The 229,884-nt window shown below is 67.7% G+C and carries 198 protein-coding genes, 3 rRNA genes and 1 pseudogene (2 of these 202 only partly in view); 83 read left to right on the top strand and 119 right to left on the bottom strand.

Annotation, left to right across the window (positions count from 1 at the left end; translation table 11 throughout):
- A protein-coding gene (hutH, locus tag ACLFA2_RS07340) for a histidine ammonia-lyase (RefSeq protein ID WP_029260162.1) crosses the window boundary here: on the bottom strand, positions 1-7 show its 5' portion. It extends 1,535 nt beyond the left edge of the window; only the first 7 of its 1,542 coding nucleotides appear in the window; its start codon is at positions 5-7; the stop codon falls past the left edge of the window.
- A gap of 148 nt (positions 8-155) precedes the next feature.
- Here hutH and ACLFA2_RS07345 point away from each other — a divergent pair, with 148 nt between their 5' ends.
- A complete protein-coding gene (locus tag ACLFA2_RS07345; protein WP_292777204.1) occupies positions 156-893 on the top strand; it encodes an IclR family transcriptional regulator in 738 nt (245 codons plus the stop codon).
- 123 nt (positions 894-1,016) lie between these two features.
- On the opposite strand, the gene rrf is transcribed toward ACLFA2_RS07345, so the two are convergent.
- The 4 genes from rrf to ACLFA2_RS07365 form a co-directional block, all read right to left on the bottom strand.
- Positions 1,017-1,133, bottom strand: a 5S ribosomal RNA gene (gene rrf, locus ACLFA2_RS07350).
- A 108-nt stretch (positions 1,134-1,241) separates the two neighbouring features.
- Positions 1,242-4,346, bottom strand: a 23S ribosomal RNA gene (locus tag ACLFA2_RS07355).
- Positions 4,347-4,760: 414 nt separating this feature from the next.
- Positions 4,761-6,284, bottom strand: a 16S ribosomal RNA gene (locus ACLFA2_RS07360).
- Together the 16S, 23S and 5S rRNA genes form the textbook arrangement of a ribosomal RNA operon.
- A gap of 532 nt (positions 6,285-6,816) precedes the next feature.
- A complete protein-coding gene (locus tag ACLFA2_RS07365; protein ID WP_426622297.1) occupies positions 6,817-7,326 on the bottom strand; it encodes a hypothetical protein in 510 nt (169 codons plus the stop codon).
- Positions 7,327-7,477: 151 nt separating this feature from the next.
- On the opposite strand from ACLFA2_RS07365, the gene ACLFA2_RS07370 reads away from it, so the two are divergent.
- On the top strand, positions 7,478-8,416 hold the full coding sequence (locus tag ACLFA2_RS07370) for a G5 domain-containing protein (RefSeq protein ID WP_426622298.1): 939 nt from the start codon (positions 7,478-7,480) through the stop codon (positions 8,414-8,416).
- Positions 8,417-8,510: 94 nt separating this feature from the next.
- Positions 8,511-9,641: a GTPase family protein gene (locus ACLFA2_RS07375; RefSeq protein WP_426622299.1), complete on the top strand. Its 1,131-nt coding sequence runs from the start codon at positions 8,511-8,513 to the stop codon at positions 9,639-9,641.
- Positions 9,642-9,680: 39 nt separating this feature from the next.
- Here the strand turns inward: ACLFA2_RS07375 and ACLFA2_RS07380 are convergent, their stop codons facing one another.
- Positions 9,681-10,895 (bottom strand): exonuclease domain-containing protein, encoded by a 1,215-nt coding sequence (locus ACLFA2_RS07380; RefSeq protein ID WP_426622300.1) that lies wholly within the window; start codon positions 10,893-10,895, stop codon positions 9,681-9,683.
- A 256-nt stretch (positions 10,896-11,151) separates the two neighbouring features.
- On the opposite strand from ACLFA2_RS07380, the gene ACLFA2_RS07385 reads away from it, so the two are divergent.
- Complete coding sequence (locus ACLFA2_RS07385; RefSeq protein WP_426622301.1) at positions 11,152-14,139, top strand: hypothetical protein; 2,988 nt, start codon at positions 11,152-11,154, stop codon at positions 14,137-14,139.
- Positions 14,130-15,107, top strand: a pseudogene (locus tag ACLFA2_RS07390) (SulP family inorganic anion transporter); the annotation flags it as partial. The gene ACLFA2_RS07385 and the pseudogene ACLFA2_RS07390, both read left to right, overlap by 10 nt.
- A 152-nt stretch (positions 15,108-15,259) precedes the next feature.
- Here the strand turns inward: ACLFA2_RS07390 and ACLFA2_RS07395 are convergent.
- Both ACLFA2_RS07395 and ACLFA2_RS07400 read right to left on the bottom strand, forming a co-directional pair.
- Positions 15,260-15,967, bottom strand: coding sequence for a DUF6994 family protein (locus ACLFA2_RS07395; RefSeq protein ID WP_426622302.1), 708 nt, complete (start codon positions 15,965-15,967; stop codon positions 15,260-15,262).
- Positions 15,964-17,058: a DNA cytosine methyltransferase gene (locus tag ACLFA2_RS07400; RefSeq protein ID WP_426622303.1), complete on the bottom strand. Its 1,095-nt coding sequence runs from the start codon at positions 17,056-17,058 to the stop codon at positions 15,964-15,966. The genes ACLFA2_RS07395 and ACLFA2_RS07400 overlap by 4 nt, the downstream gene beginning before the upstream one ends.
- 141 nt (positions 17,059-17,199) lie before the next feature.
- On the opposite strand from ACLFA2_RS07400, the gene ACLFA2_RS07405 reads away from it, so the two are divergent.
- Positions 17,200-17,673 (top strand): very short patch repair endonuclease, encoded by a 474-nt coding sequence (locus ACLFA2_RS07405; RefSeq protein WP_426622304.1) that lies wholly within the window; start codon positions 17,200-17,202, stop codon positions 17,671-17,673.
- Between the two features lie 140 nt (positions 17,674-17,813).
- Here ACLFA2_RS07405 and drmB read toward each other — a convergent pair whose 3' ends face one another.
- The 4 genes from drmB to ACLFA2_RS07425 are packed head-to-tail and all read right to left on the bottom strand — an operon-like array spanning position 17,814 to position 29,092.
- A complete protein-coding gene (gene drmB / locus ACLFA2_RS07410) occupies positions 17,814-19,649 on the bottom strand; it encodes a DrmB family protein (RefSeq protein WP_426622305.1) in 1,836 nt (611 codons plus the stop codon).
- Complete coding sequence (locus tag ACLFA2_RS07415) at positions 19,630-22,815, bottom strand: helicase-related protein (RefSeq protein WP_426622306.1); 3,186 nt, start codon at positions 22,813-22,815, stop codon at positions 19,630-19,632. Before ACLFA2_RS07415 ends, drmB begins: the two co-directional genes overlap by 20 nt.
- Positions 22,812-24,332, bottom strand: coding sequence for an NERD domain-containing protein (locus ACLFA2_RS07420; RefSeq protein WP_426622307.1), 1,521 nt, complete (start codon positions 24,330-24,332; stop codon positions 22,812-22,814). Before ACLFA2_RS07420 ends, ACLFA2_RS07415 begins: the two co-directional genes overlap by 4 nt.
- Positions 24,329-29,092, bottom strand: coding sequence for a DEAD/DEAH box helicase (locus tag ACLFA2_RS07425; protein ID WP_426622308.1), 4,764 nt, complete (start codon positions 29,090-29,092; stop codon positions 24,329-24,331). The genes ACLFA2_RS07420 and ACLFA2_RS07425 overlap by 4 nt, the downstream gene beginning before the upstream one ends.
- 118 nt (positions 29,093-29,210) lie before the next feature.
- On the opposite strand from ACLFA2_RS07425, the gene ACLFA2_RS07430 reads away from it, so the two are divergent.
- Complete coding sequence (locus ACLFA2_RS07430; RefSeq protein WP_426622309.1) at positions 29,211-29,546, top strand: nucleotide pyrophosphohydrolase; 336 nt, start codon at positions 29,211-29,213, stop codon at positions 29,544-29,546.
- Entirely contained in the window at positions 29,543-31,282 is a 1,740-nt protein-coding gene (locus ACLFA2_RS07435; protein ID WP_426622310.1) for a DNA/RNA helicase domain-containing protein, read from the top strand. The genes ACLFA2_RS07430 and ACLFA2_RS07435 overlap by 4 nt, the downstream gene beginning before the upstream one ends.
- Here ACLFA2_RS07435 and ACLFA2_RS07440 read toward each other — a convergent pair.
- A complete protein-coding gene (locus ACLFA2_RS07440) occupies positions 31,272-31,892 on the bottom strand; it encodes a MerR family transcriptional regulator (protein WP_426622311.1) in 621 nt (206 codons plus the stop codon). The genes ACLFA2_RS07435 and ACLFA2_RS07440 overlap by 11 nt on opposite strands.
- 70 nt (positions 31,893-31,962) lie before the next feature.
- On the opposite strand from ACLFA2_RS07440, the gene ACLFA2_RS07445 reads away from it, so the two are divergent.
- The 5 genes from ACLFA2_RS07445 (at position 31,963) to ACLFA2_RS07465 (ending at position 35,123) form a co-directional block, all read left to right on the top strand.
- A complete protein-coding gene (locus ACLFA2_RS07445; RefSeq protein WP_426622312.1) occupies positions 31,963-32,478 on the top strand; it encodes a DUF4188 domain-containing protein in 516 nt (171 codons plus the stop codon).
- Positions 32,479-32,690: 212 nt separating this feature from the next.
- On the top strand, positions 32,691-32,906 hold the full coding sequence (locus tag ACLFA2_RS07450; RefSeq protein ID WP_426622313.1) for a hypothetical protein: 216 nt from the start codon (positions 32,691-32,693) through the stop codon (positions 32,904-32,906).
- Positions 32,907-32,943: 37 nt separating this feature from the next.
- Positions 32,944-33,372 (top strand): polynucleotide kinase, encoded by a 429-nt coding sequence (locus ACLFA2_RS07455; RefSeq protein WP_426622314.1) that lies wholly within the window; start codon positions 32,944-32,946, stop codon positions 33,370-33,372.
- Between the two features lie 123 nt (positions 33,373-33,495).
- On the top strand, positions 33,496-33,837 hold the full coding sequence (locus ACLFA2_RS07460) for a YciI family protein (RefSeq protein ID WP_426622315.1): 342 nt from the start codon (positions 33,496-33,498) through the stop codon (positions 33,835-33,837).
- Positions 33,834-35,123, top strand: coding sequence for an RNA polymerase sigma factor (locus tag ACLFA2_RS07465; RefSeq protein WP_426622316.1), 1,290 nt, complete (start codon positions 33,834-33,836; stop codon positions 35,121-35,123). The genes ACLFA2_RS07460 and ACLFA2_RS07465 overlap by 4 nt, the downstream gene beginning before the upstream one ends.
- Here ACLFA2_RS07465 and ACLFA2_RS07470 read toward each other — a convergent pair.
- From ACLFA2_RS07470 to ACLFA2_RS07480, 3 genes are all read right to left on the bottom strand, one after another.
- The gene (locus tag ACLFA2_RS07470) at positions 35,120-35,485 is read right to left on the bottom strand and encodes a hypothetical protein (protein ID WP_426622317.1); all 366 of its coding nucleotides are present in this window, start codon (positions 35,483-35,485) and stop codon (positions 35,120-35,122) included. The genes ACLFA2_RS07465 and ACLFA2_RS07470 overlap by 4 nt on opposite strands.
- Before the next feature lie 16 nt (positions 35,486-35,501).
- The gene (locus ACLFA2_RS07475; protein WP_426622318.1) at positions 35,502-36,434 is read right to left on the bottom strand and encodes a hypothetical protein; all 933 of its coding nucleotides are present in this window, start codon (positions 36,432-36,434) and stop codon (positions 35,502-35,504) included.
- Between the two features lie 194 nt (positions 36,435-36,628).
- A complete protein-coding gene (locus tag ACLFA2_RS07480) occupies positions 36,629-37,207 on the bottom strand; it encodes a TetR/AcrR family transcriptional regulator (RefSeq protein ID WP_235045233.1) in 579 nt (192 codons plus the stop codon).
- An 86-nt stretch (positions 37,208-37,293) separates the two neighbouring features.
- On the opposite strand from ACLFA2_RS07480, the gene ACLFA2_RS07485 reads away from it, so the two are divergent.
- Complete coding sequence (locus ACLFA2_RS07485) at positions 37,294-38,295, top strand: SDR family NAD(P)-dependent oxidoreductase (RefSeq protein WP_021200262.1); 1,002 nt, start codon at positions 37,294-37,296, stop codon at positions 38,293-38,295.
- 59 nt (positions 38,296-38,354) lie between these two features.
- Here the strand turns inward: ACLFA2_RS07485 and ACLFA2_RS07490 are convergent, their stop codons facing one another.
- On the bottom strand, positions 38,355-39,989 hold the full coding sequence (locus ACLFA2_RS07490; protein WP_426622319.1) for an SIR2 family NAD-dependent protein deacylase: 1,635 nt from the start codon (positions 39,987-39,989) through the stop codon (positions 38,355-38,357).
- A 162-nt stretch (positions 39,990-40,151) separates the two neighbouring features.
- Between ACLFA2_RS07490 and ACLFA2_RS07495 the strand changes: the two genes are divergently transcribed.
- Positions 40,152-40,538: a VOC family protein gene (locus ACLFA2_RS07495; protein WP_426622320.1), complete on the top strand. Its 387-nt coding sequence runs from the start codon at positions 40,152-40,154 to the stop codon at positions 40,536-40,538.
- A 3-nt stretch (positions 40,539-40,541) separates the two neighbouring features.
- Here the strand turns inward: ACLFA2_RS07495 and ACLFA2_RS07500 are convergent, their stop codons facing one another.
- From ACLFA2_RS07500 to ACLFA2_RS07525, 6 genes are all read right to left on the bottom strand, one after another.
- Positions 40,542-40,988 carry an NUDIX domain-containing protein gene (locus tag ACLFA2_RS07500; protein WP_426622321.1) on the bottom strand — a complete coding sequence of 149 codons (447 nt, stop codon included), beginning with the start codon at positions 40,986-40,988 and terminating at the stop codon, positions 40,542-40,544.
- A 36-nt stretch (positions 40,989-41,024) separates the two neighbouring features.
- Positions 41,025-41,183 (bottom strand): hypothetical protein, encoded by a 159-nt coding sequence (locus ACLFA2_RS07505; protein WP_426622322.1) that lies wholly within the window; start codon positions 41,181-41,183, stop codon positions 41,025-41,027.
- A 35-nt stretch (positions 41,184-41,218) separates the two neighbouring features.
- Entirely contained in the window at positions 41,219-41,989 is a 771-nt protein-coding gene (locus tag ACLFA2_RS07510) for a 3-keto-5-aminohexanoate cleavage protein (RefSeq protein ID WP_426622323.1), read from the bottom strand.
- Entirely contained in the window at positions 41,986-42,216 is a 231-nt protein-coding gene (locus ACLFA2_RS07515) for a DUF2188 domain-containing protein (RefSeq protein WP_021200253.1), read from the bottom strand. Before ACLFA2_RS07515 ends, ACLFA2_RS07510 begins: the two co-directional genes overlap by 4 nt.
- Positions 42,217-42,312: 96 nt before the next feature.
- Complete coding sequence (locus ACLFA2_RS07520; RefSeq protein WP_426622324.1) at positions 42,313-43,509, bottom strand: MalY/PatB family protein; 1,197 nt, start codon at positions 43,507-43,509, stop codon at positions 42,313-42,315.
- Positions 43,510-43,826: 317 nt separating this feature from the next.
- Positions 43,827-44,165, bottom strand: a complete 339-nt coding sequence (locus ACLFA2_RS07525) for a VOC family protein (RefSeq protein WP_426622325.1) — start codon at positions 44,163-44,165, stop codon at positions 43,827-43,829.
- Positions 44,166-44,360: 195 nt separating this feature from the next.
- On the opposite strand from ACLFA2_RS07525, the gene purL reads away from it, so the two are divergent.
- On the top strand, positions 44,361-46,694 hold the full coding sequence (gene purL / locus ACLFA2_RS07530) for a phosphoribosylformylglycinamidine synthase subunit PurL (RefSeq protein ID WP_426622326.1): 2,334 nt from the start codon (positions 44,361-44,363) through the stop codon (positions 46,692-46,694).
- Positions 46,691-46,846, top strand: a complete 156-nt coding sequence (locus ACLFA2_RS07535; protein WP_168441047.1) for a hypothetical protein — start codon at positions 46,691-46,693, stop codon at positions 46,844-46,846. Before purL ends, ACLFA2_RS07535 begins: the two co-directional genes overlap by 4 nt.
- A gap of 22 nt (positions 46,847-46,868) precedes the next feature.
- On the opposite strand, the gene ACLFA2_RS07540 is transcribed toward ACLFA2_RS07535, so the two are convergent.
- On the bottom strand, positions 46,869-47,441 hold the full coding sequence (locus tag ACLFA2_RS07540; protein WP_297557040.1) for a TetR/AcrR family transcriptional regulator: 573 nt from the start codon (positions 47,439-47,441) through the stop codon (positions 46,869-46,871).
- A gap of 69 nt (positions 47,442-47,510) precedes the next feature.
- Here ACLFA2_RS07540 and ACLFA2_RS07545 point away from each other — a divergent pair, with 69 nt between their 5' ends.
- The 3 genes from ACLFA2_RS07545 to ACLFA2_RS07555 all read left to right on the top strand — a co-directional run bounded on the left by ACLFA2_RS07545 (position 47,511) and on the right by ACLFA2_RS07555 (position 51,075).
- Positions 47,511-50,057, top strand: a complete 2,547-nt coding sequence (locus tag ACLFA2_RS07545) for an MMPL family transporter (protein ID WP_426622327.1) — start codon at positions 47,511-47,513, stop codon at positions 50,055-50,057.
- Between the two features lie 191 nt (positions 50,058-50,248).
- Positions 50,249-50,599 carry a TraR/DksA family transcriptional regulator gene (locus ACLFA2_RS07550; protein ID WP_136025154.1) on the top strand — a complete coding sequence of 117 codons (351 nt, stop codon included), beginning with the start codon at positions 50,249-50,251 and terminating at the stop codon, positions 50,597-50,599.
- Between the two features lie 38 nt (positions 50,600-50,637).
- Entirely contained in the window at positions 50,638-51,075 is a 438-nt protein-coding gene (locus tag ACLFA2_RS07555; RefSeq protein WP_029263104.1) for a VOC family protein, read from the top strand.
- A gap of 4 nt (positions 51,076-51,079) precedes the next feature.
- On the opposite strand, the gene ACLFA2_RS07560 is transcribed toward ACLFA2_RS07555, so the two are convergent.
- Positions 51,080-51,442 carry a DUF4440 domain-containing protein gene (locus ACLFA2_RS07560; RefSeq protein WP_021200244.1) on the bottom strand — a complete coding sequence of 121 codons (363 nt, stop codon included), beginning with the start codon at positions 51,440-51,442 and terminating at the stop codon, positions 51,080-51,082.
- A gap of 58 nt (positions 51,443-51,500) precedes the next feature.
- On the opposite strand from ACLFA2_RS07560, the gene ACLFA2_RS07565 reads away from it, so the two are divergent.
- Positions 51,501-52,355 (top strand): hypothetical protein, encoded by an 855-nt coding sequence (locus ACLFA2_RS07565; protein ID WP_426622328.1) that lies wholly within the window; start codon positions 51,501-51,503, stop codon positions 52,353-52,355.
- A complete protein-coding gene (locus tag ACLFA2_RS07570) occupies positions 52,352-53,200 on the top strand; it encodes an SMP-30/gluconolactonase/LRE family protein (RefSeq protein WP_426622329.1) in 849 nt (282 codons plus the stop codon). Before ACLFA2_RS07565 ends, ACLFA2_RS07570 begins: the two co-directional genes overlap by 4 nt.
- 94 nt (positions 53,201-53,294) lie before the next feature.
- Here the strand turns inward: ACLFA2_RS07570 and ACLFA2_RS07575 are convergent, their stop codons facing one another.
- Complete coding sequence (locus ACLFA2_RS07575; protein ID WP_426622330.1) at positions 53,295-54,149, bottom strand: fumarylacetoacetate hydrolase family protein; 855 nt, start codon at positions 54,147-54,149, stop codon at positions 53,295-53,297.
- 13 nt (positions 54,150-54,162) lie between these two features.
- Positions 54,163-55,137 carry a C-terminal binding protein gene (locus ACLFA2_RS07580; RefSeq protein ID WP_426622331.1) on the bottom strand — a complete coding sequence of 325 codons (975 nt, stop codon included), beginning with the start codon at positions 55,135-55,137 and terminating at the stop codon, positions 54,163-54,165.
- A gap of 273 nt (positions 55,138-55,410) precedes the next feature.
- Between ACLFA2_RS07580 and ACLFA2_RS07585 the strand changes: the two genes are divergently transcribed.
- Both ACLFA2_RS07585 and ACLFA2_RS07590 read left to right on the top strand, forming a co-directional pair.
- The gene (locus tag ACLFA2_RS07585; protein WP_426622332.1) at positions 55,411-56,157 is read left to right on the top strand and encodes an SDR family NAD(P)-dependent oxidoreductase; all 747 of its coding nucleotides are present in this window, start codon (positions 55,411-55,413) and stop codon (positions 56,155-56,157) included.
- The gene (locus ACLFA2_RS07590) at positions 56,150-56,500 is read left to right on the top strand and encodes a nuclear transport factor 2 family protein (RefSeq protein WP_426622333.1); all 351 of its coding nucleotides are present in this window, start codon (positions 56,150-56,152) and stop codon (positions 56,498-56,500) included. Before ACLFA2_RS07585 ends, ACLFA2_RS07590 begins: the two co-directional genes overlap by 8 nt.
- A gap of 111 nt (positions 56,501-56,611) precedes the next feature.
- Here ACLFA2_RS07590 and ACLFA2_RS07595 read toward each other — a convergent pair whose 3' ends face one another.
- From ACLFA2_RS07595 to dinB, 4 genes are all read right to left on the bottom strand, one after another.
- Positions 56,612-56,917: a hypothetical protein gene (locus ACLFA2_RS07595; protein ID WP_426622334.1), complete on the bottom strand. Its 306-nt coding sequence runs from the start codon at positions 56,915-56,917 to the stop codon at positions 56,612-56,614.
- A gap of 12 nt (positions 56,918-56,929) precedes the next feature.
- On the bottom strand, positions 56,930-57,187 hold the full coding sequence (locus ACLFA2_RS07600) for a hypothetical protein (RefSeq protein ID WP_029258228.1): 258 nt from the start codon (positions 57,185-57,187) through the stop codon (positions 56,930-56,932).
- Between the two features lie 6 nt (positions 57,188-57,193).
- Positions 57,194-57,436: a hypothetical protein gene (locus ACLFA2_RS07605; protein WP_029258229.1), complete on the bottom strand. Its 243-nt coding sequence runs from the start codon at positions 57,434-57,436 to the stop codon at positions 57,194-57,196.
- A 157-nt stretch (positions 57,437-57,593) separates the two neighbouring features.
- The gene (gene dinB / locus ACLFA2_RS07610; RefSeq protein WP_426622335.1) at positions 57,594-58,790 is read right to left on the bottom strand and encodes a DNA polymerase IV; all 1,197 of its coding nucleotides are present in this window, start codon (positions 58,788-58,790) and stop codon (positions 57,594-57,596) included.
- Between the two features lie 117 nt (positions 58,791-58,907).
- Between dinB and ACLFA2_RS07615 the strand changes: the two genes are divergently transcribed.
- Positions 58,908-59,738 (top strand): hypothetical protein, encoded by an 831-nt coding sequence (locus tag ACLFA2_RS07615; protein WP_426622336.1) that lies wholly within the window; start codon positions 58,908-58,910, stop codon positions 59,736-59,738.
- A gap of 217 nt (positions 59,739-59,955) precedes the next feature.
- Here ACLFA2_RS07615 and ACLFA2_RS07620 read toward each other — a convergent pair whose 3' ends face one another.
- Genes ACLFA2_RS07620 through ACLFA2_RS07645 form a run of 6 tightly spaced genes read right to left on the bottom strand, consistent with a single transcriptional unit; the run spans position 59,956 to position 67,643 of the window.
- On the bottom strand, positions 59,956-60,720 hold the full coding sequence (locus tag ACLFA2_RS07620; RefSeq protein WP_426622337.1) for an SDR family NAD(P)-dependent oxidoreductase: 765 nt from the start codon (positions 60,718-60,720) through the stop codon (positions 59,956-59,958).
- A 43-nt stretch (positions 60,721-60,763) separates the two neighbouring features.
- Positions 60,764-61,840 carry an enolase C-terminal domain-like protein gene (locus ACLFA2_RS07625; RefSeq protein WP_426622338.1) on the bottom strand — a complete coding sequence of 359 codons (1,077 nt, stop codon included), beginning with the start codon at positions 61,838-61,840 and terminating at the stop codon, positions 60,764-60,766.
- The gene (locus ACLFA2_RS07630; RefSeq protein ID WP_021200233.1) at positions 61,837-62,619 is read right to left on the bottom strand and encodes an SDR family NAD(P)-dependent oxidoreductase; all 783 of its coding nucleotides are present in this window, start codon (positions 62,617-62,619) and stop codon (positions 61,837-61,839) included. The genes ACLFA2_RS07625 and ACLFA2_RS07630 overlap by 4 nt, the downstream gene beginning before the upstream one ends.
- A gap of 50 nt (positions 62,620-62,669) precedes the next feature.
- A complete protein-coding gene (locus ACLFA2_RS07635) occupies positions 62,670-64,061 on the bottom strand; it encodes a hypothetical protein (protein ID WP_426622339.1) in 1,392 nt (463 codons plus the stop codon).
- 34 nt (positions 64,062-64,095) lie between these two features.
- On the bottom strand, positions 64,096-66,279 hold the full coding sequence (locus ACLFA2_RS07640) for a peptidase C14 (RefSeq protein WP_426622340.1): 2,184 nt from the start codon (positions 66,277-66,279) through the stop codon (positions 64,096-64,098).
- The gene (locus ACLFA2_RS07645) at positions 66,279-67,643 is read right to left on the bottom strand and encodes an MFS transporter (protein ID WP_021200230.1); all 1,365 of its coding nucleotides are present in this window, start codon (positions 67,641-67,643) and stop codon (positions 66,279-66,281) included. The genes ACLFA2_RS07640 and ACLFA2_RS07645 overlap by 1 nt, the downstream gene beginning before the upstream one ends.
- A gap of 149 nt (positions 67,644-67,792) precedes the next feature.
- Here ACLFA2_RS07645 and ACLFA2_RS07650 point away from each other — a divergent pair, with 149 nt between their 5' ends.
- From ACLFA2_RS07650 to ACLFA2_RS07665, 4 genes are all read left to right on the top strand, one after another.
- Positions 67,793-68,455, top strand: coding sequence for a GntR family transcriptional regulator (locus tag ACLFA2_RS07650; protein WP_021200229.1), 663 nt, complete (start codon positions 67,793-67,795; stop codon positions 68,453-68,455).
- Positions 68,452-69,294 carry an SDR family NAD(P)-dependent oxidoreductase gene (locus tag ACLFA2_RS07655; RefSeq protein ID WP_167256338.1) on the top strand — a complete coding sequence of 281 codons (843 nt, stop codon included), beginning with the start codon at positions 68,452-68,454 and terminating at the stop codon, positions 69,292-69,294. The genes ACLFA2_RS07650 and ACLFA2_RS07655 overlap by 4 nt, the downstream gene beginning before the upstream one ends.
- Before the next feature lie 144 nt (positions 69,295-69,438).
- Positions 69,439-69,882 carry a MarR family winged helix-turn-helix transcriptional regulator gene (locus tag ACLFA2_RS07660; RefSeq protein ID WP_029258875.1) on the top strand — a complete coding sequence of 148 codons (444 nt, stop codon included), beginning with the start codon at positions 69,439-69,441 and terminating at the stop codon, positions 69,880-69,882.
- Positions 69,879-70,865 carry a zinc-binding alcohol dehydrogenase family protein gene (locus ACLFA2_RS07665; RefSeq protein ID WP_021200226.1) on the top strand — a complete coding sequence of 329 codons (987 nt, stop codon included), beginning with the start codon at positions 69,879-69,881 and terminating at the stop codon, positions 70,863-70,865. The genes ACLFA2_RS07660 and ACLFA2_RS07665 overlap by 4 nt, the downstream gene beginning before the upstream one ends.
- A gap of 159 nt (positions 70,866-71,024) precedes the next feature.
- On the opposite strand, the gene ACLFA2_RS07670 is transcribed toward ACLFA2_RS07665, so the two are convergent.
- The 9 genes from ACLFA2_RS07670 to ACLFA2_RS07710 form a co-directional block, all read right to left on the bottom strand.
- Positions 71,025-73,202, bottom strand: a complete 2,178-nt coding sequence (locus tag ACLFA2_RS07670; RefSeq protein WP_208323973.1) for a peptidase C14 — start codon at positions 73,200-73,202, stop codon at positions 71,025-71,027.
- Positions 73,203-73,309: 107 nt separating this feature from the next.
- The gene (locus tag ACLFA2_RS07675) at positions 73,310-74,230 is read right to left on the bottom strand and encodes a GNAT family N-acetyltransferase (protein ID WP_021200224.1); all 921 of its coding nucleotides are present in this window, start codon (positions 74,228-74,230) and stop codon (positions 73,310-73,312) included.
- Positions 74,227-75,201 (bottom strand): hypothetical protein, encoded by a 975-nt coding sequence (locus ACLFA2_RS07680; protein WP_426622341.1) that lies wholly within the window; start codon positions 75,199-75,201, stop codon positions 74,227-74,229. The genes ACLFA2_RS07675 and ACLFA2_RS07680 overlap by 4 nt, the downstream gene beginning before the upstream one ends.
- Positions 75,198-76,199, bottom strand: a complete 1,002-nt coding sequence (locus tag ACLFA2_RS07685) for a hydroxyacid dehydrogenase (protein WP_243844945.1) — start codon at positions 76,197-76,199, stop codon at positions 75,198-75,200. The genes ACLFA2_RS07680 and ACLFA2_RS07685 overlap by 4 nt, the downstream gene beginning before the upstream one ends.
- Before the next feature lie 32 nt (positions 76,200-76,231).
- Positions 76,232-77,293: a dihydrodipicolinate synthase family protein gene (locus ACLFA2_RS07690; protein ID WP_051667878.1), complete on the bottom strand. Its 1,062-nt coding sequence runs from the start codon at positions 77,291-77,293 to the stop codon at positions 76,232-76,234.
- The gene (locus ACLFA2_RS07695) at positions 77,293-78,327 is read right to left on the bottom strand and encodes an NAD-dependent epimerase/dehydratase family protein (RefSeq protein WP_021200220.1); all 1,035 of its coding nucleotides are present in this window, start codon (positions 78,325-78,327) and stop codon (positions 77,293-77,295) included. The genes ACLFA2_RS07690 and ACLFA2_RS07695 overlap by 1 nt, the downstream gene beginning before the upstream one ends.
- A 19-nt stretch (positions 78,328-78,346) precedes the next feature.
- Positions 78,347-79,252: a carbohydrate ABC transporter permease gene (locus ACLFA2_RS07700; protein WP_021200219.1), complete on the bottom strand. Its 906-nt coding sequence runs from the start codon at positions 79,250-79,252 to the stop codon at positions 78,347-78,349.
- The gene (locus ACLFA2_RS07705) at positions 79,249-80,154 is read right to left on the bottom strand and encodes a carbohydrate ABC transporter permease (RefSeq protein WP_021200218.1); all 906 of its coding nucleotides are present in this window, start codon (positions 80,152-80,154) and stop codon (positions 79,249-79,251) included. Before ACLFA2_RS07705 ends, ACLFA2_RS07700 begins: the two co-directional genes overlap by 4 nt.
- Before the next feature lie 75 nt (positions 80,155-80,229).
- Positions 80,230-81,471, bottom strand: a complete 1,242-nt coding sequence (locus tag ACLFA2_RS07710) for an ABC transporter substrate-binding protein (RefSeq protein ID WP_021200217.1) — start codon at positions 81,469-81,471, stop codon at positions 80,230-80,232.
- 189 nt (positions 81,472-81,660) lie between these two features.
- On the opposite strand from ACLFA2_RS07710, the gene ACLFA2_RS07715 reads away from it, so the two are divergent.
- The 3 genes from ACLFA2_RS07715 to ACLFA2_RS07725 are packed head-to-tail and all read left to right on the top strand — an operon-like array spanning position 81,661 to position 84,889.
- On the top strand, positions 81,661-82,845 hold the full coding sequence (locus ACLFA2_RS07715; protein WP_347124376.1) for an ROK family transcriptional regulator: 1,185 nt from the start codon (positions 81,661-81,663) through the stop codon (positions 82,843-82,845).
- Positions 82,842-83,870, top strand: a complete 1,029-nt coding sequence (locus ACLFA2_RS07720) for a Gfo/Idh/MocA family protein (protein ID WP_029258868.1) — start codon at positions 82,842-82,844, stop codon at positions 83,868-83,870. The genes ACLFA2_RS07715 and ACLFA2_RS07720 overlap by 4 nt, the downstream gene beginning before the upstream one ends.
- Positions 83,867-84,889 (top strand): Gfo/Idh/MocA family protein, encoded by a 1,023-nt coding sequence (locus ACLFA2_RS07725; protein ID WP_292768266.1) that lies wholly within the window; start codon positions 83,867-83,869, stop codon positions 84,887-84,889. Before ACLFA2_RS07720 ends, ACLFA2_RS07725 begins: the two co-directional genes overlap by 4 nt.
- 138 nt (positions 84,890-85,027) lie before the next feature.
- Here ACLFA2_RS07725 and ACLFA2_RS07730 read toward each other — a convergent pair whose 3' ends face one another.
- Entirely contained in the window at positions 85,028-85,483 is a 456-nt protein-coding gene (locus ACLFA2_RS07730) for a hypothetical protein (protein WP_347124375.1), read from the bottom strand.
- Positions 85,484-85,682: 199 nt separating this feature from the next.
- Entirely contained in the window at positions 85,683-87,791 is a 2,109-nt protein-coding gene (locus ACLFA2_RS07735; RefSeq protein WP_426622342.1) for a DUF7507 domain-containing protein, read from the bottom strand.
- A 459-nt stretch (positions 87,792-88,250) separates the two neighbouring features.
- On the opposite strand from ACLFA2_RS07735, the gene ACLFA2_RS07740 reads away from it, so the two are divergent.
- Positions 88,251-89,255 (top strand): magnesium and cobalt transport protein CorA, encoded by a 1,005-nt coding sequence (locus ACLFA2_RS07740; RefSeq protein ID WP_029258864.1) that lies wholly within the window; start codon positions 88,251-88,253, stop codon positions 89,253-89,255.
- A gap of 10 nt (positions 89,256-89,265) precedes the next feature.
- On the opposite strand, the gene ACLFA2_RS07745 is transcribed toward ACLFA2_RS07740, so the two are convergent.
- The 7 genes from ACLFA2_RS07745 to ACLFA2_RS07775 form a co-directional block, all read right to left on the bottom strand.
- On the bottom strand, positions 89,266-89,733 hold the full coding sequence (locus ACLFA2_RS07745) for a hypothetical protein (protein ID WP_021200210.1): 468 nt from the start codon (positions 89,731-89,733) through the stop codon (positions 89,266-89,268).
- Positions 89,730-90,638: an LssY C-terminal domain-containing protein gene (locus tag ACLFA2_RS07750; RefSeq protein WP_021200209.1), complete on the bottom strand. Its 909-nt coding sequence runs from the start codon at positions 90,636-90,638 to the stop codon at positions 89,730-89,732. The genes ACLFA2_RS07745 and ACLFA2_RS07750 overlap by 4 nt, the downstream gene beginning before the upstream one ends.
- 55 nt (positions 90,639-90,693) lie before the next feature.
- Complete coding sequence (locus ACLFA2_RS07755; RefSeq protein WP_426622343.1) at positions 90,694-92,517, bottom strand: glycoside hydrolase family 15 protein; 1,824 nt, start codon at positions 92,515-92,517, stop codon at positions 90,694-90,696.
- A 6-nt stretch (positions 92,518-92,523) separates the two neighbouring features.
- On the bottom strand, positions 92,524-93,873 hold the full coding sequence (locus ACLFA2_RS07760; RefSeq protein WP_347124371.1) for a hypothetical protein: 1,350 nt from the start codon (positions 93,871-93,873) through the stop codon (positions 92,524-92,526).
- 4 nt (positions 93,874-93,877) lie between these two features.
- Positions 93,878-94,831 (bottom strand): NmrA/HSCARG family protein, encoded by a 954-nt coding sequence (locus ACLFA2_RS07765; RefSeq protein WP_029258860.1) that lies wholly within the window; start codon positions 94,829-94,831, stop codon positions 93,878-93,880.
- Positions 94,832-94,896: 65 nt separating this feature from the next.
- Positions 94,897-95,532 (bottom strand): NADPH-dependent F420 reductase, encoded by a 636-nt coding sequence (locus tag ACLFA2_RS07770; RefSeq protein ID WP_426622344.1) that lies wholly within the window; start codon positions 95,530-95,532, stop codon positions 94,897-94,899.
- Positions 95,533-95,564: 32 nt separating this feature from the next.
- Positions 95,565-95,945 carry a YybH family protein gene (locus ACLFA2_RS07775; RefSeq protein ID WP_167256360.1) on the bottom strand — a complete coding sequence of 127 codons (381 nt, stop codon included), beginning with the start codon at positions 95,943-95,945 and terminating at the stop codon, positions 95,565-95,567.
- 94 nt (positions 95,946-96,039) lie between these two features.
- On the opposite strand from ACLFA2_RS07775, the gene ACLFA2_RS07780 reads away from it, so the two are divergent.
- Positions 96,040-96,738, top strand: coding sequence for an alpha/beta hydrolase (locus ACLFA2_RS07780; protein ID WP_021200203.1), 699 nt, complete (start codon positions 96,040-96,042; stop codon positions 96,736-96,738).
- 50 nt (positions 96,739-96,788) lie between these two features.
- On the opposite strand, the gene ACLFA2_RS07785 is transcribed toward ACLFA2_RS07780, so the two are convergent.
- The 11 genes from ACLFA2_RS07785 to ACLFA2_RS07835 all read right to left on the bottom strand — a co-directional run bounded on the left by ACLFA2_RS07785 (position 96,789) and on the right by ACLFA2_RS07835 (position 110,188).
- Positions 96,789-97,328, bottom strand: coding sequence for a hypothetical protein (locus ACLFA2_RS07785; RefSeq protein WP_029265613.1), 540 nt, complete (start codon positions 97,326-97,328; stop codon positions 96,789-96,791).
- A gap of 37 nt (positions 97,329-97,365) precedes the next feature.
- Positions 97,366-98,499 carry an MFS transporter gene (locus tag ACLFA2_RS07790; protein ID WP_347124367.1) on the bottom strand — a complete coding sequence of 378 codons (1,134 nt, stop codon included), beginning with the start codon at positions 98,497-98,499 and terminating at the stop codon, positions 97,366-97,368.
- Between the two features lie 206 nt (positions 98,500-98,705).
- Positions 98,706-100,448: a DUF11 domain-containing protein gene (locus ACLFA2_RS07795; RefSeq protein WP_426622345.1), complete on the bottom strand. Its 1,743-nt coding sequence runs from the start codon at positions 100,446-100,448 to the stop codon at positions 98,706-98,708.
- A 54-nt stretch (positions 100,449-100,502) separates the two neighbouring features.
- On the bottom strand, positions 100,503-101,168 hold the full coding sequence (locus ACLFA2_RS07800) for a hypothetical protein (RefSeq protein ID WP_426622346.1): 666 nt from the start codon (positions 101,166-101,168) through the stop codon (positions 100,503-100,505).
- 77 nt (positions 101,169-101,245) lie between these two features.
- Positions 101,246-101,869 carry an exosortase/archaeosortase family protein gene (locus ACLFA2_RS07805; protein ID WP_297557071.1) on the bottom strand — a complete coding sequence of 208 codons (624 nt, stop codon included), beginning with the start codon at positions 101,867-101,869 and terminating at the stop codon, positions 101,246-101,248.
- On the bottom strand, positions 101,866-103,212 hold the full coding sequence (locus ACLFA2_RS07810) for a glycosyltransferase family 2 protein (protein ID WP_297557072.1): 1,347 nt from the start codon (positions 103,210-103,212) through the stop codon (positions 101,866-101,868). Before ACLFA2_RS07810 ends, ACLFA2_RS07805 begins: the two co-directional genes overlap by 4 nt.
- Positions 103,196-103,387 (bottom strand): LPXTG cell wall anchor domain-containing protein, encoded by a 192-nt coding sequence (locus ACLFA2_RS07815; RefSeq protein ID WP_167256368.1) that lies wholly within the window; start codon positions 103,385-103,387, stop codon positions 103,196-103,198. The genes ACLFA2_RS07810 and ACLFA2_RS07815 overlap by 17 nt, the downstream gene beginning before the upstream one ends.
- The gene (wecB, locus tag ACLFA2_RS07820; protein WP_347124360.1) at positions 103,387-104,535 is read right to left on the bottom strand and encodes a non-hydrolyzing UDP-N-acetylglucosamine 2-epimerase; all 1,149 of its coding nucleotides are present in this window, start codon (positions 104,533-104,535) and stop codon (positions 103,387-103,389) included. The genes ACLFA2_RS07815 and wecB overlap by 1 nt, the downstream gene beginning before the upstream one ends.
- A 59-nt stretch (positions 104,536-104,594) precedes the next feature.
- Entirely contained in the window at positions 104,595-106,688 is a 2,094-nt protein-coding gene (locus ACLFA2_RS07825) for a DUF11 domain-containing protein (protein WP_347124358.1), read from the bottom strand.
- 109 nt (positions 106,689-106,797) lie between these two features.
- Positions 106,798-108,252, bottom strand: coding sequence for a sigma-70 family RNA polymerase sigma factor (locus ACLFA2_RS07830; protein WP_315072663.1), 1,455 nt, complete (start codon positions 108,250-108,252; stop codon positions 106,798-106,800).
- Positions 108,253-108,370: 118 nt separating this feature from the next.
- Positions 108,371-110,188 carry a DUF5979 domain-containing protein gene (locus ACLFA2_RS07835; RefSeq protein WP_426622347.1) on the bottom strand — a complete coding sequence of 606 codons (1,818 nt, stop codon included), beginning with the start codon at positions 110,186-110,188 and terminating at the stop codon, positions 108,371-108,373.
- 566 nt (positions 110,189-110,754) lie between these two features.
- On the opposite strand from ACLFA2_RS07835, the gene ACLFA2_RS07840 reads away from it, so the two are divergent.
- The 5 genes from ACLFA2_RS07840 (at position 110,755) to ACLFA2_RS07860 (ending at position 117,698) form a co-directional block, all read left to right on the top strand.
- Positions 110,755-111,492, top strand: coding sequence for an SGNH/GDSL hydrolase family protein (locus ACLFA2_RS07840; RefSeq protein ID WP_021200191.1), 738 nt, complete (start codon positions 110,755-110,757; stop codon positions 111,490-111,492).
- 102 nt (positions 111,493-111,594) lie between these two features.
- Positions 111,595-112,335: a peptidase E gene (locus tag ACLFA2_RS07845; protein WP_167256378.1), complete on the top strand. Its 741-nt coding sequence runs from the start codon at positions 111,595-111,597 to the stop codon at positions 112,333-112,335.
- Positions 112,332-113,687 carry an anaerobic C4-dicarboxylate transporter family protein gene (locus tag ACLFA2_RS07850; protein ID WP_021200189.1) on the top strand — a complete coding sequence of 452 codons (1,356 nt, stop codon included), beginning with the start codon at positions 112,332-112,334 and terminating at the stop codon, positions 113,685-113,687. The genes ACLFA2_RS07845 and ACLFA2_RS07850 overlap by 4 nt, the downstream gene beginning before the upstream one ends.
- 20 nt (positions 113,688-113,707) lie before the next feature.
- Entirely contained in the window at positions 113,708-115,033 is a 1,326-nt protein-coding gene (locus ACLFA2_RS07855) for a threonine/serine ThrE exporter family protein (RefSeq protein WP_426622348.1), read from the top strand.
- Positions 115,034-115,178: 145 nt separating this feature from the next.
- Positions 115,179-117,698, top strand: a complete 2,520-nt coding sequence (locus ACLFA2_RS07860; protein ID WP_426622349.1) for a LuxR C-terminal-related transcriptional regulator — start codon at positions 115,179-115,181, stop codon at positions 117,696-117,698.
- Between the two features lie 70 nt (positions 117,699-117,768).
- Here ACLFA2_RS07860 and ACLFA2_RS07865 read toward each other — a convergent pair whose 3' ends face one another.
- From ACLFA2_RS07865 to ACLFA2_RS07875, 3 genes are all read right to left on the bottom strand, one after another.
- On the bottom strand, positions 117,769-122,982 hold the full coding sequence (locus ACLFA2_RS07865) for a beta strand repeat-containing protein (protein ID WP_426622350.1): 5,214 nt from the start codon (positions 122,980-122,982) through the stop codon (positions 117,769-117,771).
- A gap of 251 nt (positions 122,983-123,233) precedes the next feature.
- Positions 123,234-125,765 (bottom strand): FtsX-like permease family protein, encoded by a 2,532-nt coding sequence (locus ACLFA2_RS07870; protein WP_426622351.1) that lies wholly within the window; start codon positions 125,763-125,765, stop codon positions 123,234-123,236.
- The gene (locus ACLFA2_RS07875) at positions 125,765-126,532 is read right to left on the bottom strand and encodes an ABC transporter ATP-binding protein (RefSeq protein WP_029258848.1); all 768 of its coding nucleotides are present in this window, start codon (positions 126,530-126,532) and stop codon (positions 125,765-125,767) included. The genes ACLFA2_RS07870 and ACLFA2_RS07875 overlap by 1 nt, the downstream gene beginning before the upstream one ends.
- 108 nt (positions 126,533-126,640) lie before the next feature.
- Between ACLFA2_RS07875 and ACLFA2_RS07880 the strand changes: the two genes are divergently transcribed.
- From ACLFA2_RS07880 to ACLFA2_RS07910, 7 genes are all read left to right on the top strand, one after another.
- Positions 126,641-127,873 carry a sensor histidine kinase gene (locus tag ACLFA2_RS07880; RefSeq protein ID WP_426622352.1) on the top strand — a complete coding sequence of 411 codons (1,233 nt, stop codon included), beginning with the start codon at positions 126,641-126,643 and terminating at the stop codon, positions 127,871-127,873.
- Positions 127,861-128,499 (top strand): response regulator, encoded by a 639-nt coding sequence (locus ACLFA2_RS07885; RefSeq protein WP_136024589.1) that lies wholly within the window; start codon positions 127,861-127,863, stop codon positions 128,497-128,499. Before ACLFA2_RS07880 ends, ACLFA2_RS07885 begins: the two co-directional genes overlap by 13 nt.
- 49 nt (positions 128,500-128,548) lie before the next feature.
- Positions 128,549-129,310: a LysM peptidoglycan-binding domain-containing protein gene (locus ACLFA2_RS07890; RefSeq protein ID WP_426622353.1), complete on the top strand. Its 762-nt coding sequence runs from the start codon at positions 128,549-128,551 to the stop codon at positions 129,308-129,310.
- A gap of 192 nt (positions 129,311-129,502) precedes the next feature.
- Positions 129,503-129,865 carry a PadR family transcriptional regulator gene (locus ACLFA2_RS07895; RefSeq protein WP_021200180.1) on the top strand — a complete coding sequence of 121 codons (363 nt, stop codon included), beginning with the start codon at positions 129,503-129,505 and terminating at the stop codon, positions 129,863-129,865.
- Positions 129,866-129,867: 2 nt separating this feature from the next.
- On the top strand, positions 129,868-130,239 hold the full coding sequence (locus ACLFA2_RS07900; protein WP_021200179.1) for a DUF1048 domain-containing protein: 372 nt from the start codon (positions 129,868-129,870) through the stop codon (positions 130,237-130,239).
- A complete protein-coding gene (locus tag ACLFA2_RS07905; RefSeq protein ID WP_029265621.1) occupies positions 130,236-131,012 on the top strand; it encodes an ABC transporter ATP-binding protein in 777 nt (258 codons plus the stop codon). The genes ACLFA2_RS07900 and ACLFA2_RS07905 overlap by 4 nt, the downstream gene beginning before the upstream one ends.
- Complete coding sequence (locus ACLFA2_RS07910) at positions 131,009-131,776, top strand: ABC transporter permease (protein WP_021200177.1); 768 nt, start codon at positions 131,009-131,011, stop codon at positions 131,774-131,776. Before ACLFA2_RS07905 ends, ACLFA2_RS07910 begins: the two co-directional genes overlap by 4 nt.
- 231 nt (positions 131,777-132,007) lie before the next feature.
- Here ACLFA2_RS07910 and ACLFA2_RS07915 read toward each other — a convergent pair whose 3' ends face one another.
- Genes ACLFA2_RS07915 through ACLFA2_RS07930 form a run of 4 tightly spaced genes read right to left on the bottom strand, consistent with a single transcriptional unit; the run spans position 132,008 to position 136,619 of the window.
- Positions 132,008-132,391 carry a RidA family protein gene (locus ACLFA2_RS07915; protein ID WP_021200176.1) on the bottom strand — a complete coding sequence of 128 codons (384 nt, stop codon included), beginning with the start codon at positions 132,389-132,391 and terminating at the stop codon, positions 132,008-132,010.
- 24 nt (positions 132,392-132,415) lie between these two features.
- Positions 132,416-134,005 carry an N-acyl-D-amino-acid deacylase family protein gene (locus tag ACLFA2_RS07920; protein ID WP_426622354.1) on the bottom strand — a complete coding sequence of 530 codons (1,590 nt, stop codon included), beginning with the start codon at positions 134,003-134,005 and terminating at the stop codon, positions 132,416-132,418.
- Positions 134,006-134,013: 8 nt separating this feature from the next.
- Positions 134,014-135,273, bottom strand: coding sequence for an alanine racemase (locus tag ACLFA2_RS07925; RefSeq protein WP_426622355.1), 1,260 nt, complete (start codon positions 135,271-135,273; stop codon positions 134,014-134,016).
- A complete protein-coding gene (locus ACLFA2_RS07930; RefSeq protein WP_029265625.1) occupies positions 135,270-136,619 on the bottom strand; it encodes an MFS transporter in 1,350 nt (449 codons plus the stop codon). The genes ACLFA2_RS07925 and ACLFA2_RS07930 overlap by 4 nt, the downstream gene beginning before the upstream one ends.
- Before the next feature lie 157 nt (positions 136,620-136,776).
- Between ACLFA2_RS07930 and ACLFA2_RS07935 the strand changes: the two genes are divergently transcribed.
- The 3 genes from ACLFA2_RS07935 to ACLFA2_RS07945 are packed head-to-tail and all read left to right on the top strand — an operon-like array spanning position 136,777 to position 138,532.
- Positions 136,777-137,493: a helix-turn-helix transcriptional regulator gene (locus tag ACLFA2_RS07935; RefSeq protein ID WP_426622356.1), complete on the top strand. Its 717-nt coding sequence runs from the start codon at positions 136,777-136,779 to the stop codon at positions 137,491-137,493.
- On the top strand, positions 137,490-138,128 hold the full coding sequence (locus ACLFA2_RS07940; RefSeq protein ID WP_235045230.1) for a bifunctional 4-hydroxy-2-oxoglutarate aldolase/2-dehydro-3-deoxy-phosphogluconate aldolase: 639 nt from the start codon (positions 137,490-137,492) through the stop codon (positions 138,126-138,128). The genes ACLFA2_RS07935 and ACLFA2_RS07940 overlap by 4 nt, the downstream gene beginning before the upstream one ends.
- Entirely contained in the window at positions 138,125-138,532 is a 408-nt protein-coding gene (locus tag ACLFA2_RS07945) for a rhodanese-like domain-containing protein (protein ID WP_021200170.1), read from the top strand. Before ACLFA2_RS07940 ends, ACLFA2_RS07945 begins: the two co-directional genes overlap by 4 nt.
- A gap of 149 nt (positions 138,533-138,681) precedes the next feature.
- On the opposite strand, the gene ACLFA2_RS07950 is transcribed toward ACLFA2_RS07945, so the two are convergent.
- The 5 genes from ACLFA2_RS07950 to ACLFA2_RS07970 all read right to left on the bottom strand — a co-directional run bounded on the left by ACLFA2_RS07950 (position 138,682) and on the right by ACLFA2_RS07970 (position 144,029).
- Positions 138,682-140,157, bottom strand: a complete 1,476-nt coding sequence (locus ACLFA2_RS07950) for a lipase maturation factor family protein (protein ID WP_040569748.1) — start codon at positions 140,155-140,157, stop codon at positions 138,682-138,684.
- A 149-nt stretch (positions 140,158-140,306) separates the two neighbouring features.
- Positions 140,307-141,515, bottom strand: coding sequence for an ABC transporter permease (locus tag ACLFA2_RS07955; protein ID WP_426622357.1), 1,209 nt, complete (start codon positions 141,513-141,515; stop codon positions 140,307-140,309).
- Positions 141,512-142,222 (bottom strand): ABC transporter ATP-binding protein, encoded by a 711-nt coding sequence (locus ACLFA2_RS07960; RefSeq protein ID WP_029265630.1) that lies wholly within the window; start codon positions 142,220-142,222, stop codon positions 141,512-141,514. The genes ACLFA2_RS07955 and ACLFA2_RS07960 overlap by 4 nt, the downstream gene beginning before the upstream one ends.
- On the bottom strand, positions 142,219-143,274 hold the full coding sequence (locus tag ACLFA2_RS07965; RefSeq protein ID WP_426622358.1) for a peptidoglycan-binding protein: 1,056 nt from the start codon (positions 143,272-143,274) through the stop codon (positions 142,219-142,221). The genes ACLFA2_RS07960 and ACLFA2_RS07965 overlap by 4 nt, the downstream gene beginning before the upstream one ends.
- Positions 143,271-144,029 (bottom strand): hypothetical protein, encoded by a 759-nt coding sequence (locus tag ACLFA2_RS07970; protein ID WP_426622359.1) that lies wholly within the window; start codon positions 144,027-144,029, stop codon positions 143,271-143,273. The genes ACLFA2_RS07965 and ACLFA2_RS07970 overlap by 4 nt, the downstream gene beginning before the upstream one ends.
- A gap of 136 nt (positions 144,030-144,165) precedes the next feature.
- Here ACLFA2_RS07970 and ACLFA2_RS07975 point away from each other — a divergent pair, with 136 nt between their 5' ends.
- Positions 144,166-144,831: a response regulator transcription factor gene (locus tag ACLFA2_RS07975; RefSeq protein ID WP_021200164.1), complete on the top strand. Its 666-nt coding sequence runs from the start codon at positions 144,166-144,168 to the stop codon at positions 144,829-144,831.
- Between the two features lie 5 nt (positions 144,832-144,836).
- A complete protein-coding gene (locus tag ACLFA2_RS07980) occupies positions 144,837-146,114 on the top strand; it encodes a sensor histidine kinase (protein WP_297557089.1) in 1,278 nt (425 codons plus the stop codon).
- A gap of 6 nt (positions 146,115-146,120) precedes the next feature.
- Here ACLFA2_RS07980 and ACLFA2_RS07985 read toward each other — a convergent pair whose 3' ends face one another.
- Genes ACLFA2_RS07985 through ACLFA2_RS08010 form a run of 6 tightly spaced genes read right to left on the bottom strand, consistent with a single transcriptional unit; the run spans position 146,121 to position 152,433 of the window.
- Positions 146,121-146,975, bottom strand: a complete 855-nt coding sequence (locus ACLFA2_RS07985; protein ID WP_051667784.1) for an ABC transporter ATP-binding protein — start codon at positions 146,973-146,975, stop codon at positions 146,121-146,123.
- Positions 146,972-147,766, bottom strand: a complete 795-nt coding sequence (locus ACLFA2_RS07990) for an ABC transporter ATP-binding protein (protein ID WP_426622360.1) — start codon at positions 147,764-147,766, stop codon at positions 146,972-146,974. The genes ACLFA2_RS07985 and ACLFA2_RS07990 overlap by 4 nt, the downstream gene beginning before the upstream one ends.
- A 3-nt stretch (positions 147,767-147,769) precedes the next feature.
- Positions 147,770-148,618 carry an ABC transporter permease gene (locus ACLFA2_RS07995; RefSeq protein ID WP_426622361.1) on the bottom strand — a complete coding sequence of 283 codons (849 nt, stop codon included), beginning with the start codon at positions 148,616-148,618 and terminating at the stop codon, positions 147,770-147,772.
- Complete coding sequence (locus ACLFA2_RS08000) at positions 148,615-149,565, bottom strand: ABC transporter permease (protein ID WP_029258835.1); 951 nt, start codon at positions 149,563-149,565, stop codon at positions 148,615-148,617. The genes ACLFA2_RS07995 and ACLFA2_RS08000 overlap by 4 nt, the downstream gene beginning before the upstream one ends.
- Before the next feature lie 5 nt (positions 149,566-149,570).
- Positions 149,571-151,214, bottom strand: coding sequence for an ABC transporter substrate-binding protein (locus ACLFA2_RS08005; RefSeq protein ID WP_136024581.1), 1,644 nt, complete (start codon positions 151,212-151,214; stop codon positions 149,571-149,573).
- A 34-nt stretch (positions 151,215-151,248) separates the two neighbouring features.
- Positions 151,249-152,433, bottom strand: coding sequence for a C45 family autoproteolytic acyltransferase/hydolase (locus ACLFA2_RS08010; RefSeq protein ID WP_136024580.1), 1,185 nt, complete (start codon positions 152,431-152,433; stop codon positions 151,249-151,251).
- Between the two features lie 103 nt (positions 152,434-152,536).
- Between ACLFA2_RS08010 and ACLFA2_RS08015 the strand changes: the two genes are divergently transcribed.
- Complete coding sequence (locus tag ACLFA2_RS08015; protein ID WP_021200156.1) at positions 152,537-153,424, top strand: MurR/RpiR family transcriptional regulator; 888 nt, start codon at positions 152,537-152,539, stop codon at positions 153,422-153,424.
- 97 nt (positions 153,425-153,521) lie between these two features.
- On the opposite strand, the gene ACLFA2_RS08020 is transcribed toward ACLFA2_RS08015, so the two are convergent.
- The 4 genes from ACLFA2_RS08020 to ACLFA2_RS08035 form a co-directional block, all read right to left on the bottom strand.
- On the bottom strand, positions 153,522-154,430 hold the full coding sequence (locus tag ACLFA2_RS08020) for a glycine betaine ABC transporter substrate-binding protein (RefSeq protein ID WP_021200155.1): 909 nt from the start codon (positions 154,428-154,430) through the stop codon (positions 153,522-153,524).
- 52 nt (positions 154,431-154,482) lie between these two features.
- Positions 154,483-155,478, bottom strand: a complete 996-nt coding sequence (locus tag ACLFA2_RS08025) for an ABC transporter permease (RefSeq protein ID WP_021200154.1) — start codon at positions 155,476-155,478, stop codon at positions 154,483-154,485.
- Positions 155,478-156,779 carry a quaternary amine ABC transporter ATP-binding protein gene (locus ACLFA2_RS08030; protein ID WP_426622362.1) on the bottom strand — a complete coding sequence of 434 codons (1,302 nt, stop codon included), beginning with the start codon at positions 156,777-156,779 and terminating at the stop codon, positions 155,478-155,480. Before ACLFA2_RS08030 ends, ACLFA2_RS08025 begins: the two co-directional genes overlap by 1 nt.
- Before the next feature lie 353 nt (positions 156,780-157,132).
- Complete coding sequence (locus ACLFA2_RS08035; RefSeq protein ID WP_426622363.1) at positions 157,133-158,344, bottom strand: class I SAM-dependent methyltransferase; 1,212 nt, start codon at positions 158,342-158,344, stop codon at positions 157,133-157,135.
- 90 nt (positions 158,345-158,434) lie between these two features.
- Between ACLFA2_RS08035 and ACLFA2_RS08040 the strand changes: the two genes are divergently transcribed.
- From ACLFA2_RS08040 to ACLFA2_RS08070, 7 genes are all read left to right on the top strand, one after another.
- Positions 158,435-159,427, top strand: a complete 993-nt coding sequence (locus ACLFA2_RS08040; protein WP_021200151.1) for an ABC transporter ATP-binding protein — start codon at positions 158,435-158,437, stop codon at positions 159,425-159,427.
- Positions 159,427-161,049, top strand: coding sequence for an ABC transporter permease (locus tag ACLFA2_RS08045; protein ID WP_426622364.1), 1,623 nt, complete (start codon positions 159,427-159,429; stop codon positions 161,047-161,049). Before ACLFA2_RS08040 ends, ACLFA2_RS08045 begins: the two co-directional genes overlap by 1 nt.
- Positions 161,050-161,059: 10 nt before the next feature.
- On the top strand, positions 161,060-161,575 hold the full coding sequence (locus tag ACLFA2_RS08050; protein ID WP_297557095.1) for a GbsR/MarR family transcriptional regulator: 516 nt from the start codon (positions 161,060-161,062) through the stop codon (positions 161,573-161,575).
- A gap of 187 nt (positions 161,576-161,762) precedes the next feature.
- Positions 161,763-162,152 (top strand): GntR family transcriptional regulator, encoded by a 390-nt coding sequence (locus tag ACLFA2_RS08055; RefSeq protein WP_297557096.1) that lies wholly within the window; start codon positions 161,763-161,765, stop codon positions 162,150-162,152.
- Entirely contained in the window at positions 162,149-163,063 is a 915-nt protein-coding gene (locus tag ACLFA2_RS08060; protein ID WP_021200147.1) for an ABC transporter ATP-binding protein, read from the top strand. Before ACLFA2_RS08055 ends, ACLFA2_RS08060 begins: the two co-directional genes overlap by 4 nt.
- On the top strand, positions 163,063-163,749 hold the full coding sequence (locus ACLFA2_RS08065) for a hypothetical protein (RefSeq protein WP_021200146.1): 687 nt from the start codon (positions 163,063-163,065) through the stop codon (positions 163,747-163,749). The genes ACLFA2_RS08060 and ACLFA2_RS08065 overlap by 1 nt, the downstream gene beginning before the upstream one ends.
- Positions 163,750-163,931: 182 nt before the next feature.
- The gene (locus ACLFA2_RS08070; RefSeq protein WP_029264723.1) at positions 163,932-165,041 is read left to right on the top strand and encodes an FUSC family protein; all 1,110 of its coding nucleotides are present in this window, start codon (positions 163,932-163,934) and stop codon (positions 165,039-165,041) included.
- Positions 165,042-165,055: 14 nt separating this feature from the next.
- On the opposite strand, the gene ACLFA2_RS08075 is transcribed toward ACLFA2_RS08070, so the two are convergent.
- The gene (locus tag ACLFA2_RS08075) at positions 165,056-165,646 is read right to left on the bottom strand and encodes a winged helix-turn-helix domain-containing protein (protein ID WP_136024575.1); all 591 of its coding nucleotides are present in this window, start codon (positions 165,644-165,646) and stop codon (positions 165,056-165,058) included.
- A gap of 74 nt (positions 165,647-165,720) precedes the next feature.
- Here ACLFA2_RS08075 and ACLFA2_RS08080 point away from each other — a divergent pair, with 74 nt between their 5' ends.
- Positions 165,721-167,034, top strand: coding sequence for an MFS transporter (locus ACLFA2_RS08080; RefSeq protein WP_136024574.1), 1,314 nt, complete (start codon positions 165,721-165,723; stop codon positions 167,032-167,034).
- Between the two features lie 33 nt (positions 167,035-167,067).
- On the opposite strand, the gene ACLFA2_RS08085 is transcribed toward ACLFA2_RS08080, so the two are convergent.
- The gene (locus ACLFA2_RS08085) at positions 167,068-167,286 is read right to left on the bottom strand and encodes an SCO4848 family membrane protein (RefSeq protein WP_029258825.1); all 219 of its coding nucleotides are present in this window, start codon (positions 167,284-167,286) and stop codon (positions 167,068-167,070) included.
- Between the two features lie 69 nt (positions 167,287-167,355).
- On the opposite strand from ACLFA2_RS08085, the gene ACLFA2_RS08090 reads away from it, so the two are divergent.
- The 4 genes from ACLFA2_RS08090 (at position 167,356) to ACLFA2_RS08105 (ending at position 172,711) form a co-directional block, all read left to right on the top strand.
- The gene (locus ACLFA2_RS08090; RefSeq protein ID WP_231479796.1) at positions 167,356-168,036 is read left to right on the top strand and encodes an RNA polymerase sigma factor; all 681 of its coding nucleotides are present in this window, start codon (positions 167,356-167,358) and stop codon (positions 168,034-168,036) included.
- A complete protein-coding gene (locus tag ACLFA2_RS08095; RefSeq protein WP_021200140.1) occupies positions 168,033-168,488 on the top strand; it encodes a hypothetical protein in 456 nt (151 codons plus the stop codon). The genes ACLFA2_RS08090 and ACLFA2_RS08095 overlap by 4 nt, the downstream gene beginning before the upstream one ends.
- Positions 168,489-168,545: 57 nt before the next feature.
- The gene (locus ACLFA2_RS08100; RefSeq protein ID WP_021200139.1) at positions 168,546-170,117 is read left to right on the top strand and encodes a S8 family peptidase; all 1,572 of its coding nucleotides are present in this window, start codon (positions 168,546-168,548) and stop codon (positions 170,115-170,117) included.
- A 143-nt stretch (positions 170,118-170,260) separates the two neighbouring features.
- Positions 170,261-172,711: a CHAT domain-containing protein gene (locus ACLFA2_RS08105; RefSeq protein ID WP_426622365.1), complete on the top strand. Its 2,451-nt coding sequence runs from the start codon at positions 170,261-170,263 to the stop codon at positions 172,709-172,711.
- Positions 172,712-172,964: 253 nt separating this feature from the next.
- On the opposite strand, the gene ACLFA2_RS08110 is transcribed toward ACLFA2_RS08105, so the two are convergent.
- The 5 genes from ACLFA2_RS08110 to ACLFA2_RS08130 are packed head-to-tail and all read right to left on the bottom strand — an operon-like array spanning position 172,965 to position 177,446.
- The gene (locus tag ACLFA2_RS08110; protein WP_426622366.1) at positions 172,965-173,741 is read right to left on the bottom strand and encodes a DeoR/GlpR family DNA-binding transcription regulator; all 777 of its coding nucleotides are present in this window, start codon (positions 173,739-173,741) and stop codon (positions 172,965-172,967) included.
- Entirely contained in the window at positions 173,741-174,595 is an 855-nt protein-coding gene (locus ACLFA2_RS08115) for a class II fructose-bisphosphate aldolase (protein ID WP_401124316.1), read from the bottom strand. The genes ACLFA2_RS08110 and ACLFA2_RS08115 overlap by 1 nt, the downstream gene beginning before the upstream one ends.
- Entirely contained in the window at positions 174,592-175,536 is a 945-nt protein-coding gene (locus ACLFA2_RS08120) for a 1-phosphofructokinase family hexose kinase (RefSeq protein ID WP_426622367.1), read from the bottom strand. Before ACLFA2_RS08120 ends, ACLFA2_RS08115 begins: the two co-directional genes overlap by 4 nt.
- Positions 175,533-176,525: an ROK family protein gene (locus ACLFA2_RS08125; protein WP_426622368.1), complete on the bottom strand. Its 993-nt coding sequence runs from the start codon at positions 176,523-176,525 to the stop codon at positions 175,533-175,535. The genes ACLFA2_RS08120 and ACLFA2_RS08125 overlap by 4 nt, the downstream gene beginning before the upstream one ends.
- Positions 176,526-176,549: 24 nt before the next feature.
- On the bottom strand, positions 176,550-177,446 hold the full coding sequence (locus ACLFA2_RS08130; RefSeq protein WP_426622369.1) for an SIS domain-containing protein: 897 nt from the start codon (positions 177,444-177,446) through the stop codon (positions 176,550-176,552).
- Positions 177,447-177,771: 325 nt separating this feature from the next.
- Here ACLFA2_RS08130 and ACLFA2_RS08135 point away from each other — a divergent pair, with 325 nt between their 5' ends.
- Genes ACLFA2_RS08135 through ACLFA2_RS08145 form a run of 3 tightly spaced genes read left to right on the top strand, consistent with a single transcriptional unit; the run spans position 177,772 to position 180,948 of the window.
- On the top strand, positions 177,772-179,016 hold the full coding sequence (locus tag ACLFA2_RS08135) for an extracellular solute-binding protein (RefSeq protein WP_021200132.1): 1,245 nt from the start codon (positions 177,772-177,774) through the stop codon (positions 179,014-179,016).
- 31 nt (positions 179,017-179,047) lie between these two features.
- Positions 179,048-180,019 carry a carbohydrate ABC transporter permease gene (locus ACLFA2_RS08140; RefSeq protein WP_029264718.1) on the top strand — a complete coding sequence of 324 codons (972 nt, stop codon included), beginning with the start codon at positions 179,048-179,050 and terminating at the stop codon, positions 180,017-180,019.
- 2 nt (positions 180,020-180,021) lie between these two features.
- Positions 180,022-180,948 (top strand): carbohydrate ABC transporter permease, encoded by a 927-nt coding sequence (locus ACLFA2_RS08145; protein ID WP_021200130.1) that lies wholly within the window; start codon positions 180,022-180,024, stop codon positions 180,946-180,948.
- Positions 180,949-181,029: 81 nt separating this feature from the next.
- Here the strand turns inward: ACLFA2_RS08145 and ACLFA2_RS08150 are convergent, their stop codons facing one another.
- Positions 181,030-182,196: an ROK family protein gene (locus ACLFA2_RS08150; RefSeq protein ID WP_426622370.1), complete on the bottom strand. Its 1,167-nt coding sequence runs from the start codon at positions 182,194-182,196 to the stop codon at positions 181,030-181,032.
- Positions 182,197-182,360: 164 nt separating this feature from the next.
- Positions 182,361-182,660, bottom strand: a complete 300-nt coding sequence (locus ACLFA2_RS08155) for a chorismate mutase (protein WP_426622371.1) — start codon at positions 182,658-182,660, stop codon at positions 182,361-182,363.
- A 62-nt stretch (positions 182,661-182,722) separates the two neighbouring features.
- Between ACLFA2_RS08155 and ACLFA2_RS08160 the strand changes: the two genes are divergently transcribed.
- A complete protein-coding gene (locus ACLFA2_RS08160) occupies positions 182,723-183,940 on the top strand; it encodes an AI-2E family transporter (RefSeq protein WP_021200127.1) in 1,218 nt (405 codons plus the stop codon).
- A 63-nt stretch (positions 183,941-184,003) separates the two neighbouring features.
- Here the strand turns inward: ACLFA2_RS08160 and ACLFA2_RS08165 are convergent, their stop codons facing one another.
- The 6 genes from ACLFA2_RS08165 to ACLFA2_RS08190 form a co-directional block, all read right to left on the bottom strand.
- Complete coding sequence (locus tag ACLFA2_RS08165) at positions 184,004-184,918, bottom strand: ABC transporter substrate-binding protein (protein ID WP_426622372.1); 915 nt, start codon at positions 184,916-184,918, stop codon at positions 184,004-184,006.
- An 81-nt stretch (positions 184,919-184,999) separates the two neighbouring features.
- Complete coding sequence (locus ACLFA2_RS08170) at positions 185,000-185,725, bottom strand: ABC transporter permease (RefSeq protein ID WP_029258814.1); 726 nt, start codon at positions 185,723-185,725, stop codon at positions 185,000-185,002.
- Entirely contained in the window at positions 185,722-186,405 is a 684-nt protein-coding gene (locus ACLFA2_RS08175) for an ABC transporter permease (RefSeq protein WP_021200124.1), read from the bottom strand. The genes ACLFA2_RS08170 and ACLFA2_RS08175 overlap by 4 nt, the downstream gene beginning before the upstream one ends.
- Positions 186,402-187,274 (bottom strand): ABC transporter ATP-binding protein, encoded by an 873-nt coding sequence (locus ACLFA2_RS08180; RefSeq protein WP_021200123.1) that lies wholly within the window; start codon positions 187,272-187,274, stop codon positions 186,402-186,404. Before ACLFA2_RS08180 ends, ACLFA2_RS08175 begins: the two co-directional genes overlap by 4 nt.
- An 80-nt stretch (positions 187,275-187,354) precedes the next feature.
- The gene (locus tag ACLFA2_RS08185) at positions 187,355-187,657 is read right to left on the bottom strand and encodes a DUF427 domain-containing protein (protein ID WP_021200122.1); all 303 of its coding nucleotides are present in this window, start codon (positions 187,655-187,657) and stop codon (positions 187,355-187,357) included.
- Positions 187,658-187,834: 177 nt separating this feature from the next.
- Positions 187,835-189,271: a dihydrolipoyl dehydrogenase family protein gene (locus tag ACLFA2_RS08190; RefSeq protein WP_167256417.1), complete on the bottom strand. Its 1,437-nt coding sequence runs from the start codon at positions 189,269-189,271 to the stop codon at positions 187,835-187,837.
- A 116-nt stretch (positions 189,272-189,387) separates the two neighbouring features.
- Here ACLFA2_RS08190 and ACLFA2_RS08195 point away from each other — a divergent pair, with 116 nt between their 5' ends.
- Positions 189,388-189,546 (top strand): hypothetical protein, encoded by a 159-nt coding sequence (locus tag ACLFA2_RS08195; RefSeq protein WP_167256419.1) that lies wholly within the window; start codon positions 189,388-189,390, stop codon positions 189,544-189,546.
- Between the two features lie 333 nt (positions 189,547-189,879).
- Here ACLFA2_RS08195 and ACLFA2_RS08200 read toward each other — a convergent pair whose 3' ends face one another.
- The 3 genes from ACLFA2_RS08200 to ACLFA2_RS08210 form a co-directional block, all read right to left on the bottom strand.
- Complete coding sequence (locus tag ACLFA2_RS08200) at positions 189,880-190,158, bottom strand: hypothetical protein (protein WP_152525899.1); 279 nt, start codon at positions 190,156-190,158, stop codon at positions 189,880-189,882.
- Positions 190,152-191,945, bottom strand: a complete 1,794-nt coding sequence (locus ACLFA2_RS08205; RefSeq protein ID WP_426622373.1) for an RHS repeat-associated core domain-containing protein — start codon at positions 191,943-191,945, stop codon at positions 190,152-190,154. The genes ACLFA2_RS08200 and ACLFA2_RS08205 overlap by 7 nt, the downstream gene beginning before the upstream one ends.
- A gap of 186 nt (positions 191,946-192,131) precedes the next feature.
- Positions 192,132-192,716, bottom strand: a complete 585-nt coding sequence (locus tag ACLFA2_RS08210; RefSeq protein WP_347124285.1) for a biotin transporter BioY — start codon at positions 192,714-192,716, stop codon at positions 192,132-192,134.
- Between the two features lie 164 nt (positions 192,717-192,880).
- Between ACLFA2_RS08210 and ACLFA2_RS08215 the strand changes: the two genes are divergently transcribed.
- Positions 192,881-194,317 (top strand): ANL family adenylate-forming protein, encoded by a 1,437-nt coding sequence (locus ACLFA2_RS08215; RefSeq protein WP_426622374.1) that lies wholly within the window; start codon positions 192,881-192,883, stop codon positions 194,315-194,317.
- Entirely contained in the window at positions 194,314-195,558 is a 1,245-nt protein-coding gene (locus tag ACLFA2_RS08220) for a beta-ketoacyl-[acyl-carrier-protein] synthase family protein (protein ID WP_426622375.1), read from the top strand. The genes ACLFA2_RS08215 and ACLFA2_RS08220 overlap by 4 nt, the downstream gene beginning before the upstream one ends.
- Positions 195,559-195,570: 12 nt before the next feature.
- Here the strand turns inward: ACLFA2_RS08220 and ACLFA2_RS08225 are convergent, their stop codons facing one another.
- The 10 genes from ACLFA2_RS08225 to ACLFA2_RS08270 all read right to left on the bottom strand — a co-directional run bounded on the left by ACLFA2_RS08225 (position 195,571) and on the right by ACLFA2_RS08270 (position 214,281).
- Complete coding sequence (locus ACLFA2_RS08225) at positions 195,571-196,677, bottom strand: lactonase family protein (RefSeq protein WP_426622376.1); 1,107 nt, start codon at positions 196,675-196,677, stop codon at positions 195,571-195,573.
- Positions 196,678-196,686: 9 nt separating this feature from the next.
- Entirely contained in the window at positions 196,687-197,973 is a 1,287-nt protein-coding gene (locus ACLFA2_RS08230) for an adenylosuccinate synthase (protein WP_402608331.1), read from the bottom strand.
- A 115-nt stretch (positions 197,974-198,088) separates the two neighbouring features.
- On the bottom strand, positions 198,089-198,466 hold the full coding sequence (locus ACLFA2_RS08235; RefSeq protein WP_021200112.1) for a hypothetical protein: 378 nt from the start codon (positions 198,464-198,466) through the stop codon (positions 198,089-198,091).
- 115 nt (positions 198,467-198,581) lie between these two features.
- Entirely contained in the window at positions 198,582-199,151 is a 570-nt protein-coding gene (locus tag ACLFA2_RS08240) for a barstar family protein (protein WP_426622377.1), read from the bottom strand.
- Entirely contained in the window at positions 199,148-200,344 is a 1,197-nt protein-coding gene (locus ACLFA2_RS08245) for a hypothetical protein (RefSeq protein ID WP_426622378.1), read from the bottom strand. The genes ACLFA2_RS08240 and ACLFA2_RS08245 overlap by 4 nt, the downstream gene beginning before the upstream one ends.
- A 195-nt stretch (positions 200,345-200,539) precedes the next feature.
- Positions 200,540-203,593, bottom strand: a complete 3,054-nt coding sequence (locus ACLFA2_RS08250) for an AbfB domain-containing protein (protein WP_426622379.1) — start codon at positions 203,591-203,593, stop codon at positions 200,540-200,542.
- A 62-nt stretch (positions 203,594-203,655) separates the two neighbouring features.
- Positions 203,656-206,664: an AbfB domain-containing protein gene (locus tag ACLFA2_RS08255; protein WP_426622380.1), complete on the bottom strand. Its 3,009-nt coding sequence runs from the start codon at positions 206,662-206,664 to the stop codon at positions 203,656-203,658.
- Between the two features lie 39 nt (positions 206,665-206,703).
- On the bottom strand, positions 206,704-209,154 hold the full coding sequence (locus tag ACLFA2_RS08260) for an FG-GAP-like repeat-containing protein (protein ID WP_426622381.1): 2,451 nt from the start codon (positions 209,152-209,154) through the stop codon (positions 206,704-206,706).
- A gap of 114 nt (positions 209,155-209,268) precedes the next feature.
- Positions 209,269-210,390: a hypothetical protein gene (locus tag ACLFA2_RS08265; protein ID WP_021200109.1), complete on the bottom strand. Its 1,122-nt coding sequence runs from the start codon at positions 210,388-210,390 to the stop codon at positions 209,269-209,271.
- A gap of 39 nt (positions 210,391-210,429) precedes the next feature.
- Entirely contained in the window at positions 210,430-214,281 is a 3,852-nt protein-coding gene (locus ACLFA2_RS08270; RefSeq protein WP_426622382.1) for a putative toxin, read from the bottom strand.
- 470 nt (positions 214,282-214,751) lie between these two features.
- Between ACLFA2_RS08270 and ACLFA2_RS08275 the strand changes: the two genes are divergently transcribed.
- The gene (locus ACLFA2_RS08275) at positions 214,752-215,702 is read left to right on the top strand and encodes a DMT family transporter (RefSeq protein WP_426622383.1); all 951 of its coding nucleotides are present in this window, start codon (positions 214,752-214,754) and stop codon (positions 215,700-215,702) included.
- Between the two features lie 140 nt (positions 215,703-215,842).
- Positions 215,843-216,562: a Pr6Pr family membrane protein gene (locus ACLFA2_RS08280; protein WP_021200106.1), complete on the top strand. Its 720-nt coding sequence runs from the start codon at positions 215,843-215,845 to the stop codon at positions 216,560-216,562.
- A 156-nt stretch (positions 216,563-216,718) separates the two neighbouring features.
- Here the strand turns inward: ACLFA2_RS08280 and ACLFA2_RS08285 are convergent, their stop codons facing one another.
- Both ACLFA2_RS08285 and ACLFA2_RS08290 read right to left on the bottom strand, forming a co-directional pair.
- Complete coding sequence (locus ACLFA2_RS08285) at positions 216,719-217,267, bottom strand: YbhB/YbcL family Raf kinase inhibitor-like protein (RefSeq protein WP_136024318.1); 549 nt, start codon at positions 217,265-217,267, stop codon at positions 216,719-216,721.
- A gap of 80 nt (positions 217,268-217,347) precedes the next feature.
- Positions 217,348-217,710: a winged helix-turn-helix transcriptional regulator gene (locus ACLFA2_RS08290; RefSeq protein ID WP_021200104.1), complete on the bottom strand. Its 363-nt coding sequence runs from the start codon at positions 217,708-217,710 to the stop codon at positions 217,348-217,350.
- Between the two features lie 113 nt (positions 217,711-217,823).
- On the opposite strand from ACLFA2_RS08290, the gene ACLFA2_RS08295 reads away from it, so the two are divergent.
- From ACLFA2_RS08295 to ACLFA2_RS08340, 10 genes are all read left to right on the top strand, one after another.
- Positions 217,824-218,135 (top strand): putative quinol monooxygenase, encoded by a 312-nt coding sequence (locus tag ACLFA2_RS08295; protein ID WP_021200103.1) that lies wholly within the window; start codon positions 217,824-217,826, stop codon positions 218,133-218,135.
- Positions 218,136-218,261: 126 nt separating this feature from the next.
- A complete protein-coding gene (locus ACLFA2_RS08300; protein ID WP_240750531.1) occupies positions 218,262-218,582 on the top strand; it encodes a hypothetical protein in 321 nt (106 codons plus the stop codon).
- A gap of 79 nt (positions 218,583-218,661) precedes the next feature.
- A complete protein-coding gene (locus tag ACLFA2_RS08305) occupies positions 218,662-219,750 on the top strand; it encodes an AAA family ATPase (RefSeq protein ID WP_426622384.1) in 1,089 nt (362 codons plus the stop codon).
- Between the two features lie 7 nt (positions 219,751-219,757).
- The gene (locus ACLFA2_RS08310; protein ID WP_021200100.1) at positions 219,758-220,645 is read left to right on the top strand and encodes a DUF58 domain-containing protein; all 888 of its coding nucleotides are present in this window, start codon (positions 219,758-219,760) and stop codon (positions 220,643-220,645) included.
- A complete protein-coding gene (locus tag ACLFA2_RS08315) occupies positions 220,632-221,123 on the top strand; it encodes a hypothetical protein (protein WP_021200099.1) in 492 nt (163 codons plus the stop codon). The genes ACLFA2_RS08310 and ACLFA2_RS08315 overlap by 14 nt, the downstream gene beginning before the upstream one ends.
- Positions 221,114-222,100, top strand: coding sequence for a VWA domain-containing protein (locus ACLFA2_RS08320; protein WP_231479933.1), 987 nt, complete (start codon positions 221,114-221,116; stop codon positions 222,098-222,100). The genes ACLFA2_RS08315 and ACLFA2_RS08320 overlap by 10 nt, the downstream gene beginning before the upstream one ends.
- On the top strand, positions 222,097-223,146 hold the full coding sequence (locus ACLFA2_RS08325; protein ID WP_426622385.1) for a VWA domain-containing protein: 1,050 nt from the start codon (positions 222,097-222,099) through the stop codon (positions 223,144-223,146). The genes ACLFA2_RS08320 and ACLFA2_RS08325 overlap by 4 nt, the downstream gene beginning before the upstream one ends.
- A gap of 184 nt (positions 223,147-223,330) precedes the next feature.
- On the top strand, positions 223,331-226,834 hold the full coding sequence (locus ACLFA2_RS08330; RefSeq protein WP_426622386.1) for a PKD domain-containing protein: 3,504 nt from the start codon (positions 223,331-223,333) through the stop codon (positions 226,832-226,834).
- Positions 226,835-227,005: 171 nt separating this feature from the next.
- Positions 227,006-227,797 (top strand): hypothetical protein, encoded by a 792-nt coding sequence (locus ACLFA2_RS08335; protein ID WP_029260832.1) that lies wholly within the window; start codon positions 227,006-227,008, stop codon positions 227,795-227,797.
- Positions 227,794-228,897: a hypothetical protein gene (locus tag ACLFA2_RS08340; protein WP_426622387.1), complete on the top strand. Its 1,104-nt coding sequence runs from the start codon at positions 227,794-227,796 to the stop codon at positions 228,895-228,897. The genes ACLFA2_RS08335 and ACLFA2_RS08340 overlap by 4 nt, the downstream gene beginning before the upstream one ends.
- A 41-nt stretch (positions 228,898-228,938) precedes the next feature.
- Here the strand turns inward: ACLFA2_RS08340 and ACLFA2_RS08345 are convergent, their stop codons facing one another.
- A protein-coding gene (locus ACLFA2_RS08345; RefSeq protein ID WP_426622388.1) for a hypothetical protein crosses the window boundary here: on the bottom strand, positions 228,939-229,884 show its 3' portion. It continues 50 nt past the right edge of the window; 946 of the gene's 996 nt are visible here — the last part of the coding sequence; its start codon lies beyond the right edge, outside the window — the gene reads right to left on this strand; its stop codon occupies positions 228,939-228,941.

The following is a 229,884-nucleotide window of genomic DNA, read 5'->3' on the forward strand; positions in this document are numbered from 1 at the left end:
CGGTCATGGTTCGATTCCACACCCGACGTGTGGCCGGGGACACCCGTTCGTGCAATGCTGTGTCTGTGATCCCAGACAACGCGAAGAGCCCTCAGGTGCCGGAGGTGGGGGTGCCGGCGGTGGAAGCGCTGACCGCGCAGCAGCCGACCGCGCAGGTGCCTGCGGCGGAGAACACGCTCCGCATCCTGAGCTATCTCGCCGGACGGCCCGCGCCCGTGGCGGCGTCGGCGATCGCGCGCGAGCTCGAACTGCCCCGGTCCACGGTCTATCACCTGCTCACCACCCTGGCCGCTCACGGATTCGTGCTGCACCTGCGCGAGGAGAGACGCTGGGGGCTCGGCACCTCGGCTTTCGAGCTCGCCGGCGGATACACGCGCCAACAGCCTTTGGCGCGAAGGGGCCGTCCTCTGGTGGCTGCGCTCTCGGACCGGTTGGGGGAGAGCGCGCACCTGGCGGTGATGAGCGGTGGGGATGTGCTGTACATCGTCGAGGAACGCGCACCTCGGAGGCCGGCGTTGGTGACGGATGTGGGTGTGCGGCTTCCCGCGCACCTCACGGCTTCGGGCCGCGCGATGCTGGCGGCGCTCCCCCGCGAGCAGGTGCGGGCACTCTATCCGGACGTCTCGGCGTTCCCCGATCGCACGGGACTCGGGCCTCGCACGCCGCGCGAACTGCGCGAACTGCTCCGCGATGTGCGGACGAGGGGATATGCGACGGAGAACAGTGAGATCGCGGACGGGCTGCGCAGTGTGGGCGCTGCAGTTCTCGATGCTGCCGGCTGGCCGGTTGCCGCGGTGGCGGTGACGTGGGGCCGTGCGGATCTGGATGAGGACCTGCTCGCTGCCGCTGTGCAGGAGTGCGCGGCCATGCTCGAGGCACGTCTGAAGCGCTGAACTGCGTCGCGACGGTCGTGTCAACGCAGAAGAGCCACCCCACGAGGGATGGCTCTTCGTGCTCTCCTCGAGCACAACGCAAGAAAGCCACCCAGCATTGGGTGGCTTTCTTGTTTAAAAGGAGTCCGGCGGTGTCCTACTCTCCCACAGGGTCCCCCCTGCAGTACCATCGGCGCTGTGAGGCTTAGCTTCCGGGTTCGGAATGTAACCGGGCGTTTCCCTCACGCTATGGCCGCCGAAACACTATTGATGTTTCAATCAAACACATAACAAAGTCATTGTTGTTATGCGGTTCTCGACCGTACATCGAGAACCACTCAGTGGACGCGTAGCACCAACAAACGGTGTGTTATCAAGTCATCGGCTTATTAGTACCAGTCAGCTGCATGCATTACTGCACTTCCACATCTGGCCTATCAACCCAGTAGTCTGGCTGGGAGCCTCTCACCCGAAGGTATGGAAATCTCATCTTGAGGCCGGCTTCCCGCTTAGATGCTTTCAGCGGTTATCCATCCCGAACGTAGCTAATCAGCGGTGCTCCTGGCGGAACAACTGACACACCAGAGGTTCGTCCAACCCGGTCCTCTCGTACTAGGGTCAGATCCTCTCAAATTTCCTACGCGCGCAGCGGATAGGGACCGAACTGTCTCACGACGTTCTAAACCCAGCTCGCGTACCGCTTTAATGGGCGAACAGCCCAACCCTTGGGACCTACTCCAGCCCCAGGATGCGACGAGCCGACATCGAGGTGCCAAACCATGCCGTCGATATGGACTCTTGGGCAAGATCAGCCTGTTATCCCCGAGGTACCTTTTATCCGTTGAGCGACAGCGCTTCCACAAGCCACTGCCGGATCACTAGTCCCGACTTTCGTCCCTGCTCGACCTGTCAGTCTCACAGTCAAGCTCCCTTGTGCACTTACACTCGACACCTGATTGCCAACCAGGTTGAGGGAACCTTTGGGCGCCTCCGTTACTTTTTGGGAGGCAACCGCCCCAGTTAAACTACCCACCAGGCACTGTCCCTGAACCGGATTACGGTTCGAAGTTAGATATCCAGAGTGACCAGAGTGGTATTTCAACAATGACTCCACACGAACTAGCGTCCATGCTTCAAAGTCTCCCACCTATCCTACACAAGCCACACCGAACACCAATACCAAGCTGTAGTAAAGGTCACGGGGTCTTTCCGTCCTGCTGCGCGTAACGAGCATCTTTACTCGTAATGCAATTTCGCCGAGTTCGCGGTTGAGACAGTTGGGAAGTCGTTACGCCATTCGTGCAGGTCGGAACTTACCCGACAAGGAATTTCGCTACCTTAGGATGGTTATAGTTACCACCGCCGTTTACTGGGGCTTAAATTCTCAGCTTCGCCTTGCGGCTAACCGGTCCTCTTAACCTTCCAGCACCGGGCAGGCGTCAGTCCGTATACATCGTCTTGCGACTTGGCACGGACCTGTGTTTTTAGTAAACAGTCGCTACCCACTAGTCTCTGCGGCCTCCAAACGCTTTCGGGAGTAAATCCCTATACGCCGAAGGCCCCCCTTCTCCCGAAGTTACGGGGGCATTTTGCCGAGTTCCTTAACCACGATTCTCTCGATCTCCTTGGTATTCTCTACCTGACCACCTGAGTCGGTTTGGGGTACGGGCGGCTAGAACCTCGCGTCGATGCTTTTCTTGGCAGCATAGGATCACCCACTTTTTATCCGCATCGTGTCTCAGCCTATGTGAATCGCGGATTTGCCTACGACTCGGCCTACGCACTTGCACCAGGACAACCATCGCCTGGCTTGGGCTACCTTCCTGCGTCACACCTGTTAATACGCTAACCGCACCAGAATGGGGTCGTGCGCTAGGCCCAGAGCGTCACCCCGAAGGGATCAGTCACTGGGATTCAGACACTTAGCACTACTGGATTAGCTTGGGCGGTTCTTCGCCGGTACGGGAATATCAACCCGTTGTCCATCGACTACGCCTGTCGGCCTCGCCTTAGGTCCCGACTTACCCAGGGAAGATTAGCTTGACCCTGGAACCCTTGGTCTTTCGGAGGACGTGTTTCTCACACGTCATTCGCTACTCATGCCTGCATTCTCACTCGTGTAGCCTCCACGGCTGGTTTACACCGCCGCTTCGCTGGCCACACGACGCTCTCCTACCCATCAACACGGCTGGACCACGAAGGCCTACCAATAATGTCAATGCCACAACTTCGGTGGCGTGCTTGAGCCCCGTTACATTGTCGGCGCGGAATCACTTGACCAGTGAGCTATTACGCACTCTTTCAAGGGTGGCTGCTTCTAAGCCAACCTCCTGGTTGTCAAGGCAACTCCACATCCTTTCCCACTTAGCACGCGCTTTGGGACCTTAGTTGGTGGTCTGGGTTGTTTCCCTCTCGACTATGAAGCTTATCCCCCACAGTCTCACTGCTGCGCTCTCACTTACCGGCATTCGGAGTTTGGCTGACGTCAGTAACCTTGTAGGGCCCATCGGCCATCCAGTAGCTCTACCTCCGGCAAGAAACACGCAACGCTGCACCTAAATGCATTTCGGAGAGAACCAGCTATCACGAAGTTTGATTGGCCTTTCACCCCTATCCACAGCTCATCCCCTCAGTTTTCAACCTAAGTGGGTTCGGTCCTCCACGACGTCTTACCGTCGCTTCAACCTGGCCATGGATAGATCACTTCGCTTCGGGTCTAGGACATGCGACTGAATCGCCCTATTCAGACTCGCTTTCGCTACGGCTACCCCACACGGGTTAACCTCGCCACATATCGCTAACTCGCAGGCTCATTCTTCAAAAGGCACGCTGTCACCCCTACTAAGGAGGCTCCAACGGTTTGTAAGCAAACGGTTTCAGGTACTATTTCACTCCCCTCCCGGGGTACTTTTCACCTTTCCCTCACGGTACTTGTCCGCTATCGGTCATCTGGGAGTATTTAGGCTTATCAGGTGGTCCTGACAGATTCACACGGGATTTCACGGGCCCCGTGCTACTTGGGATACTCTTCGCGCCAAGAGAGGCATTTCGACTACGGGGTTGGCACCCTCTATGACCGGCCTTTCAAGACCGTTCGTCTATACCTTCTTGTAACGCCGCCACCTCGGCAGAGATGACTGAAAAGTCCCACAACCCCCAACGTGCAACGCCTGCCGGCTATCACACACGCTAGGTTTAGCCTGTTCCGGTTTCGCTCGCCACTACTAACGGAATCGCGGTTGCTTTCTCTTCCTGTGGGTACTGAGATGTTTCACTTCCCCACGTTCCCTCTACCCGCCCTATATATTCAGGCGGGAGTCACTAGGTCGGCACGCCGCCCAGCGGGGTTTCCCCATTCGGACACCCTCGGATCAAAACTTGCTTATCAGTTCCCCGAGGCTTATCGCAGATTGCTACGTCCTTCTTCGGCTCCAGATGCCAAGGCATCCACCGTTTGCTCTTAAAGACTTGAAATCACATGAGTTTGAATCAAAAACTCGACCCCATCCGAAGATGGAATCTGAAATTGACTAATGATCTTTAAGATCATCTTGTGCAACTGACCGAAGCCAGCTGCAAGATGCTCGCGTCCACTGTGTAGTTCTCAAAGTACGGGCGGTGCCCCTATCCACAACCCCACACGGGGGAAACAGAAAGAGGCCCAGAGGTTCAGACCAGATCCCGAAAGATCCGCATCCGGTCCCTCAGGACCCAACAGCGTGCAGGTGCGACATCCGCCACCCTCCCCGTTCCAACCACCGAAGTGGCGTACTGGAGAAGAACAACATCCTTCGCACCATGTCAAATGTTCCACCCATGAGCTCCCAGCGAGAAACGAACGTTCTCGATCTGGGTTCTGGACACCCGAAAGTGTCAGATGCTCCTTAGAAAGGAGGTGATCCAGCCGCACCTTCCGGTACGGCTACCTTGTTACGACTTAGTCCTAATTACCGATCCCACCTTCGACGGCTCCCTCCACAAGGGTTAGGCCACCGGCTTCAGGTGTTACCGACTTTCATGACTTGACGGGCGGTGTGTACAAGACCCGGGAACGTATTCACCGCAGCGTTGCTGATCTGCGATTACTAGCGACTCCGACTTCATGAGGTCGAGTTGCAGACCTCAATCCGAACTGGGACCGGCTTTTTGGGATTCGCTCCACCTCGCGGTATTGCAGCCCTTTGTACCGGCCATTGTAGCATGCGTGAAGCCCAAGACATAAGGGGCATGATGATTTGACGTCATCCCCACCTTCCTCCGAGTTGACCCCGGCAGTATCCCATGAGTTCCCACCATTACGTGCTGGCAACATAGAACGAGGGTTGCGCTCGTTGCGGGACTTAACCCAACATCTCACGACACGAGCTGACGACAACCATGCACCACCTGTTTACGAGTGTCCAAAGAGTTGACCATTTCTGGCCCGTTCTCGTATATGTCAAGCCTTGGTAAGGTTCTTCGCGTTGCATCGAATTAATCCGCATGCTCCGCCGCTTGTGCGGGTCCCCGTCAATTCCTTTGAGTTTTAGCCTTGCGGCCGTACTCCCCAGGCGGGGAACTTAATGCGTTAGCTGCGTCACGGAATCCGTGGAATGGACCCCACAACTAGTTCCCAACGTTTACGGGGTGGACTACCAGGGTATCTAAGCCTGTTTGCTCCCCACCCTTTCGCTCCTCAGCGTCAGTTACGGCCCAGAGATCTGCCTTCGCCATCGGTGTTCCTCCTGATATCTGCGCATTCCACCGCTACACCAGGAATTCCAATCTCCCCTACCGCACTCTAGTCTGCCCGTACCCACTGCAGGCCGGAGGTTGAGCCTCCGGATTTCACAGCAGACGCGACAAACCGCCTACGAGCTCTTTACGCCCAATAATTCCGGATAACGCTTGCGCCCTACGTATTACCGCGGCTGCTGGCACGTAGTTAGCCGGCGCTTTTTCTGCAGGTACCGTCACTTTCGCTTCTTCCCTGCTAAAAGAGGTTTACAACCCGAAGGCCGTCGTCCCTCACGCGGCGTTGCTGCATCAGGCTTGCGCCCATTGTGCAATATTCCCCACTGCTGCCTCCCGTAGGAGTCTGGGCCGTGTCTCAGTCCCAGTGTGGCCGGTCACCCTCTCAGGCCGGCTACCCGTCGACGCCTTGGTGAGCCATTACCTCACCAACAAGCTGATAGGCCGCGAGCCCATCCCCAACCGAAATTCTTTCCAGACGCAGACCATGCGGTCACGTCACATATCCAGTATTAGACGCCGTTTCCAGCGCTTATCCCAGAGTCAGGGGCAGGTTGCTCACGTGTTACTCACCCGTTCGCCACTGATCCCACAGAGCAAGCTCTGTGTTCACCGTTCGACTTGCATGTGTTAAGCACGCCGCCAGCGTTCATCCTGAGCCAGGATCAAACTCTCCGTAAAAAAGAAATGCATACCCCACCGGGAAAACGGTGACGCAGCGAGTTTGATGCTGACCAAAGAGACAAATTCATTGCTGACTTCATCCATTGCCAACCCCCCGGAAGGAGTTGGTCTTTGATCCAAAGGAATTCTCAACTAGCCGAAGCTAGACGAGGATAATTTGGCATTTGACAAGTGCACGCTGTTGAGTTCTCAAGGATCGGATGCTCCCACGACCCAGCCATCACAGCCAGGCCCGAAGGGCAACTTCTCTATCTTACCGATCTCGTTTCCGTTGTCAAGTCCGAGTTTTTCTCGGCCTGACCGTGGGAACGGATCAGCACCTTCATCCTGTTCACTCAGTGAGTGCCTGGGATTCGGGAGGTGTTAGCTGCTTGACGGGAGCCGGTCCGAGGACCTCCGCTCAACCGTTTGGGGCGAACAAGTAATAAGTTACGCGGATCCCAGGGATCGGGCAAATCTAGGCCGACCGCCGGGCGTGTCGCGCTCTTGCCCCGACGGTTCCCTGCCACTCTCCTGGCCTTGCGGTGCGTCACTCGACGGTCAGCGGCGTCGTCGTGACGTCGATGGTGCCGAAGGGGAACGGGCTGAAGACCGTCCAGGAGCCGGAGGTGAACTCCTCCATGGGGATCAGGAAGAACCAGACGAGGGAGACGACGATCGCGAGGACCACGAGTGCCGCTACTCCGATCGACGCGCGGTTCAGTGTCTTGAGGGCCGAGCGTTCGTCGCTCGCCTTCATCACACGTCCGAGAGTGATCAGCACGATCGCGGCGATGGCGATGTAGACCAGGGGGCTGGGGCGGAGCGTCAGATCGATGCACACGGGCGCTTCGTCGGTCGGCTGTCCCGATGAGTCGATGAAGCCGCCGCTCCCGTCGATGCCGCCGGGGCAGTAGCTCCGGCTCGCGACGGTGAGTGTGGAGTAGACGAGGACGGCGATCACGGCCATCATCACCACGCGTCGGATCTGCGCGATGATCGCGAGACCGGGGAGGCCTTTGGCGGCGGCGGTTGCCGGCGTGGTCGGCGCGAGCGACAAGAGGGCCTCCTTGGTGGGTGGTCGTCTCATGATGGCGCAGGGGGTCGGGGGGAGGGAAGAGTGCACCTGCTGGCAGCCGTGATCGGACTCTCCACTACACGCTGGAATATCGGTAGTGTTCGGCCAGAGCCTGAGCAGAAGGATGGCAAAGATGCCTGCAGCACCCCAGGGTTGGTACGCCGACCCGGAGCACCCCGCACAGCAGCAGCGCTGGTGGGACGGCACTCAATGGACGGTGCACACCGCACCCCTGGGGCAGGCGCCGACTGCGGCTGTCGCCGTGACCCCCGTCGATGCCGCTCCCGCCCAGGTGAAGTCCTCTCGGATGAAGGTCGTCCTCATAGTGGGAGCGGTGGTGCTCGCGATCCTCCTCCTCACCCGCAGCCTGGGCGTGATCATGATGCTCGCCGGGTTGGTGCTCTTCTTCGTCGCCATCTATGGGATCGTGCGTGGCTCGGCGAAGCTCTTTCGCGTGCGCTCGCGCGGAGCGGGATGGGCTGCTCTGGGGATCGCGTTCGTTCTGATGTTCGCGGGGTCCGGAGCGAACGCTGCCCTCGGCGGCCCTGGTTCGGACACCACGAGTTCAGGGTCGTCGGAGGCCAAGCCGTTCGCGTCCGCGCAGACAGAGAAGCCGACCCCCTCTCCCAAGCCCACTACCTTCGAGGAGGTCGAAGAGTCGACGGTCGTTCCTTTCGAGCGGACGACGGCCGACGATCCGCAGCTCGACGTCGGACAGACCGCCATCACGACAGCCGGGGTCGACGGAACCAAGGTCACCACCTACCGCGTGACGTACGTCGATGGTGTGGAAGTGTCGCGCGAAGTCCTCGTCGAGGTCGTCACCGTCGCGCCGGTGAATGAGGTCACGTCGAACGGGACGCGACAGCCTGCTCCCGCACCTGTCCCGTTGGTGCAGCCCGCCGCCGAGTGCCACTCGAGCTATGCCGGGGTGTGCGTGCCGATCGCGTCGGATGTGGACTGCGCGGGTGGGAGCGGGAACGGGCCGGCGTACGTGCGCGGGCCGCTGCAGGTGGTGGGGCCGGATGTGTACGACCTCGACCGTGACGGTGACGGGATCGCCTGCGACTGAGACGGGACCCGCTCTACCACCGCTCGATACGCTAGTCCTCAGCGGGGGCGCGACGCCTCGGGGATCGGGGCCACGGCCTCAGAGGGAGTGCGCAATGACGGGTGAGACCTTCTCTGAAGACGACTTCCGCAATCAGTGGAAAGAGCAGGCGGACGAGATCGGCCGCTTCAACCTCGCCATCTTCGGCAAGACGGGCGTCGGGAAGTCGACGCTGATCAACGCGATCTTCGGCGAAGAGGTCGCTCCCACCGGAGTCGGCGAGCCCGTCACGATGGACGAGCATCTCTACATACATCGTTCCGGCTTTCTCGGCCTGCTCGACACCCGTGGCCTCGAGATCGGCAAGGACACCGATGAGCTGATCAGCGAACTCGGCGACTACCTGAAGAAGATGCGCCAGCAACCGCTCTCGGAGCAGATCCACGTCGCCTGGTACTGCGTCCGGTCGACTGACCGGCGGTTCGAAGACACCGAAGCAGAGTTCATCCGCCGCCTGCACGACCTCGGCCTGCCTGTCGTCGTCGTCCTGACGCAGGTGCCGTCGCGGAACGGCGAGTATCACGCCGACGCTCTGACCCTGGCGGACCACATCGCCGGGCTCGACCTGCCGATCGTGGGCGGTCGTCCGATCCTGGTGATGTCGACGGCGGATGAGTTCACCGGCCAGGTTCAGCACGGGCTCACGGAGCTCGTCGATGCCACGTTTCGCGCAGCTCCCGAGGGTGTTGAAGCAGCGTTCGCAGCCGCCCAGAAAGTCGATCTGGCACGAAAGCGCAAGCAAGCTCAGACAGCTGTCCGCGCGGCTGCCACGGCGGCGCTGACGGTCGGAGCTATCCCGATTCCGGTTGCTGACGCCGGTGTGCTCATTCCCATCCAGCTCGGGATGATGGCGAGGGTGGCGGCGATCTACGGTGTCAGAGTCGAGACCGCCACGATCGCAGCGACCGCGGCAACAGTCGCCGTCTCGGCGGCAGGACGAAGCGCCGTCGCCGGCCTCCTGAAGTTCATCCCCGGAGCGGGAACCATTATCGGCGGTGCGATCTCGGGCACCGTCGCCAGCACCTTCACCCTGGCGATCGGATACGCATGGGCAGTGGTCTGCGGTGAGCTCACGCAGGGTCGACTGCGAGGCGTCGACGGCGCGCTCGACAGCGACCTGGTGCGCGAGCTGTTCCAGACGCAGGTCGGCGTGTGGTTCAAGAAGGTGAGCGGCGGGCGAGGCTGAACGGAGTTTCGCCGGTTGCGCCTGATCTACCCGGGTAGATCAGGCGTAGCGCTCGGCGAGCCAGGACTCCCCGACGATGGGAATGCCGTAGTCGCGTGCCTTGCGTGCTTTGCCGGAAAGCGAGTCCGGGTCAGCCGCGACCACGAGGCGCGCCGCCTTCGTCACAGCAGGCTTCGCCACGATCCCGTGTTCACGGAGGCGCTGCTCCCACTCGGAACGCGCTCGCGTCATCTCACCGGTCAGAACGACGATGTCCCCGGGATTCAACGTGAACACCGTCGTCGGCGGCAATACTGCGATCTCGACCGGCTGAGCAACTGCATCCAGCACGACCTCGACGGGCACCTCCAGAAGCTGCGCGATCGAGATCAGGTCGGCGCGCTCATCCTCAGTGATCACGCCATCTGCCCAGGCGATCTTGACCAGCGCGGCGAGGTAGTCGTGATGCAGCCGCTCGACCGTTGCGCGCGGCAGACCCACTCGATCCGCGAACGCGACGAGGGCGTCCTTCTCGTGCTCCGACAGGTAGCGATCGAGGAGGCACCGCTCGACGAGTGCGACATACTCCGCTTGCTCGTCGGAGTCGCTCACATCCGGAACGCGGTCGAGAATCCTCTCCAAGAAGCTCGGCGAGTAGTCCTCGACGTTGGAACGCGCGAGCCACTCACCGCGCTCCCCTGCGTACGGGGCCAGACGCTCGGCCTGCCCGAGCAAGTCGCGCCAAGAGGACTGTCCCGTGCTCGCCACGAAAGCACCAAGCAACTCAGCCGTCGCGCGCGCATCGACGGCTGCACGGTGCGCCCCGCTGAGGTCGATATCGAACGCCGCACAGCAATCAGCAAGCGTGCTGCTCCCGCCGAGGTGGGTACGCGCCAGTCGCATCGTGCAGAGGCTGACGAACGGCACGCCTGCCCAGTAGGCCGCGCGCCCCAACTCGGCCTCGAGGAAACGCATGTCGAAGGAGGCGTTGTGCGCCACGACCACGCGCTGTGACAGGAGATCGACCAGATCGGCAGTGATGCCCGGGAACTGCGGTGCTCGCAGGATCTCTCGGGCGCTGATGCCGTGGATGTCCTGCCGACCGAGGTCTCGGCCCGGGTTGATGAGTGTCTCCCACTGGCCCGTGATCGTGCCGTCCGGCTCAGAGTGAACCACGGAGATCTCGATCGCCCGGTCGGTTCCCTCGGCGTAGAAGCCCGTGGTCTCGAAGTCGATCGTCGCGAAGCCGGGTGAGGGCAAGGGAATCGAAGACATGACGTCACCTTATCCAGTCCCACGATTCCAACGGAGAAGGCTCCAGTTCAGCCCCCCGCCGCTATCCTCCTCGACTCGTGGATGTCCCGCTTCAAACGCCGACGCTACTATCTAGCTCATGAGTACCCACCTGTTCTCCACCGGGGACCAGGAGCGGAAGTCAGTATTGGCCACTTTGCTGAGGCTTCTGAGCGGGGACGTCGGGGATGCAATCGTTGACGGAGTCCTAGGACGACGCGATCGAGGAAAGTTCTCAGTGTTCCTCAAGAACCTGGCCACGGAACTGACCCAGATCGATCACGAGTACTCGCGGGTGAACCCCGAGGAGCGCGAATGGGTCGATATGTCGATCGAATCCATACTGAAGGAAGTCGCTCTAGATCTGAGCGACCGAAGCCAGCCGCCGCAGCTCCTCCGTGCGGCCCTTCGCGGGCCGTACGCACTGGCTCCATACCTGCGAGCAACGAGCGCGGCCACGGACGCGCTCGTCGAGGCCACCGAGGATACGTCCTCCTACCTCCAAATCGCGATCGACACCTTGTCCGTACTTCTATGCGATTGGGTGGCTACAGAAACTCACGCGCAACGGCTCGCTCAAAGCAGCGGCATCGGCGAGCTCTTGAGCATCTCCGATTCCCTTTCTGCGTCAATTGAATCGGTAGTTGACTCCATTGAAGAAGTCGACGCTCGCTTGTCTCGAACGCGAGCGGAAGCTGTCCAACGTGGTTACCAGACCATCATTCAAGAGCGAATGCCCGTGTTATTGGTCGACCGAGCGGATGAGCTAAGCCTCGCGCGCTCCCTGGTCCGCGGGGATGCATCGACACTCGCTTGGCTCGCTCCCGAAAAGGCTGGCAAGAGCGGACTTGCGTACACGATCGCGCACGAGGGCATGGAGTCTGCCGACATCGTTCCATTCTTCATTCGGCAACGCGATGCCCTGAGCAATTCACTTGAAGCGTTCCTCTTCGTCACGGGCGCGTTCCTCGCAGGACAGGTCGGCGAGCGCTACGGCCCGCCCGACGGAGGTGGCGTGGATGCCGTGTGGGGCTGGAAAGACCTTCTCCAGCGTGCGACGTACGCTTGCAGGAGCCGGGGGAAACAACTGGTCCTGTTGGTTGATGGGCTCGATGAGGAGCTTGCGCACCACGGAGCCGGCCGGTCTGCATCGATCGCCTCGGTACTTCCAGGTCGCGCCGAGCTGCAAGCACTCGGCCTGAAGGTGATCGTGACCTCGCGTCCAAATCCGCCTGTTCCGCCCGATGTGCCAGATGACCACTGGCTTCGCGCCCGTGGAAGTTGGACGAGCCTGCGTCCTTCAGCCGTAGCGGCGAAGGCTGTGGACCCCTCGGAAATAGATGCGCTGATGGGCGCCGAGCCCGGGCGCTCGATCGCCGGGTTGCTGGCTGCCTGCGCTGCGCCGTTGACGGTGGGCGACATTGCATCGCTTCTGGAGATCTCGATCCCCACCGCGCGAAGTGTTCTCCGTCACGGCGTGAGCCGAAACCTCATGAGATCCCACGATCCCTCTGGCGTGGCGCAGTACGAGATCGGCCATGAGAGCACGCTGGCTCGGATTGTACAAAACCTCGCTCCTTCCTACGCAGACGCTGTCGCACTTCGCGATCGACATGATTGGGCCGCGATCCGCGACAGGGCGCTTAAGCCTTATCGGCAATTGGTACTCAAGGAGGCCGCGCGGGCATCGCGGCGGGGCTGGGAGGATTGCCCACCCTTCCTGTTGAGCGAAGCCTTCGTCCGTCTTGCGGAGGTGGACAGCAGTAAGTGGGCGCACGTAGTCGCATGGCTCGTCGACACCAACCGTCACTCTGCACAACGAGCCTCAGGCATGACCGCAATTGACTGCGCTCAGCAGCTTCGAGGTGCGGCAAAGCGGTCCAACGTCCGCGACCTTCCCGAGCTGCTCGCGCTTCAGAAGATCCTGGTGAACTATCGCAGGATCTCGCCTGGCGGGCTCGAGGTCCCGCTAGGTGCCGTCGATGCCTGCCTAGCGGCAGGGGACACGCAGAAGGCTTTCGCCGTGGCTGAGGGCGTGGAGACCGCCGCCGGCGCTGCGAGCGCATATCTTGCGGTTGCCAAGGCTGCCGGAGCTGCCGGAGATGTCTTGCTCGCACAGCGAGCTATTGATGCCGCTGAAGAGGTGACGAGCCGCATCACCATGATCGCCGTTAGGCAAACGACCTACATTGCAGTAGCGGAGAACTTCCAAGATCTTGGAAGGGCCGCAGATGCCAGACGCGTTGGTCAAAGACTCCGCGTGCCCAGCGGCACCACGACCGGACCCGAAGAACTCGCCGACCGCCCGGAACAGATCTCTGAAGCGCAAGCGGGTTTACCCAACGGCTCGCCTCTGGCGTTGCACGAGGAGATGTTCATCAACTTGGTTACGGATGTGCGCCTAACTCAGCTCATCGACACGGAGGACGCTGCCGTTCAGCTAGTTGAGGACGCTGTTCGTGTCGCGCGGGGGCTCGACACGAAGCGAATGCCCAGCGCGCTATCCGATGTCGCTGCGGCGCTCATGGTTGCGGGCGACGAGGAAGCCGCGATGGGCATCTACGACGAACTTCTTGTCGACGCTGGGAAGTCTGACCTCGACGCGCGGTTGCGAATTCTCACGCGGGCGATCGAGAACCTAAACCTCTTCGGGCCCGCGGGAAGCGCTCAGCGGTTCATCGAGCGCTGTGTCCCTCGAATGTTGAGAATCCCGGAAATCGATCCGGAGGTCTGCCTGTTGTTGGCATCGGCATGCCGCGCTGCGCTCTCCTTCCAGGTGGCTGAAGACTCGCTGCGACGGGTTGTGATGCAAATCGACACTCAGGGTCAGAATCACACTGAACGGCAGGACGATCTGCTACTGCGAGTCATCGCAGAGTACTCAGCCCTCGGCAATTTCCCTGCCGCCCAGGCCCTCGCGGAACGATTGCCCTCGGCCCTGTTGAAGGCCGAGGCCCAGGCCATGGTTTCGATGGCCGACGGCGGCCCCGATCATGTCGCGCGGCTTGAAGACGAGGCCACCCAGGAGGTCAACGGGTTCGTCGCACAATCGATGTGGCTCACGATCGCCCAACGCCATGCAGACGCGGGAAGCACAGCTCAGTCCTTTTCGGCGATAGGCAAGGCGTGGGCTGCCGGCGGCGACTACACCTGCGGTTGGGAAATCGCGGAACGACTACACCCTGGAAGTGCGCGTTCGCTCGCAGAGCTCGTCCCCCTGCGCTAGTACAGGTTCAGCCGGCGCCGCCCGTGTCGGTCGTGATCGTGACGGGGGTCGTGCTCCGTTCGGCATCACCGTGCCCACCGTCGGTGACCAGGGCGAGCTGCCGAAGAGCCTGCCGGAGCTGTCCATCCCGACCGTTCCGCTGACGTGGGAGACGTTCACGATCATCGCGCCGTTCGCGCTCGGGGTCGCACTCGTCGGACTGATGGAGTCGCTGCTCACCGCGAAGCTCGTCGACGAGATCACCGACACCCACTCGCGCAAGAGCCGCGAGGCGTGGGGGCAGGGCGTGGCGAACATGCTGTCGGGGATCTTCGGCGGCATGGGCGGCTGCGCCGTGATCGGTCAGACCATGGATCAACGTGAAGGCGTCGGGCGCGCGGACTCGCATCTCGACGTTCTGCGCTGGGCTCTTCCTTTTCCTGCTGGTGGTGGTGTTCGGGGACTTCGTCGGGACGATCCCCATGGCCGCGCTCGTCGCCGTGATGATCATGGTCGCGATCGGGGCGTTCGACTGGCACAGCGTGCGTCCGTCGACATTGAAGCGGATGCCGAAGAGCGAGACGTTCGTGATGGTCGCGACGGTGGTGCTGGTGTTGATCACGCACAACCTGGCAGTCGGAGTGGTCGGCGGGGTACTGGTCGCGACGGTATTGTTCGTGCGGCGGGTGGCGCACTTCGTGACGGTCCGCCGGGTTCTGGGTGTGGCGGGGGATGTCGTGACGTATGTCGTGGAGGGGGAGCTGTTCTTCGCGTCGAGCAATGATCTGACGACGTTGTTCTCGTACTCAGACGATCCGTCTCGGGTAAGCATCGATCTGTCGGGATCGCATGTGTGGGATGCGTCGACCGTGGCCGCGTTGGATGCGATCGAGACGAAGTATCAGGCGTTGGGGAAGACGGTGGAGATCGTCGGAATGAATGAGAGCAGTTCGCGGATGCGCGGGCGGTTGACGGGTGGGTTTGAGTAGCATGCAGCACGGCTCGATCTGGCGCGAACGGTCACGCACCGTCGCTTCGCGAGGCGAACCCATCGCCCTATGACCGGTGCAAGCATTCCGCGCAACTGAGACGGTGGATACGGATCCGCGTGCGACCTACCCCGAGTAGATCGCACAGTCCGCTAGGAGACAGCGCCGAGCATCCTTGAGTTCCGCGATGCGACGAAATCCAGCTGTCGCGCGCGGAACTGCTTGTACTGCTCGATCGACGTCGGAAGCGGTGACCTTACGTATCCCTCGAACGGGAGATAGAACTGGACCGCGCCGGTCTCGTCCACGAGGTCCTGAAGCAGGAAGAAGTCGACGTAGCGGTCGAAGCTTTCGAACAGCTCGAAGAAGTCGGCGTAAGCGCGCATCGTCTCGGTGAGCGGACTCTCCTCACAGACGTAATGGCGGCGGATCCCTTCAAGGGTGAGGTCGAATCGGTCCCGAATCCTCGGGTGCGTGCCACGCCGCTGGTTGATCGTCTGTTTGCGTTCGATCCGGTTACGCGGGACCACGAGACGTCCGCCGATGGTGCCGCCATCCCGATGCCACGCGGTGTTCGACTCCTCACCCATCGCCTCGTAGAAGTCGCGCAGTCGACCACGGTTCGAGTTCGGGAGCGTGTCGCTGGAGAGTACGAACTCTCCGAGTCCTGACCGATGACGAAGCACTCGAACCGAACCGATGCGATCCGCCGTCAGCGTGAAGGTCGAACCCCCGGGAAGCGGCTTACTCCACAGTCGCCGGTGGTAGCTCTGCAGGAGCGAGCTGTATGAATCAGGATCGCGACGACCGGCGTCGTCCTGGAAGTCGGTAGTCACATCCAGGACTTGAGCACGCTTCATCGGGGCAAGGCGTCGACGGCATCGACACTGAACGCCGTCGCGAGCAGCCGACCGATCGCCCGTCCGAGTGGGATCGGCACCGCGTTACCGATCTGCCGAGCGATGGCAGTGCGGGAACCCGCGAACCGATAGTCGATCGGGAATCCCTGAAGAACCGCGGCCTCGTAGTGAGTGATCGCGCGGTGGGCGAAAGGATGCAGGTATCGCCCTTTCTCCGGCTTGAAGAACTCGGTTCTGATCGTCACCGACGGCCGGTCGAGGTGGAGTCTGCCCATCACGTCGCCAGAGCCGGACTTGTGCTTCCGCCAACAGGGGGCGAGAAGCTCGTCAGGTAGATCGAATCTGTTACCACCGGGCGGAATCTCGGCGAACCTGCGCAGCGAGATGTCCGCGTAGTCCCGTCCGACATGGAGCTCTCGAGACGCCCATGCTCCGCGGTGCTCCCTACCGTCGATCTTCATCCGACGATCTTCGAGCGAAGGGCCCACCGAATGAGGGATCCCGGCGAAGACCTCGCCGACGCTCACATGGTCTTCGCGGTTGTGGGTGGCTACCGGTAAGCCGATCTCAGGCATGTCTCGATGTCTTCCGATCAGGATTGCGCGTTTGCGAGCCTGCGGCGCCCCGAAGTCCGCGGCATTGAGCACGCTCCACTCGAAGGAGTAGTCGCTGAGGAGACCGCCTGCTCCTGTGGCGTCCGTGAGATCGCGGAACTGAGGCGACTTGGCGAACACGGCGACGTTCTCGAGCACGAAGTACTTCGGTCGGGCTCGGATGATCGTCTCCGCGTACTCCCGCCACAGAGTGTTCCGCTCGTCCTCTGCGTCCTGCTTGCCCAGAGTCGAAAACCCTTGGCACGGCGGCCCCCCGATCACGACGTCCACCGACGGCACCGTCTCCTCGCGCAGCCACTCCTCGATCCCACCCTGATAGGTGATGCCCTCGCCATGATTGAGCGCGAATGTCGCAGCCGCGTCGCGGTCCTTCTCAACGGCTCGAACCACATCGAAGCGCGGAGATGCCTCATGCATGCCCTGACTGAGTCCGCCCGCACCGGCGAATAGATCGAGGACGGAGATCGGGTTCTCCAAGGTGCCTCCCAGGCCTTCGAAACCCACTGCGCAAGGCGGGTTTGATCTGATCCTACGGCGTAGCAGGATGGACGGATGGAAGCGTCGCCGGCGTCGGAGAGATCCGCATCCTGGGCGACCAGCCCCGGATCCAGAGCTTCTATGCGCGCGAACCGTGGCCGAGACACCGGCCCTGAACTGCAAGTCAGACGGCTCGTGCACGCGGCGGGCCTCCGATACCGGGTGAACGCACGCCCTGAGCCGGGTCTTCGCCGCACTGCCGACCTCTTGTTCCGGGGAAGTCGAGTCGCCGTGCTGATCGACGGCTGCTTCTGGCACGGGTGCCCCGAGCACCACCAGGCACCGAAAGCCAATGCCGCGTTCTGGTCTGACAAGATCGCGACCAATCGAGCCCGGGACGCCGACACCAACCATGTGCTCAGGAACCGAGGCTGGATGGTCGTGCGCGTCTGGGAGCACGAGATCCGGGCGGACGTCGATCGCGTCGCCGCCCGGATAATCGAAGCCGTCAGAGTGCGCTCAGCCCACCCGCTGCCCGAGCATCGTGTCGAGCACAGGACCGAAGAAGCCGACGACTTTCCCTCTGCCGACGACGAACGTCCTGTCGAGCAGTAGGTTCGACGACTCACACAGTTAGGCGCGCCTGGAACCGATCCGAAGCACTGAACGCGCCTGCGGTCTCGCGACAAGGCGCGTCTGAGCCACCCGCACGCTCATTACGATGCCGCCACGGCTCAGAACAACAGCCGACTTGCTCAAGTGCTGGTCTCAAAAGTGGCCCGCATCTCGGGGAGCACGCTGGCAAGCAGCCCTGTCACCTCACTTCCGCCAAGCACAAGCTGCCGGTCAAGGAGGCGGTTGCCCGCTTCGCACGAGGTCTCGCTCACGAGGGCGCAGCCGTGACAGGCCGAGAGGTTGAGTTGGGAAGAACCTTGACGGTCGCTTTCAATGCAGACCGGGTCATTTGAGCAGACGTCGGCATCATCGAGCGCCGCGCTAAGCAGAGGCACCAGTATCCGGGGGGCACCGAGCCTGACCAGGCCGCCAAGAGTTCCCTGCGCGTCACCCGCCGCCGTGTAAATGAAGACCCCAGCGCTGTTGTCGGCTCCGCCCGAGTTCGCGTAGATACGCTCTTGCAAAGATGCCGACGAATAGCCGCTCGCGAAAGCGAGTCGTCGAATCATGAGATGTGCGATGGTGTGAAGCGCGATGTAGCGCGGCTCGGGATCGTCGAGGCGCGATCGCGCCCACTCCAGCTGGTCCCGCCGATCTCTGAGGATGCGGGCGCGAGCTTGCACGTCGGGAAGGCTCTCCCACGCCTGGATGGCCGCTTCATCGAACTGGAGGAAGATGCCCTCTCCGAAGAGTTCGAGGGCTGGATAGACCGGACGCTGCTTCGGGTCCTGTCCCAGGTCGGCCGAGACGAAGGCCGCGTCTGCACGGTGCCGGCGGAATCCCCTCAAAGCCCGCACCTCGCGAACGCGATGAACTTGGCCGATTCCCGCCAATACGCGACCGAGCTCCGACGGGATCCCGTCGAAGCCCCCACCCATCCACCCGTCCACGACGAAGTCGCCGAGCGCGTTGTCTTTGCCCGCCGCGATCTTCTTGGCGAAGGCTGCCCACTCGCCGTCCTTGAGGGCGGTTGTCCCTTCGACGCCGTCGCTCTCGTCCTCCAGGGCGATGGATAGAACCTCATCGGCAGCGATTCCGACGTCGTCGGCGATCCACCCCGCGATCATCTCTGACTTCGGGCCGCCGTTGTCGTCGACGAGGCGCTGGAAGTAATCATGCCCGCGGACCGTGGTCGTTAGCTCCTGCGATCGGGTCTTCTCCTCGGGGATGTCGAGGGCGGATATGCGCTCCGCGAGATAGTTGCCGGTCGCACCGCGCTGCACTGCGACGAGGGCCGCGTCGCAGGCTTGAGGAGCGAATCCCTCGGGTTGCCAGGGCTGACGACCTGCGCACCAGATTCCGTCACGCTGCAGCGACCCTTCGATGACCAACTCCGACAAAGGGCGCGTGCGGTCGCAGCCCCCGCAGGCCACGCTGAGGGAGGTGAGACCCTCGCCACTCGTACTGAATCTCACGAAACGCAGATCTTCATACGCGCGGCAAACGCGGACCGCCTCGGTCACATCCTTGTCGTAGCCACGATGCGCCCATTTGAACCAAGGCACGTCCTGCACGTGACTTCCTGACTTGCAGACCGCCACATAACGCATCGGCACGAGCATTCCGCCGCAATCGCACCTGTTGCGGAACCGACCCTTGGCAATCCCGGTCCGCTTGGAGAGCTTCAGGCATCGCTCACAGAATCGCCATGCCGGAAACCGCCAATAAGGGATGGTCGCCGTCTTCTGCCCCGAGCGGCCAGCGTGCGCTGGCGCCTGCCTCAGCACGGGACGCGGGCGCCCCACTTGAACGAGTTGATCGACGAGCCGATCGCAATGGATCTCAGGAGCGGTCTTCTTTTCCCACCAGGAGGTGTCCGGAGCGATGAGCGACTCCCCGCGAATATCCACTATCGCGCCGACACCGAAGGGCGACAGAGTCTCCGACAGTCGCAGATCATGCCTGATCTTCTGCACGCCGCACCCCCTGTTCGGGCTCCTGGACCTCGACCGCGACATTCGGTTCGACGGAACGCATCGAGTCTCCCACCAACCAGTCAGCGCCATCCTGTCCGAACCGCTTGACGAGTGCTCGGTCGCCTGCGTCGCGATGTTCGTACTGAAGTGTCTCCCTGTCGTCGCGGGCTTTCCTCGCCTTGCGATCCCACTCCCGGAGCAGTCGCCACACCTGTTCAGTCACAGCCTCCTCCTCGTCCGGCTCCGACTCTCGCACTACAGCAACAAAGTGCTCGATCAGAACCTCAACGGATGCCCGGAAGCCCGAGCTAGCGAGATCGAACGCGCCAGCGTCGCCATCTTGGCGAAGGGACGGAATCCCATGCCGAAGTAGCGCGATGAGAGCGCCCGCGAGTGACCGGTCACGCGACGAAAGCGACCACGGCGTGACGCTCGTCGGCTCGACGCTTCGATACAAGGCGTCATGATATCCGCGGAACGTCTCGAAGTGAGAACGATCACGGGCACGATTGGATCGGAACAGCGTGACGACGATGCCGTTGACCTGGCCACGTCCAACGCGGCTTGTGGCCTGGATGTACTCAGCCGTGGTCTTTGGCTGGCCGACCATGAGCATGAGCGCAAGGCGTTGAACGTCGATGCCCACGGATAGCATGTTGGATGAGAGCACCGCATCCACCGCATCATCGGACTCATCCGCGCTCGCCCTAAGCTGCCGCAGGTCCTTCGGTAGCTCCTCCGGCCCCCGACGACTTGTCAGTTCGAGCACATGGTCGGCCCGTACCGATCGGAGATCAAGCCCTAACCGATCGGCACGTGTTTCGAGGCGTCCGTTGACGTCATCGAGCAGGAGGGCACTGGTGCGCCCCAGTTCGCGGAGGCTGTTGTGGTACACGACAAAGGTCCAGTAGGGATCTACACGGTCGCCAATGCCATCGGAATTGATTACCACTTGAGGTAGCTCGAGCATCGGCGAGGCGGCTGCGACGAGGGCTGTTGCCTGGGAGACGCTCTGCGGCATGAGGCCGGCGTACAAGCGTCCCTCGCCTGTGGCGACCGGGCTAGCGAAGAACGTGCGGTCTCCGTCGAGTCCGGCTGGCGGGTACAGGGCGACCCGGCGTCCGTAGAGGCCCTTCACCTGTTCATCCGATGCTCGGATCGTCGCTGTCGACGCGACGATCTTCGGTTCGGATCCGTTGCGGCCTAGCAGCACCTGTATCACCGCGTCGAAAACGGCGACCGTGGTTCCGAGGGGCCCTGATAGTAAGTGCAGCTCATCCTGGATGATCAATGAAGGTTGGCGGAATGGCGTTCCGATGCCGAGTAGGCGCCCGGCGGAGTCCTTGAACTGCAGCCGCGCGAACTTGTCCACGGTCGCCAGCAGGAATGTGGGTGGTTCCTCGTAAAGGAGCTCATCGACTACGTTCATCGGCAGGTCCCTGCCCGAGAACTCGCACGACGCCCTCACACATCGGAAGACAACGTCGTTCCCGACTTGGCGCGCACCGTAGCGCAGGCGAGTGTCGTCCCTTCTTTCGGGGACCAGTTCCTCCAGGCACCATGGGCACTCTGTGATTTGGAACTCGTTTGCGTCTTGAGGATGCTGTGCCTTATAGAGCCGTCCCAGAGCGTACTTCGCGTCGGCGCGGGTCTGGGGAGTCGCATCTCTTCCAACCCAAAGTCCGATCGAGAATCGCGCCATCCCTTTCGCTCTGTCGTCTCGGGAGCGAAGGACTTCCATCGCGCAGATCAAGGATGCGGCCCGCTGAAACTGTTGGGAAGTGAGCAGGCGCAGGGTGTACCGGGTGATCACCGCGGTACCCCCGCCAGCACGCCCGTGTTCGATACGGCGCAAGAAGATGGCGATCGCAGCCAGGGCAAGATAGGCCTCCGTCTTCCCTCCTCCGGTGGGGAACCAGATCAGATCGACGAGTGATCTATCGCGGTGGTCCTCATCGACCGTGGACGCCAGCGAGACAAGGAGAAATCCGAGCTGGAAAGGGCGCCAGGCTGGGACAGGATCGATCTCACCGCGTCCTCGAGCTGCCTGTGACATTTGAAGCTGCATGGCGGCCATCGCGAGAGCGAATGCTCGTCGGAGCGACTCCGCGCCGGGGCTCCCAAGGAGGTCGACCCCTTCCTGCATACGTTCGGCCGAAAGCTCGGCGCGTGCGGCTATCACTTCGGCCTCGCGACCGAGACCCGCGGCTTCCTGCCGTTGCTCCTCGACCCATTGCGAGAACGCTTCAACGAAGGACCCGAGCGCACCGATCACGGGAGCGGGCTTGGAATCGATGGACGCCAAGAACGCGAGATCGAGTGCCGGTCGTGCACGATCTCCCAACTGGGTGCCGGCAGTTTGGGCGATCGCCGGCACTATGAAGTGCGGCAACGGGTCGAGGCAAACACGACCACACCGCCCGTCATCCGAGGTGTCCCAGCTCGCGGCCATCCCGTGCCCCACTGCGAACACCTGACGGTCGCGATACCGCAGTCGCAACTCGGCTGCTTCCGGGTCAACGTCGATCGCACGAGACACGTCGTACTCCAGGATGCGCGCGCCCTCGAATGGGCGACTGGCGAGATCCACCTGGAACAGCATGAGTGGTATGTCCGTCCTGTCCTCTCCCGTTGTCATTGTGCGCAGACGCACATGAAGCGTCACGAGCCAGTTCGTCCCGTACGGGCGCCACCTCGTGCCGAGCTCGAACGGCACTTCGCCCGCGCGCAGCTGTCGCACCTGTGCAGCGCCGCGCGTGAGTTCGATCCCGTCAAAGCGATGGCCGACACGTTGCCACCTCGGCAGCCCACCGTCCTCGATTGGGACGTACGTCGCAGCCGAGAAGTCGCAGAGCACAGTCTCGCCGTCGGTCACGAAGGAGATCGCGGCAGATGATGGCCGCCAGTCCTCAGCGAGCGGTACCGACGCATCGCCCTCTTCAACCTCGCCTTCATCGACGTCGGCCATCACGAGTTGATCAGAGTCGGCCTCCCCCGCTGCAACGCTGCCTTGCGCCGCGAGCGCATCTCCAGCGGGGAAGAGCATGCCGACGGCATACTGCAGCGAGGGACGGTTCAGGAGCGTCTCGTCGTCTCCTTGTTCCGGGCCGACCCACGCGGATCTGAGATGATTGAGCGCCAGCGTCTGCGCGGTTGTGAGAGTCACGATCGCGCCCCCGATGCTTTTCGGACGAGTCGCTGCAGGCGCCTGCGGTCCGCGTCGATTACTGCGATGTGCAGGGTTACGCGGGCCCGCGTGACTGCGACGTACAGGTTCGAGAGCGCTGCGGCAGTGTAGTCCTCGGGAAGGTTGCACACGATCACGTGATCGGCTTCCAGCCCCTTCGCGTTTCGAGGACTCACGACGCGGATGCCATCGACGATTTCGTCCAGTGTGGCCTCGCAATCCGCTGGAATGATCCACACGTCAGAGGCGCGGACACCGTCCCGTTTGAAGGACTTAGCAAGCCGCATAGCGTGAGCGCGAGAATCTCCTTCTCCAACCTTCTCCCAATTGATGGGCTCGCCGTTAACTATGCCCGGGTCCCCCACATCCGCTGCGAGATACTCCTGGACCATGTGAACGATGGCGCGAGTGTTCCGCACGTTCTTGCTCAGGTCGTACTCAGCAGCATCGGACTTCACCAACTCGAAGACATCCGCGTCAAACCGCCCGTCGACGTGCGCCTGATTGTTCTGGTCCAGGAACATGCGCCACCGTCCGCGACTTCTGCCTCCGATAATGACGCGATCTAGCACGTCCATGGCTCCTGCGTACATTAGGTCCTGAGCTTCGTCGACGAGTACGACATCGAACCGGCGCGCGTCGTCCAGTGCCGCGAACTCTGCGATCTCGATGGGCCTGCCGTCCAGACGTGGGGCGAAGAATGCGCGAAGCCCCGGCGAACGGAACGTGACGAGCACCGACCTTCCCGCAGCCGCTTCCTGCTTGGCTGCCTCAGCAAGTACCACCGACTTGCCGGTGCCCGCACCGCCGAGAACCATGATCCGTGCATTCTTGATCAATCCGGCGAGCACGCGCGCCTGATCTTCTGTGGCGACATTCTGCTCATCGATCACTGCACCGCGTTGCGCATCGATGACGGGGATCCTGGAGAACTCACCGAACAGCTTTTCTCGCAGTTCTTCGAAGCGCGCGGCTCGAGCCGTCTTCGGCGCAGCCGGAATACTCGCGACGACCGCGTCAAGCGATGACGCGAAGCGTTCGACCGTCATGGCATCCTTTGCAAGCCAGTGTGTGGGCTGCCATTCAGGCGACGTTGGCGGAGCATCTATGTCCGGGGTGATGACGATCGCGTCGGCAAGAACCCAACCGAGACCGTCCTCTCGCAGGATGTTAAGCAGCGCGTGCATGGCGGTACGAGCCTGCGTCATGGGTGGCTCTTTGAGCTTGTTCCAGTCACCGTGACGGTCCTTGGAGTACCAGACCCCCTCGTGCTTCATCACACCGCCACCTTTGACTTCCACAATCACGACCGCCCCTTTCCACAGGACAATGAAGTCCCCTTCGGATGTCTGCTTAGAGGGATGGCTGCGAAGCTGCATGGAATGAAACGCCACGGCGTCGGACCTCTGGATCTTGGCAAGTACCCTCGCGATGCGCCGCTCGGCGCTGCTCTTGACATACTCTTCGATGTTCTGGAGGTCTGGGCTGAGGATCACGACTGCTGCTCCTGCCACAGCTCTTCGTACTCCCGAAAACCCAGTAGATCGTTGATGTCCGTGCTGCCGAAGTTGTCCTCCATGTCTACGATGAGACACTCATCTTTCCCACCGTTTCGCGGCCCCCGAAGACCCCGGCCAGCCATCTGGATGTAGGCGTTAGGGCTGAAGGTGGGCCGCGCGATGTACAGTGCGGTGACACCGGGCGCGTCGAAGCCCTGTGTAAGCAGGTCGCAATTGGTGAGCACTTGTATCTTTCCTTCCTTAAATCTCCGGATCACGTCGCGTCGTTCCTGACGACCGGTCTGACCGCTGACCGACGCCGCCTCAAGTCCGCGATATCGGAGTGTTGCCGCGAGGACCTGTGCAGAGAGGACATTCGGCGTGAAAACGAGGACCGACCGAGCTCGCTCGAGTTCCAGGGTCATGATGCTGTCGACCAGGATCCCCATCCGTACGTGATCCGCAGCGACTCGATCCAACACTTGACCGCTGACTCGGTTTGTGCGCTTCGCCTCTCGCGCCTCATCGTCCGAGAGCTGGACTACTGCGCCTTGAAGAACCCTGTGCTTCACCCGCGCTAGTACGCCCAATGCGACGAGCTCCTGGTACGAATTCTCCTCAAACGCCGCGATCTTTCGTCTACCGAAGCGTGCGGCTAGTTGGTCGGTCGCCTGCTCGGATGTGCCCTTGAACGGAGTTGCGGACAGCCCTATCAGCGGCCGCTCAAAACTCCTTCCGTCCACTCCGAGCCACGAGAGGATCCGTGTGTAGCGAGTCGACGTGCCCGCTACGTGGCCCTCGTCGATGACAACCGCTGCAGGCGTGCTGAGCCAGTCGTATTCCGCACTGCCGAGCAACACTTCGAGCTTGGCATCAGTCGCTACTATGACGCTGTGAGCGGTGTCAGGTTCTTGGACGTCGTTGCCCTCCCACAGGCGTCCAAGGGTCAAGGGCAGGTCGACTTGCTGCTCCGTGCACAGTCCGCGCCACACCTCACTGAAGGTCTGCACGGCCTGCTCGCATAGCTCCTGGGACTGAGCGATCCAGAGGACCGGTCCCTCGAGCTCGTTGTCGATGAACAGCTGAAGGAGCGTTTGCGTCGCGACGCGTGTCTTACCAGCGCCTGTGGGCAGTTCGACCATCGCTTTGGCGTGCCGGTCCATCGCGCCGATCTCAAGCAGCGTAGAGCGGAGTTCCGTGCTGATTCGCGACTGGTAATCATGGAGCTCGGGCAGCATTGTTGCGCCTGGGACGACGAACTCGGCGGCCTGGCGTTGCGTCCGCTGCCCGGCGAATTCCGATCCGAACCCCATCTTTCGCAGCCAGGTGATGGTCGCCGCGCCGCCGGCCCATTGGTTCGGAACGTCAGGGAAGCCCTCCCGCCGAAAGATGTCGGCGAGCTCGCGGACGGTGTCATTTCCGTAAACGGAGAGGCAGAGCTCGGCGACCGAGGTGCTTTTGGACACAAGGCCCTGTGCCTCCAAGCCCTGCCAGAGCCCCCTGGGGAGCTTCTCGCGCAGATCGTCGGCACCGAAATAGACCTCAAGCCGCTCAACATAGGTGGTCGCCGACAGGGCGTCCTGCCTGATCAACTCCAAGTGTTGAGCGAGTCCGACCTCGAGCACTCGCACGATCTCCGCATTGTTGAGACCAAGGTCGAATGCGTCGCTGACAAAACGGAGTGTTTGCGCCTCAGCCAGACGTGTTGTTACGACGAAGTCCACGCCGTCCCGGTAGGAGTCGAGTGACTGCGTTTCAACGCCATCTTCAGTTGTGACCCACTTCGCGATGGACTCAGCGCGCGAGAACGTAGTGCTGCTCAGGTCCTGTTTGCTAGGCCAGCCTCGGAGGCCTGGGAAAACATCGAGCAACCGCTCCGGCTCCTGTTGGCCATCCATCCGTATCGAGAAGGCGAACGAATCCTCGAACCGCTTGCATCCGACTTCCTCGACGAGCAGTTGGGCGTCTGTCTCGGTTGCCGTCAGGTACGGACGTTGGTGCTGTGTCAAGTACTCCCGTTGCTCCTCATCCACTGCGATGTATACGGTTCCAGTCGCGCGTGTCTCGATCACGCGCCCGACGCGGGCGGGGACGCGTGGTGGCTGTCCGTCCGGGTAAGCCAGACGGGCAGATTCGAGGATGAAGCGGACGAGCACGGAATCCGGAAGCTGGGGAGGAAGCAGATCGACTGCTAGAGCATCCCGAAGGACGTCGGGCGCGATCATGGATACCTCTTGCGGGAGGTGGAGCGTGTCAACGATGCTGCGGGGTCCCTCGTAGAGCGGCAGCAGATCCCGGTACTCGATGAGCGAAGGGGCGACTATGTGGGTGATCGGTCGGAAGCCGTGGGACGTCCGAAGTAGTCCTGCATGCTCCACCGCCCAGAGAACCGGCGACTTCACGCTGTATGAGATTCCGGTAGCTGTGTCCTCGCAGTCCCATGGAGCGTCTCCGAACTCGAGCAGACCGCGTGTCCAGGTCTCGCGGATTTGCTCGGTTGCATCCGAGGCCCGCAGAAGAAGAAGCACCGAGAATGGGCCGGCGGAGCGACCTTGGCGCGGGTACAGGGAGACTCGCTCGATCGGGCGTTCGCCAGCTGTGAGCCTGCTGTTCAAATCCGCGATCACCCAATCGCGATACTCATCGGCGGCTGGCTCGTCCTCGAAGTCGTACTCGCGCTGTGGTGAATCCACGACTCCGATTTCGTGGGCAAGCGCAGGAACGCATCTCTGTCGATCGAGGAGGAGTCGTCCGTCAGCGCCAGGCAGCTCGCCGTCGAGGTCGAGAACCTGCTGAGGCCAGTGCCAGTCGCCGTCACGGGTCGGCACCAGCACCTGCGCGCTCGGAGTTGCGCGAACAGCGTCCACGGCGTCACGAGTGCTGACGCCGAGCGCGGCGTCCCAGAATTTCTCTTGTTGCTCGGGGGCGCGGTCTGATGTCAGGTTTGCAAGGCGGGCCTTTAGGATCGCAATAGGATCGAGGTCGCGGAATCCGGCGGACCGAAGGATCCGCTCCACGTCCGGATACGCAAGAAACTCCGAACGGACGAACACCGCACTCTCTATCTCCAAATCGTCGATCTTGGAGAGGAAGACGAGCGACCGGTCTACAAGAGCGCGCAATCCGTCAGTCGTCGGTATGACGCGAGCCCCATCCGAGTCCGCTAGACCGCGGTTCGCCATGACGACCTTGAGCGCATTAACCGCTGATTCGACATCATCTCCGCTCGCCCATTCGCGGAGCCAGGACTGGATACCGCGCTTGGGTACAAGTTCGAGCGCCCGCTTCATGTCGCGGCTGTCCTCTTCAAACCGGCCCGGCTCGACACTCACCGCAAATAACTGACGCAGTCGCGCAACGCGCTGGCTGGAGCTGTAGCAGCGCCAATGCGGCACATCAGACTTGGTGTTCGGTGACCTATTCCAAGCCTCGTGCGCGATCTCGGAGATCGTCCATTCGCATGTCAGATCGAGGGGTCTGAGCTCCGCTGGACTTCGCGGCACGCCAGCGCCGTCAGGTATCAGTGCCGTCGCAACAGCCAGCGGCGGAACGAGCGCGCACAGCACTTCATCGCCGAAGTAGATGGCCTCTCGGCCTCGAGCCGGAAGGTAGTCGAGGTGTGCAGCGGGGTCTTGTTCGCTACTCAGCCGAGGAAGCATCTCGACGAACATGTCAGCGAGGGTTGCAAGAATCTCACGGTTGTACCCGTTTCGCAGCAGCGTTGTGCGGTCATCGTTGACGCTCCACGGCGCATTGAAAAGCGCAGTTGCTGATGTACGGTCCTGCAGGGGGAAATAGCTCCAGAATTGGCCTACCTGTGTGCCCGGGTCCCCCGCATCCGGATTGGCTCGGCGAGGCCTAACGGGCATCGCAACACTCACCTTAATCTCATTTCGAGAGACTGCTTCGCCGACCTCCCTTCGAGCTGCGGGACTAGGCGCGTGCATTCTCTCGCTCACGAGCCATTCATCACCCGTCTGGTCAGGGCGCTCGATCTTGATTCGGCCGTTCCCGAGACTCTTCGAAATGTGGCTTGTCGTAAAGCCCCCATCTCCCAAGACAGTGAGCGTGACTTCCCGTACGTCACTGACGAAAAGCAGAAACTCAGACGTGAACGTCTCCATCTCTCGACGAATTCTGGCGGTATCGCTGACGCCGGGGAGACGGACGATTGTTGTTGCCCATTCAGCAAGGTTCCTTGCGATTGGATCCTCGTTAAAGAGCCCCTCCGCATCGACCAGGGTGGCCGTGCGCAGCGACGGGAGCCGGCGGTCGGGCGTGCCGACCGCTTTGATCGCTGATTGCGCGGCGGCGGAATTGAACTCGAATGACACCGAACGACTCAGAACCTGCGGCGAGTCCGTGATTGCCAGCACTGACTTGAATCCGAGCCCGAACCGACCTATCTCATCCCCCCGCTTGCCGCTGAGATGGGCGTGCGTAATGGCGACAAGACCATTCTTCGAAAACGGCCGACCCGAGTTAGCGCAATACAGAACGCTCAATCTCGGGTCTAGTACGATCTCCACCCGCCCCAGACCTGCGTCTACCGCACCGCCAGCCATGGCGTCAGCGGCGTTCTGTACAAGTTCCAGGAGAGTACGGTTCGCATATCCGCCCGTTCGGATGGACTCTTCATGATTCGCATGCTCAGCAATCAATGTGGGCTTCGCACGGTAAGCGGCGATCGCACTCTCAAACTGCTCTTCTATCTCGCGCGCTAGAGCGGCATCGGGGCCCCACACCTTCGTTGGCATTGGCGTCCTCATCCCAGTTTTCGTTAGATTCTCGCAACCAACGTAGCGTCCTTCCTGAGTTAGCGGTCTCGACACGTCCGCCGCAGTGTGGTCCAGAAGCTCCTGATAGCGTCGCACTATGCCGTCGCCGCAGACTCTCGCCGCCCTCCGCGCGTTCGTTGCCGAACGGGACTGGGACCAATTTCACTCCCCCGAGAACCTCGCAAAGAGCATCTCGATCGAGGCGGGCGAGCTCCTCGAGTGCTTCCAGTGGTCGCCGGACTTCGACCAGGAACAAGTCGAGGCGGAGCTCGCCGATGTCGTCACCTACTGCATCCACCTCGCGAATAAAATCGGCGTCGACCTCGACGAGATCGTCATGAAGAAGTTGGAGTCGACGAAGGCGAAGTACCCCGTTGAGTTGGCCAAGGGCCGCATGACGAAGTACACCAAGCTCTCCGAGGCGCCGGAGTGACAGAGTTCAGTATCCAGCGCCTTCCGTTCCGCCGCGACGCTGTTGACACCTGGGCGCATGACGACACCCGCCACACCAACTGGCCGGTCGTCTACGTGATCGAAGGTGACGCGCAGCTTAGTTCGCCGGGACTCTACGTCGGTGAGACCGTGAGCGCCGCTACTCGGATGCGTCAGCACCTCGCCGGATCGAAGAAGAACGAGTCCCTCGAGTCGATCCGCGTCGTCGTGGATCACACGTTCAACAAGTCCGTCTGTCTCGACCTTGAATCGCATCTCATCCGTTGGTTCTCCGGCGATGGCCGATATCGCATTCTCAACGGCAACGATGGTCTGACTGACGCCCAGTACTACGACCGCGACGTCTATCGCGAGTCTTTCCGCGATGTGTTCGAGGCGCTGCGAGCAGAAGGACTCTTCTCTCGCAGCATTCCTCAGATCGAGAACTCGGACCTTTTCAAACTGTCGCCGTTCAAGGCGCTGACTGACGACCAGGGAATCGCGATCATGGACATCCTGGAGGGTCTGCTCGAAGATCTCGACAACCCAAGCGCCCGGTCAACGCTCGTTGTCCAGGGCAACCCGGGAACGGGGAAGACGATCATCGCGATCTTCCTGATGAAGCTGCTCGCCGACATTCGCGACTACGACGACCGGGACGGCATCGAGCCTGACTCGATGTTCTCGGAGTTCTTTGTCCCCGAGAATCGCGAGCTGCTCAAGACGCTTCGTATGGCGCTCGTGATTCCGCAGCAGTCCTTGCGGGAGTCAGTCAAGAAGGTCTTCAAGAAGACGCCCAAGCTTGACGCTGCAATGGTGATGTCGCCGTTCCAGCTCGGAGAATCGAACGAGACTTACGACCTCGTGCTCGTCGACGAAACTCACCGTCTTGGGCAGCGAGCCAATCAAGCGTCGGGCGTGCAGAACAAGAAGTTCCGCGAGATTAACGAGGCTCTTTTCGGAAGCGATGATCCTCACTACACCCAACTCGATTGGATCAAGGCTCGGAGCAAGCACCAGCTCCTGCTTGTCGACGGTGAGCAGAGCGTGCGGCCTCATGATCTCTCTCCGGCGGCGCTCAACGCCGAAATCAGTGGGGCCAAGGATGCACATCGCTTTTTCCGCCTCACGACCCAGATGCGCGTGCAGGCTGGCGCAGACTATGTCGAGTTCGTCCGCGCCCTGCTGAGAGATGAAACGCCAACGCTCCCCGACCTTGGTGAGTATGAACTCCGGCTCTTCGACGACCTCGGAGAGATGCGCGACGCCATCCGGCAGAAGGATGCTGAGGTCGGCCTCTCCCGCCTCATCGCGGGCTACGCGTGGGATTGGGTGTCGAAGAAGAACCCGGACGCGTACGACATCGAGCTTGACGGTGAGCGGATGCGGTGGAACGGCACCGATAAGGACTGGATCAACTCGAAGGGGTCGCTCGAAGAGGTCGGTTCGATTCACACCGTTCAGGGGTACGACCTGAACTACGCCGGGGTCATCATCGGGCCTGACCTCCGCCTCGACCCCGTAACCGGGCGGATCGTCGCTGATCGGGAGAGCTATCGCGACAAGAAAGGCAAGGAGAACACCGGGCACCTGAAGGATGCGTTCGGGGACGATGACCTACTGACGTTCATCCGGAACATCTACGGAGTGCTGCTAACGCGTGGGATGCGTGGAACATTCGTCTACGTGTGTGACCCAGCGCTGAGAGAGCGTCTGTCCGCGGCGCTCAAGCGCTAGTTCCGCCCCCACCGAACCGCTCCCCCGAGCTCACCTGCTGCGCGACCCGCCGCAGCGCCAACAACAACGGCTCCACCAGCACCGACCCCAGCACCACGTACCGCACCGCCGCTTCCGCAGACTCCTCCGGCACCCCGACGATCTCCGCATCCGCAATCCGCCGCATGCTCGCGAGATACTCCGCCATCGCCGCATCCGGAACGGTGAACCCGACGCGCTCCAGCCCCTGCAGCGCCCGCGCGACCGCGTGCAGCACCGCCACGTCGCACATCCCCGGCTTCCACCCGAGCCCTGCGACAAGAGCCTCAGCGTCCGCCAGATCCAAAGACTCATCCACCGGCGGAGTGATCGCCGCATGCGCCGTCCCGAGCAGGTCGTGCGCACTCTCCGGCGGATCGTCCAGCGCCCCCAGCACCCGCCGCGTCTCGGCGATGCTCACCCCCGCGTCGAGCAGCGCCCGGATCACCCGCAGCCGCTCCACGTGCTTCTCGCCGTACGCGGCCTGAGTCGCGGACGACCTCTCGCCCTCGGGCAGCAGCCCCTCACGCAGGTAGTACTTGATCGTCGGCACGGTCACGCCGGTCTGGGCTGACAGTTCGGAAATTCTCATGGCCACCTCTTGACTTCGATAGTAGCGCTATCCATTATGGATAGTGAAACTATCCAATCAAGGAGACATCATGTCAAAAGTCATCACGGGCCGCATGACCCACCGCCACGAGGGCGAGCTCGTCGTGTTCCACATCGGGATGCAGATCAACCGCTGGTGGCGCCCCGACCTGTGGATGCCAGCCTTCTTCGCCATGCCGGGAATGCTGCGCGAACTCAGCACCGATCCCGACTCGGGCATGCTCGGCTACCACCTGCTCTTCGGCTCGGGCGGACCTTACGTCGTGCAGTACTGGTCTTCCGTCGACAAGCTCTACGCCTACGCGTCGAGCCCGAACCAGCAGCACCGCCCCGCCTGGACCGCCTTCAACCGCGCAGCCCGCAAGGCTCCGGGAGCGGTGGGCGTCTGGCACGAGACCTTCCGCGTCGACACCGCCGAGAGCGTGTACGTCTCAACGAAGCCGATGGGGCTGCCGAAGGCCACGGAGCTCGTGCCCGTCGGTAAGCGTCATGACCGGGCCCAGGCGCGGTTCGCGGAGGGGCGGACGGATGCAGCGAAGTCTCTCGCCTCACCCCCTTCCCCCTGACCCCGGCCCCATACACCTGAGCGCACCTGCCAACCCCGCTTCCGCCGCGCCCTCCGCCGGACCGGTCGAAGCCAGACGGCGTGCGCAGCAGGAGTAACGTCTTACACGACGGCGGGGATGGTCAGTGAAGGAGCAGTGATGAAGATCGCAGAACTCAGAGATCAGCCGAGAACGGGCACAGCCGGCCAGCACACAGCGAACGAGACGGTCTCGTGACGGCTGAACGCGCCCGCGGCACGTCGCGCGAGCGAGCCACCGTCGTGGCGTTGATCCTCATCAGCGCCGCGCTTCCGGTGGTCGCCAACCTGCCGGTGTTCCAGAACCTGGTGTGGGCCTTCTGGCTCGCAGCCCTCGTCCTCATCGTCGGTGCGTCGGCGTTGCTCGTGGGCGTCACCCGGCGTGAACGACGACGTTCCGACGAGTCCTGAACCTCGTCACCACCGAAGAAACCACTACCCTCGCACCATGCTCACCGATCGCCCGCGCGCCTGGATCTTCGACGTCGACGGCACACTCGCCGTCATCGGCGACCGCTCCCCGTATGACATGCGCAAGGTGTCGATCGACACCCCGAACCACCCTGTCGTGGTCGCCGCCCAAGCCTTCGCCGCGCACCCCGACGTCGACGCACTCATCGTCGTCTCGGGTCGAGATGAGACCGCCCGCCGCGCCACCGAGGCGTGGCTGACGTTCAACGAGATCCCTTTCGACCGCCTCCTACTCCGCCGCACCGGCGACCAGCGCGCCGACGACATCGTCAAGGCCGAGATCTACGACGCCCACATCGAACCGCACTTCACCGTGATCGGCGTGGTCGACGACCGCCGCAGCGTGGTCGAGATGTGGCGGTCTCGCGGACTGGTCTGCTTCCAAGTTGCCGAAGGGGACTTCTGAGGCGCACCCGGTCGGAGTACAGCGACTTCGGCGCGGTCCATCATTTTCCGGATCGGTGTCCTGTGCGCTGGTGGTCATCCGTCGTCTGGGTAAGTAGATGTAGAAAGACCTTGAGGAGAACACATGCGCTACGTACTTTTCATCTGCACCGACCCGACCGCTGAGCCCTACGTCGAGGCCGAGGACAACGCCGGGGAGTGGGTGGCGTCGCTGCAGGACAGCGGCTCCTACGTCTTGGGCGACCGCCTGCGGCCTGTCGAAGACGCCACGACCGTGCGCGTCCGCGCCGGCGAGCGGATCGTGGCCGACGGACCGTTCACCGAGAGCCGCGAATGGATCGCCGGGTTCGACGTGATCGACGCCGACGACCTCGACGCCGCGATCGCGATCGCCGCCGCGCACCCGATGGCCCGGTTCGGCCTGGTGGAAGTGCGCCCCGTGTGGCCGCTCGGGTCGACGATGTGACCACACCGGAGGAGCCAGCGAGCACGCTTTCGGATGCCATGGCCGCCGTCCGGCACGTGGCATCGATCGAGTACGGCCGTGTGGTCGCGAGCGTGATCGGCACAGTCCACGACTGGACTCTCGCCGAAGACGCCGTGCAGGACGCCCTGGCTCGAGCCGTCGAGCGGTGGCCAGGCGGCGGGGTTCCGGCGAACCCCGCCGCCTGGGTCACGACCGTCGCCCGCCGCCGCGCGATCGACCTCGTCCGACATGCGGACGCCGAGCGCCGGGCGGTGGCTCGCCTGGAGCACGAGCCGCACGATGGCATCGACGCCCACGAGGCCGACGACGCATTCCCACATGGGGACGAGCGGCTGAAGTTGATCTTCACCGCCTGCCACCCCGCGTTGACCCTGGAAGCCCGCGCGGCGCTGACGCTCCGCACCGTCTTGAACGTGTCGATCGAACAGCTCGCCGGGATCTTCGCCGTCGCACCCGCGACGATGGAGAAGAGACTCGTGCGGGCTCGGGCCAAGATCGCGCACGCGAACATCCCGTACCGCGTTCCGGATGCCGCGCAGCTCGACAGTCGAAGCGCGAGCGTCTGCGAGGTCCTGTCCGCCCTGTTCACCATCGGCTACTCCGATCCGACGCTCCAGCCCGACCCCGGCGCCGAGGCCATCCGGCTTGCTCGGCTGTGCCGACAGCTGCTCCCCTCGGATTCCCCGGCTCGACTCGAGTTCACGGGGCTGCTCTCCCTCCTTCTTCTTCAGCACTCCCGCCGCGCGGCACGCACGACCGCCGACGGGTTGTCCGTGCCGTTCGACGAACAGGACCGTGGACTGTGGGATATCTCCGAGATCGAGGAGGGGCTGCGACTTCTCGACGACGCCGTCGAGAAGTCAGCACGGGCGGGCATCCATGGCGGGCGGCACCTCATCCGCGCCACCGTCGCGGCCGAGTACGTCCGCCCCGCCCCGGGGATGGAGATCGACCACGCCCGCATCGCCGACATCTACGGGGTGCTGGAGCAGGTGGATGCATCGCCGTTCGTTCGCCTGAACCGTGCGGTCGCCGTCGCGAACGCGGGACGACCGCACGAAGCCCTCGCGCTGACGGAGGCGCTCGAGAGCTCGCTGGGAGGACACCACCTCTACTCAGCAGTGCGGGGAGATCTCCTGCAGCGCCTCAAGCGCGACGAAGAAGCGTCGTCTGCGTTTCGCGATGCCGCACGCGCCGCCCCGACAGAACGCGAGCGGCTGTCGTATGCCCAGCACGCTGACGACATCGCCTCGGCGTCGACCTAGCCTGCTGCGGGATCAAGCGCGTTCGCATTCTCAATGATGCGCATTCGTCGAGGGGAGAACACCAACACGGCTCGGTGTACGAATGATTCCTCACTCAACGCCGGGAGACGAGCCAGCTCCATTGCCCCCGTCACCACCCTCATCACCAGGGCCGCGAACACAAAGATCGGTCCAATCCATGGCGCCTCGGATCCGAACATGAATCCCACAGCGACAACGCCGCCCACGATGACCACGTTGACGATCGCTACGACTACGCCCAGTCCTCGAGGGAGGGTCATCCCGGAACTGATACCGATACTGACCCCCAGGGCACAGATGACGAGGTAGACAGCGAGCTCGCCGCCGATCTCCAAGATCATTGCCATCGCTCCTTCGTCAGCATGTCACCCTCATGATGACCCCTGGCACCGGCGCGGCAGTGAAGAACAAGCAGGTCTTAGGGTTGTCTCCCTGAGCGATATGCGCCTGAGCCACAATGTATGAGCCAAAGACGGCGCACGCCTGGAACACCTTCGGCAGCGCCTTTGCGAAGATTCCACACATCCCGACCGCAGCCGTGTAGTCCCGGACCCGCGAGGTTTCAGCACGCGTGAGCTTCATTCCCCAGATGGGACCGTTCCAGATCCAGCTCGGATCAGCCACCACCGGGTACGCGGTTGTGGCGCTCGGGGTCACAACCTGGAACAGCTCATCCCCTCGCACCTCGTACCGCGTTTCCACCGCGGCACCATTCGCGTCAGTCGCCCACGGGGCCGCAACGGGCACATAATCGCCGGTCTCGTCCAAGAAGATCACTTCACCGGTGTCACTCTGGTACGGCTGATAGCCATCCATGCGGTATCCGAATTCGCGTGGGCTCTCGGCACCGCCCAACACGGTCTGGATGCGCGTCGATCCGTCGGCGAGCGTCTGCACAGCAACTGCATCACCCGAACTGTCGTCGGCAGTGAAGACGACGGTGCCATCCTCAGCCACCACACCATCGCTGATGGGGATTTCGTCAGGTAGCTCGATGGCCCGACGTTCCGTCTGGGTGCCTCCATCAATCGGCACACTCACAACGACGTTCTCTTCAGCCGAAAGCGGTACTGCCGCTGAAATCTCCCCTACCGTCGTGCTCAACTGGCCGCCCCGGACCATCCCCGGCTGGGACAGAATCGTTGTCGGGGTCGCCGCCTCAATGGTGGCCGCAACAGACTCCGCGCCATCGACGTCGCTGTCCGACGCATGAGCCGGCAAAGCCATCGTCGTCGTGAGGGCAATGGTGGCGGCTATCGCGACGACGAGTTCGCGCGTTCTTTGCATCATCTCTGGGGTCCATTCACTCGTAGCGGCCCGCCGATAGTTGACCTCGCCTCTCACGCTTGGCCATATGAGCAATAAAAGCATACATATGAGGACGCTACTGATATTCTGCGTTCTGCCGAGCCCCCCTAAGCCACCCGTCACGTGGCCGCGAGCGCCTCACGCCTCATCGAGCACAGGCCGACGAGCGCGGTGCCTCAGTGACCAGAAACCGCGATCCCCCGCAGCAACCGCACCACGGTCTCCTCTACCCGCTCCGCACTCAACGGCCGCCCGATCAGCGCAGAATACGAGGCCATCGCGATGAACTGGTCCGCGATCGCGGCCGCATCCACGTCCGCCCGTACGTCGCCGTCGGCACGCCCGCGCGAAACCCGCTCGGCGACCCACTCCCTAATCGGCGCCGCCAGCCGCTCGTTCAACACCAACCCCAGCTCGGGATCGGCCGCGGTCACCTCGATCAGCGCCCGCGCCAGCGCCACACCCTCGGGCCGGGCCAGCCCGTCGGACATCGCCGAGAACCACGCCCGCAGATCCGCTCCGAGGTCTGCCGTCATCGGCACCGACACCTCGGCTCCCGGCAGCGCCCCCTCGAGCAGCGCCTCCCCGAGGATCGCGGCCTTCGACGGCCACCACCGATAGATCGTCTGCTTCGAGACCTCCGCTTCGGCGGCGAGACCCTCGATCGTCACAGCCTCGTACCCGTCTGCGGCGAGCGCACGCCGCATCGCGTCCAGTACGGACTGGCGGGCTTTCTCACTTCGAGGACGGGGCACCTTTCGAGCGTACCCAGGCGTACACTGGAACATAAGTAGACGCACCGTTGCGAAACTTGCACGGGACCCGAACAAGGAGAAAGAGCATGGCCCTCACCGCACACTCCACCATCGGCGACTGGATGAACGACCCGACCGGCGGGCCTCTCATCCGCGGACTCTTCGAGAAGACGGGCGCCGACCCCGAGCTCCTCACCCCCGTGCTCGGACTCCCCCTGCAGCAGCTCGTCGCGATGAGCCAGGGCCAGCTTCCCCAGTCGGTCGTCGACGACCTCGTGCGCGCGGCAAACGGCGGCGAGATCCCCGAGGACGACGCCTCCGAGGGTTGGACCGAGAAGCCCACGTCCGGCCGCTTCGCCGGCAAGACCGTGATCGTGACGGGCGCCGCCTCCGGTATCGGCAAGGCCACCGCCTCGCGCATCGCCCGGGAAGGCGGACGCGTGATCGCCAGCGACATCGCCGCCGAGAAGCTCGACGCCCTGAAGTCCGAGCTTCCGGATGCGGACATCGTCACGGTCGCGGGCGACCTCACGAAGCAGGATGCGATCGACGCCGTCCTCGCCGCCGCGGGCGACCGCATCGACGGCCTCGCGAACGTCGCCGGCATCAACGATGACTTCTCCCCCGCGGGCGAGACCCCGGATGCCGTCTGGGACCGCGTCATCGCGATCAACCTGACCGCTCCGTTCAAGCTCATGCGCGCGGTCATCCCCGTCATGGAGGCGGCCGGTCGCGGCGCGATCCTCAACGTCTCGAGCGAGGCGGGCCTGCGCGGCAACGCCTCGGGCAACGCCTACACGGCCAGCAAGCACGGCATCATCGGCGTCACCAAGTCGGCGGCCTTCATGTACGGGCCGAAGGGCATCCGCGTGAACTCCGTCGCCCCGGGCGGCGTCGCCACCGGCATCCCGATGCCCCCGCACATGTCCGAATACGGCTCGGGCCGCCTCGCCCCGTTCCAGCAGGCCATCCCGACCGTGGCGACAGCCGAGCACCTGGCGGCCTCGATCACGTTCCTGCTGTCGGACGACGCCGTGAACATCAACGGCGCCATCCTCGCCTCGGACGGCGGATGGTCGGTGCAGTAAGCCCGACCGCGAAGCCGACGCCCCCGCCGACCCGAACGGCGGGGGCGTTTCGTATCCGATCACCAATCGTCTGCGCGTTGGAGGATCGGCATGATCACCTTGACGCCGGCACGAGCCTGCTGAGGAGTCACGGTCGCGATGCGGTGAACAATCTCGTTTCGCTTAGTGATCGCGTCCTCGACACTGCGCAACTCCGCCCCTGAGGAGATCAGTCCAACACGGTTCGCTTCGCGCACGAGATTACGGAGGCTCGATCTAACAGGTACTTCGCGTTTCCCGTCTAGTGCTCGACTGAGCGCAACCTCCAGTAGTGAGACAGCCGATACAAGTGCAGGGCCGTAGTGATGAGACGCTAACAGTCGAATAGGTTCATCTCGATGAGTCGCTACGTCCGGAGCGGCGACGGACAACCAGTTACGAATCCGCGCAAGGAACTCGACGGGATCAGCATCGACGGATGGCCGCATCAATACCTGGACGTCATCCACCGCCCGGACAGGAAGCCGACCAGTATCGACGCCGCGATCGAAGTCACGATCATCTTTGATGAGCAAAACGCTTTCGCGTCCTTTGCGTGCGAGGGCCACTGCGGCTTCATATGATTCCTGTCCGCCATCAAGCTCGACCACGACAAGCAAAGACCGCTCGATGAGCGCATCCAGCTTCGTTGCAACGGCGCCAGGTGCACTGATGACCTCACGCGACACGACGGGCACCAGGCCGTGGGCCTCGAACTCGGGAAAGACATTTTCGCGATACCAACCAACCAACGTCGGCGGCAACGTGAAGAGACATAGCCTGCGGGCATCATCTGCAGGTAACTGAAGATCGGCAGCCACGCGGTCGTCGGTGCTGACGCTAGCAGCGGAAACCTTCGCCCTCCAATAGTCAGCGATTTCGAGAAAAAGGCGAGCAAACCCGTCGCTGCGAGTCTCGCCCCTTCGCAACGGAAGGTTTACGACCTTCACACCACGTCGCTCGAACCGCGCTATCGCGCTAGGTTTCGCATCAAACTGTATGGTCCAGAGCGGCCGCCGCATGTTCCCGAGGCGCAGGTTCAAAAGTGCAAGCAGTTGGCGAGTGTCCGGATCGTCAAGGCTGTAGCCGATGAGTATGCCTGTGTGGTCTATGAGCATCGCGGACACACTCGTCGCGAGGAGAGGATATGCCAGCAAGAACCGGTCGTAGTCGTCTTCCGTGAGGACCAGTCGAGACGGGTGGTGGAGATCGCCATGAAACTTTATGACGCGTGGGCCAGCCGACCTGTTCGGTGCAGATAGCTGCGCTTCGTCAATGACCGGCATGCAGCCCTTGAGAACTTCGTCGTATGACTTCTCGAGGAGGAAGTCAAAGTTTGTCGTGACGACATCAGTGAACCCCACCCTTGCGAAGGCCAAATGTGCACGCCCTGGGCGTGCACGGTGCGCTCTGATCAGAGTGCCCACTTTGTCGACGAGCGCGACGCGCCCAAACGCCTGCTCGTACGCAGAGATCGATTCGATCGGGGTCGCGTCTGTCGAAGCACCATGAACAGCTTGCCCCAACGAGCTTCCGAGTCCCGCCCAGTCGACGGGCGCTTCGCCATCCTGGTAGTTTGCGTTCCTGGAAAACCCAGCGCCGACGATTGGCAACCACGATCCGCTCACCAGATCGTCAAGGAGCGGGGACGGAAATCTCGAGATGTATGTTGTCACGTCGCCAAACTAGCTTCAGTCTCGCTTCGATTGGAACAAGGGACGTTCAACAATCACGCTCCTGCTCAGCGCGCCGAAAGCTGACGCGACGGGCATGACCAATTAACAGCGTCGTCTCAGGCCCCCTAGTAGCTCCCGACGCCCGCGACCTACACTCGCTCCATGCTGAAGCTCGTGTCGATCGTGATCCGCGTGACGGACCTCCCCGCGCAGGCCACGTTCTGGAAAGCAGCTCTCGACTACGTCGAACGCGACCCCGCGGACGACGACTGGGTCGTGTTGAAGCCGCGCGAAGCCGGCGCTCCCTGCATCGCCCTCGACCCCCACCACTCCGAGCGCATACTGCCTCCGCGCATCCATCTCGACATCGACGCCGAGGGTCAGGCCGCCGAGGTGCAGCGGCTCCTCGCTCTGGGTGCGCGCGAGGTGCACTGGGACGGACGCCCGACCGACGCCGACCACGTGATCATGGAAGACCCCGAGGGCAACCGCTTCTGCATCGTCGACCGTCCCGACTGGTCGGGGTGGGACGGCGCAAGCGGAGAGTGAGGATTAGCCGACGTCGGCCAACATCCGATCCACCCACACCGGATGCGGCAACGTGGCGATCTCGGCGCGCGTAAACCATCCGACCTCGACGACCTCGTCTTGATCGGGCACAGGCGGATCAAGCAGTTCGCACGCGAACGCAGTCGACACGTACGACACGCGATCCCCGTTCGGATACGTCACGACGAGCGATTCGCCACCGAAGGCGCCGACGATCCCCGTGACGCGGATGCGGGCGCCGATCTCCTCCTGCACCTCTCGGGCGATCGCCTCGTCCGGATCCTCCCCCGGCTCGACCCCACCACCGATCAGACCCCATTGCTCCGAACCCGCCGCGCGCGCGAGAAGGAAACGATCGCCCTCGCGGATCACCGCGGTCACGCCCGGCAGCAGCAGGAGGTCGTGACCGATCCGCGCCCGGATCGATCGGACGTACTCAGAGAACGACATGCCGGGAGTCTAGGTTCCGAGACTGCGCGTAGGCCGTCACTCCAGGCCGGGCCGTCGTTCTCGGGCCGTCGCCTGCCGGTGCGACGCGAGAGCCGCGCGCACGGCCGAGTAGATCACCAGCCACACGACAGCGATCCCGATGAAGACGTACGCGAGATTCGCGAGAAGGACGAGAAGAAAAGAGCCAGAGAACATCGCCCCAGGATGCCGCACCCCGTGCACCTGCCCGGTCAGACTCCCCGCATCCGCGCCACGGCCGCCCGCACCAGCGCGGCGTTCCCGGGCGCGGGCGCACCGTCGGGGAGCAGCAGAGTGTCTTCCAACCCGATGCGCGACGCCAGCCCGAGCTCGACCGCGAGGTCGAACACCGGCCAGGTCGACCCCTCTTCGCCATGGAGCAGAACCGGCAGGTCGGGCTCTTCGAGCTCGACGTGCGCGATCATCCCCTCGGCGTGGTCGCGCAGCAGCTCGGTCGGTTCATCGGGAAGCTCGATCAGCACCCGTAGGCACTCACCTCTCACCGGCGAACGTTTCCACACCTCGAAACCGGCCGCGTCCCACAGACCGGCCTCGACCGCGACTCCACGCTTCAGCAGCAGGGCGGCCACCTCGTCGGCACCGGCCTCGTGCCAATTGACCGATGCGTGATCGGGCAGCTCCGTCCACGACTCGATCGCGGCGAGACGACGCGCGACATCGGGCTCGGCCCACGCCCCCGTGGTCACGCCGACCGGCACACCGGGAATCGCGGTCCGCACTGCCCGCACCCACCGCGCGACATCGTCGGCGGCGAGACTGTCACGACCCGCCGCATCCTTCGGGTGCACGTGCACCTCCTGCGCTCCCGCAGCCACCGCACGCGCGGCGTCGTCGGCCACGACCGAGGCATCCGCGCTCAGCCACGGGTGATCGACCGCATCACGGGCGCCGTTGACACATGCCTGCAACTGCATCCGACGCGCAGACCGGGCAGGAGGGTCGGAGTCCGACACCACCGTCATCGACCGATCAGCTCGCGGGGGTGCAGGTCGTACGCGGAGGAGTCGGCCGACGGGCCCTCTTCCGTCCGCACCGTGTGCTCGACCTGACGTGCGACCGCCGCGCTGCGACCGACCTTGACCGCCTCGGCTTCGCTCTCGAAACTGCTCCCCAACGTCTGCGATTCCCCTTCGATGCGGTTGAACCAGATGCCGTTGCGGTGGAACGTCTCGATGTCGCCTGCAGCCATGGCGGGATCCCTTCTCTCGTATCCCTTTCTACGTGAGACCACCGACACGACAGAGGGGCTTGACAGCCTCCACGGCGCCGCCCGAGCACCCCCGGCTCAGACCCTGAGACCCGCCCGGCGCACGGCGTCACCCATCGCCACGAACGCCTCTTCGAGGATCGGACGCGGTGTCGCGAAGACCACCCGAACATGGCCCTCGGCGCCACGCCCGAGCAGCCGCCCCTCGGTCAGCACGACCCCGGCCCGCTCACGAAAGAACTCGGCCGGCGGCTCAGGGATCCCCAGCGTGGAGGTGTCGATCCACCCGATGTACGTCGCCTCGGGCACGCGATACACAGCCCCGGGAAGATGCTCGTCCACCAGCCGCGCGAGCTCGAGCCGCGATCCGTCGAGGTACGCGATCACCTCCGTCAGCCACGGCTTTCCCGCCCGATACGCCGCCGTCGAGGCCACCACGCCGAGGGTCGCCGCGCCATGCTGCACCGCGAACCCGAACCGCTTGTACAGCTGCTGGTCGGCATCGTTCGAGGTGATCAGCTGCGCGGTCTTCAGCCCCGGGATGTTCCACGCCTTCGAGGCACTCGTGCCCGTCACCGTGTGCGCGGCAGTCGCCGCCGACACCGACGCGTAGGGCACGAACGGCGCACCGTCGTAACGCAGCGGCGCGTGGATCTCGTCCGCGAAAACCCGCCCGCCGTGCCGCTCGACGATCTCGGCGATCGCCTCCAGCTCCTCACGTCCGACGATCGTGCCGGTCGGATTGTGCGGATTGCAGAGCACGAGCGTCCGCGCCCCTGCAGCGAACGCCTCGTCGATGCGCTGCAGATCGTGCTGCCAGCGTCCGTCGATCTCGACGCCGGGGACCTCGATCACCGGATGCCCGATCGCCGGCAGGTATGTCAGGAACGGCATGTACGCCGGAGTCGGCACGATCACGGGCGACCCCGCGGGCGCATACTCCTGCACCGCGACGCCGAGCGCCGCCATCACGTCCGAGACCGGATGCACACGCTCGGGGTCGACCGCCCAGCCGTACTCATCCTGCATCCACTCGGCCGTCGCCTCCCCCAGCTCCGCGGCCTGCGGAGGGGAGAGGTAGCCGAGATTCTCGTCGTCGATCGCGCGATGCAGTGCCTCGGCGATCTCGGGAGCGACCCCGAAATCCATCTCCGCCACCCATGCCCCGATGCGACCGGGATGCAGACTCCACTTGCGACTCTGCGGCCGATCGAGGAAGAGACGGGTGCGCGCATCGAAGGGATGCGACGGTTGCGAGGAACGGTCCGTGGTCATGATCTGGGTGCCCGCCGGCTCAGCCGACGGCGTCGATACAGGACGCGTGCAGGACGCGGATCTCGGACACGGGGACTCCATTCGCAACGGCTCCGACCAATCTACGGACACCGCTGCGCCGTCGCATTTCGCGTTTCCATCCGTGACGCGATTCCGGGCCCCGCCGAGAGACGGCCAGCCGACGGGGCCCCGGCCGGGGCGTGAACAACTCCGGAGACTCGCCCCGCAGGTGGCTCGAATCCCCTCCCAGAGTCGAATCTGCAGAACTTCTCCTGAGTTGTGCACGCGACTCCCGGGACAGTGTCCGGAACCGAGGCTCAACCGGCGACGTCGAGCACCCAGGTCACGCCGAAGCGGTCGGTGAGCATGCCGAAGCCGGACGACCACGCCGACGCGGCCAACGGCTCGACGATTGTCGCGCCCTCGGAGAGCGCGTCCCAGTACCCATGGATCTCGTCGAGGGAGTCGGCCCGCAGCGACTGGAAGAAGGTGCGGTCGGTGATGGTCGCTCCGTTCTCACGGCGCGTGGTCCCGGCCGTCGCCGCCGGGTCCTGGTCATCCTGGCCCGGGATGTCGTAGGCCATCAGGCGGATGCCCGCGGGGGAATCGAGCTGCCCGAACACGATCTTGTCGAGGCCGGGGACACCCTCGTGCACGCCGAACTGTGACCCGTGCCTCGTCTTCTACACCGACCACCCTGATGCTGTACGAGTGCACCGCGTGCTTCACACGCGGAGAGACATCGCCGCCGTCCTCATCGACCGACTCTGACTCCGCATCCCGCGGAAGAGCGGCCCCACCCACGCCGGTAGACTGGACCTGCCCCGCCGGCCCCTTCCTTTGGAGTGCGCGTGACCACCGCCCCTGCACCTTCCCACCAGCACGTCCCCGACTCCGTCGAGAACGCGATCGCGACGCCCGAGAAGGAGCAGCCGTACGCGGCCCTCGGACTCAAGCCCGACGAGTACGCGCGCATCAAGGAGATCCTCGGACGCCGCCCCACCTCGGGCGAGCTGGCGATGTACTCCGTCATGTGGAGCGAGCACTGCTCCTACAAGTCGTCGAAGAACTACCTGCGCCGCTTCGGCCAGAAGGTCAGCGACGAGATGAAGGAACGCCTGATGGTGGGCATGGGCCAGAACGCGGGCGTCGTCGACGTCGGCGAGGGCTGGGCCGTCACCTTCAAGGCCGAGTCGCACAACCACCCGTCGTTCATCGAGCCCTTCCAGGGTGCGGCGACCGGCGTCGGCGGCATCGTCCGCGACATCATCTCGATGGGCGCCCGCCCGGTCGCGGTCATGGACGCCCTGCGCTTCGGTGCAGTCGACCACCCCGACACCGCCCGCGTCGTGCACGGCGTGACCAGCGGCATCAGCTTCTACGGCAACTGCCTGGGACTCCCGAACATCGGCGGCGAGACGGTCTTCGACGCCGTCTACCAGGCCAACCCGCTCGTGAACGCCCTCGCGGTGGGCGTGCTGCGTCATGAAGACCTCAAGCTCGCGAACGCGACCGGCGTCGGCAACAAGGTCGTCCTGTTCGGTGCGCGCACGGGTGGCGACGGCATCGGCGGCGCGAGCATCCTCGCGTCCGACTCCTTCGACTCGACCGGCCCGACCAAGCGCCCCGCGGTGCAGGTGGGCGACCCGTTCGCCGAGAAGGTGCTCATCGAGTGCTGCCTCGAGCTGTACCGCGGCGAGCTCGTCGAGGCGATCCAGGACCTCGGTGCCGCCGGCATCTCGTGCGCGACCAGCGAGCTCGCGGCCAACGGCAACAGCGGCATGAAGGTCTCGCTCGACAACGTGCTGCTGCGCGACCCCACGCTCACGGCCGAGGAGATCCTCATGTCGGAGTCGCAGGAGCGCATGATGGCGATTGTCGCGCCCGAGAAGCTCGATGCCTTCCTCGAGGTCGTGAACAAGTGGGAGGTCGAGACCTCCGTGCTCGGCGAGGTCACCGGTGACGGACGCCTCATCATCGACTGGCAGGGCGAGCGCATCGTCGACGTCGACCCCTCGACGGTCGCGGTCGACGGCCCCGTCTACGACCGCCCGGTCGCCTACCCGACGTGGATCGACGCTCTCCAGGCGGATGCCGCCGAGAACCTGCCCCGCGCGACCGACCCGGACACGCTGCGCGAGCAGTTCCTGAACCTCGTCGCCTCGCCGAACCTCGCAGACACGAGCTGGATCACCAACCAGTACGACTACTACGTGCTCGGCAACACGGCCCTCTCGTTCCCCGACGACGCCGGCATGATCCGCGTCGACGAGGAATCGGGTCTCGGCTTCGCGGTCTCGACCGATGCCAACGGCCGCTACTGCCAGCTCGACCCGTACGCGGGCGCACAGCTGGCCCTGGCCGAGGCGTACCGCAACGTCGCCGTCACCGGCGCCGTGCCGACCGCGATCACCGACTGCCTGAACTTCGGCTCTCCCGAGAACCCCGAGGTCATGTGGCAGTTCGGCCAGACGGTCGACGGCCTGGCCGACGGCTGCTACGAGCTGGGCACCCCGGTCACCGGCGGCAACGTCTCGTTCTACAACCAGACCGGCGACGTGCCGATCCACCCGACCCCACTGGTCGGCGTGCTCGGCATCATCGACGACGTCTCGCGCCGCATCCCCTCCGGATGGCAGGACGAGGGCCAGAACATCTACCTGCTCGGCACCACCTCGACCGAGCTCTCCGGCTCGGCATGGGCAGAGGTCGTGCACCAGCACCTGGGCGGTCTGCCCCCGAAGGTCGACCTCGCGGGCGAGAAGCGCCTCGCCGGTCTGCTGTCGGCAGCCCGCGACGAATGGCTGATCTCCTCGGCGCACGACCTCTCCGAGGGAGGCCTCGCGCAGGCGCTCGCCGAGGGCGTCATGCGCTTCGGCGTCGGAGCTCGCGTCTGGTTGAACGAGATCATCGAGCGCGACGGAGTGGACGCCGCAACCGCCCTGTTCTCCGAGTCGACCGGCCGCGTGATCGTGACCGTGCCCCGTGAGGATGACGTGAAGTTCCGCGGCCTCTGCGAAGGACGCGACTACCCGGTGATGCGCATCGGCGTGACCGACAGCGAGGGCGCGAAGCTCGAGGTGCAGGGCGTCTTCACCGTGTCGGCCGCCGAGCTGCGTGAGCGCTCGCAGGCCACCCTCCCGTCGTACTTCGGCCCGACCGTCACGGAGCAGGTCAGCGCATGAGCGACGTCAGCCGCCAGAACCCGAACGACGAGGACTACGGCGACCTCGGCGAGAAGCGCAACCGGCGCATCCGCATCGTCGCCTGGACCGTCATCATCGCGCTCATCCTCGGCGGTGGCGGCGCGACCGTGCTGACCCTGCTCCTCGGCTGAGACACGGGACAGCACCTGCCGCTCAGCGGGTGAAGAGGTACCTCGTCAGCTCGATGATCCCGTCAGGTCCGTGGCTCTCCCGTCCGAGCGACTCCACGATGATCGCGCCGAGGATCGCCCGACCGATCTGCGCGATCGGTGCATCCTCCGGCAGCTGACCGTCGCGGATCCCGCCCCTCAAGCGCTCAGACAGGTGCTGCTCGACGCCCAGGCTTCCACCGAGGTGCGCACCGACCGCAGCATCTTCGGCGGCAGCCGCGACCAGCGACTGCAGCAGGGCCTGACCCTGCGTGCTCGCGAGGATCGTGAAGACCGACTGTAACCACGTCTCGACGTCGGCGAACAGGTCGCCCGTGTCGGGCACGATGAAGTCCACCGGGATGAGACGTCCGTCCACGAGACAGTCGGCGATCAGCGCACCGCGCGACGGCCACCAGCGGTAGATCGTCTGCTTGCCGACCCCGGCTTCCTTCGCGATGCCCTCGATCGTGAGCCGGTCGTACCCCTGCGCATGGAACAGTCGGGAGGTCGCATCGAGGATCGCCTCGCGCGCCGCCGTGCTGCGCACGGGCCCGCTCCGGTGCTCGTTGACCATGGATTCAGGATAGCCACAGATCTCTAGACGAGACGTGCCGTATGATCTTCGAGTCTGAAGGAGACCACTGTGGCATCACTGCTGTACCGTCTGGGTTCGTTCGCTGCACGCAAGGCGTGGACGGTGATCGTCTCGTGGGTCCTGATCCTCGGTATCGGCGTGGGAGCCTTCCTGACCCTCGGCGGCACGCTGAGCAACAGCTTCGACATCCCCGGCACCGCCTCGGGCGCGGTCACCGACGAGCTCGCCGACAAGCTGCCCGACACGGCCGGTGGCACCGGCACGGTGGTCTACCGGACCGAAGACGGGTCTCCGTTCACCGACGACCAGAAGAAGGAGATCTCCGACCTCGCCGCGAGCGCCGAGGATCTCGACGGCGTCGCCGGGGTGATCGATCCGTTCGACGCGCAGAAGCAGCAGGACGAGCAGGCGCAGCAGCTCACCGACGGCCAGACCCAGATCACCGACGGCCGCGCGCAGCTGGATGCCGCCCAGACCCAGCTCGACGACGGACGCGCGCAGCTCGAAGCCGGGCTCACACAGCTCACGGCGGCCCGCACCCAGGCCGAGCAGTCCGGTGCCGGGTCCGCACAGCTCGCCGCCCTCGACGCGCAGATCGCCGCGGTGAACGCCCAGCTGGCGCAGGTCGCGGCCCAGAACGCCGAGCTCGACCAGTCGCGCATCACCCTCGACGACAACGCCGATCAGGTGGAGCTGGGCTCGACCCTCCTCGATCTGGCCGACGGCATCGGCGTGGTCTCCGAAGACGGATCGACCGCCATCGTCAACATCTCGTTCGTCGACCCGCGCCTCGAACTCTCCGAAGAGGTGAAGCAGGGCGCGATCGACCACTTCGCCTCCTCCCCCGTCGACGGTGTCGAGGTCGACTTCGGCACCGACATCGCACAGGGCGTCCCGGAGATCTTCGGCATCGGCGAGGCGGTCGGCCTCGCATTCGCGGCGATCGTCCTCATCGTGATGCTCGGCTCCCTCATCGCCGCCGCCCTCCCGATCGTCACCGCCATCGTGGGTGTGGGCGTCGGCGTCACGGCATCCCTCGCCTTCTCCGGCGTGGTGAACATGGCCTCGGTGACCCCGGTGCTGGGTGTGATGCTCGGGCTCGCGGTCGGCATCGACTACTCGCTGTTCATCGTCAACCGACACCGCAAACAACTGCTTGCCGGGGTGCCGGTGCGTGAATCCATCGGCCTCGCCACGGGCACCTCCGGCACGGCCGTCGTGTTCGCCGGCACGACCGTGATCGTCGCACTGCTCGCCCTCAACGTGACCGGCGTGCCCTTCCTCGGCCTCATGGGCACGGTCGGTGCGGTCTGCGTCGCGGTGGCCGTGCTCGTGGCTATCACCCTCGCCCCCGCCATCCTCGGCCTCGTCGGCACGCGCCTGCTCAGCCGACGAGCGCGGGGAACGATCGGCCAGGAGCACGCGGCAGGCAAGCCCGTGAAGCGCATGTCGACCCTCCGCGCCGTCGTCACCGCACTCGTGAGCGTGGTCGCCCTGCTGATCATCGCCATCCCCGCCATGTCGATGCGCCTCGGGCTGCCCGACGGATCGAGCGAACCGAGCGACTCGACCAGCTACCGCGCGTTCCAGACCGTCGACGAGCAGTTCGGCGAGGGCGCCAACGGACCGCTGCTGGTCACCGCGACCCTCGACGATGCCGTCAGCGACGACGACCTGCTCTCCACGCAGGTCACGATCGCCCAGGCCATCGCCGACCAGGACGACGTGGTGGCCGTCGCGCCGATCGCGACGTCCGACGACAACACGCTGCTCGCGTTCCAGGTCGTGCCGAAGGAGGGACCGAACAGCGCCTCGACCGAGAAGCTCGTGCAGGACCTGCGCTCGATGCCCGCGATCGGCGACGGCATCACTCTGGGCGTCGCCGGACAGGCCGCGATCAACATCGACATCTCCGAGGCGCTGGCCGGAGTCCTGCCGCTCTACCTCGTGGTCGTGGTCGGGCTCTCGCTGCTCATCATGATCGTGGTGTTCCGGTCGCTGCTCGTACCCATCATCGCGACCGGCGGGTTCGTGCTGTCGCTCTTCGCGACGTACGGCCTCATCGTGGCGGTGTTCCAGTTCGGCTGGGGCGCCGAGATCATCGGACTGCACAGCACCGGGCCGATCCTCAGCTTCCTTCCCGTGATCCTCGTCGGCATCCTGTTCGGACTCGCGATGGACTACCAGCTGTTCCTCGCCTCCGGCATGCGCGAGGCGTACGTGCACGGCGCCTCGGCGCGGGATGCCGTCGCCCAGGGCTTCCGCGCCGGCCGCTCGGTCGTGATCGCCGCCGCCCTCATCATGGTGTCGGTGTTCGGCGGGTTCATCTTCTCGGAGTCGACGATCATCCGCTCCATCGGCTTCGGTCTCGCGTTCGGCGTGCTGCTCGACGCGTTCGTGGTGCGCATGCTGCTGATGCCGGCGCTCATGCACCTGCTCGGACGCTCGGCGTGGTGGCTGCCGCGCTGGCTCGACCGCATCCTGCCGAACGTCGACATGGAAGGAGCGGCGCTCGAACGCGACCACCCCGGCATGAAGGCCGTGGCCGTTCCGACCGCGACCGACTCGGTGCCGACGCGGGAGACATCCGCCTGATCGGGAGTCGGAGACACCTCGCCCGGCGGATTTCTCCGTGTCGGGAGGAGGGTTCGGGGCGAAGCTTCCGCCCGACACGGAGTTCTCCGCCCGACAAGGTGCCCCGACAGGGAGCCCCGACACAGTGCCCCGACAGGGCGCGCCGCACGGAGCACGACCCCGACGTCAGAGGCCATGCCTAGAGTGGGCGCATGACCGCCGAAGCCCGGGAACGCCTGCTCGCGTTGCGCACTCAAGCCGAGGCGCGGGTGCAGGCGACGGCGGCGACCCTCGATGAACTCACCCACGACCGTGCGGGCTCGAACGACGACGACGAGCACGACCCCGAGGGCGTCACCCTGTCGTCGGAGTGGTCTCGCCTGACCGGGCTCGCCGAGGCAGCAGCATCCGAGCTGCACCAGGTCGACGAGGCGCTGGCGCGGCTGGATGCCGGCACCTACGGCCTCTGCGCGAACTGCGGAAGACCGATCCCGGCCGGCCGCCTCGAAGCCCGCCCCTTCGCGGAGTACTGCGTCTCCTGCGCCGAAAAGCTCGGACGGTAGCCCTGACGCGAGGGTCGATCGCGAGTAGCATCCCACCCATGCCCATCACACTCGAGAACGTCGGCATCGCCGTCCGCGATCTGGAAGCCACCATCTCCTTCTTCACCGACCTGGGCCTCACGGTGCTCGGCCGCGACGAGGTCAGCGGAGAGTGGGCGGCGACCGCGGTCGGACTCGACGGCAACCACGCCAAGATCGCGGTACTGCAGACTCCGGACGGACGCGGCCAGATCGAGCTGTTCGAGTACATCCACCCCGACGCGATCGAGACCGAACCGACCCTGCCGAACGAGATCGGCATGCACCGGATCGCCTTCTCGGTCGACGACATCGACGAGTCGCTCGCGATCGCCGCCCGCCACGGCTACCACCCGCTCCGCGGCGTCGCGAACTACCAGGACGTGTACAAGCTCACGTACCTCCGAGGCCCGAGCGGGATCCTGGTGATGTTCGCGCAGGACCTCACGAAGAGCTGACCCGTCACCCGGGGATGACCGTCCCCTGATGAAAGCGCAGAACGGGCCCGGAATCGGACAGCTGCCAGATCGATGACCGTCGGCTCTCCCGCCCCTCGGCGATCAGACGATAGTTCACGAGGACGATGCCGGGGGACAGCTCGTTGAAGAGCCAATCCGCGGTCTCGGGCACGGCCCTGCTGTCCTCGTTCGAAAGCTCGACGACGGTTTCCGTCCGCAGCCATCGCCGCCCCGATGCCCCGATCTCCGCGAAATCGGGGGCGAGCAGGGCCTGTACCCGGTCTGCGTCGGTCCGTACCTCCGAGGAGAGGAGCGCGATTTCGGCAGCGACCACGACGGCATACCGGTCCGCGTCGTCATCCCACATGCGTAAACGGTACCGCCGCCCTCTCGGGGAGCGCGCTGAGAAGTAGGCTGAACGCATCATGCAAGAGTTCTTCCAGTGGGCGGGCAACTTCTGGTGGCTCATCTTCCCGATCATGGGAATGGCCGGCGGGGCCGCGAAGGCGTGGGAGCGGGGCTCCAAGCGCCGTCACGAGCGACGCCTCGAGACGCTCAAGGTCAAGGCGCAGCTGAAGGCCGCCGAGATCGAGGCGCGCGCGCTGACCCGGCAGGCGAAACGCGGACCCTCGGTCGTCGACACCACGGCATCCGTCGCGCCGAACGATCTGGTCGCACGCCTTTTCACCGAGCACGATGAGATCACCGCCCGCTGGCTCGACTACGAACTCGATGTCGCGAAGCTCATCGCCTTCCCCGCCATGAGCGACGGGCGCCAGCCCCTGACCGCCGCGTTCCTGCGCGCGAAGAAGACGGCGGATGCGTTGCGTCCCTCCTCTGCCGACGCCAAGGTGTCCGAGCAGCAGGTCACCGAGTACCTGCAGGCCGTCGGCGACTACGCGGTCGCGTTCGAGATCGCCGAGAAGGATGCCCGGCGTCTGCGCGACTCCACCTTCACCGAGCCGGAGCGCAAGAGACTCGAACGCGCACAGCAGCTCCTGAAGGTCGCGGTGGACGAATCGGCGACGCAGGCCGAGCGCAACGTCGCGTACAAGCGTGTGCGCGAAGAGCTCGATGGGCTCATCCTGCTCTCCGACGATGCGGTCACGGTACTCGAGAAGCAGGTGGCCCGGGAGCTGCCGGCCCAGGCGAGCACCTCCACCGACGCATCGACCGGTGCGGCACCCGCCCCCGCCCCCGCGGCGGAGCCCCAGCCGTTGCCGATCACCGATCCCCTGCATCCGGCACCACCGCGGACGCTGCCGCGCGAAGACGCATGACCCCGGAGAACATCACCGGACCCGTCGCGCACCATGCCGAGGCCCCCGTCTGGTGGCCGGGCTGGGGTGGACTGCGCTGGGTCGACGGGACCGCGGGCGACCTGCTCACGCTGCGCCCCGACGGCGTGGCCCGCCAGCACATCGACGACGAGTACCTCGCCTTCGCCCGCCCCCGTTCCGGCGGAGGGTTCGTGGCCGTCGGCGCCCGCACGCTCTATCTCGCGGATGACGTCGACGGCGGGACCAGGGCCGTCGCCGCGCTGGGCGACGACCCCCGTGTGCGCATGAACGACGGGTGCTGCGACCCCCGCGGTCGCCTGCTGGCCGGATCGATGGCCTACGACGCGACAGCGGATGCCGGAACCGTCCTGCGAATCGATGCCTCCCTGTCGGTGACGACGGTACTGCCGCAGACGACGGTGTCGAACGGCATCGGCTTCTCTCCCGACGGCAGGCGGGCCTACTACGTCGACACCCTGACCCATCGCGTCGACGTGTTCGATGTGGTCGAGGGGGAGCTGCGAGGACGCCGCGCCTTCGTGCGCTTCCCCGAGGGGCAGGGAATGCCGGACGGGCTCACCGTGGCATCCGACGGCAGCGTCTGGGTGGCCCTGTGGGACGGGAGCGCTGTGCACGGTTACGACGCGACCGGCGCCGTGATCGCGCGCATCGAGCTGCCGGTGCCGAAGGTGACCGCCTGCACGTTCGGTGACGACGACCTCGGCACGCTCTACATCACGACGTCGGCACAGGACCTCTCGCCCGACCACGGCACCGAGGCGGGTTCGCTCTTCGCCGTGCGACCGGGCGTGCACGGCATGCCCGTCACGCCGTTCGCCGGCTGAGACCCCGCAACACCGACGGCCTCTGCCCGAGGCACGGTGCACTCAGCGAAAGGAACCGTGCCCCGGACACAGGCCGCCGGGTGGATGACGCAGGTCAGCGCAGGTGAACCCGCTCGGTGCGCTGGTTCTGGCGTCCCAGCCCCTCGATCTCGATGGTCATCTCATCGCCGTCCTGCAGGTACGGGAACCTGCCCGACAGCGCGACGCCCTGCGGGGTGCCGGTGTTGATCACGTCGCCGGGCTCGAGTACCAGGTACTGGCTCAGCTCGTGCACGATCTGCAGCACGGAGAAGATCATGTCGGCAGTCGAGGAGTCCTGCCGCTGCTCGCCGTTCACGAAGGACCGCAGCCGCAGCGCCTGCGGATCGACCTCGTCGGCGGGGATGAGCGCCGGCCCGAGCGGGTTGAACGTCTCGGAGCACTTGCCCTTCGACCACTGTCCTCCCGAGACGTCGAGCTGGTAGGCACGCTCCGACACGTCGTTCGAGACCGTGTAGCCGGCGATGACATCGCGTGCGGCCTCCGGTGACGACAGGTAGCGCGCCGACTTGCCGATCACGATCGCCAGCTCGACCTCCCAGTCGACCTTCTCGGCACCGGGTGGCAGCAGCACGACGTCATTCGGCCCGACGACCGTGTTCGGGTGCTTGAAGAAGATCACCGGATGCTCGGGCGGCTCCGATCCGGACTCGGCCGCGTGGGCTGCGTAGTTCTGGCCGATGCAGACCACCGCGGTCGGGCGGGCGACCGGGGCGCCGATGCGCAGACCGTCGACATCGGCGGTGGGGAGCTCGCCGCGGCCGAGGGTTTCGCGCACGCGAGCGATGCCGTCGGCGGCGAGGAAGGCGCCGTCGATCTCAGTGGTGAGGGGCGCGAGGTCGTAGACGACGCCGCCCTCACGGACGTAGGGGCGTTCGTGGCCGGTGGGGCCGAGTCGCAGGAGTTCCACGTCGATCCTTCGGTCAGCGCGCGTCGGCGTAGGTCGGGTTGACGATCGGCACGGATTCCCCGGCCAGGTACCGGATGATGTTCTCGGCCGCGTGCACGGGAAGGTCCGCCAGCGCCTCGGGCGAGTACCAGGCCGCGTGCGGGGTGAGCAGCACGCTGTCGAGCTCACGCAGCGGGGAGTCGGCGGCGAGCGGCTCCCCCGCGAACACGTCGAGGGCGGCGGCTCCCAGGTGTCCGGAGCGGAGCGAGGCGGCGAGCGCCCCCTCATCGATGAGCGGACCTCGGCAGGTGTTCACCACGAGCGCTCCCGGCTTCATGGTCGCGAGCGCAGCGGCATCGATCAGGTGCCGGGTCGCTTCGGTCAGCGGCACATGGAGGGTGAGGATGTCGGCCTGCGCCACGGCATCCGGGATCTCGACGAGTTCGCAGTCGGCCTCGCGCACCGCGTCGCCGGAGGTGTACGGGTCGGCGACGAGCACGCGGAACCCCAGCGCGCGGCAACCGCGGGCCACCATCGAGCCGATGCGGCCGAAGCCGAGCACCGAGACCGTGGTGGCCGAGGGGCGCACGGCGAGCGGGCGGGCGTCGACGGCCTTCCACGTGCCGGCGCGCACGGCGCGGTCGTAGGCGGGGAGGCCGCGGGCCTGGGTCATGATCATCGCGATGGTGTGCGCGGCGACCTCTTCGATGCAGTAGCTCGGGGTGTTCGCGACGGCGATGCCGCGGGCGGTGGCCGCCTCGACGTCGACCATGTCGTAGCCGATGCCGACGCGGCTGATGATGCGGAGATTCGGCATGCGGTCCATCACCTCGCCGCTGATCTGCGCCCACTGCACGACCAGTCCTTCGGCGTCGGTGCCGTGAGCGGCGATGTCGTCGAGGCTGCCGGAAGCGGCGCGCTCGGCACGCAGCCCCGCCTGTCGGAGGGTGTCTTCGATGACGGTTCCCGGCAGATCGCAGTCGCTGACGAGGATGAATGGCGCGGTCATGGATGCGATGCTATAGCATCTAGCAAGCGGCTGCACCCCTCCAGGCACGGGGCGCTGGGCTCGGGGGCGCGAGGGCGTGGGGGCGTGGGGCACGGGGCTCGGGGCTCGTGGCGCGAGGTCGTGGGGGCGTGGGCGAAAACCCAGACGAACTGCTCCGGCTCGGGCGCGCCTCACCACGACACGCCGCAGGCGACGCGAGTGGTCTCCGTTTTCGCATGGGCACCCGGGCCGCGCCTGCTCGACAGACACAAGATTTGCTATAGCATCGACCCCATGACTCGTCGCGCACTGATCACGGGGGCCAGTTCCGGTATCGGGACGGCCGCCGCCCTCGAACTCGCCCGCGAGGGTGCCGCCCTCTGGATCACCTATGCCGGGCGGGAGACCGAAGCCCTCCGGGTCGCCGAGGAGTGCCGCGTTGCCGGGTCGCCCGAGGTGCACGTGTCGCGCCTCGACCTGCGCGAGCGCGAGTCGATCGACGCGCTGGTCGGTGAGATCACGGACGCGTGGGGATCGCTCCACGTGCTCGTCAACAATGGCGGCGTCTGCCCGTACACCCCGTACGACGACATCGAGTTCGATGAGTGGGACATGGTCCTCGAGACCAACGCTCGCGGTACCTTCTTCCTGACTCGCGCCGCTCTCCCGCTGCTCCGGGCCGCCGAGGGCGACCGCTCCGTGATCAACATCGCCTCGATCGCCGGCCAGGTCGGCGCATTGCAGACCGGCATCCACTACGCCGCGAGCAAGGGCGCGATCCTCGCGATCACCCGCAGCTTCGCGCGGCACCTCGCGCCCGAGGGCATCCGCGTCAACGCCGTGACCCCCGGACCGGTCGCGAGCGCGATCACCGACCAGCTGCAGGGCGCGGGGCGCGAGAAGCTCGAAGCCGGCATCCCGCTCGGCGCGTTCGGACAGCCGGAAGACGTCGCCTGGATCATCGCATCACTCGCGTCGGAGCGCGCCCGGTTCATCACCGGCGCCACCTACGACGTCAACGGAGGAGTACGCATTGACTGACCGCACCGCACTCGACCGCTCTGCACTCGACACCGTCCAGGCACAGCTCGACGCGTTCAACGCGCACGACCTGGACGCGTTCGTCGCGACCTATGCCGAGGATGCCGTGATCACCGGCGTCGCCACCGAGCCGGTGGTCGGATCGGCCGCGATCCGCGCGTTCTACGAGCCTCGGCTGCAGAACCCCGAGCTGTCGTGCGTCATCGAGACCAGCGTGCTGTTCGGCACCCGGTGGGTCGTCGCGCAGGAGCAGGTCATCAACGCGGGCGTCGCGACCGAGACCATCGCGACGTTCGACGTCGTCGACGGGCTGATCGCTCGGGCGTCGATGCTCAAGGCCTGAGGCGCGGCAGCCTCCCGGGAGGAGAACTCGCCGTCGGGAGGAGATTCCCTGCTGAAGGGTCCTCCCGACGGGGAGTCTTCCTCCCCACGCGGTGCGGCTCACTCGATTCGCCTACCCGGCCAGCGAGACCACGTCCATGCCGATGAGCCGAATCTTGTGCATTTCGACCGCGCTCATCTTCGGCACGTCTCGGAAGTGCGGTCGCTCGTCAGCTGCGAAGAAGGGGCGGAAGGGGCCGTTCAGCAGCAGCACGAGCAGGTGAGCGTGATACCAGCAGAGCGCCTGCCGAACTGATGCCTTCTGCGCCCAGGAATGCACGAGGAGCCACGCGACGAAGGCGAAGGGGAACATCACCCAGAGCGCGCACCCTCGCACGAGGATGAGCAGCAACATCCCGATGCCCATGAGGAAGCGCATTCGAATCCTCCGTCAGCGAGTGCTGACGGCGCCGATCACGATCAGCGCAGTCCCGAAGACCGCGAACCCGCACGCGACGACCACCACTACCGCGCTCATCTTCGGGAGCCGACGCGCGATCTCCTCTTCGGAAAGCTGGTCTTCGCGGTAGACCTTGTCGAATCGCCCACGGACGAAGCGCAGCACCCGCGCGCGCGAGACGAGCAACACGGCACCGACGAGCACGACGGCAACACCGACGGCAAGGTTCGCAAGGGAAAAGGCACTCATCGTCGGCTACTCCCGCGCGAAGATTCCGACGAGAACGGCGACCACGCCGATGAGGGTGAGGCCCACGCCGCAGAAACCTATCCACCAGGGGCTCGACCGTTTCCCCACCTCGCGCCCCGCCGCGCCCCCGAACGCGCGATTCGTATCCGCGATGACCCGGAAGACCTTGGCTCGATGACGGACGAGCAACGGCCCGCATCCGACTGCGACCAGTCCGATTGCGATCGCGATGTAGTTCTCGAAGGTCATTTCTTCCTTGCGGGGAGGGGGTGCCGGATAGCGATCACACTACAGCCGGCGTCGAGAGCGAACCGTTGGCCTCTCGGGAGGAGAACTCGCCGTCGGGAGGAGATTCCACGCTGAAGAGTCCTCCCGACAGGGAGTTTTCCTCCCCACGCGGTGCGGCTCACTCGTGCTCGGGCAGAATCGGGGACGACCAGCCCGGATCACGACCCAGCTGAGCCGCCCGCGACACCGAAGTCGAACCGTAGCGGTCGCGCAGGGTGTCGAGCACGGTGTCGAGGCGGGCTTCATCGCCCCAGTCGATCGGCAGTTCGGGCTGCACGCGATCGGCGCGGTCGAGCTGCGACAGCGAGATGCCGATCAAGGTGGTGCCGCGGTCGGTGATTTCGCTCTGCGCCGCGGCGAGCAGCGTGCGTGCGAGGGTGAGCAGGACGGCGGTGCGGTCGGTAGGAGCGCGGAGTGAGCGGGAGCGGGTGGCCTTCGAGAAGTCGCCGAAGCGCAGACGCAGCACGACGGTGCGGCAGACACGGTCGCCATCGCGGAGTCGGCGACCGAGCCGGTCGACGATCTGGGTGAGAATGAGGTCGAGTTCCTCGGGCGAGCGAGGGCGGTTGCCGAGAGCACGCTGCGAGCCGATCGACCCGCGGCGGCGGGTGGTGTCGACCGGCCGCGGATCCCGTAGACGAGCGAGCGCGTGCACGTGCGCCCCCGTCGCCTTGCCCAGCATGCGCTCGGCTGTCGCGGCCTCGAGCTCGGCCAGCTCTCCGACCGTGCGGATACCGTAGCGGTGCAGCTTCTCGGCCGTGACCGCCCCCACACCCCACAGGCGCTCGACCGGGAGGGGAAGCAGGAACTCCTCCTCGCGTTCGGGCTCGACGACCAGCAGCCCGTCGGGCTTGCTCACGGCACTGGCGACCTTGGCGAGGAACTTGGTGCGCGCGACCCCGACCGAGATCGCGAGTCCCGCCTCGGCACGCACGCGTTCGCGCAGCCGTGCCGCGATCTGCTCGGGGCTGCCGGCGATCCGCCTCAGACCCCCGACTTCGAGGAACGCCTCGTCGATCGACAGCCCCTCCACGAGCGGGGTGGTGTCGCGGAAGATGGCGAACACGTCTTTGCTGGCGGCCGAGTATGCCTCCATGCGCGGCGGAACGATCACGGCATCCGGGCAGAGCTCCCGCGCCTGCCGGCCGCCCATCGCGGTGCGGACTCCGCGGGCCTTCGCCTCGTAGCTCGCTGCCAGCACGACTCCGCCGCCCACGATGACAGGTCGGCCGCGCAGTTCGGGCGCATCACGCTGCTCGACCGAGGCGTAGAACGCATCGAGGTCGGCGTGCAGCACCGTCGCTTCCCCACGCATCCCGTTCTCCTGTCGACGTGCGGATCGTCGCACGGACCGGGGACACCGGGATGGGTGGTGACTTCGCCCTCTCGCCCGGGATATTGCGGTGTCGGTGCTCACGGATATCGTCGGCGCGTGCCGGAACCGGTGAATCAGTGGTGGGCGCGACGGCAGTTCTCCCGCGGTCGCGCTGTCCCGTATGAGGTGGGCACCTATCGCGCCGGGTGGGCGGCATATCCCGAGCTCATCCGGCAGTACCACCCGGAACTGAACCACGGCATCGTGCTGTCGCAGATCCCCCTCGCCGCCGATGTGCTGCTCTGCTGGGAATGCGCGGTCGGGCATCGGTTCGCCGCCACCCCGACCGAGCAGCGCGAGCGTCCTGGACAGGTGCGGCGCCGCTCCGCATGGTGCCCCGAGTGCTCTGCGCTCGCCCGTCCGCAGCCGGTCGTGCTCGGCGAAGCCCGCGCCCTCCCCCGTAAACCCCGTCGCCCAGCCCCCGCGCTCTGCACGAAGACGCCCGACTTGCCTGCGGGCACCGCGTTCGTCAGCGAGTGCGCCCCGAAGCCCGCGTCCGCGGCCGAGGGCCGCCTGCGGACGGAGCTCGCAGCCGTGGTCACCTTCGACGCGGCAGTGAACGCCGTGAAGGTGTCGCGCCCGTTCTTCCGCCACACCGAGGTCTGGCCCGACATCGTGTTCCCGGAGCTGCGGGTCGCGCTCGAATACGACACCGTCGGCCGCCACGGACTCGAGCACGTCGGCAAGCGGCAAGATGCCGATCTGCGCAAAGACCGCGCCCTCCGTGCCGCGGGCTGGGAGGTCATCCGCATCCGCACCGGGAAGCTCGAACCCCTCGGTCCGCACGACCTGGCGCTGTCGTCGGTGAGCGCGAAGAGCATCGCCCGGATCATCGACGAGCTGCGGGCCATCCGCGGGGCGCTGTTCGTGGACGCGTACCTGCGGTGACGAGCGCCGCCGTCGCGTCAGTCCCCCTCGCGTCGGTGGCCCTCGCGTCAGTGGCCCTCGCGTCAGTGGCCCTCGCGTCGGTGGCGCACCCCGACGGGAGGAAGACCCGGTGTCGGGAGGAGAATCCTGCGCGGATCTTCCGCCCGAGGCAGAGTTCTCCGCCCGTGCCGAGCGCCGGAGATGCCTGCTCGCGTGCCCCTGCACCTATCGAGGTGCCTCAGGCGTCGAAGCGCTCCCGCAACCCCGGGTCGAGCGCGATATCCCCGAAGGATGCCGTCCACGCCCCGTCGACCGCGATGGACTGACCCGACAGGTACGGAGCCTCATCCGACAGCAGGAACGCCGTGACGGACGCCACCTCTTCGGCGCGGGCGATGCGCCCCATCGGCGGCCCCTCCGCGAGCGCACGTTCCTCGGCGGCGGGGTCGCCCGCGCGGGCGATCTGCGCCTCCAGATGCGGGGTGCGCACACCCCCGGGAGCCACGGTGTTGGCGCGGATACCGAGGGCCCCATACGACACGGCGACGCTGCGGGTGAGAGCGTCGATGCCGCCCTTGGTGAACTCGTAGGCGGCGTGGTCGGTGAAGCTGGAGCGTCCGTGGATCGACCCGATGTTCACTATCGCGCCCGGCACACCCTGATCGACGAAGGCCGAGACGGCGGTCGAGCAGCCCCAGATGTAGCCGAAACCGTTGATGTCGAGCACCTCGCGCACCGTGGCCTCGTCGATCTCGTGCAGCGGTGTGCGCTTGGTGATGCCGGCGTTGTTCACCCATCCGGCGAGGGGCGCTCGGGCGCGGGCGGCAGCGGCGGCACGCTCGTGCGCCGTGCGATCGGCGGCGTCGCCGAGCACGACCTCGGCCACGATGCCGTCTTCGACCGTGCCGGATCCGGGCGAACGCTCGAGCCCGACCACGATCCACCCGTCGGCGGTGAGACGTTCGGCGATGGCGCGACCGATGCCCTTTCCGCTACCGGTCACCACGACGCTTCGAGCAACGGAGCTGCGGGGGGCGTCTGTCATCTCAGTCCCTCTCGAATCGGAAGACCGTCGGATCGAGCGCGAAGCCGAGGCCCGAGGCATCCGTCGGCCGCACCCTGCCGTCGAACGACGGACCGCCGAGGATGAACGACGGCGCGGGGTCGTACGGGTTGCTCCCTCGGGCGAACGTCTCCACACCGATGCCCAGGTGCGCGGTGACCTCAGGATAGACGTGCCCCGACACCGGCACGCCACGTTCTGCTGCCCACGCGATTATCTCGCGGGCAGGGGTGACGCCGCCGATCGCGACGACGTCGAGTCGCAGCACGTCGACGCCGCCGACATCGACCAGCGCCTTCAAAACGGCGGGGTCGGTGACCTCATCGCCCACGGACACGGGGAGTCCCGACTCCCGGCGGATGCGCGCGACCCCCTCGGCGTCTTCGGGGAGCAGGGGGTCTTCCACCCACGCGAGGCGCGGGTCACCCCACTGCGCGATCTCGGCCAGCGCGGTGTCGGCGTCCGGCCAGCCGAAGCCCACGTCCACGACCAGACCGGTCGCATCGGGAAGCTCGGCGTTCAGCAGGGCGAGCAGTTCACGCATATATGCCGGATCCGGAATGCGGGAGATCTTCACATTCGTCCAGCCCTCCGCCTGCGCGAGAACCTCATCGGCCACCTCGCGGGGAGTCCGCTCGGCAGACGGGTACGCGGCGACGAGCATCGACTCCCGCGGGGCGTCACCCGTGCCGAGCAGCGTCCACAGCGGCACGCCCGCACGACGCGCGGCGATGTCCCACAGCGCGATGTCGACGAGCCCGATCGCGCGCCGCACCAGGCCCACCCGTCCGACGATCGCGCTGCCGCGCAGCATCCGCTCCCAGGTCGCCGCGGGGTCGTCGGCATCCGCACCCATCGCGTGCACGGCGACGAGGCGGTCGACGATCTCGGCCATCGGCGCCTCCCGCGAGAGGCAATAGGCCATCCCGGTCGTGCCGTCGTCAGCCGTCGCCTGCACGGCGCTGTACTCGCGGCGGGTCACCGTCATCGCCCCCAGGTGCAACGGTGCCGGGAGCGGCAGCACGGCCGTGGCCGTGTCGATGCGGGCGATCGCGCTCATTCGGGCTTCTTCGCCAGCGGCACACCGTAGTCGACCATGAAGCCGCCGTCGACGTAGAGGGTCTGTCCGTTCATGTAGCGCGACTCGTCGGAGACGAGGAAGCTGACCGCGGCGGCGATCTCGCTCGCCTCGGCCAGGCGCTTCGCGGGGATGCGCGACAGGATCGTGTCGAGGCTGAGGGTGCCCGCTTCGACACCCTGACGGAAGACGCCGGTGTCGACGTAGCCGGGCGCGACCGCGTTGACCCGCACGCCGCGCGACGCCCACTCGGCACCCGCGGTCGAGGTCAGTCCGATCACCGCGGCCTTGGTCGTGGCGTAGGGCGCACGACCGGCCGAGCCGCGCGACGAGATGGAGGAGATGTTGACGATGCGCCCATCGCCGCGCTCCAGCATCCGCTTCCCCGCCGCCTGCAGCGCCGAGAACACCCCGTGCAGGTTGACGTCGACCACGGCCGACCATTCGTCCCAACTGAGGTCTTCGATGCCGCGATGACGCTGGATGCCGGCGTTGTTGACGAGCACCTCGATCGGCCCGAGCTCGGCTTCGATCTCTCCGAACACACGGTCGACGCCGGCATGATCGGTGACATCGAGCTCGCGCCACAGGATGCCGGCCGGGTTGTCGGCCGGGTTGTCGCCGGCGGTGAGGCCCGGCACCCGGTCGGCGGCGACGACGAGGTAGCCGTCTGCGGCGAGGCGCTGGCCGATCTCCCATCCGATCCCGGCGGATCCTCCGGTGACGACGGCGACGGAGCCGGCAGGGGTGGGGGCGGTCATTGCTCTCCTCAGGTTCGAGTTTTGCTATAGCAAGTGTATCGGGGGCGCCGTCAGTGGTCGAGCAGCTCCGCCACGACCGCCACCGCATGCGTCTCGAGCAGGTCGAGCGCGCCCGGCGCCAGGGGCGTCTGCCACGCCTGATACGCCCCGCGGTCGTAGGCATCGCGCGTCGGCAGGTACACGAACCCCGGGCCGTTCGTGAGGTTCATCACCACGATCGGCGTCGCGGGGAACCGCGCGCGCAGCGTGGTCTGCAGTCGCGAGTACGCCTCACCCGGATGCCCCACGATCACGGCATCGCCGAGCCTCCAGGCCCAGACAGGGTGCTGCACGGTCGGACCGTCGATGTATCCGTCACGCAGATTGCGCGCGCGACCGAGACGCTCCTCCCGCGAGCGCGGGTCGATATCCTTCCACTCCTCGGCGAGCGCGTCGAGCGTCGGCAGGTCGCGCAGCGGAAGCTCGACGCTCGTGACCGAACCCGCCGCATCCTCCCCGCCTTCCGCCGTCCGGCCCGTCCAGATCGCGAGCGGTGCACCGGACTCGACGATGCCGTCGAGCGTCAGCTCTTCTCCGGGAACGGGAAGCGCGTCCAACGCCGCGAGCACCGCGTGCCCGAGCGAACGTCCGTGTCGATCGGCGACCGCGACGTCGCCGGTGTACTGCTCGCGCGGAGCCAACTCTCCCGATGCCCCCTGCACGAACAGGCAGGGCGCCCCCGTGGCCGACTCGATGACCTCGCGCATCGCCCCGACGTAGTCCGGCGACACCTCACGGCTCTGCCAGGCGAGCGTGGTCGGGTGGCACGCGTAGTTCACGAGCGTGCCTCGCACCGCACCGTCGACACTGAGGCGCCCGATCGTGACGGTGTCGTCGGCCGTGCCCTGCGGGTTGTACCCCACGAGAGGGCGGCCGTCGACGTCGAGCTCACGGTCGGCGGCCAGGGAGCAGGTGCCGGTCGTCCACTCGATCAGCCCGGGGACCGCACCGTCGAGCGCCTCGCGCCCGGCGGCGACCCCTGCGGCAGCGAGCGCCTCGAGATACCCCGGGATCAGCTCTCCCCCCGGCAGATGCGCATCCGCGGCACAGAGCACGGCGCCCGCGTGGGTGTGCGAGAGCGAGAGCATCAGCTGATCGGGGTCGAGCCCGAGAGCGTCGAGGATCGTTCCGCGCACACCCTGCTCATCCGCGACGCGACGCCACCAGGTACCGTCCACCGCAAGCAGCACGCGCGGGCGGTCGTCGGCGGCGATCACGGCGAGCGCGGTCAGCTCGAACGGACGATGCGCCCCCTCGGATCGCTCCCAGTCGGCGGGTCCCCAGTTCTTGGCACGGATGCCGACCGGCGGCGTGATGTCGCGTCGGGCGATACCGATGCGCGCCCGCGTGCGGGGGATGCGGATGCGGGCGCCGAGACGTGTGGCCGGTGCCGTGTCGTTCAAACCTGGTCCTCCATGTTCTCCATGATGCCGCCGCTCAGGCGATCGTCAGCACGTCGGCGATCAGCACACGTGCTCCAGCCTCGGGAAGAGTCACCTCGACGCCGCGCTCGACGCCGTCGCTGTAGAGCAGCGTGGAGGGTGCGGCGAAGCCATCGGCCAGCCGCATCCGTCCTCCCACGAACTGACTCCCGGTGATGCGAGCGTGGTTGACCCCCACGCCGATGTCGAGGTGGGCAGCACCCTTGGGCACGGTCGATGTCACGCCACCCACCCGCCAGGTCACGACGCCCCCACCGGCGGCCCTGCTCAGCAGAGCGCCGTCGGTGCGCTCGGTCGACAGCTCGACCCCCTCGACAGCGATGGCCTGGTCCCGCACCGCGGTCACGGTGAGCTGCACATCGCGCACCGTGCCGCCCCGGATGGTCACCCTCGACGCGCCGAGCTCTGCCGGGGCACCTGTTGCCGGACCGCTCAGCCGGCAGTCGACGAACTCGACGGCTCCGGCGCCTCGTGCCTTCATCCCGTCGATTCCGGTGATCGTGCATCGCACGAAGCTGACGGGCACCGAGACCGGCGTCTGGATCAGCACCTGATCCTTCGGGAGGGCGAAGGTGCAGTCCTCGATCACCGTCGGCCGCGATGATCGCGCCGATCGCTGGCCGATCGCCAGCAGCCCGGCGGTGCAGCCGCGCAGCTGAGCCCCGTCGGCATTGATCGTCATGGTCGCCTGCGGATCGAACGTCGATCGTCCGATCACCCGGACGTTCTCGAGCGTCAGGTCGCTGATCTTCATGCCGGCGACGAACCACGAGCAGACGTGGTCGCGCACCGTGATGCGCTTCGCGGCGGTGCCCCATTGCGCCCCGGAGTTGGCGATGTCCATCAGCCCCGAGTTGCCGATGAAGGTGAGATCGTGCTCGTACTGCCCGTGCGTGGTGAAGGGGTTCCCGCCCTGATCGTCGCCGTCTCCGTGGCAGTTCTCGACGATGCAGTAGGCGCTGGCCGTCAGATCGTTCAGGTGCCGCGCGTTCGACGAGGTGCAGTCGCTCACGCGACCGTAGAGGCTGTAGATCTGCTGCGTGAGATAGCCCGCACCACCGTAGAAGACCGTGGGCGGGTTCTCGACCGAGCAGCGTTCGGTCGTGAAGTGGGTGTTCCATCTGCGCATGATGACGGGCCACCAGGTGCGGCTGGCGTGCACGTCGGCGACATCGCAGTGGATCGCGTACTCGAAGGCGATCGGGTGCGATCCGGTGAGCTCGCGAGAGTCCGGGAAGGAGCCGTCCGTCGGTCCGTCGAAGGGCCCGGCCCCGAGGAACCGCATGTTCGAGATGCGCACCCCCGCGACCGGATCCACCTGCCGCCAGACGAGCTTTCGCCCCTTGTCGAGCGGCCAGCCGTTGAGGTAATCGATCCGGATGTGGGTGCCGTCGATCTGCTGCGTCACCTGGACGAATCGCTGAAGCTCGCGCTCATCGGCCCCACCGCCGGCGACCGGATCGCACTGCACCGCCCACCAGGTGTCGACGGCGAACTTCGACGCATCGGGCACGGCGACCGCATCCGTCAGCTCCGGCCAGGCTTCCGCCAGGGCGTGCTCGACGGTGACGTCGCGGGACACCCCGGTGAAGAACATCACCGCACCGAACGGGTTGTCGTGGGTGTTCGCCTCGATGCCCTCCGTCGTGATGACATGACCGCCGAAGTCGATCTCGAGGTGGGAACGGGTGAAGCAGTGCCGCCGCTGGAAGAGCAGATCGGTGCTCGCCTCGATCCGCCGGACGCGGAGGTCGTTCACCAGGGCGTCGAGCGCGTCATCGGCCGCCGTCTCGGGCCCGGTGATGCCGAAGACCCGGAAGTCGACCGTGCCGTCATGCTGCAGCAGCCACGTGGTGCCGCGCTTTCCGGCGATCACCGTGCCGCCGTTGGCCGCGACGTCGGCCCCACCGCAGCCTACGTAGACGAGCAGCCCGGCGTCGCCGGGGGTCCGGTAGCCGGCGACGATGGCCACCTCGCCGTCGCGTGCCCGCAACCGGGACAGGTCGGAGACCGTCTCCGCGCGGAGGATGTCCTTCGCACCGGCCGCGACGGGAGCGGCCTGAGCGGTCGTCGCACCGGCGAGAGAGCCGGCAGCGCCGAGGGCGACCGCACCGAGTCCGGTCATGACGGCGCGGCGACCCGTCGATCGCACACTCGCATCCAGTTCGGCGCGGGACATCACCGCACCCCGGACGTGGCGTCCGCTTTCAACTGCACCTCGGCCGGAACCGTGAAGTCCGCCCGTCGACTCAGCACGAACGCGATGCTCGCGCCGAGCAGGGTGAGTCCGGCGATGAGGAGCAGACCCCAGATCGCCGATCCGGTGGTCTCGCTGATCCAGCCGATCGCATACGGACCGGCGAAACCGGCCAGGTTGCCGACCGAGTTGATGAAGGCCAGCCCGGCAGCAGCCGCCGTGCCCGTGAGCACCATGGGCGGCAGGCTCCAGAACAGCGGTGTCGTCGAGAACAGGGCCGACATGCCGACGCACAGGGCGGCGAGCGCGAGGATCGGCGTGCCCTGGGCCGCGACCGCCGCGATGAGCGAGAGCGCGGTGATCGTGAGCGTGATGCCGATCTGCAGGGGGATGTTGCCCTGCTTCCTGGCTGCGCGCTCCCAGGGGAGCATCACGAGCGCGGCGCACAGGTTCGGCAGGGCGACGAGCCATCCGGTGGTCGAGTTGGAGAAGTCGCCCATGCTCTTCACGATCGTCGGCAGCCACATGCCCAGCCCGTACGCGCCGAACACGACGCCGAAGAAGAGCACGATCAGGGTCCACAGACGCCCGTTGCTGAACACCTCGCGCAGGCGCAGCCGCCCGTGCTTCTGCTCGGTGGCCGCGGTCTCGGCGGCCAGGGTGTCGTTGATCCACCGCTGTTCGGTCGGGTCGAGCCAGCGGGCGTCCTGCGGGCGGTCGGGCAGCCAGAAGAAGACGACGAAGGCGAGGATCACCGCGGGGATGCCCTGCAGCAGGAAGACCAGCTGCCAGCCGTCGAGGCCCCACATCCCGTGCAGTTCGAGCATCCAGCCCGACAGCGGCGCCGCGACCGCGTTCGCGATCGGGTTCGACAAGACGAACACCGCGAGCACCTGCGTGCGGTACTGCCGCGGGAACCAGAGCGTGAGGTACAGGAGCACTCCGGGGAAGAAGCCGGCTTCGGCGATGCCCAGCACGAAGCGTGCGATGGCGAACTGGGTCGCATCCTGCACGAAGGCCGTCAGGGCGGCGACCAGACCCCAGGAGACCATGATGCGCGCGATCCACTTGCGCGCACCGAAGCGCTCGAGCAGGAGATTGCTCGGCACTTCGAACAGCAGGTACCCGATGAAGAAGATGCCGGCGGCGAATCCGAAGGCCGCTTCGGTGATCTGCAGCGCCGCCGTCATCTCCAGCTTGGCGAAGCCCGCGTTGTTGCGGTCCATGTAGGCGACGAGATAGAGCAGCCCGAGGAACGGGCCGAGGCGCCAGATCGCCTTCTTCATGGCGGAGGCCCCGACCTCCTCTGACGTGCGCGTATCGGGGGCGATTCCGTTCCCGGACATGACAACTCCTTCGTCATCGATGGACTGGCTTGCTATAGCATCTAGCAAAACCCTCGCCGTGTCCACTCATCCGGAAAATGCCATAGCATCGAGCGAACGAATGCGCGCCCGCTCGACGAGACGGAACCGCGGATCGAGAAGGGCACCGAATGCGCAGCGTCTCGGATCAGAACATCGCCGAACAGGTCGCAGACGAGCTGCGTGCGGCCATCCATTCCGGAGAACTCGCCCCCGGTGAGCGCCTCGTCGAACGCAAGCTCGCCGACCGGCTGGGCGTCAGCCACATCCCGGTACGCGAGGCACTGACCCGTCTCGCCGAGGAGCGCCTCATCACCCGGGAGCCCCGCCGCGGCGCCCGCGTCGCCCAGCTGAGCGCACAAGACCTCCAGGAGATCTCGAGCCTGCGGATCGTGCTCGAGCAGTTCATGGCGATCCGCGTGCAGGAGCGGTGGAACGAGGAATCCGCCGCCCGACTCGGTGCCATCATCCAGGCGATGGCGGATGCGGCACCCGGCGACATCGACGAGGTGCTGCGCCAGGACCGCCTGTTCCACGAGACGCTCGCCGACCTCGCCGAGCACCGCTTCCTCGACGAGTTGAGCGGCCAGCTGCGCGGACGCATCACCGGTTTCCTGCATGCCGCCAACGCCGCTCTCGACCCTGCCGAGCAGGAAGAGCATGTGCGCAGCCACCAACAGATCGTCGATGCCATCGCGAGCGGTGACCCGGAGCAGGCGCAGGCCGTGATCGCCGCGCACGTGACCAGGGCGGTCGAGCGCATCACCCCGTCGACCGACGCGGACACCCCGTGACCGCGCGCACGATCGTCCTCACCGGAGCCTCCGACGGGATCGGCGCGGCAGCCGCCCGCCAGCTCGCGTCGTCCCCGCATCGGCTCATCCTGATGGGACGCTCGGAGGAGAAGACCCGTGCGGTCGCCGCGGAGACGGGCGCTGCGTGGTTCACCGCCGACTTCGCACGCCTCGACGACGTGCGGGCGCTCGCCACGAAGATCGCGGAGGCCGTCGGCGACGGCGGCATCCACGTGCTGGCGAACAACGCCGGTGGCATCTTCGGCGATCAGACCCCCACGGTCGACGGCTTCGAGAAGACCATGCAGGTCAACCACCTGGCGCCGTTCCTGCTCACGAACCTGCTGCGGCCTCAGCTGTTGAAGGCCGAGGGCGCGGTCATCAACACCTCCAGCATCGCGCACCGCCTGTTCGGCCACCTCGATGTGGACGACCTCGACAATCACCGCCGCTTCAGCGCGAACAAGGCCTACGGCGACGCGAAGCTCGCGAACGTGCTGTTCGCCAAGAGCCTGCACACGAAGTTCCACGCCGACGGGCTGAGTGCGGTCGCGTTCCACCCCGGCACCGTGCAGACGAACTTCGCTTCGGACTCGTCGAGCATCATGCGCCTGCTCTACCGCACACCGCTCAAGCACCTCATGCTCATCGGTGCCGACAAGGGTGGCGCGACCCTGCGCTGGTTCATCGAGGGCACCCCCGATGAGACATGGTTCTCCGGCGCCTACTACGACGAGCGTCAGCTGACCGCCAAGGTCAATCCGCAGGTGGATGACGCGGCCCTGGCCGAGGCGCTCTGGCAGCGCAGCGCCGAGCTCGTCGGCATCCCCTCCACCTAGTCCCGCCTGCTCCCGCCGCCTCGCTCCGGCACCTCTCCCGCCGCCTCCCCCGCAGGTGAGATTCGCCCTTCTCGCGCCCGGTCCACCGAATCGCCCATATACTTGCCACGGAAAGTAAGTCAGTGCTCGTGGAAAGGATGCGCCGTGGACCTGCATCGACTCTTCGATGATGTGATCCGCTTCGAGATGGAGATCTGGGAGGCGGTCGACCGACGTCTCCGCGCCGAGCATTCCCTGCCGCTGAGCTGGTTCGAGCCCATGCGGGCCATCGACCGGATCGAGAACTGCCGGGCCTCCGACATCGCGACCGAGCTCTCGATCACCGAGGGCGGCACCAGCAAGCTGGTCGCTCGCATCGAAGCAGCGGGCTATTGCGAGCGCACACCGAACCCCGACGACCGACGGGCCTCGTTCATCACGCTCACGCCGGCGGGCGAGGACATGTTGACGATCGCGACCCAGACCTTCGGCAGAGAACTGGAGCCGTGGTTCCAGAGCGTCTCCGCCGATGACCTTCAGCACTTCGCCACCACTCTCGCCACCCTCCGGGTGCGCAAGCCCATACCGACGACAGGAGTCACCCCATGACCGAGATGATGCGCGCGATCGTGCTCGACGCACCCGGCCCCGTTGAGGCCCTCACCATCCGCGAGCTGCCGATCCCGACACCGAGTGAGGGCTGGGTGCTGATCCAGGTGAAGGCGTTCGGCTTGAACCGCTCCGAACTCCACACCCGACTCGGCCTGGCGGAGGGCGTCACCTTTCCCCGCGTGCTCGGCATCGAGGCGACCGGAGTCGTCGTCGAGGCGCCCGGGGGCGAATTCACCCCCGGCCAGCAGGTCGTGGCGGTGATGGGCGGGATGGGACGCGCGTACGACGGCGGATACGCGGAGTACACCTGCGTTCCCGCGACCCAGGTGATCGCTTTCGAGAGCGACCTCGACTGGGGCACCCTCGGCGCCCTGCCCGAGATGCTGCAGACCTCGTACGGGTCGCTCACCGTGGGGCTCGACGCCCAGCCGGGCCAGTCGATCCTGATCCGCGGCGGCACCTCGTCGATCGGGATGGCGACCGCGGTGCTCGCGAAGCAGCGCGGGATGACGGTCTTCTCGACCACGCGCAACCCCCGCAAGGCCGAGGCGCTCACGCGCATCGGCGTCGACCACGTGCTCATCGACGACGGCGACGTGCAGGCGCAGGTCAGAGCGATCCTGCCCGAGGGCGTTGACACGGCTCTCGAGCTGGTCGGCACGCCGACCCTGCCGGACACCCTCCGCTCGACGCGCGTGCACGGCGTGGTCTGCTTCACCGGGATGCTCTCGAACGAGTGGACCGTGAAGGACTTCTACCCCATCGAGTACATCCCCCGCGGCGTGCGCCTCAGCGCTTATGGCGGAGGCGCGGCCGACCTGCCGCCGGCTGTGCTCCAGGGCTTCCTCGATGCGGTCGCGGCCGGCGAGGCCACCGTGCCGATCGACCGGGTCTATGCCTTCGACCAGATCGCCGAGGCGCACACCGCGATGGAACAGGGCACCGCCGTCGGCAAGCTGGTCGTCGTCACCGGCCTCTGACCCGACACCCCCACACCCCGCACCCCGCACCCCGCACCCCGCCGAGTGCACGGGTGCTCGCCGAGCGCACGGCTTCTTCACGTCGAGAAGCCGTGCACTCGGCAGCATCCCGTGCGCTCGGCGGCATCCGCTGCACTCGCGCCAGGAAGCGCGCCCGGGTCAGACGCTGAGGTTCGCCGAGTCGACGACGCGCGGGCCCTCGGCGGGGAAGGCCGTGCGCGTGACGCCCGACTCGACGTTGCCGGTGTGCACCAACGTGGACGAGGCGCCGAACGCGGCATCCGCCAGCTCCAGCGCCCCGCCCTCGAAGCGGTTGCCGACCGCGCGGTAGTGAGTCGCGCCCTTCGTGACCGCGACGTGCGTCGCCGCCCCCTCCGCGCGGAAGGTGCTGTCGGAGAGCGTCAGATGCAGCTCGCCGTCGCCGGTCCGGGAGACGCCGGTGCCGCCCTTGACCGCCACGTCCGATCCCGCGATCTCGACGGCCTGCCGCTCTCCTCTGGCCGCGGCGACACGGGCGTTGCGGAGTGTCGATCCCTCGAACCGCAGACGCTCCGACGACGAGGCGATCGGCGCGGCATCGTCAGCCGCCGTGAGCGTCGATCCCCGGAACGTGACCGCTCCGGCTCCCGCGATCTTCATGCCGCCGACCCGGTCGAGCACCGTGTCGACGAACGTGACGGGTGTCTTCACCGTGGCGTTGGTGAGTTCTCCCGGCGCGACGAACGTGAAGTGCGAGTCGGCGATCACCGTCGGCCGTGCGGAATTGTCGGACGCCTGCGTGATCACGAGGGTGTCGGATGCCGTGCACCCGCGCAGCTGCGCGCCGTCGGCGTTGATCCACAGCATGCCGGAGCCGGCGAGCGAGGGCTTGCCGATCACCTGCACGTCTTCGAGCGTGAGGTCGGTGATGCGCACACGGGCGACGAACCACGAGCACACGTGCTTGCGCACCGTGATGCGCTTGGCCGCCGAGCCCCAGGCTGCACCGGAGTTCGCGAACGTCATGAGACCGGAATTGCCGGTGTACGTGAGGTCGTGCTCGTACTGCCCGTGGGTGACGAACGGACCCTGGTCGTCACCGTCGCCGTGGCAGTTCTCGACCAGGCAGTAGGCGCTCGCGGTGAAGTCGTTCAGGTGCCGGGCGTTCGCGGTGTGGCAGTTGGCGACGTATCCGTAGAGGCAGTAGATCTGCTGCGTCAGGTAGCCGGCCCCTCCCCAGGTGACCGAGGTCGGGTTCTTGAGCGTGCAGCTCACGGTCGAGTAGTAGGTGTTCCACCGGCGCTGGATGAGCGGCCAGAAGGTCCCCGTGCCGTCGACGTGGTCGACGTCGCAGCGCACCGCGTACTCGAACGCCAGCGGGTGCGATCCCGTGTACTCGTCGGTACCGGTGCCGAGGAACTTCAGGTTCGACACCGTCACGTCCTGCACCGGCACGACCCGGCGCCAGGTCATCGTGCGGTCCTTGCCCAGCGGCCAGCCGTTCTTGTAGTTGATGCGGATGTGCGTGCCGTCCACGATCTGCGTGACCTGCACCATGCGCTGCAGCTCGCGCTCCCAACGACCCGACAGCGCGTTCACCTCTGCCGCGTACCACTCGCCGACAGCGAAGAACGACGAATCGGCGACCGGGAAGATGTCGCCGAGATCCGGCACCACCTCGCCGAGCTTCGCCTCCTGCACCGCATCGGTCACCTCGCCGCGGAAGAACATGACCGCCGCGAACGGATCGTCTTTGCCGGCGTTCTCGATGCCGACCGTGGTCATGAGGTGTCCCCCGAAGTCGAAGGCGATGTTCGACCGTGAGAACGTGTGGCGGCGCACGAAGTTGAGGGGGCTGTGCCCCTCGATGCGGTGGATGCTCGCGTCGTTCACCATGGCGTCGAGGGCGTCGTCGGCGTTCACGCTCGCATCCATGATCCCGAACATCCGGAAGTCCACGATCCCGCCGTGCACGAGCAGCCACGCTCCGCCCTTCGGGGCCGCCAGCACGGTGCCGCCGTTGGCCGCCGGAGCGTCCTTCTTCACGAAGCGGTACAGCCCGGCACCCCCGTCGCCGGCTGCGGCGTAACCGGTCGTGCGGACCAGATCACCGTCCTTGCCCTTGCGCTTCACGAGCGTGGTCGCCGTGCCGCCGTTCGCCACCGACGACGATCCCGAATCGCCCTGCGTCACGATGGGGCCGGCAGCCTGCGCCGGAGTCTGCGCGCTGACGGCCGCCACGCCTCCGATCGCCGCCGCGCCGAAGCCGGCGAGCAGCATGCGCCTGCTGCGCAGGGTCGCGGTCGGGCTCTCGAGAGCGGCCGTCTCCTTCTGGGTCGTGCTCATCTTCTGGGTCATGCTCATCCTCCTTGCGGCGTCATCGCCGCGGTCAGGCGTCCGGTCCTTCGGCCGGGCCGCATCATCCGATCGATCCCCCGTCCCCAGCGCTTTTCCGAGCGAGGCGCTCAGAAGTAGTCGCCCGCCGTGAAATGGCGGATGCCGTCGAGCCGCGGCGCACGCCGCAGCGCACGGATCATCCCGGTGCGGTCGTCCTGCCGCACGGCCTCGGGGGCAAAGGCGCGGAGCGCGCGATCCTCCTCCGGCAGGGCGGGAACGGCGAGCTCGCACGATGTCACCCCGGCGGAGTGCCAGTCGACGGCGATGGCGGAGAGCAGCTCATCGCGCACCTCGTCGCCGTCCATTCCCGGGAGCACAGCGCTCTCCAGGAGCGTGCCGATCCCGCCGCGACGCTCGGCGACCGCGTAGCCGAGCACCGTCGACCCCTCGGTCCGGCAGTACAGCGTCGCACCCCGCATCCGCACCTCCGCCATCGCCCTGTCGCGGTCACCACGCACCGGGGCGAGCACGACCCTGCCCGCACGTGAGCACTCGTAGACCTCGCACAGCGGGCGGAAGCTCCCGAGTCCGACGGTCGCGCGCTCGACTCGCGCATCGGTCCCGGCCGACACGGGTGCCGTCCAGGAGCCGGCCAGAGTGCGCGCCATGGAGAAGGTGTCGAAGCCGCTGGACCGATACACCTCCGGGGTGCCGGTGAACAGCAATGCCCAGTCGGCGTCGCCGCCCGTCTGCAGGGTCGCCGCCACGAGTCGACGGGCGAGGCCCTGTCCTCGCGCCCGCTCGGCCACCGCGACGCTGCCGATCGCGTGCACCTCGGCGACGCCATCGGACTCGCGCAGCTGCTTGGGCAGACCGTATATCGAACCGCACAGGCCGTCATCGTCCTCGGCGACGAGTGTGTGCGCGAGCCGCTCCTGATCGATGAGCCACTGGTCGGGGGCGAGCGGCGGCGTGAACGCCTGCGCCCACAGCGCGGTGAGCGCGGTCTGATCCTCGGCCCGAGCCGCACGGATGATCGGTGCACTCATGCGTCGCTCCGGGCGATCTCGGCCGCGCGGATCGTGTTCGCCACGACCACCCGCGACTCGCCCCAGGGAGCCACGGTCGCCCCGCGCTGTGCCGCATCGAGCAACGCGTGGATCAGGTCACGGAACCCCAGCGTCTCGTTCGGCCCCTCACCCTGATCGCCCACCGTGTCCTGATCGCCGTCCACGTCGAGCGAGACCGAACGGATACCGGCGGCCGTCACCACCTCCGCTCCGTACGCATCCGCGCCCGGCGTCCCCGTGACGAGCACCTGCACCGGCACTTCGCGCTCCGCGCCGGGAACCCGCAGCAGACCCTCGATGCCCGCAGCATCCTCCGACGCGCTCGTCGATCCGGGGCGCGTGCGCGTCCAGCCGGACCCCGAGACGAGAGCCGCCCCGGGCAGCAGCACATCGACCATCTCCCAGGCGTGCACCCCGACCGTCACGGCCGTACCGCCACCGCGCCGCGGGTCGTCCTGCCACGCCCGGTCCGGCAGTTGGAAGGCGGCATTGTCGTGCTGTGCGTGCACGCGGAGCGCGAGCACATCCTCGCCCCCGATCTGCCCGGCCAGCGCGACGAGCGCCGGAGCGAAGCGCAGGACGGAGCTCGTGCCGACGGGGGCCGACGATGCCGTCAGCACGCGGTCGATCTCGGCGAATCGAGCCCCGGTGGGGGCGATCACCTTGTTCACGAACACCGGAGCGTCTCGGCTGCCGAGCAGGTGCAGAAAGCCCCGGGCATCGTGCGGGCGCGGTGTCGCGATGACCAGGTCGGGACGCAGCGCCGTCAGCAGATCGAGCGAGGCCACCGCCGCGCCACCGAAGCGCAGGGCGAACTCCTCGGCCGCCCCCGCATCCGCATCGTGCACCCCGACGACTTCGGCACCGAGCGCGCGAACGTTCGCGGCGTCGCTGTAGGGGTGCGAGTGCGCGAGTCCGGCGAAGGCCACACGCAGCGGGGTGCCGGTCATGCCATCGACGACAGCTGGCCGCGGGAGACGGCGTGCGCGAGGGGACGCCCCGCGGCGAAGGCCTCGACCTCGTCGGCGACGATCCGCCCCTGACGCCGTCGTCCCTGGGTCGTCCCGGCGGCTCGGTGCGGGGTGACCAGCACTCCGGGAAGCGCGCGGAACGGGCTGTCCGCGGCGAGCGGCTCCTCGTCGAACACGTCGATCGCGGCGCTCAGCCGTCCCCGCTGCAGCTCGTCGATCAGCGCCGCCTCATCGACGATCCAGGAGCGCGCGGTGTTCACGAGCCCCGCGCCGTGGGGCATCAGCGCGAGTTCCCGCCGACCGATCAGGTGGTGGGTCTCGGGCAGGGTGGGGGCGTGCACCGCGACGATCTGGGCACGCTGGAGTGCCTCGTCGAGCGGGACGAGTGCGGCTCCGAGAGCGGTGGCCGCCTCCGCATCGATGGTCGGGTCGACCAGCAGCGGCTCGGCGCCGAGCACCCGGATCAGTTCGAGGTAGGCCCGCCCGGTGCGGGACGCCCCGATCACCGCGATGGGGGTGCCGAGGATCTCGCGCTGCACGCCCACGGCATCCGCGTCGTACCAGCCGTCGCCGGCGCGCAGGGCGTTGTGCATCTCGGGCACCCGGTGCAGCAGGGCGAGCGTGAACGTGAGCGACACCTCGGCGACCGGCCGCGCCATGCCCGCACCCGCCTGGGTCACGACGACACCGCGGTCGAACAGCTCATCGGTCGCGAAGGGCTTGATCGTCGCACCGGTGTGCGCGATCAGTTCGAGCTTCGGCAGCGCCGCGAGCACGGCCGCGTCGAAGGGGCCGACGCCCCAGCTCGTGATGACGATGCGTGCGGCGCCGAGCTCTGCCTCTGCGAGTCGATCGACCCGTGCGAACCCGCCGCCCAGACCCGCGGCGACCGCACGCAGGCGTTCGGCATCCGCGTCGGAGAAGAACTCCGTGAAGAGCGCCTCCGAGACGACCGCGACCACGGTCGGCGCACTCATGCCCACGCTCATCTCGACACTCACCTCAACACTCACCTCAACCAGGTCTCGAGGTTCTCGGCGATGAAGGCGTCGTCGTTCAGATCGGGATACGCGAGACGCACCCGCGCGATCTCCTCCGCCTGCCCCGGCGAGAGACCCTCGGCGGGGTCGAGGCACCAGGTGCCATCGAGCAGCCCCTGCTGGCGGAGCATCTCGTGCACGCCGGCGATGACGCCGTGGAAGTCGTTGCCCGGATCGAACACCGCCTGGTTCACGTCGACCATGTCGGAGGCGATGAGGCCCAGCTCGCGGTAGGCGTCCTCGTCTCCCCCCATCGCCCGCTGCGCGCGTTCGAGCAGCGAGACGGCGGCACGTGTGCCCACGGCCCACTGGCCGAGCAGCCCACCGACGAACCGCAGGGTGCGCGGACCGGTCGGCGAATCCACGTGGAACTCGGAGAGCAGGTCGGCCACGATCGCGTCGTCGTTGCCGGTGTAGAGAGCGATCTCGTCGGCACGGCCGGAGGCGGCGACCCCGCGCACCAGCTCCAGCGTGCGGTAGCGGTCGAAGGGAGCGGCCTTGACGGCGACGACGGCCGGGATCGAGGCGAACTCGCGCCAGAAGTCGCGATCGAGCACAGGTCCACCGATCGCCGTCTGCAGGTAGAAGCCGACCACCGGCAGCACCTCGCCCACCGCGCGGGCGCGTTCGAGCAGAGCCCGCTCGTCGGCACCGGCGACGCGAGGGCTCACGAGCACGGCGTCGTAGCCCAGGTCGCGGGCGAGCTCGGCTTCGGCGACCGCCTGGGTCGTGCCACCGGCGACACCGGCGATGCGCACCACGTCGGCATCCGCGCGGGCATCCAGCTCCTCCGCGGCGAGCGCGAGGACCGGTTCGAACAGGGCGTGCTCCGGATCGCGGATCTCGAACTGGGTCGTGTGCACCCCGACCGCGATGCCTCCGGCCCCGGCGTCGAGGTAGTAGCGGGTGAGCGCGCGCTGACGGCGTTCGTCGATGCGTCGCTCGGCGGTGAGGGCGAGCGGATGCGCCGGGATCACGGCGCCACGGGCGAGGGTCGCCGCGGCCTCCGGGCGCAGAGGGGGAACGGTCATCAGAACTTCCCGTCCCGCACGGCCCACTTGGTCGGCTTGGCGATCATCGGCAGCTCCTTCTCGATCCAGTCGGCCTGGAGGCCGATTAGGGTCTCGGCGGAGACCGCCGGGTATCCGAACAGCGCCATGCACCGGCGGGCGTCGCTGAGCAGCGCGGTGGGCTGCGGCTCGTCGACGATCTCGACCTCGCGGTCGAACAGGGTGCCGAAGCGACGGGCGATCGATTCCACGCTCAGCAGCTCCGGGCCGGTGAGGTTGATCGTGAAGGGGTCGGTCGAGGCGTGCACGAGGCTGCGCAGCACGACCTCGTTCGCGTAACCCTGCCAGATCACGTTGACGTTGGCGGTGGCGACCGACACGGGCTGTCCCGCATGCACGGCGCTGCCGATGTCGGCGAGCACGCCGTAGCGCAGGTCGACGGCGTAGTTCAGGCGGATGATCGCGACCCTGGTGCCGCGCTCCTGCGCCCCGAACTCGAAGACGCGCTCACGTCCCAGGCACGACTGCGCATACTCGCCGATGGGTGCGGGCTGCACCTCTTCAGACGCTCCACCCGAAGCCGCAGGAAGGAACGGGTAGACGTTGCCGGTCGAGAGCACCGAGATCGCGCTGTCGCGGTAGCGGCGGGCGACGCGGTCGGGCAGCGCGGCGTTGACTTCCCACGCCCACGACGCGTTGGTCGCGGCGCCGAACTTCGCACCGACCATGAACACCACGTTCGGGGCATCCGGGAGGGATGCGAAGTCGTCGTTCTCGATCAGGTCGAACGGGACGACCTTCACCCCGGCGCTCTCCAGGCGCTCGCGGATCGCGGCGTCTCCGAAGCGGGAGACGGCGTAGACCGTGTCGCCCTGGCGTCCGGCGGCATCCATCCCGCGGCGCGCGAGCATCGCCAGGGTCGGACCCATCTTGCCGCCGGCGCCGAGGATCACGAGGTCGCCCGCACCGCGTGCGAGATCGGCGATCAGCGCGGCGCTCGGTGTCGCGAGCGCCTCCTCGAGTTCCGCCTCGGAAGTGAACTGGTGCTGAGTCATGTGGTGCTTTCCCTTCTTCTCAGCCCTTGATGCCCGTACCGGCCACGCCCTCCTGCACGTACCGCTGAGCGATGAGGTACGCGAGGAAGATGGGCAGCAGTGCCACGACGGATCCGGCGAGCATGGTGCTCAGCGGCACGTTCTGCTGCTGCAGCGACGAGATGCCGACGGTGAGTGTGAACATCGCGTTGGACTTCGCGATGATGAGCGGCCACAGGAAGTCGTTCCAGTGCCACAGGAAGACGAAGATGCCGAGCGTCGCCAGGATCGGCTTGCACAGCGGCAGCACGATCCGCAGGAAGATGCGGAACTCCCCTGCGCCGTCGATGCGTGCGGCCTCGAACAGCTCGTCCGGCAGCCCCTGGATGAACTGCCGCATCAGGAACACGGCCTGTGCGTTCGCGAGCGACGGCAGGATCAGGCCCCAGTACGTGTCGACGCCACCGAGGTTCGCCATCAGGATGAACGTCGGGATGAGGGTGACATGGAACGGCACCATCACCATCGCGAGGAACGACCAGAACATCACCTCCTTGCCGCGGAAGCGCTTCTTGGCGAACGCGTAGCCGGCGAGCGCCGAGAGGAACAGCACCGCGACGACCGAGACGAGCGAGTAGATGAGGGTGTTGCCGAGCCAGCCGAGGATGTTCTGCCCGGCGAGCACCTGCTCGTAGGCGTCGAACGAGATGTCCTGGAAAGGCAGCAGGGAACCCGGGAGCTCGACGACCATGCCGGGCTTCAGGCTCAGCACGACCATCGCGTAGAAGGGGAAGAAGCTGAGGATGCCGGCCAGGCTCAGCCAGATCCATCGCCCCACGATCCCCCAGCCGGTGGGCTGCAGCGCGCGGTAGGCGCGGCGCTGCTTCGTCGACGTCTTCGGCGGCGTCGCCGGGGTCTGGGTCGGCGGCTGCAACAGAGCGGTCATTTCTGCTTTCCGATCACCAGGCGCTGGATGAGCGCGACGACGAGGGTCATGACGAACAGGGCCACACCGATCGCGGCCGCGTAGCCGTAGTCGAAGTAGCGGAAGCCCTGGTCGTAGAGCATGTAGACGAGCGAGTAGCTGGCGTTCGCCGGCCCGCCCTGGGTCATCACGTAGATGACGTCGAACACCTGGAACGCGGCGGTCGTCTCGATCACCGCCAGGAAGAAGAACGTCGGCCGCAGCACCGGGAGGATCACGTAGCGGAAGCGCTGCCAGGCGTTGGCGCCGTCCATCAGCGCCGCCTCTTCGAGCTCGCGCGGCACGTCCTGCAGCGCGGCGATGAGGATCATCATCCCGTAGCCGAATCGCGACCAGACGCCGACGACGACGATCGCGGGGATCACCAGGACGGTGCTGCCGAGCCAGGATCCGCCGAGACCGAGGGGCGCCATCAGCGCCGACCAGGGTCCGTTCGCGGAGAAGATCCAGACGAAGATCGACCCGGCCAGCACGAGCGAGGTGATGACGGGGAGGAAGAAGATCGAGCGGAAGAAGCGTGCGCCGCGGAAGGCCCGACGCACGCCGAGGGCCATCACGGTCGAGAGCACCAGCGCGATCGGCACGGCGCACACCGTGTAGATGAGCGTGGTGCCCATCGCCCGCCAGAACAGCGGGTCGGCGATCATGCGCTGGAAGTGGTCGAGACCCCGCCACGAGATCTCACCGGTGATGTCGTAGTCGAAGAAGCTCAGCGCGACTCCGGCGATGCTCGGGCCGAAGCGGAAGGCGATGAACAGGAGGAAGGCGGGGAGCACGAACAGGAACGCGATCCGCGCCTCTCGTCGTGCGAGCACCCGCGTGACTCGCCCTGCGGGCTTCTTCGCCGTGGTTGCCGTCGTCATCAGTGGTACCTCACGTGGGGGGAGTGAAGGGGTGCGGGGGCGTGCGGAGTTCGGGCTCCGCACGCCCCCGAGGTGTTACTTCTTGACCAGCGGCGCCGCGGCGGTCGCGGCATCCTTCAACGCGTCCTCCGGCGACTTGTCGCCGAGGAGCGCTGCCTGGATCTCCGGGGCGAGCACGCCCATCAGCGCACGGGACGAGGCGTTGAGCTCGCCGACCGTGGTGTCGGGAACATACTTCTCGACCTCGCCGAGCAGCGGGTCGTCCGCGTACAGCGGCTCGGTGGTGCTGAGTGCGGAGAAGTAGCCGGCGGCCTTGAGGTACGGCTCGACGACGTCGGCGCCGGTGGCGTACTCGACGAACTTCGCCGCCGCGTCCTGCGCCTTGGAGCCCTTGAGCACCGAGAGCGATCCGACCGTGCCGTAGGCCACGGACTCCTTCTCGGTCAGCGGCGCCATGACCTTGACGTTCTCCTCGCCCCAGAAGGGCACGACCTCGTTGACCGCGTTGTTCCACGTGCACGCGACCTTGCCCTGGGCGACGGCGGTCTGCTCGAGCGGGACGTTGGTGGTGAGCGCCTCGGGGTCGAGAGCACCCGCCTCGGCCAGGTCGGTGAGGAAGGTGAGCGCCTGCACGCCTTCCTTGCTGTCGAAGCCGACGTCGCCGTCCTTCGTGTAGACCTCGCCACCGGCCTGCCACAGCAGCGGGTAGTAGGTGAGGTTGAGGGTGTTCTCCGCGGATGCCGGGTAGTTCAGGGCGTACATGCCCTTCTCGGTGAACCGGGGGGCCATCGCGGTGACGTCGTCCCAGGTCTCGGGGTACTCGGTGACGCCCGCGGCCTCGAACGCGGCGGCGTTGCAGATGAGCGGCTGCGCGCTGGTGAGGATCGGGGCTCCGAGGATGTCGCCGTCGAGCGTGACCGACTTCTTCACGTTGGGCAGCAGGTCGTCCTGACGCTCCGTGCTCAGCAGGTCGTTGAGCGGGGCGATCGACTTCTGGTACGCCGCGAGCTGGTCGGGGATCAGGTAGACCACGTCGGGCCCCTTGCCGGCCGCGATCGCGGTCTGGAGAGCCTCGTCGCGGTTCGCCCACGGGAAGATCTCGTACTTCACGTTGATGTTCTCGTTCTGCTTCTCGAAGTCGGCGATCGTCGAGTCCCAGAAGTCCTTGTGCACCGCCTCGTCGGCGATGACCGGGTAGAGCCAGACGGTGATGTCCTGCTCTCCCTCTGCGGTGTTGCCTCCGCCGGCCGAACATCCGGCCAACAGGGTGGCGGCCGCGATTCCCGCGACGACGCCGGTGATCTTGCTGACGCGCATGGTGCTCCTTTGCTTATACCGTGCTGAGTACGGTTCATTATGACACTGCAATGGGATAATTCGTCAAGTACAAGTTCTCAGAGCCATGTTTCCGCCGTGTTTCCCGTTCGAGAACATCAAAGCTTGATCTGAGAATTGGGTGTGCTAATTTGATCGCAACCGACGACGGAGATGAGGAAAGGACCGCACATGGCCGTGAACAGCCCGCTCTCGATCGTCGCGCGATCCGCTCTGCAGCTGCGCGACTCGGGGCCCGCGACCGTGAACGATCTGTCCCGCTCGCTCGAGATCTCGCGCACGTCGGTCGAGAACGCGGTGACCGTGCTGGCCGACTCGGGCCTGATCGTCGACGCCCCCGCCCAGAACGGCGGCGGTGCCGGTCGCCCCGCCCGTCGCTATTCGTTCCACGGTGCCGCCGGGACCGTCGTGGGCGTCGACATCGGTGTCGCGAGCGTTCGCGTCGTGCTCGCCGATCTGTCAGGGGTCGTGATCGCGCAGCGCAGCTACTCCGGTGTGGCCGAGCAGCTCGACGGCGCAGCCAAGCTCGCGGCCGTGATCGACGACGTGCGCCGCACCCTCTCGGTCGTGTCGATCCCCGCATCGAAGGTACGAGCGGTCGGGGTCTCGCTCCCCGGCATCGTCGACGATGCGGGACGCGTGACCACCTCGGTCGTGATCCCGGAATGGTCGGGCATCGACATCGGCTCGCAGCTGCGGCACGCGTTCGGCTGCCCCGTCGCGGTCGACAACGGGGTGCGGCTCGCGGCCGTCGCCGAGCACCATCTCGGGGTCGCGCAACTCGTCGACGACGTGATCTACCTGTCCGTCGGCAACCGGATCGCGATGGGACTGATCCTCGGCGGACGACCGCGCCGCGGCATCCACAACGCCGCGGGCGACATCGGCCGCCTCGCCTTCCGCGGGCTGAACACCGAGACGGGCCAGATCACGTGGCGCACCGCCCCGACCGCCGCCGAGGTGTTCGCTCTGGTCCGCGGGGGCGATCACGCCGCGCAGCAGGAGCTCGACGCCTTCATCGACGAGCTCGCGCACGGCATCGCCACCCTGACCATGACGGTCGACCCCGCCATGATCGTGATCGGCGGCGGGCTCTCCGCCGCGCACGAGCAGCTGCTCGATCCGCTCCGGGCGGCCCTGCCCGGCCACCTGGGCCTGCCCTTCCAGGTGCCGATCGCAGAAGCACGGCTGGGCGCCGAAGCCGCCGCGCACGGAGCCGTCGTGCATGCGTTCCAACGGCACGCCGCCGAGATCTACGGCATCGAGGACATGCCGGCGCCGCCCATCACCCCGCGGCCGCTCGAACCGGTGGGGGCGGAAGGCCCCGTCATCGACACAACCGAGGAGAAGCAGTGAGCACGTTGAAGGTCGGACTCATCGGCGCGGGCGGCATCTCCCGCGTGCATGCCGACGCCTGGCGGGCGCTCGGGGCGGAGGGGTACGTCACCTCTCTCGTCGGAGCGGAGGAGATCGCCGAGGAGTACGGATTCGAGCTCGTACCCGACGTCGACACACTCATCGGGCTGGTCGACATCGTCGACATCGTGACCCCCAGCAGCACCCACGCCGACTTCGCGCAGCGCGCCATCGCCCGAGGACTCGACGTGATCTGCGAGAAGCCGCTCGCGGCGACGGCCGAAGCCGCGGCGACCGTGGCCCGATCCGCCGAAGAGGCCGGGGTACGGCTCTTCCCGGCCCACGTCGTGCGGTACATGGGCGAATACGCCCAGATCAAGGCCGGCATCGACGCCGGTCGCATCGGCACGCTCGCCGTGCAGCGGTTCAGCCGTGCCGGCTCCGCCCCGCAGACGCCGTGGTTCTTCTCCGAACGCGCGGGCGGGGGCGTCATCCGCGACCTGATGATCCACGACATCGACCAGGCCGTCTGGTTCGCCGGTCCCGTCGCGAGCGTCTACGCAGTGCAGAACCCGCCGACGATCGACGACCGCGTTCCCGCCCCCGTCACGTCGCACGTGGTGCTCACGCACCGCAGCGGCGTCATCAGCCACATCCACGGCAGCTGGGTCGCTCCGGGCATGCCGTTCCGCACGAGCGTCGAGGTGTCGGGCTCCGAGGGGCGCCTCCGCTACGACAGCGCCGAGGACCATGCGCTGCGCACCGACGCCGTGCTCCCCGCGGGCGACGCCGACTACCTGCCGCCGATGTCTCCGCAGGAGAGTCCGTACTACGCCGAGATCGCCGACTTCGTCGCCGCGCTGCGCGAGGGGCGGGAGGCGAGGGTCAGCCCTGCGGACGGCATCGAGGCGGTCGCCGTCGCCGAGGCCGCATACGCGTCGATCGCTTCCGGCGCCCCCGTGGCGCTGTCCGAACACCGCGCTCCTGAACATTTCGCGCCCGATGCCGAGGAGGCCGCCCGATGACCGCTTCCGCCCCGCTGCGCATCGCCGTGCTCTCGTTCGCGCACACGCATGCCCTCAGTTATGTGCACGCGCTGCAGACGATGCCGGGAGTGGAGCTGATCGCGGCCGACCCCGACGGCGCTTCGGCTCCCGACGACGCCCCTCGCGGCGCAGACCTCGCGTCCGAGCTGGGCGTCGCCTACGTCGAGACCTACGACGAAGCCTTCGCCTGGAAACCGGATGCGGTCGTGATCGCCGCCGAGAACTCCCGGCATCGTGCCCTCGTCGAGCGCGCGGCCGCGGCCGGGGTGCACGTACTCTGCGAGAAGCCGCTGGCCACGACGGTCGCCGACGCGATCGCGATGCGCGAGGCGTGCGACCGCGCCGGCGTGATCCTGATGGTCGCCTACCCGGTGCGGTTCGCGCCGAGCGTGCGCGAGGCGATCGCCGAGCTGCGCAGCGGCCGTCTCGGCACGATCCTCGGTGTCACCGGCATCAACAACGGCAAGCTGCCGCAGGATCGTGCCTGGTTCACCGATCCGGAGCTGGCCGGAGGCGGCGCACTGGTCGACCACGTCGTGCACTGCGCCGACCTGCTCGACGAGCTGCTGGGTGAGCGCGCCCAGTCGGTCCGCGCCGTGTCCAACAGCATCCTGCACGCGCAGAGCGAACTCGACGTCGAGACCGGCGGACTCGTGACCATCCGGTACCCGAGCGGGGTCATCGCCACGATCGACTGCTCCTGGAGCTGGCCGATGAGCTCGGCCACCTGGGGTGGACTCACCCTGCAGGTCGTCGCCGAGCGCGGCACGGTCACGGTCAGTCCCTTCGCCAAGGGGGTCGCCGGGCACGATGCGCACGGCGAGACCTGGAGCCCGGTCGGCGCCGACCTCGACGCGCTGCTGCTCGACGAGTTCGTGCGCGCCGTGAGCGAGGGGCGCCAACCGCAGCCCGACGCCGGCGTGGGCATCCGCACGGTCGAGATCGCCACGGCCGCGCAGGCCTCCGCCGCCCGCGGCGGCGCGGTCATCGCCCTCTGACGCGCCTCGCGACGGACGATAACCACAGCCGCGGACACAGCCGTCACGAGCTCACCCGAACCGAGCGGTGAGCTCGTGAACCTGGTCACGGTTGATCGTGCAGGTCCCGGCGTGCGACAGCACTCCGTCTGGCGTCGTCTACTCCTTGCAGAAGTAGGCGACGTCGGAGGCGAACGCGGTCCCGCGCTCCGCAAGCTCCTGGGATGTCTTCGTCGCATCCGCCCCGGCCGGCAGCGCCCTGATATCCACCGCGTACCCGTCCATGGCTGTCGCGTAGTCGGGAGTCAGACCGGAGTCCGCATCCTCTTGTCCGCTGATGAACCTCTCGCGGATCTTGTCGACCAGCGAAGCCGCAGCTGCGGGGTCGGACTTGACGAGTTCGGAAGCCCTCTCGAGATCAGGCACCACGTCGGCGGCGACCTTCTTGAGAGCCGTGCACATGGCGAGCTCCGCAGTGCTGAAGGTGCTCGCCGACGTGCTCGTCGGTGCCCCCGTGGGCGACCCTGCGGGTGCACCCGAGGGACTGGTGCACGCGGCAAGCAGACCCGCAGCCAGAACCAGTCCACCGAGAGCTGCTGCTGTCTTCGTCTTCATGAGATGACCTCCGGTCCTCGACGTTCGCATCATCCGGATGGACACTCACTGAGCGTGATGCGTAACGTGTTACGCGATCATCCCTGAACCGGACTATGCATCTGCCGAGGCCGCGAGCGAACGGCCGGTCGGAGCGCTCCCGACCGGCCTTCCTCGACGCTCCCGCCTCGGTCCGCGTCAGCTCACGTGTCCGTTCAGATCAGCTCACGTCGTGGCGAGCCCCGCGGCGCCCGCGGAGGACGAGCCCTGCACCGACGGCGATGACCAGCACGGCGCCCACGATGCCGCCGATCGCGACTCCGCCTCCCGTGGTCGCAAGGCCGGCAGCGGGGGGCGGGACCCGGTCGTGCGTGGTCGTGCAGGCGGTGCTGCACCCCGGGCTGGTGACCGTGTTGACGAGGTCACCGTCACCGCGCGTTCCCACGGTCACCGAATACGTGATCGTGACCACGTCGCCCGCTGCCAGGTCGCCTCTCCACGAGAGCGTCCCCGCGGCCGCGTCGAAGGATGCGGCACCGGCAGAAGCGGAGACATCACCGTTGTAGGCGGCATCGTCCAGCACCTCGGCGAGATCATCCTCGAGCACCGCTCCGGGAACGGCCGCCAGGCCGCGTTGGGTCACCGTGAGCGTGTAGGCGATGACGGAACCCGCCGCCACCGAGCTGCCAGACCGGGGGTCCGACCCCTTGGTCACGGTGTAGCCGCCGACCGGTGTCTCCGTGGTGTCCGGAGGGGTGATGACAGGGGGCTTACCCGGGGGCGTGCCTGTCCCCGTCGCCGTGTTGACCACCGCGCCCGCGGCGAGATCGGCCGGCGTGATCGTATAGGGCCGGTCCGCCGTGCACACCACCGACTCCGCCGGGGCGAGCGCGTCCGGATCGCAGGTGATGCCGATACCTGCAGCAGCGAGCCTGTCGTCGTCGATCGTGAGTCCCGCGAGCGGAGTCTCGCCGGTGTTGGTGAGTTCGAACTCCCACGTGATCCGGTCGCCCACATCGTCGTAGCCGTTTCCATTGGCGTCGATGACTCCGGTGACCCTCTTGTCGAGGCTCATCCCGGGCACGAGCGGCTCGTTGAACACGGTGCAGACCACGGCGACGCCGGCGATCTGCGGAATCGTGACGCTCCCCGACGGACCGGTGCCGGAGCCGATCGTGGCCCCCGCGGGTCCCTGCGCATCGACGCACTCCCAGCGGGATCCGTAGTCCGCGAGATTCGTCGTTCCCGCGGCGGTCTCGCCGAAGTCGTAGGTGGCGTTCGGCTGCACGATCACCGATCCGGCGGTCTCGGCCGGCGACTGCGTCTGCAGCCCGGGCTCCGCACCCTCGGTGACCCCGATGCTGCCTGGTCCCGGCACGATGCCGCCGCCGGTGATCGAGAGGGCGAACTGATCGGTGGGCTGCACCCGCCCCGCCACGTTCTTCTGCACCGTCAGGGTCGGCGGCGCACCACAGGTCGCGAAGTCCGTCATGTTCGAGGCGACGGCCCCCGAGACCGGCACGTTCCCGACCAATGCCCCGGTGGTGGCGTTCACCCGGAGGATCGGTCCCGCGCCTCCACCGATGTACACCTCGCCGGTCCCACCGAAGGCGATGGCGGCATAGGTCACACCGGCGACGGGCTCGATCCTCGTGAGCAGCGACGAGGTGAGTGCGGAGTTCGACCCCGTCGAGGGGATCGAACCGTCGACGCGGATCAGCGCACCACCGGTCGGTGTACTGCCCACGATGTACATCTGACCGAGGGTGTCGAACGCGAAGTCGCTGTTGGTGAGCGCGATGCCGTCGGGCAGACGGATCGTCGAGGCGACGCCTCGATTCGTGTTCGTCACGGGGTCGTAGACGGCGATCTGGTACTCGGTGCCGCCGGCGCCGATGCCCCCGTAGTAGTAGAGCCCGCTCGTCGGGCTCACCGCCCCGCCGACGGCCGAGTAGCCCGTGAGCACCTGGGCCGGTGTGGAGTCGAAGGAGTCGGTCGCGAGCGTGTAGTCGTACACGGTCCCCGCCTTGGTGAACAGGAAGTTCCCCCCTCCCGGCGCGATGCCCAGCTGATTGACGACGTTGCCACCGGGAAGGTCGACCAGCGCAGTCGCCGCCCCCGTCGTCGCATCGATCTGCCAGAGATCGCCGTCACCCGCACCCTGGTTGGTGACGTAGACCGTCGGCCCCGTGCACTGCAGGACCGGCGCCGCCTGAGCGGCGGGTGCGGTGGCGATGGAGGCCCCGACGAGCCCGGCCGACACCATCAGCACGGCGGCGATCCCACCCCGCAGACCGCGGGCTCGAGGACGACTGAGGGCAGCGGACATGGAGTCTCCTTCGTGCGGCGCATCGTCCGCACACACCGGGCGCACGAAGAGGCTGCGCCGGGAGCGGACGGATCGATGCGGAAAGGGGCGACGCCGGACTCTCCGCATCGCTTCGAGGTCCGATGCTACTAGCAGGTAACGTGCTACTCCACCTCTCGGCGAGCAGAATACTGCTCTGATCGGGGCAGGAGCCCGACCGGGAATCCTCACAGCAGACAGGAGTATGCTGACGTGTTGGGTCGTTCGGCCCGAAGAGTCTCGAAAGGCGGTGATGGCGATGTCCGGTGATAGTTACGACGCCGCCTTCGCTGCGTCGCGACTCCCTGCGCTCGCGCGTTGACCTTCCGGTCCGCTTTCGCACGTCCTTCTCCGCAGCCGTCGGCGGCGTCATCCGCCCCCTGACGAAACCCGCGCACGGAGCTCTCTGCTGCCGTGCACCTGCGAGAACGGAGCCGCATGATGGCGCTCATCGACAACGGCGTGTACGTCCACGGACGTCGCGTGGAGACCCCCAAGAACCTGGACGAGACCTACCGGATGCTGGACGCCGCCGGGGGCATCGCCTGGATCGGCCTGTACCGGCCCAGCCCCGAAGAGGTGGCGTCCGTCGCGCGCGAGTTCGACCTGCATCCCCTCGCCGTCGAGGATGCGCTCTCAGGCCACCAGCGCTCGAAGGTGGAGCGCTACGGCGATACCCTGTTCGCCGTGCTGCGCCCCGCGCGCTACCGCGACGAGCAGGAGTCGATCGAGTTCGGCGAGCTGCACCTGTTCGTCGGCCCCGACTTCGTGGTGACGATCCGGCACGCCGAGTCGCCCAACCTCGCCGCCGTGCGCGCCCGCATGGAGGCGAACCCCGAACTGCTCGCGATGGGGCCGGAGGCCGTGCTCTACGCGATCCTCGATGAGGTCGTCGACGGCTACGAGCCGATCGTGGCGGGTCTGCTGAACGACATCGACGAGATCGAGGACCAGCTCTTCGGCGACGGCGACGACGACAGCGCGCTCTCCCGCCGCATCTACGAGCTGTCCCGCGAGGTCATCAACTTCCAGCGCGCCGTGCACCCGCTGAACGGGATGCTGGAGTGGCTGCGTCGGGGATCGGCGAAGTACCGCATCGACGAGGAGCTGCAGCGTTCGCTGCGCGACGTGCTCGACCACACGATCCGCGTCAACGAGAAGATCGACTCGTTCCGGGCGATCCTCGAGAACGCGCTCACCGTGCACTCCGCGCTGGTCGCACGCCGCCAGACCGAAGCCGGGCTCGCGCAGAACGACGAGATCAAGAAGATCTCCTCCTGGGCGGCGATCATCTTCGCCCCGACGCTGGTCGGCACGGTGTACGGGATGAACTTCGACGTGATGCCCGAGCTGCACTGGGCCTTCGGCTACCCGATGGCCATCGGCGCGATGGTCGCGTTCGCCGTCGGCCTGTTCGGGGTGTTCAAGTACAAGAAGTGGCTCTGAACCGACCGCCTCAGGCGAGCGGCTCTCCCGTGCTGATGAAGCGGGGGTCGTTGCGCCGGGCGAAGCTCCGGGCGCTCTGCGCCGACAGGGCGAGCAGCACGAGGATGTCGAGCGCGACGCTCGCGAGCGAGGTGCGGAACGTGACGGGGATGCCGGCGTTCCACCAGTCGAGGAAGACGACGATGATGCTGAGCGAGGCGAAGCTCATCGCCACGATGCGTGCCCAGTTCGACCCGGTGAACACCAGGCCGGCGAGCACACCGTAGAACAGGTACCAGACGCCGAGCGCGCTGAACCCGACGATGAGGAGGATGTCGGCGACATCCGGTGGAACCAGCACGGTGCCGTCGCCGGTGGAGAAGATCTCCTCCCTGATCGCCGTCCAGTTCAGCACGTAGACGAGGATCGAGACGAACCCCCAGATCACCCGGAGCGACATCAGCACCGCGCCGAGGCCGGTGGCCAGAGGCCGCTTCACGACAGACCTCGCAGCTCGGTGACCGGCGCCTCTTCGACGGCCTCCTCCGCGGCATCCGCCGACCGCGCCTGCACCACGCGGCGGAGATCGACCACGGGCAGATCGCCATCGGTGTGGATGCTGTCGCCCCCGCCGTTCCGGGAGTGGTATCCCGTGGAGAAGTCACGGATGATGACGATGCGCACCCCGGTGTGCGCCTCGCGGAGCGTGCCGACGATGTGATCGCGTTCGATGTCGATGTCCGCATCGATCTTGTGGGTGATCTGCAGGGTGAACAGCGAGAACCCGACTGCACGGTCGAACGTTCCGGCGGCCACCCAGTCGACACGGTGCCCACCTGGCAGCATCCAGCCGTCAGGGCAGCGCCAGAATCTGACATGGTGCCGCTTGGCCGGGTTGCCCTCGACCTCCTGCTGATAGGCGAGATCCTGCCGTCTCCCGAACAGGAAGAGCGGGCTGACCGGTGCCTCGTCGTAGCTGCGCCTGAGCATGGTCGACGACACGATGCGCCAGGTCGATGCGGCGGTGATGTCATCGGCGCGTGTCCACCCGGCCTCGGCCATGCACCGGGTGAGCTGCTCCTCGGTGCCGAGGACGGCGAGGTTCACCGGGTCTCCGAGCAGGCCGTCGCTCGTTCGCGCCCGCCCGATGAAGTAGCTGGGCACGTAGATGCGCGTGAGGATGGAGTGCAGTCTCGGCAGCACGAGGTAGGCGAGGATCAGCCAGAACGCCACCGCGAACCCGATGGCCCACCAGCCCCACGAGAACGCCTCCGTGATGATGAGATACGCGAGCCAGATCGCGGCGAGACCGGCGAACACGAAGAAGACGTCGTCGAGAGCCGCGTTGACGGAGAACCGTCGGCGCGGGACCAGAGGGTCCCGCCGCTTGATCGGTTCCGTCATGTCCACATCCTAGGAACTGCGCGCTCGGGTGAGAAGACGCCGAGGGACCGCCCCCTCAGCGCGACCTCTCCTCTGCCGAGCCGAGATCCGCCAGGGCCAGCGCATCCGCTGCTCGCACGAGCGCGAGGTGCGAGAAGGCCTGCGGAGTGTTGCCGAGTTGCCGCCCCGCCACCGGGTCATACTCCTCCGACAGCATCCCCACGTCGTTCGCGAGCCCGCACAACCGCTCCATGAGGGCATGCCCATCCGCACGCCGCCCCGTCAACGCGTACTGCTCGACCAGCCAGAACGAGCACGCCAGGAAAGCACCTTCCGAGCCCGAGAGTCCGTCGACCCCCGTGCCGGTGCGATACCGACGCACGAGCCCGTCGGACATCAGCGTCTGCTCGATGCGTGCGACCGTCGCCAGCATCCGGGGATCATCCGGCCGGCAGTACCCCACCTGCGGAAGGAGGAGCAGCGAGGCGTCGACCTCGGTGGTCGCGTAGTGCTGCACGAAGTGACCGTCGACGACACCGTCGCGATCGATCTCCTCGCGCATCCGATCCCGCAGCCCGCGCCAGCGCTCCACGGGGCCTTCGAGCCCGTGCTCCTCGACAGCGCGCACCGCGCGGTCGAACGCCGCCCACATCATCACCCGTGAGTGCGTGAAGAGACGGGGCTCACCCCGGATCTCCCACAGTCCCTGATCCGGGCGCTCGATCTGCTCGGAGGCGAATCGGACCAACTCGCGCTCCAGCGGCCAGGAGAAGCCCGACTCGTTGAGTCCCGCCGCCCGCGCGGCCGACAGCGTCACCAGCACCTCGCCCACGACGTCGGCCTGATACTGGTCCGCCGCACCGTTGCCGATCCGCACCGGTGCGGAACCCTCGTATCCCGGGAGATTCGTCAGCACGCGCTCCACGAGATCTCTCTCCCCCGCCGGGCCGTACATGATCTGGAGGTCGGCAGGATCCCCGGCGACGGCCCGCAGCAGCCATTCCCGCCACTGCCCCGCCACCCCGAGGAACCCGTGGGCGAGCAGCGCTTCGAGGGTGAGGGCGGCATCGCGCAGCCAGACATAGCGGTAGTCCCAGTTGCGCACGCCCCCGATCTCCTCCGGCAGGGCCATGGTCGCCGCGGCGGCGATCCCGCCCGTCTCGTGGTTGGTGAGTGCCCGCAGGATCAGCAGCGACCGGACCACCTCGTCCCGGTGCGGGCCGTCGTGCGAGATCCGATCGGCCCAGTCCTGCCACCAGGCCTTCGTGGCGTCCAGCTCGTTCTGCACGTCGAGCGCATGGGGGAGGTCGAGGTGCGAGGGGAACCACGTCAGCTGCAGGTCACGCACCTCTCCGGCGTCGACCGCCAGCTCGCCCCGGTGCTGATGGTCGACCGGCTTCAGCGGTGCACCGCGCAGGGCGAGGGCATCCGGGCCACCCATCGCGACCAGACATGGGTCTCCCTCCGGCCCGACCTGGCGCACCCAGGGCATCACCCTGGCGTAGTCGAAGCGGATGCTCAGCCGCTGCTCGAAGACCATGGAGCCGCGCACTCCCACGATCCGGCGGACCAGATCGGTCCGCCGGATCGCCGCATCGGGATCGAGTCCCATCGGCATGAAGTCGTGCACCTCGGCGACCGCATCGCCGCTCTCCCATCGGGTGACCAGCACGAAGGTCTCCCGGTCGTAGCGTCGCGTGCTCGTCGCAGCGGGGTCGGTCGGATGCAGCAGCCACCGCCCGTGGGACTCGTCGCCGAGGATCGCCGCGAACGTCGATGCCGAGTCCAGCCGCGGCAGGCACAGCCAGTCGATGCTGCCCGCGCACGACACCAGCGCCGCCGTGCGGCAGTTGCTCAGCAGCGCGTAGTCCTCGATGCGGACGCCCGCCTCATCCCCCACGGCGCCTCAACCCCTCGGGCCGGACGATCGGAGGACGATGTCGGCGATGTCGATGTCCGCGATGTCGATGTCCGCGATGTCGATGTCCGCACTGTCGAGCAGCGACACGGCCCTCGAGCCCGCTCCCGTGGCGCGGACGCCACCGGCTATCGACACCTCGCCCACACGTCCCCCCACTTCCAGTGTGACCACGTTAGCCCCCGCGGTGACGAGCCGTCCGCCGATGCGGAGCGCGTCGACGGATCCGGTCCCCGTCACGCTCAGCGCGATCGCCGGGAGCATCATCTGCACGCCTTTGACGAGGCTCAGCCCCTCACCGCCGCTCGTCGTGACATCGCCATCCACCGCAAGCCTCCCCATCGGCCTGCTGATCTGGATGCCGATCGACCCGTCGCCCGTCGTGCGGATGCTCTGGAACCTCGCCTCCCGCAACGTGCCGTCGTAGAGGTTGAAGCCCCGGGCGCCCCTCCCCGTCGTGACGATCGGCGCGCGCACGTCGAGGGTGTCGATATCGCCGAAGTTCACGACCCCGATACCGCTCGGCCCGTGCGACGCAACCTCTCCCGTGGCGATCCAGGTGCCCACCGATCCCCAGTTGTCGAGCACCATGTCGTTCGGGCCGTACGTCGTGACGGCCCCCGCGGTGCGCACCGCGTCGACCGTCGCCCCGCTGAGCACGAACACCCCGGCCGAGATCAGGTCCGGCGTCCCCGCCGGGATCGCCCCGTCCGTGTGCACCTCTCCGGTGCGCAATCGGGTGACGTGCACGGTTCCGCCCGCACCGCGCCCGTCCCGACCTCCGTGTCCCCCGACGAAGATCCCGCTTCCGTACACCGGCTCGGCCTCCGTCCCCGCAGAGATCTCGAGCAGTTCGGCTGTCAGCTCCACCTCGGGATCCGCCTGCCGGTTCCACAGCGTGAAGCCTCCTTGCAAGACGTCCACGCCGAACCCGTGCGGACGGTGGAACCGTCCACGCAGGTCGGCGGTGATCACCCGCACGTTCTCGGCCTGCACGTGCCCGGCACGCACACGGTCCTCCGCCAGGATGACGATCTGCCCCCGCGTGGTGACGTTGCGCAGCGTGAGGGTGCCGAGATCGGTCACCCCCGTGTCGTTGAGGATCGCCGCCTCCTCATCGGCCGTCAGGATCGAGATGTCCTCGAGCGTGTTGTCCGAGGTGAGGCGCACACCCCTGGCCCCGAACTGCAGGGTCCCTCCGCGAAGACTCACACCGGGCGCGAGGGTGAACCCCGGCGCCCCGACGATCACCCCGCGCACCTCGATGTCCTCGACACCTGCGCTGACGGCGGCCAGCAGCTCCCGAGCCGTCGAGACGGTCACCGCGTGTTCGCTCATCGTTCTACTCGGCCGTCAGCAGCGCGACGTTCTCCTGAGCCCACGTGCGGAAGTCCTTGAGCCCGGGAACGAGTTTCCGCAGTGACGTCAGGTCACGCGCCCCGGTGAACTCGGCGTCGAAATCGCCGTAGTACTGGAACATGTTGCCGAACTCGTCACTGCCGGGAGCGCCCGAGCTGCGCGCATCGTCGTACGCGATCGACCGGAATCGCACGGGTTCCCCGAGCACGTCGCTCAAGACGGACGCGTACTCGGCTCCCGTCAGGTGGTCCCCCGCCAACCCGACCGTCCGGCCGATGTACTCGTCGCCCGCGGCCAGGATCGCGAACGCGGTCCGTCCGATGTCCGAGACGTCGACCGCCGACATGCGCTTCCCGTCCTCGAGCGGAAGCGTCAGCGTCAGCACACCGTCGTCCTCTCGACGCGCGCCCATCGCGGAGGCCGCGAGGTTCTGGAAGAAGAATGCCGTGTTCAGGTAGGTGGTCGGCACTCCTGCCGCGGCGAAGAAGGCGTTGCCCTCGCCCTTCGCGTCGAAGTGCGGCACGTTGTAGTGATCCTGCAGCACAGGCATTCGCGGGTCTTCCAGGGGGAGCAGATCGCGCGTGTCCTCCAGCGTCGACCACACCACGTGGCCGACGCCGCTCGCGGCGGCGGCGCGGGCGAGCGTCGCGATCTCCGCGAGCTCCCTGGCAGCGGATCCGTGCGCCCAGAAGTTCGTCACCAGGAACGCGCCATCGACGCCGGTGAGTGCGGCGACCACGCTCGGCTCGTCGGCGAAGTCGGCCTGCACCACCTCCACTCCGCGTGCGGCGAGCGCGCGTGCGGCCGGGGACGCCGGGTCGCGCGTGAGCGCGCGGACGGCGAATCGCTGCTCGGGGTCGGCGAGGATGGCGTCCACGACGCCACCGCCCTGGGAACCGGTCGCACCGGCGACCGCGATCTTCTTCTGTTCGTTCATCGGCTTTCCTTCTGTTGCTCTTCGTGCGGTTGCAGTTCGTGCGGTTGCGGGTTCGGGAAGATCCATCACAGGGCGGCGCGGGCCTCCTCCGCGGTGACGGTCCGGCCGAGCCCACCGATCTCGTGCAGTTCGCCGTACACCTCGATGCGCACGGACTGGTCGAGTCCGCCGACGTTCACGGGTGCGAAACCGGCGGAGCGGATCAGCGAGGCGACGGCCTCCCCTGCCGCACCGTCGTCGGTCGCATAGGGGAGTGCGATCGCAGGATCCTGCCGAGCGCTCACCTTCATCGACTCCGCGCCCAGCGTTCCGAAGGCCTTCACGAGGGATGCTCCGGCGGGGAGCTTCTGGGCCAGGATCTGCCCCGAGGACTCCTCGGGCGCGAGGATCTTCACGTATCCGCCGTTCCCGTCCGGGCCGAGCGGATTGGAGGGATCGACGACGATCTTGCCGTCGAGAGCGTCGCGGTTCTCGTCGATCAGCTTCTTCGACACGTCGAACCAGACGGCGAGGATGACGATGTCGGCAGCGGCGATCGCGGCGGGCACCTCGGCCGCACGCGCACTTCCGCCGACCGCGGCGGCGAGCGACGCCGCCTTCTCCAGGTCGCTGCCGGCGATGATCAGGTCCTCTCCTCCGTCCGCGAGGTCCTGGGCGATGATGCTGCCGATCTTTCCGGTTCCGATGATGGCGGTGGTCATGGTGATCTCCTGTAGGTCTTGTGCGGTCGGTGCTATGCGGACTTGTTGAACATGTAGCGGCTGATCTTCCATCGGCCGTCTTCGACGGCGAAGGTGAACAGCTCGCGATTCGACTCCGGCGTGGTGGTCGACGTGGCGCGGACGGTCTGGGTTCCGTTGCTGCGGGTCAGCGCGGCGGCTGCGGTGTCGCTGAACACGGTCACCTCGTCGATCGTGAACACCACCGCGAGGTGGATCGCCGCGAACACGGCGTCGTAGGCCTGTGTGAGCTCCGGGCCCACGGCCGTGGGCAGCATCGTCGGCATGAACACGCCGTCTTGCGTGTAACATGACACCGCAAGCGCGGTGTCATCGGTATTGAGTGCCCGCTCGTAGGTGGCGAGCAGCTCGCGGATATCTTCTTCGGCTGACATGGTGTCCCTCTCGGTTCCTGCGATGCCTAGATTACTTTCCGTGGAAAGTATATGGTCGGAGTACGGTAACCGATCCAATGCAGGAGGTATTCCCATGACCACGAAACCGACGATCATCCTCGTTCACGGATTCTGGGGCGGCGCCGCCCACTGGGCGAAAGTCATCGTCGAACTGCGGCGGCGCGGGTACGAATCGATCCAGGCGGTCGAGAACCCGCTCACCTCGCTCGCCGACGACGCGGAGCGCACGCGCACGATGATCCGGCAGGTCGACGGCCCTGTCCTCCTGGTCGGGCACTCCTACGGCGGGGCGGTCATCACCGAGGCAGGAGACCTGCCCAACGTCGTCGGACTCGTCTATGTCGCGGCCTTCGCTCCGGATGCGGGCGAGAACCCCGGGCAGATCAGCGCGGAGCACCCGCCCGCAGCGTTCGAGAACATCGCGCCGGACAGCGACGGCTACCTCTGGGTCGCCCAGGACAAGTTCCAGGAGAGCTTCTGCCAGGACCTGACGGACGATGAGGCGCTCGTGATGGCCGTCACCCAGAAGGCGCCGCTCGCCTCCACGTTCGGCGACGACGTCACCGCACCAGCCTGGAAGGTCAAGCCCACCTGGTACCAGGTGTCGACCCAGGACCGCATGATCCACCCCGACAACGAGCGGCGCATGGCGGCGCGGATGTCACCGCGCAAGATCGTGGAACTGGATGCCAGCCATGCCTCGCTGGCCTCGCACCCCGCCGCGATCTGCGATCTGATCGACGACGCGACAACCGCCCTCGCCGGCGCCTGACCCCCGATCGACCGTCGGATGCCGCGGGCCCACGCCGCGGCGTCCGACGGTCACTTCTCGTCGGGGCCGCTGATGTGGTCGAGCAGCTCGTCGAGCGTCTCGAAATCGATGCTCTCGGAACCGTCGAGCTCTCGCACCTCGACCCCGTCGACGTCGAGCTGGTCGTCGAGCTGCACGAGGATGCGCGACTCGGGGAACTGCTTCGGCGCGACGAAGGCGAGCAGCACGGCGTCGGCGAACACCACGACCGAGGTCGCCTCGAGGTCGTCTCGCAGATCGATCTGCTCGACCACGGACTCGTCGTCCACCGCATCATCGATGTCGGTCGCCACCTCGTCGATCACCGCGCGCCAACGGGATTCCCCGACGGAGAGGATGCGCGAAACGGCCGCGATCAGCACATCGAGATCGACGTCGTCGCCGTGTTCGTCATCGTCGTCGAGCTCCGGGTCGATGTTGACGTTGACCACGGTTCCCGCCGCGTCGATGCTCGCCCGTCCGTAGACGAGGCCGTTCTCGGCGATGGGATCTTCGAGCAGCCCGCTCTCGACGATGCGGGCCAGGAGGGAATCGAGCGCAGGCGAGGTCATGCCTCCAGTCTTTCGCATCGCCCGGGTTCCCGGGCGGTCATCGCGCGCGAAGGAGGGGAGCGAGGAGCACACCGACGGCCGCCAGACCGGCAGCCGCGACGAGCACCCCGGGCGCTCCGGCCTGCGCGTAGGCGAAGCCGGCAGCCACGGGACCGACGAACGCCCCCAGGTTCAGCGCTGCCGTGGCATAGGCGCCGCCGAGGACCGGGGCACCCGACGCCTGCCCGACGATGCGGGCGATCAGGGCCGAGCCCACGGCGAACGACAGCATGCCCCCGGCCGCGGCGCCGAAGAACACCCCCGGCACGGAATCGACGGACAGGGCGAACACGCTCCAGGCCATGGCCGTCACCGCGGCACCCACCACGATCCAGCCCCGCTCGAAGCGGGCCGCCCATCGGCCGGTCGCGGAGACACCCACGAAGGCTCCCACCCCGAAGGCGGCGAGCAGCAGGGGGATCCCGGTCTCCTCCACCCCGGCATCGGCACCGATCACAGCGAGGAATGTGAAGACGCCGAAGGTCGCGGCGTTCACGATCACCGCGAGCACCACGGCGACGACCACCGGGCGACGCCTCAGTTCCCCGAGCTCTGCACGCACGGCGATCCTCGGCGAACGCGGCACCGCGACGAGAGTGCGGTCCCGCAGCAGGGCGACCACAGCGGGCAGGCACAGCAGCGCGACGGCCCAGAAGGTCGAGCGCCAGCCGTACGCATTCGCGAGCGCCGCACCGGCGGGGACGCCGACGATCGTGGCCAGGGTCGTGCCCGAGAGGAGGACGGCGACGGCGCGCGTCACCGTCGCCGGATCGACGACGGCCCGGACCGTCGCCAGAGCGATCGCGAGGAATCCCGCGTTCGCCAGGGCAGCGAGCACGCGCGTCGCGAGCAGCAGCCAGAAGGAGGACGCGAGCGCGCCGACGAGGTGCGCGGCGATGAAGACCACCAGCAGCAGCACGAGAGCGCGCCGCGGAGCCCAACGGCTGGCGAAGACCGCCATGGTCGGGGCGCCGATCACCATGCCGACCGCGAAGGCCGAGGTCAGCAGGGCCGCCGTCGACGGATCGACATCGAGATCGACGGAGAGGGGGAGGAGGAGGCCGGCGAGCATGAACTCGCTGGTGCCCTGGGCGAAGATCGCCAGAGCCAGGACGGGGACGAGCAGGGGCATGGAGCATCCAGACACGAAGACGCCGCTCGAATCGCACAGCGCGATGAACAGCGGGTGAGAAGGGTCGACAGCGGATGCGGGGAGCGCGCGGAAGGCGCTCGACCCGCGATCTACGGTCTGTCGGACTCAGGGCTCACGGTCCCAACCTAGCCGATGCCGAAGGGGCCGCCCATCGGGACGACCCCTTCGGTGTTGCGGTCACGCGCTCAGCGCGCGCTGCCGTAGTAGGTGATTCCGGGGAATGCGAACCCGTCCCCGTTGCCGCCCCAGACGCCGGTGAACGTCAGCACGACCTTCTGCCCCGAGGCCAGCGGCCCCTTCCAGTCGATGCTGCTGCCGTTGACGGTGACGGCGCCGCTGGTCGCGGTGAGGCTGGCCTGGTTCCACGACGAGTCGTCCAGAATCCCGGCGATGTCGAACGCGAGCTCCGCGTTCGCCGAGTCGACGTTGCCGTTGTTCGCGTACTCCATCCGATACGTCACGGCCTGGCCGGGAATCGGGTCGGTCGGGGTCGAGTTGAACGTGTACTGGAAGAACTCGCGCTTGACCATGTCGGTGTCGTCGTCGCATGCCTTCGCCGCGTTCGCGCCGGCCACGCAAACCGTGTTCGTCAGAGCACCGGGTGCTGCCGACTGGTTGACCTTCGCCTTGACCGTGAGGACGATCGACTGCCCAGGGGCCACTGACCCGAGGCTAGCCGTGACGGTGCGCCCTGTCGCGGTCACGGTGGTTCCGGCCGGGCCGCTGCCCGAGACGAAATCGAGGCCGGCGGGGAGCTGGTCGCTCACGACGACGCCCTGAGCCTGTCCATCACCCGTGTTCTTCACGACGATGTCATAGGTCAGTGCCTGTCCCAGTGAGACGTCGCCCTGGTGATCGTCCTTGACGATCGTCAGAACGGGCGTCGTGGGCTTGTCGATCCTCGTGTCATCCCAATCGCATGCCTGGTTCGAGGAGGTGGCGACGGCGCAGGCGTTGTTGCGCAGCGTTCCGATCGGTGCCGTCGTGGCGATCGTGGCCTTGACGGTGAGCGTCGACGAGGCGCCGGGGGCGAGTGACGGGATGGTTCCCTGGACGTTCTGCCCGGCGATCGTCGCCTGCCCCGTGGTGCCGGCCGTGTAGGTCGCCGAGACCGGGGCGAGGCCCGCGGGCAGCGCATCGCTGATGGCCACGTTGTCGGCGGCCGCGTTGCCGGTGTTCTTCACGACGATGTCGTAGGAGAGCTGGTCTCCGATCACAGCGACGTCGCGGTGGTCGTTCTTGTCGAGGGTCAGGACCGGCTTGAGAGGAGCGTCCACATCGACGTCGATGCTGTGGAGGTCACTGGGGACCTTGGTCCACAGGGGGACAAGGCCGACGAACGCGCCCTTCGAACGCATCTTGATCTGGAAGTCGACCTTCGACACGACCCCGTTGATCTGCACGGTGCCCGACTTGGCACCGAGGTCGTTCGACGTGATGGTGGTGGCGGTCACATCGAGGTTTCCGGCGACACGGGAGAGGCTCACCCCCGGTGTCTGCAGGGTGTACTTGGCGGAACTGGTGACGACACCACCCAGCGCATAAATATCACCGCCCAGGTTGGCGAGCGAGATCTTGGGGTTCGTCACGCGCTGACCGAAATCGACGGTGACGACACCGCGGACGCACTCCGCGCCGTTCGCGCACGGGAAGAGCTCCGGCGCACCGATGATGTTCAGACCGAACTCGCCGCCATTCCGCACGGTGGCGAGGTCGACGACGTCGCCGGACCCCTTCACCTGGACCTTGTCGCTGGTGCTGATGGTGACGGTGGCGCCGGCCGCGGATGCGGTACGGGTGTCGCCGGATCCGGCCCACCCGTTCACATCAGCAGCGCTGGCCGCCGGAGCGGCGGCGAGGGCACCGACCGCGAGGGCCGCGAGCAGCCCTCCGGCCAGCGCACCCCGGAGGAGTGATGTTCTTTTCACGATGTTGTCCTTTGATTGCTCGAGTGCGAGTGCTCTGGTGAGAAGGGTCGAAGGTCAGCTGTCCGCTGAGGCACGACGACGCAGGACGATGGCACCCGCGGCTCCGGCCGCGAGCACACCGGCACCGACGAGACCGATGGTCGGATCGATCAACGGCACGGCGGGGCGCTCGGCGAACGTGTGGGCGTAGGAGTAGGTGAATCGCGGATCGTCGGTGAACACGCCACCGGAGTACAGGACCTGAGCACCGTTCGTGATCGTCGGCCCCCAGTAGCCCCCGTCCACCTGGAAGGTCGCCACGGGCTTCACGATCCGTGTGGAACCGTCGTGAGCGACGTTGAACGTCCACACCACGTTGCCGTCGACGAGCACGCCGCCCTCGGTCGCCGAGACGAAGCTCGTGTGCGCGGGAACCGGGAGGACGACTCTGTACACGCCGTCGATCTGCTCGTCGTTGACGAGCTGCACGACGGCACCCTCACTGATCATCGATTCCGGGGTCACCCCCTGGGCGGCCGTCTGGGTGGCCTGTCCGAGATAGCCGCGAACCTGCGGTGGGGCGACCGGATCCGTGTTGGTCGTGGTGGCGGTGGTCGCGGACGTGGCGTCCGGCGCGACCGGCTGCTCGGCGGCGAAAGCCGCCTGGCCGCCGAATACAGCCCCTCCTGCGATCAGCAGGCCGAGACCGGTTGAGCATGCGGACGTGAGGATCTTGTTCATCCTGTGCCCCTTTCATCATCTGGTGGAGGCGAGCAGGACTGCTGCGCCTCCCACTAGACGGAAGGAGTGCTGTTCGGTTACGCCCGCCGGCCCCGCGATTCACGGCGGTTCGGATCCCGACGGAACAGGTGCAGGTCGGCGATCACCACGACGAAGACCAGATAGGCGGCGCTGAAGCCGATGATGCTGAGCACCGAACCGATCAGTCGGTGCGTCAGCTCGTAGCCCACCTCGAACCCCAGCGCCTGCGATCCGAGGGCGATCACCCCGAGACGGAGCTGGTTCGTGACGAAGATGAGCACGACGGAGAGGAGCAGAGACTTCACGACCTGCCTCCAGCGCACTCGCGTCGTGGCGAGAATCACGCCGCTGAGCGCCAGGAGGGGCGCGGTGAGGAAGGCGACGGTGCACTCGATCGTCACCATGAATGCGACGGTCCGGCCCGGCTCGACTTCGAGGATGTAGTAGTTCAGGTAGTGGCGCACACCGCCGGGGACGAACGGTGTGAGCCACGAACCGGCCACACCCGCCTCGAAGATGCGAAACCGTTCTTCGAGGAGCACGAGGAGCACGGCGGCGACGATCAGCAACACTCCGACGGTGTATCGAGCCGCGATGTCGGCCGGGGCACGGCGTGATTCCTCGCGATCGCTGCGGCTGCTGCCTCGTGCGTCCGGGTTCAGAGCGAGCGTGTGCATCATGTGTCCTTCGCGATCGGTCCGGCGACATCGGTCTCTCCGTTGCGCCGAGTCTTCGCCCATCCGTTTCGACCGCGGAGGATCCGGTAGATGGCGCGAGCACCCGTCAGGTAGACGTAGTAGTCGTAGAGCCACATCCCGAATCCCCAGAGCACTCCGGTCCAGAATCCGGCCTGCGGTTCGCTGTAGCGACGGTAGAGCGGCCCCCAGATGAAGAAGGGGCCGATGCCGAACAGGAGGTAGAAGATCGCGAGGAGGAGCACGGAGCTCGGGGGCAGGGTCACCGCACCGGACAGGAGGCCGACGGCTGCTCCGATCACCAGCAGGACGGCCGCGGCGCTGGCGACGACCTGGAACAACGGCAGCATCAGGTAGTAGCAGACCTCCAGGACACCGGCGTTGGAGAGTTTCGTCGAACGCGCGATCTCGGGGATGTAGCGGATGCACTGCATGTTGCCCTGCGCCCAACGGGTGCGCTGGACGGTGAAGCGCCGGAAGTCGTGCAGAGCCTCCTGAGCGACGAAGGTGTCGTGGAGGTGCCTGTTCTTATGTCCCGCGAGGAGCACGTGGATCCCCAGCTCGTAGTCTTCGAGGAGCGACCCGTGCCAGGGCCGATCGGACCGCTCGGCGATGTCGTCCAGCACGGAGAGCCGAGTGAACTGCCCGTTTCCGCCGAGGCCGACGGTCTGGGTCCAGCCGCGAAGCGACTGGACCGCCGCGATCGGGCCTCGGAATTCGAGGTCCTGCATCCTGATCAGGAATCGTCCGAAGGTGTTGCGGGCCCACCCCGCTCCCTCGACCGGATGCCGGTCATCCCGATTCTTCATGAAGACCGTGACCTGGGCGGCGCCCACCTCTGGATCACCGAAAGCATACGGAGAGGCGGCCTGGCGGAGGATGTTCTCCGCCACTTCACCATCGGCGTCCACGACGCAGACGACGACGCGGGTTCGATCCGTGTCGACGGGAAGGAACGCGTTGAGCTCGAAATAGGCGGCATTGAGAGCATCGCCCTTTCCGGTGCGGGCCTCGGGACGCCGCCGCTGGACGAGGTGCACGTAGGGATCCGCATCGGCGGCGGCCTGCACGAGCGCCGCCGTCCGATCATCGCTGTCGTCGTCGATCACCCAGACGTGCGCTTCGGGAACCGTGGTGCGAAGCATCTCGATGGTGCGTCCGATCACGACCTCCTCGTCCCGACAGGGGACGAACATGTGCCAGTCGAACAGATCCACCCTCCCTTCCGGGTCGGGTGTGCGACGCAGGAAGGGCACGACGATCATGAAGACATAGACCAGGAATGTCAGGGTGACGAGGAAGGAGATGGCGTTAGCGGCAGCGATCATGTCGCTCTCGCGGCTCAGGAGCGACGACACGCAGGAGATGCCGACGCCAGACCAGAAACGCCCCGGCTCCCACAGCGACTGCGCCGAGGACCGCCCAGACGATCACGGAGTCGGGCCCGGTCATCGCGAGCACCCCGACCACGGCCACGGGCGCGGAGACTTCGCTGCTGTACATCACGCCTCCTCGGTGAACAGATCGGCCACGACCGAGTGGATGTGCGCGGCGATGCGTTCGGTCGCCCTGCCGTCGCCGAACGGCGAGGGCAGGGAACCCAGCGCGAGAAGAGTGTTCTTGACATCGGCGAGCAGGGTCGCGGTCTCCGCCGCGAGCGTCTGGGGCGTCACCAGCTTCGTGAAGGTACCGAGCGCCTCCGGGCGCTCGGTCGAGTCCCGGACGACGAGCACTGGACGCGCGAGGACGGTGGCCTCCTCCTGGATACCGCCGGAATCGGAGACCAGCACCGCGGCATGCGCGGCCAGAGCGAGGAACCGCTCGTACGGGAAGGGCTCCTCGGCGATCAGCGCGTCGAGAAGGTGCTCCGCGTCGAGGTCAGCAAGCATCGCGCGTGTCCGCGGATGCACCGGGAAGACGACCGGCCACCCCGATGACGCGATGTCGTTGAACGCGTGCAACGTCGCGAGCAGGTTCTCGGGCGAGTCGACGTTCTCCTGCCGATGCAGGGTCGCCAGCACGTATCGGTCGGGATAGACCCCGAGGTGGACGAGTTCCTCCACATCGGATTCGACCGAAGCCCTCTGCCGGAGCACGGCTTCGACCACGGGGTTGCCCGTGACCAGGATGCGCTCGTCGGGGATTCCCTCGTCGAGCAGATTCGATCTGTTCGCCTCGGTCGCGGCGAAGAGATCGTCGGAGATGTGATCGACCATCACCCGGTTGTGTTCCTCCGGCATGCGGCGATCGTTGGCGCGCAATCCCGCCTCGACGTGCCCCAGACGCACTCCGGCGGCGTTCGCAGCCAGGGCGGCGGCGAATGTCGCGTTGGTGTCGCCCTGGACCACGACGTACTTCGGTCCGATCTGGCTGATCGCCTCGGCGATCTGCTCGGCACCGCGCCCGATCTGCGCCGCACGCGGCAGCCCGCCGACGTGGAGCTGACGGTGGACGCGGGCGATCCCGCACGACTGGAGGAAGACCGCCGACATCCCCCGGTCGTAGTGCTGACCGGTGTGGACGACGTACGCGGCATCACCGAGCCGACGGATGAGCGGCGCGAGTTTGACGATCTCGGGGCGAGTGCCGAACACGATCATGACCGAGGACGTCGGCAGTTCAGACGTTGGGGACGGGAAGGAGAGCTTCATTTTGGGTACCTCGAACAGCCCCCGGGGGAAGAATCCCCCGGGGCCGACACGGTGAGTGGTTAGTGGTTGGACTTGCGGCGAACGCCGGCGACGGTGAGGAATGCCCCAGCCGCGAGGAGGACGACCGCGGGGATCGCCAGAGCGAACGTCGCCCCGGTCTGGGCCAGCCCCGCCGGTGCGGGGGTGATGGCGGTCTCTGCGCACGACCAGGATTCGTCTCCGCCGCACGCGTGCGCCGCGGTGTGCGGAGGGAGCGCGGGCAGATCGGCCAGGTCGTCGGGGTAGGGCACCCCGGCCTGCTTCGCCGCGGTGCGCAGGGCATCACTCATGCTCTGGTCATAGGAGATGGTCGCGCGATTGACGACCTTGGCGGTCGTGCCCAGTGGCACCTGCGCCCGCATCGTCATGGTCGCCGTCTGACCAGGGAGGATCTGCTCCACCATCCAGCCGACCCGGTCCCTGACAGCGATGCCCCCCGTCGATGCGGAGATGAACCGTGCCCCATCGGGCAGGTCGTCGACGACCGGGATCTGCACGGCGGTACCGGGACCGGTGTTGGTCACGGTGATCGTGTAGTCGAGGATGGCCCCGGCCTGTGCAGTGGGCTGCTTCACGGTCTTGCTGATCTCCAGCGACGCACTCGCGGGGACGACCGTCAGCGCGCATGCCTGCTGGACGTCATCGGGACACGGGGTGATCACCGTCGGTGCCGGCGTGCCCGCGGGGGCATCGGCCGGATTCTGGACCGCGGCGCGATTCACGATGTTCGCCTCGTCGAGCCCACCCGGAGTCGTTCCGGTCACGTGCAGCTCCACCACGCCGCCGGCGGGCACCTCGGGGACGGTCCAACGGACCACGCCTTCGGCGACCACACCCCCTCGATCCGCGGATACCTGGGTGAGTGCGGCAGGAAGCAGGTCCCTGACCGGCACCCCGACAGCAGCGGTGGTGCCGGAGTTGGCGACGGTCAGGGTGTAGGTGAGCACCTCACCGTGTCCCGCGACCTGCTTGTCGACGGTCTTGGACACCGACAGCGCAGGCAGCGCGGCGATGACGGTGGAGGCGCACGCAGCGGCCGAGTCGTCGGCGCACGGCGTCGTGTACGCGGGAGCGGGGGTCTCGGCGGGTGCGTCGGCGGAGTTCTTCACGACGGCCCGGTTCACGAGGGTCGTGCCCGCGCCGGAGCGGTCCACGGTGCCACGCACATGCAACTGGCTCTGACCGCCGGCGGGGATCTCGTCGACGGTCCAGGACACGCTCGCGTCGCCGATGTCTCCCCCCTGCCCTGCGGTGACACCGGTCAGCCCGCGTGGGAGGGCGTCGGTGACGGGAACCCGGCGCGCAGCGGCGTCGCCCGTGTTCTTGACCGTGATGGTGTAGTCCAGCTCATCTCCGGGCACCGCAGCCGCCTTGTCCACGGTCTTCGAGACGGAGAGGCCGGGAAGGGTCGGAACGGGGGTCGCCGTCGCGGTCACCCCGAACGCGTAGCCGTCGAGGCCGGCCGCCTGGTCTGCGCTCAGCGCGAAGCGCGCCACGTCGAACACGATCCGGGTGATCTTGGTCCCCGGCACGGTGAAGCTTCCGCAACCCCCGGGCCGAGTCGGTGCGGAGCAGTTGATCTTCACGTCACCGCGATGAAAGCCGTCGCCACCGTCGGTGAATGTCGCGCCGGCCGACACGACGGCGGCCGTCGCACCGCCGTCAGCCGAGGAGAAGCGGATTCCGTCGGCGGCGGACCACCCGGTCGCGGCGCCCCCGTTGCCGGCACCGAACTCCGCGATGTGGATCGCAGGGTTGTCGACCGGACGATCGAATTCGACGGTGATCTGCCCGTCGGCGCATCGTGCGGCGCTCCCGCAGTCGCGACTGGAATGGATGTTGAGGACCGGAAGGTCCTTCGCCGATACGCCGTCGGCATACATGGCGTCGACTCCGCTCCATGCGCCGAGCGACTGCCCCTGGCCTCCGAAGACACGGGCGCCGTCACCGGAGATCGTCGCGGTCGCGACGGTGCCGTCAGCGAGGGTGAAGACCCCGGTCTTGGGGTTCACGATGGTCGCGGCTCCTATCGCGGCAGACGCAGGAGCCGCGGACGCGACAGCTCCCATCGCGAGCAGGGTTCCGAGCAGGAGTGCGCTCGATCTCTTCCACATGGTGAGGTTGGTTCCAATCTCATGTTCCTGGCGGTTCGGGGAGGCGCCACAGGGGTGCCGCATGCGTACTGGACGCGGATTCCCGCGATCGATTACGCGAGGATCGAGATCAATCCACGACGACCACCTCCGCCCATGCGCTGCCCGAGACTCCGGCGATGTTGGACTGAGCGAAAGCGAAACCGATCGCTGTCCCCGACGGCACCGGGTAGGAGCTGACATCGATGCTCGCCTGCCACGTCTCGTCGGTGGTGCATGTTCCGGCGGCGACGGTGACCCCGTAGGCGGAGACGGAGACCTCGGCGCCGACCTCGCAACGCACCGAGGCGCTGATCCACTGGGTCCGCGTGACCTGGGAAGGGATCGAGAGGATCACCGGCGGGCCGGGGACCTGCGCAGGAGCGGGAGGAGGTGGGGGCGCAGCGGGGGGTGAGGAGGCCTGCGGGAGCGGGGTGGTCTCTGTAAGCGGCACGGCAGAGGGCTCGGCCGTCGGTGCCGCACTGGGGACGAGGGTGGGGAGATCGGTCGGGAGGGAACCGGAGCCGGGCCCCGCATCCGAGGAGTCGGTGTGCGCGAACGCCGTGGCAGCGACCGCACTGTCGTTGTTGTTCACGACGCTGCCGGTGACCCCGACGGCGAGCGCCGCAACCGTCACGATGGCCATTCCGACGAGGCCCGCTTTCGCCGCGGCGAGACCGGCGAAGGGCACCGTGACCGTGACGGGCATCGGGGCGGCTGTGGCGGAGGCTCCCTCGAGGGACAGCGATTGCCACACCTGAGCGCCCCCGCCGAGTGCGAGGCCTGCGGGGAACAGGATGGACAGCATCCGCGAGCTCGCCCGTCGGGCTTCCTCGGCCCCCGCGCGGCAGTCATCGCAGTGCTCGAGATGTGCACGGACCCGCTGATCGTCCCGGACGGTGAGGCGGCGGCGAGCGTGGGCCCCGATCTTGCCCAACGTCCACCGGCACTCCTTCGAGGTCGGGGGTCGCTCCTTCAGATGCGCGGCGATCCACGCCTGTCGGAGCCCTTCCCTGGCCCGGAACGCGAGCACGGCCGCGGCGCGTTCAGTGATCTCGAGGCGCTTTCCGATCTCCTGCATGGAGAGGTTCTCGACCTCACCGAACCAGAGGACCTCCTGCCAGCGCTCCGGGAGGGCGAGGATCGCCTTCGAGACCAGAGAAGCGTCGAAGTCGGCGTCTGCGGCGGCTTCGGTGGAGGCCGGGTCTTCGACCGTCTCGATGTGTTCGATGGGGACCTCGCGGCGGGCTCGACCCCAGCTGATCGCCAGGTTCCTCATCGTCGCGAAGAGATAGGGCTTGAACGCACTCTGGGGCCCTTTGCCGGCCTGCATCGCCTGATAGATACGGGTGAAGGACTCGGCGACGAGGTCGTCGGGGTCGGCCGACCACCAGTAGGTGCGGGCGACGGCTCTGGCCACGTGCTCATAGCGTCGCCAGAGTTCGGCATACGCACGCTGATCACCCGTGCGTGCGCAGGCGAGGAGTTCGGCGTCCGCCTCCCGGCTCACCTCCGCGTAGCGATGGTCTGTATAGCGATGGCTCATGTCGTCCCTTTCCCCCAAGGGCCTTGCCGGGATGCGCGGAAAGCAGCGATCCCGTGTGTTTCGCACCCCGAGGGTCCGCCAGCCGCATCGACTCGCGGACCCTGCCGGGGCCGTCGAACTAGTCGTGCGATCGGCGCAGTCGCCTCCTCACGACGAGGCTTGCGCCTCCCCCGAGCAGCAATGCTGCGAGCAGCAGGCTCGACACCGCCCCCTCGGTTCCGGTGGATGCCAGCGTCGAACCGGAAACGCCCGGATCCTTCGGCGTCACCGGCGGGGGCACGACCACGTCGACCGGGTTCTTCACGGCGACGGTGACGTTCTGATCGCCGACCGTGAAGCGCTCGGGACTGATCTGCGGCGCACCCCAGCTGATCCCCTCGATGGGCTTCGGAGCGCGCTCGCGGATCGTGACGTCGGCGCCGACGGGAAGCGCCGGCGCGGAGACGGATTCTCCCGCCGTCAGGGTGAGCTCTCCGGAACCTGCGGCGAAGCCGGGCCCTGCCGGGTACGAGTACTCGATGACGTAGACCGTGTCCGCTGGCACCCGGGTCGTCGCAGCAGAGGGACCCGAGACGGTCTTCACCGCGGAGAAGGGCTGACGCCGCAGCGTCGCGGTGTTGTTCAACGAGACGTCCACGGCGTTCCCGGCCTCGATCGCGAACGTCTTCGAGGAGAAGTCGGGCGCGGCCCAATCGAGATTCCCCGGGAGGCCGGCCAACGACTCGGAGAGCTCCACGATGCTGCCCACGGGGAACGCCGGGCTGGTCCAGGTCTCTCCCGCCTGGACGGCGAAGTCGCCGGTGACGGGAGTGCTACCGGGAATCGCGACCGAGTAGGCACCGCGGAAAGTGAGGTCGTCGAGGTTCGCGTCGTCTCCGCGAAGGTGCTTGGCGATCGTGAACGTGCCGACCTGGGTGCCCCCACCGGTTCCCGAGCCGCCGTGCCGCGTGACCTCCGACGTCGTCGTGGCCGTCGTCTGGGTTCCGACCTTGATGTCTGCGGCGTTCCGGTAGGTTCCGGCTGCTCCCCCATCGGTGACCTCGGAGAGGTAGTGGACGTTGTAGAAGTAGCCCTCCTCCGCCGTGAAGCTGACGGTGGCACCGTCCGCCGAGACGACGTAGTCGCTGAGGGGACGCTCGACGAAGGGTCCGGAGACGACGAGGCCGCCGGGGAGCGTCATGAGGGTGTTGGTCGCCCAGAGGCTCGGGAACCGCTCTCCGCTCGCCGAAACCGGGAGGAGGGCCTGGTTCGGTCCGAGGATGTCGTGGACCACCACTTCCTGGCCGCCCGTCATGCCCGTTGCGCCCGCGCCGACGGCGACATCCCAGAAGATCGTGTCGGTGCCGTTCTGATACTCACCGCTCTTGAAGTTCGAGCGACCGACGAAGTCGCAGTCGTCTGTGCACGCGAGTGCGGCCGGAGTCACCTCCACCGTGGCCGACGCGTCGCCGAAGTCGTACTCGACCGTGGTCTGCTCGGTCACCTCGGTGGTCACGGTCGCCCAGAACGAGAAGCCTCCGGAGAGGCCGACCGGATGGCTCTTCACGTACTCGCTGTCGAGATCGCACACGAGCTGATCCGCCGTGGTCACACAACTTCCCATCAGCGCTCCCCCCGCATCGAGCAGGGGGAACGCATCCTGCAGCCCCCGAAGACCCCCGGGGAGGTCGACGACGAACCCCGCAGGGGTGGCGGGGTTATCGGGCAGCGACCAGGAACCGGTCAGTTCGGCTTTCGTGCCGCTCTGGACGACGCCCTCGGTGAATTGCACGGCGTCGATCGACGCCTCCGTGGCGTACGGCGGCGCAGCCGAAGCCGGCGACGGCGCGATCACGAGTCCGATGAGTCCCGCGAGCAGGGCGAGGAAGGCGACGCCTCGGCGGGCGAGCCGCTGCGGCTGGGATTTCCGTGTTCGGGCAGGTGGCGGATCGGTCAACATGGTTCCTCCGGTGGCGGTCTTCGCGCATGAGCTTGCGTGCGCTGTGTCAGACAGGACTCGGCAGCCGCGGGGTCACTACGGCACCCGCGAGCTTTTTCGGAATCCGACAACGCCCCTTGGAGCTGACCTCTAACGTCCTCTGCGGTGCGGCCGATCGCTCGGGGCTCCGGTGCGATCGTGAGCGGTGCGCTCGGCACCGGCTGCGATGACGGCTCGGACCCGCACCGACAGTACGCGTCGACGCCCTCCTCGACCGCCCCTGCGCACGTGCGTATATCGGCGTTCTGGCATACGTGGTCGATCGCGGTACTGGTCCGCGTCCGCATCGACGAATGCGGGGAATGTGCGGCGGGCGAGGGGAGCCCGCCGCACGAGGGTGGCCGTCTGGGGAAGCAGGGGTGAGCGGGGACCCACCACCCGGGCGCCATGGACGGTGTCCGTGGCGCCCGACCGAACCCTCGCGAGCATGACGACGATCGACGCGGACCATTACGCGTGCGGCGGACGATTTTTGTCCGCCCCTCGGAACACAGCCGCGAAACCCGGCCGATAGGCTCGGTGCCGTGTCGAACGCCGAATCCTCCGTCTCCGCATCCGCCGCCTCCGACCTCCGCCGCATCGCCGCGGCCCTCGCGGATCCGGAGCCGCTGAACTGGGTCATCACGGGCGACTCGATCACCCACGGGCTGGTGCACACACAGGGCGGGCGCAGCTACCCGGAGCACCTGCACGAGCTGATCCGCGGCGAACTGGAGCGCGTGCGCGACGTCGTGCTGAACACCGCGATCAGCGGCAACCGCATCGTCGACCTCCTCGGCGACTGGGACCGTCGCGTCGCGTCGTGGCACCCCGACGTCGTCACGCTCATGATCGGAACGAACGACGCCTCCGACGGTGGACCGCGCGAGGTCATCACGGCGGACGACTACGCCGCGTCGCTGCGGGAGTTCGTCGAGCGGGTGCGCGGGCTCGGGGCGATCCCGGTGCTGCAGACCCCGCCCGCGATCGACACCCGCAACGCCCCGGAGCGGGCGCGCATCGGCGAGTTCGCCGATGCCGTGCGGCACGTCGCCGCGAGCGAGGACGTGATCCTGGTCGACCAGTACGCCCGCTTCGCCGATATCGGCGCCGGTGGCGTCCCGTGGGGGCTCATGAACGATCCGTTCCACCCGAACACCGAAGGGCATGCGGCCCTCGCGCTCGAACTCGCGCACGTGATCGGCATCCGCCCCGACGGGCCCCGCGCGCGCACCTTCGCCCTGCTCGAAGGAATGGTCGCGACCGCCCGGCTGAACGGCTAGACCGCTCGGACGCCCTCACCCTCGGTGGACGAAAGGCCTCTGGACGCCGCCGCAGGCCCCCGCTAGGTTGAGCGCATTCGCAGTCGTCGGAGAGGTGGGGGCATGTCTCACGTGGTGGCAACAGGGGCCGGGAAGGCCATGATGGAGCGTCGGAACGACCCGACGCACGATTACATCCTCGAGCTCACCGGCAAGGAGCGACCCCGCGTCCTCTTCGTCGGCACGGCCACGGGTGACGACAGCGCGTACATCGTGAGCTTCTACTCCACCTACGACTCCGACAGGTGCGCGCCACACCACCTGCCGCTCTTCCACCGCGCGGTCGACGACCTCGCCGGCTTCGTCAAGGGCTTCGACGTGATCCACGTCGGCGGCGGGAACACCGCGAACATGCTCGACGTGTGGAAGCGGCAGGGCCTCGACGAGATCATGCGCGAGATGTGGGAGGACCCCGACTCGAATGTGGTGTTCACCGGAGGCAGCGCCGGGGGCATCTGCTGGTTCGAAGGCGGCACCACCGACAGCTACGGTCCCACCCTGCAGGTCCTTCCCGAGGGACTCGGGTTCCTGCACGGCAGCTTCTGCCCGCACTACGACGCCGAGGACCAGCGCCGTCCGCTGTTCCACGCCTCTCTGCTGAGCGGCGAGCTCTCCACCGGGTACGCGGTCGGCAACCTCCAGTCCCTGCACTTCGCGAACTCCACCTTCGTGACCGCGGTCAGCCCCGTGGAGGACGCCCTCGCCCTGCGCGTCGAAGCCATCGACGGCAAGATCGTCGAGACCGAACTCCCCACGACGGTGCTCGCCGGGAACGCCCCGATCGTGAAGGGACCGTCGTCATGAACGACAACGTGTGGATCCTCGTCGCCGAGCTGATCGTCGTCATCGGCGCCATCTACATGGGCACCCGCACGAGCGGGATCGGGCTCGGCGTGTGGGGGCTGGTCGGCGTGGCCGTCCTCATCTTCTTCTTCGGCGAGGCGCCCGGCAATGCGCCGGTCGATGCGGTCTTCATCGTCATCACCGTCATCACCGCCGCATCGACCATGCAAGCCGCCGGCGGCATCGACTGGATGGTGTCGGTCGCGGCGAAGGTGATCAGACGCAGGCCGAGATCCGTGGTCTTCCTCGCCCCGGCGATGTCGTTCCTCTTCACGGTGGGCGCCGGAACGGGGAACATCTTCTACCCGTTGCTGCCCGTCATCTACGACGTCTCGTATCAGCAGAAGATCCGTCCGGAGCGGGCGCTCTCGGTCTCCGCCGTCGCCTCGCAGGTCGGCATCCTGTGCTCCCCCGTCTCCGCAGCCACCGCCTCGATGGTGGTGCTGCTCGCCCCTCAGGGAGTCGACCTCGGCGGGCTGCTGCTCATCATGTGGCCGGCCTCGATCGTCGGGCTCTTCGTCGCCGCACTCGTCATGATGCGTCACGGCAAGGACCTGGAGGACGACCCCGAGTTCCAGAGGCGCCTGGCCGACCACCAGATCAAGCCGCCGGAGACCGACGCCCACGAGAAGAAGCTGCCGTCGACCGCCGTCCTCTCCGCCTCGCTGTTCCTGGCCGGCGTCGGCGTGATCGTGCTCTTCGGCCTGTTCGAGAATCTGCGTCCGGTCATCGGCACCGACGACGCCGGCGACCCGGTTCGACTCAGCGTCACCGTGATCATCGAGGTCGTGATGGGCATCATCGCCGCCCTGATCTTCGTCTTCTGCAAGGTGAAGGCGGCCGACGTGCCCAAGCAGCCCACGTTCCCCGCCGGCATCGTCGGCGCCATCGCGCTCTTCGGCATCGCCTGGCTGGCGAACACGTTCGTCGCCGCGAACCAGACCCTCATCGTCGACGGACTCGGCTCGGTGGTCTCCGGGTCTTCGGCTTTCCTCGGCGCGCTGCTGTTCGCGCTGGCGCTGTTCGCGGTCGCGATGCTCACGACCAGCCAGTCGAGCGCCACGAACGCGATCGTGCCGATCGGCATCACGATCGGCCTGCCCGCCTCGCTCCTGGTGGGGCTCTGGCCGGCGGCGATGGGCATCTACACGCTGCCGGCCAACGGCAGCCAGGTCGCGACCGTGGCGTTCGACCAGACGGGAACCACCAAGATGGGCAAGTTCGTCTTCGACCACTCGTTCCAACTGCCGAACCTCATCTACGTGGCCGTGGCGATCATCGTGGGCGTGCCGCTCTCGTTCCTGTTCACGTGAGCTGAGCGGTCGTCCACGACATGACCGACGGCGTCGACCGGACCGCACTGCGACAGTTCCTGCTCGGGTTGGCGCAGGGCATGAACGCCTCGGCCGAATCGGTCGACCGCATCCGCGACACGATGTCCGACGTCGCGAAGGCCTACGGCGGCGGTGACGCCGACTTCGTCGTCCTGCCGACGATCATCCTCGTCGAGACCGGGGAGTCGGAGGAAGCCCGCGTCGCGATCCGCTCCGCCACGAACGCCTCTTTCCGCTTCGATCAGATCGCCGCGCTGTACGAACTGATCGGCCAGGCGCGGACGGGGGCGATCCCGCCACTCGACGGCATCAGACGGCTGAACGAGATCGGAGCCATGCGCCCGCGGCTCGACTGGTTCACGCGCACCCTGGGTCACGCCATCCTCACCACCGGGCTCGCCCTGCTGCTCGCGCCGACCTGGCAGGGCGTGATCGTCGCGTTCGTGCTCGGCTTCGGTATCGGGCTGCTCAAGCTGGTGCGGTCGCCGACACTCCAGCTGATCCTGCCCATCGCCGCCGCGTTCGTGTGTGCGGCGGCGGTCTTCCTCCTGGCCGAGGTGATCGAGATCGGCGATCCGATCCGTCTTCTCATCGCGCCGCTGGTGACGTTCCTCCCCGGCGGCGTGCTGACCACGGCGACGGTCGAGCTGGCGGCCGGACAGATGATCTCCGGCGCCTCCCGCCTGGTCTACGGCTTCGTGCAGCTGGCCCTCCTGGCCTTCGGCATCCTCGCCGCCGGCACCGTGGTGGGAGTGGAGTCGCGATCGTACGAACCGTTGGAGGCCACCTCCCCCCTGCCGTGGTGGGTGGCGATCATCGGAATCCTCGTCTTCGCGCTCGGCAACTATCTGCATTTCTCGGCGCCGCCCTCGACCTTCGGCTGGGTACTGATCGCCCTGGTCGTCGCGTATTCGGGGCAGTGGGCAGGCAACGAGTTCGTCGGCCCCACGGTCGGAGGTTTCGTCGGCGCGCTCGTGATGACCCCCGTCGTCTTCTGGATAGCGGGGCTCCGGCACGGGGCGCCGTCGCAGCTCACGTTCCTGCCGGCGTTCTGGCTGCTCGTCCCCGGAGCGGCCGGTCTGGTCGGACTCACCGAGGCGGTCGCCACCGACGGCGGACTCACCGACTTCGTCGCGGCCCTCGTCTCGGTCATGTCGATCGCCCTCGGTGTGCTCATCGGCACCGCGCTGTACCGCGTCGTGCATCATGGTGCGGAAGAGATCGTGCAGTTCGCCGTGGCCCTGCCTGCGCCCGACGAGACCACGTCGACTCCGAGATTCTGGTCACGGCTCACGGCTCCGTGGCGTCGGTCGGCCGACCACTGACGCGACCGGACGGCGCAGAGTCCGGCATCCCTCCCCCGGGTATCGCCGGAACTCCCTCCCCTTGGCTTGCCCCTCTGGCTTGCCCCTCTGGCTTGCCCCTCTGAGATTTCGGAATATCGTAGGGGTGGGGACCTGGGGAGGTACGGTGTCGGCATTTGTCGCGCAGGGGGACGGACACATACCGCGAGTATCGGCGCACGCCATCAGTCGTCCACGACTGATCGCCGCGCTCGAGACCGAGACGCCGTTGACGCTGGTCCGGTCGGCATCGGGGTCGGGCAAGACCACCGCGCTCGTCGATTGGGCGGCCGCGACCACCTCACGTGTCGTGTGGATCACCGTGACGCCTTCCATCGCGACCGGCGACGCCCTCGCCCGCGCGCTGCTGCGGGTACTGCCGGGCACGGCTCCCGCGCACTCCGCCGCCGCGGAAGACGGCTGGGCCGCCGTGACCTCGCGTCTGTGCGACGTGGACGGTCCACTGGTCGTGGTGCTCGATGATGCGGCCGCCATCGACCGCGAGGGCGTGTTCGCACTGTGTCGAGCCGTCGCCACCACCCCGCTGACCCGCCTGATCGTCGCCACGAACCGCCCCAGCCCCTTCGACAGCGAGGGCCTCGACCTCGTGATCGACACGACGCTCCTGGCCCCCGAAGAGCTCATGTTCGACGCCGAGGAGATCCGCCGGGCGCTCGACGTCGACGAAGACACGGCCATCGCCACGCGCGAAGCGACGGGAGGGTTCCCCGCTCTCATCCGTGCGCTGGCCCTCCGGGGCGCCGGAACGGACGCGGTGTCGTTGCGCGCCGCCGCCACCGTGATCGAGGACTACCTGCAGGATCGGCTCGCCGAATGCGCCTTCGATCGGCAGACCCTGCAGGGCCTGTTGCGGATCAGCGTCACGGAGTCGGTCGACGTTCCGCTCGCGGTGGCGCTGACGGGTGACGCCGAGATCCCCAGAGCCCTGGACCAGGCCGAGACGTTCGGCTTCGGTCGCTGGGCCGCCGACGGGCGCAGCGCCTTCGCCCTGACGCCGCTCACGCGAGGCATGCTGCGCCGCGAGCTCCGCCGGGTCGCTCCGCACGAGATCCCCCAGCTGCGGCGCGTCGCGGCAGAAGGTGCGGTGCGCCGCGACCTCCCGCTCGAGGGACTCCGCCTCGCCCTGGAAGACGACGACCTGCGCCTCGCGACGCACGTCACGATGTCGGGATGGAACCGGCTGCTCCACCGTGATCGGAATGCGGTGGTCGAGCTGCTCGGGGATGTGCCCGTGGCGCGGCTCAAGCGGGAGCCCCTCGTGGCCATGCTGCTCGGGATGTGCCTCAAACCCAACCGGCTCCGACGCCAGCGCGGGCTCCAGCTGCTGCGCATGGCGGTGGCGGCGGCGAACGCCCGCCGCACGACGCTCTCGGCCACAGAGCGGATCTTCATCTGGGCGGCCGAGAGCGCGTCGCTGCGAGCCATCGGTCGACCGGAGCGGGCAGCCCAGGTGGCGGCGCGCGCACTGGCGCTGTTCCACGAGACCCCCGAATCGCAGTGGCAGCAGTACGCCCGCGACATGCCGCTGCTGTGCACCCATCTGGGCATCTCGCTCTATTACGGCGGAGAGCAGGAGGAGGCCATCCGGCTGTGGGAGGAGGCCACCGCCCTGGCCGCGGCGCACGGGAGCACCAACACCTTCCACGGGATATGCCTCCTCGCCGGGGTCCACGCCCTGAACGGGGATCTGCCGGAGGCGCGTCATTATGTCGGTCTCATCCGCGACGGCGAATGGGACCCGGTGCTCCTCGACAGCTATCGGGGCACCTACTACCGGGTGGCCGAGGCGATGCTCGCGGTCGAGGACGGCGACATCGCCGCGGCGAAGCGGCACATCCGCTTCTTCGAACCGTACCGGGCGACGAGCGAGCACTGGACGACGATGGCCTCCGTGGAGGCATGGATCGCTCTGCACGAGGGTGAGGCCGCTGCCGGACTGGAGCGCCTGGAGTCGTTCGTCCGTCTCCGGGGAAAAGAGGCGAGTGCACCTCACGTGCGCCACGCCCTGTCGCGCCCGAGGACGCTCCTGCACCTCGCCCTCGGTGATGTGAGCACCGCCAGGAACATCGTGCAGCGGGATACGCTTCCCGACCGTTTCGGCACGGTCCTCAAACGGGCGCGTCTGGCACTCGTCGACGGCAGGACCGCCGACGTGGTCCGGCTTCTGGGGCAGACCCGCCTGCGCCCGTCCACCGCCCGAGAGCGCGCCGAAGCAGCGGCCGTGCACAGCGCCGCACTGCACCGGGTGTCCGCTGCGGCCGCGCAGCCGTCGAGCGAGGCCCTGAACGCCCAGCTCACCGACCGGGGACTCACCACCCCGCTCGTGCTCCTGGGCGCCGAGGACTTCGGCGCCGTGCGATCCGATCTCGACCCCACCGGTCGGGCGACCTTCCCGCTGCGATCGGCGCTGCCGTCGTTCGCGACCCGGCCACGACTGTCATCCCGCGAGCAGATCGTGCTGCGCGCCCTGACGTCGGGAGCGCCGCTGCCGGCGATCGCCGACGAGCTCCGCGTCTCGCAGAACACGCTCAAGACCCAGCTCCGCAGCATCTATCGCAAGCTCGGCGCCCACAACCGCGCCGAGGCGATGGAGCAGGCGGCGCGCCACGGCCTGCTCGCGGAGTGACCCGCGGTCCCGCGGGAACGCGGAAGGCCTCGCCCGTCGCATGCGACGGACGAGGCCTTTCCCGTGTCCGCTAGACCTGCGCCCGGCGACGACGCACGATCAGCAGCACGGCACCGCCGAGCAGCAGCGCGATCGCGAGAGCCAGCACCCACGGGGCCAGCAGGCCGCCGGTGAGAGCGAGCGGCGTGAGCACCGGGTTCTCGGTCACGCTCGTCGGCGGAGTGATCGTCTCGCCACCGGGAGGCGTGGCCGTCCCCACGGCCACGTTGCGCAGATTCGCTCCGGCGGCGTCGGCGTGCACGGTCACGGAGTACGTGATCGTGACGCTCTCGCCCTCGGCGAGGCTGCCGGACCAGCGCAACTGCGTGCCTTCCACCGTGGGAGCGGCCACCGTGCGTGCGGATGCCGTGCCGTCGCCCACGACGGCGGTCGCGCCGGCGCGGAGGTCTGCGTGCCGCAGCACTCCGGAGAGATCATCCGTGATGACGACCTCGTCGAGGCCCGTCTCGCCGGTGTTCGTGCCGACGAGCGTGTACGTGACGACGCTTCCCGTGGCGACGGCCGTACCGGTTCCGGGATCGGCGGTCTTGACGAACGCGAAGCCGGGGGTGCCGACAGGGTTCTCCGTCGTGACGGGCGGAGGCGTGATCACCGCACCACCCGGCGGGGTGGCGGTACCGGAGACCGTGTTCGCGATCGTCGCACCGCCCGCGTCGCCGTTCACGGTGACCGAGTACGTGATCGTGACGCGCTGGCCCACGGCGAGAGCGCCCGTCCAGGTGAGCGCGTCGCCGTCCACGACAGGAGCCGGGGCTGACCCGTCGACCACCGTCGCGGTGGCGTCGCCGTTGTAGGCGGCGTGGGCGAGCACGCCCGACAGGTCGTCGCTGATGCTCACAGGCGCCAGTGCGGTCTCACCGGTGTTCACGCCGGTCACCGTGTAGGTGATGACGCTGCCGGGGTCGACTCGGGTTCCCGAGGAGGGGTCGGCCGACTTGCGCACCTCGAAGCCGGGCTCGTTCACCGGATGCTCCGTCGTCGCGGGAGGCGTCTCGATCGGCGGCACACCTCCCGGCGGGGTCGCCGAGCCCGAGACCGAATTCGCGAGAACCGTTCCCCCGGCGTCGGCCTGCACGGTCACGGAGTACGTGATCGTGACGGTCGCACCGACGGGGAGGACACCATCCCACGACAGCCGGTCACCGGTCACCACAGGGGCGGTCGCCGCGGTGGTGCCGATCCTGGCGGTCGCGTCGCCGTTGTAGTCGGCGTGCGAGACCACTCCCGAGAGGTCGTCGACGATCGTGACCGGGTCGAGGATCGTCTCGCCGGTGTTCACGCCGGTCACCGTGTAGGTGATGACACTGCCGGGGTCGACCGCGGTGCCCGCCGCCGGATCGGCGCTCTTCGACACCGAGAATCCGGGCACGTTGACGACGTTCGTCGTGATGCCGGGCGGCGGGGTGATGACCGAGCCACCCGGCGGAGTGGCGGTCGCGCTCGCACTGTTCTCGAGCACGGATCCCACGCCGTCCGCCCCGACCGTGACGGAGTACGTGACGGTGACGGTCTGGCCGACCGCGAGCGCGCCCGACCAGCGGAGCTTCACTCCGGCGACGGACACCGCACCGGCGGGCTGTCCGCCGATCACGGCCACGGCATCGGAGTTGTACGACGCGTACGGCAGCACCTTCGACAGGTCATCCGTGATCTCGACCGGGTCGAGGGCGGTCTGACCGGTGTTGACGGCCGTCAGCGTATAGGTGAGCACGTCACCGGGGTCCACGGCGGTGCCCGGTGCCGGATCGGCCGTCTTGGCGAACGTGAAGCCGGGTGCGTTGACCGGGTGCTCCGTCGTCGAGGGCGGCGGGGTGATCGGCGTGCCCGGGGTCGTCGGGCTGTCGGGGTCGCTCGGATCGGTCGGGATCAGCGGAGTCGCCGTGCCCGTCGCCGTGTTGGCGACCGTCTCGCCACCGGCGGTCGGATCGACCGTCACCGAGTAGACGATGACGACGTCCTGACCCGGGCGCAGCATTCCGCTCCAGGACAGGGCCCCGCGAGCCACGCTCACGTCCCCGCGGGTGGCGGTCACGTCGTCGTTGTACGACGCGTGGGCCAGCGCACCGCGCAGGTCGTCGGCGATCGAAGCCGGGTCGAGCACGGTGTCACCCGTGTTGGTGCCGGTGACCGTGTAGGTGATGACGCTGCCGGGATCGACGCGCGTCCCGGTGACGGGATCGGCCGACTTGGTCACCGTGAATCCGGGGGTGGCGACCGGGTGCTCCGTCGTCGACGGGGGCGTCGTCACCGGGGTTCCCGGTGTGGTCGGGCTGCCCGGGTCCGTCGGGTCGACCGGAATGAGGGGTGTGCCCTCACCCGTGACGGTGTTGCGCAGCAGCACACCGGTGGCATCCTCGTCGACCGTGACCGTATAGGTGATCTCGACCCGAGCGCCGGGAGCGAGCGTCCCCTTCCAGGTCAGGGTGGTGCCGTCGAGGGCGATCGCGCCGGTCGAAGCGGTCGCGTCGTCACCGTACCGGGCGTGCGCGAGCACGGCCGACAGGTCGTCGACGATCGTCGCCGGATCGAGCGTCGTGTTGCCCGTGTTGACACCCGAGATCGTGTAGGTGATCGTGTCACCCGCACGCACGGCGGTACCGGAGGCCGGGTCAGCGGACTTCACGACCTCGAAGCCGGTGTCCACGACCGGGTGGTTCGTCTCCACCGCCGGCGGGACGATCGGCGTTCCCGGGGTCGAGGGACCGGCGGGGTCGGTCGGGTCGACGGGGATCTGCGGCGTGGCGGTGCCGGTGGCGACGTTGTGCAGCAGCGCCTTCTGGACACCCGCGTCGACGGTCACCGAGTAGCGGATCGTGACGGAGGCTCCGCGGGGCACCTCACCCGACCAGGTCAGCGTGCTGCCGGTGACGGTGACGGAGCCGCGGTCGGCGGTGACGTCGTCGTTGTAGCCGGCGTCGTCGAGCACACCCGAGAGGTCGTCGACGATGCGGGCCGGGTCGAGGTCGGTATCACCGGTGTTGGTGCCGGTGATCGTGTACGTGACCGTGTCGCCGGCCGAGACCGCCGTGCCCGACGCGGGATCGGCGGACTTGCTGATCGTGAAGCCCGACCCGATGACCGGGTGCTCGGTGGTGACGGTCGGCGGGACGATCGGCTCGCCCGGCACCTCCGGCCCCTCGGGATCACCGGGCTTCGGCGTGGTCGGCGTCGCGGTGCCGGTGACGGAGTTCTTCAGGATCGCTCCCGAAGCGTCCGCATCCACGGTCACGGAGTACGTGATGGTCACAGCCTGCCCGGGGGCGAGCGCGCCGGTCCAGGCGAGGTCGTCACCGGTGATGGTGGCGGCGCCCGTGGTGAGGGGCGTGCCGGCGACCGAGGTCGCGATGTCGGAGTTGTAGGCGGCGTGCGCGAGCACACCGGACAGGTCGTCGGCGATCGACGCGGGGTTCAGCGTGGTCGCCCCCGTGTTGGTCCCGGTCACCGTGTACTCGATGACCTGCCCCGGCTCCACGACCGTTCCCGCTGCGGGGGTGGAGGTCTTGGCGACGGTGAAGCCCGCGACGGGGTGCTCGGTGGTCACGGGCGGGGTGACGGGCGGAGGGAGCGTGCCGGGCGGGGTGCCCGAGGCGGTGACGCTGTTGGCGATCCGCTCACCCTCGACGCCGGCGTCGACGATGACCGAGTAGGTCAGGGTGAGCACCTGACCGGGCTCGAGCGCACCTGTCCAGGCGAGGTCGTCACCCGTGACGGTGGCGGCCCCAGACGCCACGGGCGTGCCGTCGATCTTGGTGACGACATCACCCTGGTACTCGGCGAACGCGAGCACGCCGGAGAGGTCGTCGTTCACCTGCACGGGGTCGAGGACCGTGTTCCCGGTGTTCTCGGCCTCGACCGTGTACGTGAGGCGCTGGCCGGCCTGCACGGCGAGGCCGTCGGCGGGATCGGACGTCTTGCGCAGAGCGAGGCCGGGCACGAGTCGCACGTTCGTGAACGTGCACGTGACGTCGGTGCCGCGCGAGCCCGACGGCTGCGTCACCTCGCCCGAGGCGGTCACCGCCACCGGGGTCGTGGTCCCGTTGGGGTTCACCTGCACGCAGTCCAGCGACTCCGCGTACCGGGTGCGATCCGTCGTGCCGGATGCCGCCTCGGACAGGCGGAAGGTGTCGCCCTGGTTGGTGAAGACCGGGCCCGCGTAATCGGGCTGCAGGCCCGTGCGCTCTCCGCGCGTGGTGGCGTCGGTCTGCGCGACCTGGTAGCCGGCGGGCGACTGCACGCGCAGCGCGAACTGGTCGGTGGCCGAGTGGCGCCCCGCGGGGAGGTCCTTCTTCAGCGTGAGGGTGTTCGGGAAGGTGCAGCTGGACATGTCGGTGGGAGCGAAGGACCCGAGCGACGTGGTGTTGACGGTCTGCCCGCGGGGTAGGTCGACCTCGATGATGCGGTTTCCGCCACCGGACGCGGAGACGAAGATGTGTCCGAGGTTTCCGAACGCGATGCCGTTGCCCTGCACACCGGCACCCATGTCGTGCACCTGCTTGGCCTCGATGGTGGCCGTGCTCGGCGTGACCGTGGCGGGCAGGTCGGCGGAGTAGATGAAGTTGTCCGCGACCAGGACGAGCTGACCCGAGGCGCTGAAGGCCATGTCGCCGTTGGCGCCGAACGCGCTGCTGCCGGCGGTCGGGCGGAGGGTTCCGACCTGCACGTAGGTCTGCGGCGTGAGGTTCTCCTCCCACGCGTAGATGTTGATCGCGCCGTTGATCGTGCCGCTGGCGAAGTAGTAGACGCCCGTGTCGGGGTGCACGGCGCCACGCAGCACCGACGAGTTGAGGGTGAACGACGTGCGCGTGGTGACGTCGGTCACACGGTCGTGCTTGGCCAGCACCTTGCTTCCGGCGGCGTTGGTGACCGTGTAGGCGTACTGGCCGCTGGACGAGATGCCCAGGGCGTTGTTGGAGTGGTCGACGCCGAGGGTCGTGGCACCGAGCGTTCCCCCTTCGCCGGGGGCACCGCCCTGCTCGTTCACGACGAACTCGCGCACCTCGGTCGCGCTCTGCACGTACACCGCTCCGGGGGTGCAGAGGAACGGATCAGCCGCAGCTGCCGGCGCTGCCGTCAGCGTCCCGCCGATGAAGACCATCGACGAGGCGACGAGCGCCGTGCTCACGGCGCCGCCGATCAGCTTTCTCGCGCGGCCCCGCCAGCGGCTGCGCCGCTCGGACGGAAGGCCATCGGATGTGCGGTCCTTGCGGGCAACACGAAACGCCATGACTGTCTCCCCATTCATCGCTTCCCCGGCGCGCACTCGCGCACGGAAGCCCCCGCCCCCTCAGGCGACCGCCGAGCACCATTCGGGCATGGTGAACTCGGTCCGGGCCACCGCCAGCCTGCCCGTCGGCCGGTACGCGATCCTGCCGATCCCGGAGAATTCACCCCGCCTTTTCACCCCGTACGACGGCTTCCCCCGTTCCCGCGAAGAGGGGCGCACCGACGACTCCGGCGCGCCCCTCCGCAGCGTGGCTACTGCCGGGACCCGATCTCGTCGATGGGACGGGTGCGCATGGTCGCCGTGGTCCCGACCCACATCGCCACGAGTGCCAGCGCGCCCATCGCCCCGACGATCAGGAACGACCCCAGCACGGGCAGCGCGGGGATCGGCTGCCCCGAGATGCCCATGCTCACGCCGATGAGCGGAGGGATCGCGACGACCACGCCGAACACCATCGCGATCACCGCCACGAGCACGGCCTCGATCCGCATCATCGAGCGCACCTGCCCGCGGGACGATCCGATCAGCTGCAGCAGAGCCAGCTCCCGTGAGCGCTCACCCGTCGCCATGACGAGCGTGTTCACCACGGCGATCGCGATGTAGCCGAGGATCACCAGCAGGGCGACGAGGTTCACCCACCCGTTCTGGGCGTGCGCTCCGGCCCCCGCGGCCTCCTGCCCCGATCCGTCGGTCACGAGCAGACCGCGCGCCTCCAGCGCGGCCCGGACCTCGCCGGTCGCCCCCTCGTCGACCGCCACGAGCGCGAAGGCATCGAGACCCGTCGTGGTGTGGGCTCTGACCTCTTCGGCGGCCATGGTGAGGTCGCCGAAGCCCAGACCCCGCTCGTACACCGCGACGACCGTGGCCTTCAGCGGCGAACCGTCTCCGAGGTGTCCGACGACCGTGCCGCCGATACCCAGCCCGAGCGTCTGCGCGGCATCCGTGCTCACCGCGACCGTCGCGATGCCGTCGAGGTCGGCGAGCGATCCTTCACGCACGCGGAGATCGAGACTGTGCGCGATGTTCTCCGGGTCGACGCCCTGCAGCACATGCTCGGCACGCTCCAGCTTGCCCTCGAAATCGAACGAGTCCACCACCGCCGCGCTGAGCGCGACCCCCGACGCCTCGGCCACCCCGGCCATCTCGCGGATCACGTCGACCGCCTCCGGCGAGAGTCCCGACGGCGCGGCCACCCGCAGGTCGGCGATCACCCCGGCGCTGGCCTGGGTCGCCGCCTCCGCGGCGATGATCGACGGCGCCCCGATCTGCACGAGGCCCAGCCCGATGCCGAGAGCGATCGGCAGGATGGCCGACGCCAGCCGCCTGCTGTGCGCCGCGGCGTTCGCCGACGCGAGGAAGCCCGCAGACGACGAGCGACGCAGCACGGTGCCGACCAGCCGGACGCTCAACGACACCAGCCACGGGCCGAGCACCGCGAGCGCGACGATCAGCAGCATGGCCGCACCGGCAGCCGCGCCGGCGGCGACCTGCCCGCGCACGACGAGCGGCACCGTCGAGACCGAGATCCCCGCGGCGGCGAGCACGATTCCGGTGATGATGCGCGGCAGACCGATGGCCGGAGCGCCCGTCGCCGATTCCCGCAGCGCTTCGACCGGATCGAGCTTCGCGACCCGGGCCGCCGCGATGCGCGCCGCACCCCAGGCCGAGGCCAGCACGAGCAGCACCGCGCCGACGGCGGGGAGAGGACCTGTGGCCAGGGCGAAGTCGCCGGGGATCACGCCACCGGATACGAAAGCCGCCTGCAGCACGGTCGACAGCAGGTATCCCGGCGCGATGCCGAGCAGCACCGCGACGGCCGAGACCCACAGCACCTCGCGGGCGACGAGCGCGTGCACCTGGGACGGACTCGCCCCGACGGCCCGCAGCAGCGCGTAATCACGGCGGCGCGACTGCACCGACAGCGACAGGGTGCCCGCCACGATGAACATCGCCACGAGGATGCAGGTGCCGACGAACGCGCTGCCGATGGCCACGAGCGTCGAACGCGCGGCGCCCGAGTCGAGGAACTCGACGTCGCCGCGGGCGTCTCCCGTGCGGGCGATCAGGTCGGGGAAGGCCTCGCGGATCGCACCGGCCGTCTGCTCGGGGTCGACGCCCGAGACGAACACGCCGAGTGCCTGCGCGGCCCCCTCGTGCGGGTCGAGCTGGTCGATGCGACGCTCGCTGAGGAACACGTGCGCTCCTCGCTCCGGCATCACCGGTGCCGCGACCTCGCCGACCACGCGGTACTCCGACGGGACGCCGCCGTGCGCGAGGACGACCGCGTCGCCCACGGCAAGACCGCTGCCCGCGGTGACGACGACCTCGTCGGCTGCCGCGGGCTCCCCACCCTCGCGCAGCTCGAAGCCGGTCAGCGCGGTGGAGGGCCACGGGTGCGCCTCGACCAGGACGGAACCGCCGGCATCGGCATCCGCACCGGCATCCTGCAGTGAGAGCGGAATCGTGACGTCGGCCACGACGCGGTCGACTCCGGGAAGAGCGGCGATGTCGCGCGCTGCGTCGGCGGGCAGCGGCACGCGTTCCCGCAGGGGAACCGGCAGGTCTTCCGGCACATCGACCTGCTGCGGCGCACCGACCACCACGTCGACCGCGGCATAGCGTTCCGGCGCCAACCCTCCGCGAATACCGGATTCGACGAGGACTCCGAGGCCCGTCACCAGTGCACTCGCCACGAACACCGCGACCGCCACTCCCACGAAGCTCCCGCGGTGATGGCGAAGATCGGCACCGACGAGTCGGCTCAAGCCCAGCGTGCCCGACATCACCACTCCCCCAATGCGCTCATGCGGGCGTTGATCTGCGCGGGGTCGGCACCGTCGAGATATCCCGCGAAGGCTCCATCGGCGAGGAAGATGGTGCGATCCGCGTGCGCGGCCACCACCGGGTCGTGCGTGACGACCACGACCGTCTGATCGAGCTCGCGCGCCGTGTGCGCGAGCAGGTCGAGAACCTGCTTGCCCGAGCGGGAATCGAGCGCGCCGGTCGGCTCGTCGCCGAACACCACATGCGGCCGGGTGATGAGCGCGCGGGCGATCGCCACCCGCTGCTGCTGGCCCCCGGAGAGCTCGGAGGGGCGACGACGGCGGTACTCGGTGAGCCCCACGGCGTCGAGCAGGAAGTCGAGCCACGGCGCCTCGAGTCGACGGCCGCCGAGTCGCAGCGGCAGAGTGATGTTGTCTTCGACGTTCAGTGCGGGGAGCAGGTTGTATGCCTGGAACACGAAGCCCACGTGATCGCGGCGGAAGGCGGTGAGCTGGCGTGCCTTCAACCCCGAGATCTCGGTTCCGCCGAGGTGCACGGTGCCACTGCTCGGCCGGTCGAGTCCTGCGGCGCTGTGCAGCAGGGTGCTCTTGCCCGAGCCCGAAGGGCCCATGATCGCGGTGAACGTGCCCTTCGCGATGGCGAGGTTCACGCCACGGAGGGCCGTGACGCGGCTGGCACCTGTGCCGTAGGTCTTGACGACGGACTGCAGCCGCAGTGCTTCGGAGGGCCGCGCGTCGACGGCCGGGGAGAGGGGGGTGAAGGTCATGATCCGACGCTAGGGACGGGGCGGACGGCATCCCATCCCGCCCGCTGCCGCTTCGATGGTGGTGCTGGCTATACCGTGCCGCTCCGACCGCTCGGGCAGACTGTGAGAGTGAAGGACGGACGGATGCGGCGATGGCTGCGCGCGTGGGGATACCTGGCCGTCGAGGCCGGAGTCTCGATCGCCTCCGTGATGTTCCTCTGCCTGGGCATCGTCCTGCTTCCCTTCATGATCCTCACCGGCGGCGTGCTGCTGATGCCCGAGACCGTGCAGGGCCTGCACCGCTGGACGGACCTGAACCGCCGTCGTGTCGGCGCCTACCGGGGCGAGGAGCTGACGCCGATCGGCCACGTGCTCCCGCCGGCCTCGACCATCGACGATCGTCTGCGCTTCGCTTTCTCGCGCGCCACCGGCCGCGACGTGCTGTGGCTCGCCGTGCAGGGGCTCCCCGTGCTGTTCGTCTCACTGCTGACGATCTCGCTGCCGGTCGCGGCGGTCAACACCCTCGCGATCACCTACTACTGGCAGTTCGCTCCCGCCGACGACCCCGTGGGTTCGGTGTACCCCGTCACGTCCTGGGAGCTCGCGGCCACGATGCCGCTGCTCGCGGCGGCGTACGCGATCCTGTCGATCCTCCTGATCCCCGCGGTCGCACGGCTGGTGTCGTACGTGTCGGCGACGCTGCTCGCGACGCCGGAGAAGTCGCGCCTCGCCGCACGGGTCGACGCCCTGACCCTCAGCCGCGCCGCCGCGCTCGATGCCCACGCGGCCGAACTGCGGCGCATCGAGCGCGACCTGCACGACGGTGCGCAGAACCGCCTGGTCAACGTGGTGATGATGCTCGGGATCGCCGAGCGCGCGCAGGAGACCGGCGGCGACGTGCTCGAACCGCTGCGGCGAGCGCAGGATGCGGCGACCGACGCGCTCGCCGGACTCCGCCGCACGGTGCACGACATCTACCCGCCGATCCTCGACGAGCTCGGGCTGGAGGGGGCGCTGGCGTCGCTGGCCGGGCGCAGCGCCGTGCCCTGCACGATCGAGACGTCGCAGGTCGGACGCGTCCCGGCCGCCGTCGAGTCGGCCAGCTACTTCGTGGTGGCCGAGGCTCTGACCAACGTCAGCAAGTACAGCGATGCCACGCGGGCCGCGGTGCGGGTCGAACGGGAGGGGGAGGTGCTGCTGATCACGGTCGAGGACGACGGCGTGGGCGGAGCAGCCGAACGCCCGGGCGGCGGCGTGGCCGGCATCCGTCGTCGCCTCGAGGCCTTCGAGGGTGGGCTGGAGCTGTCCAGCCCGGTCGGCGGCCCCACCATCCTGAGAGCGGAGCTGCCATGCGGATCGTGATCGCCGAAGACGACACCCTGCTCCGCGAGGGGCTGGCGCTGCTGCTGCGCAGCGAGGGGTTCGAGGTCGTGGCGGCCGTCGACAACGCCGAGGCATTCCTCGCCCGGCTCGACGAGGCCGATGCCGCCGTGGTCGATGTGCGGATGCCGCCCACCTTCACCAGCGAGGGGCTGAAGGCCGCGGCCGAAGCCCGCGCTCGCCGCCCCGGTTTCCCCGTGCTGGTGCTGTCGGCCTACGTCGAGGATCGGTACGCCGGTGAGCTGCTGGCTGCCGGAGCGGACGGCCTCGGCTATCTGCTCAAGGAGCGTGTCGGCAAGGTCGCGGCCTTCATCGATGCCCTGCACCGCGTGGCCGCCGGCGGCACGGTGATGGATCCCGAGGTCATCTCGCAGCTGATGAGCCGCCGTCGCGCCGACGATCCGGTGCAGACCCTCACGCCCCGCGAGCGCGAGGTGCTGGGCCTCATGGCCGAGGGGCTCGACAACGGCACCATCGCCGAACGGCTCTTCGTGACCGAGACCGCGGTCAGCAAGCACATCGGCAACATCTTCGCCAAGCTCGGCCTCGCCGCAAGCGACAGCGGCCACCGGCGTGTGCTCGCCGTGCTCGCGTACCTGCGCAGCTGACGACGCCCGCTCTGGCGCCGCAGTGTCGAGCGATGCCATGCTGTCGGGGATGAAGCGCACCACCAAGATCACCACCGCCGTCGTCGTCGTGGCCGTCGCCGGGCTGGTCGCCGTTGCCGCTCCCGCCGTGATCAGCGCCGCACCCGCCGTCGTCGACGCGGCCTCGTGGGCGTCGGAGCGCTTCGCCGCCGAACCCTCCACGGCCCCGACGAGTGCCGCCGACGCCTCTGATCCGGTCGGATACGTCGATCTGGGCGATGGCATCGGCGTTCCCGCCGGCGGACCGGGTGATTGCACCACCAACGCGTTCATCAACATCGGGAGCGACGACGGCTCCCCGGCTCACGGGAAGCTCCTGGGCGAGCTCGTCGACATGGGCGCGTCGGAGCTGGCACGCGGGCCGGTCACCCTCGATGCCGACGGCCAGATCTTCTCTTACGAGGTGCAGGCCGGCGACAGCCTCATCGCGATCGGCGAGCGCTTCTGCGTCGACTACGTCACCGTCGGCAGCTTCAACCACGTGCGCGGCAATGAGCCGATCGCTCCCGGCGACGTGCTCTACCTGCGCCCGGACCCGACGCTTCCGTTCGTCGACATCTACTCGCCGTACAACGCCGAACCCGGGTCTTCGACCATCCCCTACTACGACGGAGTGGCAGCGTTCTCCACCGCTGTCGCCACCGCAGACCTGGGTGCCGCGCGGTGGCTGTGGCAGCGGCTGGAGAAGGACATGCCCCCGGAGACGGCGGCCGTGATCTCACAGGCCCTGAGCACCGACGACCTGGCGCTGCTGCGCCGCATGTTCCCGTAGCAGCGCTTCCCCCTCTCCGCGCTTCCCCTCTCCACGCCTCGCCGTCGACGGTCGTTCTCGCGCGCCCGGAACCGCTTCGGGATCTCGTCCGAAAAAGTTTGGTATTCGGTGTTGCTAAGTACCGGTACTCGGTGTTACTTTGTACCGGTACCCAGCAACACTGAGTACCAACCGAAACGAAAGGAGGACCTGATGGGCAAGCAGATGACCGAGATGCTCAAGGGCACTCTGGAGGGCATCGTTCTGGCCCTCCTCGCCGAGCAGCCGGCATACGGGTACGAGATCACCACACGCATCCGCGACCACGGATTCACCGACATCGCCGAGGGCACGATCTACGCACTCCTCGTGCGCATCGAGCAGAAGAACCTCGTCGACGTCGAGAAGGTCCCGAGCGAGAAGGGTCCGCCGCGCAAGGTGTACACCCTGAACGCACAGGGCCGCCAGGAGCTCGAGGAGTTCTGGAAGACCTGGGACTTCCTCGCGCAGCACATCGCACAGCTGAACAAGACCGACACCGACAATACGAGCACCACCCCGAACAAGGAGAACTGATCATGGCCGCAAAGTGGATCGAAGCGCTCACCGGATCGCTCGAGCAGAAGAAGCAGTACAAGCAGGCCAAGGCCCGCATCGACGCCCTCCCCTCGCCGTACCGCGAGGTGGCGAACGCCCAGTACCGGTACTACCTGTACTACGGCGGCATCACCGACGGCGACACGATCGTCACGATGTTCCTCGACCTCGCCGACCTGTGGGAGCGCGCCGCAGTCGACGGCACGCCGGTCAGCGCCATCGTGGGCGATGACCCCGTGGAGTACGCCGAGGACTACGCCCGTGCCTACGGCGGCACGCAGTGGATCGACAAGGAGCGCGCACGCCTCATCAAGGCGTTCGACGACGCGAAGAAGAAGGAGAACGAGTCATGACGAACCCCGCCATCTCGGTGCGCGGCATCGAGAAGTCGTACAAGGATCTGCACGTGCTGCGCGGCGTCGACTTCGAAGTCGAGAAGGGCAGCATCTTCGCCCTCCTCGGCTCGAACGGCGCCGGCAAGACCACCATGGTGCGCATCCTCTCCACCCTGCTGAAGGCAGACGCCGGCACGGCGACCGTGCAGGGCGTGGATGTCGCCTCCGACCCGGTCGGCGTCCGTGAGCGCATCAGCCTCACCGGGCAGTTCGCCGCCGTCGACGAGATCCTCACCGGACGCGAGAACCTCGTGCTGGTCGCGAAGCTGCGGCACCTGCCCGACGCCGGGAAGGTCGCCGACGACCTGCTGGCGACGTTCCGTCTGACCGATGCCGGCGGCCGCAAGGTCGGCACCTACTCCGGCGGCATGCGTCGCCGGCTCGACATCGCGATGAGCCTGGTCGGCGACCCCGAGGTCATCTACCTCGACGAACCGACCACGGGCCTCGACCCCGAAGCCCGCATCGAGGTGTGGGACGTGGTCAAACAGCTCGCGAACAGCGGCACCACCGTGCTGCTCACCACACAGTACCTCGACGAGGCGGAGCAGCTGGCCGACCGCATCGCGATCCTGCACGAGGGTCGCATCATCGCCGACGACACCCTCGCCGGCCTCAAGCGGCTGCTCCCCGCCGCCAAGGTCGAGTACGTCGAGAAGCAGCCCACCCTCGAGGAGATCTTCCTCACCCTCATCGGCCCCAAGGCCTCCGGAAAGGAGAACGCAGCATGAGCACGCACTTCGCCGCCGATACGGCGACACTCACCGGCCGCTCCATGCGGCACATCTTCCGCAGTCCCGACACGATCATCACCACGGCGGTCACCCCGATCGCGCTGATGCTCCTGTTCGTCTACGTCTTCGGCGGTGCACTCCAGCAGAGCACCGGCACCGACAACTACGTGAACTACCTGCTGCCCGGCATCCTGCTCATCGCGATCGCATCCGGCATCGCCTACACGGCGTTCCGACTGTTCACCGACATGCAGAGCGGCATCTTCGAGCGGTTCCACTCCATGCCGATCGCGCGATCGAGCGTGCTGTGGGCGCACGTGCTCACGTCTCTCACGGCCAACGCCATCACCCTGGCGATCATCTTCGGCGTCGGATTCCTGATGGGCTTCCGCACCGGGGCGAGCTTCTGGGCCTGGCTCGGAGTCATCGGCATCCTGATGCTGTTCACCCTGGCCCTCACGTGGCTGGCGATCATCGCGGGTCTGAACGCCAAGACGGTCGACGGCGCGAGCGCGTTCTCGTACCCGCTGATCTTCCTGCCGTTCATCAGCTCGGCGTTCGTGCCGACCGACACCATGCCGGCTCCGGTGCAGTGGTTCGCCGACAACCAGCCGGTCACCTCGATCGTCAACACCATCCAGGCACTCTTCGCCGAGAAGCCCGTCGGCAACGACATCTGGGTCGCCCTCGCCTGGTGCGTCGGCATCCTCGTGGTCGCCTACGTGTTCGCGATCATCTCGTACCGGAAGAAGGTCAGCTGATCTTCGCCCAGCGAGACGGGACGCTCCGACCGGGTCACTCGACCCGGCCGGGGCGTTTCGCCGCGCTCGGCGAGGTGTCGGACCTCGGCGTAGCTTCGGACCTCGGCGTAGCTTCGGACCTCGGCGTAGCTTCGGACCTCGGCGTAGGGAGGAGTTCCCCCTCTCGGGAAGATCCTTCCGCCCGGATGCTCCTCCCGACGCGGAGAACTCCGCCCGGGAGGAGGCGCGGGATCACGCCTGGCGCAGAGCCGCGACCACGTCGATCTCGACGAGGATGTTCGCCAGTTGCGAGCCCACGGTTGTGCGCACGGGGTACGGCGCGGTGAAGAACTCCTCGTAGGCCTCGTTGAACTCGGCGAAATCGGCGAGGTCCTGCAGATGCACAGTCGACTTCACGACGTCGTCCGTGGTCAGCCCGTGCACCGCGAGCACCTTCTGGATGTTCCGGAGCACCTGGCGGGTCTGGTCGCCCACGCTCGCGGGAACCGCGTGGTCGTTCGCCGCATCCTGCGGTCCGAACCCCGCAGTGTAGAGGAATCCGTTCGCGACCACTCCGTGGCTGTAGGGGCCGGCGGGCGTGGGTGCCCCGTCTGCGTAGAATCCGGTCTTCGGCATCTTTCTTTTCCTTTCGTTGACGATTCAGGTCTGAGGTGAACGGCGGAGCCCGCGGCCCGGCAGGGCACCGGTCAGGCACCCGTCAGCGAGAACACGGATACCGGCGACGAACACGTCGTCGATACCCGCACCGCGACCCCGAGGGTTCTCGTAGGTGGCGGTATCGGTGACCGTCTCCGGGTCGACAACCACGAGGTCGGCGATCGCCCCGGCCACGACGGCGCCCCGACGCCCGAGACCGAAGCGTCGCGCAGGCAGCGCCGACAGGTGGTGCACCGCATCCGACCACGTCCAGCTCGCCCGCTCCCGCACGTATTCGCGCAGGAAAAGCGAGAACGAGCCGGCCGCTCGCGGATGGGGATGGGCGCCGATGAAGATCCCGTCGGAGCCGCCCATCTGCCCGGGATGCCGGAAGATGCGAGCGAGTTCCGCTCCCGAGCGAGGGCTGCGCACTGCCATCACCGCGCTGCACTCCAGACGGCAGGCGGCGAGCGCATCGAGGGCGAAGTCGACCGGTGCGACGCCGGCACGGGCGGCCGCCTCGCGCAGCGTGAGCCCGTGCGCCCACGCCCACTCGGGCGCGGCGAGGTGAGCGAGTGTGATCATGTCCGCCCATTCCGGGCCGAGGCTGGCGCTGCGTTCCGCCCGCAGCGTGCACAGCTCGCGCAGCTCGGCACGGCGAGAAGGATCCGCGATCACCGCAACCGCCGCCGCCACCGGCAGTGCCGACACCGCAGGTGGGAGCAGCGGCATGCCCAGCAGCGTGCAGCCGCGGGTGTAGGGGTAGGCGTCGAAAGTCGCGTCCACACCGGCGGCACCCAGCGCATCGAGCTGATCCAGCACGATGTCGGCGTCGGCGTGGAAGTGCGAGATGTGCACGGACAAAGGAGATCCCGCATGCGCAGCGGCCATCCGGGCGATCTCCGCGATCTCCTCCATACCGGCAGCCGTGTTCGCCTCATATCCTCCGCGCATGTGCGTCACGTACACTCCGCCGGCACGCGCGACCGGTTCACAGAGGGCGGCTATCTCCGCCGCGTCCTGGAAGAGACCGGGCGTGTAGTCCAGACCGGTCGAGAGCCCGAGGGCGCCGTCGGACATGCCTTGCGCGACCAGAGCACGCATGCGTCGGCGCTCGTCCTCGCTCGCTGAACCAGCCTTGCGCCCACACACCTCGAAGCGCACGGTGCCCGCCGGTACGAGATAGCCGGCATTCACTGCTGAGATCCCGTCGACGGAGGCGAGGTAGGCGTCCACGCCCCCGCCCCGAAAGGTGGGGTGCGTCCCGTTGATGGCGGCGAAGTACTCCGACGCGTACTCACCGCTGCCCGGCGCGTACGACACTCCGTCCTGGCCGGCGATCACGGTCGTGATCCCCTGTCGCAGCAGAGCGAGAGTGACGTCCGGATCGTTCAACAGGCCATCGGCATGCGAGTGCACGTCGATGAATCCGGGGATCACCAGGCGATCAGAGACGTCGATCATTTCGTCGCCGTCATGCGCATCGACCCGACCGACCTTCGTGACGAGCCCGTTCTCGATCGCGACATCAGCGCGCATCGGGCCTGTCGCGTCGACGACTGATCCGCCGCGGAGAACTGATCGAATCATCATCGCTCCCCTCAGAAGTAGGTGCGGACGAGGCCGGTCACGACGTCGGATCCGGCGGACTCGACGACCGGCAGCACGCGCCACTTGTCGAAGGCGGTGCAGGGGTGCGACAGCCCGAGACGAACGACCGAGCCGATCGCGAGAGACTGTTCCGAGCGGACGTATGAGTGCTGATCGTTCATCGCCGAGACCTCGCCGTGCAGCGGCTGCCAGGGCCCGGCGACACCTCTGGACCAGGAGCGCGGGATCGGCAGACCTTCGTCGTAGGGCAGGTCTCGCTTCCCGGCGTCGACGAGAGCCAGTCCCGGTTCCGGCGCCGACACGACGCGCGCGATCGCGTGCATCGCGTTCAGGAATCGAGGAGAGTCTTCCGCCTGCACTGCCCCCTCATCGAACGGCGAGATGCCTCGATAGAAACCATCGTCATGCACGATGTAGGCGCCGGAGCGAAGGGTGAAATGCGTACGGTCATCGCGCGCGGTCGTCCCCCAGACGTCAGCGACGACATCGAAGTAGGCACTGCCGCCGGCGGTCACGAAGAGCTCGCCGGCGTCGTAGAGAGGCGTGATCGCGGAGTGCAGTTCGAGCTGGGACTGCAGGTACGCGCGGACGGCCGCGAGAGCCGCGGGGGAGCGATCGTGCGCGAGGCTCCCCTCGTATCCGGCCACTCCGGCGAGGCGCAGCACGGAGGATGCGGCGATGCGCTCAGCCACGCGCACGGCCTCCGCGATCGACCGCGCACCCGTGCGACCCCCTTCGCCGCCGAGCTCGACGCAGACGTCGACCGGGCGCGGTATCGCGGTGGAGAGCAGAGCCGCCTCCATCGTCTCGACCGTCGCAACCGAATCGACCCAGCTCACGAACCGGAAACCCGGATCCGCCAGCTCCTGCGCCAGCCACGCCAGCGCCGGCCGATCGACGGCGGCGTTCGCGAGCATCACCGAATCGACGCCCAGATCGCGGGCGGTACGAACCTGCCCCATGGTCGCGAAGGTGATGCCGAGCGCGCCCGCATCCCTCTGCCGCTTCCACAGCGCAGGCGCCATGGTGGTCTTGCCGTGGGGCATGAGGGCGAGGCCCCGCTCCGCGCACCACTGCGCCATCGTGGCGACGTTCGCCGTCATCGCTGCGTCGTCGAGCACGATCAGCGGAGTCCAGAACTCCTCGAGTCGTGGGGCTGTCGCGAGGAACTCCGTCACCGTCAATCCGGCCGCACGCCCAGGTAGGCCCTTGTCGCGCGCGGTGAGCACTCCTGCGTCATCCATCGTCATCGCGTCTTCACCGGCGTGCTCGTCTTCAGCTCGTGCAGGCGCCCCGCACCCTCGACATCGGGCTGGACCGAGGCGACCAGTGTGGCGATCACACCGACCACCGCGATCACCGCCGCGTACACGACGACCGGCCAGAAGGCGCCTCCGGCAGCCGCCACCAGTGCCGTGCAGATCAGCGGGGCGAGGCCGCCGCCGAGGGTGTTGGAGATCTGGTAGCCGATGTTCACGCCTGTCGTCCGAGCCTCCGGATCGAACATCTCCACGAGCATCGTCGAGAGGGTCGCCTGCATCGCAACGCCGAAGACGACGAACCCGAGGATCTGTCCGAGCCAGATCAGCCACATGTTCCCCGTGCTGAACATCATGAAGGCCGGATAGACCATGGCCGCGAAGCCGAGACAGCCGATGATGTAGACCGTCCGCCTGCCGATGCGATCGGAGATCGCACCCCACAGCGGAGCGACGACGATCTGCAGCAGACCCACGAGCATGGTGCCGGCGAACCCCATCCAGGCCGGCAGATGCTGGTTCGACACGATGAACGCCAGACCGTACGTGAGGATGACGTAGCCGGCGATCGACTGCGGCAACCCGATGAGGATGCCCATGATCGCGTTCTTCGGGTGACGGAAGACCTCGATGAGCGGGTTGGGCTTCTTGCCCGTGGTGGCGAGGAGAAGCGTCTGCGTGTCGGTGAACGCCTCAGACTCCTCGAGCTGGCGACGAAGCAGCACTGCCGCGATCGCGAGCACGATCGAGAAGACGAACGGGATGCGCCACCCCCACTGCAGGAACCACGATTCCGGCGTGAGCCCGAGACCTGCCATCAGACCGCCCGAGACCACGTTGGCGACACCCGCACCGCTGATGAGGAAGGCTCCGTAGAGCCCTCGCTTGCCGGTCGGCGCGGCTTCGACGACCATCGTGGCCGCTCCGCCCATCTCGCCGCCGACGAAGAAGCCCTGGCAGAGCCGGAAGAACAACAGCAGCAGCGGTGCAGCGATGCCGATCATCTGGTCGGAAGGGATCAGGCCGATGCCCGTGGTCGCTACCCCCATGCCGATGACCGTGCTCATGAGCACGACCTTGCGTCCCCGGCGGTCGCCGACGATACCCCAGATGATGCCGCCGACCGGACGGAGGAAGAATCCGACGGCGAAGGTCGCGAACGACGACAGCTGGGCGATGACGGGGTCGTTCGAGGAGAAGAACACCGCGGGGAACACTGCCGCAGCCGCGAGGCCGTAGAGGTAGTAGTCGTAGTACTCGATCAGCGTTCCGATCGCCCCACCGGCGATCGTCTTGCGCTGCTTCGGGGTCAGGCCAGATGAGGCGACAGTGGCCATCCGGGGCTCCTTCTTCGGGGAATGCAGGGCCGCATACGTTGCGGTCCGGCCTCGACGGATCGTCTGGGCGTGGATAAACTAACAGCGGAATAGACAATCTGTCTATCACTCGTATTTTTTGTACGCCTGTATCGTTGCTCCGGATTGGAGTCACAGAATGTCGACATCGACGACAGCAGAGAACGCGGTTGCAGCCCTGGCCGATGATCTCGCACGGGAGACGTACGAGAGTGCAGAAGAGGTCCTCCGCCTCTATCGACCCGTGCTCCGTGCCCTCGCCACCGCGGCCGGACCGACCGTCGAAGTCGTGCTCCACAATCTCGACGGCACCGACGTCGACCTGGGTCACACGATCATGGCCATCGAGAACGGGCACGTCACCGGGCGCGCTGTCGGGGGCCCCTCGACCTCTCTCGGTCTGGACGTGCTCAAGGACCGCCGGGGGAACCACGACGCCTTCGGCTACACCGGCTACACCAGCGACGGGCGGGAACTGCGCTGTTCCTCGGTCTACTTCCACAATGGCGCCGGCGACATCATCGCGTCGCTGTGCGTGAATGTCGACCTCAGCCCGCTGCTCCTCGCCCGCAAGACGCTCGACGCGCTCCTCCCGGCGTCCGTACCCGCGAACGCTCCGAAGGAGCACTTCGGCGCCGACCTCGTGTCGGTGATGGATTCGATGATCACCGAAGCCATCCGCGAGATCGGGCGACCCCTCGAGAGCATGTCGCGCGATGACAAGATCACCGTGCTGGAGCGGCTGGATCAGCGTGGTGCCACACAGATGCGCAAGTCGGTGGAGGCCATCGCCAAGCGCCTGGGCATCTCCCGGGTGACCGCCTACTCGTACCTCGAAGAGGCCAGGACGCGATGACAGGACCGACAGGGAACATGATGGACAACTCCGGCTTTGATGCGATCTTCGGTGGCACGCGCCTGATGGCGATCCTGCGCGGCATGGGGGCGGAGCGCAGCCTCGCCCTGTCGACCACCGCGTGGAACCTCGGGATCGACGTCGTAGAACTCCCCATCCAGACCCCCGACGACGTCGAGGCGCTGCGCGTGGTCGCCGCCGCCGGACGCACGCGTGGCAAGGCCGTCGGCGCCGGCACTGTGGTCTCGGCCGAGCATGTCGCGCAGGCGCTCTCCGCCGGCGCCACGTTCACCGTCAGCCCCGGGCTCGATCTCGACGTCGTGCGCGCCTCGCACGAGGCCGGAATGCTCAGCCTTCCCGGTGTCGCCACGGCCAGCGAGGTGCAATCCGCCACTTCCGCGGGACTCACCTGGCTCAAGGCCTTCCCCGCGTCGGTACTCGGTCCGCAGTGGCTCACGGCGATGAACGGCCCCTTCCCCCAGGCACGATTCGTGACCACGGGTGGCATGAACGCGGTCAACGCCGCCGAGTACCTCGACGCCGGCGCCCATGTCGTCGCCGTCGGCTCGGCGCTGGAAGACCCCGCGCAGCTGCCGCAGCTCGCCGCGCTGCTCGGTGCGGGCGCGCGGCGATGAGCTCTCTCGACGCGAGGCTCGCCTACGTCGACGCGCGTCTCGCGTACGAGATCGATGTGGTCGCCGCCCGCGAAGCCGTGGCCGCCGGAGAGGCGGTGCTGGTCGATACGCGGCGCCTCGAGTCGTGGGATCACGGCCACATCGCCGGGGCGGTGCATCTGCCCACGAGCGACGTCGACGCACGGCTCACAACGCTTCCCCGCGATCGCACGCTCATCGTCTACGGCTGGGGCCCCGGGTGCAACGGCGCCACCTCGACCGCCCGAGTACTGCTCGCCACCGGGTTCGATGTCCGCGAGCTGCTCGGCGGCTACGAGTACTGGGTGCGCAACGGCTTCGAGGTCGAGTCGTCCGGGGTCGTCTCCCGGCGTCGTCCCGACCCTCTGGTCACGGCCGAGCCCTGACGGCGTCCCGGCCCGTCCGCCCTCCGTTCCGGTCGCACTTACTGTCGCCAAAAGGCCGCCGGCGCGACAGAAAGTGCGACCGGAACGAGGGTGCGGGAGCGCCGGAGGGGACGGAGCTGGAGGGAAGGGACCGAGGACTGGGGGAGGCGTCACCGGAGCCCGAAGGGCGCAAGCACCACACGGCGGCCCGTGCGCACCCAGACCGCACCGTCGGCCTTCTTTTCGGCGCGGGTGGCGAAGCGGTAGCGGTACGACACCGCACGCACCCACCGCGGTCTTTCGCCCTCGAACGGGTCGATGCGCAGCAGCGCGAGGGTCGGAGCATCCGCTTCCAGCAACCGCACCAGGAACGCGGTGAACCAGTCGTCGAGCGAATGCCCGAGCGGAAGGAACCACATCAGCCAGTCGAGCCGCAGATGGTAGGGAGCGAACTGTCGCGGCATCCTGCGCACATCACCGGGCTTGCCCCGGAACTCGTACTCGCGCCACTCCATCCCCTCTTCGTCGGCTGAGCCCTCGACGATGATCTCGATGCGCTCCTTCGTGACCGTGCCGAATGCGCCGTAGGCGTTGGCGAGCTGCCAGCGGTTGAAGCTCGCGTTCATCAGCTGCCGCCGCGCGAAGAGGTTGCGCAGCGCCGGCACGCTCAGCACGACATACAGCAGCCCGACCGCCGAGGTGACCACGACCCAGGCCAGCGGCATCCCGTCGATGATCCAGGGAGGATCGGTCCGCGGCGCGGCCACAGGCATCCCGACTCCCGGCAGCCCGATCACGGAGAACGCGATGACCATCGTCGCCGCGTTCAACCACGCGAAGTTTCCGGTGACGACGAGCCACAGCTGCGTCAGGATCACGATGGATGCCGCCACCGCACCGACGACCTGCGGCACCGGGCCGCGCACCCACAGCGACAGGACCGGCGCGAACAGGAAGATCGGCACGACCAGCTGCGCGAAGTGGTTGCCCAGCACCTCGCCGCGATGGAACCAGCGCGGCAGCAGATGCGCCTGCCTGCTGAGCGGACCCGGCATGGGCTGCGTCTCATGGTGGTACATGAGTGCCGTCAGGTCGCGCCATTCGCGTCCGCCGCGGATCTTGATCATCCCGGCACCGAACTCGAGCCGGAAGACCAGCCACCAGAACAGGACGATCACGACGGTGGGCGGCGGCTGATCGCCCGAGCCGAGGAACGCCGCGAGGAACCCCGCCTCCAGCAGCAGCATCTCCCACCCGAACGAGTAGAACGTCTGCCCGATACTGACGATCGACATGTACCCGAGCCACAGCGCGAGGAAGCACAGCATCGGAACCCACGGCGGCCCCCACTGCGGGATGCCGACCACGAGAAGTGCCGCGACCACGATGCCGGCCGCGCACAGCAGCACGAGGCGGCGGTCGGTATAGCGGATGCGCGAGAACAGGGTCGGATGCAGCATCCGTCGTCTCGCCTTGTCGCGGCCGACCCATTCGAGCAGCGCCGGCGCGGGAAGCAGTCCGTGTTCGCCCAGCAGCGGCCGGAACTGGTTCAGGCTGGAGACGAACGCGACGAGGTACATCGCCGCGATGCCGCGCTGCAGCACCTCACGCGCGAATCCGAAGTCGACCGCCGCGAACCCGTCCACGGCCACAGGCTACGCCCGGGCTCGTGAACGGGTCAGGGGGTTGCACCGCGTCGGGAGGAGGTCTCCGCGTCGGGAGGAGGTCTCCGCGTCGGGAGGAGCCTCGAGGTCGAGATCTCCGCCCGAACGCGAGATCTCCTCCCACCGCGCGCTCACACCGTGCGCAGCGCCGACGTGGGCGAGAGGCGGGCGGCGCTGATCGCCGGATACAGCCCCGCGATCACACCGACCACCAGCGCCACGGCCGGGCCCCCGACGAGCACCACGAGGGGTATCGTCGCCGCCTGCCCCTGGATGCCGGCGTAGACGAACACCCCCGCGGCCCCCAGCAGCAGACCGGCGACGCCCCCCAGGCCGCCGAGCACGATCGCCTCCGCCACGAACTGACCCGCGATCTGACCCGAACGCGCGCCGAGCGCCCGCCGGAGTCCGATCTCGCCACGCCGCTCCAGCACCGCCACCACCATGGTGTTCGCGATGCCGATCCCTCCGACCAGCAGCGCGATCGCCGCGAGACCGACCGCGAGGCCGGACAGCGAGTCATCCGCGGTGTCCCGCGCCCCGGCGAGGTCGCCGAGTCCGGTCACCTGCACATACGGGGACGACGGATTCGCGGCGCGGGCGATCGCGTCTCGGACCTTCTCGCCCGTGCCGCCGTCGGCCATGCGCACGTAGATCGAGGCGATCGTGTCATCGCCCTTCGCCGACACGTGCTCGGCCGCCCAATGATCGCCGAGGAAGGCACTCGCGTCGATGTCCTCCGCGAGCCCAGCCGAGTCGAGGATCCCGATCACGGTGTACCACTGCTCGCCGATCCACACCCGCACGCCCGGCTCCGTGATGCCCATGCGCGCAGCTGTCGCTGACCCGAGCACGGTCACCGGCAGGGAGCGGTCGGTCTCGTCGAACCACGACCCCTTCGCGACCGATCCCTCCACGGACGAGAGGAAGTCGGGACTCGCCGCATACGCGGTCAGCCCGTTGCCCTGGCTCTTCGGCATGAGGTCGTTGCGATACACGCCGGTACCGTCCGGCACCTTCTCGAGCACCCCGACCTGCTCCACCCCCGTCACCCGCTCGATCATCCCGCCGGCCGTCTCGGGCAGTGCGACCGGTTTGTTGTCCGGCCCGTACCCCGGCTGCACCACGATCATGTTGGCGCCGAGCGCGTCGAGCTTGGCCAACAGCTCCGCCTGGTTCGATGCGGCGATGCCCGTGATGGCGGTGAGTGCCGCGATGCCCACGGCGACGCCGAGCGCCGACAGGGCCGTGCGCATCTTGCGGCTGCGCGGTCCGATGAGCGCCGTGCGGATGCTGTCCGCGACGCTCAGCCGCGGCATCCGCTCCCCTCGGCGCCTCATGCCGCGACCTCTTCCCGATCCGGTGAGCCCGTATCGCTCACGATGCGTCCGTCGTGGATGCCGACCTGCCGCTGCGTGCGCTCCGCGATGTGCGGGTCATGAGTGATGATCACGACCGCAGTGCCGGAGTCGGCGATCGAGGTGAGGAGTTCGAGGATGCGTTCGCCCGTGGTGGAGTCGAGCGCCCCCGTGGGCTCGTCGGCGAAGAGCACCGACGGATTCCCGACGATCGCACGGGCGATGGCCACCCGCTGCTGCTCCCCGCCGGAGAGCTGCCCGGGCCGGTGCTTCATGCGGGCGCCGAGACCGACCCGTTCCAGGGCGGCCGCGGCACGCACCGAGCGCTCCGCCGCGGGCACTCCCGAGTAGAGGAGCCCGAGCGCCACGTTGTCGACCGCGCTGAGCGCCGGCAACAGGAAGAACTGCTGGAACACGAACCCGATGCGGCGAGCGCGCAGCACCGCCCGCTCGCGCTCGGCGAGGGCTGCGGCATCCGTCCCGTCGATCAGCACGGTGCCGCTGGTGGGATCGTCGAGCGTACCCATGATCGAGAGCATCGTGCTCTTGCCGGATCCGGATGCCCCGACCACTGCGACCAGTTCTCCGCTCTCGATCGCGAGACTCATGCCGTGCAGCACGCGCAGCGGCGGACTTCCCGGATACTCCTTGATCACGTCGACGAGCTCGACCACGGTGTCCGGTGTCATTGCGCCACCACCACGGCGTCGCCGGCAGCGAGGTCTCCGCCCGTGACCTGCACCTTGGTGTCGGCGATCAGTCCGACCTCCACGGCGACCCGTTCGACCTTGCCGCCCTTGCGCAGCACGTCGACCGCATAGCCTCCGTCGGTCGTCGCCACCAGGGCGGTGACCGGCACGACCAGCGCGTCCTTCACCTCCGAGGTCGCGAACACGACCTTGACCGCACGCAGTCCGATGCCCTCGGCGACGGCCGGATCGTCGAACTCTACGTTCGCCGTGGCGGGCGTCGTCTCGCCCTCCTTCTCGGTCGGCTGACCACCGGGGTCGACGGCGGTCACCGTCGCGGGCACCTCCGTCCCGTCCGGCAGCACCACGGTCACCCGGGTCCCCGGCAGGATCTCGCGGGCCTGCGCGTCGGTGAGCTTGGCGACCACACGCAGGGTGGTGCTGGTGTAGGTCAGCGGACTCGTCCCGGCGGGGTCTCCCAGCTTTCCCTTCACCGACTCGATGCGCACCGATGCGGCGGTGATCGCGACCACGTCTCCCAGCTTCACGATGCCGTCCTGCGGCACCCCGAGCGACTTCTGCCAGGCCTTGACGTTGGTCTCCGTGACCGCGGTGAACTCGTCGTCCACCGTCATGTTCCTGCCGAAGCCGAGGTCGGCGAGCGCCTGCTCCAGCTGGCGCACATCCGGGCCCTTCTCGACGCCGACGCCGAGGTCGCGCCAGAACGGACGGTCGCCGCGCATCGCGATCACCGGCTTCCCGTCGACCTCGTAGATCGCCTGTCCGACGCCGATCACCTCACCCGCGGTGGGCAGGCGTGTGATGGTCCCCCCGCGCCCCGGCAGCGCGATGGACGCTCCGTAGCTGAGGGTGCCGTTCAGCCGCAGGTCGGAGGTCAGCGTGGTGAGCTCGGCCGTGGCGGTGACCGGCTTCTCGGCGTCGTCCGGAGACTCGGCCACCGAGCTCCACGGCTGCAGCACTGCGAGTGCCACCGCCGCGGCCACGAGCAGCACCCCGACCGGCAGCAGCACCTTCGTCACCCGGCGGCTCATTCCTCGCCTCCGGAGGGCATGACGGTCGCCGCAGTGAAGGCGCCTTCGAAGTATTCGCTCATCAGGGCGAACCAGTCGAAGTCGACGGCTTCGATGCTCTCCTGCGTGAACATGGGCGGCATGTCGCCCGCCTTCTCCGCACACGCCTCGAGGAGGGTGCGCGCCTCGTCTTCGGTGATGCCCGTCGGCAGCGTCAGCATGCCGTCGGAGCCCGGGTCGGCGAAGTCGGTGAAGCCGTTGTCCCGTGCGCACGACGCGAAGGCGAGCCCGGCCTCCGTGAGCTCCTCGGGGGAGATCATCTGCGTCTCGGCGCCCGCCCTCATCGAGATGTCCGGCTCCGGCTGCGTGAACTCGGGGACCTTCTCCTCGCACGCCTCCCACGCCGCGCGCTGGCCGCCGTCCTCGGGGTAGCCGGATGCAGCTGTCGAAGCCATCCACGTGCCGTCGTCGTCCGTGAAGATCATCGTCATCGCCATCTCCTCTCCGGCGCCGGCAGAGGCGGTACTGTCGCTCAGCGTGCCCATCGCCCCGTCACCGGGAGCATCCGGCATCAGCAGCCCGACCTGACCGCCTTCGACGATCTTCGCCGTCTGGCCCTCGTCGGTCAGGCAGCTCACGAACCGCGCAGCGGCCGCATCGTTCGCTCCGTCCTTCGCCTTGTCGTCCCCGGACGGGGCGGTGCACGCAGAGAGCGCGAAGAGCGCCACGACAGCGGGCATCACCACCATGGACCGGCGTGCTTTCGAGTCGAACATGACTTTCCCTTTCTCGCGGTCGCAGCTCGTCCGCGACGTGCAGTCAGTTCTACGGATGCGCTGGTTTGCTGGGGGTATGACGGCGCCTAACCGGAAACTAACCGCGCACCGCGCACCCTCGGAGACGGGAGGTGCCATGCGACTGCTGCTGGTGGAAGACGAGGCCGACCTGGCCGACACCCTCGCCGACGGCCTGCGCCGGGAGGGATACCTCGTCGACGTGGCGCGCGATGGGGCGAGCGCCCTGACCGCCGCCGCATCGAACGATGTGGACGTGATCGTGCTCGACCGCGACCTGCCCGTGCTGAGCGGCGATGCCGTGTGCCGCACCCTCGTGGCGCAGGAGTACCCGGCGCGCATCCTGATGCTCACCGCCGCCGGCACCCTCAACGACCGCGTCGAGGGCCTCGACCTCGGTGCCGACGACTACCTCGCCAAGCCGTTCGCGTACGTCGAGCTGCTCGCGCGCCTGCGTGCTCTCGGCCGTCGCGGACACTCCGCGCGCGCGAGTGCGGTGCTCGAATTCGCCGGGGTACGCCTCGACGTCGTGCGGCGCATCGTGGAGCGCGACGGCACGCCGATCCGCCTCACGCTCAAGGAGTTCGGGGTGCTCGAGACGCTTCTCGCGGCGGAGGGCGGCTACGTCAGCGCCGACGATCTGCTCGACGAGGTGTGGGACGAGCCGCACGAGCGCACCCGAGGCGTGGTCAAGATCGTGGTGCACACGTTGCGCCGCAAGCTCGGGGCTCCCGAGGTCGTCCAGTCCGCGGCAGGGCACGGGTATCGAGTGGGGACGACATGAGACGCATGAGCTTCCGCACCCGGCTGGTCGTCACCATCGCGGCCGTGTTCATCGCCGCGGGTGCCGCACTGCTCTCGGTGCAGTACCTGGTGGTGCAGTCGCTGTTCGCCTCGGCCATCGACACGACGGCCGCGACCTGCGTGCCCGCACTCTCGGTCACACAGGTCGCACCGGGGACGCCGGCCGCGGACAGCACCGACATGAGCGGCGTCTCCCCGCTCACCGAGAGCGGCGATCTCCTCTACGGCACGACCGGCACCGGATGCGCCTACTTCGCCGAGACCGCCGATGTCACCGGCTTCGCGGTGGCCACGCCGATGCAGACCGTCGCGCTCGACGCCGTGGAAGGAGCGGTGCTGCAGCAGTCGACGTTCCTCGCGGACGAGGTCGGCAGCGGGCTCCTCCTGTGGTCGATCGTGGTGCTCGTCGCCTTCACCGGTGTCGCCGCCGCGATCGCGTTCTGGCTCGCACGGCGCTCACTTGACCGCATCGGAGAGGTCACCGCCGCAGCCCGCGACATCTCGGAGCGCGACCTCGGGCGCCGCCTCGATCTGCCGGGCCCCGACGACGAGATCAAGGAGCTGGGCGACACGATCGACGGGATGCTCGACCGGCTGCAGTCGGCGTTCACCGCGCAGGATCGCTTCGTGGCCAACGCCTCGCACGAGCTGCGCACCCCGCTGACCACGACCAGGACCGCCCTGGAGATCCCGCTCGAACAGGGGGCGGTGCCGGCGGACCTGCAGGCCAACATGCAGCGCGCGCTGCGGGCCACCGAGCAGAGCGAGCGTCTCATCACGGCCCTGCTCGCCCTCGCCCGCGCCCGCACCGGGCTGGACGAGGTCGAACCGGTGCAGCTGCGCACGCTCATCGAGGACCAGGTCGACGACCTCGACGCCCAGGAGATCGAGGTGCACGCGAACCTGCGCGACCTCACGGTCGAGGGCGATGCGGTGCTGCTGGCCAGGGCCGTGCGCAACCTGCTCGAGAACGGCATCCGCCACAACGTGCCCGGCGGTGAGCTGTGGGTGCGATGCCGGCGGGAACGCGGACGAGCCGTCATCGAGGTCGAGAACACCGGGACGCCGATCACCCCTGCCACCGTGCAGCTGCTCACCGAGCCGTTCTACCGTGGCGATGCGAGTCGCACCTCGGCCGGCCCGGACGGCACCGGGCTGGGACTCGCGATCGTGCAGAGCATCGCCAAGACCCATGGCGGCGAGGTGCGTCTGCGCGCCCGCAAGGGCGGCGGCCTGATCGCCGCGATCGTCCTCCCGCTCTGACCCGACCTACCTCCGGTCGCCCCGACCGACGACCTCCATGCGTTGCGTGAAGGTCATCCGGTCCTGCACGACCCGCTCCGGGTCCCACCCCGGGCCGGGCGTCGAGGCGATGAGGAGCTGCGAGTACGGGTGTTGCGGGCTTCGCAGCACCTGGCCGGTCTCTCCCTGTTCGACCACCGTGCCGCGGAACAGCACGAGCACGCGGGAGCAGAGCTCGCGGATGACGGCGAGGTCGTGACTGACGAACAGATAGCTCACCCCCGACTCGCGCTGGATCTCGGCGAGGAGTTCGAGCACCTGCGCCTGCACGGAGACATCGAGTGCGGACACGGCCTCGTCGAGCACGACGAGGCGCGGAGACACCGCCAGTGCGCGCGCGATCGCGACGCGCTGCCGCTGACCGCCCGACAGCTCATGCGGCTTCGCGTCGGCGTGCCGCTCGGTCAGCCGCACGCGATCCAGCAGCTCTCCGATCGTGCGGTCGATGTGCGCGCCCGCCCCCTGTTCCCTCAGACGCAGGGTGCGCCGCAACGCCTCGCGCACGGTCAGCCGTCGATCGAGCGAACCGTTCGGGTCCTGGAATACCATCTGCACCGCACGAGCCCTCGCACGGCGCTCGGCTCTGCCGCGCGGCCTGCTCAGGCGGTCGACACCGTCGATCACCGCCGACCCCGCGTCGGCGCGTTCCAGACCGACGAGGATCCGAGCGATCGTCGACTTGCCCGAACCCGATTCACCGACGAGGCCGAGCGCCTCACCCGATTCGATGGCGAAGCTCACGTTGTTCACCGCGACGACGCGCTCGGCTCCCGGACCCATCCGAAAGGCCCGATACAGCTCGGAGACCTCCACCAGACTCATGACGCCTCCTTCGTGTCGAGCACCGGGGCCGCGGCGATCAGCGAGAGCGTGTACGGATGGACGGCGTCCGTGAACAGGCCCGGTGTCGTCAGCGTCTCGACGATCTCGCCCTGCCGCAGCACATGGATCCGATCGCAGATCGCTCCGGCGAGCGCCAGGTCGTGGGTGATGAAGAGCATGCCGAGACCGCGGTCGCGGATCTGCCGTTGGAAGATCGCGATGATCTCGGCCTGCGTCGTCACGTCGAGCGCACTCGTCGCCTCATCGGCGAGCAGGAGCGCGGGATCGGTGCTCAGTGCGGAAGCGATGACCACGCGCTGGAGCATGCCGCCTGAGAGCTCATGCGGGTACTGTCGCATTCTCCGCTCCGGGTGGGTGAGTCCCACCGCGGCGAGGAGCTGGACGATATGCGCCTCGGCGCGACCTCGTCGCCAGCCGTGCACGCGGACGAGTCGTTCGGTGAGCGAGTCCCCGATGCGCCGCACCGGATTGAGCGCGGCGCGCGGATCCTGCTGCACCAGCGAGACGGAATCGGAGCGCACTCGGCGCCGGGTGCTCCCATCGGCGGCGACCATCTGGGTGCCGTCGACGCGGATGCTCCCCTCGATCGACGCCTCATCGCCGTAGAGCGCGAGGACGGCGCGAGCCGTCGTGGACTTGCCCGAGCCCGACTCTCCCACGAGTCCGACGAGCTCACCGCGGTCCACCGTGAGGCTGACACCGGCGAGGATCCGAACCGCGTCGTCTCCTTCGCCGAAGGCCAGGTCAAGGTCCTGGATGTCGAGGAGCATCTTTCATCCCTTCGCAAGCAGTCGGTCGGCCACGCGCACCCCGGCGACGTTCACCGCGATGACGACGATGGCGATGGCGGCACCGGGGACGAGCGTGGGAAGGAACTCCCCCTGGATGATTCCGGGTTGCCCCTCCTGGACCATCAGGCCCCACTCCGAGCTCGGAGGCTGCGCCCCGAACCCGAGAAAGCTGAGCGTCGCGAGACTCATGAGGGCTTCGCCGAAGAGGACGACGAGATACCCGACGAGCGGAGGGAGCAGGTTCGGGATGACTCCGCGCACGCAGATCGTCAGGCCGCCGAGCCCCTGAACCCGGTACGCGTCGATGTAGGGCCGCGTCATCTCGCTCAGGGCCAGGCTGCGCGTGTACTTCGCGATGACCGGCGCGTATGCGAGCGCGAGCGCCACGATCGCCGTGGCCGGCCCCTTGCCGAACACGGCGATGACGAGCACGACGAAGAGCAGCCCGGGGAACGCGAACATCACGTCGGTCGCGCGGGCCAGGACCGTATCGATCCATCCGCCCCGCCACGCCGCCAGGACACCGATCGCCACTCCGAGCACGGTGGCGAGCGCGAGCAGCACCACCGGCCCGACGAGCGTTTCACCCGCTCCGATGAGGAGCCGGGAGAAGAGGTCGCGTCCGAGCTGGTCCGTGCCGAGCAGGTGCTGTGCGGTCGGCCCTTCCCAGATCGCGGCGAAGTCGACGCTGTCGGCCTGGTAGGGGGCGAGGAGCGGGGCGAACGCGGCCGCCGCCGCGATGAGTGCGAGGAGGCCGCAGGAGATCCAGAAACCGAGATCGGATCCGGACCGCCGACGGCGGCGCACCCGCGGGAGGATCACGGAGGTCATGCGGACACCGTCCTTCGTCGGATACGGGGGTCGAGCACGGGAAGAAGCAGATCGACGATCGTCGTGACGATCATGTAGGCCACGACCATGAACAGGAGCACCGCCTGCACCACCGGGAAGTCGTGCGTGTTGATCGCGTCGACGAGGAGCGAGCCGACGCCGGAGATCCCGAACACCGTCTCGACCGCGACCGTTCCGGCGATCATGCTCGCGATGACGAGCGCGACCATGGTGATGATGGGTCCCCAGGCCCCGCGCAGGACGTGATCGCGCACGATGTACCGCTCGCGGAGACCCGAGGCACGGGCGGCCTCGACGTGCTCCGAGGAGAACTGCTCGATCATGGACTGTCGTGTCACGCGGCTCACGATGGCGAGCGCGGTGATGGCGAGGGTGAGTGCCGGGAGTGTGAGCGCATACAGACGATCGAGTCCAGCGGAACCCGCACCTGCCACGGGGAACCATCGCAGTTCCACGGCGAAGAACGCGACGAAGGCGATTCCCAGCACGAAGGAGGGGATGCTCGCGGCGAGAGTCGTGAATCCGATGATGGCGGTATCGGCCGCCTTTCCTCGGCGCACGGCCGCGACGATGCCGAGGCCGATGCCGACGACGGTGAGCACGACGGCCGCGTAGGCGACGAGCGACAGGGTGATGGGCACCCTCGCCGCCAGGAGCGCGCTCACGGGCTGGTGGTACTGGAACGACTGTCCGAAGTCGCCGGTGAGGACTCCGGAGGCCCAGTGCCAGTACTGGACGAGCATCGGCTCGTCCAGGTGGTACTGGGCCCGCACGCTCGCGATCCGCTCCGGGGTCAGGTTCTCGGGGTTGCCGATGAGGAACGTGACCGGGTCACCCGGCGCTGCGTACATCGCAGCGAAGATGATGAAGGAGGCGATCACCAGCGTGAAGACCATGCCGGCGAGCTTGCGGAGCGCGAATGGCATCGTGCCTACCCCTTCGCGCTGCCGAGATCGACGGCCCACGGGTAGTAGATGAACGCCGCAGAGGCGGGGACACCCGTCACCGTCTTCGACATGATGAGCGTCGACGGCGTCGCGACGACCGGGATCCACACCGCGTGCTCCACCCAGCGCTTCTGCAGCTCTGTCGTGATCTCGGCGCGCTCGACGTCATCGGTCGCGGCGTAGCCCTCGTCCACCAGCGCATCGTATTCCGGGTCGGAGAAGACGCCGAAGTTCACGCTCGCATCGGACGCGCCGTTCTTGTAGAAGCCGAGGGGGTCGTTCTTCGAGATGTAGTACTCGTCGGGCCACAGATCGGCCTGGCCTCGGAGGTCGGGGTCGGAGTAGAAGTCGCCGTACTGCACCTGCGGGATCACGGTGATCTCCGCCTCGAGCCCGATCGATTGCGCCGCGGCGACCAGCGCATTCGCGATCACGTTGTGTGTCGAGGAGCCGTTCGAGGCGACGACGATCGGGGCGGAAGGGGCGCCGGCCTCGGCGATCAGGTCCTTGGCCGCCGCGAGATCGGCCTCGCTCGGCTTCGCGGGCGCGCCCTCGAGGGCGTCGTAGGCCTGCTCGAAGGTGTCGACCTCGTATCCCCATGCTCCCGAGCCGACGGGTGTCTTCCATGGCTGGGCGAGACCGCCGAAGGCAGCCGTGGCGACACCAGTCCGGTCGAGGGCGAGCGAGAGGGCCTGACGGATGCGCTCATCCGTCAGTGCGCCGCGATCGGTCGCTTCGAGCACCCATGCGTTCGTCGAGGGTCCTTGATAGACGGACACGTCGGCGCTGCCGATGAAACTCCGGGCGGCGCCGGCGTTCTCGAGGAACGACCCCTGGGCCTCACCGGTCGTGACCGAATTGGCTATCGCGGTCTCGTCGGCCCATCGGAAGACGACCTCGTCCGTGAGGGCGTCGACGTCGGAGTCCCAGTAGTCGGGGAACCTGGTGATGGTGAGCTGCGACCCCGCGTCCCACGACGTCACCTGGTACGGCCCGCTGCACGCGGAGGCCGAACCGGGGCTGCCGAAATCCTCTCCTTCGGCTTCGATCACACGCGGGTTCCAGACGATACCGCCATCGCCCGCCATCGCCTGGAGCAGGATCGCATCCGGCTGTGATGTCGTGACGGTGATCTGGTCGGCGCCGGTCTGCTCGATCGAGACCACGTTCCGGTACTCGTCGGATTCGGCGGCACCGTCCTCGGAATGGCGCTGCATGCTCCACACGACGTCCGCCGTGCTCACGGGGCTGCCGTCGTGGAACAGCGCCCCCTGCCTGATGGTGAAGACGAGATGGGTGTCGTCGGTCCACTCGGCGTCCGATGCCAGCCCGGGGCCGAGGGTCAGGTCGGGCTGCACCTGCATGAGCCGGTCGCAGACGTTCGCGAGAACCGTGTCGTCGGCGGTGGTCGCATCGATGTCGGCATCGAGTGTCGTCGGCTCTCCGCCGAGCATCCACGTCACGCTCTCGAGCGGGCCGGAGGCGGCGGGTGTCGTCGCGCCGAAAGGCACGTCGAGCGCGGCGTCGCCGTCTTCGCCCTTCGAGCCCGAACTGCAGCCGGCGAGCACGAATGCCGAGGCGGCGAGCACGCCGATCGTCACGGTGATGGGGTGATGCTGCTTCTTCATTGAACGCTATCTCCTCGGGTTCTCAATCTGTCGGTCAGGGGGAGGGGAGTTCGACGTGCGGGCCGTCGTAGAGGTTCCAGGGCAGCACCTCGTACTCGGTCTCGCAGGGGAATCCGTTCGCGACGCGGTACTCGCCGGTGGTGAGGTCGACACAGCTCGAGAGGAGCGTCGACCACTGCTTCACCGAGGGGGAGTCGGGATGCGGATGCGTGCAGACGCCCTCGGGGAAGCCGAGGTGATCCGACATCGCCTCACGCACGAGCGCGTAGCTCTGTTCGGGGTTCTCCGCACGCGCGACCGCCGCCAGCCCGGCCTGGACACGCGGCAGACGAAGCAGCGAATCCGCTGCCACCGGAAGGTAGGACCCGGCGAGCTGCGGCGGCACGGACGCCTGGAAGTGGTTGGTGTGCGCGATCACGCCGCGTTCGGGATAGATCCAGTCCACGCCGCTCGGCGTGGTCTCGAGGTCGATGCCGAATCCGCTGCGGTCGGCGAGGAGCGCATTGCTCGCGATATGGGGACGGGTCTTGACCAGCATCCTGAGCGCGCTCGCGATATCGCCCTGATCGAGCACGAGTCGGCGGATCAGGGTCTGCGGCACGCCGACCGCCGCTCCGAAGCTCCCCCCGAGCCCATTGGCGTTCAACGAGATGCCGGCGGAGTTGGCGCCGTGGCGTCCCACCTGCCCGGCTTCCACCTGCATGATCACCGTGGGAAGCGGATCCTGCACGACGCGGACGATGAGGGTCGTTCCCGCGGTGCGCGTGCGCCAGTCCCAGTTCTGCCCGACGAGCGTGTGCCCGGTGCCGCTGCCCTCACCCGTCAGGAAGAACGACGTGCATCCGTCGACGGCGTCGTCGCGCTCGTCGTCGGCGGCACGGACCGTGGTGCTCGTGACGCGCGACGGTCCCTGGTGGTCGTAGACGAACTCGCCGCGCACGTTCAGCGTGACGATCTCGGTGAAGGCGACACCCGCCCCCTCCGCGATCCCCCGCATCTCCTCGACGAGGTGCGGCGCGATCTGCTCGCTGATCGGAACCCATCGCGAGACGGAATCCGTGATCGCGGCCCAGCTCATGCCGGTCTGCTGGGTCAGCGCTTCCGTGTAGTACTCGATCGAGCCGGCGATGAGGTCGGCGGCGGCCTCGCCGTATCGGCGCCCGCGCTCGCGGGGCGCCCCACTGATCTCGATCGTGCGGATCGGTGTCATGGCCGCCATGTGACCTCCCTGTCAGGTGCGCCTGTTGCGCAATGTGGTTGCACCCGAGATGATTGAATCATCCGTTACGGATGATGCGCCTCTCGAACAGAATGATACAGCAATGGAACCGTTTGTAACAAGCGATACAGAGAACCCCGCGCTCTCCGGCCTCCGCGCGCGCATCGCCAGGACGTGGAACGATCTCTCGAAATCCGAACGTGCCGTCTGCCGCGTGCTCTCATCGACGTCAGCCGAGCACATCCTCTATGCGAGCGCCGCCGAACTGGGCACCCAGAGCGGCACCTCGAACGCCTCCGTCGTGCGCACCCTGCAGAAGCTCGGATACTCGGGCCTCTCACATCTGAAGCAGGAGGTGGCCGCTCCGTTCTCGAGCAGCGTCTCGCCCGAGGTGCGCCTCAAGACCCGCATCGAGCACATCGGCCAGGATCTCGCCCGCATCCAGCAGGAGACCTGGGATGAGGCGGCGTCGCTCATCGAACTCGCCCGCAGCTCGAACGACGACGACGCGTATTCCGCCGCCATCACGCTGCTCATGCGCGCCGAGAGCATCTATTGCTACGGCCTCGGCGCCTCCGGGATCGCCGCCGAGAACCTCGCACTGCGCCTACGACGCACGGGACTCTCCACTCGACGGCTCAGCACCGACGGATTCCGTCTCGCAGACGAGGTCCTGAACCTTGGGGCGAAGGACGTCCTCGTCATCTTCGCGCCTGGACGGGTCACCCGCGACATCGATGTGCTCCTGGACCACGCGCAGTTGATGGGCGCCGGCGTCATCCTCGTGACCGACGAGCTCCACGAGAGGCTCTCCTCCCGTGTCGACGCGATCCTGACCGCACCGCACACCCCCACAGGGCTGACCTCCGAGAGCCTCTCGGCGATCCTGATCTCGGACGTGCTGGTCCAGGGCATCTCCGCCGTCGCCCCCGATGCGGCACTGCGTTCTTCGCAGCTGCTCAACGACGTTCGGGCACGACTGGGCTACTGAGCCCCCACGCAGAAGCTCCGGTCGCCCTTCCTGTCGCCCGGCGGACCGGGAAGCGGCAGGAAGGGCGACCGGAGCACACCTCTGAGACGGGTTCGCGTCAGCTGGTGACGGCCCAGTCGAACTGGTCGCCGTACTCCTTCAGCCACGCGTCGACCGCGTCGGCTTCCTTGCCCTCGCCGTACTCGTTCACCACGAGGTCTTCGAGTGCGCCGTACTGCGCGTCGTCGAGCTTGATCTTCTCGATCAGCTCAGCGGCCTCGGGGAACTCCTCCGCGAAGCCCTTGGTGCCCAGGAAGTGCAGGCCCTCGGCCTTGCCCATAGCGCCCTTCGGGTCTTCGAGGTCCTTCACGGGGAAGGCATCGTTGGCCCAGAACGGACGCCACAGCGTCACGACGATGTCCTCCTGCTTGTCGGTCGCGGTCTTCAGCTCGGTGAGCATGGCCGCGGTCGACGAGGTCACGAGTTCGTACTCGCTGTCGAGTCCGTACTCGGGCATCATCTTCTGGGTCTGGGCGGTGAGACCCGCGCCCGGCTCGATGCCGTAGATCTTGCCGTCGAACTCGGCACCCTTGCCCACGAGGTCCTCGATCGAGGTGAGCTCGGAGTACTCGGGCACGGCGAGCGTGAGCTTGGCATTCTCGTAGTACTTGCCCAGATCCTCGATGTCGTCGCCGTACTTCTCCATGTACGAGGCGTGGGTGAGTTCGGGCCACGCCGACGGGTACATGTCGACGTCACCCTGCGCGAGTCCGGTGTAGAGCGGCCCCGCCTCGGTGAGCGTCTTCATCTCGACCGTGTAGCCGATCTTCTCGAGCTGGTCCTGCAGCAGGTATGCGGTGCTGAGGCCGTCGGTCCACGAGGGCAGGAAGCCCAGCGTGATCGTGCCCTTGTCGTCGGCCGAGCCGTCGCCGCCGCCCGTGCCGCCCGCACCGTCGCCGCTGCATCCGGCGAGGGTGAGCGCCGCTGCGGCACCGAGCGCTGTGATTGCGAGGATCTTCTTCTTCATGTGATTTCTCTCTCTTGCGTTCCGTATGGGTGTTGTTTCGTAGGGGTGTGAGTCAGTGCACTCCGCCACCGACGGCGTTGCGTCGCGGAGCGACTTCGGCACGTTCCGCCGCAGCCGCGGCATCCTGCTGCTCGATGACCTCGGGAGCGGGAGCGGATGCTGTTCCGCCACCGTTCGGAGTGCGTCGACGCTCGATCATGCCGAGCAGCGACGACCGGTTCTCGCCCGGCGCGCCCAGCGCCGCGGTGACGCGGTCGAGGAAGACCGCGATCAGCACGACGCCGAGGCCGGCCTCCACGCCCTTCGGGATGTTGATCGTCGAGATCGCCTCGACGACCATCTTCCCGAGACCGTCCGCGCCGGCCATACCGGCGATGACCGCCATCGACAGGGCGAGCATGATGACCTGGTTGACGCCGGCCATGATGGTCGGCATCGCGAGCGGCAGCTGGATACCGCGCAGGATCTGGCCGGGCTTCGCACCGAAGGCCTGTCCCGCCTCGACGGTCTCGGAGTCGACGCCACGGATGCCGAGCTCGGTCAGGCGCACACCCGGAGGCAGCGCGAAGATCACGGTGGCCACCAGGCCTGGCACCACGCCGATGCCGAAGAACACGATCGCGGGGATCAGGTACACGAACGCCGGCATGGTCTGCATGAAGTCGAGCACGGGCTTGAGCACCGCGCGCACCGTGGCGTTGCGCGCCGACCAGATGCCGAGCGGCACGGCGATCAGTACCGCGATCACGGCGGCGACGAGCACCAAGGCGAGAGTCTGCATGGCGGGGACCCAGAGGTCCATCCCCACGATCAGCGCGAACGACACGATCGTGCCGATCGCGAGCTGCCACGAGCGCACGACCCAGGCGATGAGTGCGGCGATCACGATGATGACCACGAAGTTCGGGGCGAGGAGCGCTCGGGTGAGGCCGTCGACGAGGAAGCTCATCACGAACGAGATCACATCGAGCAGGCCGTCGAGGTTGTCCTTGATCCAGTCGACAGCGGACTCGATCCAGGTTCCGATGGGAATGCGGAAGCCATCCATCAGCGCACCTCCTCCGTGGTCGGGGCGTCGACCGGGTCGGCGGTCCACCGGTCATCGAGCACGGCATCGATCTCGGCCTGGGGCATCGGCATCATCGGCAGGGTGATCTCCTCGGTCGCGCCGGGCCCGGGGCCGAGGGCGGCGAGCAGGGTGACGCGCGGGATCACACCCACGAGACGGCCGTCGGCGTCGATCACGGCGAGCGGCAGCGGAGACTCGACGGCGGGGACGAAGAGGTTCATCAGCACGTCGTCCTCGCGCACGCTCTGCAGCACGGGCTTGATGATCGAATCGAGGGTGGTCGCGCCGTTGCGCACGAGCTTGACCGCATCCCGGTCGGTCACGACGCCCACGAGCTGCCGGTCGCGGCCGACGACGTAGGTGGCCGACATGTACGCGTCGCGCATCTGCCGCAGCGCCGTGCGGGGGCCGGCGGTGTGCGGCACGACGGGGCGCGGGCGCTCCATCACGTTCGCGGCGGTGAGCACGCGAGCGCGGTCGACGTCCTGCACGAACTGCTCGACGTAGTCGTTGGCCGGGTCCATCAGGATGTCCTCCGGCGTGCCGATCTGCACGATACGGCCGTCGCGCATGACCGCGATGCGGTCGCCCAGGAACATGGCCTCGTTCAGGTCGTGGGTGATGAAGACGATCGTCTTCTGCAGCTTCTGCTGCAGTTCGAGCAGCTGCTCCTGCATCTCGCGGCGGATCAGCGGGTCGAGGGCACTGAACGCCTCGTCCATCAACAGGATGTCGCTGTCGGCGGCGAGCGCACGGGCGATGCCCACGCGCTGCTGCATTCCGCCGGAGAGTTCGGAGGGGAGCTTCTCGCCCTGGCCCTCGAGGCCGACCAGGGAGAGGATCTCCTCCGCCTTGGCCAGACGCTCGGCCTTGGGAGTGCCCTTGAGCTCGAGCGGGTAGGCGACGTTCGCGGCGACCGAGCGGTGCGGCAGCAGGGCGAAGTGCTGGAACACCATCGAGATGCGGTCGCGACGGATCTCGCGGAGCCTCGATGACGGGATGCCGGTGATCGGGTCGCCGTTGACGGTGACGGTGCCGTCGGTGACGTCGTGCAGACCGTTGAGCATGCGGATGATGGTGGACTTGCCCGATCCGGACAGCCCCATGATGACGAAGATCTCACCGCGGTTGACGGTGAAGCTGGCGTCGATGACCGCCGCGGTACCGGCATCCGCGACGGCGGCACGGCTCTCACCGGCTTTCAATCGACGGACGGCGGTGTTCGGATTCTTACCGAAAACCTTGTACAGATGGCGCGCTTCGAGAGCGATTTCGGACACGTTTCCCCCGCGGCTCGCCTTCGGGTGGCTGAGCCTGCTTCGGTTACGCCCGGGTGAGGCTCTCGGGGCCGTTCGACGTGTTCGCTGTGGCGGCACAGACGGCGGATTTCGGATCCGCCGCGATAGAGCATCGACCGTACGTCCACGCCTCTTCGCAGCACAGCTCATCGAAAGAAGGACGTGGTCGCGGACTGGTCTTCGGGCCGTCAGGCCCACGTTCCAACGTAACGAAATGGCCGATCAGGGGCAAATCCTGGGTCCGCGGCGCGCTCGGGTTTCCGTCGCTGACCGGGGAATTGCACGGGTATTCAACAATCCCTCCGCGTGGCTGGCGGCAGGCCGGAATCGCCCTCTCAGGAGCCGCGGATGCTGCGTGTCACGGTGAACTTCGGTGTACGTTCCACCTGCACCGTCGCACCGACCAGCCGGGTGAGTTCGGGGCGGTACGCGAGCGAAGAGTTGTAGACGGTGAAGAGTTCGCCGCCCGGTCGGAGCAGGCGTGCCGCGGCCTCGAACAGGCGGGTCGCCGCCCCCGTGTGGATGCTCGCGCCGAGGTGGAACGGCGGGTTCAGCAGGATCACGTCGAAGGAGGCGTCCGGCAGCTCGGAGGCCGCGTCGTCATGGGTGACCGTGACCCGGTCGGCGACGCCGTTCGCGGCGACCGTCGCCTGCGCGGATGCCACAGCGGCGGCGGATCGGTCGGTCGCCGTCACACGCGCATCGGGGTGAGCGAGCGCGTACGACACGGCGAGCGCTCCCGTGCCGCAGCCGAGATCGAGCACGCGTGGCGCGGCGGCCGGCGGCTGAGCACGGAGTACGTCGAGCAGCACACGCGTGCCGATGTCGAGGCGCGCGCCCGCGAAGGCTCCGCCATGGGCGACCAAGGTCAGCCCGCCATGCTGCGCGGTCACGGGGTACGGCGGATCGACGGGGACCGGCAGGGCTTCCGACGCCACGATCAGACGCGACTTCCGCTCGGCGCGTTGGGGCTGAACGCGGGCGAAGCTGCGTCCCAGCACCTCGTTCTGGGTGAGGGTCATGTGCTTCACCCGCCCTCCGGCGACGAGCACCACGTCGGGAGCCGCCCAGCGGGCGACCGCATCCGCGATCTCCTCGAGCTCCGCGAGCGCCTTCGGCAGCTGCAGCAGCACCAGTTTCGCGCCGGTGAGCAGTTCGGCATCGAGCTCGCGGAGGCGGAACGGTTCGTCGAAACCCAGACCATCCGACTCCCCCTCGGCGTGTTGCGGGGCGACGCGCCGCACCGGGGCGTCCTCGTCTCCGTCTCGGCCGTCCGCGACGGCGAGTCCGAGCTCCTCGGCGTTGCGCAGCAGAGCCCGCCGACCGGTCGCGAGGTCCTGATGCACGCGGATGCCGTGTCTCCCGGCGGCGACGAGAGCGAGGGTGATCGCACCGTACTCGTCGCCGATGACCACGGTCTCGGAGCCGGCGACATCGAGCGCGAGCGCCCGTTCGACGAGCAGCAGATCGGTCGCGTCATGAGCCTGGAGGTTGTCCGCCTCGACGTCGGGCCAGCGGCGCAGGCGGCTGTAGGGGAACTCCGGCACCAGCCCACTGTACGCGGCGGCCGTAAGGATTTCGCATGCGTTGTTTTCGCCCGATTCACAAGTTTGTGAATCGGGCGTACGCTCCCGCGCATGACCACCGTCATCACCACCCGGAACCTCACCAAGCACTACGGCCACGTGCACGCTCTCGACGGCCTCGACCTCACGGTCGAACACGGCCAGGTGCACGGCTTCCTCGGCCCGAACGGTGCGGGCAAGTCGACCACCATCCGCGTCCTCCTCGGCCTCGCGCGGCGCACCGGGGGCGAGACGACCGTGTTCGGTGAGGACCCCTGGAATCGCGCGGTCGAGCTGCATCGACGCATCGCGTACGTTCCCGGTGACGTCAGCGTCTGGCCCAACCTGTCGGGAGGTGAGGCCGTCGATCTGCTCGCCCGGCTGCGGGGAGCGCACACCAAGGACCCCGCCTACCAGCACGAGAAGAAGCGGCTGATGGACGCGTTCCAGTTCGATCCGCGCAAGAAGGGCCGCGCCTACTCGAAGGGAAACCGGCAGAAGGTCGCCCTCATCGCGGCGTTCGCGGTGCCCGCCGACCTCTACATCCTCGACGAGCCCACCAGCGGCCTCGATCCCCTGATGGCGGTCATCTTCCAGCGCGAGGTCGCCCGTGCGCATGCGAACGGTGCGACCGTGCTGCTGTCGAGCCACATCATGAGTGAGGTCGAGCAGTTGTGCGACCGGGTGTCGATCATCCGCGCCGGCCGCATCGTCGAGACCGGCACGCTCACGGAGCTGCGGCATCTCACGCGCAGTGACGTGTCGTTCACCCCCTCCGGAGCCACCCTCGAGCAGGTCGCCCGCATCCCGGATGTGCACAGCCCGGAACAGCAGGGCGACCGCATCCGCCTCGCCGTCGACAGCGACCGCACGGCCACCGTGCTTCCCGCGCTCGCGGCCCTCGGCATCAGCGACCTGCGCGTCGCGCCGCCTTCGCTCGAGGAGCTGTTCCTGCGCCACTACGGCGATGACCTCGCGACGCTCGAGGCCGCGGAGGACGGTCGGACGGACGACGCGAGCCCCTCCACCCGCCGCGAGCGGCGTGCGCAGAAGGAGCGTGCGTGATGAGCGCCTTCGGAGTGCTGCTCCGACAGCGGCTGCGGCGTGACCGGCTGCAGCTGACCCTGTGGATCGTCGGCACGGCACTGATGGCGTTCGCGGGGTACGCCGGTGTCAGCCAGTCGTACGCCACCCTCGCCGACCGGCAGAACATCCTGGCCGCGGCGCTCGCGAACCCGGTGATCCTGATGTTCCGCGGCCTCCCCTCCGGCACATCCGAGGGCGCCTTCCTCGCCTTCGAGGTGCTGCCGTGGCTGGCGCTGCTCGCCGCGCTCATGAGCACGTTCCTCGCCGTGCGGCACACCCGCGGCGATGAGGAGGCCGGGCGCGCCGAGCTCGTGTGGGCGACACCGGCCGGACGCCGCCTGCCGACGATCGCCACCATCGTGCACGGCATCCTGGCGAACGTCGTGCTGGCCGCGCTCACAACGCTCGCGCTGGTCGCCACCGGACTCCCGGCGGGAGGATCGCTCCTCACCGGAGCTGCGGCCGCGTCGTGCGGCATCGCATTCCTCGGCATCGGCCTGCTGGCCGCGCAGTTCATGCGCACCTCGCGCGGGGCGAACTCCCTGACGGTCTGGGTGCTCGTGGCGACGTTCCTGATCCGCGGCATCGGCAACGCGGCAGGAACCCCGAGCGATGACCTCACGAGCATGACGAGCGCCTGGCCCGCCTGGCTCTCCCCCTTCGGCTGGGTCGAGCAGACCCGCCCGTACGACACCGATATCGTCTGGCCGATGCTGCTCGGGCTCGGTTTCGGGTTCGTGCTCGCCGGTGCCGCCGTCGCCCTGCAGTCGCTGCGCGACATCGATGCCGGTTTCGTCGCGGAGCGCCTCGGCCGGGTCTCGGCACGACCGACCCTCGCCTCGCCCCACGCCCTGGTGTGGCGGCTCACCTCCGGCTCGATCGTGGGCTGGGCGATCGGAGGCGCCATCACGGGTATCCTCGCCACCACGCTGAGCGGGCTGGTCGACCAGATCTCGGGCGAGAATCCGGCCGTCGCCGACATTCTGAAGAAGATCGGAGGCGCGACGGGCGGACTCGACGAGGTCGTCGTCACGGTGTTCTTCACCCTGCTCGGGATCCTGGCCGCGTGCTGTGCCGTACAGACGGTGGTGCGCGCGCGACAGGAGGAGGCCCATGGCACCGCCGAGGCCGTGCTCGCCACCCCGGTCGGTCGCGTGCGCTGGCTCGCCAACTTCGTGATCGTCGGGATCGTCGCGGTGCTGATCGTGGTCGCCGCCGCGGTGCTCGCCGGCTGGGCGGGTGTCTGGTCGAACGGCGGCGACGCGTCGCTCTACCGCATCGTCGCGGTGGCCGGGCTCGGCCAGGCGGTCGCGGCCTCGATCTTCGCGGTGCTCACTGCGCTGGTGTTCGTGCTCCTCCCCCGGGCGACGACAGCGGTGGCGTGGAGCCTCGTGCTGCTCGCGGCCCTGCTCGGCATGTTCGGCCCCCTGTTCGGTCTGCCGGAATGGAGTGCGAACCTCTCCCCGTTCGCCGTGACCCCCGTGGTGGACGGCAGCGGCGTGGACGTGCGCGGCCTCTGGTGGCTGATGCTCGCGCTGGCCGCTGGAGCTGCAGGATCCCTGGCCCTGATGAGGCGGCGCGAACTCGCCCCCGGAGCATAGGAGGACTCCGATGGCCGACGACAGCACCGACGACCTCGACCCCGAGGCGTCGATTCGCCACAGCGACTCCCACCGCGGGATGGAACCCGCCGAGCAGGCCGCGGCCATGATGACCGCGGCCGGGATGCCACGCATGCCCGCCCGCGTGATGATGGCGCTGATCGCCGCCCCCGAGGGCGGATACACCGCCGCCCAGCTCGGCGAGCGCCTCGGGGTCTCGGCAGCCGCCGTCTCCGGTGCGGTGCGCTACCTGCAGCAGCTGCACTTCATCCAGCGCCGCTCACGACCCGGCGACCGGCGGGACCGCTACGAGTTCGTGCACGATCCGTTCTACAGCTCGATCGTCGGGAACATGCCGGTGTACTCGCGCCTGTCGGAGTACATCGACGACATCGCCGCCGCGCACGAGGACGACCGGGGCGCGCATGACCGGGCCGTCGAGCTGGCCGAATTCTTCCGCTTCCTCTCCGTGCGCATGCTGCAGATCGTCGAGGACTGGCGCGAGCACCGCCGCGACGGCGACTGACCGCAGCATCCACCCGTCGGCCGAAACGGAGACCATCCGCGTGCGCTCCGGCGTGCCGCGCGTCGACGCGCCGAGCCCGAGACGAATGCTCTGGGTTTTCGCACGCGAGACGACGAGGGGTTGACACCCGCGCGGGTTACATGGTTACTTAGTCGAGTAAGTAACCCACTAACCCAGCGGAGGACTCGTGATCGAAGAAGGCAAGCCGCTCTTCCTCCAGATCGCCGAGCAGATCGAGGACTCGATCGTCGACGGCTCGCTCGCCGAGGAGGCGCAGGCCCCTTCCACGAACGAGCTGGCCGCGTTCTATCGCATCAACCCCGCCACCGCAGCCAAGGGAGTCGCCATGCTCACCGACAAGGGAGTGCTCTACAAGCGCCGAGGCATCGGCATGTTCGTCGCCGACGGCGCCAGGGAGCTGCTCCTCGGCGAGCGCCGTGCCGCCTTCGCCGACCGCTACATCGACCCGCTCCTCGCCGAGGCCCGCACGCTCGGGCTCGGCGCCGAAGACCTCGCGGCCCTGCTCCGGCAGCGCGCCGCACTGACCACCGACGCAGAAGGGAAGACCCCCGCATGACCACCGTCATCGAGGTGCAGAACCTCAGCAAGCGCTACAAGGAGAAGCGAGCCCTCGACAACGTGTCGCTCGCCATCGAGGGTGGCGCCATCTACGGCCTCCTCGGTCGCAACGGGGCAGGGAAGACGACACTCATGTCGATCCTCACGGCCCAGAACTTCGAATCGTCCGGCACCGTGAAGGTGTTCGGCGAGCACCCGTATGAGAATGCGCACGTGCTCAGCCGGATCTGCTTCGTCCGCGAGAGCCAGAAGTACCCCGACGACGCGTACCCCAAGCACGCCTTCAAGGCTGCGAGCCTGTTCTTCCCGAACTGGGACCAGTCGCTCGCCGACGAGCTCATCGCCGAGTTCCAGCTGCCGATGAAGCAGACCATCAAGAAGCTCTCCCGCGGACAGCTCTCCGCGGTCGGCGTCATCATCGGACTCGCCTCGCGCGCCGAGATCACGTTCTTCGACGAGCCCTACCTCGGCCTCGACGCCGTCGCCAGGCAGATCTTCTACGACCGTCTGGTCGAGGACTACGCCGAGCACCCGCGCACCGTCATCCTCTCGTCGCACCTGATCGACGAGGTCTCCAACCTCATCGAGAAGGTCATCGTGATCGACAACGGCCGGATCCTCCTGAACGAGGACACGGATGCGGTGCGTGACCGCGCCGTGACCGTGGTGGGTGACGCCGCGAAGGTCGACGCCTGGGTGGGAGCCCGCGAGGTGCTGCACCGTGAGGCGCTCGGCCGCGTGGCCTCCGTCACCGTCCTCGGTGCCGTGTCCCCGGCGGAGCGCGCGGAGATCACGGCCTCCGGGCTCGACCTCGCGCCGGTCTCGCTGCAGCAGCTGATCGTGCGCCTCACCCAGAAGGCCGAGGCCGACTCCACGAGATCGGCCATCACGAAAGAGGAGGTGCGCTGATGCGACGCACGCTCAACGTCATCCGCCTGCAGATGATCAATCGACAGACGTTCATCTGGGTCCCGCTGATCGTCCTCGCCGGAGCAACACTGATCTCGGTGCTGATCTACGCGATGATCCCGGGGGACTCCCCTAAATACGGCGGCGGCGGCCAGGCGCCCCTCTGGTACTTCTTCGCCATCGGGCTGTCGGCGATGACGCTCACGTTCCCGTTCTCCCAGGCGATGAGCATCACACGTCGCGAGTTCTTCTTCGGCACGATGCTGACTGCGGTGCTCGCCAGCACGTTCATGGGCGCACTCTTCCTGGTCGGTGGAGGCATCGAGGTCGCCACGAACGGCTACGGCGTGAACGGCTGGGTGTTCTATCTTCCGTGGCTGTGGGAGGCGGGTCCGCTCGGGGCCTTCATCGTCTACTTCACGCTCGCGCTGTTCTTCTTCGTGGTCGGCTTCACGGGCGCCACGATCTACAAGAGCTGGGGGCTGACGGTCCTGACGATCACGTGGATCGCGCTGGCACTGATCCTCGTCGGAATCGTGTACCTCGTGACCAGGCTCGAGCTGTGGGGACAGGTCTGGACCGGGATCGGCGATCTGGGGGCCCTCGGCCTCGCGCTGTGGGGCCTCGTGGTCACCGCGGCCCTCATGGGCGTCTCGTTCCTCGCATTCCGCAGAGCCATCCCCTAGATCCGACCGCCTCGTCGACGCCGGTCGCCCTCCCGGGCGGCCGGCGTCGCGTGTGCGCGCTACCCGTAAGCGCCCGAGGACGCAACCCGCTCGCCCCCGACGCACAGGACGCATAGGCTCGCGGAGCCACCCGCCCCGACAGCACACGCCCCGACCGCGCCCACCCCGACCGAGAGGACGCCGTGCCCCAGACCCGCACCCGGCTCCGGGTACGACGAGCAGGAGTCCAACGCGCACTCCACGACGCCGTCCGCCCCGCCCGCCTCCTGCTCGTGGCCAAGACGACCCTCGCGGTCGGACTGGCCTGGATGATCGCCCCGCACATGCCCGGGGTCACCGACGAGTACCCCTACTACGCTCCGCTCGGGGCCCTGTTGAGCATGTACCCGACGCTGATGGGTTCGGCGAAGTCGAGTCTGCAGACGCTGCTCGGCCTCGCCACGGGCATCGGGCTCGCCACGATCGTGGTGCTGACGATCGGCCCGACCTGGTGGAGCATCCCGCTGGTGGTCGGGGTCGGAGTGCTGCTCTCCGGTACGGGCTGGTTCGGTGTCGGTCGCGAGTACGTGCCGATGGCCGCGCTGTTCGTGCTGATCATCGGCGGGCAGGACGCCGATGACTACTCGCTCGGCTACCTGACCCAGACTGCCGTCGGGGTGATCGTCGGGTTGCTGGTGAACCTCATCATCGCGCCGGCACCCCTGACCGTCGCGGCAGCCGGGCGGGTGGCGGCCTTCCGGGAGCAACTGGCCGCGCACCTGCACGACATCGGCTCCGCGGTCTCGGAGTCGTGGCCTCCGGAGCACGAGCAATGGGCCGACGATGCGGCCTCGCTCGCCGACACGTCCTCCGCGCTGCGCTCGGCTCTGACGGAGGCGGACGAGAGCAGACGCGGCAACCCTCGCGCCATGGGCCATCGCACCCGGATCCAGCAGAGCCACGATGAACTCGCCGCCCTCGACCGCATCGCGCACCTCATCCGCGACATCTCCGACGAGATCGCCGACACCATCTGGGATCGGCCGGCCGGCCTGGCGCTCGACCCCGCCCTGCCGGATCCCCTGTCCGCGGCCTGTCACGCGGTCGCCGACGTGATCGCTCGCGGTGACGCCTCCTCCAGTGACGATCACCGCGCTCGCGGCGAGGCGGCCCGTGCGATCCGACTGCTTCTCGAGACCGTCGACGACCGCACCATCGATGTCCGGCGGTCGATGGGACCCGGCGTGCTCACCGCCATGCATCTGCGGCGCATCCTGATCCTGAGCGGTGCGTCCGCCCCGGCGGAGGAGTAGCAGCCTGAGCGGCGTCAGATGGTGTCGTCGGCGGCGATCAGATCCAGTTGCCAGTACCGGCCCTCGGAGTCGGAGCTGTCGTGGGCATCGTCGGCAGCGCTCAAGACGTCGTTGATCTTCACCATCACGTCGTCGAACTCCGACTCGGTGAGCCGGATCGTGCGCTGGGTGAAGGCGGCGTGCACCTCGGCCGTGCGCCCGGCCACGTACTCCGGGGTCCAGGCCATCACCCGGCGGATCAGATCCTGATGGTCCTCGACGAGGGCGGCGATCACCGCAGAGCCGAGAGCCTCGTCGGCGACGGGGCTCTCGGGCCCTCCGACGTTGAGCGCACCCTTGTGTCCGGTCCAGACACGATCGCGCCGATCGCGGGCCTTGTCGGGCGCCTCTTCGATGAGCCCGGCGTCGGCGAGCGCGCGCAGATGGAAGCTCGCACTGTTCGCCGGCACACCGAGCTCGGTGGCGATATCGGCGGCGCGGAGGAACTCCCGCCGCGAGAACAGCCGGATCATCTGGCGCCGCAGTGGGTGCGAGTAGGCCTTGAGCATGGCCGAGGTCATCCAGACGGGATCGTCGCTGGTGCTCTTCGCGGTGTCCTCCGTCATGTGCCGATCCTACCCGCACCCAGAATTGCGCAATAAGAGTTGCGCAATAGTTCTTGCGCATCTATTCTCAGGACATGACCACCGTCACCGCGCCCCACCGCCTGTGGCGCAACACCCGATACCTCACCTGGCTGGTGAGCGACACCAGCAAGGGTCTCGCGGCCTCGCTGTTCGGCTTCGCCATCCCCCTGCTCGCACTGATCGTGACGAACGATCCCGCCCAGGCCGGCATCATCGGCGGTGCCGGCATGGTCGCCCGACTCCTCATGACCCTGGCCGGCGGCGTGCTGGCCGACCGCCACCGCCGCATCGCGTTGATGCTCCTCGGCTCCCTCATCGGCATCGTGCTCGCGGGCGGCTTCACCCTTCTCGCCCTCGGCGATGCGATGACGTTCGGGTCGCTGCTGGTGATCGACGTGCTGCTCGCCGCGCGCAGTGGGCTCTTCGACGTCGCGGGCGAGAGTGCGATCAAGGAGATCGTGCCCGACGACGCGATGGGCCGTGCCCAAGCCGCGAACCAGGGACGCGATGCCGCTCTCCAGCTCGCAGGCGGTCCGCTCGGCGGCCTGCTGCTGGGCGTGGGCGGATGGCTCGTCGGCGTGGTCATGACGCTGTGTCACGCGATCGCGGCCCTGACCGCGTGGATGCTGGGGCGTCAGGTGCGCCGTGCTGGAATGATCGACACGGGTGCGGGTGACGTCGCCGAGCCGAGTACCGTCGTCGAGCCCGGTGTGGCCGTGAAGCCGAACGCCTGGGCGGAACTGCGCGAGGGATTCGGCTGGCTGCTCTCCCGCCCCGACCTCGGCGGAGTGCTGCTCATCACGACGGTCATCAACCTCGGCTTCAACGCCACGATCACGACCATCATCTACGCCCTCCAGCAGGACGGCTACTCCGAGCTGCTGATCGGCACCCTGAGCGCGTCGATCGGAGCCGTGATGCTCGTGGGCGCGGTCTGTGCACCGCTGCTCGTGCCGAGGATCAAGGCCGGCGTCCTGACCATCGCCGGACTCACGGTCGTCTCGATCGGCGCGATCGCCCTCTCGATGGTGACCGATCCCTGGGCCATCGCGGTGGTGCTCGGCGCCTCGGTCCTCCTGATCCCCGCGCTCAACGCCGGGATGATGGGCTACTTCATGGTCGCCACCCCGAGCCATCTGCTCGGTCGTGCCAACAGCGCCGCCGGAGTCCTCGGCATGGGTGCGATGCCGCTCGCACCGCTCATCGCGGGCTTCGGGCTCGCGTGGATCGGAAGGGAGTGGACCATCCTGATCTGCGCCGCACTGTGCCTGATCTCGGTCGTGCTCGCCGTGAGCAACCGTGCGCTGCGGGCGCTCCCGGTCGAGTCAGGCTGGGCCGCGCACGCGAAGCAGTACGAGACGGTTTGACGCCGCGCGGCGGAGAGGCCCGACCCTTCCGGCCTAGAGAACGCCGGTCAGCGCCGCGATGCCGGCGAGCAGGGAGACCAGGGCGAGCACGAGCGCGATCCCGATGAGCACCGCGTGCACCTTGAGGAACGCGGTGGCCCTGCCGTTCTCATCCCGCGCCCGCGGATCCTTGGCGACGCGCTTGTAGAACTGCGGCCAGACGAGAGCGTTGAAGACGGCATTGAGGAAGAGCACGACGGCGAGGGGGATCACCCCTCCACGCTATCGGCGTCACCTATGCGCGCGACCCACCGGGGAGCCGCGGGATTCTTGGATGCAGACATGTATCAGAAAGCCCTTGCCGCGCTCCTGGTAGGTGTGATCACAATGGGCTTCATGATCGACGGTGCACCCGGCACCGCTCACGATCCTGCCTCGGACGACGGGCGCGCACGCTGGGAGCGCGCCGCGGATCTGTTCGGTGCATGGCGCGAGAGCGACGGCCGCGCGATGGACGAGCTCGTACGGCTGATGACGCCCGTGCTCTGGCACGTCGTGCGCGCGTACGGGCTCGAACGCACGCTCGCCGAAGACGTCGTGCAGACCACGTGGCTGCAGCTCGTCCGCGGTCACGGGTCGATCAGCGATCCTCGCGCCGTGTCTGCCTGGCTCACGACCACCGCGCGCCGCGAGGCCTGGAAGGTCGCGAAGGCGCATGGCAAGGTCGACACGGCCGAAGCAGACGACCTCGACACGCTTCTTCCCGAGCAGGCCTCGGCTGAGGAGCACGCGGCGCTCGGCGACGAGAACCGTCGCCTGTGGTCGGCCGTGCGCCGCCTCAACGAACGCTGCCAGAAGCTGCTGCGTGTGATCGCTTTCGAGGATCGCCCCGACTATGCACGCATCGCCAGCGACCTCGCCATGCCCATCGGAAGCATCGGCCCCACACGCAATCGGTGCCTCGCCAAGCTGCGCGCCCTGCTGGACGCGCCGCCGACAGCGCAGACAGGGGGACTCGCATGACCGAGCATGAGGATGCCCAGATGTTCGCCCGGCTCCGCTCCCTGTGGAGCGAGGTCGATCCGATGCCCGCCGGCCTGATCGATCGCATGGTCGCCGCGGTCGCCGCCGACGGCCTGAACCGCGAGTACGCGCTTCTGACCCTCGTGGAGGGACAGTTCGGCGCGGTGCGGGGCGAAGCGGATGCGCTCACCCTGCAGTTCAGCGACGGCTCCACGAGCATCCTGCTGCACGTGACGACCACCGCGTCCGGTCACCGCCGCGTCGACGGCTGGGTCGACACCGCTGCCGCGGAGATCGTGCTGACGCAGGGCGAGAAGACACGGTCGGTCTCGCCGGAGGAGACAGGACGCTTCGTGTTCGACGATGTGCCTCCCGGCCTCACACGCGTGAGCCTGACGACCGTGATCGGGGACGAGACGCGCACCCTCGCGACCCCGCAGTTCGAGCTGTGATCGCGGGCACCGCCCGTCGATGAGGACGCGGGGCGACCCGCACGGAGAGGATGACGCATGGATCAGCCCAAGGGATGGACCTGGCAGGACCGCGCGGAGGGATCGATCCGCCGGGGCACGGCACTCGACCCGAGCACGGAACCGGTGGACGGCATCCGCGCGTTTCCGACGGCGTACCTGCCGGAGCGGCTGCTGATCACCCGCGCCCTCGGCGACGAAGAGGCCTACGACCGCGAGGTGCGCACCCTGCGTGATGCAGCCGACACCTTCGGATGGCAGCTCGAGATCGAGGACGGCACCCGCTCGGCACTCGACGGCGAGCTGGTTCCGGGAGTCCCCGGCTTCCTGCGCGCACGGCTGCGCACCCCCGACGAACCGGTCCGCGGCGAATCGCCCGTCGCACCCGACGCCTGGCGCGTGCTCCAGCGCGCCCGCCGCATGTCCCGCTCCACGATGCCGCGCACGAGCCTCGACCACGTGCTGTCCATCGACCCGGTCGGGCTCAATCCGTTCACCCGGACGAACCCGTTTACCCGCACCAACCCGTTCACGCGCACCAACCCGGTGCGCGGCGCCGGAGGGGGCGCGGGCGGCAGCGACGACTACCTCGAGCCCGGACGCGGCGCGCGACAGCCCGTCACCTGGTTGGGCCCCGCTCCGGTGCGCGGGCCCGCACCGAAGCGCGGACGGCGGCCCGTCGTCGCGGTGCTCGACACCGGCTGCGGCGAACACGCCTGGCTGCCCGCCGACATCGTCACCCGCACGGTCGACCTCGACGGCGTGCCGGTGGGGCTGACCGACGACGCCGACCCGGAGCGCTACCCCGACCTGTACGGGCAGCTCGACGGCGAGATCGACGCGGTCGCCGGGCACGGCACATTCATCGCCGGGCTCGTCCGACAGGCGGCCCCGGATGCCGATATCCTCTCCATCCGGGTGGCCGGAGCCCTCGGAGTGGTCGACGAGAGCACCCTGCTCGAGACCGTCGCCCAGGTCGTGACGCTGCTCGCCCGCCACCGGGAGGATCCGAACACGGGCTTCCCGATCGATGTGCTGAACCTGTCGCTCAGCTACTACCACGAGACACCGACCGACGGACTCTTCAGCCTCACGCTGTACCAGCTGCTCGCCAAGGCGCGCGAGCTCGGATGCGTGGTGGTGTGCTCGGCCGGGAACGACGCGATCGACCGCCCTTCCTTCCCCGCGTCGCTCTGGCCCTGGCCTGGTGCCGACAATGGCATCCGCCCCGACAAGGACGCGCCGCTCGTCTCGGTCGGAGCTCTCAACCCGTCGGCGCAGTCGGTCGCCCTCTTCTCGAACATCGGCCCCTGGGTCCGGGTCTATGCACCGGGCGCGGCCGTGGTGAGCACGTCACCCGCGTTCGTGGGCGGCACCCAGGCGGTGACGAGGGCCGACGTCGACGGTCTCCGCCGCGAGACGATCGACCCCGACGACTATCGCGGCGGATTCGCGATCTGGAGCGGCACCTCCTTCTCCGCCCCGTACGTGGCCGCGCGCGTCGCCGCGCAGCTCGGCACCGTGCCGGTCGGCGGTGTCAGCCCCGGAGCCGCGGCGAAAGCCGTCGCCGCGGTGCTGAAGTCGCTTCCGGATCCCGTGGACTCCGCCTGATCGATCGCGCCTGATGCACCCGGCCTGATGTACCCCCGGGACGAGCCGTCCGTACCGATGCGGGCGGCCCGTCCTGGTGCGCGGGGTGCTCCGCGGAATCCGGGCTCTTCCCTTGCAGACCCGACGCACGGCATTCTGGAGGGATGCCCCTGTCCGCGATCGAGCTGCACCGGCGCGGCGTCGAAGCGGCGAACGCCCGACGATTCACGCAGGCACGACGCGCGCTCGACACGGCATCCACCCGCACCGACGACCCCGACCTCCGCGCGCGCATCGACGGCACGGTCGCCTACGTGCTCGCGCAGACCGGAGAGCCCGCGGCCGCCGAGCAGCTGTGCCGCGAGGCCCTCGGCCGAACGGGCCTCCGTGCGGAGACGATCACGGTGCTCAGCGGCCAGCTCGGCACACTTCTCATGCACGGCGGACGGCTGGCCGAGGCGGAAGTCGAACTGACCCGCGCCATCGACACGCTCACGGCGATCGGAGACGAGACCACCGAGCTCGCGAACTGTCTGATGAACCGTTCGGTGGTGCGGATGCAGCAGCGCGAGCTCGAGACCTGCGTCGAGGATCTGCGGCGCGCGGTGGCCGTGTACGAGGCGAACGACGATGACGAGCCCCTGGCCGAGGCGCGACACAATCTCGGTTACGCGGCGCTGCTCGGGGGCGACCTCGTCACCGCGCTCACCCTGATGACCCGTTCCCGTCCGAAGCTCGCCGCGATCAGCGACCTCGCCGCGGCGATCAGCGACCTCGATCGGGCGGAGGTGCTGCGCGACGCGGGCCTCACGACCGAGGCCGAGGCACTGCTCGAACAGGTCGCCGCCCAGTTCGGCGCGCAGCGGATGCGGCAAGCCAGGGGCGAGGCGGAATTCCACCTCGCCCGCTCGCTGCTGCGACATGATCCCGCCGCCGCAGAGCGGGCGGCCCGCAGCGCCGCCCGACGTTTCACCGCACTCGGGAATCACGGGTGGGCGGCGCGTGCCGAAGCGGTGCGCCTCGAGGCGCAGCAGCGGGCGAAGCCGCACCGCCCCATCGACGGCGACGATTTCGCGCGCACCGCGAAGGCGCTCGACCAGGGCGGCTTCCGCACCGAGGCGACAGGACTCCGCCTGAGCGCTCGGCGTGACGGTTCCGGCCGGCTGCCACGGCTGGACGATGCGGCCCCGACGCCCCTGCGCCTGCGTGCACACGAGGTGCGCGCCGCTCGCGCCGCAGCCGCCGGTCGCGACCGCGATGCCCTCCGGGCAGCCGCCGATGGCCTCGATCTGCTCACCGCCTGGCAGCAGTCGTTCGGCGCTCTCGACCTGCAGGCGTCGGTCGCGATGCACGGCAGCGACCTGATGTTCGCCGGACTCTCCGCGGCCGCTCGACGGCGCGACCCCGCCCTCCTGTTCGAGTGGTCGGAGCGTGCGCGGCACCTCAGCCAGCAGGTCGCCCCGGTGCGCCCCCCGCACGACGAATCCCTCGCGGTCGATCTGGCGGAACTGCGCATGCTCCGTGCCGAGCTGGCCGGCGCCGACTGGACGACGGATGCGAGGGTGCGCGCCCTCCGTGATCGGGTGCGCGAACGACAGTGGGCGGCGACCGGCTCAGGCGGCACGCGCGAACGGCTCGGACTCACGGAGGCGATGGCGCTGCTCGATCCCGACCTGGCCGTCCTGTCATACGTGTTCACCGGCACCGATCTGCATGCGGTCCTGGTGACCACCGCGGGTGCGACCGTCGTCGATCTGTCCTGGTCGCGGGTGCAGTCGGCGCTCGACGGCCTCCGCGCCGACCTCGACATGGCCGCCCTGACCCGTGGCGGCCTGATGGGCGAGGTCACCGAACGGGCGCTCGCCTCGCGCCTGGCGATCCTCGACGCCGAGCTCCTCGCGCCGCTGCTGCTCGCCGCGCCGTCCGCAGCGAGACTGGCCATCACGGTACCCGGAGCGCTCGGTGGAGTTCCGTGGGCGATGCTCTCCGGCATGTCGGGCACCCCGTTCACGCTCGCGACATCCGTCTCGCGCCTGCTGGCCAGCCCCTCCCGCACGATCACGCGGCCGGCCTCGGTCGGATTCGCCGCCGGTCCGCGTGTCGCTCGCGCCGGTGACGAGGTCGAACGGGCAGCGGCGGCCTGGCGACGCGCCGGGGTGGCACCGCAGACCCTGCTGACCGGGGAGGCGACGGTCGCCGCGGTCACAGAACTCGCCGCAGCCACCGATGTGCTGCACATCGCCGCGCACGGCAGGCACGCGGTGGACAACCCGCTGTTCTCCGGATTCGAGCTCGCCGACGGCATCCTCTTCGGCTATGACGTCGATCTCATTCCGCGGGTCCCGGCGACGGTGATCCTCTCGGCCTGTGAGCTCGGACGCTCGTCGGTGCGCTGGGGCGAGGAGGCATTGGGCATGACGCGGGTGTGGCTGCACGCCGGTGCCGACTGCGTGATCGCCGCCCCCGTCGCGGTCCCCGATGATGTGGCCGGCGATCTGCTCAGCGCTGTGCACACCGGTCTCTCCGCGGGTGCCGCACCGGCCGTCGCGCTCGCGAGGGCCGCGGTCGACACCGGCGTGAACGCGCCGTTCCAGTGTCATGGAAACGGATTCTGACTTTTCCTCCATTCGGTGTATCAGAACCGATGCCGCACGCTCCTGTTCTTCGGAAGGTGCCATGCGAAGGGCCTCGAAGGGTGAGGCGCGAGGGAGGCGCAGTCGGATCTGGGGATCAGGCGCACTGGGGAGCGCGAGTACGACACGGACACCATCTGCTCGGGGGCGTCGCGGCATGCAGCCGCGACACCCTCAGAGGGCCTCGACGATCTGGGGACGTCGGGGCCCTCGGGGTGTCCGACAGCGTCCGGGCTCAGGCGACCAGCACCGCGTATCCGGCCGCGCGGAGGGCGGCGAGCACCTCGGGATCCGCTCCGGCGTCCGTGATGACGGTCGGGAAGAGGTCGACGCCGCCCACCGTCGAGAACGCCTCCACGCCGAGCTTGCTGCCGTCGGTCACCACGACCGCACGCCGGGCCCGCTGGGCCATCATCCGGTTCACCGCGGCTTCGCGCTCGTCCTGCGTGGTCGCACCGGCGACGGCGTCCATCCCGTTCACGCCGATGAAGGCGATGTCGAGCCGCACCCCGCGCAGCAGCTGCTCCACGAACGGACCGACCAGTTCGTAACTGCGCGAGTGGATGACGCCGCCGGTGACGACGACCTTGATGTCGGGGCGGGTGGCGAGCTGGGCGGCGATGTTCACGGCGTTGGTGACGACCGTGATGCCGCCGTTGCCCGAGAGGTCGTCGCGCGCGGCGAGCGCTGCGGCGATGGCGGTCGTGGTGGTTCCGCCCGAGAGTCCGACGACCATGCCGGGGGCGACCAGGCCGGCGGCGGTCTGCGCGATGCTCGCCTTCTCGTGCGTGCGCAGGTGGCTCTTGTAGCGGATGGGCAGCTCATAGGCGACGGTCTGCGCCACCGCACCGCCATGGGTGCGGGTGAGCAGGCGCTGCTCGGCGAGGGTGTCGAGGTCTCGGCGTGTGGTCGCCGACGATGCCTCGAACCGTTCGACCAGCTCTTCGACCGTCACCTCGCCCTTCGCGGCCAGGAGGTCGAGGATCGCGTTCAGCCGAGCCGCCCGCTTCATCAGGCGACCGATTCCGCCGGCTGCAGCGCGAACAGCCGCAGCATCCGCGCCGCTTCACCGGCGAGGGCGTCGCGGGCGGGGGCGAGGTATTTGCGGGAGTCGACGAGACGCTCATCGGCGTCGAGCTTCTCGCGCACCGCCCGCGTGAAGAACCCGTTCAGGTGCGTCGAGACGTTGATCTTCGTCATGCCCGCCCGCACGGCGTCGGCGATCACGGCATCCGCGACGCCGGAGGACCCGTGCAGCACCAGCGGCACCGGCAGGGCCTCGTGCAGTCGTGCGATCAGGTCGAGGTCGAGGGACGCCGTGCGGTCGGTCATCGCGTGCGAGGAACCCACCGCGACCGCGAGCGCATCGACGCCGGTGGCCGCGACGAACGCACGCGCCTCGTCGGGGTCGGTGCGCACACCCGGAGCGTGCGCCCCGTCCTTGCCCCCCACCTCGCCGAGCTCTCCCTCGACGTAGACCCCCGCCTCGTGGGCACGGGCGGCGACCTCCGCCGTGAGAGCCACGTTGTCGTCGTAGGGCAGGGCGCCGCCGTCGAACATGACCGAGCCGAAGCCCAGCGCGATGGCCTCGTCGACCAGTTCGGGCCGCTCAGCGTGATCGAGGTGCACAGCCACGGGCGTCTGCGCGCGCCTGGCCACCGCGAGCGTGGCGAGCGCAATGGGCTCGAGCCCGCCGTGATAGTCGGCGCAGTTCTGCGAGATCTGCAGGATGACGGGCAGCTGCGCGAGGGCGGCGGCCCGCACCAGCCCCTCGGCGGTCTCGAGGTGGATCACGTTGAAGGCGCCGATGCCGGTGCCTTCGGCGGCAGCGGCGGAGACGAGGTCGCGAGCGGAGACGAGGGTCACGAAGGGTCCTTCCGGAACGATTCAGGATGGGGATGCGAGATGCGGAGCTGTTGCTCGAGCTCCGTCCAGCGCGACGAGATGTCGCCGGCCAGCGGGGTCAGCACCGCGGCGGCGGACCAGGCGGTGGCCCGGCGAAGGATCTGCTCGGGATCGCGCACCCCCTCGGCGTACAGCACGGCGCAGGCGGCGACCCCGGCATCACCGGCGCCCGTCGGGTTGCCCGCGAGGGGTTCGTCGAGGCGAGCGTGCACGAGTGCGGACGCCGTGACCGCGAGCATGCCCTCGGCCCCCAGCGAGAGCAGCACGAGTTCGGTGCCCCGGGCGATCAGCGATCGGGCCCCTTCGACAGGGTCGGCGATGCCTGTGGCCTCGACCAGCTCGGCCGCGTTGGGCTTGAGCACTGCGGCTCCGGCCTCCGCCGCGCGCAGCAGAGCGGGTCCGGAGGTGTCGACGATCACCGGCACTCCGGCGTCCTTCCCCACCGCGATGAGCATGGGGAGCAACGACTCCGGCGCGCCAGGCGGCACACTGCCGGACACGACCAGCACTCGCGCACCCGACAACCGTTCGACGATCTCGGCGAGCAGCGCCGCCCATTCGGCATCGGTCGGATTCGCACCCCGCTCGTTGATGATCGTGGTGTCGCCGAGCGCCTCATCGACCACCGCGATGCTGCGGCGGGTCTCCGCGGCGACCGCCACCAGCGCGTTCGGCACACCGCTCGTGCGCAGCTCCGCGGCGAACTCCTCGCCGACCCGACCGCCCACGGTGGTGACCGCGAGCACGTCCGCACCCTCGGCGTGCGCCACCCGCGCGACGTTGAGTCCTTTGCCGCCGGCACGAGCGGCCCCGGCATCCGCCCGGTGCGTTCCGCCCTCGACGAGCCGATCGACGCGCCAGGTGAGGTCGAGGGCGGGGTTCGGAGTGACGGTGAGGATCATGTGAGCTCCCGTGCGCGGAGAGCGGCGCCCAGCAGCCCTGCGTTGCCGGAGAGCTCGGCGGGGACCAGCGCCGGGATGCGATGGAAGCTGAGCCGGGCGGCCAGGCGCGTGCGCAGCTCATCGAACAGGGCGCCGCCGGCGCGGGAGAGCCCGCCGCCGATGACCACTGCTTCCGGCGCCACGACGGCGGTGAGCTGAGCCAGAGACATCGTGAGCGCGTCGAGCGCGGAGTTCCAGATCTCCGCGGCCACCTCGTCGCCGGCCGCCGCGCGGGCGATCACGTCCTTCGCTCCGTCCGGAGCGATCCCGGTCGCCTCGCGATACCGCCGGGCGATGGCACCGGCCGAGGCGACGGCTTCGAGGCAACCGCGTGCGCCGCACGCGCAGATCGGCCCGTCCGCGATCGGGGAGTGCCCGATCTCACCCGCGTAACCGCCGGCGGTGTACGGGACGCCCCCGACCAGCAGCGCACCGGCGATCCCCGTGCCGATCACGAGCACCACCGAATCGGCGTAGTCGCGCGCGCCACCGAGTCGGCGCTCCGCCCAGCTCGCGGCACGGACATCGTGGTCGAAGGCCACGGGCAGCCCGAGGCGTTCAGCGGCGAGGTCGCGCAAGGGCGAGTCGTGCCAGCCGAGGTTGCTCGCGAAGACGCCCAAGCCGGCATCCGCATCGACGATCCCGGGCACGACGAGTCCCACCGCCTGCGGCACGACAGAGGGGTGCGCGGCGCGGAGCTCCTCGGCCAGCACCTCGAGACGCTCGAGCAGCACCTGCGTGCGGTCGCCCTCGGTGATCGGCGTGGGCGTGCGGCGCAGTCCGAGGGCGGTGCCGTCGGCGTCGAACAGGGCCGACTTGATGTCGGTGCCGCCCACGTCGAACGCCAGCACGGGGGCACCGACGCCGAGCGTGCGCACGGCGGCGAGCTTCTCACCGGTCGCGTCTCGCTCGACGTCGGGAACGGCATCCGTCCCGTCAGCTCGGGTCATGGTCAGCTCCGGCGGCGGGTTGCGTCATGCATCCAGGATGACGGATCGCGTGAGGTTGCGGGGCTGGTCGGGGTCGAGGCCGCGGGCGACGGCGCGGTCGAGCGCGGTGCGGTGCAGGCGCACGAGGTCGGCGAGCGGGTCGATCGACCGCTGCTCGAAGCGGGCGCCGGTGGCCTCGACCTGCGCAGCGAGTCCCTCGGGAGCCTCGCCGAACTGCCAGGTGACGCGGCCAGGGGCCGCGATCGCGATCGGACCGTGCCGGTAGTCCATCGAGGGGTACGCCTCGGTCCACGACTGCGAGGACTCGCGCAGCTTCAGCGCGGCCTCGTGGGCGAGGCCGATCGTCCATCCGCGTCCGAGGAACGTGTACTGCTCCGCGTCGCGCAGCTCGTCGTCGCCGTCCTCGGCGAGCACGGCCTCGGCATCGGCGATGGCGCTGGAGAGGTCTTCGCCGAGCGACGCCCGGAAGAGCGCCAGCGCGGTGGTCGCGAATCGCGTCTGCACGACCGACTGCTCATCGGCGAACGGGAGCAGCACCGCCTCGTCGGCGAGCGAGACGAGCGGCGAATCCGGATCGCCGATCACTCCGATGGTCGGGATGCGCCCCTTGATGCGGTCGACGAGCTCGAGCACCTCGCTCGTGGTCCCGGAACGGGTGAGGGCGACGACGGCGTCGTATCCGCGGTCGAGGAAGGCCTCGGACGCCGCGTAGGCGTCGGTCTCACCCTGACCGGCGGACTCGCGCAACGCGGCGTACGACTGCGCCATGAACCACGACGTACCGCATCCGACGACGGCGATGCGGGCTCCCGATGCGGGGAGCAGTGCCTGCTCGGCCTTCAGATCGGCCGCCCGCGCCCACATCTCCGGCTGGGAATTGAGTTCTTCGCGCATGTGTGCGCCGGGCAGCGATTCGGACATCGAGGTGCCTTTCTGGCGATAAGTTGCAGACTTGTGATCGTTTGAAGCCTAATTCGATCATAGTATGGCGTCGAATCACAACACCAACAGCTTTACCTTGATTTGTTTGTTCTCCTGACAAATAATCAGACGAGTTCCACCCTCGACGTCGACCCCGGCCGAAGTCGAGAGCCCCGAGCCCCGGCTTGAACGATCGTGGCTGCCTCACGGCGAAACGATCACCCACGCACTGTCGCGTGATGTGCTTGCGACTGTGCACCACACCCCCTCCCGAAGCGGCCCTGCCGCCGAGGGTTCGGACATCACAGTGAGGAATGCAATACACATGAAGAAGTCACTGCGGTTCGGCGCCGCCGCCATTGCGGCCGTCGCCACGCTCTCGCTCGCTTCGTGCGGGTTCGGCGGTTCGTCCGGCGACAGCGGAGGCGGGGACGGCTCGACCACCCTCGACCTCCTCGTCCCCAGCTACTCCGACGGCACCAAGGCCAACTGGGAGACGGTGATCGACGGGTTCGAGAAGGCCAACCCCGACATCAAGGTCAAGCTCGAGGTGCAGTCGTGGGACAACCTCGAGAAGGTCGTCTCCACCAAGATCCAGGCCGGCGAGGCACCGGACATCTACAACGGCGGACCCTTCGCGGGCTTCGTCGGCGATGAGCTGCTCTACCCGACGAAGGACGTCGTCTCCGACGACACCTACTCCGACTTCCAGGAGTCGTTCCTCAAGAACGCCGAGGTCGACGGGACCGCCTACGCGCTGCCGATGATCGCCTCGGCGCGCGCCCTGTTCGTCAACAACGCGCTGCTCGACCAGGCCGGCGTCGAGGCGCCGACCAACTGGGATGAGCTGCTGGATGCCGCCACCAAGGTGTCCGCACTCGGCGGCGGTGTCGCCGGCTACGGCATGCCGCTCGGATCGGAAGAGGCACAGGCAGAAGCGGCCGTGTGGCTGTGGGGCGGCGGCGGATCGTTCGGCGATGCCTCCGAGATCACGATCGACACCCCGGAGAACCTCCCCGGCGCCGAGCAGATCAAGAAGATGATCGACGCCGGTGCGACGCAGGCCGACCCGGGTTCCACGCAGCGCTCCCCCCTGATGGACATCTTCATCCAGGGCAAGATCGGCATGCAGGTCGGCCTCCCGCCGACGGTCGGCCAGATCAAGGAGAACAACCCCGACCTGGACTACTCCATCGTTCCGATCCCGACGAAGGACGGCTCGCCCTTCACCCTCGGCGTCATGGACCAGCTGATGGCGTTCCAGAACGATGGTGACAAGCAGGAGGCGATCACCAAGTTCTTCGACTACTACTACTCCGCCGACGTCTACGTGCCGTGGGTGCAGGCCGAGGGCTTCCTGCCGGTCACCAAGTCCGGTGCCGAGCAGCTCTCCGGCGAAGAGGCCCTCAAGCCGTTCCTCGACGTGCTGCCCGACGCGCAGTTCTACCCGTCGACGAACCCGAAGTGGTCCGCTGCCGACGGTGCGTTCAAGTCGCTGTTCGGTCAGATCCAGTCGAAGCCGGCACAGGACGTGCTGACCGAGATCCAGGCACAGGTCGACGCGGGCTGAGCCCGCTGATCGGAGAGGTTCGGGTACCCGAATGAGCCAGAAGACAGAGTCCTCGAACCTCGCGGGGGCGGCGAAGAGCCGCCCCCGCACTCCGAAGACCCCGGATGCCACGCGTGGCAGGCCGGGCGGAAAGGATCTTCTCCAAGCGCTGCCGTGGATCGCACCGGCGCTGCTGCTCATCATCGGCGTCGTGCTGTTCCCCGCCGGGGTGATGTTCTTCAACTCGACGCGTGACATCTCCCTGTCGGGCCTCGACAAGGGGTCCGTGGGCTTCGACAACTTCGTCACGGTCTTCACGTTCACCGAGTTCTGGCCGATCTTCTTCCGCACGATCGTGTGGGTGGTCGCGGTCGTGACCCTCACGGTCGTGATCTCGCTCGGTCTGGCGCAGATCCTGAACAAGGCCTTCCCCGGGCGCCAGCTCGTGCGCATGGCCGTGATCGTGCCGTGGGCCGCATCCGTCGTGATGACGACCATGGTGTTCTACTACAGCCTCGAGCCGTACTTCGGCATCTTCAACAAGTTCCTCTACGACATCGGGCTCTCCGATGACGCGGTGGGCTACGGCTGGACGAAGAACCCCGCGACGGCCTTCACCTGGTCGATCGTGATCGCGATCTTCGTGTCGCTCCCCTTCACGACCTACACGATCCTCGCCGGACTCCAGTCGGTCCCGGCCGACGCGATCGAGGCGGCGAAGATGGACGGCGCCGGCCCCGCCCGCACCTACTGGTCGATCGTGCTGCCGCAGCTGCGCAGCGCTCTGGCCGTGGCCATCCTCATCAACATCATCAACGTCTTCAACTCGCTGCCGATCCTGAAGGTGATGACCGGGTCGATCCCCGGCTACGGCGCCGACACGATCATGACCCTGATCTTCAAGTACATCGAGCTGCAGAAGAAGGTCGATGTCGCGAGCGCCCTGTCGGTGGTCGCGTTCCTCATCGTCATCGTGATCGTCGCGGCGTACGTGAAGATCGTCAAGCCCATGAAGGAGGTCTGATCATGACCATGACCGAGACCGAGCTCGTGACCACCGCCGGAGGCCGCGGTCGTCGCACGCCGCCGACACCCGGCCGCAAGCGCCGCTACACCGAAGACCAGGTCACGCTGCCCCGGGTGATCCTGCGCACCGTCGCCGGTCTCCTGGTGCTCGCCATCTTCGTGCTGCCCTACCTGATCATGTTCTTCGGCTCGGTGAAGACCAAGTCGCAGATCCGGTCGGTCGATCCGACCTACCTCCCGATCGAGTGGCACTGGGAGAACTACATCTCGATGTGGTCCACCCCCGAGACGCCCCTGCCGTACAACCTGATCTCGACCATCGTCATCGCCGTGTTCGCGACGCTGCTGGTCCTGCTGGTCTCGCTTCCGGCGGCGTACTACACGGCGCGCTTCAAGTTCCCCGGCCGCATGGTGTTCCTGTTCCTGGTCATCGTCACGCAGATGCTGCAGCCGGCCGTGCTCACCTCGGGTCTGTTCCGCCAGTTCACCGTGCTCGGACTCGGCGACACCTGGATCGCGATGATCTTCATCAACGCGGCCTTCAACCTGTCGTTCGCGGTGTGGATCATGCACTCGTTCTTCGCCGGCATCCCCAAGGAGGTCGACGAGGCCGCCCAGATCGACGGCGCCGGGCGCTTCACCGTGCTGTTCAAGATCAACCTGCCGCTCGTGTGGCCGGGCATCGTCACGGCGATCGTGTTCACCTTCGTCGCCTGCTGGAACGAGTTCGCGGCGTCGCTCGTGATCCTGTCGACCGACAAGAACCAGCCGTTGTCGGTCGCTCTGACCAAGTTCGTCGGTCAGTACGAGACGAGCTGGCAGTACGTGTTCGGCGTCTCGATCGTCGCGATCCTGCCCGTGGTCATCCTGTTCATGCTCATCGAGAAGCGTCTCGTCGGCGGCTTGACGGCGGGCAGCGTCAAGTAGCCCTCCGCATCCGCGCGTCGACATCCGCTTGACGACATCCGCCCGATGGGAGCACCCGTCGGGCGGATGTGCGTCTGCCGGTCAGGAGCGCGACGTCGATGCCGCGCGCAGCTGCTCGGGATTCCAGCGCACGCCGAGCGCCGACGTCAGTGCGGCCTGGGCGGCTCCGGCGGCGAGCGACACACGAGGATCGGCGTAGCGCACCGGAACCTGCGCCGTGCCGCGGGCGGGGTACTCGGTCTCACGGCGCACGCGATCGAGGAAGCGCGGTCCGAGCTCGGTTGCCGGGCCGCCGATGACGACCTCGATCGGGTCGAGCAGCGCGCCGATGAGCTTGACGGCTCTGGCCAGCGCGCGAGCCCCCTCATCGAGTTGCTCCTCGTCGGCCTGAGCCGCGAGCGCGCGGATCTCCGGGGCATCCATGGCGTCGGAGAAGTCGTCGCCGAGCATCGCCCCGAGAGCGGCGGCCGATTCCAGGCAGCCGCGCTGCCCGCATCGGCAGGCGCGCGCGGCGTCGCCGAACACGACCTGCACATGTCCGATCTCACCCGCGCGGTCTCGGGGGCCGGGAGCCAGCTCGCCGTCGAGCGTGACGGCCGCGCCGACACCGCCGCCGAGATGGATGAAGAGGCGGTAGCCGGACGGCGACTCCTCCATACCCGCCTCGGCGATGGCTTCGGCGTCGACGTCGTTGATCAGCAGCACGGGCGCTCCCAGCACACGCTCGAACCGGTCGGCGAGGGGGACGTTCTGCCATTTGAGCTGCACGCTCTCGAGCACCGACCGCCCATCGGTCGTGCCCGGCAACTGCACGCCGGCGGCGAGGAGCCGTCCGCCGAACTCCTCCGCCACGGCCGACACCGCCTCGTCGAGGGTGCGGTCACGGTTCTCGGCGGTGTAGCTCACGCGACGGAGGTCGACCTCGGTGCCGTCGAGCGCCACGAGAGCGATGTCGGCGTGCAGGGGCTGGATCACCAGCACCAGGATCAGGTGATGATCCGCGTCGACGCTCAGAGTGGTCGCCCGCTTGCCGCCGGTGCTCGCCGCCTGCTCCCCTTCGACGATCAGCCGGTTCTCGATGAGTTCGGCGACCAGCGATGACGCGGTGGCCGCGGTCAGCCCGGTCGACCTCGCAATGCCCGCGCGCGTCTGCGTGCCCGGACTCCGGAAGACCAGCTGCAGAGCCCGGCGCAGGTTCGCACGCCGAACAGACGCCTGGGTGTCGAGGCCGTCATCCGTGCTGAGCATGTGTTCCCGTTCCGACGCTCGCCCGTCGCGAGCTGTTGACAGATCGTGGCGCGATCCGTAGTCTCTCCCTAAGTTTATTCATTGAACTTAGTTGGTCAATGAATCTCACAAAGCTCCGGACGGGCGAGTGCTGCACACACCGTCGCCCGTCCGGCTCCTCCTCCTCAGCGGCTCTCGGCCGCTTCGGTGTGGTGACGGATGACCTCTGCCACCACGAAGTTGAACCACTTCTCCGCGAACTCCGGGTCGAGGTGCGCCTCCTCGGCGAGAGCACGCAGCCGGGCGACCTGCTGTTCCTCCCTATACGGGTCCGATGCCGGCATCTCATGCTCCGCTTTCAGATGCCCGACCTGCTGAGTCGCGCGAAATCGCTCGGCCAGCATGAAGATCAGTGCGGCGTCGATGTTGTCGATGGTGGCGCGAAGCCGGAGCAGTTCGGCCTTCGGGTCCTCGGCGGCGGTCATGCCCCTACTCTAGAGCCGCGTGACATCCTGGTTTCGATCCATGGCACCGCTATCGTGAGCACATGAGCAACGAAGAGCCGCCGGAATCCGCGCCCCACGCCGACGACGCATCCGCCGCGACTCCCGCCGCGCCGGCGACCGGCCGTCGCAAGGCCGCACCCGCATCCGTGCCGGCCGTCGCAGACGCCCCGATCCCGGTCGTGATCGAGCCGACGACGCCGAGCCGTTCGTTCTGGACGCGCATCGACCGCCCGTTCGTGTTCGGCTTCCTCGTGACGCTGGGTGGACTCGGGGCGATCGTGATCGGCCTCGCGCTGTCGAACCTGTCGACCGTGCTCATCTACATCGCCCTCGCCCTGTTCGGTGCGCTCGGACTCGACCCCGCCGTACGGTTCCTGGAACGCCGTGGCCTCTCGCGTGTGATCTCGGTGGTCATCACGATCCTCGCACTCATCGTGGTGTTCGCCCTCGTGCTCTGGATGATCGTTCCCGTCGTGATCGATCAGATCGTGAGCTTCGTGCAGTCCGTGCCCGGCATGATCAAGGACTTCACGCACAGCGACATCTACGCGACCCTCGAAGCCCAGTTCGGTGACCAGTTCCAAGAACTGGTCGCCCAGGTGCAGTCCTTCCTCACCGACTTCGGCAACCTCGCGACGATCGGCGGCGGCGCCCTGGCCGTGGGCGCTTCGATCGCCACCAGCATCTCCGGAGCCATCGTCGTGCTCGTGCTGACGTTGTACTTCCTCGCGTCGCTGCCGTCGATGAAGCAGGGTCTGCTGCGTCTCGCCCCCGCCCGCGACCGCGCTCGTGCCGGCGACATCACCGACCAGATCACCGACTCGGTCGGCGGCTACGTGATGGGCATGGTCGTGCTCGCGTTCTGCAACGCGACGCTCGCGTTCCTGCTCTACCTCTTCCTCGGGTTGCCGTTCCCCCCGCTGATGGCGGCCATCGCCTTCTGCATCACGTTGATCCCGCTGGTCGGCTCGGTGCTGTTCTGGATCCTCGGCACCTGCCTGGCGCTGTTCACCAACCCGATCGCCGCCCTGATCTTCGCGGCGATCTACCTCGTCTACATGCAGATCGAGGCCTACGTGATCACCCCTCGCGTCATGAACAAGGCGGTCTCGGTGCCGGGTTCTCTCGTCGTGATCGGTGCTCTCGCCGGCGGCACACTGCTCGGTCTGCTCGGCGCGCTGGTCGCCGTGCCGGTGACCGCGTCGATCCTCATCATCATCAAACAGGTTCTCGTCCCGAAGCAGGACGCCCGGATCTGACCCGCCCGCCACGCAGAAGCGCCCGGACCCTCAGGGGCCCGGGCGCTTCTGTGTGGTGACGACTCAGCTGAGGTCGTTGTCTGCCAGCCACTTCTTGGCGATGTCCTCCGCCGACTTCTGGTCGACCGTGCTCTGCACGTTCAGCCCCACCAGCTCCTCGGCGGTGAGCTTCTTGCTGACCGCGTTGATCACGTCGGAGATCTCGTCGGCGACGTCGCTCGATGCGATCGGCACGACGTTCGAGGCCAGGATGATGTTCTCCGGGTCTTCGAGCGCGACGATGTCTTCGGTCTGGAAGGCCGGGTCTGCCGAGTAGATGTCGGCGACCTGGATCTCGCCGGCGAGCAGCGACTCGAGCGTGGTCGGGCCGGTGGCCGAGAAGCCGAGATCGACGCCGTAGACCTCCTTGGCCGCAGCCGGACCGTACGGACGCTGCTCGAACTCGGGCGCGGCACCGATCGTGACCGGGGTCGTGACCTTCGAGAGGTCGCCGATCGTGGTGAGGCCGTTCTCTTCGGCGAAGCTCTTCAGCACCGTGTAGGTGTCTTGGTCAGACGCCTCGGCGTAGTCGAGAGCGGTCAGGCCATTGGGCAGCGCCTCCTTCAGCGCGGCGTAGACGTCTTCCGGGCTGGTGGCGGTCGCGTCCTTGTCGAGGTACTCGAGCAGGTTGCCCGTGTACTCCGGGAACAGGTCGATCGCGCCGGACTCGACATCGGGCATGTAGGCGTCGCGCTGTCCGATGTTGAACTGCTTGTCGACCTTGAACCCCGCCCCCTCGAGAGCCTGCGCATAGATCTCGGCGATGATCTCGTTCGAGTAATACGCCTGCGAGCCGATGACGATCGTGTCGCCGCCGGAGCTCGAGCCTTCGCTCGGGGCGTCGAGCGGGTTGCTGTTCGCGCAGCCGCCGAGGACGAGCACCGCGGCGAGCGCGGCACCACCGGCAAGGGCGAGTCGTGACTTACGTGCTGTGAACATGAGGACTTCCTCTTCTCTGGGACAACGGGGATGGTGCTGTGGGACGGTGTGAGGGCTGTGGGATGAGTCGGATGATGGGCGTCAGGCGGTGGCCGGTGCCGGCGAGGCAGCGGCCGCGCGCGAGCGACGTGTGGTGGTCGGTGCGCGCACCCCCGCGGGGACGGCGGCGTGCTGGAGCAGGGCGAAGATCAGGTCGACGACCAGGGCGAGCACCGCGACGAGGATCGCCCCTCCGAGCACCTGGTCGAACTTGCGCAGCGGGATGCCCTGGATGATCGGCCAACCGAGTCCGCCGAGATTCACGTAGGCGGCGATGGTGACCGTGGCGATCACCTGCAGGAGTGCCGCCCGGATGCCGCCGACGAGAAGAGGCAGCCCGAGGGGCACCTCGACCTTCCAGAACACCTGCCACTCGGTCATGCCCATCGAGCGCGCGGAGTCGAGCACCCGACGGTCGATGGCTTCGAGGCCGGTGTAGGCGCCGGCGAGGAGCGAGGGGATCGCGAGGAGCACGAACGTGATGATCGCGGCCTCGGGAACGCGGAGCACGCCCAGGATCAGCACGAGCAGCACCATGAGGCCGAAAGACGGGATGGCACGTGCCGCGCCGGAGACCGCGACCGCGATCTCACGGCCTTTGCCGGTGTGACCGATGAGCCACCCCAGGGGAATCGCGATGATGCCGGCGATGAGCACCGAGATCAGCGTGTAGTACATGTGCTGGCCGAACAGGATGGGCAGCGAGTACGGCCCCTCCCAGCGGTCAGGGGAGAAGAGCCAGGCGAAGGCGTCGGTGAACACGTTCATGCGGCGGTCCTCAGGGTGGCGGCCTGTCGTGCGGCCGACGGTGTCTTCGCCGCGCGCGTCCACGGCATCAGTGCGCGACCCAGGAGAAGGAGCAGCAGGTCGATCACGAGCGCGATCACGACCACCGCGATGACGCCGGCGAACACCTCGGCGAGGATGCGACGCTGCAGGCCGTTGGTGAACAGGTAACCGAGGTTGTTCACGCCGACCAGGATGCCGACCGTGGCGAGGGAGATCGTGCTGACGGCCGCCACGCGGAGCCCGGCGAGCACGACGGGTCCGGCGAGCGGGAAGTCGACGGTCCAGAATCGGCGGAAGCCGCCGTATCCCATCGCGGTCGCGGATTGCCGGATGGCGGGGTCGACCGAGTCGAGGCCGTCGGACACCGCGCGCACCAGGATCGCGACCGCGTAGATCGTGAGGCCGATGATGAGGTTCACGGGGCTGCGGGCGGGATATCCGGCGACGGATGGGAGAAGGATCAGCAGCGCGAGCGAGGGGATCGTGTAGAGGAGTCCGGTGAGAACGATGACCGGCCCCTTCACCAGCTGATAACGCCATGCGACCCACCCCAGCGGCAGCGACAGCACGAAGCCGAGCACGATGGCGATCGCGCTCTGCTGCAGGTGGATCCCGGTCAGCTCGAGGATGAGGCCGAGATTGTCGCCGATCCAGTTCACGGAGCGCCCTTCGTCGCGCTCTCCTCGCTCAGAAGCGCGTCGGTCACGGCATCAGGAACATCGATGATCGCCCCCTGGGTGCGACCCTCGCCGTCGACCACCACGGTGCCGTGCGGCGTCTGCTTGAGGTGCAGAGCACGGCGTCCGCGTTCGGCGCCGATGAACGCCGAGACGAAGTCGTCTGCCGGATTCTCGATGATCTCGCTGGGGCTGCCCACCTGAACGATGCGCGCACCCTTGTCGAGGATGACGACCTGGTCGCCGAGCAGGAACGCCTCGTCGATGTCGTGCGTGACGAACACGACCGTCTTGTCGAGCTCGCGCTGCAGCCGCAGGGTCTCCTGCTGCAGGTCGGCCCGCACGATGGGGTCGACCGCACCGAAGGGCTCGTCCATGAGCAGGATGTTCGGGTCGGCGGCAAGACCGCGGGCCACACCGACGCGCTGCTGCTGGCCGCCGGACAACTGGCTCGGGTACCGCTCGGCGAGTGCCTGGTCGAGGCCGACCGTGTCGAGCAGTTCCCGTGCGCGCTTATGGGCGGCAGCCTTCTTCACGCCGGTCAGGCGCAGCACCGTAGCCACGTTGTCGATGACCGTGAAGTGCGGCATGAGACCGGAGTTCTGCATCACGTAGCCGATGCGTCGACGCAGGGCCACCGGGTCACCCTGGAGCACGCTCTCGCCGTCGATCTCGACCTCGCCGGAAGTCGGCTCGACCATGCGGTTGATCATGCGGAGCAGAGTGGTCTTACCGCAGCCGGACGAGCCGACGAACACCGTGGTCTTGCGCGAGGGCAACACGAGGCTGAAGTCATTGACGGCGAGGGCGCCGCCGGGGAAGCGTTTGGTGACGTTGCGGAACTCGATCATGGGCTGGTCTCCAGTCGGTCGATCGATGTGTGAGCGGACGAGTCTAGGCTCTTCTGATGGCTACGGGGCTCTTCAGATGGCTACGGGCCGACCTCGACGCGCGGATCGAAGGCGACGAACCCGGAGAAGTCCTTGCCGACGCGGTCGAATGCCGAGGGGTAGGGGTTCGGGTACGACCAGGCGTAGTCGGTGTGGAGCTCGCCCTCGGTCTGCACCGAGTAGTACTGAGCGGCCCCCTTCCACGGACAGGTGTAGGGCGTGGGGCTCTCGACGAGCACTCCGGGCGTGATGGACGCCGGTGGGAAGTACCAGTTCCCCTCGATGCGGGCGAGATCACTCTCGTCGGCTTCGGCGATGACGGTTCCTGCGAGTACAGCCTTCATGGTCCTGCCTCCTCGGATGTGGGTATGAGCGTATAAGACGGTGCGGACATCGGGGGTGAGGGTTGCGCCGCGGCCGTCAATATGAGAAACAATCCGGATCCTGTTCGATGCGATCGGAAGAACGGATTGCCCTGGATTCGGGTCAGGCCCGATGTCGGGATCGATTCCCTCCGCGGGTCACGCGGAGTCGCGACCGTACCCCTCGAGCAGTCGCAGCCAGATCTCGCTGATCGTGGGGTACGACGGCACCGCATGCCAGAGGCGGGCGATCGGCACCTCTCCGACGATCGCCACGGTGGCCGCATGCACCAGCTCCGCCACCTCGGGACCGACGAACGTCGCACCGATCACGACGTCGCGGTCGGTGTCGACCACGAGCCGCGCCTGGCCCTCGAAGCCGTCTTCGTAGAGGCTCGCGCCGGCAACCCAGCCCAGGTCGTAGTCGACGGCCTTCACCGCGATGCCGGCCTTCGTCGCCTGGGCCTCGGTGAGCCCGACGGACCCGACTTCGGGAATCGAGAACGTGACCTGCGGGACGGCGGCCTGGTCGGCGGTCGCGACGTGACGGCCCCACGGGGCATCGTCGACATCTTCGCCCTGGGCACGGGCGACGATCACATCGCCGGCAGCGCGCGCCTGGTACTTGCCCTGGTGGGTGAGGAGCACGCGCCCGTTGACGTCGCCCACCGCATAGAGCCAGTCGGATCCGGGGACGCGGAGCGTGTCGTCCGTCTCGATCCAGCGGCCAGGTTCCAGTCCCACGACGTCGAGGCCGATGTCACCGCTGCGGGGCGAGCGACCCGTCGCGGCGAGCACCTCGGTCGCGGTGATCTCCTCACCGCCGTCGAGGGTGATGGTCACGCCGTTCGCACCGCGATGCACGGATGTCGTTCCCGTACCGGTGCGCACATCCACGCCGAGCTCCTTCAGGCCTGCGGCGACACGCTCGCCCGCGAAGGGCTCCATTCCGCCGAGCAGACCGCTGCGGGCGATCACGGTGACGGTCGAGCCGAGTGCGGCGTAGGCGGTCGCCATCTCGACGGCGACGACGCCTCCACCGATGACGGCCAGGCTCTCGGGAAGCTCTTCTGCGCTCGTCGCCTCGCGGCTGGTCCACGGGGTGGCCTCGCGCAGGCCGTCGATGGGCGGGATGACGGCATCCGATCCGGTGCTGATGGCGACAGCATGCCGAGCTTTGAGCACGCGCTCCGCGCCGTCGGCATCCGTCACGGTCACCTCGCGCTCACCCGTGATGCGGCCGTGGCCGCGGGCCAGGTCGATGCCGGCCGACTCGAGCCACTTGACCTGACCGTCGTCCGACCAGTTGCTGGTGAACGAGTCGCGGCGGTCGAACACGGCACGCACATCGAGCTTTCCGGTCACCGCCTGCGAAGACCCGCCCACGTGTTGCGCGGCACGGAGCGCCTGCGCCGAACGCAGCAGCGCCTTCGAAGGCATGCACGCCCAGTAGGAGCACTCGCCTCCGACGAGCTCGCTCTCCACGATGATCGCGGTGAGTCCGCCCTGCACGGCTCGGTCGGCGACGTTCTCGCCCACCGGACCACCGCCCAACACGATCAGGTCATACTCGTCGGTCTTCTCCGCAGCGTTCATGCGTCGCACCTCTCCGTGAGCCGGTTACGTGGCCCAGTCTCGCTCATGAGCAACGCCGAGTCACGGGTGAGTTGTTCCCGGCGGCGTGGCGGGGAACGCCTGGGGCAGGTCATAGAGTGTGGTTCGTTGTTTGGATCGGCGGCGGAGGCCCCGCCCGCGCCACGATGTGGTCCAGCATTCTGGGCGAGGCCTTCCTCATCGCCGCCGCCTTGATGGCCTTCATCATCATCCGTGGAATCACACACGGCGTGATCCACCGTGCACAGCAGCAGTAGCCCGCAGGCGCCACCAACCCGATGCCTCACTCACTCCAATCTGAGCGTTGCAGGCTACCCCGGTCGAACGTCACCGGTTCCGCTGAGGTGACGTCGACGGATCTGCTGGGGGATCGCTCCGGGATCTACGCCGAGCTACGTTCACGGCAACGGTCGCCCGTACGAACCGAGCAGTTCCCGATAGTGGGGGTTCCTGAGTAGTTCGGGGTGGACGCTCTCAATTCGCTGGCGAACCTTAGTGAACATCCCCTCCGCCGCCCGCAGGAACTCGCTGACGGATCCCGCCGCCACGGTCTTCACATACTCAGCCATCGATGACGCGAAAGAAATCCATCAAAGAAAGTTTTGAACAATACCCGTCATCGCAAAAGCTAGCATGACGAGACCCACGAGTATGATTCCGGCGCCGACGACCCCCATCATAAACGGCGTCTGGCGGCCCGCCGAGGCCTGAGCGGCACGCTGACCGAACATCGCTTTTTGGTTCTTGTAGACCGCGTCGTTGAGCCGCCGACGATAGCGAATGGTAAGCATCCCTAAAACGACGGCCATCAACCCAAAGATCAAATTCGGGAGAATCGTGCCAGCATGAACGAAGTTCAAGTTCACCATCCCCATCCGACGTCTGCGCTGCATCCGAGAGCTGCGCCGACCGAGACGCCGCCACCCCCATATCCTAGTGGCCCGTTCTCTTGGATTCCGCCTGAGATGTAGCCACCCACCGGTCCCATGACCGCAGTGCAGCTTCCTCCCAAATAGAGCCCCCCTTCAGACTCAGTCGATGCTCCCGCTGAGACCGATACTCCCGCCTTCAGGCCGAAACCAAGTCCGACTCGGCCCGTACCGTCGTGACCAATTGAGAGGTTGAGACAGGCACCGGCGCAGGCTGAGACAGTGAGGTCTGCAGTTCCACCGTTTTCGGGCATCCATTGCCAGAGAGGTTGCTGCTTGGGCCCGGTGCGGGTTGGCTGTGACGGTGCGGCGGGCAGCGCGGCGAGCTGCGAGATGAGCGTGGGCGTGCCACTTGCCTTGGGGCGTGACTTACTAAACGGCAATCCGCCTCCTCCTAGCCACGTTAGAGGCTTGGTCCCTGACCGTTTCGCGGCTGTCGAGCCACCGTCGACTAGTGGAGCGATGGACCATTTCTTGCCGGTGAGGTCGTGTCCGTTGATGGGATCCGTAGGCCAGGAGTAGTCGTTCGCTCCACCGCCTTCGATGGGGTCGACTTGCAGGAACCTCCCGAGGGCGGGAACATACAACCGCACCCCCATCTCCACCACCAGCGCAGACCCTGCCGACTCCGCAGGCTTCAACGCCCCCTGATGCCACAGCGTGTTCCCCGCCACCTGCCCGGAGTCATCCGACGCAGTGGTGCCGATCGCGAACGTCACCGGGTCCACCGGCTGACCAAACGGATCCCACAACAACAACGCACTCGTCGTCACCCCGGTGCGGGTCACGAGACCGTGTCCACCCAACCCGGGGAACGACCACGTCACCACCCCGGCCTGGTTTGTCCACGACACCCCACCCGGCAACCCCAGACTCCTTGTCAACTCCGCACCCGACTTCTGACCCCACGCCGCATCACCACCCGCCGCATACAGGTAGCTCGTCGACACCGCGGGGGCATCACCAGTCGGGTCAATGGTGCGTGTGGCAATGCGTCCGGTCGCATCCCGCACGATCCGCACCGTCGTGCCATCGTCATACGTCGTCCCGATGTGCCGGTTGGCCGCGTCATACGAGAACTGCATGTCGCCCAGACGAACGGTGTTCCCCCGCACGTCATAGACAATCTCCGACGCCGCCAGACCATCCGCCACCGTCGTCGCACCCGGGATCGCCCCCGTCACCGACGACGACACCAACCGGTCCGCCCAGTCATAGCAATACGACGTCGACGTCGACACCGCAGCCTGACCCGGCGCCGTCCACACATCCGTCAGACCCGTCCGGTTCCCCGACATCCCCGCCGCCGCATTCGGACCACACCCACCCGACGACCCGAACCCATACGTGAACTCATGCCCGGGGATGCTCGCCGACACCAAACGCCCAGCCGTGTCATACCCGTACGTCGACGAATACGACGTCGACCCCATCGACGACTGCTGCTTCACCACACGCCCCGACTGCGACCGCACCACAGCATCCGACACGACCTGCCCGCCGACCAGCCACTCCTGACCGATCACGCGCTCCGCCACATCCCGACCCACACTGTTCAGCGCCGAACCGTCCGGATACGTGATCTGCTGCAGCCGCTGCAACGCGTCATACGTCACCGACGCGAGCTGCTGCCCGTCGACGGTAACCGTCTTCACCTTGCCGTCGGCGTCATACGTGTACGCCGTCACCGACGCTGCACCACCGGCCGGAGTCGTCGAGATCTGCATCACACGCCCGGAAGCCGGGTCGTATGTGGGCGTGGTCACCGTGCCCCACACATCCGTGTAACTCACGGTGCGTCCGAGCAGGTCTGTGACCGTCGTGATGGTCGAGTCATTCGGCGAACCCGCGACCGACACCCCGCTCGTGACGGTGGCGTATCCACCGTTCGTCACTCGAGCTTGCGCGGATTCCTAGACCGCAGAAACCGTCCGCACCCGCCGGCCGTCGGTGAACGCACGCGGGTAGGCCCGCCGGAGCGCGACCGCAACCAGCGTCGCGGCCACCACCTTGATCAGGTCTCCCGGCAGGAAGGCGAGACTCGACAGCGCGGTGGGTCCGAGCGGCACGCCGGTCACGAGCGCCTGCACAGGGATGCCGAATGCGTAGACGACGAGCACCCCGCCGACGAACGCGGCAGTCGCGGAACGCCACCACGTGAAGCGTCCCGTGCGCATGAGGAGCCCGATCACCACGACTCCGGCGATCCAGCCGACGAGGTACCCGGCACTCGGTCCGACGAACACGCCGAGGCCGCCACGACCACCCGCGAGAACCGGAAGTCCGACCGCGGCGAGCGCGAGCACCAGGACCACGGCGAGTGGCGCGAGACGCGGCCCCAGCACGAGTCCGGCGAGCATGACCCCCAGGGTCTGCGCCGTGATCGGCACACCGCTCGGAAGGGGCACGATCACCGTGCCGAGCACGACGATCAGTGCGGCGAAGACCGCGATGCGGCCGAGCGAGGCGCTCGTGTCGGTGGCGCGGGACGTGGTCATGAATCCTCCTGAACACCGTTCACCTGAACGGTGTTCATTAGAATAGGGACGCCACCCTTTCCGCGCAAACCCGCCCAGGAGTCCTCACGTCTCTCACCCCGACGCTGCGCCGCATCGCGGCCGACGACCCCGACCGCTGGGCGATCGTCGGCCGCGATGCCCGCGTGACGTACGGCGAGCTCTACACCCACTCATGCCGGATGTCGGCGGCCATCAGGCGTCTGCTCGCAACGGACACCGCTGCGGATCACCCGAGCAGGCTCGCGGATCTGCCCCCGGTGGTCGCCATCTGCCTGTCCGCCACATTCGACACGGCGCGCGCCGTCGTCGCGGTGGAGGCGGGCGACCGCATCGTCACCATCGTCGACGCGCAGTGGCCCGTCGCTCTGCAGATGCAGTCGATCGTCACATCCGGGACGGCTGCCGTCATCACGGATGTTCCTCACCTCCGGCACGCTCTGCGCGCGAGCGGGTGGCCCGGTCTGGTCTTCGACCTCGCCGACCTGCTGGACGACGGATCATCCGCGCCCGGGGCACCGACCGACGACGCTCCGACCGACGGCCCTCCGATCGACACCCCGTTCCTGCTGCTGACGTCATCCGGTACGACGGGCGCGCCGAAGGCGTTCCTCAAGACGCGGTCGCAGTATGCGGCGAACATCGAGGTGTCCCGCGAGCACTTGGGCGCGCACGATGGCGTCACGACCTTCGCGCCCGGCCCGATGTCGTACAGCCTGACCCTGTACACACTGTTCGAGGTACTCGCCACGGGTGGTCAGCTGCACGTCGCCGACGGCCTGGACGAGCTGTGGCTCTCCTCCCGCGTGCACGACGAGCGCATCACGCGCCTCGTCACGATCCCCGCGGCGGTGACGACACTCGTCGACGCAGCCCTCCGCCATCCGGGACGGTACGACGGCATCGAGCTCATCGTCACGGGAGGGGCGGCGCTCTCCGCATCGACGCGAGCCGACGTCGCCGAGGCGCTCCCCCATGCCCGGAGCATCGGCTACTTCGGCACCGGCGAACTCGGCTTCATCGGCGACGATCGCGCCGGCGACGAAGCCATCCGGCTCTACCCGCAGGTCGAGGCCTGCGTCCGTGGCGATGACGGCGACGACCTGGCTCCCGGCGAGCTCGGCAGTCTCTGGGTGCGCTCACCCTCCTGCTCGACCGACTACCTGCCGAAGACGAGCACGACATCGTTGACGGACGCTGACGGCTGGGCGAGCGTGCACGATCAAGGGCGACTGCTCGGCCGGGACTTCACGTTCGTCGGCCGAAGAGGCGACGTCGTCACCACGGGCGGACACACCGTCGCGCTCGACGAGGTCGCCCGCGCGTTCGAAGGGATGCCGGGCCTCAGCGCCTGTTGCGCGATCACCGAGAGCGATGAGCGTCTCGGCACGCGTATCGCGCTGGTCACCGAAGGCGTCGCCCCACCCGCCGCGGACCTGCGCCGGTGGGCGAAACAGCATCTCGCCTCGGCATCCGTTCCGCGCCGCTGGTACGCACTGTCGGAGTTTCCGCGGACCGTCGGTGGGAAGATCCGTCGCGCCGCCGTCGCGGATCTCGTGGCGCTCGGGAAGGGGCGAGCATGAACGGCAGGCGATCCGTGGTCATCACCGGTGTCGGCGCGGTCACACCGAGCGGACTGACGGTGCCGGCGTCGTGGGCGTCTGTGCGCGCGGGACGAAGCGGCATCACCCGCCTCCCTCCGGAGATCTCCGGCTCGCGCCCTGTGCACGTCGGCGGAGTGGTGCGCGGCTTCACCACCCCGGTTGATCTGGCGGCATCGCTCGCCCGGCACCTCACACCGATGCAGCAGTGGGCGATCACCGCCGCCGATGAAGCACTCGCCGACGCGGGCGTCCACGGGCAGCCGTGGCAGACGGATGTCGCACAGGTGATCGTCGCCACAGGATCCGGGCCCGTGGAGGCGACAGTCCAGGCGGCGGATGCACTGCGAGAGCACGGACCTCGCCGGGTGCCGCCAGGGCTCACCGCCTACGGAACGGCGGATGCGATCGCCGGCGTGCTCAGCAGACGGTACGCATTCCTCGGTCAGACCCACGCGGTCGCCGCGGCCTGCGCGAGTGGAGCGGTCGCGATCGGGGAGGCCCTTCGACGGATCCGCCACGGCTACGCCGACACCGTGCTGGTCGTCGGGATGGAGGATTGCCTCGGCCCGCTGCATCTCGCGGCGCACGCGAACCTCCGCTCGGTCGCGACGGGCTTCGGCGACGACCCCTCGTCGGCCTCACGCCCCTTCGACCGCGCCCGCACGGGCTTCGTCATGGCGCAGGGCGCGGCCGCCGTACTGGTGGAATCCGCCGATGCCGCACGGGAGCGCGGCATTCGGCCCCTCGCGACGATCGCCGGATTCGGCGCGACCAGCGACGCACATCACGCCACCGCGCCCGACCCTGCCGCCGCGGGGGCGACGAGGGCGATCAACGCCTGCCTCGCGGACGCCGATGTCGACGCCGCCGAGATCGACCACGTGAACACGCACGGCACGGGCACCGTCCTGGGCGATGAGGCCGAGCTGGTCGCGCTCACGCAGGCGCTCGGCCGGAGAGCATCGTCCGTTCCCCTCACCGCGACCAAGTCGACGACCGGACATCTGCTCGGTGCGGCCGGCGTCGTCGAGGCCGTCATCATCGCGATGACGCTCCGCGATCAGGTGCTGCCCCCGACGATGAATCTGTCGCATCCGTGTGCCGACGACTGGGACTTCGTACGCGACAGGGAACGACCGCATCCGGTCCGCACCGTGCTGTCGACCTCGTTCGGCTTCGGCGGCCACAACGCGGCGCTGCTGCTCACCGCGAGCGAATGAATCACGCCGAGGTCAGCGCACCGGCAGGAAGTGCGTCGGGGTCGGAACCTGCGCCTCGTGACGGATACCGAGGGGCGCGCCCGTGCGCTCGTCGAGGTCGATCAGCGTGATCGTGTCGGAGCGCTGCCCCGCGACGAGCATCTTGCCCTCGTGGACCAGATGATGCCGCGGCCAGTCGACACCGGAATCGGCGAGCGCCACGGATTCCAGAGACTCGCCGCCACCCCGCACCCGCAGCGCGGCGATGGTGTTGCTGCCGCGCAGAGCCGTGTAGAGGAACTGTCCGTCGCGCGTACGTGCGAGTTCTGCCGGGAAGTCCGTCCCCACCTCGGCGATCGGGCTCGTCAGGGTCACCGACACGACACTCCAGGTGCCGTCTGCCGCGCGCGCGAGGGTGAAGACCTCGCAGGAGTACTCGGTGACCACATGGAGGTGTCCGCTGGGGTGCAGGACCATGTGCCGCGGTCCGGTGCCGAGCGGGAGCACGACCTCGTGGTCGAGCACGAGCCCACTGCCGCTCTGCCGCCAGAACCGCACGAGGTCGAAGCCGAGGTCGGTCGCGGCGACGCGTCCGTCGGGCAGGAAGACGGCAGCGTGCGCGTGGGAGACGCGGTCGCCGCCCACCCCGTACGGGTCGATCGCGGCGACGCCGTCGCCGGGCGGAGTCGCAGCGGCAGCATCCGGGTCGGCGTCACCGAACAGTGCTGCGCGGAGCGCCGCCGCGGCATCCGGCTTCGGAGGCACGATACGGCCTTCCGCATCCAGGTCGAACCGCACCACGCGACCGTCGCCGTAGCAGCTGGCGATCAGGGCCGAACCGTTCGGCGCCACCGCGACGTGGCAGACGTACTGGCCGACCGGCGCGGGCGCACCCAGCGGCGCAAGGGCGGCCTCCCCCGCGCGTGAGAAGGCCTGCACCGCGGAGTCGCCCTCGAGTGCCGCGTAGACGACATCGAGGGTCGGATGCTGCGCCAGCCACGACGGCGACGGCGTCTCGACCACGGCACCGCGGTAGGCGAGAGTCGAGGCCTCGCGGCCCTCATCCCCCGCGAGCAGGCCGATGCCGTCGGCCGAGCCGTCCATCGCGGCACCGTAGCCGCCCAGCCAGAAGCGCGTCACGGGCGCGGGTCAGTCGAGCAGACCGTGGCGGACGATGACCTGGTCGCGCTCCGGGCCGACGCCGATCACCGAGATGCGCGTGTTGCTCATCTTCTCGAGCGCCAGCACATAGTCCTGCGCGTTCTGCGGCAGGTCCTCGAAGGTGCGCGCGACCGAGATGTCCTCGTTCCAGCCGGGGAAGTACTCCAGGATCGGCTTCGCGTGGTGGAAGTCGGTCTGGTTGACCGGCACCTCGTCGAAGCGTTCGCCATCGACGTCGTAGGCGACGCACACCGGGATCTGCTCGAGACCCGTGAGGATGTCGAGCTTGGTGAGCACCAGGTCGGTGATGCCGTTGATGCGCGTCGCGTAGCGCGTGATGGGAGCGTCGTACCAGCCCACCCGGCGCGGACGGCCGGTGGTGGTGCCGAACTCGAAGCCCTGCTTGCGCAGCCACTCGCCCTGCTCGTCGAAGAGCTCGGTCGGGAACGGACCCGAGCCGACGCGAGTCGTGTAGGCCTTGACGATGCCGACGATGCGGTCGAGCGCACCAGGCCCGACGCCCGCACCCGTCGCAGCTCCTCCGGCAGTCGCCGAAGACGAGGTGACGAACGGGTATGTGCCGTGATCGATGTCGAGCATCGTGGCCTGGCCGCCCTCGAACACGACGACCTCGCCGCGTTCCAGAGCCTGGGCGATGAGGTAGCCGGTGTCGGCGACCATGGGCCGCAGCCGCTCGGCGTACGACAGCAGGTCTTCGACGACCTCGTCGGCGGTGATCGCGCGGCGGTTGAAGATCTTCACCAGCAGGTGGTTCTTCTGGTCGAGGGCGCCCTCGACCTTCTGGCGCAGGATGTTCTCGTCGAACAGGTCCTGCACACGGATGCCCACACGGTTGATCTTGTCGGCGTATGCCGGGCCGATGCCGCGACCGGTCGTGCCGATCATGCGCTTGCCGAGGAATCGCTCGGTGACCTTGTCGAGCGTGCGATGGTACTGCGTGATGATGTGCGCGTTGGCGCTGACCTTGAGTCGCGAGACATCGATGCCACGAGCGGCGAGCGCCTCGAGCTCGAAGAACAGCACTTCGAGGTCGACCACGACGCCGTTGCCGATGACGGGCGTCACGCCCGGAGACAGGATGCCGGAGGGCAGCAGGTGCAGCGCGTACTTCTCATCACCGACGACGACGGTGTGTCCGGCGTTGTTGCCGCCGTTGAACTTCACCACCCAGTCGGTGCGCTCACCGAGAAGATCGGTGGCCTTGCCCTTTCCTTCGTCGCCCCACTGCACGCCGACGATAACGATTCCTGGCATGGGTAACCCCCTGGCTTTCGCCGGGTTTGCACCGGCCGATGAGCTGGCCCTCTTCGGGCGGTCCCATCCTATCGGGAGGGCTTCGGTGCCCCTTTCGGGGGAGCGTCGGGGGCGGTCAGAACACGTACAGCTGGCCGAGGATCAGGATGACCACGAAGAACGCGACGGCGATCGCGCCGATGATCGTGAGGGTTCGCGCCGAGAGCTTCGCGACACCCCACCCCACGAGGAAGGGAAGGGCGAGGAGCATGATCGCGACGATCCACCAGAACGCCGTATAGCCGCCGACGGTCGCCTCCGACAGTCGGCCTCCGAACAGCTGCTGGGACATCGGATGGGTCGCGAAGCGCACCGCCGCGCTGATCGGGACACCGACGAAGACGAACACGATGAGTCCGATCAGCGCGCCCCACAGCGCCGGGCTGCCACCGCCGCTCAGCACCCCTCCGTGAAGTTCGGGCTGATGCTGCCGCTGGTTCTTGTGCTCCGTCATGGCACAGGAGCATATCCGTCTGGATGCACGCAGGGTGGTCGATTCCCCACTCTTCGCCGGCGCGGGCACAGAAGTCACCCGGGTGGAAGCACCAGGGATTGCATGTTTCGCCCCATCATCGACGGCCCACACGCAAGGCGATGTGGGTTCGCGCCTCGGCGGCAGTGCGGACGAATCGGTCGATGCCCTCCGGGTGCGCATCGCTGACGTTCAGCAGCACGTGGAACGGGATGGGCGGACGCGCATAGATCTCGGGGCTGTCCACGGCTGCAGACCAGGATTCTCCGGCCGAATGGAGCGTGCGCAAGAACGCTTCGACATCAAGGGGATCGTCGACGAGAACCTCTTCCGCGCGCTCGACGACGAGCACGTAGGCCTTGGCCGGCAGCCACTCGTCCAGAGATCCGAGGCAGTCGCTCAGCGCCGACCAGTTCTCCCCGAATCCGTCGAAGAACTGGAGCGCGGCTCCGAACTCGTTCATCAGTCCTTCGTAAGAACGCATCTTCCACCCGCGGAGCGTCCGCACACACGCGTCATCCAGCTCGGCCGTTATGTAGAACGACGATGGAATCCACTTCTCGCGCCCCTGCTCGCCGTGTCCGACGTACACCCACGGACCTTCCGTCGCCCAGAGGAAGCCCCTCGCGGTCGACGTCGGGCCGACCTCTCCCCCTTCGAGCGTCATCGCCGCCCCTCGGCGGCTCGGTTCCGTGCGTTGGCCTCGATCTCTCGCACCCGCGCGTAGTGCGCCTCGATGCGCAGGGCTTGCGGTGATTCGGGGGCGGGATACCTCAGAGACGCCGGCATGACCGCGGCCGCCTCGGCGCACCGCCCGTCGCCTGCGGGATCGAGCACCCCTCGGAAGCCGGCGGGGATCCACGGATCGCCGCTCAACCGAAGGAGCTCCTCCGCCTCGGCCGGGTGCTCCGTCCAGCGGTGCAGAGTCCCCTGGCCGTTGGCCTTCGTGCGGATGGGATCGAGATGCGGAGCGACCATCTCGGCGTATTCCGGCTCGAACCAGGTCATCCATTGCGGCGCAGTCGGCAATCCGCTCCACGGGTCTTCGAGCTTGACGTCCATGAGCGGGTGGGCGGTTCCGTACCGATTCGTATTGACCTCGGCGAACGCGAAGAAGGCCCCGGTCCGTTCGGCGAGTGCGACGAAGAACGGCTCGATGGCGTCAAGAGCTTTGAGCTTCTCGAGCCGATCGAGCTCGAACTTCAGTCGGATCGATTGAGTTCGGCGCTCCAGGTCGTTCGTCCAGCCGTCGATGGTCCCGTGCTCGATCGGCTTGCCCGCGAGGATGAGATCGCCGAGGTAGCAGTTTGCGCGGTACATCGCGTCAAACGTCGCATCGTCGTCGCGGGGAAACCTCCCCTGAAACGGTTCGTGCGTGCCGAATCGCGACGGCACCCCTGGTCTGAAGAACTCGCGCGCCGTGCGGAGGTAGATCGCGGCGAGATCCTTATCGTGTGTGTCATCGAGCAGTCGGTACCAGCGCAGATGCAGGAAGCGGGGGCGCTGCGGCTGCGGTTCCGGCTGCGGTTCCGGCTGCGGCTCGTAGGTCTGCGGGTCGATCACCGTGCCGTCGACGCGCTCCGCCAACCGTGCGGCGAAGGCCGACGCCGTCGCCAGCTTCGTCCCGTCGAGGCTGAACGAGAACCCCGCTCCCGACGTGACGTCGTACGACACGTGGATGCTGTAGAGCACCGTCGCATCCGCGACCTCGGTCCACTCCGCCGGGATATCCTCCGGCTCCACACGATCGGGGCCGTCGAGCTCGAACGCCATCTCGCGGGTGCGCTTATCGACGATCGACGAGATCGTCTGCGATCGCCGATCGACCTTAGCCTTCAGCCCGCGCAGTGACGAAACCACTTTTGCCAGGTCCCTCGCCGTCAACGAGACCTTCCCGTACACCTCGAGGTCGTATGACACCTATCCCGCCTTTCGACTCGTCTGTCTCGTCCTGCCGGAAGCGCTCCACACGCTCCGATCGCAGGCCCTGTCACTCCCCCGCGGAGAGCGACAGGGCCTACGAAGAGAGCAGAGGCACGCCGTCCGAGGAGCCTCCTACGGTGCGGTCACCCAAGGCTCGCCGAAGACCCATGCGGTGTCAGGGATGTAGTTGGCGGCGTCGTCGCCGTTCGGCACTCCCGCACTGAACGTCGCACCACCATAGACGAGACCGTTCTGGTGCATGCGAAGCTTGCGCCACGGATCACGGGCGGCCGGGAAAGAGAGTCCCACGCCGAATTCCGCGTCCTCTGCGCACCAGGTCGCGTTACGGCTGCTGGTCGCAGAAGGCGTGGCCAAGACGATGTAGCCATCCGTCGTCGTGGAGATGTTCAAGTACTTCCCGGGAGATGCGACCGACTCGAAGCTGTAGCACTGTGGATCCACCAGCCCCTGCACTACCCGGAACGTCGCTGCTTGACGCTGAGCGAGCGGTGAGGAGGCAGTGACGTTGCCGACGGATGCTTGCGCCGCGGCAGGCACGGCCGTCAAGGACTTCCCACCGACGACGGTGCGCAGCGAAACGTAACTGCCGATCGTCGCGACGTCGGAACGCATCTTGGTGACGTTCTTGTACGTCCATCGTTCGACGCTCGCGCCCGTGGCGGCCCTCAAGGTGAGAGTCGTCGAGGTCGGCGCTGTGAGCACCTTGCCGGAGGCGACGTTGACGATGCTCACTCCGCCCGAGGGCTGGTCGGCGAATGTCCACTGCTGACGGGTGTCAGTCGTAGCACACGCAGCCTGCACGACCCCGCTGCCCGCAGCATCCGAACTCGCGGCGCACATGGGGTGATGCGCGTAATTGCGCAGGCCGAAGACGGTCGGTGAGACCTCGATCAGTTCCCAACGACGCATCTGGGGGTTCAGGGTGCAGCCCACGGGAGCCAGGACAGCCCCGGCGTTCGGACTCGACGCCGCGCTCTTCGTCGAGAAGCATGTGCCTGGTTGGCCGATGCTCTCGATCTCGAAGACCTGACCTCCTGCGAACGTGGGCGCGGCCCAGGGCTCGCCGATGACCCACGCGGTATCGGGAACGTAGCCGGCCTGATCATCGCCGTTGGGCACGCCCGCATTGAAGCTGGCGCCGCCGTAGACGAGACCGTTCTTGTGTGAACGCAGCATCCGCCAGGAATCGCGAGCCGCGGGGAACGAGAAGCCGACTCCGTGCGCCGCATCCTGCGCACACCAGGTCGCGTTGCGCGTACTGGTGGGAGAAGGCGCGACCAGCACGATGTTTCCGTCTGCCGTCGTGGAGATGTTCAGGAACTTGCCCGGCGAGGCGATCGACTCGAAGCTGACGCACTGCGGATCGATCAGACCCTTCACGACCCGGAATGTCGATTCCTGGCGCAACGCGAGAGGTGACGTCGCGACGACATCCTTGACGTTCGCCTGGGCGGTGGTGGTCGCGGTGAGGGACTTGCCTCCGACGGCCGTGCGCAACGATACGTAGCTTCCCACGGTGGCAGCGTCGTAACGCATCTTCGCGACGTTCGTGTACTTCCATCGATCGACGTTCGCGCCGGAATCCGTCTTCAGCGTGATGGCCGTCGTCGCGGGCGCTGCGAGAACCTTGCCGGACGCGATGTTCACGACACTCACCGTGCCGGCGGCCTGCTCGCGGAACGTCCACTGCTGCTTCGGATCGGCGGGCGCGCAGGCGGCCTGCACGAGGGCGCTGCCGGCGGCATCCGAACTCGCGGCACACATCGCGCGGTCGACGTAGTTGCGCAGGGCGAAGACGGTCGGAGTGACCTCTACGAGCTCCCACCGACGCATCTGGCCGATGAGCGTGCAGCTCGACGGAATCACCACAGGTCCCGCTGAAGAGTTCGACGCTGCGTTCTTGGTCGACATGCACGCGCCCGCCTGAGCGATGCTCTCGATCTCCAGCACCTGACCGGCGCTGATTCCGGCGAGCTTCCGGCCGTTCTCGATCGTCGCGGTGACCCAGGGTGCGATGACATCGCCGCGGGTCGCCGTGACCGACCCGGTTCCGGCGGGGATGCCGGAGCCGTAGCAGCCAGCCTGTGATGCCTGCGACGCGACAGCGACGAGTGTCTTCGTGCCGTTGATGTCGCGGACGCCGGGGGCGCCGCCGTCACCGAGACAGAGCGAAGCACCGGAGGCTGCGGTGGTCACCGTGGCCGTGTTGACGGACGTGACCGGGTAGGTGTTCGTCCGAGAGGTGAGCGGGACCCAGACGTTGTTCGTGCGGCCGAAGCCCGTGAACGCGATGTCCTGGCCTGCGACCGGAGCGGCCGTCGCGACCGGCATCGGGGTGATGTCATCGACAGGTGCCTCCAGCTTCGCCAGCACCACGTCCTGACCGTTGCCCGCCGGCTCCACGTGCGTGACCTTCACACCCAGATCTCCGGTGCCGCTCATCGTCTTGTCGTTCGCGACATCCGGGCCGAACAACACCCTCGCCGGAGCGGCCGGAGCACCCGCGACAAGCGTTGCCGGGTCGGCCGCGAAACAGCTCGCCGCGGTCAGCACCCACGAGCGGTCCACCAACGTGCCCGTGCACGAGCCCAGACCCGTGCGGATCTTCGTGACAGCGGTCCGCGGATGCGTGGCCGTCGTCGCCGGCACATCCGTCGACACCGCATCAACCTCGATCGCCACGACCGTCGACTGCCCCGTCTGATTCTGGTCGACCGTGCGACGCCCACCCGCCGGAACCGGGATCGCCGTCTCCGGACCACCCGCGACCGAATACGTGACATCCATCGGCTGCTTACCGGCCTTCACACCGAACGATGCCGCGATCTCCAGGTTCAACACGGCCGGACGGAACACCGTCTCGAAACACACCTTCGCCTTCTTGCCCGCGTTCTCGAACTCCACCTCGATCAGCCCGGCCGCGACCGGAACCGGGACCGGACACGTCACCACCCGCAACCCGCCGTTGCCGTCCTTCAGAACGATGCCCGCGGCCGCACCCACCGACGCCCCATCCGGATACGCCCCCGACTCCACCAGGAACCCCGGAGCATCATCCGCCACCGCCGACGACACAGGAACCGACACGAGCAACGCCGACACCAACGCGGACGCGATACCGACCGCGCCGATGCGCGCACGGCGGCGAGACTTCGAGGGGAGCATTGAGGGCCTTTCTAGAGGTGATGAGGTCGGTGGCTCGGCGGGGGCTGGACGAGGTGTTCCCGTTAAGGCACTGTCACCCAGGGCGCGCCGATCGTCCATGCGACATCGGGGATGTAGTTCTGCGTGTCATCCGCGTTCGGAATGCCCGCCCACCACGAGGCTCCGCCGTAGACGAGGCCGTTCTTGTAGCTGCGCATCACGCGCCAGGAGTCGCCCGAGATGCTGAAGGTGAGTCCCTTCCCGAACGCGGCGTCCTCGGCGCACCACGTCGCCCGGTACGGAACGGTGGGAGCACTCAGGATGACATTGCCCCCGATGTTCATGTACAGGTACTGCCCCGGCGCCGAGAGCGACTCGAAGCTGTAGCACTGCGGGTTCGCGAGGCCTTGGACCACCCGGAACGTCGCGTCCTTCCGTGCATTCGACGTCGATGCCTCGGTGACCATCGGGATCGTGGCCTGCGCGCCGCCCACGGTCGCGGAGAGGGACTTCCCGGTCTCGGCGGTGCGGAGCGAGATGAGGCTGCCCACCGGGGCGATGTCGTACTGCATCTTGGTCGCATTGCGATAGCGCCACTGCTGCTGCGGCGACGCGGCCACGGGCGCAGCGAGCGCCACCGTGCTCGCTGTCGGCGCGGCGAGTGCCTTGCCGGACCCGGCGTTCACGATCGAGACCGCCCCGGAGGGAAGCGTGGTGAACGACCACCGCTGCTTGGCATCGGTCAGATCGCACGAAGCCTGCACGACAGCGCTGCCGGCCGCGTCAGCGCTGCCGAGACACAATGATCGCGTGACGGTGTTGCGCAGCGCGAAGGCTCCAGCACCCGACTCGATCAGCTCCCACTGACGCACCTGCCAGACCTCGGAGCAGCCGACGGCACCGATGACGGCACCAGCGACAGCGCTGCGCTCCTTCGCCGTCAAGCACTTGCCGCCCTGTGCGACGCTCTCGAGCTCCAGCACCTGCGCAGCGGCTAGCGTCGGCGGAGCCCAGGCCTCGCCGATCGTCCATGCGGTGTCGGGGACGAAGTTCTGCGAGTCGTCGGCGATCGGGATCCCGGCGTACCAGGACGCTCCGCCGTAGACGAGGCCGTTCGAGTGGCTGCGCATCACGCGCCACGAGTCCGTCGCCGTCGAGAATGTGATGCCCTGACCGAACGCGGCATCCTCCGCGCACCACGTCGCGCGGTACGGAACCGCAGGCGGCGTCAAGGTGACGAGGCCGCCCATGTTCATGTAGATGTACTGACCAGGGACCGTGATCGACTCGAAGCTGTAGCACTGGGCATCTGCCAGCCCCGCGACGACCCGGAAAGTCGATGCCGCGCGGGTGGCCAGTGGGGAGGTCGCGACGACATCGTTCACCGTCGCCTGCGCCGAAGCAGCGCCAGCGACCAGGGACTTCCCGCCGACAGCGGTCCGCAGCGAGACGTAGCTTCCGATGGTCGCGACGTCGTAGCGCATCTTGGTGACGTTGCGGTACTTCCACCGATCGGCGTTCGCCCCGGTGTCCGCCCGCAGCGAGAGCGTCGTCGCCGACGGTGCGGAGAGGACATTTCCCGACGCGGCGTTGACGATGCTCACGGCGCCGGCGCGCTGCTCCCGGAAGGTCCACTGCTGCTTCTTGTCGGTCGTGGCGCACACGGCCTGCACGACGCCGGTACCCGCTGCATCGGCCGCGATGCACTTGTCGCGGTTCACATAGTTGCGAAGGGCGAAGACGGTCGGGGTGACCTCCACCAGCTCCCAACGGCGCTGCTGCCAGACCTCGGTGCAGCCCACGCCGACGACGACGTTGCCCACACCGGTGTTCCGGTCCTTGGTCGTCACGCAGGCACCGGCCTGAGCGATGCTCTCGATCTCCAGCACCTGACCGGCGCTGATTCCGGCGAGCTTCCGGCCGTTCTCGATCGTCGCGGTGACCCAGGGTGCGATGACATCGCCGCGGGTCGCCGTGACCGACCCGGTTCCGGCGGGGATGCCGGAGCCGTAGCAGCCAGCCTGTGATGCCTGCGACGCGACAGCGACGAGTGTCTTCGTGCCGTTGATGTCGCGGACGCCGGGGGCGCCGCCGTCACCGAGACAGAGCGAAGCACCGGAGGCTGCGGTGGTCACTGTGGCCGTGTTGACGGACGTGACCGGGTAGGTGTTCGTGCGAGAGGTGAGCGGGACCCAGACGTTGTTCGTGCGGCCGAAGCCGGTGAAGGCGATGTCTTGGGCTGCGACCGGAGCGGTCGTCGCGACCGGCATCGGGGTGATGTCATCGACAGGTGCCTCCAGCTTCGCCAGGACCACGTCCTGGCCGTTGCCCGCCGGCTCCACGTGAGTGATCTTCACACCCAGATCTCCGGTGCCGCTCATCGTCTTGTCATTCGCAACATCGGGGCCGAACAGCGCACGCGCCGGGGCCGCCGGAACACCCGCGACAAGCGTTGCCGGGTCGGCCGCGAAACAGCTCGCCGCGGTCAGCACCCACGACCGGTCCACCAACGTGCCCGTGCACGAGCCCAGGCCCGTGCGGATCTTCGTGATCGCCGTCCGCGGGTGGGTGGTGGTGGTCGCAGGGACGTCGGTAGACACCGCGTTCACCTCGATCACCACGACCGTCGACTGCCCCGTCTGATTCTGGTCGACCGTGCGACGTCCGTTGGCCGGCACCGGGATCTCCGTCTCCGGGCCACCCGCGACCGAGTACGTGACATCCATCGGCTGCGCGCCGGCCTTGACCCCGAACGATGCCGCGATCTCCAGATTCAGCACCGCCGGACGGAACACGGCCTCGAAACACACCTTCGCCTTCTTGCCGGCCTTCTGATACTCCACCTCGACTTGCCCGGTCCCCGCCGCGCACGTGACGACACGCAGACCACCGTTGCCGTCCTTCAGAACGATGCCCGCGGCCGCACCCACCGACGCCCCATCCGGATACGCCCCGGACTCCACGAGATACCCGGCAGCGTCGTCCGCCACCGCAGAACTCACGGGGACCGACACGAGCAACGCCGACACCAACGCCGCCGCCACCCCCACAGCCGTGATGCGGCCCCGACGGGGAGAATTCAACGAAAACATGCAATGCCTTTCAAGGAATGTGAGTGCGCGAGACGGGGCTCAGCTGAACAGCCGGAGCGAGGTCCACCCGTTGCCGACACGGGTTGAGGCGCCGAACCCGGAGATGCCGAGCCCGGGATACAGATACAGACCGCCGTCACCAACCCGGCCGAAGAGGTCGGCCTTGCCATCCGCGCCGTAGTCGACGCCGCCGGTGATGGCCGTGATGTTGTTCCAGCCATTGCCGACCTGCGGACCACCGGTGAGCGTCACGTTGTTGCCAGGGTAGATGCGAAGGTCCCCGGTCGTCGTCGTGGCGAGGATGTCGCCCTTGCCGTCACCGGTCCAGTCGCCGGCGAGGACCCGAGAGATCCCACCCCAGTCATGGCCGATCTTCATCTTGGCGCCGAAGGTTCCGTTCCCGTTGCCGGGGTAGGCGTAGAGGTGGCCGTCGGACTCACGGGCGACGAGATCGGCCTTCTTGTCTCCATTGAAGTCGATGCCACCCGTGATCAGGCCCTTCGCATCCCATCCGCGGGCAGCCAGCGCCTTCGTCGGGAAGCCCAGCGCACCATCACCCTGGTAGTACCAGAGCGTGCCGTCGGTGTTGACGACCATCATGTCGCCCTTGCCGTCCCCGTTGTAGTCGCCGTGGATGAGGGTCTTGGCCGAAGCCCACCCTGCGCTGACGGAGGTCTGGGTCGTCCATCCACCGCTGCCGTTGCCGTGGTAGATGTAGAGCGCATTAGAAGAGGTGATGCCGATCACGTCGGCCTTGCCATCGCTGTTCAGATCGAACGAGGGCTTGGCCGGTGTGAGCGGCACGCCGTGGTACTCGAAGTGGTTGTGCGTGCAGTCCTCTTCGGTCTGCGCCCAGCCGTTCGGAACCGTGAGCGCCGGGCGGCACGCGACCTGACCGATGCCCGCCGGCGCCGGCAGCGCGGTGAACATGGCGGTCGCCAGAGCCTGGTCCTGCGCGGTGTTGCCGGTCGCCGCGACGCCGTTCACGACGCTGATGTCGACGGCGTGACCGCCATTGTTCTTCGCGTGGTAGCTCGTGGCCGACGGAGTCGCCGTGGTGCAGTACTCGTTGAGGGACGAGATCGTGATCGTGAAGTTCTGATCCACGACGACCTTCTTCAGTGCGGAGAGGATGACGGGGTCGATCGTGCAGTCACGAACCTGTCCGCCGATCAGGTGGCCGCGCTTGAAGCCGTTGGCGTACGCCTGGATCTGGGCGAGCGCCTCGGTTCCGCTCACGCGGCCGGTGGCCACGATCTGCTGCGCAAGGGTCTGATCCGCAGCGGCGACCGGGGTCGTGTCGAGCCCCTTCTGGACCGTGGCGGCCACCCATCCGGCGATGATGTCGCCGCGTGTCGCGATGGTCGAAGCGGTGCCTGCGGGGAGGCCGGAGCCGTAGCAACCGGTCTGCGTCGACTGGGAGGCGACAGCGACGAGCGTGTCGGTTCCATCGACGTTGCGGACGCCGGGGGCGCCGCCGTCGCCGAGGCAGAGCGAAGCGCCGGACGCTGCGGCCGTCAGCGTGGCCGAGTTGACCGCCGTGACCGGGTAGGTGTTCGTGCGGCTGGCGAGGGGAACCCAGACGTTGTTCGTGCGGCCGAAGCCTGTGAACGCCACGTCTTGACCCGCAGCAGGTGCCGATGTCGCGATCGGCATCGGCACGATGTCGTCGACGAGGGTCTCGAGCTTCGCCAGGACCGCGTCCTGACCGTTACCGGCCGGCTCCAGGTGCGTGACCTTTACACCCAGATCGCCGGTACCACTCACGACCTTGTCATTCGCGACATCCGGACCGAACAGCACCCGCGCCGGAGCGGCCGGAACACCCGCGACCAACGTCGCCGGGTCGGCCGCGAAGCAGCTCGCCGCCGTCAGCACCCACGACCGGTCCACCAACGTGCCCGTGCACGAGCCCAGACCCGTGCGGATCTTCGTGACAGCGGTCCGCGGATGCGTGGCCGTCGTCGCCGGCACATCCGTCGACACCGCATCAACCTCGATCGCCACGACCGTCGACTGCCCCGTCTGATTCTGGTCGACCGTGCGACGCCCACCCGCCGGAACCGGGATCGCCGTCTCCGGACCACCCGCGACCGAATACGTGACATCCATCGGCTGCTTACCGGCCTTCACACCGAACGATGCCGCGATCTCCAGATTCAACACCGCCGGACGGAACACCGTCTCGAAACACACCTTCGCCTTCTTGCCCGCGTTCTCGAACTCCACCTCGATCAGCCCGGCCGCGACCGGAACCGGGACCGGACACGTCACCACCCGCAACCCGCCGTTGCCGTCCTTCAGAACGATCCCATTCGCCGCCCCCACCGACGCCCCATCCGGATACGCCCCCGACTCCACCAGGAACCCCGGAGCATCATCCGCCACCGCAGACGACACAGGAACCGACACGAGCAACGCCGACACCAACACGGCGGAAATGCCGACCGCGCCGATGCGCGCGCGACGGCGAGACTTCAACGAGAACATGCAATACCTTTCAAGAGACCTGGGAGCCGGCTCTGCGAGCCGGTACGACGTTCGGGCGAAGATGGTGCGACCTTGTCGCTCGGGAACGAGGCGAGAGCCTCGGTGACTCGCTGGTCATAGCGCATTCAATTGCGTGGGCATGGTGGCGGCAGGGCCGAGCACTTTGCGATGGTTCTGCGGATCGGCGGGAGCAAGCAGGTCGCTAGGCAGCCATGTGTCGCGCCCGACGATGACGTCTAGCTCTTCACCGGAGCTTGGTTCGTCCGTCCATCGATGCGATATTCCGCGCGCATGCCTCGTCGTGACACCCGCCGTGAGGTGTGGGAGAACCATGTCTTCGTATCCGCCGGAGTACCAGGTCAGCCATTGAGGACGTTCGGGGAGACCACTCCATGCGCCTACGTGGTGCGGTGAGCTGGCGGTCTTGAGTGGAGTTGCATTGACCTCTGCAAATGCGAAGTAGCTACCTGTCCTTTCTGCGACCGCGACGAGGAATCGCTCGACGTCATCAGTCCTTCCCATGCGTTGGAGCGCGGCAAGATCGAAAGTGACCCACAGCTGTTGGTACCTCAGGTAGAAACTTTGAGACCACGCCGTGATCCTCCCCCAGCGCAAGCTCTTTCCCTTGAAAAGGAGCTCTTTCGCCAGGCACTTGTCTCTGTACATCTGGCCGAACTCGGCATCGTTCACTCCGTTGTCGGCAAGGCTGCCCTGCAGGGGCTCGTGCGTCCCGAACCGCGTCGGCACGGCGGGAGGAAACTCCTCTCTCGCCGTGGCGAGGTAGTCGGATGCCAACTCCTTTCCACCGTCATTGGGGCGGAACCAACTCAGGTGAAGATGCAGCTTCTGCGTCGACCGTGCGGCGCGTCGCTGGGGCTGGGACTGGGGCTCCTCATTCTGTGGATCGATCGCCTGCCCATCAGATCGTCTTGCGAGTTCCTGAGCGAACGTCACGGCATACGAAACGCTCTCCGGTCGGCTTCCCTCCACGGAGATCCGATAGAGGGTGTCGGGCAGCGGCGCGACGAATCGAACGTCGGGAAGGTCTGACTCGTCAACCCTCAGTGGGCCCTCGAAAGTGAAGCAATACTCACCCGAGCTCTGATACTCGGCCGACAGCAACCCACCGGTTATCGGGTCGAGACGAGGGCTCAGCCCGTCGACGGAAGCAACGATTAGCGCAGCATCTTCGCTCGATACAGCGGTTCGACCGTAAACCTCGAGATCGTAAGACATTCGTTCCCCTTGGGCGCCGAGAGTGGTGATGGACGAGTATCAAGGACAGATGCCAGGCACCTTGTTCTCGCTGAGCTCACCCAGGACCTCGTTCGGCAGATACTTGACAACAAAACTGAACTTGGGGACGTCCTTACAGAGAGCATCGACAAGGGGAGCGGACAGGTGCGTGTTCGGGCGGACAACGAGGACGAACTCTGATCTCCCCGTGTATTGCGCCAGTTCGATCATGTCCTGGATCTGGCTGCTGTAGTACAGCTTGTTCACGTTCTTCACTTCCATGATGTAGGTGGAAGTCGCCTTATCAGCGATGCGAGTCCGTTTGATCTCAAGACCGTACTCGCCGAACATGCTCTCGTACTCCTTCTTGTCGAAGATCTCCTTGGAACTCCCCGGCTTGATCCCGGCTGCATATTCCGCTCGACTGCCCTTCACTTGAACAGTCGCCCCCGGAGGGTTGGTCAGACCTGGCAGTTCGCACACGTTGCTGCCCGCCGGACGAATCCCCGACTGCGCAGAGACAGACGACCTTCCGAAGGTGTTCCCCCCACAGGCCTGAGCGGCGAGGTCGTCGGTCTTGGTCTTGTTCTTCTTGAGAAGGCTGAACGCGTCGCCGACCTTGTTGACGAAGCCCACAACCTTGTCGGCGAGCTTCATGATCAGCGGGATCGACTCGACGAGCTTGGCAAGCTTGCCCCAGGGCGCGAACCCGATAAGCGTCATGAAGCACGCACCGATGTCGCCCTTGGTGACGCAGTCCATGATGTCCGTCACACCGATGAGGTCGAGGAGAACCTTGCCGCCCTCCTGGATGATGAAGTTCAGCAGGGCATCAGGCTGTGTCAACGCGTGGGCGTCCTTCAGCCGCTGCACCTCTGCGTCTCCACCGAGCGCGTACGCGGCATCGATCTGCGCCTGGGTGAGCTCCCCTTCTTTGCCGGCAGGCGGCGGGTAGTTGTCGGCCCCATCTTCCGCGCGTTGCTTCGATGCCGCGATCTCGCGAGCCTCCGTCGCCGCCTTCACCGCGGCTTCCGCGTCCAGTCCGGCGTTCGTCGCCGAGGTGGCCGCACGGCTCGCGGCATCGTTGGCCCGCGACGCCGCCGCGCTGGCAGACTGCGCCGACGACGTCGCCTGCGCCGCGAACCCGTTGGCCTTCTTCGCATCGGCGGTCGCGGCCGTCAGCGCCTGATGCGCTCGCTGCGACGACTGGCGCGCTTCGTTCTCCGAAGCAGTCGCCTGGTTGGCCGACGTGGCCGCCTGCGCAGCCCATCCCTGCGCCTCCTGCGCATACTTCCGGGCCAGGTCGGCGCTGGCCTGGGCCTCGGCCGCCGCCTGCCGCGCGGTCGCCGCCGCCTTCTCCGCGAGCGCAGCCGCCTCCCGCGCGGCCGCGGCCTGCTGGTCGGCCAGGTGCAACATGCTCTGCATCTGCGCCACGTGAGCCGCGGTGTCGTTGTCGCGCTTGGCAGCTTCGTACTGGCCCTGCTCGAGGAACCTCTTCAGCGCCGTCTGGGAACCTTCGAGCGCGATGTTCGCGGCCGCCTGCACCTCGGGGCCGCCCGACGTGCTGAGCGCGAAGGCTGCCGCCCGCTGGTCGACCTCGAGCGCGTCGTACTGTCCTTCCGCGATGAACTTGGCGAGGACCGCGGGGTCGTCGGCATCGAGCGCGAGGTTCGCCGCGCGCTGCATGGCCGGTCCCCCCTCGGTGGCGAGCACGAATGCGATCTGGCGGTTCTCGAGGTCGCGGATCTCAGGAAGCCGCTCGTTGAGGAACGCCGCGACGTACTCCTCGCCGTTCTCGAGGACGTCATAGGCCTCGTCCTGCAGCATCGTGTTGTCACCGTCATACAGCAGGGCCTTCGCCTCGTCCCACTGATCCTGCTCGAGCGCGACGCCGTACCCGTTCTTGAAGAACTCGACGACGGCCTCGTCATTGCCGACGACAGCCTGCTCGGCCGCAGCGGCAATCCACGGGGTTCCCGACGTGATCAGGGCGAGCATGGCCGAGCGCGCTTCTGGCAGCAGCTCCTGCAGGTTCGCATCCGGAGCGGTGATCTTCTTCAGGAACGCGCTGCTCTCCGCAACGGCGGCTGCGCCCTCCTTCTTGGCCTCGTCCTTGAGCTCCTTCTCCTCGGCTTCCTCTGCTGCGGCGATCTCCGCCTGCGCCAGCCCGAATTCCTCTTCTGCGGCCAGACGCTCCGCATCGGCCTTCCGCGCCAGGTCGAAGATGGTCTTCGCCAGCTCGACGTCCTTCGTCGCGGCCTCAGCAGCGGCCGCCGCCTTCGCCGAAGAAGCGGTCGCCCGAGCAGCAGCCCCCTGCGCAACACCGGCCTGGGCCGCGGCCGTGTCTGCCTCGATCGCCGCGGCGTTGGCGTTGTCGGCCGCACGCCCGGCCGCATCACGGGCCTGCTGAGCGACAGCCGAGGTCTCGGCGGCAAGGCGGTCCGTCCGCGCCGTGGCGGATGCCGCGCGGTTCTTGGCCGCGTTCGCCTTGGCCGCAGCAGCCCGCGCCTGCGCGGCAGCGGCCGATGACACTCCCGACGCCTGAGAGGCTTCCATCGCATATCCGGCCGCCTCGCCCGAGTAGCCGGCCGCGGCGCCCGCAGCCTGCGCAGCGCGGTTCGCCGCATTCGTCGCCGTCTCCGCCTCGGCCGCTGCACGCTTGGCCTTCGCCGCCTTGTCTGCGGCGTCGCGCGCCTTCTCCGCCTCTGCCCGTGCCGCAGCCGCCATGCCCTCCTGGCCCGCCGCATTCGCCGCCGCACCATCAGCGTTCGCCGCCGCCCGGTTGGCGCGCGCAGCCGCGGATGCGGCTGTTCCCGCCGCGCTCATCGACGCGTTCATCGCCTGGTGCGCTGCCGCAGCCGCCTGCACGGCGAGATCTGCCGCGTCGGCGGCTTGACGGGCGAGACCGGCTGCCCTGCTCGCGGCGGCGCTGGCCTGTTCGGCGTTGCCCTGCGCGGCGGCGGCCTGCTGGGCGGCGCGCTGCGTGGCCTCCTTCGCGAGCTTGGCCGCGAGGACCGCCTGCGCGGAGGCGTTGTCGGCGTTGCGACGCTCTTCCTGAGCGACCATGTTCGCCGCGATCACCTGGTTCGTCAGCTGGGCGATGGTCGCCGCCTCGGCGTCGCGCGCCCCGGCGACGAACTGCCCGTAACGCAGGAAATCCGCCACGGCCTGTGCGTCTTCGGACCCGTCCGGGAGCGTCGCATCGAGCGCTGCCTCCGCGGCGGCGATCACACTCGGCGATCCCGTGGAGGCGAGCACGTAGGCCGCTGCGCGGTCGTCGATGATCTTCGCGTCGTACTGACCGATCAGCAGGAACTGCGACACCGCGCTCGAGTCATCCGAGTCCAGAGCCTTGTTCGCCTCGCGCTGGACCGTCGGCGTTCCGGTGTCCGCAAGCACATACGCCGCCGAGCGGTCGTCGACCTCCCAGGCGTCCTTCCACCCTTCTGTGACGAAGGCACGAAGCTGGTCCGGATTGTTCGCCGTCAGCACCGCCTCCGCCTGCTGACGGACGGCGCGCCCGCCCGCGAGGCTCAGTCGCAGCGCGATGAGGCGGTAGTCCTGTGCGATCGCCTCGTGCTGCCCCGTGGTGATGAAGCTCTCGATGCTCTGCCCACCCTTGAGCAGCGCCTGCCTCGCCGCCTCCTTGACAGCCGGACCCCCATCGGTGAACTGCGTGACCACACCGGCGGCATCCGTCGACGGGGTGAAGAGACCCGCCGGCGCGGACACCTGCGTCCGCGCGGCCGATGCGGCGGTCGCCGCTGACGCTTCGAGCGGCTGGAAGAGACCGACCGCGACGACGGTCGTCATCAGCATGGCGGCGAACGCGAACGGGAGCCGCCGCGCCGGTGCGAAACGCAGGCGCCGACGGTGAGATCTGGTCTTCATCGCAGGACTCTTCTCCAGGGGGACACGATTGGGATCGGACCGCGTGAAGATCACGACTGCGATGGAGCCCCAGAACGAGTCACGGCGCGTGCGCGCACACGCACGTCGGAATGCACGCAGACCACGACCTCGAAACAGGACCGTCACGCTTCGACCGTGGGCTTGCGGCGGTACTCGCTCGGGACTCTATCCGTCAGCTGTGAATCTTGTCTGTCCCCCGAATGGCCTACTTGACGCTGGACTTTTCCTGTGAAGTGCGGATTTCCGTGTTCATATGACGCCACAATCTCCACGGATAAGGAACGTAATCGAACGGAACTTTTTCTCCACTCGGGAGAGAAAGGTGAACCTGTCGGGAAGGTCTCGTGAATCACCCCTCATGGGCCACCGTCTCGGATCGTCCGAAATGCAACGGCGGATGTCGCTTCGACGGCTCGCCCGATGTCGGACGCCCCTGCCAGGATCGAAAGATGGCAGAAGCCGCATCCGGGGACCCCGGAATCCACACGCGCACCAGCGCGACCACCAGCACCGATGCGCCGAAGAAACAGGGCGCGCTCGTGCTCGTCGCAGCGCTCGTCACCGTCGTGCTGTGGGCTTCGGCCTTCATCGGCATCCGCGGTGCGGGCCCGCACTACGACCCCGGCGCACTGGCCCTGCTGCGGATGGCCGTCGGCACCGTCGTGCTGACGATCATCGCCGTGCGGCACGGCGTCCGCATCCCGGAACGCCGCCACTGGCTGCTGATCGCGGTGTGGGGCGTCGGCTGGTTCTGCGTCTACAACCTCGCCCTCAACAGTGCCGAGCTCACGCTCGACGCCGGCACCGCGGCGATGGTCGTGAACCTCGCGCCCCTCATGGTCGTCGTCTTCAGCGGACTGTTCCTGCGTGAGGGGTTCCCGAAGCCGCTCGTGATCGGTGCACCCATCGCGTTCCTCGGCGTCGTGCTCATCGGCATGAACTCGTCCACCAGCGCCGGCCCCGACATCACGGGCCTGCTCCTCGCCCTGCTCGCCGCGGTCATGTACGCCGGGTGCACGCTCGTGCAGAAGCGCCTGCTCACCTCGGGCGTCGACCCGACCACCCTGACCTGGCTCGGAGCGGGTGTCGGCACCATCGCGCTGCTGCCCTGGATCGGCAACCTCATCGGCTCACTCCAGACGGCGCCGCTGGATGCGACGCTGTGGGTCGTCTACCTCGGCATCTTCCCCACGGCGATCGCCTTCACTACCTGGGCGTACGTGCTGCAGCGCAGCACCGCGGGTCAGACCTCGGCGACCACCTACGTCGTGCCGGCGATCGCGATCCTGATGTCGTGGGCGATCCTCGGCGAGGTGCCGACGCCACTGATGTTCCTCGGCGGGGCGCTGTGCCTGCTCGGCGTGCTCATCACGCGTCTGCGGTGGCGTCGACGCACCTGACGCCGTTCAGCGCCCGGTGATCACCCCGCGCGCGATCCCCAGCTCAGCGAGCCGGGAGGCGGCGAGCCCCTCGACGACATCGATATATCGGTGCCGCGGTCTACGGAAGTCTGCTACTACAGTTGCGACCGGAGGCGAACATGACGACCTGGTGGCCCTACGTGCGCATCGCCGCAGCCGTGCTCTCCGCGGCAGCGATCATCGCGCAGCTCATCCGCACCCTCGAGATCGCCGCTGCGGCCACGACCGAGTGGGGCGCACATCTGCCGACCGTCATCTCGAACTTCTTCAGCTTCTTCACGATCGAGTCGAACGTCCTCGCCGTGGTCGCGTTGGCGTGTGGCGGGTTCTGGGCGCTCGCCCATCGCGGCACGACGGCGGAACCTCGGTGGCTCGCGATCCTGCTGATGTGCGCCAGCACCTACATGATCGTCACCGGCGTGGTCTACAACCTGCTGCTTCGCGGCATCGAGCTGCCCCAGGGCTCGACGGTCGGCTGGTCGAACGAGGTGCTCCACGTGGTGGTGCCGATCATCATGCTGGCCGATGTGCTGTTCGCCCCGAGACGGCGGGCTCTCGGCTGGAGCGCCGTGGGCATCGCCGCCATCTTCCCGATCGTCTGGGTGATCTACACGCTGATCCGAGCGAACCTCGTGATCGCGCCGGCATCGGGTGAGCCGTCATGGTATCCGTACCCGTTCCTCAACCCTGCCCAGCCCGGCGGGTATGGAGGCGTCGCCCTCTACGTGCTACTGATCGCCGCGATCATCATCGGCGCCGCCGCCCTCGTCGTGTGGGTGGGCCGTCGCCGGGCGGTCGTCTCGGATTCGACCGCCGACGCCACCATCGCCGCAGCCTGACGCCCAGCCTGACCCCGCAGCTGCTTCCGCCCACTCCTGCTCACGCATGGACGCCCCGCGACGGGCGGAGATCTCGCCGTCGGGCGGAGATCTCGAGACGAAAGCTCCGCCCGACAGGGAGAATCCCGCCCGGGACGGGGGTGGTCAGCCCGAGGTCTACTCCCCGGCGTACGCGACGAGCGTGGCTCGCGCGATCGTGTGCGGGCCCGCCGTGAAGCCGAGGAGCGCCGGGGATGCACCGGAGTCCAGATCGAGCCGCGCCACATCCAGCGCGGTCACGGTGATGTGGTACCGGTGCACGCCCGATCCGGCAGGCGGAGCGGCGCCGATGTAGCGCGCGAGCCCGGCGTCGTTCGGGAAAGCCACGGCACCGGCGGGAAGCAGCTCCCGGCTCTCGGAGCCAGCGTCCTCGACGAGGTGGGTCGTGGTCGCGGGGATATTGCCGACGGCCCAATGCCAGAATCCCGATCCGGTGGGAGCGTCCGGATCGAAGACCGTGACGATGAAGCTCCGGGTGTCGTCGGGAAACCCCGACCAGGTGAGTTCGGGAGAGATGTCGCGTCCGCCCGGGACGCCGAAGACTCCGGAGTACTGCGCCTCGGCGAAGGGCGTTCCGTCAGCGACGGTGGAGCTGCGGAGCTCGAAGCTCGGCACCTCGGGAAGCGCGTAGTACGGGTCGTTCGTTGCCTGTGTCTGATCTGTCATGCGAGGACGGTATCGACGAGCACCTGGTTTCCCGCAAGGGGTGCAAGTCACCTCCGGGTAACCACCCCACTCTCGGAATCTCAGAGATCGGGGAAGCGCTGGATGTTCGACTCGACCCAATCACGGAGGCTCTGCAGGGGCTTCGCCGCGTCGGCGCCGAGGGCGGTGAGCGAGTACTCGACGCGAGCCGGCACCTCGGCGAAGATCTCGCGCGCGACGAGGTCGCGGTCTTCGAGTCGCCGAAGGCACGACGTGAGCACCTTCGGGCTGATGCCCTCGAGCTTGCGCTTGAGCTCACCGAACCGCATCGGGCCGCCCTCGAGTGCGCCGAGGATGAGCGCGCTCCATTTGTCGGCGAGCAGATCGAGGATGCCCCGGCACGGGCACTGGGCGTCGTAGACATCATGGGGCCTGCCGGCGGCGCAGGTGCTGAGAGAAGTCACCCGTTCATGGTATCCGAAAGTTACCAGCAGTCCTTGCGGGTAACTGCTCCCCTTCGAGTAGTAATGATCTCGCGGCAGCCTGCCGTGCTCGATCCCACGAGAAGGACCACATCATGTCTTCACCCCTGCCCGACCCGCTGTACAGCCTCGCCATCCTGCGCGCCCTCCCCGGTCGCCGAGACGCACTGCTCGCCGCGCTGCAGCGCCTGATCGAGCCGACCCGCGCGGAGCCCGGCAACCAGGATTACGTGCTGTTCGAATCGCGCAGCGAGCCAGGAACGTTCTACATGCGCGAGGCGTTCGACGACCAGGCTGCGCTCGACACCCACTTCGCCACACCTCACTTCCAGGCATTCGCGCAGGGAGTGGATGCGCTGCTGGCCTCACCGCTCGAGTTGCTGTTCCTCGACCGGCGGTCGGCGTAGCGGCCCACGCTGCCGGAACACGCTCCGACGCCCGTACCTGAGAACCGGCGCAATCATCCGCTGGACGTACGACGTGGGTACTCCAGTCCGATGACCGCCGACAGACCCCGTCATAGCGTGGATGTCATGTCAACAACTGCTTCTGCACCCGCCCCCGCCACCACTCCTGCCACCACCGCGCCGTCCGTCGCTGCGACGTCGACCGCGAAAGGCACCGCCAGTCTCGTTCTCGGGATCTGCTCCGTGTTCGCCGGCTGGACGTTCTTCGCGCCCGCCATCGGACTCATCCTCGGGATCGTCTCGCTGCGAGGCGAGCCGCGCGCACGCACGCAGGCGGGATGGGGGATCGCCCTCAACGCGATCGCCATGAGCATCTGGATCATCGTGACGATCCTCGCCCTCACGTTCGGATGGATCGCGGCGACCTCGTCCATGTTCGGCCAGTGACGGCGCTCAGCTCTCCTCCTCGGTGCGGCGGCTACCCTGGCTGAGGGGAGAAGCGCCGCGCTCCCCAGGAGGAGAGAGCATGCACGACCTGAACGCCGCATCCCCGCAGCCGGTGGCACCTCCGCCTCCGCCCGCTCCCGCGCAGGCCCCTGCCCCCACAGCCTCACCCGCCACGGCGAACGGCGCACCCATCGACGCCGAGATGGCCAGAGCGTCCGAGGTGCTGCGGGTCATCTCCGCCTCCTACTCCGCCAAGATGGTCGGTCAGGACCGGCTGCGCACGAGCCTGCTCATCTCGCTCATCGCCGGCGGCCACATTCTGCTCGAGAGCGTGCCGGGACTGGCGAAGACCACTGCGGCCAGCACCCTCGCCGACACCGTGAAGGCGCAGTTCAAGCGCATCCAGTGCACGCCCGACCTGCTGCCGAGCGACATCACGGGCAACCAGATCTACGACGCGGCGACGGGATCGTTCCGGACAGTGCTCGGCCCGGTGCACGCGAACTTCGTGCTGCTCGACGAGATCAACCGCTCCAGCGCCAAGACACAGAGCGCCATGCTCGAGGCCATGCAGGAGCATCAGACCACGATCGGCGGCGAGATCCACCACCTGCCGAAGCCGTTCCTCGTGATCGCGACGCAGAACCCCATCGAGCAGGAGGGCACGTACGAGCTGCCCGAGGCGCAGATGGACCGCTTCCTGCTCAAAGAGATCGTCGAATACCCGAGCCCGGCCGAAGAGCTCGAGGTGCTCAGCCGCATCGATTCGGGTGTGCTCGACCCCGACCGGCACGTCGCCAGCGCCGTCAGCCTCGACGACGTGCATCTGCTGCAGGACGTCGCGAGCCGCATCTACGTCGACCCCGCGATCCGCAACTACATCGTGTCGATCGCCTACGTCACCCGCAACCCGGCGCCGTACATCGGCGAAGAACGCGCCCGCTTCATCAAGTACGGCGCGAGTCCGCGTGCGAGCATCGCGTTCCTCCAGGCTTCTAGAGCGCTGGCTCTGCTCAAGGGACGCACGCATGTGCTGCCCGAAGACATCCGCGAGCTCCGGCACCTCGTGCTGCGCCACCGGGTGCTGCTGACGTTCGAGGCCGACGCCGAAGGAATCCGCAGCGAGGAGATCATCGACCAGATCTTCGCGTCGGTCCCCACACCCTGACATCTCCATGGCCAGCCTGATCACGCAGGTGAAGAGCAAGCTCTTCATCCACTCGACGCGCAAGTCGTTGCACGCGCTCGACGGCGCCTACGCGTCGCTGCTGCGCGGGCGGAGCCTCGACTTCGAAGACCTGCGCAAGTACGAGTACGGCGATCAGGTGCGCGACATCGACTGGCGGGCGACCGCGCGGCTGGGAACGCCCCTGGTGAAGCGCTCGCGCGCGACCCGCATGCACACCGTGCTGTTCGTGGTCGACACCGGGCGCTCGATGTCAGCACTCGCCGCAGACGAGCAGTCGAAGAAGCACCTGGCGATCCTGGCGACCGGAGTGCTCGGTGTGCTGACGCTGCGCCACGGCGACGACTTCACCACGGTGTACGGCGATGCCGCCAAGGTGCGCCGCCTCGCGCCGGGCCGCAGCGAAGGGGCGCTCGAGCACGCGCTGCGCACGATCGATCGGGCCGTCGACCAGAGCGACGCACCGAGCGACCGTGATGGCCTGCTGTCGTTCGTCACCCGCACGATCGCGCGTCGCATGATCGTGGTCGTGATCACCGACGAGGCCCCCGTCACCGGCGAGACCGAACGGATGCTGCGGCGACTGCGCGTGCAGCACGACGTGCTCTGGCTCACGCTGCGCGACGCCGAGCCCGTGCTGGACCACGCCACCGGACACATCCGCAGTGACGTCGACAGTCGCTGGCAGGTGCCGGGATTCGTACAGGGCGACCGCGAGATCGTGCAGGAGCTGACCGCGCAACGCGAGGCCGACGCCGCACACCTCGCCGAGCTGCTCACCCGGATGGAGATCAGCCACTCCACGCTGGACGGGCAGGACGATGCCGTCGCTCAGCTGCTGACGCTGCTGAATCGGAGGTCGAATGCCCGGCTCTGACGACCTCTATCCGCCGGCGCAGTACGGCTGGGGATGGATGCTGCTCGCAATCGGCATCCTGGCTCTACTGGTGCTGGGGGCGTGGTTGCTGATCGTCCTCACCCGACCGCGGCGCACCCTGGCGGTCGCCGACCCGAACGCCGGGCAGGCGCCGCTGGTCATCGACGTGCTCTCGCAGCTGCGCACCGAGTACCTGGCGCGCATCCAGCAGATCGAGACCGAGTACGTCGAACGCCGCATGTCCGCCCGGCAGGCGAATCTCGAGCTGAGCCGCACCGTGCGCACCTTCGTGAACGAGTACAGCGGCCTGGAGGCACCGGTGCTCGCGCTCGACGATCTCGTGGCCCGCGGAGTGCATCCCGCCCTCATCGATGCGCTCGGCAGGCACTACTACCCGAGCATCTTCCGCCAGGGACCGGTGATCGATCCTGTGGCCGGCGCCGAAGCCGCCAGGACGGTGGTGCGCACGTGGCACTAGCGAACGTCTGGATGCTCGCGGCCGCGGTCGCGGTCGTGGTGCTCGCGATCACGATCGGTCTCGTCGTCGGCCTCCGGCGGGGCGGCCCGAGCCGAGGCATCGACGCAGCGCGCGTCGCCCGTGCCGAGCGCGTGCGCGCGCTGCCCTCCTTCCGCCGCGCACTGACGCGGAGAGCACTCGCGCTGTCCGGCATCCTCGCCCTCGGCGCGACCGCCGCCATCGTCGCGGGCGTGGTGGCTGCGCGGCCGATGTCGGCGCAGACGATCCAGCCCGTCAACACCAGCCGAGACATCATGCTGTGCCTCGACGTCTCCGGTTCCATGACCGAGGTCGACGTGGAGGTGCTGAACGTCTTCGACGAGCTTCTGGACAGCTTCGAGGGCGAACGCATCGGGCTGACGATCTTCAACAGCTCGCCCGTGCAGATCTTCCCCCTGACCGACGACTACGACTTCGTGCGCGAGCACATCGAGAGCATGACGCAGAGCTTCGACTATGTCGATCAGGTCCCGGAGCACTGGGTCGGCACCCTCAACGGCGACGGCGCCTCCCTGATCGGCGACGGTCTCGCCGCCTGCACGATGGGTTTCGACAACCCGGACGCCGAGCGCTCACGCTCTGTGATCTTCGCCACCGACAACGAGGTCAACGGCGCCTCGATCGTCACGCTCGACGAGGCCGCCGCCTATGCCGCCTCGAAGGACGTGCGCGTCTTCGCGCTGAACCCCGTCCAGGGCAAGGATGCCGACGTCAGCGCCGAGCTGAGCGCTGCGGCCGAGGCGACGGGCGGCGCCGCATTCGGCCTGCGCGACACGACCACCGTCTCCGACATCGTCACCCAGGTGCAGGAACAGGAGGCGACCGAGTTGCGCGGGGAGGCGCAGGTGGTCTGGACCGACACCCCGAACCTGTGGATCGTGCTGCTCTCGATCTGCCTGCTCGGCTTCGTCGTGGTGCTGTGGAGGGTGCGACTGTGATCCTCCAACCCGTGCTCAACCCGCTGCTCGTCGTTCTTCTATGCGCCCCCGTCGCCGTCGCCGCCGTCTGGGTGCTGGTGCGTCCGCCGAAGTCCGCCGGGGTGCCGATCACCGATCGTCGCGCGCTGGCCGGGCATCGTGCCCTGTGGGCCATGCGGCTGCTTCTGGTGCTCGCCTGCTTCGCGATGCTCATGCGTCCGGGCATCCCCGGGGGAGCGACCCAGACCCTCGCGACGGATACCGACATCGTGCTCGTGGTCGACACGACGGCGAGCATCGTGGCTGAGGACTGGGATGACGGCGAACCGCGGCTCGACGGCATCCGTGCAGACGTGCGCGCTCTGGTGGAGGAGTATCCGGGAGCGCGCTTCGCCCTCATCACCTCGGATGCCGCGGCCGAGCTGAGGATGCCGCTGACCACGGACACCACGGCACTCCTGGGTTCCCTCGGGGTGCTGCGCCCCGAGGTCACCAGCCAGTCACGCGGCAGCTCGATCGGCATCGCCGCCCCCCTGCTGTCGGAAACCCTCACCTCGGCAGCCGAATCGTCTCCCGACCGCTCGCGCATGGTTTTCTACTTCGGCGACGGGGAGCAGACGGTCGACACCGCGCCGGAGTCGTTCAGCGCGAGCGAGAAGTACACCGATTCGGGAGCCGTGTTCGGCTACGGCACCGCCGAGGGTGGGCCCATGCGCATCACCACGGGCGGCATCTCGGATCAGGGCGGCGACTACATCCAGTACCAGGGCGCCGACGCTCTCTCGGTGATCGACGAGTCGAACCTCGAGACGATCGCCGACCAGCTCGGGGTCACGTACGCGACTCGGACGGCGGATGCCGCCCCCTCCCTTCCCGAGGCCCCGTCGACCACCACCGACTACGCCGATTCGGGCGAGGTCGGCAACGTCATCGAGCTCTACTGGATCGCGGCGCTCGTCGCCCTGGCCATCCTCGGCGTGGAGCTCACACGTGCCGCCCTGCTGATCGCGCGACTTCGGCAGCTGCGCGCGCCACGACAGCGCGTCCGCTCACGCACCCAGATCTAACACTCAGGCTTCGTCGATATCAGCTGCTAATGTTTTACCGGTCGAGGACTGTCTTGGTCCCGGCAGGGGTTCGCAGATGCATGACGATCGCGGAACACATGGCTTGGGGAAGCCTCCGCGGCGCGTGACTGCGATGTCGTGTCGGCGCTCGCGTCGGCATCAGATCACTGGGGAAAACAAAATCATGGGGAACAATCACGTTCTTGAACGCGCCCGCTCCGCGGCCGCTGGTGTCGTCGTCGGCATCTTGGTCGTGGCGGGGCTGGTGTCGTTCGGGGGTGGAGCCGCCGTGGCGACCGACGCCGCGCCGACGTTGCCACCACTGCTGCAACGCGACGGTGACGTCGTCACATCCGACCCGATTCCAACGGTGCAGATCGATAACGGCTACGTCTGGGCACAGACCACCATCGGCTCCACCGTCTACGCCGTGGGCAAGTTCGACAACGCCCGCGAGCCCAAAGCCGCTCCGGGCACTGCCCTCACCGCGCGGTCGAACGTTCTCGCCTACGACATCAACACCGGGGCGCTGCTGCCGTTCGCACCGAAGGTCAACGGCGTCATCAAGGCCGTCGCCGCATCTCCCGACGGCAGCCGCATCTACATCGGCGGTTCGTTCAACAGTGTCAACGGGAAGGACCGTTGGAACATCGCCGCGATCGACGCGAAGACCGGCGAGCTGGTCGCCGGGTTCGTCCCGTCGATCGGCGGATCGGGCGTCTACGCTCTCACGACATCCGGAACCGCGGTCTACACTGGCGGCCTGTTCGGCCAGGCCAACGGCACCGCACGGAAGAACCTCGCCGCGTTCAACACCGCGAACGGCGCGCTCCTGCCCTGGGCCCCGCAGACCGACCTGCAGGTGGATGCGATGGTGATGGACCCCGCCGGCAAGGACACCATCATCGGCGGACGGTTCTCGCAGATCAACGGCAACACCGAGATGCGTGGCAGCGGAGCCGTCGACAAGACCACCGGCACGCTGAACACCGCGTGGGAGCTGGCCAAGACGGTGAGGAACGGCGCCGGTAGCGGCATCTACGCCGGTAAAGCCGGAACCTTCAGCCTCACCACCGATGCCACCGGCGTCTACGGCACCGGGTGGGGCTATGCCGACGCTGCCACCGGCAACCTCGAAGGCACCTTCGCGGCCGAGGCCGGCACCGGCAAGGTCCGCTGGATCGCGGACTGCATCGGCGACCACTACGGCGTCTACTCGACCGGCAAGGTCGTCTACACCACGAGCCACACCCATACCTGCGAGACGTTGGGTCTCCACCCGGAACAGGCCCCGCGCGTGCACCGTTATTCCGAGGCATACACGGCCGATGCCCGGGGGACCCTCGCACCTCAGCCGGCGGCACCGGGCCGAAAGGACTGGGGCGGAACTCCCGCGCCTTCGCCGTATGCGTGGTCTCCCGACTGGGCGGTCGGTGTCACCACCGGACTCGGTCAGGCCGGGTTGTCGATCACCGGCACGGGCAACATGATCTCCATCGGAGGCGAGTTCCGCTCCGTCAACAACGGCCAGTTCGAGGGACTCGTGCGATTCTCGACCGCTCCTCCCGCCGGCCCCAAAGACGGCCCCCGCCTCTCCGGAGACAAGTGGCAGCCGACCGCGACGTCTCTCACGCCCGGTCGGGTGAAGGTGTCGATCCCGGCCAACTGGGACCGTGACGACCTCACGCTCACCTATGAGCTGCGCCGCGCCGGTTCGACCACTCCTCTGCTCACCACGAAGGTGGACTCCACCTGGTGGAACCTGCCCGCTGTCAGCTTCGAGGACACGACGGCTCCGGCCGGCTCGCAGCAGCAGTACACCTTCACGGCCGCAGACGGCAACGGCAACACCGTCTCGAGCAAGACGGCGACCGTGACGGTGGCCGACCCGACGCCACCGTATTCCAACGCGGTGCTCGCCGATGAACCCCAGCTCTACTACCCGCTGGGAACCATCGGCCAGGACGTTGCCGGCGCGAACAGCCCGATCTTCCGCGCAGGGGCGAAGCTCTTGTCGTCGGGAACGTCGAAGGGCACGGGCGCGACGGCCCTCGACGGCACCGAGACCGGACGCGTCGACACCACCACGAAGATGCCCGCACCTTCCGCGTACTCCGCCGAGATGTGGTTCCAGACGTCGACGACAAGCGGCGGAGTGCTGTTCGATTTCGAGAGCTCAGCAGCGGGCTTCTCGAAGAACTACGACCGCAACGTCTATATGTCGAACGACGGACGCCTGAACTTCGGGGTGTACAGCGACGGCACGAGAGTCATCACGACCAAGGCTGCGTACAACGACAACCAGTGGCACCAGGTCGTGGCGTCCGTCAGCCCCGAGGGGATGAAGCTCTTCGTCGACGGCCAACTCAACGATCAGATCACCGGTGTGACCAAGGGTCAGGCCTACGAGGGCTTCTGGAAGATCGGCAGCGGCAAGCTGGTCAACTGGCCGAACATCCCGACGTCGGTGTCCCTCACCGGCAACGTCAACCAGTTCGCCATCTACCCGTACGGGCTGAGCGCCGGGCAGGTGAAGACGCACTTCTGGGTCGCCAAGGGCTCCACGGCGCCCGTCGCGGCGTACACGGCGACCCCGGTCGGGCTCGCTGTGGCATTCGACGCGAGCACGTCGGTCCCGCCGGGATCCGCTACTGTCGCGGCGTACCGCTGGGACTTCGGCGACGGGACGACGGGTACGGGCAAGACGCCCTCGCACACGTATGCGGCGCCCGGCACGTACCAGGTCAAGCTCACGATCACCGACAGCCAAGGGCTCGTGGGGTCGGTCAAGAAGCCGGTGGTCGTGCAGGGAGCCAATGCGCTGCCCACCGCGTCTTTCACCCTCTCCTCATCGGGTCTCACCGCCTCGGCTGACGCAGCGGCATCGACCGACACCGACGGCACCATCAGCAGCTACAGCTGGAACTGGGGCGATGGCACGACCAGTGCGGGTGCGGTCGCCAGCCACGCCTACTCGACGGCGGGGACACGTACGGTCACCCTCACCGTGACCGACGACGTGGGCGGCTCGGCGACCACGACCCGCGAATCCGTCGTGGCGGAACCCGCGCCGCTCGCGGGTGACGACTTCGAGCAGGCATCCAGCCGAGGCTGGGGGAACGCGGTCGCGGGCGGCGCCTGGACGATCGCGGGCGGTTCGCAGGCGGCGGCCACGGTCGCCGGCGGCTTCGGACGGTTGAACCTGGCCGCGGGCGACACCCGACACGCCACGCTGAACGCGACGTCGGTCCCGAGCCCGACTCTGGAGACGACCTTCCGCGTCGATCAGGGGGCCACCACCGGTGGTGCGTACATCGGAGTCATCGCACGCGACTCCGCCGCCGGACGCTATCTCGTCCGCGCATGGCTCCGTCCCGACGGAACCATCTGGCTCGTCGCCCACCGTGACGGAACCGTCCTGGCCACCCGAGCCGTCTCGGGTCTCGCCTTCGCGGCGAACACCTCGTACACCCTCAAGGTCACGGTGACGGGCACCACGCAGGCGTCCATCAACGCGAAGATCTGGGCGACCGGGGCGACGGAACCGGCCGATTGGCAGCTCAAGGCGTCGGATGCGACGCCCCTGCAGCCCGCGGGCGGGGTGGGCCTGAGCGGCAACCGCTCCGGCAGCTCGACCGCGGCACTCGGCGTGGCCTTCGACACGTTCCGCGTCACCGCAGCCGAGTAGCGCACGGGGACGGGCATCGTCCCTCACCATGATTCAGCCGACCTCGGCACTCGAGGTCGGCTGAATCGTATCCGGAGGATCCCCGGATAGGATGTTCAGCGCTTCGTCCTGCCGCTTCGGGGACCAGAATTCCCCGCGCTGAGCAGTGGTCGATCGGTAAGGGGGTTGGACGTGACACATCCGTCGGCACCCGCGGCGACCGAGCTCGGGTCCTCGACCACCACCGCCAGCACGGCCGACAGCGCCGCCGCCCTCCTCCGGTCCAACCGCCGCCGCCGCAGCGTCCGCCGCTGGGTCGCGATCGGGACGATTCCGCTCACCCTCGCCGCGCTCCTGTTCGTGGGCAAGCTGCTGAGCATGTACGCCTTCGCACATCAGGCCATCACCGCCTACCTGGTGGACGACTTCGCCGGGTCGGAGGCATCCGCACGCGGACAAGACCTCCTGAACTGGTTCGAGCCGTACAAGGCGCCGTTCAACATCGGCACCGCGCTCGGTGCGGCGGAGCAGCTGCCGGAGGCGCGGGCCGAGCTCGAAAGGGCACTCGACCTCGCCACCGGACTGGAGGTGTGCGGGGTACGGATCAATCTCGCCCTGGTGGTCGAGCGTATGGGTGACGCCGCACGCGCGGACGGCGACGGCGCGGGCGCTGCTGCGCTCTACGGCGAGGCGCTCACGATCACGGTCGAGACGCCGGAGGAGTGCCGCAGCGAAGAGGCCCGGCAGCAGTCGTCCGACCCGCAGCGCGACATGGCCGATTCTCTCGACGGCACCGCCGATCGTCTCAAGCAGAAGCAGCAGGAGGAGCAGCAGCCGTCACCCCAGCCGCAACCGGGGGAGAAGGAGCAGCCGTCGGAGGACAAGCTGAAGGGCCTGCAGGACAAGCTCGAGCAGGGGACGCAGGAACGCGATCAGCAACAGGGCGACGACCAGGGCGGTTCGGAGACGGACAAGCCGTGGTGAGCGATCACGAGAGGCAGCGTGCGCGCTACATCGCGGGCACCGAGGGCGCTCCACCCGTGCCCCCACCCGGCGGCTACCGAGGAGCGCGGCGCGATGCGTTCGGATCCGCACCGCGCCCGAACGTCGCGACGATCGCCCCGGCGGAAGAGCCGAGGAAACCGGCGAACGCCCTCGGATGGATCGCCCTCACCACCTCCATCCTCTTCGCGCTGATCCTGCTCGGGACGCTGATCGCCGGCGGCACCGACCTGCTCTACGGCGTCACGATGCTCGCCCTGCAGCTCGTCGTGGTCGCGGTCATCGCGGCCGCCCTGTTCTCGGCACGCGGACGGAAGCTGGGGGCGATCGCGCTCGTCGTGACGATCCTGTTCAACGTCGCCACCGTGGGCGGCATGAGTGCCCTGCAGACCTCAGCCTCCGGCACCTACGAGGGGACGAAGACAGCCGCGCAGAAGCACGCGGAGGCCTATCCGGCGATCAAGGGCACCGACCCCCAGCAGACCCTCTCGCAGCAGTCGCTCGAGGAGGTGCGTGCGCAGGCCGAGACCATGTTCGCCGACATCCGCACGCGACTCACCGACGAGTTCGGCTACACCTGGGTGCAGGTGGGCGATGACGACCTGCGTCCGGAACGCAACGGCTACGGCGGCGAGTCGATGCTCGTCGAATTCACCTCCGCGGCGTGGGCGACGAACGAACCGATCCAGGATGACGAGCGCAAGCTCGACGTGATGCGTGTCATCAACGAGGTCGTCGTCGAGCACGGACTGTGGGACCTCTACTCCTTCAACGATCCCTCGGTTTCGGGAATCGACCCCGCGATGATCGCGAAGCTCTACGGCAGCGACGACCCGCGCACGCAGACGACGTGGGAGTACTACACCGAGAACTTCCCCGATCCGCTGCGCTTCTACGCCACCATCAACGACCTCTCGAACGATCGGGACGGCGGATTCCTGGCCGCCCGCGAGGCGCAGAACGCCCGCACCGGCGAACCCCTCGAAGGCCTGCAGCTGACCGTGATCGCCAGCGGAGTGCTGAGCGAAGCCGATCGCGAGGAGTTCCAGACGAAGCTGCAGGAGTACCCCGGCTTCGAGTGAGACGGTGCCGGAGCCCTGCCGGGGCCGTGGGCCGACGCGCGTCAGGGGCCGAGCGTCAGCAGCATCCGGGCCAGCACGTAGCGGGCGTGGCCGCGGGAGGTGCGCGGGTCGTAGCCCAGAGTCTCCACCAGCACCGTCAGACGCTCCTGCACGCTGGAATGATGGCGGCCGAGACGCGTGGCGGCGGCGCGCACGCTCTGCTCTTCGGCGACCGCGTCGAGAAGCTCCCGACTACGGGCGTCGAGGGCCGCGAGCGCGGCGGCATCCGGGTGCAACGGGCTCGACTCTGCGGCGTCGGCGATGAGAAGCAGCGCTCCGAGGTCGGCCGCATCGACCACCGGCTCGCCCGGACTCGTCAGAAGCACGGCGACGAGAGCCGATGCCCACGACTGGGGAAGCTGGTCTCCCGGTCCGGCGAGACCGACGCCCAACCGCAGAGCAGCGGTCTCGGGCCAGACTTCCCGCACGTCCGTCTGCGCGTCGATGATCGTCGCGCGCGTGAGTCCGTGCCGGGTGGCGACCACAGCCGAGGGGTGCGTCGGCAACGGTGCGGGCTCCGGGGGTGACGCGACCAGTCGCAGCATGCTCGCGGAGAGCCGGAGCCGCGGCAGCGCAGCCGCCCGCTCCTCGGCACCGGCGTAGGAACTGATGGCGAGTTCGACCGCGCTCTCGGGGCCGACCGTGCGTCGCGCCCGGATGATGCCGAGGGCGAGGCTGAGCCGCTCCAGGATCATCGCGTCGTTCGAATGCGCATCGCCCTCCCGCTCGATCCAGGCGACGGCATCCGGCCCGCTCTCCCGGACGGGCCAGGAGGGGGACGGCTCGACGGGATCGATGCGCACCCCATCTGCCCGCACGCGCACGATGTGCCGGCCGTCGCGCTGGCCGACGGTCGCACCGCTCAGCACCGCCGCACCCCGCAGCATGCTCTCCACACCCACGGAGCGGGCGACGAGGGCATCGAAGTAGCTGACGACTTTGAGCGTC

It is taken from the genome of Microbacterium sp. As-52, assembly GCF_049949185.1.
Classification (GTDB): domain Bacteria; phylum Actinomycetota; class Actinomycetes; order Actinomycetales; family Microbacteriaceae; genus Microbacterium; species Microbacterium maritypicum_A.

Bases quoted from the DNA above. Each gene is read 5' to 3' on its own strand.
- ACLFA2_RS07370 (WP_426622298.1), top strand. From the start codon at position 7,478: ATGCCTGCAGCACCCCAGGGTTGGTACGCCGACCCGGAGCACCCCGCA.
- ACLFA2_RS07375 (WP_426622299.1), top strand. From the start codon at position 8,511: ATGACGGGTGAGACCTTCTCTGAAGACGACTTCCGCAATCAGTGGAAA.
- ACLFA2_RS07380 (WP_426622300.1), bottom strand. From the start codon at position 10,895: ATGTCTTCGATTCCCTTGCCCTCACCCGGCTTCGCGACGATCGACTTC.
- ACLFA2_RS07395 (WP_426622302.1), bottom strand. From the start codon at position 15,967: ATGAAGCGTGCTCAAGTCCTGGATGTGACTACCGACTTCCAGGACGAC.
- ACLFA2_RS07405 (WP_426622304.1), top strand. From the start codon at position 17,200: ATGCGCGCGAACCGTGGCCGAGACACCGGCCCTGAACTGCAAGTCAGA.
- ACLFA2_RS07425 (WP_426622308.1), bottom strand. From the start codon at position 29,092: ATGCCAACGAAGGTGTGGGGCCCCGATGCCGCTCTAGCGCGCGAGATA.
- ACLFA2_RS07430 (WP_426622309.1), top strand. From the start codon at position 29,211: ATGCCGTCGCCGCAGACTCTCGCCGCCCTCCGCGCGTTCGTTGCCGAA.
- ACLFA2_RS07440 (WP_426622311.1), bottom strand. From the start codon at position 31,892: ATGAGAATTTCCGAACTGTCAGCCCAGACCGGCGTGACCGTGCCGACG.
- ACLFA2_RS07445 (WP_426622312.1), top strand. From the start codon at position 31,963: ATGTCAAAAGTCATCACGGGCCGCATGACCCACCGCCACGAGGGCGAG.
- ACLFA2_RS07455 (WP_426622314.1), top strand. From the start codon at position 32,944: ATGCTCACCGATCGCCCGCGCGCCTGGATCTTCGACGTCGACGGCACA.
- ACLFA2_RS07460 (WP_426622315.1), top strand. From the start codon at position 33,496: ATGCGCTACGTACTTTTCATCTGCACCGACCCGACCGCTGAGCCCTAC.
- ACLFA2_RS07470 (WP_426622317.1), bottom strand. From the start codon at position 35,485: ATGATCTTGGAGATCGGCGGCGAGCTCGCTGTCTACCTCGTCATCTGT.
- ACLFA2_RS07475 (WP_426622318.1), bottom strand. From the start codon at position 36,434: ATGATGCAAAGAACGCGCGAACTCGTCGTCGCGATAGCCGCCACCATT.
- ACLFA2_RS07485 (WP_021200262.1), top strand. From the start codon at position 37,294: ATGGCCCTCACCGCACACTCCACCATCGGCGACTGGATGAACGACCCG.
- ACLFA2_RS07495 (WP_426622320.1), top strand. From the start codon at position 40,152: ATGCTGAAGCTCGTGTCGATCGTGATCCGCGTGACGGACCTCCCCGCG.
- ACLFA2_RS07500 (WP_426622321.1), bottom strand. From the start codon at position 40,988: ATGTCGTTCTCTGAGTACGTCCGATCGATCCGGGCGCGGATCGGTCAC.
- ACLFA2_RS07505 (WP_426622322.1), bottom strand. From the start codon at position 41,183: ATGTTCTCTGGCTCTTTTCTTCTCGTCCTTCTCGCGAATCTCGCGTAC.
- ACLFA2_RS07510 (WP_426622323.1), bottom strand. From the start codon at position 41,989: ATGACGGTGGTGTCGGACTCCGACCCTCCTGCCCGGTCTGCGCGTCGG.
- ACLFA2_RS07515 (WP_021200253.1), bottom strand. From the start codon at position 42,216: ATGGCTGCAGGCGACATCGAGACGTTCCACCGCAACGGCATCTGGTTC.
- ACLFA2_RS07520 (WP_426622324.1), bottom strand. From the start codon at position 43,509: ATGACCACGGACCGTTCCTCGCAACCGTCGCATCCCTTCGATGCGCGC.
- ACLFA2_RS07535 (WP_168441047.1), top strand. From the start codon at position 46,691: ATGAGCGACGTCAGCCGCCAGAACCCGAACGACGAGGACTACGGCGAC.
- ACLFA2_RS07540 (WP_297557040.1), bottom strand. From the start codon at position 47,441: ATGGTCAACGAGCACCGGAGCGGGCCCGTGCGCAGCACGGCGGCGCGC.
- ACLFA2_RS07550 (WP_136025154.1), top strand. From the start codon at position 50,249: ATGACCGCCGAAGCCCGGGAACGCCTGCTCGCGTTGCGCACTCAAGCC.
- ACLFA2_RS07555 (WP_029263104.1), top strand. From the start codon at position 50,638: ATGCCCATCACACTCGAGAACGTCGGCATCGCCGTCCGCGATCTGGAA.
- ACLFA2_RS07560 (WP_021200244.1), bottom strand. From the start codon at position 51,442: ATGTGGGATGACGACGCGGACCGGTATGCCGTCGTGGTCGCTGCCGAA.
- ACLFA2_RS07565 (WP_426622328.1), top strand. From the start codon at position 51,501: ATGCAAGAGTTCTTCCAGTGGGCGGGCAACTTCTGGTGGCTCATCTTC.
- ACLFA2_RS07570 (WP_426622329.1), top strand. From the start codon at position 52,352: ATGACCCCGGAGAACATCACCGGACCCGTCGCGCACCATGCCGAGGCC.
- ACLFA2_RS07580 (WP_426622331.1), bottom strand. From the start codon at position 55,137: ATGACCGCGCCATTCATCCTCGTCAGCGACTGCGATCTGCCGGGAACC.
- ACLFA2_RS07585 (WP_426622332.1), top strand. From the start codon at position 55,411: ATGACTCGTCGCGCACTGATCACGGGGGCCAGTTCCGGTATCGGGACG.
- ACLFA2_RS07595 (WP_426622334.1), bottom strand. From the start codon at position 56,917: ATGCGCTTCCTCATGGGCATCGGGATGTTGCTGCTCATCCTCGTGCGA.
- ACLFA2_RS07600 (WP_029258228.1), bottom strand. From the start codon at position 57,187: ATGAGTGCCTTTTCCCTTGCGAACCTTGCCGTCGGTGTTGCCGTCGTG.
- ACLFA2_RS07605 (WP_029258229.1), bottom strand. From the start codon at position 57,436: ATGACCTTCGAGAACTACATCGCGATCGCAATCGGACTGGTCGCAGTC.
- dinB (WP_426622335.1), bottom strand. From the start codon at position 58,790: ATGCGTGGGGAAGCGACGGTGCTGCACGCCGACCTCGATGCGTTCTAC.
- ACLFA2_RS07625 (WP_426622338.1), bottom strand. From the start codon at position 61,840: ATGAGCGCGATCGCCCGCATCGACACGGCCACGGCCGTGCTGCCGCTC.
- ACLFA2_RS07630 (WP_021200233.1), bottom strand. From the start codon at position 62,619: ATGACCGCCCCCACCCCTGCCGGCTCCGTCGCCGTCGTCACCGGAGGA.
- ACLFA2_RS07640 (WP_426622340.1), bottom strand. From the start codon at position 66,279: ATGTCCCGCGCCGAACTGGATGCGAGTGTGCGATCGACGGGTCGCCGC.
- ACLFA2_RS07645 (WP_021200230.1), bottom strand. From the start codon at position 67,643: ATGTCCGGGAACGGAATCGCCCCCGATACGCGCACGTCAGAGGAGGTC.
- ACLFA2_RS07650 (WP_021200229.1), top strand. From the start codon at position 67,793: ATGCGCAGCGTCTCGGATCAGAACATCGCCGAACAGGTCGCAGACGAG.
- ACLFA2_RS07665 (WP_021200226.1), top strand. From the start codon at position 69,879: ATGACCGAGATGATGCGCGCGATCGTGCTCGACGCACCCGGCCCCGTT.
- ACLFA2_RS07670 (WP_208323973.1), bottom strand. From the start codon at position 73,202: ATGACCCAGAAGATGAGCACGACCCAGAAGGAGACGGCCGCTCTCGAG.
- ACLFA2_RS07675 (WP_021200224.1), bottom strand. From the start codon at position 74,230: ATGAGTGCACCGATCATCCGTGCGGCTCGGGCCGAGGATCAGACCGCG.
- ACLFA2_RS07680 (WP_426622341.1), bottom strand. From the start codon at position 75,201: ATGACCGGCACCCCGCTGCGTGTGGCCTTCGCCGGACTCGCGCACTCG.
- ACLFA2_RS07685 (WP_243844945.1), bottom strand. From the start codon at position 76,199: ATGAGTGCGCCGACCGTGGTCGCGGTCGTCTCGGAGGCGCTCTTCACG.
- ACLFA2_RS07690 (WP_051667878.1), bottom strand. From the start codon at position 77,293: ATGACCGTTCCCCCTCTGCGCCCGGAGGCCGCGGCGACCCTCGCCCGT.
- ACLFA2_RS07695 (WP_021200220.1), bottom strand. From the start codon at position 78,327: ATGACTCAGCACCAGTTCACTTCCGAGGCGGAACTCGAGGAGGCGCTC.
- ACLFA2_RS07700 (WP_021200219.1), bottom strand. From the start codon at position 79,252: ATGACCGCTCTGTTGCAGCCGCCGACCCAGACCCCGGCGACGCCGCCG.
- ACLFA2_RS07705 (WP_021200218.1), bottom strand. From the start codon at position 80,154: ATGACGACGGCAACCACGGCGAAGAAGCCCGCAGGGCGAGTCACGCGG.
- ACLFA2_RS07710 (WP_021200217.1), bottom strand. From the start codon at position 81,471: ATGCGCGTCAGCAAGATCACCGGCGTCGTCGCGGGAATCGCGGCCGCC.
- ACLFA2_RS07715 (WP_347124376.1), top strand. From the start codon at position 81,661: ATGGCCGTGAACAGCCCGCTCTCGATCGTCGCGCGATCCGCTCTGCAG.
- ACLFA2_RS07725 (WP_292768266.1), top strand. From the start codon at position 83,867: ATGACCGCTTCCGCCCCGCTGCGCATCGCCGTGCTCTCGTTCGCGCAC.
- ACLFA2_RS07730 (WP_347124375.1), bottom strand. From the start codon at position 85,483: ATGAAGACGAAGACAGCAGCAGCTCTCGGTGGACTGGTTCTGGCTGCG.
- ACLFA2_RS07735 (WP_426622342.1), bottom strand. From the start codon at position 87,791: ATGTCCGCTGCCCTCAGTCGTCCTCGAGCCCGCGGTCTGCGGGGTGGG.
- ACLFA2_RS07740 (WP_029258864.1), top strand. From the start codon at position 88,251: ATGGCGCTCATCGACAACGGCGTGTACGTCCACGGACGTCGCGTGGAG.
- ACLFA2_RS07750 (WP_021200209.1), bottom strand. From the start codon at position 90,638: ATGACGGAACCGATCAAGCGGCGGGACCCTCTGGTCCCGCGCCGACGG.
- ACLFA2_RS07760 (WP_347124371.1), bottom strand. From the start codon at position 93,873: ATGAGCGAACACGCGGTGACCGTCTCGACGGCTCGGGAGCTGCTGGCC.
- ACLFA2_RS07765 (WP_029258860.1), bottom strand. From the start codon at position 94,831: ATGAACGAACAGAAGAAGATCGCGGTCGCCGGTGCGACCGGTTCCCAG.
- ACLFA2_RS07770 (WP_426622344.1), bottom strand. From the start codon at position 95,532: ATGACCACCGCCATCATCGGAACCGGAAAGATCGGCAGCATCATCGCC.
- ACLFA2_RS07775 (WP_167256360.1), bottom strand. From the start codon at position 95,945: ATGTCAGCCGAAGAAGATATCCGCGAGCTGCTCGCCACCTACGAGCGG.
- ACLFA2_RS07780 (WP_021200203.1), top strand. From the start codon at position 96,040: ATGACCACGAAACCGACGATCATCCTCGTTCACGGATTCTGGGGCGGC.
- ACLFA2_RS07785 (WP_029265613.1), bottom strand. From the start codon at position 97,328: ATGACCTCGCCTGCGCTCGATTCCCTCCTGGCCCGCATCGTCGAGAGC.
- ACLFA2_RS07790 (WP_347124367.1), bottom strand. From the start codon at position 98,499: ATGCCCCTGCTCGTCCCCGTCCTGGCTCTGGCGATCTTCGCCCAGGGC.
- ACLFA2_RS07800 (WP_426622346.1), bottom strand. From the start codon at position 101,168: ATGAACAAGATCCTCACGTCCGCATGCTCAACCGGTCTCGGCCTGCTG.
- ACLFA2_RS07805 (WP_297557071.1), bottom strand. From the start codon at position 101,869: ATGATGCACACGCTCGCTCTGAACCCGGACGCACGAGGCAGCAGCCGC.
- ACLFA2_RS07810 (WP_297557072.1), bottom strand. From the start codon at position 103,212: ATGATCGCTGCCGCTAACGCCATCTCCTTCCTCGTCACCCTGACATTC.
- ACLFA2_RS07815 (WP_167256368.1), bottom strand. From the start codon at position 103,387: ATGTACAGCAGCGAAGTCTCCGCGCCCGTGGCCGTGGTCGGGGTGCTC.
- wecB (WP_347124360.1), bottom strand. From the start codon at position 104,535: ATGAAGCTCTCCTTCCCGTCCCCAACGTCTGAACTGCCGACGTCCTCG.
- ACLFA2_RS07825 (WP_347124358.1), bottom strand. From the start codon at position 106,688: ATGTGGAAGAGATCGAGCGCACTCCTGCTCGGAACCCTGCTCGCGATG.
- ACLFA2_RS07830 (WP_315072663.1), bottom strand. From the start codon at position 108,252: ATGAGCCATCGCTATACAGACCATCGCTACGCGGAGGTGAGCCGGGAG.
- ACLFA2_RS07845 (WP_167256378.1), top strand. From the start codon at position 111,595: ATGTCTCACGTGGTGGCAACAGGGGCCGGGAAGGCCATGATGGAGCGT.
- ACLFA2_RS07850 (WP_021200189.1), top strand. From the start codon at position 112,332: ATGAACGACAACGTGTGGATCCTCGTCGCCGAGCTGATCGTCGTCATC.
- ACLFA2_RS07855 (WP_426622348.1), top strand. From the start codon at position 113,708: ATGACCGACGGCGTCGACCGGACCGCACTGCGACAGTTCCTGCTCGGG.
- ACLFA2_RS07865 (WP_426622350.1), bottom strand. From the start codon at position 122,982: ATGGCGTTTCGTGTTGCCCGCAAGGACCGCACATCCGATGGCCTTCCG.
- ACLFA2_RS07870 (WP_426622351.1), bottom strand. From the start codon at position 125,765: ATGTCGGGCACGCTGGGCTTGAGCCGACTCGTCGGTGCCGATCTTCGC.
- ACLFA2_RS07875 (WP_029258848.1), bottom strand. From the start codon at position 126,532: ATGACCTTCACCCCCCTCTCCCCGGCCGTCGACGCGCGGCCCTCCGAA.
- ACLFA2_RS07885 (WP_136024589.1), top strand. From the start codon at position 127,861: ATGCGGATCGTGATCGCCGAAGACGACACCCTGCTCCGCGAGGGGCTG.
- ACLFA2_RS07890 (WP_426622353.1), top strand. From the start codon at position 128,549: ATGAAGCGCACCACCAAGATCACCACCGCCGTCGTCGTCGTGGCCGTC.
- ACLFA2_RS07895 (WP_021200180.1), top strand. From the start codon at position 129,503: ATGGGCAAGCAGATGACCGAGATGCTCAAGGGCACTCTGGAGGGCATC.
- ACLFA2_RS07900 (WP_021200179.1), top strand. From the start codon at position 129,868: ATGGCCGCAAAGTGGATCGAAGCGCTCACCGGATCGCTCGAGCAGAAG.
- ACLFA2_RS07905 (WP_029265621.1), top strand. From the start codon at position 130,236: ATGACGAACCCCGCCATCTCGGTGCGCGGCATCGAGAAGTCGTACAAG.
- ACLFA2_RS07910 (WP_021200177.1), top strand. From the start codon at position 131,009: ATGAGCACGCACTTCGCCGCCGATACGGCGACACTCACCGGCCGCTCC.
- ACLFA2_RS07915 (WP_021200176.1), bottom strand. From the start codon at position 132,391: ATGCCGAAGACCGGATTCTACGCAGACGGGGCACCCACGCCCGCCGGC.
- ACLFA2_RS07920 (WP_426622354.1), bottom strand. From the start codon at position 134,005: ATGATGATTCGATCAGTTCTCCGCGGCGGATCAGTCGTCGACGCGACA.
- ACLFA2_RS07925 (WP_426622355.1), bottom strand. From the start codon at position 135,273: ATGACGATGGATGACGCAGGAGTGCTCACCGCGCGCGACAAGGGCCTA.
- ACLFA2_RS07930 (WP_029265625.1), bottom strand. From the start codon at position 136,619: ATGGCCACTGTCGCCTCATCTGGCCTGACCCCGAAGCAGCGCAAGACG.
- ACLFA2_RS07935 (WP_426622356.1), top strand. From the start codon at position 136,777: ATGTCGACATCGACGACAGCAGAGAACGCGGTTGCAGCCCTGGCCGAT.
- ACLFA2_RS07940 (WP_235045230.1), top strand. From the start codon at position 137,490: ATGACAGGACCGACAGGGAACATGATGGACAACTCCGGCTTTGATGCG.
- ACLFA2_RS07945 (WP_021200170.1), top strand. From the start codon at position 138,125: ATGAGCTCTCTCGACGCGAGGCTCGCCTACGTCGACGCGCGTCTCGCG.
- ACLFA2_RS07955 (WP_426622357.1), bottom strand. From the start codon at position 141,515: ATGAGGCGCCGAGGGGAGCGGATGCCGCGGCTGAGCGTCGCGGACAGC.
- ACLFA2_RS07960 (WP_029265630.1), bottom strand. From the start codon at position 142,222: ATGACACCGGACACCGTGGTCGAGCTCGTCGACGTGATCAAGGAGTAT.
- ACLFA2_RS07965 (WP_426622358.1), bottom strand. From the start codon at position 143,274: ATGAGCCGCCGGGTGACGAAGGTGCTGCTGCCGGTCGGGGTGCTGCTC.
- ACLFA2_RS07970 (WP_426622359.1), bottom strand. From the start codon at position 144,029: ATGTTCGACTCGAAAGCACGCCGGTCCATGGTGGTGATGCCCGCTGTC.
- ACLFA2_RS07975 (WP_021200164.1), top strand. From the start codon at position 144,166: ATGCGACTGCTGCTGGTGGAAGACGAGGCCGACCTGGCCGACACCCTC.
- ACLFA2_RS07980 (WP_297557089.1), top strand. From the start codon at position 144,837: ATGAGCTTCCGCACCCGGCTGGTCGTCACCATCGCGGCCGTGTTCATC.
- ACLFA2_RS07985 (WP_051667784.1), bottom strand. From the start codon at position 146,975: ATGAGTCTGGTGGAGGTCTCCGAGCTGTATCGGGCCTTTCGGATGGGT.
- ACLFA2_RS07990 (WP_426622360.1), bottom strand. From the start codon at position 147,766: ATGCTCCTCGACATCCAGGACCTTGACCTGGCCTTCGGCGAAGGAGAC.
- ACLFA2_RS07995 (WP_426622361.1), bottom strand. From the start codon at position 148,618: ATGACCTCCGTGATCCTCCCGCGGGTGCGCCGCCGTCGGCGGTCCGGA.
- ACLFA2_RS08000 (WP_029258835.1), bottom strand. From the start codon at position 149,565: ATGCCATTCGCGCTCCGCAAGCTCGCCGGCATGGTCTTCACGCTGGTG.
- ACLFA2_RS08005 (WP_136024581.1), bottom strand. From the start codon at position 151,214: ATGAAGAAGCAGCATCACCCCATCACCGTGACGATCGGCGTGCTCGCC.
- ACLFA2_RS08010 (WP_136024580.1), bottom strand. From the start codon at position 152,433: ATGGCGGCCATGACACCGATCCGCACGATCGAGATCAGTGGGGCGCCC.
- ACLFA2_RS08015 (WP_021200156.1), top strand. From the start codon at position 152,537: ATGGAACCGTTTGTAACAAGCGATACAGAGAACCCCGCGCTCTCCGGC.
- ACLFA2_RS08020 (WP_021200155.1), bottom strand. From the start codon at position 154,430: ATGAAGAAGAAGATCCTCGCAATCACAGCGCTCGGTGCCGCAGCGGCG.
- ACLFA2_RS08025 (WP_021200154.1), bottom strand. From the start codon at position 155,478: ATGGATGGCTTCCGCATTCCCATCGGAACCTGGATCGAGTCCGCTGTC.
- ACLFA2_RS08040 (WP_021200151.1), top strand. From the start codon at position 158,435: ATGACCACCGTCATCACCACCCGGAACCTCACCAAGCACTACGGCCAC.
- ACLFA2_RS08045 (WP_426622364.1), top strand. From the start codon at position 159,427: ATGAGCGCCTTCGGAGTGCTGCTCCGACAGCGGCTGCGGCGTGACCGG.
- ACLFA2_RS08050 (WP_297557095.1), top strand. From the start codon at position 161,060: ATGGCCGACGACAGCACCGACGACCTCGACCCCGAGGCGTCGATTCGC.
- ACLFA2_RS08060 (WP_021200147.1), top strand. From the start codon at position 162,149: ATGACCACCGTCATCGAGGTGCAGAACCTCAGCAAGCGCTACAAGGAG.
- ACLFA2_RS08065 (WP_021200146.1), top strand. From the start codon at position 163,063: ATGCGACGCACGCTCAACGTCATCCGCCTGCAGATGATCAATCGACAG.
- ACLFA2_RS08075 (WP_136024575.1), bottom strand. From the start codon at position 165,646: ATGACGGAGGACACCGCGAAGAGCACCAGCGACGATCCCGTCTGGATG.
- ACLFA2_RS08080 (WP_136024574.1), top strand. From the start codon at position 165,721: ATGACCACCGTCACCGCGCCCCACCGCCTGTGGCGCAACACCCGATAC.
- ACLFA2_RS08090 (WP_231479796.1), top strand. From the start codon at position 167,356: ATGTATCAGAAAGCCCTTGCCGCGCTCCTGGTAGGTGTGATCACAATG.
- ACLFA2_RS08095 (WP_021200140.1), top strand. From the start codon at position 168,033: ATGACCGAGCATGAGGATGCCCAGATGTTCGCCCGGCTCCGCTCCCTG.
- ACLFA2_RS08100 (WP_021200139.1), top strand. From the start codon at position 168,546: ATGGATCAGCCCAAGGGATGGACCTGGCAGGACCGCGCGGAGGGATCG.
- ACLFA2_RS08105 (WP_426622365.1), top strand. From the start codon at position 170,261: ATGCCCCTGTCCGCGATCGAGCTGCACCGGCGCGGCGTCGAAGCGGCG.
- ACLFA2_RS08110 (WP_426622366.1), bottom strand. From the start codon at position 173,741: ATGAAGCGGGCGGCTCGGCTGAACGCGATCCTCGACCTCCTGGCCGCG.
- ACLFA2_RS08120 (WP_426622367.1), bottom strand. From the start codon at position 175,536: ATGATCCTCACCGTCACTCCGAACCCCGCCCTCGACCTCACCTGGCGC.
- ACLFA2_RS08125 (WP_426622368.1), bottom strand. From the start codon at position 176,525: ATGACCCGAGCTGACGGGACGGATGCCGTTCCCGACGTCGAGCGAGAC.
- ACLFA2_RS08130 (WP_426622369.1), bottom strand. From the start codon at position 177,446: ATGTCCGAATCGCTGCCCGGCGCACACATGCGCGAAGAACTCAATTCC.
- ACLFA2_RS08135 (WP_021200132.1), top strand. From the start codon at position 177,772: ATGAAGAAGTCACTGCGGTTCGGCGCCGCCGCCATTGCGGCCGTCGCC.
- ACLFA2_RS08140 (WP_029264718.1), top strand. From the start codon at position 179,048: ATGAGCCAGAAGACAGAGTCCTCGAACCTCGCGGGGGCGGCGAAGAGC.
- ACLFA2_RS08145 (WP_021200130.1), top strand. From the start codon at position 180,022: ATGACCATGACCGAGACCGAGCTCGTGACCACCGCCGGAGGCCGCGGT.
- ACLFA2_RS08150 (WP_426622370.1), bottom strand. From the start codon at position 182,196: ATGCTCAGCACGGATGACGGCCTCGACACCCAGGCGTCTGTTCGGCGT.
- ACLFA2_RS08155 (WP_426622371.1), bottom strand. From the start codon at position 182,660: ATGACCGCCGCCGAGGACCCGAAGGCCGAACTGCTCCGGCTTCGCGCC.
- ACLFA2_RS08160 (WP_021200127.1), top strand. From the start codon at position 182,723: ATGAGCAACGAAGAGCCGCCGGAATCCGCGCCCCACGCCGACGACGCA.
- ACLFA2_RS08165 (WP_426622372.1), bottom strand. From the start codon at position 184,918: ATGTTCACAGCACGTAAGTCACGACTCGCCCTTGCCGGTGGTGCCGCG.
- ACLFA2_RS08170 (WP_029258814.1), bottom strand. From the start codon at position 185,725: ATGAACGTGTTCACCGACGCCTTCGCCTGGCTCTTCTCCCCTGACCGC.
- ACLFA2_RS08180 (WP_021200123.1), bottom strand. From the start codon at position 187,274: ATGATCGAGTTCCGCAACGTCACCAAACGCTTCCCCGGCGGCGCCCTC.
- ACLFA2_RS08185 (WP_021200122.1), bottom strand. From the start codon at position 187,657: ATGAAGGCTGTACTCGCAGGAACCGTCATCGCCGAAGCCGACGAGAGT.
- ACLFA2_RS08190 (WP_167256417.1), bottom strand. From the start codon at position 189,271: ATGAACGCTGCGGAGAAGACCGACGAGTATGACCTGATCGTGTTGGGC.
- ACLFA2_RS08200 (WP_152525899.1), bottom strand. From the start codon at position 190,158: ATGGTGAACTTGAACTTCGTTCATGCTGGCACGATTCTCCCGAATTTG.
- ACLFA2_RS08205 (WP_426622373.1), bottom strand. From the start codon at position 191,945: ATGCAGATCTCGACGACTCCGGCCGGTGGTGCAGCGTCGGTGACGGCG.
- ACLFA2_RS08210 (WP_347124285.1), bottom strand. From the start codon at position 192,716: ATGACCACGTCCCGCGCCACCGACACGAGCGCCTCGCTCGGCCGCATC.
- ACLFA2_RS08220 (WP_426622375.1), top strand. From the start codon at position 194,314: ATGAACGGCAGGCGATCCGTGGTCATCACCGGTGTCGGCGCGGTCACA.
- ACLFA2_RS08230 (WP_402608331.1), bottom strand. From the start codon at position 197,973: ATGCCAGGAATCGTTATCGTCGGCGTGCAGTGGGGCGACGAAGGAAAG.
- ACLFA2_RS08235 (WP_021200112.1), bottom strand. From the start codon at position 198,466: ATGACGGAGCACAAGAACCAGCGGCAGCATCAGCCCGAACTTCACGGA.
- ACLFA2_RS08240 (WP_426622377.1), bottom strand. From the start codon at position 199,151: ATGACGCTCGAAGGGGGAGAGGTCGGCCCGACGTCGACCGCGAGGGGC.
- ACLFA2_RS08250 (WP_426622379.1), bottom strand. From the start codon at position 203,593: ATGCTCCCCTCGAAGTCTCGCCGCCGTGCGCGCATCGGCGCGGTCGGT.
- ACLFA2_RS08255 (WP_426622380.1), bottom strand. From the start codon at position 206,664: ATGTTTTCGTTGAATTCTCCCCGTCGGGGCCGCATCACGGCTGTGGGG.
- ACLFA2_RS08260 (WP_426622381.1), bottom strand. From the start codon at position 209,154: ATGTTCTCGTTGAAGTCTCGCCGTCGCGCGCGCATCGGCGCGGTCGGC.
- ACLFA2_RS08265 (WP_021200109.1), bottom strand. From the start codon at position 210,390: ATGTCTTACGATCTCGAGGTTTACGGTCGAACCGCTGTATCGAGCGAA.
- ACLFA2_RS08270 (WP_426622382.1), bottom strand. From the start codon at position 214,281: ATGAAGACCAGATCTCACCGTCGGCGCCTGCGTTTCGCACCGGCGCGG.
- ACLFA2_RS08275 (WP_426622383.1), top strand. From the start codon at position 214,752: ATGGCAGAAGCCGCATCCGGGGACCCCGGAATCCACACGCGCACCAGC.
- ACLFA2_RS08280 (WP_021200106.1), top strand. From the start codon at position 215,843: ATGACGACCTGGTGGCCCTACGTGCGCATCGCCGCAGCCGTGCTCTCC.
- ACLFA2_RS08285 (WP_136024318.1), bottom strand. From the start codon at position 217,267: ATGACAGATCAGACACAGGCAACGAACGACCCGTACTACGCGCTTCCC.
- ACLFA2_RS08295 (WP_021200103.1), top strand. From the start codon at position 217,824: ATGTCTTCACCCCTGCCCGACCCGCTGTACAGCCTCGCCATCCTGCGC.
- ACLFA2_RS08300 (WP_240750531.1), top strand. From the start codon at position 218,262: ATGTCAACAACTGCTTCTGCACCCGCCCCCGCCACCACTCCTGCCACC.
- ACLFA2_RS08305 (WP_426622384.1), top strand. From the start codon at position 218,662: ATGCACGACCTGAACGCCGCATCCCCGCAGCCGGTGGCACCTCCGCCT.
- ACLFA2_RS08310 (WP_021200100.1), top strand. From the start codon at position 219,758: ATGGCCAGCCTGATCACGCAGGTGAAGAGCAAGCTCTTCATCCACTCG.
- ACLFA2_RS08315 (WP_021200099.1), top strand. From the start codon at position 220,632: ATGCCCGGCTCTGACGACCTCTATCCGCCGGCGCAGTACGGCTGGGGA.
- ACLFA2_RS08330 (WP_426622386.1), top strand. From the start codon at position 223,331: ATGGGGAACAATCACGTTCTTGAACGCGCCCGCTCCGCGGCCGCTGGT.